The sequence below is a fragment of the Methylobacterium sp. Leaf123 genome, assembly GCF_001423405.1.
Lineage (GTDB): Bacteria > Pseudomonadota > Alphaproteobacteria > Rhizobiales > Beijerinckiaceae > Methylobacterium.
The window spans coordinates 1-230686 of sequence record NZ_LMNS01000012.1 but is presented as its reverse complement, the minus strand read 5'-3'; the positions used below and the strand labels follow the sequence as shown (position 1 = coordinate 230686).

The 230686-nt window shown below is 69.5% G+C and carries 197 protein-coding genes, 1 tRNA gene and 2 pseudogenes (1 of these 200 cut by a window edge); 110 read left to right on the top strand and 90 right to left on the bottom strand.

Annotation, left to right across the window (positions count from 1 at the left end):
* The 4 genes from ASF53_RS10750 to ASF53_RS26290 form a co-directional block, all read left to right on the top strand.
* Positions 1-676 carry the 3' portion of a lipid II:glycine glycyltransferase FemX gene (locus ASF53_RS10750; RefSeq protein ID WP_056197774.1) on the top strand. Its footprint begins 323 nt before the window's first position, so only the last 676 of its 999 coding nucleotides appear in the window; its start codon lies beyond the left edge, outside the window; the stop codon is at positions 674-676.
* A gap of 14 nt (positions 677-690) precedes the next feature.
* Positions 691-2043 carry an MATE family efflux transporter gene (locus ASF53_RS10745; protein ID WP_056197773.1) on the top strand — a complete coding sequence of 451 codons (1353 nt, stop codon included), beginning with the start codon at positions 691-693 and terminating at the stop codon, positions 2041-2043.
* Between the two features lie 160 nt (positions 2044-2203).
* Positions 2204-3382, top strand: coding sequence for a DUF262 domain-containing protein (locus ASF53_RS24930; protein WP_200943209.1), 1179 nt, complete (start codon positions 2204-2206; stop codon positions 3380-3382).
* Positions 3307-3996: a hypothetical protein gene (locus ASF53_RS26290; RefSeq protein ID WP_200943230.1), complete on the top strand. Its 690-nt coding sequence runs from the start codon at positions 3307-3309 to the stop codon at positions 3994-3996. The genes ASF53_RS24930 and ASF53_RS26290 overlap by 76 nt, the downstream gene beginning before the upstream one ends.
* A 110-nt stretch (positions 3997-4106) precedes the next feature.
* Here the strand turns inward: ASF53_RS26290 and ASF53_RS10740 are convergent, their stop codons facing one another.
* The 5 genes from ASF53_RS10740 to ASF53_RS10720 form a co-directional block, all read right to left on the bottom strand.
* Positions 4107-5132: a patatin-like phospholipase family protein gene (locus ASF53_RS10740; RefSeq protein WP_056197768.1), complete on the bottom strand. Its 1026-nt coding sequence runs from the start codon at positions 5130-5132 to the stop codon at positions 4107-4109.
* Positions 5133-5343: 211 nt separating this feature from the next.
* Positions 5344-5556 carry a DUF4287 domain-containing protein gene (locus ASF53_RS10735; protein ID WP_056197766.1) on the bottom strand — a complete coding sequence of 71 codons (213 nt, stop codon included), beginning with the start codon at positions 5554-5556 and terminating at the stop codon, positions 5344-5346.
* A 155-nt stretch (positions 5557-5711) separates the two neighbouring features.
* Positions 5712-8897 carry an error-prone DNA polymerase gene (locus tag ASF53_RS10730; protein WP_056197763.1) on the bottom strand — a complete coding sequence of 1062 codons (3186 nt, stop codon included), beginning with the start codon at positions 8895-8897 and terminating at the stop codon, positions 5712-5714.
* 106 nt (positions 8898-9003) lie between these two features.
* Positions 9004-10506 (bottom strand): DUF6504 family protein, encoded by a 1503-nt coding sequence (locus tag ASF53_RS10725; RefSeq protein WP_056197761.1) that lies wholly within the window; start codon positions 10504-10506, stop codon positions 9004-9006.
* Positions 10421-11182, bottom strand: a complete 762-nt coding sequence (locus ASF53_RS10720) for an ImuA family protein (protein WP_056197759.1) — start codon at positions 11180-11182, stop codon at positions 10421-10423. Before ASF53_RS10720 ends, ASF53_RS10725 begins: the two co-directional genes overlap by 86 nt.
* Before the next feature lie 394 nt (positions 11183-11576).
* Here ASF53_RS10720 and ASF53_RS10715 point away from each other — a divergent pair, with 394 nt between their 5' ends.
* The gene (locus ASF53_RS10715; RefSeq protein WP_003604678.1) at positions 11577-11981 is read left to right on the top strand and encodes a response regulator; all 405 of its coding nucleotides are present in this window, start codon (positions 11577-11579) and stop codon (positions 11979-11981) included.
* A gap of 66 nt (positions 11982-12047) precedes the next feature.
* Here ASF53_RS10715 and ASF53_RS10710 read toward each other — a convergent pair whose 3' ends face one another.
* From ASF53_RS10710 to ASF53_RS10670, 9 genes are all read right to left on the bottom strand, one after another.
* A complete protein-coding gene (locus ASF53_RS10710) occupies positions 12048-12509 on the bottom strand; it encodes a peptidylprolyl isomerase (RefSeq protein WP_012255637.1) in 462 nt (153 codons plus the stop codon).
* A 3-nt stretch (positions 12510-12512) separates the two neighbouring features.
* On the bottom strand, positions 12513-12959 hold the full coding sequence (locus ASF53_RS10705) for a UCP034077 family protein (RefSeq protein WP_056197756.1): 447 nt from the start codon (positions 12957-12959) through the stop codon (positions 12513-12515).
* 68 nt (positions 12960-13027) lie between these two features.
* Positions 13028-13570 (bottom strand): peptidylprolyl isomerase, encoded by a 543-nt coding sequence (locus ASF53_RS10700; protein WP_056197754.1) that lies wholly within the window; start codon positions 13568-13570, stop codon positions 13028-13030.
* Between the two features lie 25 nt (positions 13571-13595).
* Complete coding sequence (coaD, locus tag ASF53_RS10695; protein ID WP_056197752.1) at positions 13596-14099, bottom strand: pantetheine-phosphate adenylyltransferase; 504 nt, start codon at positions 14097-14099, stop codon at positions 13596-13598.
* A gap of 124 nt (positions 14100-14223) precedes the next feature.
* Positions 14224-15048, bottom strand: a complete 825-nt coding sequence (locus tag ASF53_RS10690) for an outer membrane protein (protein WP_056197750.1) — start codon at positions 15046-15048, stop codon at positions 14224-14226.
* Positions 15049-15270: 222 nt separating this feature from the next.
* Positions 15271-18006 carry a DNA gyrase subunit A gene (gene gyrA / locus ASF53_RS10685; protein WP_056197748.1) on the bottom strand — a complete coding sequence of 912 codons (2736 nt, stop codon included), beginning with the start codon at positions 18004-18006 and terminating at the stop codon, positions 15271-15273.
* 320 nt (positions 18007-18326) lie between these two features.
* Positions 18327-18959, bottom strand: a complete 633-nt coding sequence (mobA, locus tag ASF53_RS10680) for a molybdenum cofactor guanylyltransferase MobA (protein WP_286134319.1) — start codon at positions 18957-18959, stop codon at positions 18327-18329.
* On the bottom strand, positions 18956-20083 hold the full coding sequence (locus ASF53_RS10675) for an Mrp/NBP35 family ATP-binding protein (RefSeq protein ID WP_056197746.1): 1128 nt from the start codon (positions 20081-20083) through the stop codon (positions 18956-18958). Before ASF53_RS10675 ends, mobA begins: the two co-directional genes overlap by 4 nt.
* A gap of 91 nt (positions 20084-20174) precedes the next feature.
* Positions 20175-20447: a hypothetical protein gene (locus tag ASF53_RS10670; RefSeq protein WP_056197744.1), complete on the bottom strand. Its 273-nt coding sequence runs from the start codon at positions 20445-20447 to the stop codon at positions 20175-20177.
* Positions 20448-20618: 171 nt separating this feature from the next.
* On the opposite strand from ASF53_RS10670, the gene ASF53_RS10665 reads away from it, so the two are divergent.
* Positions 20619-21122: a pyridoxamine 5'-phosphate oxidase family protein gene (locus ASF53_RS10665; RefSeq protein WP_056197742.1), complete on the top strand. Its 504-nt coding sequence runs from the start codon at positions 20619-20621 to the stop codon at positions 21120-21122.
* A gap of 161 nt (positions 21123-21283) precedes the next feature.
* A complete protein-coding gene (locus tag ASF53_RS10660; RefSeq protein WP_056197739.1) occupies positions 21284-22582 on the top strand; it encodes a nicotinate phosphoribosyltransferase in 1299 nt (432 codons plus the stop codon).
* A gap of 15 nt (positions 22583-22597) precedes the next feature.
* Here ASF53_RS10660 and ASF53_RS10655 read toward each other — a convergent pair whose 3' ends face one another.
* From ASF53_RS10655 to ASF53_RS10640, 4 genes are all read right to left on the bottom strand, one after another.
* Positions 22598-23020 (bottom strand): type II toxin-antitoxin system VapC family toxin, encoded by a 423-nt coding sequence (locus ASF53_RS10655; RefSeq protein WP_056197738.1) that lies wholly within the window; start codon positions 23018-23020, stop codon positions 22598-22600.
* Complete coding sequence (locus ASF53_RS10650) at positions 23017-23280, bottom strand: FitA-like ribbon-helix-helix domain-containing protein (protein ID WP_056197735.1); 264 nt, start codon at positions 23278-23280, stop codon at positions 23017-23019. Before ASF53_RS10650 ends, ASF53_RS10655 begins: the two co-directional genes overlap by 4 nt.
* Positions 23281-23358: 78 nt before the next feature.
* Positions 23359-24759: an RtcB family protein gene (locus ASF53_RS10645; protein ID WP_200943207.1), complete on the bottom strand. Its 1401-nt coding sequence runs from the start codon at positions 24757-24759 to the stop codon at positions 23359-23361.
* 128 nt (positions 24760-24887) lie between these two features.
* Positions 24888-26492 (bottom strand): TROVE domain-containing protein, encoded by a 1605-nt coding sequence (locus ASF53_RS10640; RefSeq protein WP_056197733.1) that lies wholly within the window; start codon positions 26490-26492, stop codon positions 24888-24890.
* A 1049-nt stretch (positions 26493-27541) separates the two neighbouring features.
* Here ASF53_RS10640 and ASF53_RS10630 point away from each other — a divergent pair.
* The 4 genes from ASF53_RS10630 to hisN all read left to right on the top strand — a co-directional run bounded on the left by ASF53_RS10630 (position 27542) and on the right by hisN (position 31747).
* Positions 27542-27844, top strand: coding sequence for a helix-turn-helix domain-containing protein (locus ASF53_RS10630; RefSeq protein WP_056197731.1), 303 nt, complete (start codon positions 27542-27544; stop codon positions 27842-27844).
* Entirely contained in the window at positions 27841-28620 is a 780-nt protein-coding gene (locus ASF53_RS10625) for a LamB/YcsF family protein (RefSeq protein WP_056197729.1), read from the top strand. The genes ASF53_RS10630 and ASF53_RS10625 overlap by 4 nt, the downstream gene beginning before the upstream one ends.
* Before the next feature lie 240 nt (positions 28621-28860).
* Positions 28861-30900: an AI-2E family transporter gene (locus tag ASF53_RS10620; RefSeq protein ID WP_056197728.1), complete on the top strand. Its 2040-nt coding sequence runs from the start codon at positions 28861-28863 to the stop codon at positions 30898-30900.
* A 55-nt stretch (positions 30901-30955) separates the two neighbouring features.
* Positions 30956-31747 carry a histidinol-phosphatase gene (hisN, locus tag ASF53_RS10615; protein ID WP_056197726.1) on the top strand — a complete coding sequence of 264 codons (792 nt, stop codon included), beginning with the start codon at positions 30956-30958 and terminating at the stop codon, positions 31745-31747.
* On the opposite strand, the gene ASF53_RS10610 is transcribed toward hisN, so the two are convergent.
* Positions 31737-32720 carry an alpha/beta fold hydrolase gene (locus tag ASF53_RS10610; RefSeq protein ID WP_056197724.1) on the bottom strand — a complete coding sequence of 328 codons (984 nt, stop codon included), beginning with the start codon at positions 32718-32720 and terminating at the stop codon, positions 31737-31739. The two genes, hisN and ASF53_RS10610, sit on opposite strands and share 11 nt — an antisense overlap.
* Before the next feature lie 182 nt (positions 32721-32902).
* Between ASF53_RS10610 and ASF53_RS10605 the strand changes: the two genes are divergently transcribed.
* On the top strand, positions 32903-33376 hold the full coding sequence (locus ASF53_RS10605) for an Hsp20 family protein (RefSeq protein WP_056197722.1): 474 nt from the start codon (positions 32903-32905) through the stop codon (positions 33374-33376).
* Positions 33377-33450: 74 nt separating this feature from the next.
* On the opposite strand, the gene ASF53_RS10600 is transcribed toward ASF53_RS10605, so the two are convergent.
* From ASF53_RS10600 to ASF53_RS10590, 3 genes are read right to left on the bottom strand one after another with little or no spacing between them, the layout of a single operon-like run.
* A complete protein-coding gene (locus tag ASF53_RS10600; protein WP_056197720.1) occupies positions 33451-33747 on the bottom strand; it encodes a hypothetical protein in 297 nt (98 codons plus the stop codon).
* A gap of 45 nt (positions 33748-33792) precedes the next feature.
* Positions 33793-34206 (bottom strand): cupin domain-containing protein, encoded by a 414-nt coding sequence (locus ASF53_RS10595; RefSeq protein WP_056197719.1) that lies wholly within the window; start codon positions 34204-34206, stop codon positions 33793-33795.
* Positions 34207-34210: 4 nt separating this feature from the next.
* Positions 34211-34645, bottom strand: coding sequence for a hypothetical protein (locus ASF53_RS10590; protein ID WP_056197717.1), 435 nt, complete (start codon positions 34643-34645; stop codon positions 34211-34213).
* Positions 34646-34878: 233 nt separating this feature from the next.
* Here ASF53_RS10590 and kdoO point away from each other — a divergent pair, with 233 nt between their 5' ends.
* The gene (kdoO, locus tag ASF53_RS10585; protein WP_056197715.1) at positions 34879-35748 is read left to right on the top strand and encodes a Kdo hydroxylase KdoO; all 870 of its coding nucleotides are present in this window, start codon (positions 34879-34881) and stop codon (positions 35746-35748) included.
* Between the two features lie 4 nt (positions 35749-35752).
* Here kdoO and ASF53_RS10580 read toward each other — a convergent pair whose 3' ends face one another.
* Together ASF53_RS10580 and ASF53_RS26640 are read right to left on the bottom strand one after the other, a co-directional pair.
* Complete coding sequence (locus tag ASF53_RS10580; protein ID WP_056197713.1) at positions 35753-36832, bottom strand: AI-2E family transporter; 1080 nt, start codon at positions 36830-36832, stop codon at positions 35753-35755.
* A gap of 76 nt (positions 36833-36908) precedes the next feature.
* Positions 36909-38015 (bottom strand): GGDEF domain-containing protein, encoded by a 1107-nt coding sequence (locus ASF53_RS26640; RefSeq protein WP_082482636.1) that lies wholly within the window; start codon positions 38013-38015, stop codon positions 36909-36911.
* A gap of 307 nt (positions 38016-38322) precedes the next feature.
* On the opposite strand from ASF53_RS26640, the gene ASF53_RS10570 reads away from it, so the two are divergent.
* From ASF53_RS10570 to ASF53_RS10540, 7 genes are all read left to right on the top strand, one after another.
* Positions 38323-38811 (top strand): hypothetical protein, encoded by a 489-nt coding sequence (locus tag ASF53_RS10570; RefSeq protein ID WP_056197710.1) that lies wholly within the window; start codon positions 38323-38325, stop codon positions 38809-38811.
* Between the two features lie 205 nt (positions 38812-39016).
* Positions 39017-39313 carry an acyl carrier protein gene (locus ASF53_RS10565; RefSeq protein WP_003601886.1) on the top strand — a complete coding sequence of 99 codons (297 nt, stop codon included), beginning with the start codon at positions 39017-39019 and terminating at the stop codon, positions 39311-39313.
* Between the two features lie 132 nt (positions 39314-39445).
* Positions 39446-39910: an ApeI family dehydratase gene (locus tag ASF53_RS10560; protein WP_056197708.1), complete on the top strand. Its 465-nt coding sequence runs from the start codon at positions 39446-39448 to the stop codon at positions 39908-39910.
* A complete protein-coding gene (locus ASF53_RS10555) occupies positions 39907-41067 on the top strand; it encodes a beta-ketoacyl-ACP synthase (protein ID WP_056197705.1) in 1161 nt (386 codons plus the stop codon). Before ASF53_RS10560 ends, ASF53_RS10555 begins: the two co-directional genes overlap by 4 nt.
* A 192-nt stretch (positions 41068-41259) precedes the next feature.
* Positions 41260-42546 carry a beta-ketoacyl-ACP synthase gene (locus tag ASF53_RS10550; RefSeq protein ID WP_056197703.1) on the top strand — a complete coding sequence of 429 codons (1287 nt, stop codon included), beginning with the start codon at positions 41260-41262 and terminating at the stop codon, positions 42544-42546.
* The gene (locus ASF53_RS10545; RefSeq protein ID WP_056197701.1) at positions 42543-43304 is read left to right on the top strand and encodes an SDR family NAD(P)-dependent oxidoreductase; all 762 of its coding nucleotides are present in this window, start codon (positions 42543-42545) and stop codon (positions 43302-43304) included. Before ASF53_RS10550 ends, ASF53_RS10545 begins: the two co-directional genes overlap by 4 nt.
* Positions 43305-43315: 11 nt before the next feature.
* Complete coding sequence (locus ASF53_RS10540; RefSeq protein WP_056197699.1) at positions 43316-43600, top strand: SH3 domain-containing protein; 285 nt, start codon at positions 43316-43318, stop codon at positions 43598-43600.
* Between the two features lie 34 nt (positions 43601-43634).
* Here the strand turns inward: ASF53_RS10540 and ASF53_RS24920 are convergent, their stop codons facing one another.
* Positions 43635-47294, bottom strand: a complete 3660-nt coding sequence (locus ASF53_RS24920) for a PAS domain-containing protein (protein ID WP_162242225.1) — start codon at positions 47292-47294, stop codon at positions 43635-43637.
* 320 nt (positions 47295-47614) lie between these two features.
* On the opposite strand from ASF53_RS24920, the gene ASF53_RS10530 reads away from it, so the two are divergent.
* The gene (locus tag ASF53_RS10530; protein ID WP_056197697.1) at positions 47615-48637 is read left to right on the top strand and encodes a zinc-binding dehydrogenase; all 1023 of its coding nucleotides are present in this window, start codon (positions 47615-47617) and stop codon (positions 48635-48637) included.
* A gap of 5 nt (positions 48638-48642) precedes the next feature.
* Here the strand turns inward: ASF53_RS10530 and ASF53_RS10525 are convergent, their stop codons facing one another.
* The 6 genes from ASF53_RS10525 to ASF53_RS10500 all read right to left on the bottom strand — a co-directional run bounded on the left by ASF53_RS10525 (position 48643) and on the right by ASF53_RS10500 (position 53840).
* On the bottom strand, positions 48643-49530 hold the full coding sequence (locus tag ASF53_RS10525) for a LysR family transcriptional regulator (RefSeq protein WP_056197695.1): 888 nt from the start codon (positions 49528-49530) through the stop codon (positions 48643-48645).
* A gap of 329 nt (positions 49531-49859) precedes the next feature.
* On the bottom strand, positions 49860-50303 hold the full coding sequence (locus ASF53_RS10520; protein ID WP_056197693.1) for a DMT family transporter: 444 nt from the start codon (positions 50301-50303) through the stop codon (positions 49860-49862).
* Positions 50304-50414: 111 nt separating this feature from the next.
* On the bottom strand, positions 50415-50855 hold the full coding sequence (locus ASF53_RS10515) for a cupin domain-containing protein (RefSeq protein WP_056197692.1): 441 nt from the start codon (positions 50853-50855) through the stop codon (positions 50415-50417).
* The gene (locus ASF53_RS10510) at positions 50852-52525 is read right to left on the bottom strand and encodes a saccharopine dehydrogenase family protein (RefSeq protein ID WP_056197690.1); all 1674 of its coding nucleotides are present in this window, start codon (positions 52523-52525) and stop codon (positions 50852-50854) included. The genes ASF53_RS10515 and ASF53_RS10510 overlap by 4 nt, the downstream gene beginning before the upstream one ends.
* A gap of 8 nt (positions 52526-52533) precedes the next feature.
* Entirely contained in the window at positions 52534-53412 is an 879-nt protein-coding gene (locus tag ASF53_RS10505) for a hypothetical protein (RefSeq protein ID WP_056197688.1), read from the bottom strand.
* The gene (locus ASF53_RS10500) at positions 53409-53840 is read right to left on the bottom strand and encodes a hypothetical protein (protein ID WP_156635485.1); all 432 of its coding nucleotides are present in this window, start codon (positions 53838-53840) and stop codon (positions 53409-53411) included. The genes ASF53_RS10505 and ASF53_RS10500 overlap by 4 nt, the downstream gene beginning before the upstream one ends.
* A gap of 260 nt (positions 53841-54100) precedes the next feature.
* On the opposite strand from ASF53_RS10500, the gene ASF53_RS10495 reads away from it, so the two are divergent.
* Positions 54101-57061 (top strand): phosphoenolpyruvate carboxylase, encoded by a 2961-nt coding sequence (locus ASF53_RS10495; protein WP_056197684.1) that lies wholly within the window; start codon positions 54101-54103, stop codon positions 57059-57061.
* 37 nt (positions 57062-57098) lie between these two features.
* Here ASF53_RS10495 and ASF53_RS10490 read toward each other — a convergent pair whose 3' ends face one another.
* Positions 57099-57344, bottom strand: coding sequence for a hypothetical protein (locus ASF53_RS10490; RefSeq protein ID WP_056197682.1), 246 nt, complete (start codon positions 57342-57344; stop codon positions 57099-57101).
* A gap of 344 nt (positions 57345-57688) precedes the next feature.
* Here ASF53_RS10490 and ASF53_RS10485 point away from each other — a divergent pair, with 344 nt between their 5' ends.
* From ASF53_RS10485 to ASF53_RS10460, 6 genes are all read left to right on the top strand, one after another.
* Positions 57689-57892, top strand: a complete 204-nt coding sequence (locus ASF53_RS10485; protein ID WP_056197680.1) for a hypothetical protein — start codon at positions 57689-57691, stop codon at positions 57890-57892.
* A gap of 199 nt (positions 57893-58091) precedes the next feature.
* Positions 58092-58436 carry a hypothetical protein gene (locus tag ASF53_RS10480; RefSeq protein ID WP_056198410.1) on the top strand — a complete coding sequence of 115 codons (345 nt, stop codon included), beginning with the start codon at positions 58092-58094 and terminating at the stop codon, positions 58434-58436.
* Positions 58437-58853: 417 nt separating this feature from the next.
* Positions 58854-59330, top strand: coding sequence for a (2Fe-2S)-binding protein (locus ASF53_RS10475; protein ID WP_003601627.1), 477 nt, complete (start codon positions 58854-58856; stop codon positions 59328-59330).
* On the top strand, positions 59327-61678 hold the full coding sequence (locus ASF53_RS10470; protein WP_056197678.1) for a xanthine dehydrogenase family protein molybdopterin-binding subunit: 2352 nt from the start codon (positions 59327-59329) through the stop codon (positions 61676-61678). The genes ASF53_RS10475 and ASF53_RS10470 overlap by 4 nt, the downstream gene beginning before the upstream one ends.
* A gap of 141 nt (positions 61679-61819) precedes the next feature.
* Positions 61820-62206, top strand: a complete 387-nt coding sequence (locus ASF53_RS10465) for a hypothetical protein (protein WP_056197676.1) — start codon at positions 61820-61822, stop codon at positions 62204-62206.
* A 298-nt stretch (positions 62207-62504) separates the two neighbouring features.
* On the top strand, positions 62505-63650 hold the full coding sequence (locus tag ASF53_RS10460; protein ID WP_056197674.1) for a sensor histidine kinase: 1146 nt from the start codon (positions 62505-62507) through the stop codon (positions 63648-63650).
* 44 nt (positions 63651-63694) lie between these two features.
* Here ASF53_RS10460 and ASF53_RS10455 read toward each other — a convergent pair whose 3' ends face one another.
* A complete protein-coding gene (locus tag ASF53_RS10455; RefSeq protein WP_056197672.1) occupies positions 63695-63964 on the bottom strand; it encodes a hypothetical protein in 270 nt (89 codons plus the stop codon).
* Between the two features lie 190 nt (positions 63965-64154).
* Here ASF53_RS10455 and ASF53_RS10450 point away from each other — a divergent pair, with 190 nt between their 5' ends.
* Entirely contained in the window at positions 64155-65993 is a 1839-nt protein-coding gene (locus tag ASF53_RS10450) for a pyrroloquinoline quinone-dependent dehydrogenase (protein WP_056197670.1), read from the top strand.
* Between the two features lie 12 nt (positions 65994-66005).
* Here the strand turns inward: ASF53_RS10450 and ASF53_RS10445 are convergent, their stop codons facing one another.
* Together ASF53_RS10445 and ASF53_RS10440 are read right to left on the bottom strand one after the other, a co-directional pair.
* Positions 66006-66530 (bottom strand): hypothetical protein, encoded by a 525-nt coding sequence (locus ASF53_RS10445; RefSeq protein WP_056197669.1) that lies wholly within the window; start codon positions 66528-66530, stop codon positions 66006-66008.
* 102 nt (positions 66531-66632) lie between these two features.
* Positions 66633-67046 (bottom strand): hypothetical protein, encoded by a 414-nt coding sequence (locus tag ASF53_RS10440; protein ID WP_056197668.1) that lies wholly within the window; start codon positions 67044-67046, stop codon positions 66633-66635.
* A 232-nt stretch (positions 67047-67278) separates the two neighbouring features.
* Between ASF53_RS10440 and ASF53_RS10435 the strand changes: the two genes are divergently transcribed.
* The gene (locus tag ASF53_RS10435; RefSeq protein WP_056197667.1) at positions 67279-68385 is read left to right on the top strand and encodes an efflux RND transporter periplasmic adaptor subunit; all 1107 of its coding nucleotides are present in this window, start codon (positions 67279-67281) and stop codon (positions 68383-68385) included.
* Between the two features lie 2 nt (positions 68386-68387).
* Positions 68388-71582, top strand: coding sequence for an efflux RND transporter permease subunit (locus tag ASF53_RS10430; RefSeq protein WP_056197665.1), 3195 nt, complete (start codon positions 68388-68390; stop codon positions 71580-71582).
* Between the two features lie 142 nt (positions 71583-71724).
* Here ASF53_RS10430 and ASF53_RS10425 read toward each other — a convergent pair whose 3' ends face one another.
* Positions 71725-71976 carry a hypothetical protein gene (locus tag ASF53_RS10425; RefSeq protein ID WP_056197663.1) on the bottom strand — a complete coding sequence of 84 codons (252 nt, stop codon included), beginning with the start codon at positions 71974-71976 and terminating at the stop codon, positions 71725-71727.
* A gap of 96 nt (positions 71977-72072) precedes the next feature.
* Between ASF53_RS10425 and ASF53_RS10420 the strand changes: the two genes are divergently transcribed.
* Positions 72073-73023 (top strand): LysR family transcriptional regulator, encoded by a 951-nt coding sequence (locus tag ASF53_RS10420; RefSeq protein ID WP_056197661.1) that lies wholly within the window; start codon positions 72073-72075, stop codon positions 73021-73023.
* A gap of 114 nt (positions 73024-73137) precedes the next feature.
* On the opposite strand, the gene ASF53_RS10415 is transcribed toward ASF53_RS10420, so the two are convergent.
* Positions 73138-73214, bottom strand: a tRNA-Pro gene (locus tag ASF53_RS10415).
* Between the two features lie 320 nt (positions 73215-73534).
* Between ASF53_RS10415 and ASF53_RS10410 the strand changes: the two genes are divergently transcribed.
* The 12 genes from ASF53_RS10410 to ASF53_RS10355 all read left to right on the top strand — a co-directional run bounded on the left by ASF53_RS10410 (position 73535) and on the right by ASF53_RS10355 (position 87986).
* Positions 73535-74266: an autoinducer binding domain-containing protein gene (locus tag ASF53_RS10410; RefSeq protein WP_056197659.1), complete on the top strand. Its 732-nt coding sequence runs from the start codon at positions 73535-73537 to the stop codon at positions 74264-74266.
* Positions 74267-74748: 482 nt separating this feature from the next.
* Complete coding sequence (locus ASF53_RS10405; RefSeq protein ID WP_056197657.1) at positions 74749-75384, top strand: acyl-homoserine-lactone synthase; 636 nt, start codon at positions 74749-74751, stop codon at positions 75382-75384.
* 116 nt (positions 75385-75500) lie between these two features.
* Positions 75501-76106, top strand: a complete 606-nt coding sequence (locus tag ASF53_RS10400; RefSeq protein WP_286134313.1) for a hypothetical protein — start codon at positions 75501-75503, stop codon at positions 76104-76106.
* A 77-nt stretch (positions 76107-76183) separates the two neighbouring features.
* On the top strand, positions 76184-77542 hold the full coding sequence (locus ASF53_RS10395) for a glycosyltransferase family 4 protein (protein WP_056197655.1): 1359 nt from the start codon (positions 76184-76186) through the stop codon (positions 77540-77542).
* A gap of 49 nt (positions 77543-77591) precedes the next feature.
* Positions 77592-77915, top strand: a complete 324-nt coding sequence (locus ASF53_RS10390) for a rhodanese-like domain-containing protein (RefSeq protein WP_056197653.1) — start codon at positions 77592-77594, stop codon at positions 77913-77915.
* Between the two features lie 119 nt (positions 77916-78034).
* Positions 78035-79180: an efflux RND transporter periplasmic adaptor subunit gene (locus ASF53_RS10385; RefSeq protein WP_056197651.1), complete on the top strand. Its 1146-nt coding sequence runs from the start codon at positions 78035-78037 to the stop codon at positions 79178-79180.
* A 161-nt stretch (positions 79181-79341) separates the two neighbouring features.
* Positions 79342-82551 (top strand): efflux RND transporter permease subunit, encoded by a 3210-nt coding sequence (locus ASF53_RS10380; protein ID WP_056197648.1) that lies wholly within the window; start codon positions 79342-79344, stop codon positions 82549-82551.
* Between the two features lie 166 nt (positions 82552-82717).
* The gene (locus ASF53_RS10375) at positions 82718-83752 is read left to right on the top strand and encodes an SDR family oxidoreductase (RefSeq protein WP_056197646.1); all 1035 of its coding nucleotides are present in this window, start codon (positions 82718-82720) and stop codon (positions 83750-83752) included.
* A 264-nt stretch (positions 83753-84016) separates the two neighbouring features.
* A complete protein-coding gene (locus tag ASF53_RS10370) occupies positions 84017-84889 on the top strand; it encodes an MBL fold metallo-hydrolase (RefSeq protein ID WP_056197643.1) in 873 nt (290 codons plus the stop codon).
* Between the two features lie 572 nt (positions 84890-85461).
* Entirely contained in the window at positions 85462-86922 is a 1461-nt protein-coding gene (locus ASF53_RS10365) for a methyl-accepting chemotaxis protein (RefSeq protein ID WP_056197642.1), read from the top strand.
* Between the two features lie 129 nt (positions 86923-87051).
* Positions 87052-87258: a hypothetical protein gene (locus tag ASF53_RS10360; RefSeq protein WP_056198404.1), complete on the top strand. Its 207-nt coding sequence runs from the start codon at positions 87052-87054 to the stop codon at positions 87256-87258.
* A gap of 83 nt (positions 87259-87341) precedes the next feature.
* A complete protein-coding gene (locus tag ASF53_RS10355) occupies positions 87342-87986 on the top strand; it encodes a DedA family protein (RefSeq protein WP_056197639.1) in 645 nt (214 codons plus the stop codon).
* Between the two features lie 244 nt (positions 87987-88230).
* Here the strand turns inward: ASF53_RS10355 and ASF53_RS10350 are convergent, their stop codons facing one another.
* The 4 genes from ASF53_RS10350 to ASF53_RS10335 form a co-directional block, all read right to left on the bottom strand.
* Entirely contained in the window at positions 88231-91053 is a 2823-nt protein-coding gene (locus ASF53_RS10350; RefSeq protein ID WP_056197636.1) for a bifunctional transaldolase/phosoglucose isomerase, read from the bottom strand.
* 104 nt (positions 91054-91157) lie between these two features.
* Entirely contained in the window at positions 91158-93233 is a 2076-nt protein-coding gene (gene tkt / locus ASF53_RS10345; RefSeq protein ID WP_056197634.1) for a transketolase, read from the bottom strand.
* Positions 93234-93282: 49 nt separating this feature from the next.
* Positions 93283-95142 carry a glycoside hydrolase family 15 protein gene (locus ASF53_RS10340; protein WP_056197632.1) on the bottom strand — a complete coding sequence of 620 codons (1860 nt, stop codon included), beginning with the start codon at positions 95140-95142 and terminating at the stop codon, positions 93283-93285.
* Positions 95143-95355: 213 nt separating this feature from the next.
* Complete coding sequence (locus ASF53_RS10335; RefSeq protein ID WP_286134312.1) at positions 95356-95943, bottom strand: hypothetical protein; 588 nt, start codon at positions 95941-95943, stop codon at positions 95356-95358.
* Between the two features lie 272 nt (positions 95944-96215).
* Between ASF53_RS10335 and ASF53_RS10330 the strand changes: the two genes are divergently transcribed.
* Together ASF53_RS10330 and ASF53_RS10325 are read left to right on the top strand one after the other, a co-directional pair.
* Complete coding sequence (locus ASF53_RS10330) at positions 96216-96803, top strand: ANTAR domain-containing response regulator (protein ID WP_056197630.1); 588 nt, start codon at positions 96216-96218, stop codon at positions 96801-96803.
* Positions 96800-97810: a CmpA/NrtA family ABC transporter substrate-binding protein gene (locus tag ASF53_RS10325; RefSeq protein ID WP_056197629.1), complete on the top strand. Its 1011-nt coding sequence runs from the start codon at positions 96800-96802 to the stop codon at positions 97808-97810. Before ASF53_RS10330 ends, ASF53_RS10325 begins: the two co-directional genes overlap by 4 nt.
* Positions 97811-97878: 68 nt before the next feature.
* Here the strand turns inward: ASF53_RS10325 and ASF53_RS24915 are convergent, their stop codons facing one another.
* Both ASF53_RS24915 and ASF53_RS10315 read right to left on the bottom strand, forming a co-directional pair.
* A complete protein-coding gene (locus tag ASF53_RS24915; RefSeq protein ID WP_286134372.1) occupies positions 97879-98295 on the bottom strand; it encodes a DUF2272 domain-containing protein in 417 nt (138 codons plus the stop codon).
* A 240-nt stretch (positions 98296-98535) separates the two neighbouring features.
* Complete coding sequence (locus tag ASF53_RS10315; protein WP_156635483.1) at positions 98536-99540, bottom strand: hypothetical protein; 1005 nt, start codon at positions 99538-99540, stop codon at positions 98536-98538.
* Positions 99541-100065: 525 nt separating this feature from the next.
* Between ASF53_RS10315 and ASF53_RS10310 the strand changes: the two genes are divergently transcribed.
* The 6 genes from ASF53_RS10310 to ASF53_RS10285 are packed head-to-tail and all read left to right on the top strand — an operon-like array spanning position 100066 to position 107673.
* On the top strand, positions 100066-101358 hold the full coding sequence (locus ASF53_RS10310; protein ID WP_056197623.1) for a CmpA/NrtA family ABC transporter substrate-binding protein: 1293 nt from the start codon (positions 100066-100068) through the stop codon (positions 101356-101358).
* Positions 101358-102218 carry a nitrate ABC transporter permease gene (gene ntrB / locus ASF53_RS10305; RefSeq protein WP_056197621.1) on the top strand — a complete coding sequence of 287 codons (861 nt, stop codon included), beginning with the start codon at positions 101358-101360 and terminating at the stop codon, positions 102216-102218. The genes ASF53_RS10310 and ntrB overlap by 1 nt, the downstream gene beginning before the upstream one ends.
* A gap of 11 nt (positions 102219-102229) precedes the next feature.
* Positions 102230-103024, top strand: coding sequence for an ABC transporter ATP-binding protein (locus ASF53_RS10300; protein ID WP_056197619.1), 795 nt, complete (start codon positions 102230-102232; stop codon positions 103022-103024).
* Between the two features lie 25 nt (positions 103025-103049).
* On the top strand, positions 103050-104270 hold the full coding sequence (locus tag ASF53_RS10295) for an NAD(P)/FAD-dependent oxidoreductase (protein WP_056197617.1): 1221 nt from the start codon (positions 103050-103052) through the stop codon (positions 104268-104270).
* 11 nt (positions 104271-104281) lie between these two features.
* Complete coding sequence (locus tag ASF53_RS10290) at positions 104282-106072, top strand: NirA family protein (RefSeq protein ID WP_056197615.1); 1791 nt, start codon at positions 104282-104284, stop codon at positions 106070-106072.
* Positions 106069-107673 (top strand): sulfite reductase subunit alpha, encoded by a 1605-nt coding sequence (locus ASF53_RS10285; RefSeq protein ID WP_056197612.1) that lies wholly within the window; start codon positions 106069-106071, stop codon positions 107671-107673. The genes ASF53_RS10290 and ASF53_RS10285 overlap by 4 nt, the downstream gene beginning before the upstream one ends.
* A 28-nt stretch (positions 107674-107701) precedes the next feature.
* Here ASF53_RS10285 and ASF53_RS10280 read toward each other — a convergent pair whose 3' ends face one another.
* A complete protein-coding gene (locus ASF53_RS10280) occupies positions 107702-108607 on the bottom strand; it encodes a LysR family transcriptional regulator (RefSeq protein WP_056197610.1) in 906 nt (301 codons plus the stop codon).
* Between the two features lie 144 nt (positions 108608-108751).
* Between ASF53_RS10280 and ASF53_RS10275 the strand changes: the two genes are divergently transcribed.
* Together ASF53_RS10275 and ASF53_RS10270 are read left to right on the top strand one after the other, a co-directional pair.
* A complete protein-coding gene (locus ASF53_RS10275) occupies positions 108752-109378 on the top strand; it encodes a glutathione S-transferase family protein (RefSeq protein ID WP_056197608.1) in 627 nt (208 codons plus the stop codon).
* The gene (locus tag ASF53_RS10270) at positions 109375-110295 is read left to right on the top strand and encodes a pyridoxamine 5'-phosphate oxidase family protein (RefSeq protein WP_056197605.1); all 921 of its coding nucleotides are present in this window, start codon (positions 109375-109377) and stop codon (positions 110293-110295) included. The genes ASF53_RS10275 and ASF53_RS10270 overlap by 4 nt, the downstream gene beginning before the upstream one ends.
* 7 nt (positions 110296-110302) lie before the next feature.
* Here the strand turns inward: ASF53_RS10270 and ASF53_RS10265 are convergent, their stop codons facing one another.
* Positions 110303-110959 (bottom strand): hypothetical protein, encoded by a 657-nt coding sequence (locus tag ASF53_RS10265; RefSeq protein WP_286134311.1) that lies wholly within the window; start codon positions 110957-110959, stop codon positions 110303-110305.
* A gap of 287 nt (positions 110960-111246) precedes the next feature.
* Here ASF53_RS10265 and ASF53_RS10260 point away from each other — a divergent pair, with 287 nt between their 5' ends.
* Positions 111247-111576, top strand: coding sequence for a hypothetical protein (locus tag ASF53_RS10260; RefSeq protein ID WP_056198401.1), 330 nt, complete (start codon positions 111247-111249; stop codon positions 111574-111576).
* Positions 111577-111837: 261 nt separating this feature from the next.
* Positions 111838-113952, top strand: a complete 2115-nt coding sequence (locus ASF53_RS10255; RefSeq protein ID WP_056197601.1) for an ABC transporter ATP-binding protein/permease — start codon at positions 111838-111840, stop codon at positions 113950-113952.
* Positions 113953-114119: 167 nt separating this feature from the next.
* Here the strand turns inward: ASF53_RS10255 and ASF53_RS10250 are convergent, their stop codons facing one another.
* From ASF53_RS10250 to ASF53_RS10235, 4 genes are read right to left on the bottom strand one after another with little or no spacing between them, the layout of a single operon-like run.
* Positions 114120-114926, bottom strand: coding sequence for a fructosamine kinase family protein (locus ASF53_RS10250; RefSeq protein ID WP_056197599.1), 807 nt, complete (start codon positions 114924-114926; stop codon positions 114120-114122).
* Positions 114923-115402, bottom strand: coding sequence for a low molecular weight protein-tyrosine-phosphatase (locus ASF53_RS10245; protein WP_056197597.1), 480 nt, complete (start codon positions 115400-115402; stop codon positions 114923-114925). The genes ASF53_RS10250 and ASF53_RS10245 overlap by 4 nt, the downstream gene beginning before the upstream one ends.
* Positions 115399-117237 (bottom strand): aminopeptidase P family protein, encoded by a 1839-nt coding sequence (locus tag ASF53_RS10240; RefSeq protein ID WP_056197596.1) that lies wholly within the window; start codon positions 117235-117237, stop codon positions 115399-115401. The genes ASF53_RS10245 and ASF53_RS10240 overlap by 4 nt, the downstream gene beginning before the upstream one ends.
* Before the next feature lie 41 nt (positions 117238-117278).
* The gene (locus ASF53_RS10235; RefSeq protein ID WP_056197594.1) at positions 117279-118196 is read right to left on the bottom strand and encodes a 50S ribosomal protein L11 methyltransferase; all 918 of its coding nucleotides are present in this window, start codon (positions 118194-118196) and stop codon (positions 117279-117281) included.
* A gap of 324 nt (positions 118197-118520) precedes the next feature.
* Between ASF53_RS10235 and ASF53_RS10230 the strand changes: the two genes are divergently transcribed.
* From ASF53_RS10230 to modA, 3 genes are all read left to right on the top strand, one after another.
* On the top strand, positions 118521-118721 hold the full coding sequence (locus tag ASF53_RS10230) for a hypothetical protein (protein WP_056197592.1): 201 nt from the start codon (positions 118521-118523) through the stop codon (positions 118719-118721).
* 92 nt (positions 118722-118813) lie between these two features.
* Complete coding sequence (locus tag ASF53_RS26280; RefSeq protein ID WP_200943205.1) at positions 118814-118984, top strand: hypothetical protein; 171 nt, start codon at positions 118814-118816, stop codon at positions 118982-118984.
* Between the two features lie 170 nt (positions 118985-119154).
* Entirely contained in the window at positions 119155-119964 is an 810-nt protein-coding gene (gene modA, locus ASF53_RS10225) for a molybdate ABC transporter substrate-binding protein (protein ID WP_056197590.1), read from the top strand.
* A gap of 53 nt (positions 119965-120017) precedes the next feature.
* Here the strand turns inward: modA and ASF53_RS10220 are convergent, their stop codons facing one another.
* The gene (locus tag ASF53_RS10220; RefSeq protein ID WP_056197588.1) at positions 120018-120557 is read right to left on the bottom strand and encodes a hypothetical protein; all 540 of its coding nucleotides are present in this window, start codon (positions 120555-120557) and stop codon (positions 120018-120020) included.
* Between the two features lie 253 nt (positions 120558-120810).
* Between ASF53_RS10220 and argC the strand changes: the two genes are divergently transcribed.
* The 3 genes from argC (at position 120811) to ASF53_RS10210 (ending at position 123222) form a co-directional block, all read left to right on the top strand.
* The gene (gene argC / locus ASF53_RS10215; RefSeq protein ID WP_056197586.1) at positions 120811-121755 is read left to right on the top strand and encodes an N-acetyl-gamma-glutamyl-phosphate reductase; all 945 of its coding nucleotides are present in this window, start codon (positions 120811-120813) and stop codon (positions 121753-121755) included.
* A gap of 205 nt (positions 121756-121960) precedes the next feature.
* Complete coding sequence (locus tag ASF53_RS26415) at positions 121961-122470, top strand: hypothetical protein (protein WP_210168533.1); 510 nt, start codon at positions 121961-121963, stop codon at positions 122468-122470.
* A 221-nt stretch (positions 122471-122691) separates the two neighbouring features.
* Positions 122692-123222 carry a Ros/MucR family transcriptional regulator gene (locus tag ASF53_RS10210; protein ID WP_056197584.1) on the top strand — a complete coding sequence of 177 codons (531 nt, stop codon included), beginning with the start codon at positions 122692-122694 and terminating at the stop codon, positions 123220-123222.
* A gap of 184 nt (positions 123223-123406) precedes the next feature.
* Here the strand turns inward: ASF53_RS10210 and ASF53_RS26630 are convergent, their stop codons facing one another.
* Positions 123407-123562, bottom strand: a complete 156-nt coding sequence (locus tag ASF53_RS26630; RefSeq protein ID WP_286134309.1) for a hypothetical protein — start codon at positions 123560-123562, stop codon at positions 123407-123409.
* On the opposite strand from ASF53_RS26630, the gene ASF53_RS10205 reads away from it, so the two are divergent.
* Positions 123563-123742, top strand: a complete 180-nt coding sequence (locus tag ASF53_RS10205; RefSeq protein WP_286134307.1) for a hypothetical protein — start codon at positions 123563-123565, stop codon at positions 123740-123742. It begins immediately after the preceding gene.
* 56 nt (positions 123743-123798) lie between these two features.
* Here the strand turns inward: ASF53_RS10205 and ASF53_RS10200 are convergent, their stop codons facing one another.
* The gene (locus ASF53_RS10200) at positions 123799-124803 is read right to left on the bottom strand and encodes an NUDIX hydrolase (RefSeq protein WP_286134305.1); all 1005 of its coding nucleotides are present in this window, start codon (positions 124801-124803) and stop codon (positions 123799-123801) included.
* A 475-nt stretch (positions 124804-125278) separates the two neighbouring features.
* Between ASF53_RS10200 and ASF53_RS10195 the strand changes: the two genes are divergently transcribed.
* From ASF53_RS10195 to ASF53_RS10185, 3 genes are all read left to right on the top strand, one after another.
* Positions 125279-126004: a thiamine phosphate synthase gene (locus ASF53_RS10195; protein ID WP_056197580.1), complete on the top strand. Its 726-nt coding sequence runs from the start codon at positions 125279-125281 to the stop codon at positions 126002-126004.
* A 47-nt stretch (positions 126005-126051) separates the two neighbouring features.
* Positions 126052-126858: a bifunctional hydroxymethylpyrimidine kinase/phosphomethylpyrimidine kinase gene (thiD, locus tag ASF53_RS10190; protein WP_056197578.1), complete on the top strand. Its 807-nt coding sequence runs from the start codon at positions 126052-126054 to the stop codon at positions 126856-126858.
* A gap of 176 nt (positions 126859-127034) precedes the next feature.
* Positions 127035-127664: a helix-turn-helix domain-containing protein gene (locus tag ASF53_RS10185; protein ID WP_056198394.1), complete on the top strand. Its 630-nt coding sequence runs from the start codon at positions 127035-127037 to the stop codon at positions 127662-127664.
* 156 nt (positions 127665-127820) lie between these two features.
* Here ASF53_RS10185 and ASF53_RS10180 read toward each other — a convergent pair whose 3' ends face one another.
* Positions 127821-136442 carry an apolipoprotein A-IV repeat region-like domain-containing protein gene (locus ASF53_RS10180; RefSeq protein ID WP_056198391.1) on the bottom strand — a complete coding sequence of 2874 codons (8622 nt, stop codon included), beginning with the start codon at positions 136440-136442 and terminating at the stop codon, positions 127821-127823.
* Between the two features lie 361 nt (positions 136443-136803).
* Between ASF53_RS10180 and ASF53_RS10175 the strand changes: the two genes are divergently transcribed.
* Positions 136804-137148 carry an Hpt domain-containing protein gene (locus tag ASF53_RS10175; RefSeq protein WP_082482665.1) on the top strand — a complete coding sequence of 115 codons (345 nt, stop codon included), beginning with the start codon at positions 136804-136806 and terminating at the stop codon, positions 137146-137148.
* Positions 137149-137155: 7 nt separating this feature from the next.
* Here ASF53_RS10175 and ASF53_RS25660 read toward each other — a convergent pair whose 3' ends face one another.
* A complete protein-coding gene (locus ASF53_RS25660; RefSeq protein WP_156635481.1) occupies positions 137156-137296 on the bottom strand; it encodes a hypothetical protein in 141 nt (46 codons plus the stop codon).
* A gap of 283 nt (positions 137297-137579) precedes the next feature.
* On the opposite strand from ASF53_RS25660, the gene ASF53_RS10170 reads away from it, so the two are divergent.
* Positions 137580-137900, top strand: a complete 321-nt coding sequence (locus ASF53_RS10170; protein ID WP_056197576.1) for a 2Fe-2S iron-sulfur cluster-binding protein — start codon at positions 137580-137582, stop codon at positions 137898-137900.
* Between the two features lie 42 nt (positions 137901-137942).
* Positions 137943-138392: a hypothetical protein gene (locus ASF53_RS10165; protein ID WP_056197574.1), complete on the top strand. Its 450-nt coding sequence runs from the start codon at positions 137943-137945 to the stop codon at positions 138390-138392.
* Between the two features lie 96 nt (positions 138393-138488).
* Here ASF53_RS10165 and ASF53_RS10160 read toward each other — a convergent pair whose 3' ends face one another.
* Positions 138489-139664, bottom strand: a complete 1176-nt coding sequence (locus tag ASF53_RS10160; RefSeq protein ID WP_056197572.1) for a vWA domain-containing protein — start codon at positions 139662-139664, stop codon at positions 138489-138491.
* A gap of 236 nt (positions 139665-139900) precedes the next feature.
* Between ASF53_RS10160 and ASF53_RS10155 the strand changes: the two genes are divergently transcribed.
* Together ASF53_RS10155 and ASF53_RS10150 are read left to right on the top strand one after the other, a co-directional pair.
* Positions 139901-140299 carry a hypothetical protein gene (locus ASF53_RS10155; protein ID WP_056197570.1) on the top strand — a complete coding sequence of 133 codons (399 nt, stop codon included), beginning with the start codon at positions 139901-139903 and terminating at the stop codon, positions 140297-140299.
* A gap of 372 nt (positions 140300-140671) precedes the next feature.
* On the top strand, positions 140672-141205 hold the full coding sequence (locus ASF53_RS10150; RefSeq protein WP_056197568.1) for a Ros/MucR family transcriptional regulator: 534 nt from the start codon (positions 140672-140674) through the stop codon (positions 141203-141205).
* Positions 141206-142043: 838 nt separating this feature from the next.
* Here ASF53_RS10150 and ASF53_RS10145 read toward each other — a convergent pair.
* The 4 genes from ASF53_RS10145 to ASF53_RS10130 form a co-directional block, all read right to left on the bottom strand.
* Positions 142044-142778, bottom strand: a complete 735-nt coding sequence (locus ASF53_RS10145; protein ID WP_003604688.1) for a sigma-70 family RNA polymerase sigma factor — start codon at positions 142776-142778, stop codon at positions 142044-142046.
* A gap of 386 nt (positions 142779-143164) precedes the next feature.
* Positions 143165-143986, bottom strand: a complete 822-nt coding sequence (locus ASF53_RS10140; protein WP_056197567.1) for a class II glutamine amidotransferase — start codon at positions 143984-143986, stop codon at positions 143165-143167.
* 58 nt (positions 143987-144044) lie between these two features.
* A complete protein-coding gene (locus tag ASF53_RS10135; RefSeq protein WP_056197565.1) occupies positions 144045-145274 on the bottom strand; it encodes a hypothetical protein in 1230 nt (409 codons plus the stop codon).
* Positions 145271-147184 carry a quinol:electron acceptor oxidoreductase subunit ActD gene (locus ASF53_RS10130; RefSeq protein WP_056197563.1) on the bottom strand — a complete coding sequence of 638 codons (1914 nt, stop codon included), beginning with the start codon at positions 147182-147184 and terminating at the stop codon, positions 145271-145273. Before ASF53_RS10130 ends, ASF53_RS10135 begins: the two co-directional genes overlap by 4 nt.
* Before the next feature lie 419 nt (positions 147185-147603).
* Here ASF53_RS10130 and ASF53_RS10125 point away from each other — a divergent pair, with 419 nt between their 5' ends.
* The 3 genes from ASF53_RS10125 (at position 147604) to ASF53_RS10115 (ending at position 152620) form a co-directional block, all read left to right on the top strand.
* Positions 147604-150207, top strand: coding sequence for an ATP-binding cassette domain-containing protein (locus ASF53_RS10125; protein WP_056198385.1), 2604 nt, complete (start codon positions 147604-147606; stop codon positions 150205-150207).
* A 125-nt stretch (positions 150208-150332) separates the two neighbouring features.
* Positions 150333-151523: a L,D-transpeptidase family protein gene (locus ASF53_RS10120; protein ID WP_286134302.1), complete on the top strand. Its 1191-nt coding sequence runs from the start codon at positions 150333-150335 to the stop codon at positions 151521-151523.
* 191 nt (positions 151524-151714) lie between these two features.
* Positions 151715-152620 (top strand): MBL fold metallo-hydrolase, encoded by a 906-nt coding sequence (locus ASF53_RS10115; RefSeq protein WP_056197559.1) that lies wholly within the window; start codon positions 151715-151717, stop codon positions 152618-152620.
* A gap of 134 nt (positions 152621-152754) precedes the next feature.
* On the opposite strand, the gene ASF53_RS10110 is transcribed toward ASF53_RS10115, so the two are convergent.
* From ASF53_RS10110 to ASF53_RS26410, 5 genes are all read right to left on the bottom strand, one after another.
* Entirely contained in the window at positions 152755-154245 is a 1491-nt protein-coding gene (locus ASF53_RS10110; RefSeq protein WP_056197557.1) for an amino acid permease, read from the bottom strand.
* A 176-nt stretch (positions 154246-154421) separates the two neighbouring features.
* Positions 154422-155105, bottom strand: coding sequence for a TenA family protein (locus ASF53_RS10105; protein WP_056197555.1), 684 nt, complete (start codon positions 155103-155105; stop codon positions 154422-154424).
* Between the two features lie 27 nt (positions 155106-155132).
* The gene (locus ASF53_RS10100; protein ID WP_056197553.1) at positions 155133-155822 is read right to left on the bottom strand and encodes a response regulator transcription factor; all 690 of its coding nucleotides are present in this window, start codon (positions 155820-155822) and stop codon (positions 155133-155135) included.
* A gap of 10 nt (positions 155823-155832) precedes the next feature.
* On the bottom strand, positions 155833-157317 hold the full coding sequence (locus ASF53_RS10095) for an ATP-binding protein (RefSeq protein ID WP_056197550.1): 1485 nt from the start codon (positions 157315-157317) through the stop codon (positions 155833-155835).
* A 138-nt stretch (positions 157318-157455) separates the two neighbouring features.
* A complete protein-coding gene (locus tag ASF53_RS26410; RefSeq protein WP_156635479.1) occupies positions 157456-157632 on the bottom strand; it encodes a hypothetical protein in 177 nt (58 codons plus the stop codon).
* Between the two features lie 188 nt (positions 157633-157820).
* Here ASF53_RS26410 and ASF53_RS10090 point away from each other — a divergent pair, with 188 nt between their 5' ends.
* A complete protein-coding gene (locus tag ASF53_RS10090; protein ID WP_056198382.1) occupies positions 157821-158681 on the top strand; it encodes a hypothetical protein in 861 nt (286 codons plus the stop codon).
* 112 nt (positions 158682-158793) lie between these two features.
* Here the strand turns inward: ASF53_RS10090 and ASF53_RS10085 are convergent, their stop codons facing one another.
* Complete coding sequence (locus tag ASF53_RS10085) at positions 158794-160500, bottom strand: DEAD/DEAH box helicase (protein WP_056197548.1); 1707 nt, start codon at positions 160498-160500, stop codon at positions 158794-158796.
* 149 nt (positions 160501-160649) lie between these two features.
* Positions 160650-161381 carry a sulfotransferase domain-containing protein gene (locus tag ASF53_RS10080; RefSeq protein ID WP_056197546.1) on the bottom strand — a complete coding sequence of 244 codons (732 nt, stop codon included), beginning with the start codon at positions 161379-161381 and terminating at the stop codon, positions 160650-160652.
* A gap of 136 nt (positions 161382-161517) precedes the next feature.
* On the opposite strand from ASF53_RS10080, the gene ASF53_RS10075 reads away from it, so the two are divergent.
* Entirely contained in the window at positions 161518-162444 is a 927-nt protein-coding gene (locus ASF53_RS10075; protein ID WP_156635477.1) for a sulfotransferase domain-containing protein, read from the top strand.
* 41 nt (positions 162445-162485) lie between these two features.
* Here the strand turns inward: ASF53_RS10075 and ASF53_RS10070 are convergent, their stop codons facing one another.
* Complete coding sequence (locus ASF53_RS10070; protein ID WP_056197543.1) at positions 162486-163550, bottom strand: HD-GYP domain-containing protein; 1065 nt, start codon at positions 163548-163550, stop codon at positions 162486-162488.
* Between the two features lie 300 nt (positions 163551-163850).
* Here ASF53_RS10070 and ASF53_RS10065 point away from each other — a divergent pair, with 300 nt between their 5' ends.
* The 6 genes from ASF53_RS10065 (at position 163851) to ASF53_RS10040 (ending at position 170087) form a co-directional block, all read left to right on the top strand.
* The gene (locus tag ASF53_RS10065) at positions 163851-164267 is read left to right on the top strand and encodes an HIT domain-containing protein (RefSeq protein WP_056197541.1); all 417 of its coding nucleotides are present in this window, start codon (positions 163851-163853) and stop codon (positions 164265-164267) included.
* A gap of 10 nt (positions 164268-164277) precedes the next feature.
* Positions 164278-165237: an NAD(+) diphosphatase gene (gene nudC, locus ASF53_RS10060; RefSeq protein ID WP_056197539.1), complete on the top strand. Its 960-nt coding sequence runs from the start codon at positions 164278-164280 to the stop codon at positions 165235-165237.
* A 172-nt stretch (positions 165238-165409) separates the two neighbouring features.
* Positions 165410-166252, top strand: a complete 843-nt coding sequence (trpA, locus tag ASF53_RS10055) for a tryptophan synthase subunit alpha (RefSeq protein WP_056197536.1) — start codon at positions 165410-165412, stop codon at positions 166250-166252.
* Positions 166253-166396: 144 nt separating this feature from the next.
* A complete protein-coding gene (gene accD, locus ASF53_RS10050; protein WP_056197534.1) occupies positions 166397-167320 on the top strand; it encodes an acetyl-CoA carboxylase, carboxyltransferase subunit beta in 924 nt (307 codons plus the stop codon).
* Positions 167321-167456: 136 nt separating this feature from the next.
* On the top strand, positions 167457-168782 hold the full coding sequence (locus ASF53_RS10045; RefSeq protein ID WP_056197532.1) for a bifunctional folylpolyglutamate synthase/dihydrofolate synthase: 1326 nt from the start codon (positions 167457-167459) through the stop codon (positions 168780-168782).
* 414 nt (positions 168783-169196) lie between these two features.
* The gene (locus ASF53_RS10040) at positions 169197-170087 is read left to right on the top strand and encodes an outer membrane protein (RefSeq protein WP_056197531.1); all 891 of its coding nucleotides are present in this window, start codon (positions 169197-169199) and stop codon (positions 170085-170087) included.
* 156 nt (positions 170088-170243) lie between these two features.
* Here ASF53_RS10040 and trxA read toward each other — a convergent pair whose 3' ends face one another.
* Entirely contained in the window at positions 170244-170564 is a 321-nt protein-coding gene (gene trxA / locus ASF53_RS10035) for a thioredoxin (RefSeq protein WP_056197530.1), read from the bottom strand.
* Between the two features lie 363 nt (positions 170565-170927).
* Between trxA and ASF53_RS10030 the strand changes: the two genes are divergently transcribed.
* Positions 170928-172214: a PQQ-dependent sugar dehydrogenase gene (locus tag ASF53_RS10030; protein ID WP_056197529.1), complete on the top strand. Its 1287-nt coding sequence runs from the start codon at positions 170928-170930 to the stop codon at positions 172212-172214.
* Positions 172215-172286: 72 nt separating this feature from the next.
* Here the strand turns inward: ASF53_RS10030 and addA are convergent, their stop codons facing one another.
* Both addA and addB read right to left on the bottom strand, forming a co-directional pair.
* On the bottom strand, positions 172287-175730 hold the full coding sequence (gene addA / locus ASF53_RS10025; RefSeq protein WP_082482632.1) for a double-strand break repair helicase AddA: 3444 nt from the start codon (positions 175728-175730) through the stop codon (positions 172287-172289).
* Entirely contained in the window at positions 175727-178870 is a 3144-nt protein-coding gene (gene addB / locus ASF53_RS10020; protein ID WP_056197527.1) for a double-strand break repair protein AddB, read from the bottom strand. Before addB ends, addA begins: the two co-directional genes overlap by 4 nt.
* 225 nt (positions 178871-179095) lie before the next feature.
* On the opposite strand from addB, the gene cls reads away from it, so the two are divergent.
* A complete protein-coding gene (cls, locus tag ASF53_RS10015) occupies positions 179096-180532 on the top strand; it encodes a cardiolipin synthase (RefSeq protein WP_056197525.1) in 1437 nt (478 codons plus the stop codon).
* Here the strand turns inward: cls and ASF53_RS10010 are convergent.
* Positions 180423-181202 (bottom strand): endonuclease/exonuclease/phosphatase family protein, encoded by a 780-nt coding sequence (locus tag ASF53_RS10010; RefSeq protein WP_082482629.1) that lies wholly within the window; start codon positions 181200-181202, stop codon positions 180423-180425. The genes cls and ASF53_RS10010 overlap by 110 nt on opposite strands.
* 79 nt (positions 181203-181281) lie before the next feature.
* Complete coding sequence (locus ASF53_RS10005; RefSeq protein ID WP_056198379.1) at positions 181282-182109, bottom strand: enoyl-CoA hydratase; 828 nt, start codon at positions 182107-182109, stop codon at positions 181282-181284.
* 141 nt (positions 182110-182250) lie between these two features.
* Here ASF53_RS10005 and ASF53_RS10000 point away from each other — a divergent pair, with 141 nt between their 5' ends.
* From ASF53_RS10000 to ASF53_RS09955, 10 genes are all read left to right on the top strand, one after another.
* Positions 182251-182862 (top strand): nitroreductase family protein, encoded by a 612-nt coding sequence (locus ASF53_RS10000; RefSeq protein ID WP_056197521.1) that lies wholly within the window; start codon positions 182251-182253, stop codon positions 182860-182862.
* 85 nt (positions 182863-182947) lie between these two features.
* Positions 182948-184615: an AMP-binding protein gene (locus ASF53_RS09995; protein WP_286134299.1), complete on the top strand. Its 1668-nt coding sequence runs from the start codon at positions 182948-182950 to the stop codon at positions 184613-184615.
* A 282-nt stretch (positions 184616-184897) separates the two neighbouring features.
* Positions 184898-186304, top strand: a complete 1407-nt coding sequence (ahcY, locus tag ASF53_RS09990; protein ID WP_056197519.1) for an adenosylhomocysteinase — start codon at positions 184898-184900, stop codon at positions 186302-186304.
* A gap of 489 nt (positions 186305-186793) precedes the next feature.
* Complete coding sequence (locus tag ASF53_RS09985) at positions 186794-189319, top strand: sensor histidine kinase (protein ID WP_056197517.1); 2526 nt, start codon at positions 186794-186796, stop codon at positions 189317-189319.
* Positions 189320-189469: 150 nt separating this feature from the next.
* Complete coding sequence (gene tsaE / locus ASF53_RS09980; protein WP_056197515.1) at positions 189470-191107, top strand: tRNA (adenosine(37)-N6)-threonylcarbamoyltransferase complex ATPase subunit type 1 TsaE; 1638 nt, start codon at positions 189470-189472, stop codon at positions 191105-191107.
* Between the two features lie 33 nt (positions 191108-191140).
* Complete coding sequence (locus tag ASF53_RS09975; protein WP_056197513.1) at positions 191141-191905, top strand: nucleotidyltransferase family protein; 765 nt, start codon at positions 191141-191143, stop codon at positions 191903-191905.
* Between the two features lie 155 nt (positions 191906-192060).
* A complete protein-coding gene (locus ASF53_RS09970; protein ID WP_003606025.1) occupies positions 192061-192510 on the top strand; it encodes a tellurite resistance TerB family protein in 450 nt (149 codons plus the stop codon).
* Between the two features lie 191 nt (positions 192511-192701).
* Positions 192702-194771, top strand: a complete 2070-nt coding sequence (locus ASF53_RS09965; RefSeq protein WP_056197511.1) for an ATP-binding protein — start codon at positions 192702-192704, stop codon at positions 194769-194771.
* A 140-nt stretch (positions 194772-194911) separates the two neighbouring features.
* A complete protein-coding gene (locus tag ASF53_RS09960) occupies positions 194912-195115 on the top strand; it encodes a DUF3311 domain-containing protein (protein ID WP_056197508.1) in 204 nt (67 codons plus the stop codon).
* Positions 195112-196572, top strand: a complete 1461-nt coding sequence (locus ASF53_RS09955) for a sodium:solute symporter family protein (protein ID WP_056197506.1) — start codon at positions 195112-195114, stop codon at positions 196570-196572. The genes ASF53_RS09960 and ASF53_RS09955 overlap by 4 nt, the downstream gene beginning before the upstream one ends.
* A gap of 25 nt (positions 196573-196597) precedes the next feature.
* Here the strand turns inward: ASF53_RS09955 and ASF53_RS09950 are convergent, their stop codons facing one another.
* The 5 genes from ASF53_RS09950 to ASF53_RS09930 all read right to left on the bottom strand — a co-directional run bounded on the left by ASF53_RS09950 (position 196598) and on the right by ASF53_RS09930 (position 199909).
* Complete coding sequence (locus ASF53_RS09950; protein ID WP_056197504.1) at positions 196598-197464, bottom strand: metallophosphoesterase family protein; 867 nt, start codon at positions 197462-197464, stop codon at positions 196598-196600.
* A complete protein-coding gene (locus tag ASF53_RS09945) occupies positions 197461-198360 on the bottom strand; it encodes a diacylglycerol/lipid kinase family protein (protein ID WP_056197502.1) in 900 nt (299 codons plus the stop codon). The genes ASF53_RS09950 and ASF53_RS09945 overlap by 4 nt, the downstream gene beginning before the upstream one ends.
* 75 nt (positions 198361-198435) lie before the next feature.
* The gene (locus tag ASF53_RS09940; protein ID WP_056197500.1) at positions 198436-198942 is read right to left on the bottom strand and encodes a DUF3016 domain-containing protein; all 507 of its coding nucleotides are present in this window, start codon (positions 198940-198942) and stop codon (positions 198436-198438) included.
* The gene (locus tag ASF53_RS09935) at positions 198939-199154 is read right to left on the bottom strand and encodes a hypothetical protein (protein WP_056197498.1); all 216 of its coding nucleotides are present in this window, start codon (positions 199152-199154) and stop codon (positions 198939-198941) included. Before ASF53_RS09935 ends, ASF53_RS09940 begins: the two co-directional genes overlap by 4 nt.
* A 203-nt stretch (positions 199155-199357) precedes the next feature.
* Positions 199358-199909 carry a ComEA family DNA-binding protein gene (locus tag ASF53_RS09930; protein WP_056197496.1) on the bottom strand — a complete coding sequence of 184 codons (552 nt, stop codon included), beginning with the start codon at positions 199907-199909 and terminating at the stop codon, positions 199358-199360.
* Between the two features lie 333 nt (positions 199910-200242).
* Between ASF53_RS09930 and ASF53_RS09925 the strand changes: the two genes are divergently transcribed.
* On the top strand, positions 200243-201436 hold the full coding sequence (locus tag ASF53_RS09925; RefSeq protein ID WP_056198373.1) for a patatin-like phospholipase family protein: 1194 nt from the start codon (positions 200243-200245) through the stop codon (positions 201434-201436).
* Between the two features lie 15 nt (positions 201437-201451).
* Here the strand turns inward: ASF53_RS09925 and ASF53_RS09920 are convergent, their stop codons facing one another.
* From ASF53_RS09920 to ASF53_RS09900, 5 genes are all read right to left on the bottom strand, one after another.
* On the bottom strand, positions 201452-201631 hold the full coding sequence (locus ASF53_RS09920; protein WP_502690581.1) for a hypothetical protein: 180 nt from the start codon (positions 201629-201631) through the stop codon (positions 201452-201454).
* Positions 201632-202026: 395 nt separating this feature from the next.
* On the bottom strand, positions 202027-202155 hold the full coding sequence (locus tag ASF53_RS09915; RefSeq protein WP_003603100.1) for a hypothetical protein: 129 nt from the start codon (positions 202153-202155) through the stop codon (positions 202027-202029).
* 101 nt (positions 202156-202256) lie between these two features.
* Entirely contained in the window at positions 202257-203426 is a 1170-nt protein-coding gene (locus ASF53_RS09910; RefSeq protein WP_056197491.1) for an MFS transporter, read from the bottom strand.
* 76 nt (positions 203427-203502) lie between these two features.
* Complete coding sequence (gene olsB, locus ASF53_RS09905; RefSeq protein WP_056197489.1) at positions 203503-204501, bottom strand: l-ornithine N(alpha)-acyltransferase; 999 nt, start codon at positions 204499-204501, stop codon at positions 203503-203505.
* 213 nt (positions 204502-204714) lie between these two features.
* Positions 204715-205101 carry a DUF2267 domain-containing protein gene (locus ASF53_RS09900; protein WP_056197487.1) on the bottom strand — a complete coding sequence of 129 codons (387 nt, stop codon included), beginning with the start codon at positions 205099-205101 and terminating at the stop codon, positions 204715-204717.
* Between the two features lie 154 nt (positions 205102-205255).
* On the opposite strand from ASF53_RS09900, the gene ASF53_RS09895 reads away from it, so the two are divergent.
* The 7 genes and pseudogenes from ASF53_RS09895 (at position 205256) to ASF53_RS09865 (ending at position 210578) form a co-directional block, all read left to right on the top strand.
* Entirely contained in the window at positions 205256-206824 is a 1569-nt protein-coding gene (locus ASF53_RS09895; protein WP_056197485.1) for a helicase HerA-like domain-containing protein, read from the top strand.
* Positions 206825-207020: 196 nt separating this feature from the next.
* A pseudogene (rplU, locus tag ASF53_RS09890) lies at positions 207021-207329 on the top strand (50S ribosomal protein L21); the annotation flags it as partial.
* A gap of 132 nt (positions 207330-207461) precedes the next feature.
* Positions 207462-207728 carry a 50S ribosomal protein L27 gene (rpmA, locus tag ASF53_RS09885; RefSeq protein WP_003603089.1) on the top strand — a complete coding sequence of 89 codons (267 nt, stop codon included), beginning with the start codon at positions 207462-207464 and terminating at the stop codon, positions 207726-207728.
* A 188-nt stretch (positions 207729-207916) separates the two neighbouring features.
* Entirely contained in the window at positions 207917-208516 is a 600-nt protein-coding gene (locus ASF53_RS09880) for a GNAT family N-acetyltransferase (RefSeq protein WP_056197481.1), read from the top strand.
* Positions 208513-208992 carry a hypothetical protein gene (locus ASF53_RS09875; protein ID WP_056197479.1) on the top strand — a complete coding sequence of 160 codons (480 nt, stop codon included), beginning with the start codon at positions 208513-208515 and terminating at the stop codon, positions 208990-208992. The genes ASF53_RS09880 and ASF53_RS09875 overlap by 4 nt, the downstream gene beginning before the upstream one ends.
* Before the next feature lie 36 nt (positions 208993-209028).
* A complete protein-coding gene (gene obgE / locus ASF53_RS09870) occupies positions 209029-210063 on the top strand; it encodes a GTPase ObgE (RefSeq protein ID WP_056197477.1) in 1035 nt (344 codons plus the stop codon).
* A gap of 68 nt (positions 210064-210131) precedes the next feature.
* On the top strand, positions 210132-210578 hold the full coding sequence (locus ASF53_RS09865) for a hypothetical protein (RefSeq protein ID WP_056197475.1): 447 nt from the start codon (positions 210132-210134) through the stop codon (positions 210576-210578).
* 71 nt (positions 210579-210649) lie between these two features.
* On the opposite strand, the gene ASF53_RS09860 is transcribed toward ASF53_RS09865, so the two are convergent.
* The 8 genes from ASF53_RS09860 to ASF53_RS09825 form a co-directional block, all read right to left on the bottom strand.
* On the bottom strand, positions 210650-211585 hold the full coding sequence (locus ASF53_RS09860; RefSeq protein ID WP_056197473.1) for a LysR family transcriptional regulator: 936 nt from the start codon (positions 211583-211585) through the stop codon (positions 210650-210652).
* A gap of 91 nt (positions 211586-211676) precedes the next feature.
* Positions 211677-211967, bottom strand: coding sequence for a formate dehydrogenase subunit delta (locus ASF53_RS09855; protein WP_056198370.1), 291 nt, complete (start codon positions 211965-211967; stop codon positions 211677-211679).
* Positions 211968-212173: 206 nt separating this feature from the next.
* The gene (gene fdhF / locus ASF53_RS09850) at positions 212174-215026 is read right to left on the bottom strand and encodes a formate dehydrogenase subunit alpha (RefSeq protein ID WP_056197471.1); all 2853 of its coding nucleotides are present in this window, start codon (positions 215024-215026) and stop codon (positions 212174-212176) included.
* Between the two features lie 12 nt (positions 215027-215038).
* A complete protein-coding gene (locus tag ASF53_RS09845) occupies positions 215039-216598 on the bottom strand; it encodes a formate dehydrogenase beta subunit (RefSeq protein ID WP_056197469.1) in 1560 nt (519 codons plus the stop codon).
* On the bottom strand, positions 216595-217068 hold the full coding sequence (locus ASF53_RS09840; RefSeq protein WP_056197467.1) for a formate dehydrogenase subunit gamma: 474 nt from the start codon (positions 217066-217068) through the stop codon (positions 216595-216597). Before ASF53_RS09840 ends, ASF53_RS09845 begins: the two co-directional genes overlap by 4 nt.
* 513 nt (positions 217069-217581) lie before the next feature.
* Positions 217582-219555: a BCCT family transporter gene (locus ASF53_RS09835; RefSeq protein ID WP_056197464.1), complete on the bottom strand. Its 1974-nt coding sequence runs from the start codon at positions 219553-219555 to the stop codon at positions 217582-217584.
* Positions 219556-219726: 171 nt separating this feature from the next.
* The gene (locus ASF53_RS09830) at positions 219727-220944 is read right to left on the bottom strand and encodes a serine hydrolase domain-containing protein (RefSeq protein WP_056197461.1); all 1218 of its coding nucleotides are present in this window, start codon (positions 220942-220944) and stop codon (positions 219727-219729) included.
* Between the two features lie 72 nt (positions 220945-221016).
* Positions 221017-221511 (bottom strand): DUF427 domain-containing protein, encoded by a 495-nt coding sequence (locus ASF53_RS09825; protein WP_056197460.1) that lies wholly within the window; start codon positions 221509-221511, stop codon positions 221017-221019.
* Positions 221512-221597: 86 nt separating this feature from the next.
* On the opposite strand from ASF53_RS09825, the gene otsB reads away from it, so the two are divergent.
* The 8 genes and pseudogenes from otsB to tuf form a co-directional block, all read left to right on the top strand.
* Positions 221598-222365, top strand: a complete 768-nt coding sequence (otsB, locus tag ASF53_RS09820; protein ID WP_056197458.1) for a trehalose-phosphatase — start codon at positions 221598-221600, stop codon at positions 222363-222365.
* Between the two features lie 147 nt (positions 222366-222512).
* Positions 222513-223514, top strand: a complete 1002-nt coding sequence (locus ASF53_RS09815) for a glucokinase (protein ID WP_056197456.1) — start codon at positions 222513-222515, stop codon at positions 223512-223514.
* Between the two features lie 378 nt (positions 223515-223892).
* Positions 223893-224789, top strand: a complete 897-nt coding sequence (locus tag ASF53_RS09810) for a DUF3108 domain-containing protein (protein WP_056197454.1) — start codon at positions 223893-223895, stop codon at positions 224787-224789.
* A gap of 138 nt (positions 224790-224927) precedes the next feature.
* Entirely contained in the window at positions 224928-225272 is a 345-nt protein-coding gene (locus ASF53_RS09805) for a hypothetical protein (protein WP_056197452.1), read from the top strand.
* A gap of 189 nt (positions 225273-225461) precedes the next feature.
* The gene (locus ASF53_RS09800) at positions 225462-228857 is read left to right on the top strand and encodes a helicase-related protein (protein WP_056197450.1); all 3396 of its coding nucleotides are present in this window, start codon (positions 225462-225464) and stop codon (positions 228855-228857) included.
* 76 nt (positions 228858-228933) lie between these two features.
* On the top strand, positions 228934-229209 hold the full coding sequence (locus ASF53_RS09795; RefSeq protein ID WP_056197448.1) for an RNA-binding S4 domain-containing protein: 276 nt from the start codon (positions 228934-228936) through the stop codon (positions 229207-229209).
* Between the two features lie 204 nt (positions 229210-229413).
* Positions 229414-229646, top strand: a pseudogene (locus tag ASF53_RS27000) (GTP-binding protein); the annotation flags it as partial.
* A gap of 1 nt (position 229647) precedes the next feature.
* Positions 229648-230686: elongation factor Tu (gene tuf, locus ASF53_RS09790; protein WP_156635527.1), on the top strand; the 1039-nt coding region annotated here is incomplete at both ends.

Below are 230686 nucleotides of genomic sequence, written 5' to 3'. Positions count from 1 at the left end.
TGGCGTGAACTACCAGCAGTTCCAGACGCCGGCGGCGGTGCTGGCCCTGCTCGGCCACGGCTTCGCGCCGGTCGTCACCGCCCGGACGCACACGCTGGAACTCGACCTGACCGAGGAGATGGCGCGGATCCGCTCCGCCATGGAGGGCCGCTGGCGCGACGTGCTCAAGACCGCCGAGCGAAACCCGGATCTCACGACCACATTCCCGACCGGCCCGGCCGAGCGGCTGGCGGCCTTCGAGACCTTCGGCCGGCTCTACGAGGCCCTGAAGCGGCGCAAAGGCTTTCGCAACAGCCTCGACACGGCGGCCTTCCGCGATCTGGCCGCGAACGACCCGAACCTCCTGTTCCTCGAAATACGCGAGCGGAACGAACCGGTTCTGGTGCGGATCGTCCACCGGGCAGCCCACCGCTGGACCGATTTCTACGTCGCCTCGAACGAGCGGGCCAAGGCGACCGGAGCCGGCCGCCTCGCCCTCTGGCGCCTGATCGAGCGGGCCAAGCGCGAGGGGGCCTCGGTGCTCGATCTCGGCGGCATCGACCCCGCCGGCAATCCGGGCGTCACCGAATTCAAGCGCGGCGCCAGCCGCAACGTCGTGGCGTCCAACCCGCTCTGGCTATTCAGCCGGAGCCGGGCGATGCGCCGCGCCGCGACGGCCATCCTGGCCACGCGCTGAGCAGGGAATCCGCGATGTCCGAAGCCCACACCGCGCCCACCCTGCCGGCAGGCCTGCTCCGGCGCGCCGCCGGTCTCGTCCGGCGCCCGCCGGCCGCCCTCGCGGCCATGGCCGACCAGGGTGTCGTCAGCGGCTTCGGCTTCCTCAGCGGCATCGTCGCCGCCCGTCTGCTCGGCATCGCCGAGTTCGGGCATTTCGCGATGATCCTGATCGTGCTCACCTTCGCGCAGGCCCTGCACAACGCCCTGATCACCGCGCCGATGATGACGCTGGTCGGCGCCCGCAACGGCGTCTCGCAGGCCTATGCCGCGACCATCCTCGCCGGTGCCTTCCTGCTCTGCGTGCCCGGCGCGGTCTTCGTGGTCATCGCCCTCCGCATCGGCGGGATGTCGGGCGAGACGCTTCTGGCGGCCTGCGCCCTGATGCTGGCGCAGAATCTCCAGTTCACCCTGCGCCGCCTCCTGTTTGCGAAAGGTCGGGGCGTGCAGGCCCTGCTCATGGATTTCGCCCGCGCCGCCAGCTTCCCCTTCGTCGCCCTGCTGATCTGGCTGGAGCACGACGTCATCGGCGGCAACGGCTTCGTCTGGCTGCTCGCCGCGACCTCGTTCGCGACCTGCCTGCCCTTCATCATCGCGTTCGGCCGGCCGATCCTGCGCCGGCCCGGCTACGTGCAGACCGGCGCGGTCTTTCGACGCCACATCCCGCTCGCGCGCTGGCTCCTGCCGATCGTCTTCGTCACCTTCATCCAAGAGCAGCTCATCTGGCTGGTGGCGGGCGCGACCCTCGGCCTCGAGGAACTCGGCGGCCTCCGGGCGGCGCAGTATCTCGTCGGGACCGTGCTGCTCCTGCTCGCCGCCACCGAGAACGTCCTGCCGGTGGCCGCCGCGCGCGCCCATTCCGAGGGCGGGGAGGCGGCCCTGCGCCGCTACCTGCTGCGCACGGGCGTCAAGCTCGGGGTGCCGATCATCACGATCCTCACGGTCCTCGCCATTCCGGGCGCGCTATGGCTGCGCCTGATCTTCGGGCCGGAATACGCCGCCTATGCCCACTGCCTGCACATCCTCTCGGTCAGCGTGGTCATCGTGCTGGCCCGCGATCTCACCGCGAACTATTTCCGCGCCAAGCAGAACACCCGGGTGCTGTTCGAATCGCTGTGCGTGAGCATGGTCGTGTCGCTCGCCGTGGTGGTTCCGCTGATGCAGGCTGGCGGCGTCAGCGGCGCCGCGGCGGCGGTGGGGGCGGGGCACCTTGCCTCCCTCATCTACCTCGTGCTGGCCGCCCGGCGACAATCGCGCCCGGCCTCGGCTTGGCCGATTCCGGGCCGGTGGCGGCGCTCGCTCCGGCCGGCCAAGTCGGCACAGACGTGACGAGACGATCCAATGGCTCGACCTAGAAATAGGGTCTAGCCCCCACTCTGCCTCCTGAAAAAATCGTGGATTTCACTTTTACTCGGCTATTCAAGTTGGAATATTATATCTCCTGCCTTATTACGGCCTGCTGCAGGAGACCAATCGAGCGGCAGGAAAAATGGCAGCAGCACAACAGGAACTCATTGTTCGCGGCGAGCAAGTAGAGCGAGTGTTCATTAACTTCAAAGATAACAAATATGTCGTTAACCGTCAGTATCAGCGTAAGCTAATTTGGACCATTGAGGAAAAACAGAGTTTTATTGACTCAATTATACAGGGATTTCCTATTCCGATAATCTTGCTGGCCGAACCTGTTGGGCGGCAGGACGGGACCCTTGAAATCATCGATGGGATGCAACGTATGAACGCCATTACGTCGTTCATCGGAAACGACTTCTCGGTTGATGGTGGTTATTTCGATTTAAACACGTTTGCCACAACGAAAGATCTACTTGATCGCCAAGTGATTGAGCAAAAAACGCCAATCCTCGACCGGGATCGATGTCTCGCTATCGCGTCTTACCCGGTTCCGCTCTCGATTTATGAAGCCGCCCATCGAGAGTCAGTCGAAGAGGTTTTTCGCCGCATCAACTCGGGCGGCCGCCAGCTTTCTCGACAGGAGCTGCGAGCAGCAGGTGCGACCGGTGCATTTGCGGAATGTGTCCGAAAAATCTCAGCGCGGGTGCGCGGCGACACATCGAACTCCGACTTGCTGTTGCTGAGCGAAATGCGAAAGATCAGCATAACGAACAGAGAGTTGGACTACGGCATTAGTGCCGACAGCGTCTTTTGGGTTTCCAATGGAATTTTGACAAAAGATCAGCTTCGCCAGAGCCGTGACGAGGAAATGGTCGCCGACCTTGTCGCTTACATGGTTTCGGACGAACCCGTTGCTTCGCGCACGGAACTCTTTGATGACTACTACGGCGCGACGTTCCCAATGACGGCGAACAGCACAGCGAGATTCGACGCAATAGATCAGGCCATTAGAAAACGGAGCCCAGAACTTGTCGATCTGGATTACCAACGTGTGCAGGACGTACTGATCTTACTCCTTGGACAAGCCAAGACGACATTTACTGGACTAATCTTTCCGAACGGGAACGGCGGCAATCCAGTGCCCCGCTACTTCCAAGCCGTATTCCTAGCGCTTCATGAACTAGTCGTGAAGAAAGGCATGGTAGTTTCAAACAGTACAGGCCTGATAGCACGACTACTAGATTGTGGAAAAATATCCAAATTCAAGACGGCGGGAGATGGGGCGCGGAGAATCGTGGCAAGACGGTCGACTCTGTAGTCGGATGGATACAAACTTTTTTCGAAGAAGATAAGAACCCAGATCCAGCCAAAGTCCATTGGGTAACTAAATTCCAAAATCTACTCACCAATTCGATGACTGAACAAGCGGCCTACGATTTTAAGCAAGGATTCTTCACCCTCGCCCACCCCCCGTCTTTCGATGAGAAATCCTTCGACAAAATCATGGAGACATGCGCAGCTATTGCGAATATTGGCAAAAACCACAAAGGTTATGTGCTCGTCGGTGTTGCCGAGAATACTAAGACCGCGGCGAGAGTGCAGGAAATTTTCGGAAGCCAACCACTTTCCTTTGGTGGCTTTTACGTGACTGGAGTAGATCATGAGGCCGCTTATGCTAAGAAGAATCTTGATCAGATGTTCCAAGAAATTACCGATCGAGTTGGACGCTCCACGCTCTCAGAACCACTAAAGTCATACGTAAATTCTCATCTTAAATGTGTTCAGTACTACGACAAAACGGTGTTTGTCTTCGAGATCCTTGGACAGAATAGCCCTTCCCACTTGGGTGGAAAGTGGCCAGAGCGACAAGGTGCCCAGGTAAAAGACGTCCCTCCCGACCGTATGGGCGCGCTATTTGAACGGTTTAAGTAGCAGAAACCCTTGAAAGGTTGAGCTGGTCGCTGCAATCCTAGTGCATTGTTCCGGAAGCTGGATTCCCCTCCGGGACAATGCTCTCTCGGCATCCGGCCGTCGCCATGCCGTCACGGGCACTCATAGCGGAAGCGCCCGTTCGAAGGCGGCAGCTCGGCCAGACGGTCGAGACCGCGCCCCATGTCGCGGACGCCGGCCTCCCAGCGGTCGCGGATCGAGGAAGGGGAGAAGTCGAAGCTCTTCGAGGCGAGCTGATCCGCGCCGGCCTGATGGACGATGTGCAAGAGCGTCGCGGCGGGCCCGTCCGGGTCGAGCCGCTCGCGCAGGGCGTAGCTGCGCGCCAGTCCCGTCACCGCGCGCCGGGCAGCGCTGGCGAAGATGAGATCGTTGGCCCGTTCCAGCACCGCATCGAGCGAGCGCGGCCGGTCGGCCCGCAGGGAGAACAGATCGAGGGCGATGCAGAGCAGGTCGCGGGTCGGTTCGGGCTCGAACAGCGGATCGAGGGGCAGATTGTTGGTGTAGCCGGCATCGCACAGCATCCGGCCGTCGATCTCGACCGGGGGAAAGGCCGGCGGCAGGGCGGCGCTCGCCAGGATGTGCTCGGGCCGGATCGCCTGGCGGGTGTTGTCGAAGAAAACCTCCTCGCCGGTCGCCACATCGATGCAGGCGATGGTGAGCCGGATCTCGGCCCGGTTCAGGCGCTCGAAATCGACCAGACGCTCGAGCGTGGCGCGCAGGGGCCTGTGGTCGAACAGGGCGACGTCGTTGGGCACCCAGGGCAGGGCTGACCACAGGCCGGGATAGCGGTGCGTGAAGATGCTGGGCCGCCCCCAGGCCAGCGTCAGGAGCGAGTGGAGGGCGTTGTAGTACTGGCGCGGCTTCAGGAAATCGGTTCCCGAGAGGCCCGTGTGCAGGGTCGCCGCGTTCCAGAATTGGTGGAGCCGCTCGATCCGGTCCTCCGGCGCGTTACCGGCGATGATCGCTCCGGTGATGGCCCCCATCGAGGCGCCCACCATTCGGTCCGGCCGGATGCCGCGGGCCTGCAGAACCTCGAAGGCGCCGGCATGATAGGCCCCGAGCGCATTGCCGCCGCCGAACACGATGGCGGTGTCGCGCGGTTGGGAGAGTGTTGGCATCGACGGAACGGACCCTTTTGCTTCGCGGTGGCCCGAGCCAATCCGCGCCCGTTCGCAGGATCATCGTGGCCTCCCTCGCGCTCGGGCTAACCCGGCGGCCGGCCTTCCTGTTCGATCCATCGGGTCTGCGCGGGGCGGCGCTGCGGATGAAAGACGCAACCGGCCTGACGGCGCGGCGGCGTGTCGGGGTTGGACCGCGACCGGAGAGGGGTCACGTCCGTTCCGCCGCGAGGACATAAGCCACGATCGCGTTGGCGTGTCCGTGACCCATTCCATGGTCGGCCTTCAACATCGCGACCAAGTCCATGTGCTTGGCCGGAAGCCTCTTGCGCACGATCTCCTGCCAGGCGCTGATGGGACGCCCGTACTTTTTCTCGATGGAGGGAAAGTATGAGGCAGGTCCCTTGATCGGTTCAGCAGACACGTCGAGGCGGGCTCCGGGCGATGCGGATGGCTCTGCGGTTCGGTCACCGATGGCCCGCGCCGCAGAGCCATCTACAGGGCGATACGGGTCGCGCGTCAACGACTGCTCGGACTCGAAGGAGGCTCCTGGCAGGATCAGCCAATCGCGCTTCGAGCCTAGCGGAAATTCCGCGCCCGCACCGGCAGCGGGGCCTCACGCGGATCGGGGCGGGCGCTCTGGCCGGTCTCGTCGCCGCGGCCGGTGCGCAGGGTGATCGGCTCCTCGTCGATCCGCTGCAGCAGGCCGGAGCGGTCGAACAGCTCCACGGCCACGAGGTGGATCACGGCGCCGACCTGCTGCACCCGTCCGCGGCAGGCCATCAACCGCGCGCCGAGCACGACCCGGCGTTGCCGGTCGAACAGCTCGGGCCGGACGATCAGGTTGGCGATGCCGGTCTCGTCTTCCAGGGTCATGAACATCGTGCCCTTGGCCGAGCCCGGCCGCTGGCGCATCAGCACGATCCCGGCGACGACGATCTGCGCCCCGTTGCCCACCCGCTCGAGGGCCGCGCAGGGCCGGGCACCCAGAGCGGTAAGGGTCTCGCGCAGGAAGGCGAGGGGGTGGGCGCGCAGGCTAAGGCCCTTGGCGCAGTAATCGGCGACGACTTCGCCGACCGCGCTCATTGCCGGCAGCGATACCGCGGGCTCCGGTGCCTCGGGCTCGGACAGGGCGGCGAAGAGGGGCAGCGGCTCGGGTCGCAGGGCCTTGACCGCCCAGGCGGCTTCGCGCCGGTTGAGGCCGAGCGAGCGGAAGGCGTCGGCCCGCACGAGGCCGGTGAGGCTCGCCGCCGGCAGGCCGGTCCGGTCCGCCAACTCGGGCAGGGAGGCGAAGAGCCGTCCGCCACGTGCCGCCGCGAGACGCTGTCCATCCCGCTCGGACAGGCCGCCCGCGAGACGCAGGCCGAGGCGCACCGCGAACAGCTTTCGGTTCGAACCGAGCGACTCCAGGGTGCAGTCCCACTGCGAAAAATTCACGTCGAGCGGGCGGATCTCGACGCCGTGGGCGCGGGCATCGCGGACGATCTGTGCGGGAGCGTAGAAGCCCATCGGCTGCGCGTTCAGCAGCGCGGCGCAGAACACATCGGGATGGTGGCACTTCATCCACGACGAGGCATAGGCCAGGAGCGCGAAGGAGGCGGCGTGGCTCTCGGGGAAGCCGTAGGAGCCAAACCCTTCGAGCTGCTTGAAGGTGCGCTCGGCGAAGTCGCGCGCGTAGCCGTTGGCGACCATGCCCTCGACGAGGCGGGTCTGGAAGCGGTGGACGCCCCCCGTCATCTTGAAGGTCGCCATGGAGCGGCGCAGCTCGTCGGCCTCGGTGGCGGAAAAGCCGGCGCCGACCATCGCCACCTGCATCGCCTGCTCCTGGAACAGCGGCACGCCGAGGGTTTTTTTGAGCACCGCCTCCAGTTCGGGGGTCGGGTAGGTGATCTCCTCCAGGCCCTCACGGCGGCGCAGATAGGGATGGACCATGTCGCCCTGGATCGGACCGGGGCGCACGATCGCCACCTCGATCACGAGGTCGTAGAATTTCTCCGGCTTCATCCGCGGCAGCATCGCCATCTGCGCGCGGCTCTCGATCTGGAACACGCCGAGGGTGTCGGCGCGCCGGATCATCGCGAAGGTCGGCCTGTCATCCGGTGGGATCGAGGCGAGGTCGTGCGGGTCGTTCTTGACCTCGGCCAAGAGGTCGAAGGCGCGGCGCAGGCAGCCGAGCATGCCGAGCCCGAGCACATCGACCTTCATGAACTTCAGGGCGTCGATGTCGTCCTTGTCCCATTCGATGACCTGACGGTCAGCCATGGCCGCGGGCTCGACCGGCACCAGCTCGTCGAGCCGGTCGAGGGTCAGGACGAAGCCGCCGGGATGCTGCGAGAGGTGGCGCGGCGTGCCGATCAACTCGCGGGCGATCGCCAGCGTCAGGCGCAGGCGTCGGTCGTCGGGGTTGAGGTTGAGTTCGCGCAATTCGCGCTCGCCGACGCCCTCGCTGCTCCAAGACCAGGTCAGGCGGTTGAGGGCACCGGTCACGTCCTCGGGCAGGCCCATCACCTTGCCGACCTCGCGCAGGGCACCCCGCGAGCGGAAGCGGCTGACGATGGCGGTGAGCGCCGAGCGGTGGCGGCCGTAGGTCTCAAAGATCCACTGGATCACCTCCTCGCGGCGCTCGTGCTCGAAATCGACGTCGATGTCGGGCGGCTCGCGGCGCGCCTCCGAGACGAAGCGCTCGAACAACAGGTTCTGCCGCGTGGGATCGATCGAGGTGATGCCGAGGCAGAAGCAGACCGCGGAATTGGCCGCCGAGCCGCGCCCCTGGCACAGGATCTTCTCGCGGTTGGCGAAGGCGACGATGGATTCGACCGTGAGAAAGTAGGGCGCGTAGGCCAGCCGCCCGATCAGGTCGAGTTCGTGGTGCAACTGGCGCGTCACCGCCTCCGGCACGCCGGCCGGATAGCGCCGCGCCGCGCCGGCCCAGGTCAGGACGTCCAGGCGCTCCTGCGGCGAGAGCCCGTCCGCGCCGGCTTCCGTCGGGTAGGTGTAGGCGAGGTCATCCAGCGAGAAGGTGCAGGCCGCCGCGATCTCGCTGGCACGCGCCAGCGCCTCGGGAAAGCGCGCGAACAGGCGCGCGGTCTCGGCCGGGGGTTTGAGGAAGCGGTCGGCATGGCGCTCCTTGGCAAACCCCGCCCGGTCGATGGTGAGCCCGAGCCGGATGCAAGCCACCACGTCCTGAAGGCGGCGGCGCCCCGCGACATGGTAGAGGATGTCGCCGGTGGCGACGGTCGGCACCCGCGCGGCGCGGGCGGCGGCGGCCAAAGCGTCGAGCCGGTCCGCGTCGTCGGGGCGGAAGCGGCGGGTCAGCGCGAGGGAGGCGCGGGCACCAAACAGGCTCTTGAAGCGCACGAGATCGTTCGGAAGCGCCGGCCCCGGATGCTCGGCGAGCAGGATCGCGAAAAGCCCTTCCTGCCACGTCTCCAGATCGCGCCATGTCAGGCGGCAGCTTCCCTTGCCACCCCTGGCCTTGCCGAGACTCAGCAAGCGGCAGAGCCGGCCATAGGCGGCCCGGTCGGTAGGATAGACGAGCAAGGGTGAAGACAGATCGTCGAGGTCGAGCCGGCAGCCGACGACGAGGCGCACGCCCGTCACCTTCGCCGCCTGATGCGCTCGCACCATTCCGGCGAGCGAGCAGTGATCGGTGACGCCGAGCGCCGGGATGCCGAGCAAGCTGGCTGCGGAAAACAGCTCCTCCGGGCTCGATGCGCCGCGCAGGAAGGAGAAATGCGTCGTGACCTGAAGCTCCGGCGTGCTCATGCCGTGTCGCCCCGCTTCCGACCATGGTCAGACGCGAGGCGTCCGGCGGAGGCCCGCCGCCCCGCCGTCGCAGGGGCGAGCGGCGATGGATCATCGCGGGTCGGTGTCACGCCTCGCCGAGCCCGTGCAGCCACCAGCGCCCCTGCGCCTCCATCGGTCCGTCGCGGAACAGCCAGAAGCGCTCGCCGGCCTCCGTCTCGACCCGGTAATAATCGCGGGTCAGCTCGGCCTCCGCGTCCGCCACCCACCATTCGCCGAGAATGCGCTCCGGCCCGTCGGCCCGCGCGATGAGATGGCGGGTGTTGCGCCAGACGAAGAAGAGCGGCGGCGCGTCGGGAATCTCGGCCATCGCCATGACCGGCTCCGGCGGCGCCAGGAGGCGGGCCGGGCGCGGCAGGTCCGTGGGCCAGAGCGCGCCGAGGGGGGCGGCCAGAGCCGGCACGCGGCGCACCGCCCGCTCGGGCAGGTCGCTCTCCACGGGGGCCAGCCGATAGACGCGGGCGGCGCCGAGGCGCACCAGCAGGGTATCGACCAGGGCCGCGAGATCCGGCGCCTGCGGGCCAGCGGCGAGATGGGAATCCTGGCGCTCGGCCAGGGGCTCGACCCGCGAGGCGGAGAGCACCGCCTCCTCGATGCCGAAACCGGGATCGATCAGGGCGAGACGCTCGGCGAGCAGCCGGGCGAGGTGCCTAGCGTCGCGGCTCGGCCCCGCCGTGCCGATCCGGATCGCCTGATCGAGGCGATCGACGCGGGCGAAGACGAGGTCGAGCCGGCGCGCGCCGAGGCCGCGCCGCTCCAGCTCCGGCACGAGCCGGACGCAGAGGTCGGCGGCGACCCGTTCCAGGCTCTCGCGGGCGCCGACCGGCTCGGCAAAGCGCAACGCCACCCGCGGCGTCTCCGGTGCGGCCAGCGCCGTCAGCGGCTCCGGCGCGTGCCCGAGCGCCCGGTCGAGCCGGAACAGGATTTCGGCGCCGAAGCGCAGCCGCAAGGCCGCCCGCGGCTTGTCGCCGAGTTGGCCGATGCGGGTGAGGCCGACATCCTGAAGCGCCCGCACGGCCTCGAAGCCGAGCCGCAAAGCCGCCACCGGCAGGGGCGCCAGCACCCGCGCCGCGTCGCCGGACGGGACGATTCCCCCCTCGCCGAAGCGGGCCAGCCCCCAGGCGCAGCCCGGCGTGTCGGCGAGCGCGAGCCGCGCCGTGATGCCCGTCCGCTCAAGGCGGGCGGAGAGATCGGCGAGTAGGGGCGCCTCGCCGCCATGGAGATGGGCGGCGCCGGTGATGTCGATCAGCAGCCCGTCGGGCGGGTCGAGGGCGACGATCGGCGCGTAGCGCTGGCACCACAGGCCGAGCCGCGCCAGGGCCGCCGCATCCGCCTCGGGATCGGCGGGAACGAGGTGCAGGCCCGGCACCAGTGCCCCGGCATGGGCCGCACTCATGCCCGGCCGCAGTCCGAGGCGGCGGGCGGCGGCATCCACGCCGGCCAGCAGGCGCCGGGCCCCGTCCTGGGCCACGGTGGCGAGCGGCTCATCCGGCGGCGCGGTGCTGGACCCGCTCCGGCGCAGCCGGTCGGTCGGCCAGGACGGCAGGTACAGCGAGACGACCCTGCGCATCGCAAGCCTCCACGATCCAAGCCCCCGGCGCCCCACCACGGCAGCGCTGCAAGTCGAGCCGCCAGCGCGGCCGGCCCATTCGACGGTTCGTTCCTTCCGAAGGGGCGGGCGCCACCCGCCAGCGGGTTCGCGCGGCGCTGGGTTCGGGCTCTTCCGCCGAGCCCGCGCAGAGGCGGTGCACCACGAGCGCGGTGACGCCCGAGCCCTCCGCCGCGAGCTGGAGCCGGCGGGAAGGGGTGAGCGTCATGCGGGTCAATTCGCCGACGACGCCGGCCAGCCCGCGATGGCGCAGGCCCTCCTCCATGGCGGGCAGCACCTCGGCATCGCGCCAGGTCTCGCAATAGACCACCCGGTCGGGATGCAGCCCGACCCGGGCGAGGGCGGGCGCGAACAGGTCGCGGCTGTGCAGGCACCACAGCACCGGCCCGTCGAGCCGGGCGAGGATGCCGCCGGCAAACAGCACGGCGGTGGCGGCGTAGCGCCCGCGCGGGCCACCCTCATGGATCTGGTGGAGCGCCCCGAGGCCCAACCCGCCCCCGGGCAGCGCCGCGTCGAGCCCTGGAACCCCAAAGGGTAGAGTGCGCGTATCCGCCGGTTCGCTCCCGGCCCCGGTGCGGTCCGTCAGTCGGCGAAGCGCGGCGAGCGTCGGCACGTCGGGGGAGCGGGGAGGGGGCATGGGCTCGGGTTCGAAGGGGCTCGGGAGGACACTGTTCAGAACAAACAGTGAACGCACCTGAGCCGTAACCCGTCAACCGCTCTCGCGTTGCCATCCCTGTTGAAAATACGGATTTTATTCCGACCGCACACTTGACCCCGGTTCGGTGGGGTCAGCGGCCCATCAAGCCCTGCACGTAGAGCGGGTGCGACGGCTTATCTCACGCAAAACCGCATGCCGACCCGACTTGAGAGCAACAAATCCGCGCGCTGTTGCCCCTGAACGACAGACGTTTGCCCGCGCCGTTCTATCGTATTGTCTGCCGGGGACTTTGCCGGAGGATGTCGTGTGGGATGCGCAGTCTGCGTTTTTCCCGCGAGCTCTCTAGATTTATCAGGGTCATGAGTGACCAGTCATGAGTGACGCACGACCCACAGGCCGCCGGCCCGTCATTCTCGTCGTCGAGGATGAACCCGACGAGCGCTACCTCGCGGCCGAGCTGCTGGAGGAGAAGGGCTTCGAGGTCATAGAGGCCGAGACGGCCGAGCGCGCGCTCGACATCCTGCATCAGCGGGGCGACGGGATCGACGTGGTGTTCTCGGATGTACGCACGCCGGGCACGATCGGCGGCTTCGAACTCGCGCGGATCATCGGCGTGACGTGGCCGCGCATCCGCCTGCTGCTGACTTCGGGCGATGCGGGCGACCAGCCGAGCGATCTGCGCGTCACCGCGACCTTCATGCCCAAGCCCTGGCGGGCCCCGGAAATCCTGACCTGGCTCGAAGAGGCCGCGGGGCTCAGGGAGCCGCCGGAAGGTTAGACCGACCGGATCCATCGCGACATCAGACGCCCCTCTCCCCGCAAGCGAGGAGAGGGGAAAACGGCTTTACGCCGCCGCGACGGTCGCCTTCACGATCCGGTCCGGATCGCGCACGGGCTCGCCGCGCTTGATCGTGTCGACCACTTCCATCCCCTCGATCACCTTGCCCCACACCGTGTACTGACGGTCGAGGAAGCGCGCGTCGGAAAAGCAGATGAAGAACTGCGAGTTCGCCGAGTGCGGGAAGTTGGTGCGCGCCATGGAGCAGGTGCCGCGCACATGCGGCTCGGCGTTGAACTCGGCGTTGAGGTCGGGCAGCTCCGAACCGCCCGAGCCGGTGCCGGTCGGGTCGCCGGTCTGGGCCATGAAGCCGTCGATGACGCGGTGGAACGGCACGCCGTCGTAGAAGCCCTGGGTCGTCAGCGTCTTGATCCGCTCGACATGGTTGGGGGCGAGGTCGGCGCGCAGCGCGATGACGACGCGGCCCTTGGTGGTCTCCAGAACGATGGTCTCGTTCGTCTCTGCCATGAGTTAAATTCCCTGTCCTTTAGGTCCGTCGTAGATGAAGCGCAGCGCCAGGGGGCGCCCCGCGATGGCTCCGCCGAGAGCCGGGGTGAGCCGGACCGGCGTGCAGCGGGCGATCGCGTCGAGCGTCGCCCGAATCAGGATGTCCCGGGCCCTGGTATCGCCCGGCGTGTTCGCAAACGGCGTCTTGGCGAAGGTGATCTGCGGCGTGCCGATCACCGAGCCGTCCCGGCGCAGGGAGAGACGCGCCGTGATCTCCGCGCGCTCGAACCGGCTGAGCCCTTCGGGCGCCTTCCAGCAGGCGGCGAGGGCCGGGTAGAGCGCCTTCAGGGTATCGGCCGGGGCCGCCGCCGTGTCACCGGCGGGCCGCGGCACATACTGCGTACCCCGCAAGGTTTGGGGCAGGGTGCGCCAGGGTTCAAGGCCGCCGAACGCATCGGCCTCGCCCGCCATGATCGGGGCGATCGGGGCAAGGCAAGCCGCGAGGATGCAGACCCCGCGGCGCGATGGCCGGCGGGCCGCTATTGGCCGCCTCCGGCGAGCGTCATCTTCACGATCTTGTCGGGGTTCTGCACGGAGCCGTTATCGGCCTTGGAGCCCTTCTTGATCTTGTCGACCACGTCCATGCCCGAGGTGACGACGCCGACGACGGTGTAGTTGTTGTTCAGGAAGTCCGCGTCGCCGAGGCAGATGAAGAACTGCGAGTTGGCCGAGTTCGGGCTGCCCGAACGGGCCATGCCGACCGTGCCGCGCTTGAACGGCGCGGCGGAGAACTCGGCGGGAATGTTGGGCAGGGTGGAGCCGCCGGTGCCGTTGCCCTTGGGATCGCCCGTCTGGACCATGAAGCCGTCGATGACGCGGTGGAACTTCAGGCCGTCGTAGAAGCCCTGACCGATCAGCGTCTTGAGCTGCTTGACGTGCTTGGGCGCGATCTCCGGGCGCAGCTCGATCGTGACCTGCCCGTCCTTGGTCTCGAGAAGCACGGTGTTCTCGCCGGCCCGCGCCGGGGCGGCGAGGAGCATGGCGGAGAGGGCGAGTCCGAGGACGGCGTGGCGGCGATTCATGCGGTCTAAAGCTCCGTAGTGGGGATCAGGATTTGGCGAAGCGGGCGGCGAGCCGCGCGGCAACGACCGGCGGCACGAAAGGGGAGACGTCACCGCCCATCGCCGCGATCTGACGCACCAGGGTCGCGGTGATCGGGCGCACGCCGGTGGAGGCGGGCAGGAACACGGTCTGGACCTCGGGCGCCATCGCGCCGTTCATTCCGGCAAGCTGCATCTCGTAATCGAGGTCGGTGCCGTCGCGCAGCCCCCGGATGAACAGGCGCGCCCCGCAGCGCCGGGCGGCCGTGACGGCGAGATCGTCGAAGGTGACGACTTCGAGGCTGGCACCCTCGGCCGTCGCGAGCGGTTCGCAGGTCTCGCGCAGCAGGCTGGCGCGCTCCTCGGCGGTGAACAGCGGCGCCTTGCCCGGATGCACGCCGATGGCCAGCACCAGCCGCGGCACGAGGCGGCAGGCCTGTCGCACCACGTCGAGATGGCCGTTGGTGACCGGATCGAAGGAACCGGCATAGAGCGCTGTACGGGTCGTCACGGGAACGGGCCTAGAGCATTTTCCCCACAAACGGAACCGCCACCAACGGAAACGGGCGCCCCGGAGGGCGCCCGCTCGAACGAGATGGGTCTGGGATGGAAGAAGGCTCCGCCGGTCTGCCGGCTTAGTACGAGCCGAACCCGAAGTTCAGGCCGACGCGGGCCAGAGCGCCCTCGGTGCGGGATTCGATGTTGTAGCCGACGCCGGGGCCGCCCCGGCTGGGGATCAGCACCGTGCGGCTGCCGAGGTCGTAGCGCAGATACTCGGCCTTGACCGTCATCTGCAGGGACCCGGTGAGATCCAGGAAGGAATTGGCCGGGATCGCGTACTCGATGCCGCCGCCATAGGCGTAGCCGGTCTCGAGACCGGAGCGGGAGCCGGCATAGGTCACCGGCGTCCCCGTGCGGAAGACCGCGGCCAGCGTGGTGGTGCCGTAGGCGAAGCCGCCGGTGCCGTAGACCAGGACGCGGTCGAAGGCGTAGCCGACACGGCCGCGCACGGTGCCGAGGAAGTCGAGATCGGCGGCGTAGACGTTGCGCAGGACGTTCGGGTTGATGGCGGGGCGGAAGATCGTCTCGGTGCGGCTGCGCGCCAGATCGAGGTACTGCGCGTCGGTCTCGAAGCCGAAGACGAAGCCGGTGCCCGGCGTGAGCTGGAAGTTGTAGCCGGCCTGGCCACCGAAGCTGAACCCGTCCTTCGGCAGAGCGACGTTGGCGCGGCGCAGGTCGTTGGTCACGTTGGCCTGGAGCGCACCGATGCCGGTGGTCCGCAGCGTGTCACTCTCGGTGTAGGCGTAGCCGCCGTTGGGACCGAAATAGGCGCCCGTCCACGCGAAAACGGGGATCGGCGTGAAGAGCGGCGCCGCGGCGCGGGGCGGCAGATCGGCGGCCAGCGCAGTCCCGGAGAGAAGGATGCCCGCGAGGCTGGAGAGAGTCAGGGAGGTGCGCAAGGCTCGAACCGAAGGTGTGAGGAAAGCCACGCTTTCTCTACCAACGGTTGGGCATGGAAACTATGATATAACCGCAACACTGATGTTGTGAAGCCAACACTCGATCATGACTAGTACCGAATACTGTAATTCAGAAAATAATCCCTGATCACAAAATTTTGATCGGCACCGCGTGTCGGGCGGCGGAGGGGGCCCGTTTCGCCCCCTCCGCCGCCCCTTCGATCAGACGGCCTCTTCGCCGTCGCCGTTCTCATCCTCACCCTCGATGTGCTCCACCGAGACGACACGCTCGGCCTTGTCGGTGTTGAACACCGTCACGCCCTGCGAGGCGCGGCCGACGATGCGGATGTCGTCCACCGGCACGCGGATGAGCTGGCCGGCATTGGTGACCAGCATGATCTGGTCCGAGGCCTCCACGGGGAAGGACGCGACGAGGTTGCCGTTGCGGGCATTGACCCGCATCGCGGTGATGCCTTTGCCGCCGCGGCCCGAGGTCCGGTACTCGTACGACGAAGAGCGTTTGCCGAAGCCGCGATCGGACAGGGTCAGCACGAACTGCTCCGCCGCGCCCATCTCGTTATAGCGCTCCAGCGAGATCGCCGTGGCCTCCGGGGTCTCCTCGGCCTCGGCCGGCTCGGCCTCCGCCTCGCCCGCATCGCCGATCACCGCCCGGCGCATCTTGAGATAGCCGGCCCGCTCCTCGGGGGAGGCGTCGAAGGCGTTGAGAATCGCCATCGAGATGACCTTGTCGTCCTTGGCCAGGTTGATCCCGCGCACGCCGGTCGAATCGCGGCCCTTGAAGACGCGCACATCCTCGACGGGGAAGCGGATGCACTGGCCGAGGGCGGTGGTGAGCAACACGTTCTGCTCCGGCCGGCAGATCTCGACATGGACAATGTGGTCGCCCGGATCGAGCTTCATCGCGATCTTGCCGTTGCGGTTCACGGTGGTGAAGTCGGACAGCTTGTTGCGGCGGACATTGCCGGAGGCGGTGGCGAACATCACGTCGAGCGTATCCCAGGACGTCTCGTCCTCGGGCAGCGGCATGATGGTCGAAATACGTTCGCCCTCGTTCTGCAGGTGCAGAATGTTGACGAGCGCCTTGCCCCGGGCGTTCGGCGCGGCCATCGGCAGGCGCCAGACCTTCTCCTTGTAGGCCTGGCCCTGGTCGGAGAAGAACAGCACCGGCGTATGGGTGCTGGCCACGAACAGCCGGGTGACGAAATCCTCGTCGCGGGTCGCCATGCCGGAGCGGCCCTTACCGCCGCGGCGCTGCGCCCGGTAGGTCGAGAGCGGCACGCGCTTGACGTAGCCGGCATGGGACACGGTCACGACCATGTCCTCGCGGGCGATCAGATCCTCGTCCTCGACGCTGAAATCGGAATCGATGATCTCGGTCTTGCGCGGGGTGGCGAAGAGCGCGCGCACCTCGGCCAGTTCCGTTTTCACGATCGCCTGGATGCGGGCGCGCGAACGCAGGATGTCGAGATAATCGGCGATCTCGTCGGCGAGCTTCTTCAACTCGTCGCCGACCTCGTCACGGCCGAGGGCGGTGAGGCGCTGCAGGCGCAGGTCGAGGATCGCGCGGGCCTGGATCTCCGAGAGCCGGTAGGTGCCGTCCTCGGCCACCCGGTAGCGCGGATCGTCCACCAGCGCGATCAGCGGGGCGATGTCGTGGGCCGGCCAGTCGCGGGCCATCAACGCCTCGCGGGCGGTGTTCGGGTCCGGCGAGGTGCGGATCAGGCGGATCACCTCGTCGATATTGGCGACCGCGATGGCCAGACCACACAAGACGTGGGCGCGTTCGCGCGCCTTGTTCAGCAGGAACTTGGTACGCCGGGAGACGACCTCCTCACGGAAGTCGTTGAAGGCCAGCAGCAGGTCCTTCAGGTTCATCAGCTCGGGGCGGCCGCCGTTCAGCGCCACCATGTTGCAGCCGAACGAGGATTGAAGCGGCGTGTAGCGGTAGAGCTGGTTCAGCACGACCTCGGCCATGGCGTCGCGCTTGATCTCGACGACGATGCGCATGCCGTCGCGGTCGGATTCGTCGCGCAGGTCCGAGATGCCCTCGACGCGCTTTTCCTTGACGAGCTCGGCGATCTTCTCGACCAGCGTCGCCTTGTTCACCTGATACGGGATCTCGGTGAAGATCAGCGCCTCGCGCTCCTTGCGCAGCTCCTCGACATGCGACTTCGCCCGCATGATGATCGAGCCGCGGCCCGTGGCGTAGGCCTGCCGGGTGCCCGCGCGGCCGAGGATGAGACCGCCGGTCGGGAAGTCGGGACCGGGCACGATCTCGTTGAGCGCCTCGATCGTCAGGCTCTGATCGTCGATGAGGGCGATGCAGGCGTCGATCAGCTCGCCGAGATTGTGCGGCGGGATGTTGGTGGCCATGCCCACCGCGATGCCGCCCGCGCCGTTGACCAGCAGGTTCGGGAAGCGGGCCGGCAGGACGGTCGGCTCCTCGTGCTCCCCGTCATAGTTCGCCTGGAAATCGACGGTGTTCTTGTCGATGTCCGAGAGGAGCGCGCTGGCGGGCTTGGCCAGGCGCGATTCGGTGTAGCGCATGGCCGCGGCCGGATCGCCGTCGACCGAGCCGAAATTGCCCTGCCCGTCGATGAGCATCAGGCGCATCGAGAAGTCCTGGGCCATGCGGACCAAGGCGTCGTAGATCGATTGGTCGCCGTGCGGATGGTACTTACCGATCACGTCGCCGACGATGCGGGCCGACTTGACGTAGCGGCGCTCGGGCAGGTGCCCGCTCTCATGCGCCGCGAACAGGATGCGCCGGTGCACCGGCTTGAGGCCGTCGCGCGCATCGGGCAGCGCGCGGCTCACGATCACGCTCATCGCGTAATCGAGGTAGGATCGGCGCATCTCGTCGGTGATGGAGACGGGCTTGATGTCGGTCGCGGGCGGGGGCGTGCCGGCGCCGGGTTGGTCGTTGTCGTCTGCCAACGTCGCTCTCTCGATCTACTGTTCGTTCCGACCGGAATCGGAAACATCGCGGACCCGGTCCCGCGGCCGATCCCACCCGCGCCCTCATCCCGAGATGCCCGCCGAGATGCCCGCGAAATCGGGCCTCGAAGGATCCTCCAGTTCGCGTGCGATCCCTGGAGGATCCTTCGAGGCCTTTGCTCGCGCTTCGGCACCTCGGGATGAGGGGAGGGGCAGGATAGCCGTGGCCGACCAAAGGCCGTCGTCTCAGTTACTTAAATATGAATTCCGAGGGGCTTGCACAACATCCGCGCGCCTCCCAACGGTGCGTTGCCGGCTGCTCAGGAAAGCCGCGCCAGAAGCGCCTCGGCCGCGGCCAGATCTTCCGGCGCGTTGAGGTTGAGGAAGGGGTCCACCGGCTCCACCGGCCAGGAGGCCACCGCTGCCCCGTGCCGCTCGATGAAGCCGCCGACGCGCCGCTCGCCCGCAACGAGCCAGCCGCGCAGATCCGCGCGCAGGGCGACCGGCCAGAGGGCGCTGGTGAAGTGGCGCCGCTCGCCCGAGGCCGCGAGCGCAATCGGCTTACCCTCCGCCGCGGCGGCCGCCACGAGTCGGGTCACGAAATCCTGGGGTAGGAAGGGCGCGTCGCCCGGCACGCTGACGATGTGGGTCAGGCCGGCTCCTTCGGCGGCTTCCAGACCGGCGAGGATGCCGGCGAGCGGCCCCGGATGGTCCGGCACGGTGTCGGGCAGGACGGCTCCGGCGAACACCGCCCGGAAACGGGCTGGATCGCCGTTGGCGCTGAGCGCGAGCCCACCCGCGCATTGCGGGCCGAGCCGCTCGGCGACCCGCTCCAAGAGGGTGCGTCCGGCAAGCGGGCGCAGGGGCTTGTCGCCCCCGCCCATCCGCCGCGACAGGCCGCCGGCCAGGATCAGGCCCAAGAGACCCGACGCGGCGACCGGAGCGGAACTCACTCGATGACGATCTTCGGCGCCGCGCGGCCGGCCGGCGCGCCGCTGAGGTTGGCCCAGAGCTTCTGAGCGATCTCGCGGTAGATCTTGGCCTGCGGCCCGTCCGGATCGGTCGCGACCACGGGGCGTCCGGCATCCGAGGTCTCACGGATCGCCATGGTAAGCGGGATCTCGCCGAGGAAGGGCACCTCCAGGCGCTCGGCCTCGTGGCGGGCGCCGCCATGGCCGAAGATTGCCGAGGCCGCCCCGCAATTCGGGCAGATGAAGGTCGCCATGTTCTCGATCACGCCGAGGATCGGCACCGAGACCTTGCGGAACATCGTCACCCCGCGACGCGCATCGATCAGCGCCAGATCCTGCGGCGTCGAGACGATGACGGCGCCCGACAGGGGTGTGGCCTGGGCCATGGTGAGCTGCGCGTCGCCGGTGCCGGGGGGCATGTCCACGATGAGCACGTCGAGTTCGCCCCAGGCCACGTCGCGCAGCATCTGGGTGATGGCTGACTGCACCATCGGCCCGCGCCAGATCATCGCCGATTCCGGCTCGATCAGCAGGCCGATCGACATGGCTTTCAGCCCGTAGGCCTGGAGCGGCTCCAGGGTCTTGCCCTCGATCACCCGCGGCTTGCCGGACAGCCCCAGAAGCTTGGGCACCGACGGACCGTAGATGTCGGCATCGAGCAGGCCGACCTTGAGGCCCTGCGCGCTCAAGCCGAGGGCGAGGTTGCAGGCGGTGGTCGATTTGCCGACGCCGCCCTTGCCCGAGGCCACCGCCACGATGTGGCGCACGCCCGGCAACGCGTTGCCCTGGCGCGGCGGGGCACCGGGAGCGCCGGCCGGTGGACGCGGGGCCGCGCCGGGCGCCGGCGGGTTGGGCGCCCGCTCCGAGGTCAGGCTCGCGAGCACGCTCGACACGCCGGACAGGGCCAGCACGCGGCCTTCCGCCTCGCGCCGCACCGGCTCGAACCGCTCGGCCTCGCTCGGATCGATTCGGATCGAGAACATCACCCGGTTGCCGGGGTCGATCACCACCTGCGAGAGGCGGCCGGAATCGGGCAGGGTGGTGTCGCCGCGATCGACCGTGACAGTCGAGAGCGCCTTCAGCACGTCGTCGCGCGTGATCGCCAAAACTCAAGCTCCATCGGGCGCCGGGGCGGGCCATCCCGCTTCCGACCATCTAACCACCCTTGCGCCAAACGCCAGCCTTCACGCCGTGTTCTCAGCGTCGCCGTCCCGGCGGAATGGCGATCAAGTTGCATTCTTCCATCGGCCCGCGCACGATCGAGCCGTCGCCGCGCCGATAGACGCCGCGGCGCACATGCCGGCAGCCGTTGGGGCCACGCAGCCGCTTCACCCGCTCGATATGGACGCTGCGGTAGCGCCGGTTCGAGAATTCGTGGCCGCCGATGCGCACGCCGGAGCCGAAGCGCACCTCGGCAGAGGCCGGCCAAGCGGCGGCGACCAGCAGCAGGGCCAGCAGCGCAACCCTCATTCCATTCCCCCCACTCTCCGGCAAAGCTTCGTCCGCCCCCTGAACCAAGATCGAACTCGCCCGTTGTCGAGGCAATCGCCGGGCAGCGGACCCTCGACGGGGCCTTCTCACCGACAGGGCCCCTCAGCCTGCCCGGCTCACGCCATTGACGACAGACGGAGTACGGATCTCATGCACCAGGGCAACCATCGCGACCACGAGGGCGCGAAGAAGCTCTTCGAGCTGGTCAAGGACGTCAAGGTCGCGATGCTGACCACCGCCGACCAGGACGGGACGCTCAACAGCCGCCCGATGTGGAACAACGAGATCGACGAGAACGGCGACGTTTGGTTCTTCACCAAGCTGCACAGCCCGAAGACCGCCGAGATCGGCCGCGATCATCAGGTGAACCTCTCCTATTCCGATCCGTCGAGCCAGACCTACGTCTCGATCGCCGGCAAGGCCGAGGTGATCCGCGACCAGAAGCTCATCGACGAGAAGTGGCAGGAGAGCCTCAAGACCTGGTTCCCCAACGGCAAGGACGACCCCGAGGTCGGCCTGATCCGCATCCATCCCGAGAAGGGCGAGTACTGGGACAGCCCGTCCTCCACGATGGTCCACCTCTACGGCTACGTGAAAGCCTCGCTCACCGGCGAGAGCCCCAAGACCGAGACCAAGAAGGTCGACCTCGCCTGAGTCTCATCCGGGCATGGGCCTCGCGGCCCATCCCATCCCGTTCGGCGTCCCTGCCTCCGGTGGGGGCGCCTTTTTTGTCATGACGCCCCGCGCCCGCCGACGTTGATCGCCGGGGCGATCCGCCCCAAGCTCGGGCGACACTCCCCGAACACGGACGGCCCATGATCGACCTCGCGAAGCGGGTCTACGACCACAATTTCCGCATCGACCCGATCGTGCGCTCGCTGCTCGATACGGATTTCTACAAGCTGCTGATGGCGCAGATGATTTTTCGCCGTCACCGCAACCTGCGCGTCAGCTTCGGAATCCAGAACCGCACCCGGAGCGTGCGGGTGGCCGACGAGATCGACCTTGGGGAGCTGCGGGCGCAGCTCGACCATGCCCGCACGATCCGCTTGAGCCGGGGCGAATCCACCTGGCTTCGCGGCAACACCTTCTACGGCCGCCGCCAGATCCTCTCCTCCGAGTTCATGGCGTGGTTCGAAGCGTTTCGCCTGCCGGACTACGAGCTGGAAGTCCGCGACGGGCAGGTGGCGCTGACCTTCCACGGCCCCTGGGTCGAGACCACGATGTGGGAGGTGCCGGCCCTGGCGATCCTCAACGAGATGCGCTCCCGCGCGGTGCTGCGGGACCTCGGCAAGTTCGATCTACAGGTGCTCTATGCCCGCGCCATGACCCGCGTCTGGGAGAAGATCGAACGCCTGAAGCGCCTGCCCGACCTCTCCATCGCCGATTTCGGCACGCGCCGCCGCCACGGCTTCCTGTGGCAGGATTGGTGCGTGCAGGCGATGCGCGAAGGCTTGGGCGAGCGGGCCTTCCTCGGCACCTCGAACTGCCTGATCGCCATGCGGCGCGAGGTCGAGGCGGTGGGCACCAACGCCCACGAACTGCCGATGGTCTATGCCGCACTCGCGGGCGACGACGATGAGGCCCTGGCGGCCGCGCCCTACGCGGTGCTCGCCGATTGGCAGCAGGACTATGCCGGCAACCTGCTGGTGGCCTTGCCCGACACCTACGGCACCACCGGTTTCCTGGCCAACGCACCCGACTGGCTCACCGCCTGGACCGGCATCCGCATCGACTCGAAGGAGCCGATCGCGGGTGGCGAAGAGGCGCTCGCCTTCTGGGAATCACGGGGCTGCGACCCGCGCGAAAAGCTGGCGATCTTCTCCGACGGGCTCGACATCGACGACATCGAGGCCATCCACGCCCATTTCCACGGCCGGATGCGGATCGGCTACGGCTGGGGCACCCGGCTGACCAACGATTTCCGCGGCCTCGTGCCGGACGGCCGCCTCGATCCGATCTCGGTGGTCTGCAAGGTCACGGAGGCCGAGGGCCGCCCGACGGTGAAGATCTCGGACAATCCGAGCAAGGCCCAGGGACCGGCGGCGGAGGTGGAGCGCTACAAGCGGGTGTTCGGGGTGGGGGAGCAGGCGGCGTTGGCCGTGGCGGTGTGAAGGCCTGTCGATCCCTCAGGCCCGTTGCCAGGGATCGACCACGGGGATGCCGCAGCCCGTAAAGCCGCCCGCATCTCGGGTCGCGATATGGAATCCTGCGGCAGCCGAGACAGCGGCGATGAGAGCGTCAAAGCCCGCGATGGAACGCCCCGCCTCGTGCCGTCGAGCGACGATCCGTGCGTAGTGATCCGCGGCGTCATCGTCGAACGGGAGAACATGCCCGGCAAACTCGGTTGCGAAGATGGCCGTGATCGCAGCCTGGATGTCGTCGCGACGTCGGCCCCGCGGCAGAAGGGCGGCACCGTAGAGAAGCTCGGCTCGGTTGATGCTCGTTGTGTAAAGTGCTGATCGTGGCTGTGCGGCGAGCCATGTGAGCACGAGCGGATCAGGAGCCGGCCGCATCAGCTCGGAGATGACGTTCGTGTCGAGGACGATCATTCCTCGAAACGCGGCGGCTCACGGAGCAGCACGGCCGGGTGTTCGTCCAGTTCGATCCCGCCGAGATGCGCCACACGGCGGCGGATCGCCTCCGCGAGATCGAGACCCGTACCGTCCTCCGCACGCAGACTTTCCTGAAGGATCGCCTCCGCTTCAGCCTCAGGCGAACGACCGCTGCGGGCCGCACGAATCGTCAGCCGCTCCCGAAGCGTCCCAGCGGGATCGCGGATGGTGAGAGTGGAGGGGCGTGGAGCAGCCATCCCGCTTTTGTAGGAACGATCGCAGGAGCCCGCAACGATCGCGCGAAACGGCGCCGGGCTTTCCGCCCGGCGCCGCCCTCACGATGTTGCCGCCTCCGCAGCCGCCTTCGCCGCCCACTTCGCCGCCGCCTTGCGCTTCCACGGCGCGTCGGCCTCCCAGTCGCCGGCCATGATGCAGCCATAGGGCTCCACCGTGTCGACCACCTCGGCCAGATCGTATTGGGCGATCTGGGCCCGCACGCTGCCTGCGTCCTTGTAGGCGCCCGGCAGTTCCGAGAGGTCCGGCTTTCCGCAGAAGAAGCGCACGTCGATGCCCTCGGGCAAAACGGGCGCGTTCGCGCGCAGAAAGGCCGAGCGGCTCATGTTGCGGCCCGCCCCGTGCGGGGCGAAGCCGAGCGAGGCCGCCTTGTCGCGGTGGCGGGCGATCAGGATCGGCTCGGCCATGTTGAGCGGGATCAGCGTGCGCCCGTCATCGTCGGCCGAGAACCCCTTCCACGACGGGGTCGCCCCCTTGCCGTGGTAGTAGAGCCCGTCGTCGCGGCGGAAGACGAAGTTGTGCTCGTTCCAGAACCGGTCCGCGACGGCATTGCCGATTTGACGCGCCACGAGGTCGTGGAGCGCGAAATGGCTCGCCTTGGTCCAGTCCCGCACGATCTGCAGCGCCTCCCAATAGGCCCGGCCGTCACCGGATTCCGCCTTGATCCAGGCGTTGTGCGCCGGAACCCGCGGGGCGACGATCGCCGTGTGCCGACGCGCGACGGCCATGCCCTTCTTGTAGAGCTGGGCCCCGAGCCCGCGCGAGCCGTGATGGGTCACGAGCGCCACCTGCCCGGTCGAGGCGAGGTGCCCGACAGAGGCGAAGTGGTTGCCATCACCCTGGCTGGCGAAGTGGCCGACCGCCAGCCCCGCGAACTCGGCGAGGAAGCGATTGCCCGCAACCCCCGCCATCACCGCGTCCGGCGGCGCGACCGCGCCCTTTCGGCCACCGGGACCGAAATGCGTGACCGCCTGGATCGCATCGAGCACGCGCTTCGGATCGTCGGCCCGGCGAAACACGGTGATCGCCACCGAGCAGCAGATATCGGCCGAGTGGAAGCCCGGATGGATCGCGTCCTCGCAGGCGACCGCGCCACCCACGGGGATCGTGCCCTCCACCATGCCCGACGGGCAGGCATCCGGCATCAACGCGCCCCGAACGATGGTCGGCACCCGCATGAGCGCGTCCATTTGCGCGATCACCGCGGCCTTGTTCGCCCGCTCGGCCTCCGTCTGGGCGTCGAGGAAGACGCCGAATTCGAGGCCGTTCGTGCGCATCGGACGCGCGTGGGTGGCCGGGTCGAGGGTGGTCAGATGCGCGCGGATCGCCGCGTCGTCGGCGCCCTCGCTGCGCAGGGCGTTGGCGATGGGCACCGCCGGCTTGAACCATTCGCCCGGCTGGAAGCCCCAAGCGATGAAATCGCGTCCGTTGATCGCGGTCATGATGCCGCTCCGTCTTCTTGAATCTTGGGGACCGGGGCGGACGGCTCGCTGTGAACCGTCCGCCCCTCTCGATTGCGCATCGTCCTCGTCCGAAAGCCGGAGGCCACCTTTCGGGACGATGCCGCTCATCATCCGCGGATGAAGTCCGCGATCAGCGCGGGCGCCGCCGTGTCGAAGCCGACGACGTCGAGCATGCCGGCGTCGTTCGGGTCGGCGATGCTGAAGCCGTTGGAGACGAGCCCCACGACCACGAGCTTGGCCGGAATCCCGGTCTTCTCCCGGTATTCCCGCAGCGCCTCGACCGGGTGGACCGGGCCGGCCCAGGTCTCCGAGTCCGTGTAGACCACGAACGCGTCGGCCCGGACGCCCCGCTCCAGCGCCCACCGCATCGGCAGCGAACAATCCGTCCCGCCGAAGGGCAGGTCGTCGGTCGCCGCCACCGCCTGGTCGAGCCGCATCGACGGCCCGATCGGCAGGGCGGTCAGCGCCGCCCCCTGGCTCCAGGACTGTCCGGCCTCGGCCGTGAAGCCGAGAACCTGCCAGTGCTCCTCCGTCGCCGCGGTGACGAGCGCCATCGCGGCGGCCGCCTCGCGGGGCGTCAGGACAGAGCCCGCGACCGAGCCGCAGCTCATCGAGCCGGAGACGTCCAGCGCCAGCACGAGACGCCGGCCCGTGGGCTCGACGTTTCCGAACGCGGTGTAGAACGCCGCGTTCAGCGCCTCGACGATGGCCGCCACCGGCTCCCAGGAGAGCCGGCCGCGCTGGCCGTGCCCGGACGCGTAGGTCCGCAGCGCCACCAGCAGCGCCATCGGGTGCAGGCGCGCCTTCAACAGGCGCTCCCGGTCCGACAGCACGCCGACCACGTGCGCGGTCGCCGCGGTGAAGGGCACGAGCGCCCCCGAAGCGGTGAGCCGGCCGAGCTGGCGCACGAGGGCACCGACCGGCATGCGCTCGATCAGGGCCTCGTTCACCGCGCGGCTCGTCATCAGCCCCGTCGGCAGCGCCTCCCAAGGCAGATCGTGCGTGCGCACCTGCGCCGCCGCGAAAGCCCCGTCGACACCCTCCGCCTGCAGGCAGGTGAAGGCGTGGACGAGGGCGGGAGTCTCCTCGGTCAGCGTGCCGCGGCAGATCCAGTCGAACAGCGCCTTGCGCGCCGGCTCGTCCGTCTCCGGATGCGCCAGCCGCAGGAGGTCGCGGTGCGACCAGCCCTGACGGGACCGGTACTTCACCGCCTGGTAGGCGAGCGCCTCCACCGGACGCGCCCGGTACCAGTCGCCGACCGCGCGCCGGAGCGCCCGGCCCCAGCCGCGCATCGCCTCGACGGCGCCCGCGAACTGGAACAGGTGCGTGCCGGTGCGGCAGACCCGGGGCAGGGCGGCGAGCGCCAACCGACGGGTCGCCTCCGCTTCCGCGGAAGCCGCGAGCGCGAGGGCGAAGATCGCCGGATCCTGCTTCGGAGCCCGGCCCGCCTCGCTCATCGCGACGATGACCGCGACCGCCCGCGCCCCGTCCTCGGCAATGCAGCGCATCACCGCGACCGCGTTCTCCCGAGAGAGCGTCCGCTCGCCCGCGTAGTAGGAGCCGCCCTCCGCGCCGAGCACGAGGAAGCGGTCGAGCCGCGCCCAATCGCTCACCGCGAAGACATGGCCACCGGCCGAATTCGGCACGGTACCGGGAAGGGGCTCCGACTGCGGGGTGCGCCGGAGCGAGAACAGCTTTCCATAGTTCAACATTGCTCGCTCCTCTCTCCGCGGGGCTTTCTAGGGACTTTCCCCGAGGCTTGTTGCGGCGCGCGGCGGTGACTCGTGCGAAGGGGTCCAGCACCTTGCAGCGCTCGAGGTTCGAACCTCAGGACCCGATCACCCTCGCAATCCGGCCCGCGTGGCCGATTCCTTTGTCGTTTTGCGCCCCTCGGCCGAACGAACGTCCGATCGCGGGGCCGCGCGGTCATGGTGTGAGAAAAGGCGTGTGGTGCTCTGCCACTGAGCTACGGACCTTGCGGCCCGGCGGGATTCGAACCCGCGACCTCCCCGTTTACAGCGGTAACCTTTCCTCTTCGGCCCGCGCGTTTGACTATTTTCCTACAACTCAGCCGCGAACAGCCCTGCGGTCATGGATGTCGGGGACGGGTTTGCTGAGCTACGGGCGCAAGGCCCGGCGGAATTCGAAACCGCGACCTCCGCGGCCTGGGCCGCGGCGCTCTACCGATAACCGCCCCCGTTCGGCCCGCAGGGGCCGCCGGGATGAGGCGTGGGGGGAATTGGGTTGGCCGAGCCGGAGCGGCGGCCACGCGGGCATGGGGGTGCGAACGGGATGTCCTTTCGGACAACCGCGCCATCCGCCCGAAGGCGTCCGGCATTCGATTCCCTGAGATAACCGTCCGCTATCGGCCCGCGTGGCCGACCGTATCTCGTGCGATCGGATACGAGCGCATCGACCATGGCCGCTCAGACCCTGGACGGGCGAAAGCGGCGACGCATAGATCGTCGAGTTTCATGCCTTGCTCCGTCGAGGCGGGGCCAATGGGAAGCGCGGACGTGAGAACGGACGATCGGGGCTTCACGAGAGAGGTGATAACCGATGCCCACCGGCCCGCGCCGGTGATGTTGTTCGAACTGAGAGCCGGACATGGACGCGAAGGAGCGTCAGCTTTCCCGATACGGGGAAGGGGTAACGCTCGTTTCCCAGGCCCGGCTGAGCCGATGGGTTGTGCTTACGGTTGCACCCAGATTGCGTCAACCCGAAACTTGAAAATTCTTTCAGCTTCACGCATCTCCCCTCCATGAACCCATCCGCCATCACCCCCGCCCAGATCCGCGCCGGCCGCGGTCTCCTCAAATGGACGCAAGGGGTTCTGGCGAGTCGGGCCGCAGTGTCGGTGGTGACGCTGAACATGATCGAGAGCGATCAGGTCGCCCCGCGTGCAAAGACCCTCGACGCGATCCGCACGGTGCTCGAAGGCGAGGGCATCCGCTTCATCGGCGATGCGAGCGAAGGCTTCGGCGTGATGATGCGGCCGGGGCAAGGGTCACAACAGGGGCCGAAGCCGGGGAAGACGTCGAGATCGATGCGGGCCGCAGGGTGAGCGCCCGCATCGATCTCAACGCCGATCTCGGCGAGGGTTTCGGGCCCTGGCGCCTAGGCGACGACGCCGCGCTCCTCGACATCGTCACCTCGGCCAACATCGCCTGCGGCTTCCATGCGGGCGACCCCGACATCATGGTCGAGACGGTGCTGGCCGCGAAGGCGCGGGGCGTGGCGGTCGGCGCCCATCCCGGCTTTTCGGATCTGCGCGGCTTCGGCCGAAGCCGGATCCAGGAGAGTCCCAGACGAATCGAGCGCGACATCGCCTATCAGATCGGTGCGCTCCAGGCCTGCGCCGCCCTGGCCGGTGCCCGCGTCACCCATGTCAAAGCGCACGGCGCGCTCGCCAACCTCTCCAACGAGGACGACGCGGTCGCCGACGCCCTGGCCCGCGCCGTGGCCGGCGTCGATTCCAGCCTCGCCCTGGTGGTGATGCCGGGGCTCGCCGCCGAGCGCGCCGGCGAGCGGGCCGGGCTGACCCTCGTGCGGGAGATCTATGCCGACCGCGCCTATGCCGAGGACGGCACGCTCGCCCCCCGCGGCGCGCCCGGCGCGGTGATCCACTACGCGGGCGAAGCGGCCCTGCGCGTCGCCCACATGGTCGGGGAGGGCGCCGTGTTCACGCTGGGCGGGCGGCGCATTCCGGTCGCGATCGACACGGTCTGCGTCCACGGCGACAATCCGGAGGCGCTGGCGATGGCACGCGCGGTACGGGCCGGACTCGAGCGCGCGGGGTTGAGCCTTCGCCCCTTCGCCGAGTCTTTGGCCAAGTCCTGAAGGACGTCTCCGTCACGGCGACGTTTCAGGGATCGATTTTAGCCCGCTCACGGTTTCTTGAGTTCAGACGCCTTCGGGCGCCGGCCCGTACGCGGGCCCGTGACGACGACCGCCCGGATCGACCGCGGATCGTCGTGCGGAGCCCGCCTGGACCCTTGTGAGCGAGACCGAGACCCGCATCGCGACGTGATCCGTCGGGCCTCGGATGAAGCGTGGCGTGAGAAGGAAGCCCGGCCTGACATGAAGCGTATATCCCCCGCTGAGGGCTTCATCGTGCCGCCGCGCCCGACGCGCGTGTCCGCGGCCGAGACGCCCAAAGGTCCGCTCGTCTCCTCCCTCGTCGTGTTCGCGATCATCGTCGCGGGCCTCTTCTTCGCGCGCGAGGTGCTGATCCCCATCGCGATCGCGGTGCTGCTCTCCTTCGTGCTCGGCCCGCTGGTGAATCTCCTGCGCCGGCTGCGGCTGGGGCGGGCCTTCGCGGTGCTGGTCTCGGTGCTGCTCACCGCCGGGATCATCGCCGCGGTGTCCACCGTCATCGGCGTGCAGGTCGCCGAACTCGCGCAGGATGTGCCGCGCTACCAGCGCACCGTCGAACGCAAGATCGAGGGGCTGCGTGCCGGCACGCTCGGCCAGACGATGGACTACATCGCCAACATCAACCGGGCGATCCACCAGGGCGGCGAGGAGAGCAAGGAATCGGCCGAGAAGGCCAAGCAGCAGGCCGCCCGCGACGGCAACCGCAAGGCCGAGCCGGAGCCGCCGAAGCCGCTGCTGGTCGAGGTGGAAGAGCGCCGTCCGGGCCCGCTCGAACTCGCCACCACCGTGCTGGCGCCGGTGGCGCAGCCGCTCGCAACCGCCGGCATCGTCTTCGTCGTGCTCCTGTTCATCCTGATGCAGCGGGAGGATTTGCGCGACCGCCTGATCCGGCTCGCGGGTTCGAGCGACCTCCACCGCACGACCGTGGCGATGGACGACGCGGCCGGGCGGCTCTCGCGCTACTTCCTGGGCCAACTCGCCCTCAACTCCGCCTTCGGCGTCGTCATCGGCGTCGGGCTCTGGATCATCGGCGTGCCGAGCCCCGTGCTGTGGGGCATCTTCGCGCTCGTCATGCGCTTCGTGCCCTATATCGGCGCCTTCCTCTCGGCGGTCCTGCCGATCGCGCTCGCGGCGGCGGTCGATCCGGGCTGGAGCATGGTGCTGGCGACCTTCCTGCTCTTCGTCATCGTCGAGCCCATCGTCGGGCAGATCATCGAGCCCTTGGTCTACGGCCACTCGACCGGCGTCTCACCGTTCTCGGTGCTGGTCTCGGCCCTGTTCTGGACCTGGCTGTGGGGACCGGTGGGCCTCCTGCTCTCGACGCCGCTCACCGTCTGCCTCGTCGTGCTCGGGCGCCACGTCGATCGGCTCGAATTCCTCGACGTGCTGTTCAGCAACCGCCCGGCGCTGACGCCGATCGAGAACTTCTACCAGCGCATGCTCGCCGACGACCCGGAGGAGGCGCAGGAACATGCCGACCTGATCCTGCGCGAATGCTCGCTCTCGGCCTATTACGACGACGTGGTGCTGAAGGGCCTCGAACTCGCCTCACGAGACGCCGCCCGCGGCGTGCTGACGCCGAGCCAGAAGGACGAGATCCGCGCCTCGATCACCGCGCTCGTGGAGGAGCTGGAGGATCGCGAGGATGCCGTGCCCGATCCGGCCTCCAAATCCACCCGCCTCTTCGAGGGGGCCGGCGGCACCGGCGAAGCGGAAAGCGCCTGCAAGAACGGGCCGATCGCCGATCCCGACCCCGGCGAGCTGCCCGCCGCGTGGCGGGCCGACGGGGCGGTGCTTCTCGTCTCCGGCCGCGGCTTCCTCGACGGGGCGGCGACCGCCATCGCCGACCAGCTCCTGCGCAAGCGCGGTTTCGGCACGCGGCAGGTGCCCTTCGCCGACGTCGCACGGGTGCGCATCGCCGAGTGGCAGCCGGGTCCGGCGCAAGCGGTCTGCGTGATCTCGCTGGCGCTGTCCGGCGAGCCGACCCATCTGCGCCGCCTCGTCTCGCGGCTGCGCCAGAAGATCGACAGCGTGCCGATCGTTGCCGGGCTGTGGCGCCTCGACGAGCCGATGCTCGCCGACGACGCGGTGCGGGCCAAGCTCGGCGCGGACGACCACGTCACCTCCCTGCGCGACCTGATCGAGACGATCCTCGCCCTCGCCCGCAACGAGGGCGACCCGGAGCGGTCCGAGCGGAGTGATGCGGCCACGCCCCCGCGGCAGGCTTTGCCCGAGCCGGCTTGACGGAACGGTCTCCCGACGGCTTCGTCTCAGTCCGTCAATGGGAGGCTGCCCCCCGATGAGCGTCGTCGATCTCGCCCGGTTCATGGAAGACCTCGCCACCCAGTCCGGAGCGGCGATCCTGCCGTTCTTCCGGGCGCATTTCGGCCTGGACGACAAGTCCCACGGGACAGGCCATGCCTTCGACCCGGTCACCGAGGCGGACCGCGCGGCGGAAGCGGTGATGCGGCGGATGATCAACGACCGGCTGCCGAACCACGGCATCCTCGGCGAGGAATTCGGCTCGGAGCGGGCGGATGCGGAATGCGTCTGGGTGCTCGACCCCATCGACGGCACCCGCGCCTTCATCAGCGGCTTGCCGACCTGGGGCACGCTGATCGGCCTGACCCATCACGGCGCGGCCGTGCGCGGCCTGATGCACCAGCCCTATCTCGGCGAGCGTTTCCTCGGCGACGGCAAGACGGCGAGCGTGCGCTCCGCGAAGGGCGAACGCCCCCTGCATACCCGCCGCAACGAGACGCTCGGCAACGCCATCCTCGCCACCACCGACCCGCGCCTGTTCGCGGACGGGGAGGAGGCCGAGCGCTTCCGGGCGATCGAGGGACAGGTGAAGATGTCCCGCTACGGCACCGACTGCTACGCCTATTGCATGCTCGCGGCCGGCCAGATCGACCTCGTGGTCGAGGCAGGGCTGAAGCCCTACGACATCGTCGCGCTGATCCCGATCGTCGAGGGCGCGGGCGGGGTCGTCACGAGCTGGGATGGCGGCCCGGCCACCGGCGGCGGGCGGATCCTGGCCGCCGGAGACCGCCGGCTGCACGAGGCTGCGATGAAGGTTCTCAATCCGTGAGAGCCTGAGCCTTCTCGGCGATGGCGTGATGGCCGTGGCCGGGGATGTACGCGTCGAAAGCCGCCCAGAAATCGGCGCGGATTGCGTCGCACTCGGTCAAGATCTCGTGGCGGGCGCCCGGCAGCACGATCAGGTGCCCGGTCTTGAGCCGGGCGGCGAAGCGCTCGAGCGCCGGGGTGCTGCAGACGGGGTCGGCCCCGGCCCCGACGATCAGGCAGGGGGTGCGGATCCGCCGGATCATCGCCGGATCGTCCAGCCGCCGCATCGCCCGGAAGGCGGAGGCGAGCCAAGCGACGGTCGGGTCGCCGACTGCCCCGGCCCCGACCTCGCGGGCGGCGGCCGCGTTGCGGGCGTAGCGCACGGGGTCGGTCGAGAGGCGGTTGCCGGCAAACGGCTTCGTGGCGATCGAGACCTTGCCGCCGGTGGGCACGTAGCTGCGCCCGAGGCCCAGCCGGTGCAGGAGGCGCATGAGCAGCGACACCGCCGCCGGCCAGCGCACCATGCGGATCGACAGCATCGGGGCGAGGGTGACGAGCCGCCGGAACGGCAGCCAGCCCTCGGCCGAGCCCGTCAGGGCCACCGCCCCGCCCATGGAATGGGCGAGCCCGAAATGCGGCTCCGGCATCATCGGCATGAGCACGGTCTCGGTGATCGCCTTCAAGTCGAGGCGGTAATCGTCGAAGTGGCGGACATGGCCCTTATGGGCGTCGCGGACCTGACGGCCGGAATCGCCCTGGCCGCGCCAGTCGAAGGCGACCACGCAGAAGCCGCGGGCGCGCAGCTCCGCGATCGTCTCGAAATACTTCTCGATGAACTCAGCCCGGCCCTGAAGCAGGCAGACCGTGCCCTTCACGCTGCGGGTCGTCGGCTGCCACGTCGCGGCCCGCAAGGGCACGCCGTCGGCGGTCTCGACCGGCACGAGGCGGGCGCCGGGCGGCACCGGATTGCCGGGGGTGGGACGCAGGGTCAGCACGGCCGGCTCACCTCAGAAAAATTTTTGCTCAAGCTCACGCGAAATCCTCGCAAACAGACCCTTGCGCGGTTTTTGGGGCCCACCAATATCACCGATGCGCCGGCCGAGACGGCGGCGCGACGGTCCGGCCCACGGGCGGACCCGAATACATCGAGCATGTTGCTTCTTCTGGAGGATATGTGATGCGTCAGTTCGATCTTGCCCCCCTGTACCGTTCCACCGTCGGTTTCGACCGTCTGTTCTCGGCCCTCGACGGTTTCGTGAGCACCGAAGCGGCTCCGACCTATCCGCCCTACAACATCGAGCGTACCGGAGAGAACGTCTACCGCGTCACCGTCGCGGTGGCCGGCTTTACCGAGGCCGACCTGTCGATCGAGGTGAAGGAGAATGCCCTCACCATCAAGGGTGAGCGTAAACCCGCCGAGGGCAAGTCCGCCGAAGTGCTCTACCAGGGCATCGCCGCCCGCGCCTTCGAGCGCCGATTCCAGCTCGCCGACCACGTCCAGGTCACCGGCGCCGCGCTGGAGAACGGCCTCCTGCATGTCGATCTCGTCCGCGAGGTCCCGGAGGCGAAGAAGCCGCGCCGCATCGAAATCGCAAGCCGGCCGTCGAGCCAGCCGGTGATCGAGGGCTCGGTCCAGCAGCAGGCCGCCTAACCGCTCAGCCGCGAGGCTGACCCCGTAGGGGAGCGCCCCGGCCGCCGAGGCCGGGGCGCTCTCATATGCCTGGGTCAAAAATCCCCGAACCGGTCGCCCGGTCCGGGCTCGTAGCAGGTGAAGCCGACGAAACAGCCCGGATTGTCGCTCGTCGGCACGAAGGCGCGACGGCCGATCTCCGTGGCCTCGCAGAACGAGCGGTCGCGCACGAAGCGGTCGAAGGTCGGCCCACCGGTGCCGAGCACCGCCGCGCCCTGCCGCATGACCACGGCGCGGGCCTGGGCGCAGGTGAGGGTCGTGGTGGAGGTGCGTTGCGCCAGGGCAGGCCCGATGCCGGCGAGCAGGGCAACGCAGACCAGGGCGCATCGCATCACGGGGGTCCGGGCAGAGGAAATCCGATTCCTCAACCGTGCCGGTCACGGATGGATCCCGTCGAGCTCCGGCAGCAGCACCACGCTTTCCTGCTCGTTCGGATCGGTGCGGGCGATGAGCGCCGTGCACGGTTCGGTCGGGCTCGGATTGTAGGGCAGGTGCGGCACCCCGGCCGGAATGTAGAAATACTCGCCGGGCCGCAGCTCGGTGTGGTGCTCCAGCCGCTCGCCCCACCATGTGCAGGAGGTGCCCGCGAGGGCGTAGATCGCGGTCTCGTGGCCCTCATGCTTGTGCGCCTTGGCCCGCGCTCCCGGCGGGATCGTCACCATCTGCAGGTGCAGGCCCGTCGAACCCGCCGATTCCGCGGAGATGCCGGGCGCGTAGGAGAGCCCCTGCTTGCCGATGAAGGCCTCGCCGGGCCGCACCACCCGGCAGAGCGCCGCGCCTGCGCCGGTCATCGCACTACATATCCCCGAAAGCGAACTGCCCCTGGGGGGCGGCCGGCCGCTTTGCCGCGCGCGGCGTCTCTTTGCGAAGAGCCGGCTTCGGGCGCGGTTTGGGGTCGGCCCGCATCCGCGCCTTCGCCTTGTCGCGGGCCACCGCCTCGGGGGCGTGCGGATCGTCGTCGAGCCACTTGCCGCGCTTGATCACCTCGTTGACCCGGCCCTGGTTCACCCCGACCTTGAAGGCGATCTCCTGCTGGGTCATGCCGGTGGAGGCGTGCAGTTCCAGGATGGCGCGGGCGAGATCCGGCGTCATCTTCTGGCCCGTGATGCGCCGCGCCGGGCGGATGGTGCGGGTCTGGCGGTCACGCTCGCGCAGGCGCTCCAGCAGGGCGAGCGCCATATGCATGCCGTGCTCGCGCAGAGCCTCCTCGAATTCCTTCAGCGTCGCCATGGCCGGCTCCTCGTCCGGGAGCGGACGTTCAGCGGGAAGAACGCTCCGCCCATGCCCCAGGTTGCCGATCAGGAGACGCGCGCACGCGCAGCGGGGCAAGCGGACGGACGGTCTCGTCCACCGCAAAACGTTCGGGCACGACCGACCCGATGCCGCGGCGGGGCGGCCTGTTGGCAGAGCGTGAGCCGGTCGGTTACACCGCGCACCATCCAATCGTGCGGGAAGTGCCAGCCATGATCAGCCCCGTTCACCCCGTCTCCCGCGCCGAGGCGGTGCCGGGCGCGCCCGGTCTCGTCGAGGCGCTGGAGAGCGGCGCGGTCCTCGTCTTCCGCGATCTCGACTTCCCCTTCGACGCCTTCGAGCAGCGTTTCGTCGAGCGCCCCTTCGCCGACGGCAAGGCCAAGAACGTCGCGATCCGCAACGAGACCGCCGAATTGAGGGGCGGGGCCGGCAGCGCTGAGGAGCAGGCGCGCCTGCGCGACCTGCTGGTCCGTTACCGCCGCTTCTCGCAGGACCTGATCGCGACCTATCTCCCGGCCTACCGCGAAAAGGTCTCGCTCGCGGGCACCTCCTATCGGCCGTTCGACGTCGACAAGCGCAAGCTGAGCTGGCGGCGCGACGACACGCGCATGCATGTCGATGCCTTCCCCTCCAACCCGATCGGCGAGCGGCGCATCCTGCGCATCTTCCGCAACATCAACGCCGAGGGGCAGCCGCGGCTGTGGCGGGTCGGCGAGGATTTCGGCTCAATGGCCGAGAAATTCCTGCCCAAGCTTCCCGGCTATTCCAGCCTCTCGGCGAGCGTGCTGGCCGCGCTCAAGATCACCAAGGCCAAGCGCTCGGAATACGACCACCTGATGCTGCACCTCCACGACGCCCTGAAGCGCGACCTGGATTATCAGGCCAACGCGCCCCAGGCGGATGTGCGCTTCCAGCCCGGCGAGACCTGGGTGACCTTCTCCGACCTCGTGATGCACGGCGCCATGGGCGGACGCTACATGCTGGAGCAGACCGCCTATATCGCGGTCGCCGACCAGGCCGACCCGGAGAAGAGCCCGCAGCGGATCCTGGCCAAGAAGCTCGGGCGGCCGCTGAAGCACTGACGGGTCACGTCGGCTCCTCCGGCCCTTCCGTGAATTCCCGCCACAGCAGGATCAGAGCGGCCATCACCGCCGGGCCGACGAACAGGCCGAGCAGCCCGAACGTCTCGACGCCGCCGAGGATGCCGAGCAGCACCCACAGGAAGGGCAGGCGGGTGGTGCCGCCGATCAGCACCGGGCGCACGAAGTGGTCGGCGACGAAGGTGACGACGAAGCCCGCCGCCACGACGACCGCGGCGGGGACGACCGCCCCGCCCGCCAGGAGCAGCACGGCGGCGAGGCCGAAGGCCAGCGGCGCGCCGAAGGGGATCATCGCCGCGACCGCGGTGAGCGCCCCGAACAAAACCGGATGCGGCACGCCGGCAAAGGCGTAGACGATCCCGAGCAGGAAACCCTCGCCGATCCCGACGAGGACGAGCCCGTCCACCGTGCCGTGGACGGAGGCCACCATCTGGCGCGCCACCCGCTCGCCGCGCGGCCCGAACAGGCGATGGCTCGCCCGGAGCGTCTGCGCGATCACCGTATCGCCGTCGCGGAACAGGAAGAACAGCGCCAGCAGGCAGAAGCCGAACAGCACCACCCGGTGCACCAACCCCGCCCCGAGCGTGCGGGTGAGGTCGCGGTTCGAGGTCGTGTTGAGCCGCTCGCTCAACTCGTGCGCCAGCCCCGCATGGGCGAGGTGGGCGTTCCACCATTCGGTGACGGCGACCGCGCCGTAGGGCAGGCGGGCGACGAAATCCGGCACCGGGATGCCGTTGCGTTCGGCCTCGCGGGCATAGGCCAGGAGGTCGTGCGCCTCGCGCCCCGCCTCGACCGCGAGCACCGCGATGGGCAGCAGCAGAACCAAGGCGACGAGGCCGGTGAAGATGGCCGGCCAGAGGATGTTGTGCCGCCCCGGCGGGACGCGGCGGCGCGCACGGGCAAAGAGCGGCCAGAGCGCGATGGCGAGCACCACCGCCCAGACCAGCGCCCGCAGGAAGCCGGACAGGATGTAGAGGCCGAGCGCCAGCAGCCCCGCGACGAGGAGGGCGCGCAGCACTCTCTGGCTGCGGGCGGCCTCAGGTTCCGTCCGATCCATGCCGCCCATCGCCGCCTCACTCCGTTCCGCCGCTCTATCGGCGCAAGCGACCTTTGGCGAGCACAGCGGCAATCCAGAGGCGGCGTCAGGCCGCCGCGCGGTCGCGCCCTTGCGCCTTGGCGCGATAGAGGGAGCGGTCGGCCCGCTCGATGGCGGCGGCAAAGTCCGTCTCGCCCGGCTCGACCGCGGCAATGCCGAGGCTGATGGTCCGGGCCGGGAGGTCATCCACACGGGCGACCGCGTGGCGGATTTCGTCGGCGAGCCAGCGCGCCTCGGCCGGGCTTCGTTCGGACACGAGCAGCACGAACTCGTCGCCGCCGAGCCGGACGAGGCCGGCTTCCGGTTCGGGAACGACGGCCTGGGCGCAGGCGGCAACGGCCACGAGCACCCGGTCTCCGACGGCGTGACCGTGCCGGTCGTTGATCGCCTTGAAGTGATCGACATCAAGCGCAATCACCGCCGTGCCGGAATGCAGCAGGCGGGGGGCGAGGGCGGCAAGCCCGGCCCGGTTCCAGGCGCCGGTCAGCGGATCGCGCAGGGCCGCCTCGCGTAGCGCCGCCTGCGCCCGCTCGCCGGGCATGGCGATGAGGCCGAGATTGAGCACGGCCAGCAGCACTTGGTCGGACACGAGGGGGATCAACGCCGCCATGTTGGTGGCCGTGCCGCCCACCGCTTCCGCCGCGATCGCCGCGAGGAAGCCCGGTATGTAGGCGAGGAGCGCCGCCCCGGCGATCCGCCGCCCCCGTGAAGGCGGGGAGCCCCGGCCGAAGGCAAGCGCGCCGCCGACGATGGCCATGCTCAGCAGGCTGCCGAACGTCCCGCCGATCCGGGGGGCCGCGCTGTCAGGGCTAAAGGCGAGGGCGGGCAGGATGTAGCCGAGGCCCGAGGCCAGGATCGGCAGCAGCATCCAGGGGCGGAAGGGTGCGCGCCCATCGAAGCGGCGCACGCCCGTCAGCACAGCAAGCGTACTGGCCGATAATCCGCCATAGAGCATGCCGATCTGTAGCGGCGTGTGGGCGAGATAATTGAAGCTCGGGACCCCCGCCGCGTAGATCAGCGAGCCGGCGGCCCAGTGCAGAAAATAGGTCTCATCGCGCCGCCCGACCCAGAGGCACGCGAACACGCCGAAGAAGGCGAGGCTCGACAAGGTGCTGCACAGGCCCAGCGTCGGGATATTCGGCAGTTCGAGCATGATCCTGGGACAGCGTTCGGATGCCGAATCGGTCGAGCCGGCACCATGCCGCCAAAAGCTTAAGAACGACAGTTTTCGTCTCAGTCCATCCTCATGATGACCGGGAGCATGGGTCCTGCTCCGACGAAGACCGGATTCGTCACCCTCCTCGCCTCACCTTGGGCAGCACCACGCCGGGAAGGCGGCCGCCCGAAATCGGAACGAACTGCGAACAAAGGCTTGACCTGCCCAGCACCCGGACGCACTGTTCATGGAACGTTCCGGACCGATTCGCTGCCCCGGCGCAGCGCTAAGGCAGGAGGCTTCCATGATCGAGATCGGCTTCGACGACGACGGGCTCGACCGGCCGGCTCCTGCGGCGCGGCAAATGTCCCCGGACCGCGACTGGCGCATCCTCGAGGAAGGCGTCGAACATCCGGCAAGCGGCTATTTCATCGCCCGCGAGGAGATCGCCAGCCGTCGCGGCGACGGGCTGTGGACCTGGCCGATGCAGCTCGCCGAAAAGGCGTGGTGTGCGCCACTCGGCTTCCGGCGGGTCTTCCTGGCCGCCCTCGACCGCTACGGTGTGGCGGCGGACGCGGATCTTGATCGCTCCTTCGCCCTGGGCTTCGGCATTCAGGATGCAGGGCAGCGGCACAACGACCGCTTCGTGGCGCTCGGCGAATTGGTGCGCCCGCGCACGGCGGAGCGCAAGCGGACGGTGCCGGCGGAGGGCCGCCGCACCGGTCGCGAGCGGCCGCGGCAGGGGGCGGACACCCGCGTGCCGGCGCTCGACCTCAGCCGCTCGGCGGGCTGAGGAATAGGGCGGGAGGCGGGCCGGCGGCGACGCCCGAGGTTGCCCGTGCTCCATCGCTTCGTGTAAGGGGTCGCGATCTTTTCATAAGCGCCATCGGGAACCGGCGGCGAAGCGGGGCCGCAGACCGGCTCGGGCGCCATGGGGGCGTGCCGCGTGAGGGGTTGGCGACGCCGGATATGAAGAATCAAGAAAGCGGCCACCCCTAATGTCGAACGAGACTGCCACCTTCGACCGCGTCGCGGACATCATTGCCGAGACGGCGGACATTCCGCGTGACAAGATCACGCCCGAGAGCCACGCCATCGACGATCTCGGCATCGATTCGCTCGCCTTCCTCGACATCGCCTTCGCGGTCGACAAGGCCTTCGGCATCAAGCTGCCGCTGGAGCGCTGGACCCAGGAAGTCAACGAGGGCAAGGTTCCGGCCGAGCAGTACTTCGTGCTGAAGAACCTCTGCGCCCGCATCGACGCTCTGGTCGCCGAGAAAGCCGCCAAAGCCTAATCCGTCGGCGCTCCGAGAGCATGATCCTGGATCCCTGATCCGGGACGATGCTCTCGGAACTTGTTTTTGCATCGTCTTTTCCCGAAATCCGGCCACCACCGTTCGGGACGATGCTCTGAGGAATCGCGCGCGATGCGGCTCGAATATTTCGAGATGATCGACTCCGTGGTGCGGCTCGACCGCGCCGCCGGCCGCATCGAGGCGCGGGCGCTCGTGCCCGAGGCGAGCCCGGTCTTCGAGGGGCATTTCCCCGGCCACCCGCTGGTGCCGGGCGTCCTGCTCACCGAGACCATGGCGCAAGCCTCCGGCTACCTCGTGCTGGCGCATCTCGACTTCGCGCAGATGCCGTTCCTCATGGCCGTGGACAAGGCGCGCTTCCGCTCCTTCGTCGGCCCCGGCGCCGCCCTCGACATCACGGCGAGCCTGGAGCACGACGGCTCCGGCTACGCGGTGACGAAGGCCGCCATCCGCCACGAGGGCAAGGCGTTGTGCGACGCGGAGCTGCGGTTCCGCACCATGCCGTTTCCGGAAGGCCTCGACGCGCCGATGCGCGAACGCGCCCGGAAGATCGGCCTTCTGGATGGAGCCCAATCGTGAGCCGTCCGCAGGCCCGTGACGTCCAGGCTCGCGACGTCGTCGTCACCGGGATCGGCCTCGTCTCCTGTGCCGGCGAGGGAATCGAGCCCCACCTGGCCGCCTTTGCCGCGAATGCGCAGCCGCGCACGGATGCGGAGACCTTCGCGCCCTATCCGGTGCATCCGGTGGCTCCGGTGAGCCTCGACACGCAGATCCCGAAGAAGTCGGATCAGCGGCAGATGGAGGCGTGGCAGCGGCTCGGCGTCTACGCTGCCGGCCTCGCGCTCGATTCGGCCGGGGTGAAGGAGGATGCGGGCTTCAAGTCGGCGCTGCCGCTCGTGGTGGCGGCGGGCGGCGGCGAGCGCGATTACGCGGTCGACGGCGCGATCCTCACCGGCCTGCGCGGCACCAACGATCCCGGCGCCTTCCTCAACGAGCGGCTCCTCAACGACCTGCGGCCGACCCTGTTTCTGGCGCAGCTCTCGAACCTGCTCGCGGGCAATATCAGCATCGTCCACGGCGTCACCGGCGCCTCGCGCACCTTCATGGGCGAGGAGTCGAGCGGCGTCGATGCGCTGCGCATCGCCCATGCCCGGATCGCCTCGGGCCAGGTCGAGACCATGATGGTGGGCGGCTCCTACAACGCCGAGCGGCCCGACGTGATGGTTGTCCATGAAATGGGCGGCTACCTTCTCAAGACCGCCTACCGGCCGGTCTTCGAGCGGGAGTCTGAGGGCAGGGGCGGCTTCGTGCTCGGCAGCGCCGCTGCCTTCCTCGTGCTGGAAGCGGCCGACCATGCCGCCGCCCGTGGCGCCAAGGCCCTGGCCCGGCTGATGCCGGTGGCCAACGACCGGGTGGCCCGCGCACCGGGCAGCGTCTCCGCGAGCCTGACCCGCCTCATCGGCGAGGCCGGGATCGCGCGGCCGGACATGGTGCTCTCGGGCGCCACCGGCCTGTCCGACCTCGCGGCGGAGGAGATCGCCGGCATCCACGCGGCGCTGCCGGGCGCACCCATCCGTGCCACGGGCGATATGATCGGCCATCCGATGGAGGTCACGGCCCCGTTCGGGGCGGCTCTGGCCGCGGCGCTCTGCGCGGCCGGATCGGCCTCGGACGTCGCGGTCACCTCGGTCGGCCACCGCCGCGGCGAGGGCGTGATCCGCGTCGTGAAGGTCTAAAGCATCGTCCCGAAAGGTGGTTGCCGGCTTTCGGAAAAAGATGATGCAGAGACAAGAGGCTAACGCCTCGTCCCGAAAGGCGACCGCCGGCTTTCGGGATGGTGGCGATGCGAGAACGAGTGTCCGCCGCTTCGGAGACCGCGCCGCGGCGGTCCGGATGCGTGCCGGCCGTAACCATGGTCTGAGGCCCCGATGCCAGAACCGCGCTCCTCATCCACCCACGATGCCCAGGGACGCCCGCTCGTCGCGGTGACGGGCCTCGGCATCGTCACCTCGCTCGGCCGCGGCGCCACCGAGAACTGGGACGCGCTGACGACCGGGCGCTCCGGCATCCGCGCCATCAGCCGCTTTCCCACCGAGGGCCTGCGCACCCGCATCGCCGGCACCGTCGATTTCCTCGACACCGACCCGCTGGTGGCCCCGCTTCTGTCCGAGCGCTTCGCCATGGTGGCGGCCGAAGAGGCAGTGACGCAATCCGGCATCGGCGCGGGCTTTCCGGGCGGGCTGTTCGTGGCGGTGCCGCCGGTCGAGATGGAATGGCCGCAGCGGCAGGCCCTGGCGGAGGCCGCGGGCGAGCCCGACGAGGTGACCTATGCGGGGCTCCAGCGGGCCGCCGCGTCCCGCAGCTTCGATGCGTGGCACGACCTGTTCATCTTCGGCACGGTAGCCGACCGGCTCGCCGACCGCTTCGGCACCCGCGGTTCGCCGATCTCGCTCTCGACCGCCTGCTCCTCGGGCGCCACCGCGATCCAGCTCGGCGTCGAGGCGATCCGCCGGGGCGAGATGGACGCCGCGCTTTGCATCGGCACCGATGGGTCGGTGAACCCGGAATCGCTGATCCGCTTCTCGCTGCTCTCGGCGCTCTCGACCCAGAACGACCCGCCGGAGGCCGCCTCGAAGCCGTTCTCGAAGAACCGCGACGGCTTCGTCATGGGCGAGGGCGCCGCCGCTCTGGTCCTCGAAAGTGCCGAAACCGCCAGGGCGCGGGGGGCGACCATCCTCGGCTACGTGCTCGGATGCGGCGAGAAGGGCGACGGCTTCCACCGCACCCGTTCCAGCCCCGACGGGGCGCCGGTCATCGCGGCGATGCGCGCGGCTCTCGATGATGCGGGCGTCACGCCCGAGGCCATCGATCACGTCAACGCCCACGGCACCTCGACGCCGGAGAACGACAAGATGGAGGCGCTCGGCTGCTCGGCGGTGTTCGGCGAGCGGGTGGGCCGTCTGCCGATCTCCTCCAACAAGTCGATGATCGGCCATACGCTGACCGCGGCCGGGGCGATCGAGGCGGTGGTCTCGTTGCTGACGATCCAGAACGGGCGCATCCCCCCGACCATCAACTACGCGGTGCCCGATCCCGCGCTGCTCCTCGACGTGGTCGGAAGCGCCCGCGACGTCCGCGTCTCGCGGATCCTGTCGAATTCCTTCGGCTTCGGCGGGCAGAACACTTGCCTCGTCCTGGGAGACGAGCCGGCATGAGTACGACCCGCAAGTCCGTCCTCGTCGTCGGCGGCGCCTCCGGGCTCGGCGCGGCGACCGTCCGCGCCCTGGCCGCGGCCGGCCACGCCGTGACCTTCACCTACCGCTCCTCGCCGGAGCGGGCGCAGGCGCTCGCCGACGAGCTGGTGCCGGTGCACGGCGAAGGCAGCGTCAGCGCCCGCGCCCTCGACCTGTCGAACCGCGACGCGGTGGAGGCCTTCTGCGAGTGGGCCGAGGGCGAGGGCTTCTACGGCTACGTCCACAATGCCGGCCAGTCGGCGGATGCGCTCGCGGCCATGCTCGACCGCGACCGGGCCGAGGCGGCGATGCAGGTGAATTTCTGGTCGATGACCCGGATCGCCAAGGCGCTGGTGCGCGGGATGACCCGGGCTCGGGCCGGGCGCATCGTCGCGATCGGTTCGGTGGCCGCGCTCCAGGCCAATGCCGGCAATGCGGCCTATGCGGCGACCAAGGGCGCCCTGATCGCCTATTGCCGGACGCTGGCGATCGAGTCGGCCAAGCGCGGCGTCACCGTCAACGTCATCGCTCCCGGCTTCATCGATACCGAGATGCTGGCATCCTATGCGAGCCACCGCGAGGGGATCGAGCGCCAGATCCCGCTCGGACGTTTCGCCAAGCCGGAAGAGGTCGCGGCGTTGGCTGCCTTCCTGATCGGGGAGGGCGGGGCCTACATCACCGGCGCGGTTTTGCCCGTCGATGGCGGCTTGACCGCGATGATGGGCATCCACCGCAACTGAACCGGCCCGCGATGCCCCGCACCCTGCCCAGCTTCGCCTTCGCCCTGCTGCTCGCCAGCGGCGGTTTCGCGTGGGGTGCGGAGACCTTCCGGGTCGAGGGCCTGCCGCGGGACGACAGCCTGACGATCCGCGAGACGCCGGATGCGGGCGCACCGGCCCTCGGACAGATCCCGGCCGGGCGCCGGGTGCTCGGCTTCGGCTGCACCAACGAGACGCCGAGCGGGCTGACATGGTGCCGGGTGAAGTTCGACCGCACCCTTGGCTGGGCACGGCGGCGCTACCTCACGCCGGATTGAGCCCCGCGTCCCTGGGCTGCGGGGACGGGCGGTCTCACGGCGCCGCGTGCAGTGCATCGGCGAGGAAATGGACGACGCGCTTCAGCTCAACCGGCTTCTGAAGGCGCTCCACATCCGCGAAATCCGGCGGGATCACCCCCTCGTCGTAGCCCGTGATGAACACGAACGGCACGCCACGCTCCCGAAGCAGGGCCGCGAGGGTGAAGGACGGCCCTGAACCGAGATTGATATCCACCAGCGCCGCTGCCGGCGCGCCCTCATCGAGTGCTTCGCGCGCCGCCTCCTCGCTGGGGCAGGGGCCGACCACCTCCGCACCGGCCCCCTGAAGCGCGCGGGCCGTATCGGTGGCGAGATAGTAATCGTCCTCCACCACGAGGATGCGATAGCCGCTCAAGTCGGGTTCGCCGGTCATGTCGAGTGCTCCTCCGAACACGGTCGCGCGTTGCGGGGCATCGGTTTCCAGAATGCTGGCGCTGTCGCGGAGCGGAAATTCGAGGCGGCAACGCGCCCCCTCCGAACCAATCTCCAGGCGGCCGCGCCCTCCGAGTTCGTAAGGCAGGCGCCCCTCAATGAGTTCGCGGCCGAAACCACCGTGCGGGTTGGTGCGGCAATTTGCCCGACGCTCATCCGCGATCTTCGCGTCCGGAACGCCATCCTCCACCCAGTCGAAGCCGAGCCAGGATTCGCCCTGCTTCTCGAACAAGGACCAGCGCACCCGCACGCGGCCCTCCGGCACCGACAAGGCACCGTACTTCAGGGCGTTGGTCGCCAGTTCGTGAACGGCGAGGGTCAGGATCTCCGCGGCCTTGGGCGAGAGTTCGACCTTCGGTCCAGCCAAGTCGTACTGATCCGCGCGCAGGGCCTGGGCGTCGATCTCGTCGTGGACGATGGTGGCGACCGGCACGCCGGCATTGGGCGAGCGGGTCAGCAGGGCCTGGACGCGCGCCAGGGTCAGGAGGCGCCCGCCCACCAGGGACGCGTAATCGGCCACGCTCTCCGCCCGCTCGCCCGTGCGGGCGACGATCGACCGGGTCACCGCCATGATGTTGCGCACCCTGTGCTGCAATTCGGCGAGCAGCACGGATTGATGCCCGGTCAGCAGCTTGGCCTCGGTCATGTCGGAGGACAGGCCACCGATGCGCCGCACCCGGCCCTGCTCGTCGCGCAGGGGGAACAGCGTGCTGCGAATCCAGCGGAAGGCGCCGTCGCTCGGTCGCTGGATACGGAACTCGTTCACGAGTGATTCGCCGGCTCCGGCCCGCCTGAGGTTGCCGAAGGCGCGTGCGCGGTCGTCCGGGATCATATGGCCACCCCAGACCCGGACGTCTTTCCCGAGCACCGACGGCTCCAGGCCGTAGACCTTGCTCAGCGCCGGGCTCACATACTCCATCTCAAGCGTCTCCGCGTCGCGGATCCAGAGGACATCGGAGGAGGCCTCGGCGAATTGCCGGAAGCGCTCCTCGCTCTCGCGCAGGCGCAGTTCGGCGCGTTTGCTGCGCAGGGCGTGCCAGATCGCGGGCGCCAGCGCCTCGACCGCGTCGAGATCCTCGGTCCGGTAACCGCCCTCGCGGTTGCCGAGCCCGATCATCCCCCGCGTCTTTTCGCCCTGCTTCAGCGGCACGCCGAGGAAGGCCGTCAGCGGCAGATGGTCCGCCGGCGTGCCGACGCGATCGGGATGGGAGGCGGGCTCGTTGACGATGAGGCCCCGGCCATCCCGCAGCACCTGGCCGTAGATGCCGTGGGCCTCGAGCCCCAAAGCCTGCTTGCCCGGCGGAAGGTTGCTGCGCCCCTCGGGGGCGTTGGCGGCGTAGCGGGCCCGGCTGCGGTCGCTGAAGAACAGGCCGTCGAGACGCCCGGTGGTCTCGTCGATCTCGCCCATGAAGCCGATGGCGCTGCCGGTCAGCTCCTCGGCGACCTCGAGGGAGATGCGGGCCAACTCCTCCTCCGAGGAGGCGCCGAGCGTCTCGCTGAAGACGAGGTTGATCGCCTGGAGCACGGCGTTGTTGCGCCGGACCCGCTCCTCGGCCTGCCGACGCTCGGTCACGTCGATCGCGACGCCGACGAAGCGGTCTTTCCCAAGTGGCTGGCCGGAACTGCTGAGCCAGCGATACTGACCGTCGGAGCGGCGGACCCGGGCCTCGTGCGTGAAGGGGCGCCGCTGTGCGTAGGCCTCCTCGAAGGCGGCGATGTGGGCCGCCGCGTCGTCCGGGTGCAGGAACTGCTCCCAGCCTCTCTTCGAGACGGCATCGAACGTGATGCCGAAGAAATCGAGATAGTGGTTGTTGACGAAGAGCGTGCCGCTCGCGTCCACGTCCCAGATCAGTACGGGCGCGGCGTCGGCCATGGTCCGCAGCCGGATGTCGGCCTCGCGCGCCGTCCGCTCCGCGCGGCCCCGCTCGATCGCCGCCCAGATGCGTTCGCCGGTCTCACGGGCCAGTGCGATCTCGGTTTCGGTCCACGCGCGCGGCGTCACCATGGACACCGAAAGGGCGCCGACCAGTTCGCCGTGCTTGAGCAGCGGGATGCCGATCCAGGCAACCAGAAGGCCCCGCGCCACCGCGGAGCGATAGGCTTCGGGAACGAGCGGTGACGTGGTCGCGTCGGCGAAGGCGATCGGCCGGCCCTGCTTGTACAGGGGGATGCCCCACTCAATGAGGGACACGGGATAAGTGCCGATCAGCGAGAGCCGTTCGCCGCTCACGTAATCCTGCCGGATGATCGCGATGCCCTGCGCCTCGTAGAGCTCGACGTAATAGGCGTAGTCCACCTTCAGGTGCTCGCCGAGCATGCGGCAGGCCTCGCCCTGGATCGCGGCCGGGTCGGTCAGGGGACGCAGCGCGTCACTCAGCCGGAGCAGGAAAGCCTGCTGCTCCTCGCGCTCGCGCAGGGCCAAGTCGGCGAGCTTGTACTCGTGGATGTCCTCGCTCGTTCCGTACCAGCGGACGATGCGCCCCGTGGCGTCACGGCGCGGAACGGCCCGCGAGCGCATCCAGCGAAACTGCGAATCGCGCATGCGCACGCGGTGCTGGATGTCGGAGGGCTCACCGGTGCGGACGCACCGCATCCAGTGCTCGACGATGCGATCGACATCCTCCGGATGCTGCACCGCCGTCCAGGTTTCCCCGAGGCCGCTGACGCCGGTCCATTCGTGGAAGCGCGCCGGCGCAAAGTCGATGGTTCCGTCGGGCGAAGCGGTCCAGGAAATCTGGGGATTGGACTCGACCGTATGGCGCAGGTGCTCCTCGCTCTCGCGCAGGGCCCGCTCGGCCAGCACCCGATCGGTGGTCTCGAAGGCCGCCAGATAGAAGCCGGCGATGCGGCCGGCCTCGTCCCGCAGCGGCGTCCAGCTCGCGGTGTACCAGCCGAAGGGCCGTTCCGGGCGGGAGAAAAGATCCCAGTAGCGGTCGGTCGTTTGGCGCGCCTGCCCTTGCAGAAGCAGATCGGCGATCTGCCGCCCTTCCGGCGCGGGCCAGCAATCGAGGAAAGGCCGTCCAAGTGGCGCCGGATCGATTGCTCGAAGAATCTCGTGATAATGATCGTTATAAAGTAAATTAAGATCCGGCCCCCAGGCAATGCCACCGATATGGGGCGCACCGAGCATCATCTCGACGACCGTCTTCAAGCTCTGAGGCCAGCCTTCGATCGGCCCGAGCGGCGTCCGCGCCCATTCGAATGCGCGAATACGCTCTGCCATTCCTCCGCCGCGGGGCCATTCGATCATCTGTCTTCGCATCTTTTGGCGAAAGAACATGCTTCCTCACAAAAGTCACTCGGCACAAACTGCGAGGGCGCAATGAAATGCGGGGAACACGGGATTCGGGCCGGTGCGCGGCGCGAACCTGCCCAAGGGAGCCTTGCACGGGCCTGTGCGCGCTGGATCGGCACGCCGCGCGGCGGGGGCCTCCACGCCGCGGCCGTTTCGCGATACGGAAAGGCCGCGGCCTCATCAGGCCGGCTTCCTCCAGGTGCCCGGTCGGGACCGGCCCCTCCCGACGGCAGACGAGATCAGTTCTGATGCAAGCCCTCCAGCTCTTCGGCGACCGCGACCTGCGCCTCACCGAGGTCGAGCCGCCGCCCGCGCCGGGGCCGGGCGAGGTGCAGATCCGGGTTCGGGCGGTCGGCCTCAACTTCATCGACGTGTGGGGCTTTCGCGGCATGGCCTTCGCCAAGCGCAAGCTGCCGCTCACCGTCGGCGCAGAGGCGGCGGGCGAGATCGCGGCGGTCGGCGAGGGCGTCGAGGGCCTCTCCGTCGGCGATGCGGTCGTGCCCTACGGCGCGCTGACCTGCGGCCGGTGCCGCGCCTGCCAGGAGGGCCGCGACAACCTGTGCGAGGACGTCTCCGGCGTGATGGGCTTCCATCTCGACGGCTTCGCCCGCGAGCGGGTGAACCTGCCGGCGCGCCTCGTGGTGCGGGTGCCGGGCGGCGTCGATCATGTGCAAGCGGCCTGCGCCGGCATCGCCTTCGGCACGGTGCAGCACATGCTGTTCGACAATGCGCGGCTGGAGCCCGGCGAGTCGATCCTCGTCCATGCCGGCGGCTCGGGCATCGGCACGGCGGCGATCAAGATGGCCAAGGCGATCGGCTGCACGGTCTACACGACGGTGGGCGACGACACGAAGGGCGAGAAGGCGAAGGCGCTGGGCGCCGATTACGTCGTCAACTACCGCGAGGAGCGCTTCGAGGGCGAGGTGCGGCGCCTGACCAAGCGCAAGGGCGTGGACGTGGTGTTCGAGCATGTCGGCGCCGAGACGTGGAACGGCTCGCTGCTCTGCCTCAAGCGCGGCGGGCGGCTCGTCACCTGCGGCTCGACCTCGGGCGTCTCGGTGCAGATGAACCTGATGCAGTTGTTCCAGCAGCAATACCGCATCACCGGTTCGTTCGGCTGCCGCATCGCCAATATGAGCCAGAGCCTCGACAAGATGGCCGCCGGGCTCACTCCGGTCATCGACACGGTGCTGCCGCTCGCCGATTTCGCCAGCGGCCTGGAGCGCCTGGAATCGCGAAAGGTGTTCGGGAAAATTCTCGTAACGCTCTGAAGCTTTCAGGCGAAGAGGCGGTTGCCGAGGCCCGGGAGGTCGCGAAAGCTGTCCGCCACATGGCCCGCGAGCGCCCGCGCCGCCGGGCCGGCCCCGTCACGCGGACGCATCAACACGTCGTAGCTGCCAAGCGGCGGAAGAGCCCCGATCCGCTGGAAGGGCGGCCGCGCGACGCTCAAGGGAAGCGGCGCCACCGCGAGGTCCGCCTCCACCGCCGCGATCTGGCCCTGGCAATGCTCGCTCGTATAGGCGACCCGGTAGGGAATGCCCGCCTGATCGAGCGCATCGAGCGCCGCCGCCCGCCAGGTGCAGCCGCTCTGGCAAAGCGCGAGCGGCAGGGGCCGGCGCGCCTCGGCGAGGCCGCCGCGCAGGCCGATCCAGACCAGATCCTCGGAATGGACCACCTGCGCTGCGCGGTTCGACGGGAGATGGCCGGCATAGAGCACGAGATCGAGTTCGCCCTCGGCAAGGGCCTCCACCAGAAGGCGGCTCGCATCGAGCCGGACATCGACCTCGACCTGCGGATGGGTGGCGGCAAACCGGCGCAGCATCGCCGGCAGGGCGAACAGGCCGGAATCGTTGGGGGCCCCGAAGCGCACCCGCCCCTCCATCGGCGGCGCGTCGAAGAAGGCCACGACCTCGTCGTTCAGGGCGAGCAGGCGCCGGCCCAGGCCGAGCAGCGCCTCACCGTCCGCCGTCGGGACGACGGCGCGCGGCTGGCGCAGGAACAGCGCCCGGCCCAGGCGCTCCTCCAGGCGCTTGACCTGAAGACTGATCGCCGAGGGCGTGCGCCCGACCCGCTCGGCCGCGCGGACGAAGGTGCCGGCCTCGCAGATCGTCACGAAGGTGCGGACGAGATCGAGATCGAGGTTCGACGGATTGAGCGCACTCACGGCGACGATGATCCTGCTGCGGCTCCCACCTTGCGATGAGCATCCCTCATCGTTTCCGTAAAATCAATTCGTTCGATTCATTGCATGACGCGCCCCATGCTGTCCTCCATCGAAATGGAGGCAGACATGATCGAGCGGTTTGGACGAAGCATGCAGCGGGGGATCGCCCGCCTCGTGGCCGGATGGCACCGATACCGGCCGGCAGCCTCGCGCGATGGGCGGGGTGCAGCGGTTGCGGAGGACTTGTCCGGTCTCGACGAGCGGCTTCTGGCCGATCTCGGCGTGACCCGATCCGGTAAGCTGCTCCCCAGCGGCGAAGGGCCCCCGCCTCAGCGCAGGCAGACGAGAACGAGGCCGCCGATCATCAGCGCGCAGCCGAGGATGCGCCAGGGGTCGGCGGTGTGCTGGGCGAACCCGACCCAGCCGAAATGGTCGAGCAGCACCGAGGTGACGATGGCCGCCGTCACGGTGATGCCGGTGAACACGGCAGCACCCAGCCGCTCGGCGATGAAGAGGGTGGCGAGCACGTAGGTCGCGCCCATCGCCCCGCCGAGCCACGCCCACCACGGCACGCCCGCGAGCCGCTGGCTCCCCGGCCAGCCGATCCCGATGAAGGGCGCGGCCGCGAGATACACCGCGACATTGGCCGCGGTGACGACGAGGGCTGCGAGAATCGGCTGATCGAGCGCCTTGTTCAGAGAAGCGTTGGCGCCCGCCTGCACCGTGTTGAGGATGCCGGCGATGGCGGCCGCGGCGGCGACGAGGAACGGCATCGTTCGGCTCCGCTGGGAATCAAGGCCTCACGAAACGCCCGATCCCCGATCGTGTCCCGCCCCGCCGCTCTGCGGCATGATGCCGTCCGGTCGGCGCCCCGATGATGTCCGTCAGCGCCGCGGCGTCGGGCGCCAATCCTCGGGCGCCATCTCGAAGCCGGAGAACTCGAAACCCGGGGAGACCGTGCAGCCGACGAGGGTCCAGGCGCCGAGACTGGTCGCCGTCTGCCAATGGCCCGCGGGCACCACGATCTGCGGGCGCTGCCCGCGCAGGAGGTCGGGCCCGAGATGGTGGGCGGAGGCGTCGTGGCCGTTGGGGCTCATGGTGATCACCATCGGCGCGCCGGCATGCCAGTGCCAGATCTCACCCGCATCCACCCGGTGCCAGGCCGAGGTCTCGCCGAGGCCGAGCAGATAATAGATCGCGGTGCCGACCGAGCGGCCCTCGACCGTGCGGGGGTCGCGAAACGTCTCGCGGTAATGCCCGCCCTCCGGGTGGGGCTTCAGCCCCAGGGCGTCGATCACCTGCACGGCGGTCAGCGTGTCGCTCATGGTGCTTCTTCTTCCCTCTCGTCACAGCGGACCAGCCAGCCGCGGTAATGCACGAGCAGCCCGACGAGCGGCAGGAACAGGGCCACGTCGAAGCGGAAGCGGCCCTGCGCATCGACCCGCTCGCTCGCCTGCGTCGTCGGCCGCAAGAACCGCGGCAGAGGCAGCGGGCCGAGCCGCCAGCCCGTCACCGCCATGTCGAGCCCGTCGGCCTGGGCGCTCACCGCGAGATCCATGGCGAACGGCCCGAAATGCTCGCGCACCCGCCCGCTCCGGTCGGGGCCGGCGCGCCGCATCCGGCTGGAGAAGCGGCGGCTCGGGAAATGCCGCGTCCAGCGTTCCGAGCCGGCGTCGAGGTCGGGCTCCATCGTCACGCGGATCGGCCCGTCCTCCAAAGCGGGCGGCAACCGGAACAGCCCGGCGACCAGCGCAACCAGGGGGCCGCGCCCGCGCATCACCGTGGCCCGGCCGCGAAAGACGCCATCGCCCACCGCACCGTGCACGGCCCGCACCGGTTCGGGCATGCGCGCGAAGCCGTCGCCGAGCACCTGCTCGAACAGCGGCACGGGGTGATCGAAGTCGCGGCGGGTGCGGATGGCGAGGCGGGCCATCTCCGCCTCGATCGCTGCCAGCGGCAGCACGCCGACACAGGGACGGGCGCCGGGCGGGATCGACGCGGCGGACGGATCGGTGAGCCGGCGGATCGCGGCGAGCGCGGGCAGGGTCGGAACATACGGCCCATCGCCGGCCTCGGCGACGAGGCTCCACACCGCGCGGACCGGCCGCCCGGTTGCGTCCGTTCCCAAGGCCTCGACGCTCATGCCGCCGCGGTCGCTGCCGAGGCGGTCGAGCCAGCCGGCAATCGCCAGGAAGGGGCGGGCGAAGGGCACGAGCGAGGGCAGCAGCCGCCAGCGCACCGGCTGGCTCGCGAGGCTCAGGCCCAGATGCAGCAGGGGCAGTTCGAGCCCGGCGCGGAACAGGGCCGTGCGCAAGGCTGGGAAGCGGGCGGGGAGGATGTCGAGGTCGGGCGTCTCGCACAGGCTGGCGAAGCGCCGGCCGAGGCCCGGCACCGCGATCCGGCTGAGCAGGCCCCAGCCGGGCCGGTTCTGCCACATGCCGGCCCGCAGCACCCGCACGGGCTGCCCGGCATAGGAGAGGATCGCCCGCATCACCGACAGGCCGCGCGGCGCCCGGTTGCCCGGCACGATGGCAACCCGCACCGTCTCGACCGTGCGCCAGCCCGCGGTGAGCGCATCGAGCGCCGCGTTCGACAGGGCCGGGGTCGAGCTGGCGCCGGTCAGCGCGACGGTGCCGTTGGCCCGCGCCGCCGCATCGAGGGCGGAGAAGGCCGCCACGAAGTCGCGGCCGTCGGCGAGGTCGAGATAGGGCAGGCCAGCCTCGATCGCCGCGCGGGCGAGCACCGGCGTCCCGCCCTGGAACGGCCCGGCGGCATCCACCACGACCGTCGCGCCGAGCGCCCGCAACGCGCCCGCATCCACCGCGGTCGCGTCGAGGCGTGCTGCCCGTCCGCGCCCATCCGGCACGGTGCGGGCCACTGCCTCAGCCTTAGCGAAATCGCGGCCCGCGACGATCACGCGGAGATCCGTGGTTGCGGCGAGCCCGGCGACGAGCCGCGCCCCGAAGGCGCCGGCCCCGCCCACCACGAGGATCACGGCCCCGCTCAGGGAATCGCTCCCTGCGGCAAGGCCGAGCCCGGCGCACGCGGCGGGGTAAGATTTTGCGGTGTGCCGCCGGTTCCGGGCTGCACCGGGCGACCCAGGCCCGCCGCCTTCGCGGCTGCCCGTGCGACGGCCTTGGCCGCCTTTTCCGCCTTCTCGGCCTCCGCTGCGACGGCTTCGGGGGTCGGCGCCGTGCGGCGGGCCTTCGGCGGCGGCAGGAGCTTGCCCGACGGCGCGGTGCCGCATTCGCGGAAGCGCAGCTCGGCCAGGGGCTCGCCGGTCTCCGCGTTGATCGGCAGGCTGTCAGGGAGGGCGACGAGGGAGGCGTCCCACTGGATCCGGCCGCCGATGGTCCCCTCCAGCGTGGCCGGCGACGCGCCCCGGCGCAGGGACAGCAGGTCCGGCCCGTAGGCGGTGGCGACCTTGCCGGCGACCACGACCTGCAGCACGCGGGTCACGTCGGGCGTGAGCGGGCGCAGGGGGTTGTCGATGGTGATGCGGCCGCTGCGCGTCACCCACAATTCGCGATTCTTGTCGCCCTGATAGCGGACCGCCTGGCCCGGATCGCAGGCGACCGGCGGCGCGGCGAAATTCATCCCCGCGGGCGACGGGACGGCGGACGGAATCGGGTTCGCGGCCGGCTCGGCGGGCGGCGTGTCGGCCGACTTCGCGGGCGCGGCCTCGGCCGGCTTGTCCTGCGGGGCCGGCTTGGCCTGTGGCTTCGGGCGGGGCTTGGGCCGTACCTTGCGCTTGGGCGCCTCCGGCGCCGCCTCGGCGGGGGCCGGGGCCGCCTCGTCCTGCGCGACGACCGCGGAAACCAAGCCGGGGACGAGCGCCATCCAGGCCGCCGCGAGGGCGGCGAGCAGGCCGACCCGCCTCATCGGGGTGCCCGATCCTTCGCCGCGGAGGGCGGGGGCGCGTCCGGCTCGAGCGCCTGCTTCAGCACCTGGTCCTGCTGGTCGAGAAGTTGATCGAGCATCCGGCTATCGAGTTCTTCCGCTTGGAACTTTCGAGACTCTCCGCCCTCGGGCGTATCGACCGTTTCGCCCTCGATGACGTGACCGTCAATGATGTCGCCCGCGTGGATCGCGCTGTCGAGAACGTGGGCATCGAGCACCTGCGCCCCGCGGTCGATCGGGCTCGGCTGGGACGGGGTCAGCGCCTTCACCACGGCGTCCGCATCGTCGGCCCATTCCTCCTCGCGGGGAAGGCGCAGGGGTGGCCGGCGCGGCCCCTTGGAGAGCGTTACCACGAAGACGCAGGCGAGCAGGGTCGCCGCCGCCGCGGCAAGGATCACCAGGGTTTCCATGATCGGGCCGACCCTAGACCGGATCGCGCGCCGTTGCACGCGCAGCCGGCTTTCAGCCTTGCCGAGCGTCGAGCGGGGTGAGGGCCAGGATCGGAGGCGGTGGGTTACGATCGGTGCCCCGCGATTACGCTGGCACATCCCCCTTCCACGTCCTTCTACCCCCCTTGCCGGAACGGTCCTTGCGTCGCGCGCCGAAGGGTGAGAACCGCGTGGTCGCCGCCATCCGACGGTCACCGGCCGCTCACGTCCAGGAACGCTCGATGCCCCTCGAAGACCCCCATTCCGGCCCGCCGCTTCCCGCGACGCCGACATCCGGGCACCCGACGGCAGCCGCCCCCGCACGGCCCGCGGATCGCGGCTTCTCCGATCGTGACTTGGAGGCCGAGCTTCTCGACCTCGTCGCCCGCACCCGCGAGCAGGCGAGCGAGGACCCGTTCCGCAACCCCGTTCTCGCCGTCACCCTCGCCATCACCCGGCAGCTCGACCGGGACGAGATCGGCGAATCGGATCTCGACGCCCTGCTCGCCACCCTGCGGCGGCGGGTGCTGGCCGTCCGGGCCGAGCGGCTGCGCGCCTATGTCGGCCTCGACGCCGATGCGGGGGAGGCGGCGCCCGCGGTCGAGGTCGCGAACCGGCTCGTGGCGGCTGTGGCGCGGGGCTCGGGCGATTTCGAGACGTTCCGCGAGCGCGTCGGCCGCACCGCTTTCGCTGCGGTGTTCACGGCGCATCCCACCTTCGGCATGCCGCGGGCTGTCGCCGAATTGATCGCGCGGGCCGCCTCGCTCGCCGATGCGGACAAGCGCGCGCCGATCATCGGCGAGGCCGCCGCCCGCTCGACCCGGCCCGACCCGCAGATCAGCCTCGACGACGAGTTCGAGCAGGCTTGCGTCGCCGCCAATCACGGCCGCGCGGCGATCGACGCCTTCAACGGCGCGATCCTCGACGCCGCCCGCGCCCGCTGGCCGGATCGCTGGACCGAGTTGGTGCCGAAGCCGCTGGCCATCGCGAGCTGGGTCGGCTGCGACACCGACGGTCGCACCGATATCGGCTGGTGGGACACGATGCGCTACCGGCTGATCTCCAAGCGCATGCAGTTCGACCGGCTGATGCGCGACCTGCCGGACGTGCCGGCCACCCGCGTGGTGCGCGAGCTGACCGCGGGCGCGCGGGACGCCGTGGAGCGCCAGCTCGCGGGCGCGCCGCTGCTCGGCACCAAGCCGTCGTTGGAAGCGGTCCACCGCTTCGCGCTGGCCCTCATCATCGAGCGCGAGCGCGCCCAGACCGATGCCGGGCCGATCCTGGCCGGGCTCGCCGCCGCCATCGGCGCCGCCGAGAGCGATGCGGACCGCCGCACCATCGCCGTGCTGCGCTCCGGCATCGCCGCCCACGGCCTCTCGAACGCCCTGCCGCATTTCCGGCTCAACGCCAGCCAGATCCACAACGCGGTGCGCCGGGTCATCGATCTGGAGGGCGAGCCGACCGATGCGGCGCAGCGCCGCTCGCATCTCTGGGCGATCAACACGCTGCTCAACGACGTGCGCCCGGTGCCGGTCGATTTCGGGGCGCTCGCCGCCGAGCGGGCCTCGGCCGCGCGGCTGATGATGACGATCACCCAGATCCTCAAACACGTCGACGGCACCCACCCGGTGCGCTTCCTCATCGCGGAGACCGAGACCGGCTACACCTTGCTCGCGGCGCTCTGGCTCGCGCGCCATTACGGCATCTCGGACAAGCTCGAGATCACGCCGCTATTCGAGACCGCGAGCGCGCTGGAACAGGGCATCCGCGTCCTCGACGATGCCCTGCGCAACCCGCATTGGCGCGCCCATCTCAAGCGGCTCGGCCGGCTCTCGGTGCAGTTCGGCTATTCGGATTCCGGGCGCTATGTCGGCCAACTCGCAGCCACTTTCTGGATCGAACGGCTCCGCCTGCGCATCACCGAATTGATGACGCAGAACGGGCTCTCCGACGTCGAACTCGTCATCTTCGACACCCATGGCGAGTCGATCGGCCGGGGCGCCCACCCGACGAGCCTGCGCGACCGTCTCGCCTATCTCGCCCCGGAGGATTCACGCCAGCGCAACGCGAAGGCGGGCATCCGGGAGCGGCTCGAATCGAGCTTCCAGGGCTCGGACGGCTACCTGATGTTCGGCTCGCCCGAACTCGCGGGCGCCTCGGTGGCGCGCATCGCCGAGCACGTCTTCGCCGACGCGCTAACCGAGGACGACGCCTTCGCCGATTACGCGCTCAACGACCGGGCCGCCGCGCCCGCCACCGACCCGATCTACGAGGAGGCGGATTTTGCCGCCGAGTTCTTCCGCGTCGTGCGCCAGGACATGGAAGCCCTCGTCGATGATCGCGGTTACGCGGCTTTGCTCGGCACCTTCGGCCCGAGCCTGATCGACCGCACCGGCTCGCGCCCCGTGGCGCGCCAGTCCGATGGCGGGGGCCCGGCCGCGATCACCCATCCGCGCCAGATGCGGGCGATCCCCAACAACGCGATCCTGCAACAGCTCGGCTATCTCGCGAACTCGCTGCACGGCGTCGGCCGCGCCGCGCACCGCGCGCCGGAGCTGTTCCGGCATATGCGGGCGAACTCGGTGCGCTTCTCCCGCGCCTTCCGCCTCGTGCAGCACGCGGCCAGCGTCGGCGACCTCGACGTGATGCGCGCCTATATCGACACGCTCGACCCGGCCGTGTGGCTGGAGCGCGCTCGGCGCACCCGGCGCGACGCCCGGCGCGACGAACTCGTCACCATCGCCGCCGCGCTGGAACGGCTGAACCTCTCGCCCGACCTGCGCCGCCTGTTCGGGCGTCTCACCCGCGACGGGCTTCTGCTCCAGGCCGCGGCACCGGATCTGGCGGCGATGTCGACCCGGCTCGCCCTGCTCCACGCGATCCGCCTCGCGCTGATCCACCGGATCTGGTTCCTGGCCGCGCATATCCCGAGCTTCCGGCCCCAGGCCGGCCTGACCCGCGAGGCGTTGCTGGAGCGCTTCCTGCGCCTCGACATCGACGGCTGCCTGAAGCTGCTCGACGAGATCTACCCGGTGACGCTCGACCCGACGCTGGGCCTCAACTTCGGCGAGCCGCCGGGCCCGCGGGACGTCGGCACCTACGAGACCGAGCACAACACGCTGTTCGGCCCGATCCGCCGGATGTTCGAGCGGGTGCGGGAGATCTCCGGGATCATCCAGCACGAGGTCGGCGCGTTCGGTTGAGTGTAAGGCAAGGGGGCGACGAGCCCCCTTGCCGGCCTCAATGCTTCATCATGCTCTCGAAGCTCTCATGGGCCTCGACCTTGCCGGCGAAGCGGGCGAGCCGGCTCAGGCTCGGCTCGGCGAGGCCGCCGGCATTGGCGTAGGTGGCGAGCGCGAAGCTCACCAGAAGCTCGGCCTCCTCATGGGTCATCGCCCGCCCGCTCAGGGTACTGGCCGCGCCGCGCACCGCGAGGACGGCTTGGCGGAAGGCGGGATCGTTCTTCAGTTCGTCCAGGCGACTCATCGGGCGTCCTCGGGGCCGTACTCGGTGTTGGGTGATCCTGCCGGCCGGGGCGGCCGCATGGATTCACGCATGAAACGCGCGCCACCCCGTCCCGTCTCCGGCGAGAGGCAGCCTAAGCGTGCCTTTCGCAACGCCCGGCCACCGACTGTTTCCCCTTCGGGCACGACGGTGCGGCGGGCATTGGGTGAGAGGCACCCAGCGCGGCTTAAGTGAAGCACGTCGGAACGCAAACCTCGTTTGCCCGGCAGCGCCGTGCGGTTGTTCCGATGCGCCCCTCGCCATCAGCGCGGGCAGCGATACATTCCGCAGGCGCGAAGGCTGCGGGTCGCGGAGGAGGGGGCATTATGGACGGTATCGGCATTGGCATCGATTGGGACAAGACCAACGAGCCCGCCTATCTCGATGGCCGTCGGGCTGCCGAGCGACGCGAGGAGTCGGACAGCAACCCGCATGAATCGGGTTCGGACGATCACCGTCTCTGGCAGGCAGGCCACGCCTCGGTGACGGCGCCCGACGTCGTCGCCGACAAGATCGGCGACTTCGCCTGACGCACCGCCCCGGAACCTTCTCGCGCGGGCAAGCGTCCCCGTCTCGGTCCCTCTCATGACACCTCCGCCGGACGGTCCCGGTCGGAGACATCGGGATCGGCGACGGGGCGTCTAAGTCATTGTTTGACGTGCATTTTTTCGACGAACCGGTGACCACTTCGTCGGAATGCACGCCATCAATCAACGCGAAGGAGCGGCGATGCGGGTGCTGGAAACGCCGGATGGGCGCTACATCGTCGTGCATGGCCGGCTGTGGCGCCGCCACCGGCCCGATCTCGAGCCGACGCAGCGCGACCGCTTGGTCCGCGACCTGATGGATGCCCGCCGCGCCGTGCGCGCCGCCAAACGCGCCAACGACGAGGCGGCGCTCGTGCGCGCCCGCGCTGCTGTGGATGCCGCCAAGCACGGGCTCGGCGAGCGCGGTCCGGTCTGGTGGACGGATGGCGCGCCCGACCTCAACCGGCGCATGATCGCCAACACGCCCTATGCCGCGTGGTACACCTCCCTCCCGGCAGCCGTGAAGGCCGAGCACGAGCGTCGGTGAGCACCGAGCTAGCATTTGCTACAGAGCCCATGTGCGCGACCGCACAGACGGTTTCGAGCCGTTATCTGGACCCCGGCCGATACCCGCCTCGTGACCCCGATGTGACGGACACAACCGAGTCGCGCGATTGCCAGAGCATCCCAGTTCTGATTAATTCCAAATAAGAAATGCAGGTGAGGCCGTCCTGTGGCCTCCGCATCGTCGTGGCGCAGCGTAAAGGCTGTGGTCGACGGCAGGCACACGAAGAGCCGGACGGCTTTGCCCGTGAAACCGGTCGCCACGGCACCGCCCCTCCCGACCGTCGGGCTTCGGGCCGGTCCCGGTACGGCATTCCTGGGGACGGCAGATCGATCGGGCCGCCGGGCGGGCATTCCTTCCGCTCGCGCGCCCTCCATCCTGAAACGGCAGATGACAGCGATGATAAAACTCACGGTCAACGGAGCCGAACGCAGCTTCGACGGCGATCCCGAGATGCCGTTGCTCTGGTACCTGCGCGACGAACTCGGCCTTACCGGCACCAAGTTCGGTTGCGGCATCGCCCAGTGCGGCGCCTGCACGGTCCATCTCGGCGGCACCGCCGCGCGGGCCTGCATCACCCCCGTTTCCGCGGCGGAAGGCCAGGAGATCACGACGATCGAGGGGCTCTCGCCCGACGGCAACCACCCGGTTCAGGTGGCGTGGCGCGACCTCAACGTCGCCCAGTGCGGCTACTGCCAGACCGGCCAGATCATGCAGGCGGCGTCCCTCCTCAAGGACAGCCCGAAGCCGACCGATCAGCAGATCGACGAGAACATGAGCGGCAACATCTGCCGCTGCGGCACCTATCCGCGCATCCGCGCCGCGATCCATCAGGCTGCCGGTCAGGCGCCCGCCACCAAGGGAGATCGCCTGTGATTCACGAAGCCAAACTCATGGCCGAACTCGCCGCCTCGCAGAATTCCGCCGGCCCGGTCCGGATCGACAATGTCAGCCGCCGCGGCATCCTCGGCGGCATGGGCGCCCTGGTGCTCGCCCTCTCGCTCACCGATCGGGCGAAGGCCGACGAGGGCCAGACCGAGGAGCAGAAGGCGAAGAAATTCGGCGCCGACGGCATGCCGAACGGCTGGCGCGACGACCCGAAGGTCTTCGTCGCCATCGCCAAGGACGGCACCGTCACCGTCACCAACCACCGCTCCGAGATGGGCCAGGGCGTTCGCACCTCGATCGCCTTCACCGTCGCCGACGAGCTGGAGGCCGATTGGTCGAAGGTGAAGGTGGTCCAGGCCTGGGGCGAGGAGACGCATTTCGGCAACCAGGACACCGACGGCTCGCGCTCGCTCCGCCACTTCTTCCAGCATTTCCGCCATGCGGGTGCCGCCGCGCGGCTGATGCTGATCCAGGCCGCCGCCAAGCAATGGGGCGTGCCCGCGGGTGAGGTGAAGGCCGAGAACCACGTCCTGACCCACGCCAAGTCCGGCCGTACGCTCGGTTACGGCGACGTCGCCGAAGCCGCCGCCGCCCTGCCGGTGCCGGCCCGCGAGAGTGTTCAGCTCAAGAAGCCGGAGGCCTTCCGCTACATCGGCAAGGGCAAGATCGGCCTGATCGACAACCACGACATCACCACCGGCAAGGCGATCTACGCCCTCGACGTGAAGCTCGACGGCATGCTCTACGCCCTCGTCGCGCGTCCAGCCGTCTACGGCGGCAAGGTCGTCTCGTTCGACGACGCCGAGGCCAAGAAGGTTCCGGGCGTGGTCAAGATCATCAAGATCGAGGGCGGCGAGATCCCGTCCGAGTTCATGCCGCTGGGCGGCATCGCGGTGATCGCCAAGAACACCTGGGCGGCGATGAAGGGCCGCGAGGCCCTGAAGATCACCTGGGATGACGGCCCGAACGCGTCCTACGACACCACCGCCTTCCGCAAGGAACTGGAGAAGGCCGCCCGTGCGCCGGGCAAGGTCGTGCGGGTCGCAGGCGACGTCGATGGCGCGATGAAGACCGCCAAGGCGAAGTTCGAGGCGGATTACTTCGTGCCCCACCTCGCCCAGGCGCCGATGGAGCCGCCGGCCGCGGTCGCCCGCATCAAGGACGGTGCTTGCGAGATCTGGGCCTGCACCCAGGGGCCGCAGGCCGCCCATGACCGGGTGGTGAAGCGCCTCAACCTGCCCGCCGACAAGGTGCGGGTGAACGTGACACTGCTCGGCGGCGGCTTCGGCCGCAAGTCGAAGCCCGACTACGTGGTCGAGGCCGCCCTCTGCTCGCAGGCCATGGACGGCCAGCCGGTCAAGCTGGTCTGGACCCGCGAGGACGACATCCAGCACAGCTACTACCACACCATCTCGGTCGAGCGGATCGAGGCGGGCGTCGACGAGAAGGGCATGCCGGTGGCGTGGCTCCACCGCTCGGTGGCGCCGACGATCGGCTCGATCTTCGCGCCCGACCCCAAGCACGAGCTGCCGTTCGAGCTCGGCATGGGCCTCGTCAACAATCCGCTGGCCCTGAAGAACCTGCGGTTCGAGAACCCGGAAGCCTCCGCCCATACCCGGATCGGCTGGTTCCGCTCGGTCTCGAACATCCCGCACGCCTTCGCGATCCAGTCCTTCGTGGCCGAACTCGCGCATGCGGCGGGCCGCGACCCGAAGGACTACCTTCTCGAACTCATCGGCCCGGCCCGGAAGATCGACCCGACCGAGATCGGCGACGTCTGGAACTACGGCGAGGATCCGAAGCGCTACCCCGTCGATACCGGCCGCCTGCGCCGCGTCATCGAGACGGTGGCCGACGGCTCCAAATGGGGCCGCAAGCTGGAGAAGGGCCGGGGTCTCGGCATCGCCGGCCATTACAGCTTCGTGACCTACACCGCGGTCGCCGCCGAGGTGGAGGTCGACGACAAGGGCCAGGTGAAGGTCCACGCCATCGATATCGCCGTCGATTGCGGGCCGCAGGTGAACCCGGAGCGCGTCCGCTCGCAGATGGAGGGCGCGGTGGTCATGGGGATGGGCCTCGCGCTCACCTCGAAGATCACCTTCAAGAACGGCCGGGCCGAGCAGTCGAACTACGACGGCTACGAGGTTCTGCGCATCGACGCCGCCCCGAAGGTGGTGCGGGTGCATCTCGTGCCCTCGAACGACTACGACAGCCCGCTCGGCGGCGTCGGCGAGCCGGGCGTACCCCCGGTCGCGCCGGCCATCGCCAACGCGGTCTTCGCCGCCACCGGACGCCGGGTGCGCGAGCTGCCGCTGCGCGACCAGCTCAGCACCTGAGGTCGCCGGACGGCGCCCTTCACCTTCACCGGGGGAGGGTGCCGTCCGAAGGTCGAGGGGACGGGGATCGGCGGTGCCGGCAACTCTCGGACCCCTCCGCGACTTTCACAGGCATCTGTGTTGCACGAGGACCCACGCTTCATGACATCCACCGCCCGCCTCACCCTCGGCCTCTCGCTGGCCGGATTCCTGCTGGCTGGCCCGGTGCTCGCCTCGCCCTGCTCCGATAAGATCGCGGGGCTCGACGGAAGGGCGAAGTCCGAGGCGTCGGACTCGATTGCCGCCTCGACCGGCAGCAAGACGGTTGCCGCCCATCGTGAGGGCGAAGGCCAGACCGGCACCGGCGGCCAGACCGACGCGCGCGAGGCTCCTCCGGAGAAATCCGCCGAGGCCGGCAAGGGTGGCGATCAGGCCCAGCAGGCCCGAGTCGCCCTGGAAGAGGCCCGTACCGCCGACGGCAAGGGCGACGCTGCGGCTTGCGAGGCAGCCGTTGCCCGCGCGGAAAAGCTGCTCAACGCCAAGCCCTGAGCCCGTGCATCAGCCCGAAGGCGGTAGCCGGCTTTCGGGAGAGATGCTGCAAAAACAGGGGTCTAAAGCATCGCCCCGGATTCGACATCTAGGATGATGCCTTGGGACCGAAGCGCGTGGCGTTCGGAAGGTTCAAGCGATTTTGCGAACGGAAGGCGCGGTATGATCGTGCCTTTCACCGCCTATGTCCTTCCCTTTTCCTCCGCGCACCCAACCTTCACACATTGCCGACACCGTCGTCTGCAATCGCGCATTGTCCGCGCGTGAGCCCCCATTTCGGGAACCCTGAGACGACCGCATGACCGAGATTTCACCGGAGGTTCTGGACCTCCGGTTGCGCCAACAGGCGATCCTATCCGATTTCGGCGTCGAGGCTCTGCGCGCCACCGAACTGCTGCCGCTGTTGCAGCGGGCCACCGAACTCTGCGCCGAGGGCATGGAGGCGCAGTTCTGCAAGGCGCTCGAATATCAGCCCAATCAGGACATGCTTCTTGTCTGCGCCGGCATCGGCTGGGAGCCGGATTGCATCGGGCGGGCCGTCGTCGGTGCCGACCTCGCCTCGCCCGCGGGCTATGCCCTCAAGACCGGCCGGCCCGTCATCTCCAATCACTTGGAGAACGAGACCCGCTTTCGCACGCCGGAGCTGATGGCGAGCCACGGCATCCGCCGGGCGGTCAACGTGCTCATCACCAACCGCGACGGCCATTACGGGGTGTTGGAGGTGGACGACACCCGCGAGGGCATGTTCGGCCCCGCCGACATCGCCTTCATGCAGGGCTTCGCCAACCTACTCGGCAGCGCGATCGAGCGTCAGCGCTCGGAGGCGCAGCTCAAGGTCGCGCTCGAACGGCAGGATCTGCTGAGCCGCGAGATGAGCCACCGGGTCAAGAACAGCCTCGCCGTCGTCGCAGGGCTGCTCGCGCTCCAGGCCCGCGGCACCGACAACGAGGATGTGAAAAGCGCGCTGGCCGATGCACGCGCCCGTGTCGAGGCGGTGGCTCAGGTCCACGACCAGCTCTGGCGCCAGCCGGACCTCACCCGCATCAACGTCGCCGGCTTCCTCGAAGCCTTGTGTGAGAAGCTGACGGAGACCGCGGGCGCCCACGCCCTGATCTGCCGTGCCGCCTCCGTGACCATGCCGGCCGACCTCGCGATTCCGCTCGGTCTCTTCGTCAACGAACTCGTCACAAACGCGATCAAGTACGCCTATCCCGACGGACATGGCGAGATCCGCGTCGAGGCGGTGATGCGCGAGGATGGCGGGCTGACCGTCTCGGTCTGCGACGATGGCATCGGTCTGCCGCCGGGCTTCGACCCGCTCAAAACCCGCGCGAGCCTCGGGATGCGCGTCGTCGGCAATCTCTCCCGCCAACTCGACGGGACGCTGACGCTGCGGCCCGGCAAGGGGGCTCAGTTCGAGCTGTGGATGGCACCGCGCGGGTGAACCGGGTTCGGCGGCTTGGCCGACCCCGGTTCATTTCACGAGGATCAGTTGCCCCCGGCGCTGCCGCTTCCGCCGCCGCCGCTGCCCTGCGGCACCGCCCGCGAGGGCTGGTTGGCATTGCCGCCCGCGGCCGAATTCGTCTGCACCGTGTCCGCCCCGGTGCTGCCGCGCGGGATGGTGACGTTCGTGTCGGCACCGGTATTGTTCTGGCCGCCCGCCACGGGTGCACCGGACTGAGGGGCCGTCGGTGCCGTGGTCTGAGCAAAGGCCGGGCCGGCGAAGGCCAGCGTCGCGGCCAGGATCAAAGTGCGCATCAAGTCCTCACGTATCGCGTGATGTGACCGCCGTTTGAGTGCCCATCGAGCAGGCCGGCGGTCCTTATGTGAGGAAACAACCACGCAGACCGACGATGGGTCCGAGAAAGTCGTGCGGCCGAAGCGTTTTCGCCGTTCGACAGGATCGCCGCTCCACCGTAACCAGGATGCGAAGGACGGGAGACGCCGAGTGACACGCCGCACGAATACGCTTGCCGAGCGCCGGAGCACGCTTCAAGACCAGGGGCGCGCCGGCCTCGCCGCCCTGCTCTTCCTTGCGGCGAACCTTCTGCCGACGGTGCAGGCTTTCGCGCAGGAGGCTGTGCGTCCTTCCGGCGACTGGCCGGCCTTCGGGCGCGATGCCAGCAACACCCATCACTCGCCCCTGGCCCAGATCGACCGCGGCAATGTCGGCCGCCTGCGTCCGGCCTGGATCTTCCAGACCGGCGTCACCGGCTTCTTTCAGGCTGAGCCGGTGGTGATAGAGGGCGTGATGTACGTCTCGACCACGGGCAACCACGTTGCGGCTTTGGACGCGAAATCCGGCAAGACGCTGTGGACCTACACCCACAAGGCGCGCACGGAAAAAATCTTTGGGCCGCCCTCGAACCGCGGGGTGGCGGTCGCGGGCGGCCTCGTCTTCGAGGCGACCATGGACGGGCGGGTCATCGCCCTCGACGCAGAGACCGGCCGGCTGGTCTGGGACCGCGAGGCGGTCCGCCCGGAGGAGGGCGAGACCGAGACCGCCTCGGCGCTGGCGGCGAGCCTCGGTGACAAGTCGGTCCAGGGTTCGAGCCGCCTCGGCTTCAAGATGCCGCCGCTGGTGGCCGACGGCCTCGTCATCGTCGGGGTGACGGGGGCGGGCTACGGCCTCCATGTCGAGGACGAAAAGGGCGGGCTCGACGGCGGCGCAGTGGTCGGGATCGAGGGCGGCTACGGCCGGCGCGGCTGGCTCGCCGCCTACGACGCGAAGACCGGCGAGGAGCGCTGGCGCTGGTACGTCACCAAGGCCGACGGCTGGGAGGGCGGCTTCGTCGAGAAGACGCCGGACGGAATCCCACTCCACCGCGACATCGCCGCGGAAAAGGCCGCCGCCCCACAGCACAAGGAAGCCTGGAAGGTCGGCGGTGGCTCGCTCTGGATGACGCCGGCCTATGATGCCGATCTCGGCCTGATCTATCTCGGCACCGGCAATCCGGCACCGCAGAATTTCGGCCTGACGCGCCCCGGCGACAACCTCTACACGATGAGTCTCGTGGCGCTCGACGTGAAGACCGGACAACTCCGCTGGCACTTCCAGCAGGTGCCGCATGAGCAGTGGGGCTACGACGTGGCGAGCCCGCCCTTCCTGCTCGACTACCCGACCGAGACAGGGCCGGTGAAGGCGGTGGCGCAGGCGAGCAAGCTCGGCTGGATCTATGTCCATGACCGCGCCGACGGGCGGCTCATCGCCAAATCCGCCCCGCTCATCACCCATAAGAATTTGTTCGTCCCCCCGAGCCCGGAGGGCACGGTGGTCAGCCCCGGCCCCCTCGGGGCGGTCTCCTGGCATCCGGTGGCCTATGACGCGGGCAGCGGGCTAGCCTTCGCCCAGGTGCGGCACGGGGCGGCAACCTACACGGTGAAGACCGCGCCGGCCGCGGGCGGACGCGGCGAGATCCGCTACACCGAGACGGGTGAGGCCAAGGGAGAGCCGACCTTCTCGACGCTGACCGCCGTCGATCTCGCGAAGGGCGGGGCGGTGGCGTGGTCGCGCAAGGCGGGAAGCCGCCTGTCGGGCGGCACCCTCGCCACCGCGGGAGGTCTGGTCTTCTCAGGCGAGGAGGACGGGCATCTCGACGCGCACGACGCGAAGACCGGCGCGATCCTCTGGCGCTTCCAGTGCGGGGCGGGGATCGGCGGACCGCCGGTCACCTACACGGTGGAGGGCCGCCAATATGTGGCGGTCGCCGCCGGCGGCGCCTCCTTCACCAAGGCGTCGGGCTTCGGCACAGGCGACGCGCTGGTGGTGTTCGCGCTGCCCGAGTAGCGGGCTTTCGCCTCACTCCGCCGCGTCGGTCTCCTCGTCCCCGTCATCCGGCTCTTGCGAGTCGGCCTCGTCCTCCGGCGTCTCGTCGGAGGTAGGGCGGGGTGTTCCGGCCGCGTAGAAGTCGCCCCGGCGCACCGCCTCGCCGCTATTGGACATGACGCTGAGATAGGTGTTGAGCGTGTTGGGCGCGACATCGGGCAGGCGCCGCGCGATCTCGGCATGCGAGAGACCCTGCGGTCCGGCCTCCTCAAGGAGAGCCTTCAGCCGCCCCTTGGCCGAGTTGGCCCGCGGGCCGCGGCTGCCCCGCCCGCCACCGACGCGCGCCGCACGCGGCTCACCCGGAAAGGCCGGTGCGAGCGCGCCGCGCCCGCCCGTGACCGCCTCCAACGAGCCGCCCTCCACGATGGCTGCAAGGGACTTCTCCGCGACCCGGAGTTTGGTCAGCTCCGCGGAAACGCGGTCGTACTCAGCCTGGAGATCGCTCATCCGCTGCCGGACATCGGCCAGGGCCTTGGCCAGCGTATCGCCTTCGGACATGACGGAGGTTCTCAATCCAAACGGGACGCAATGGGGCCTACAGCCACAGCCGACCCCTCCCGTCAACAGGATCGAGTTCGCAGACCGGCTCTCGTGTAGGCTTCAGCTTCCGGCAGAGCGGGTCGGCGGCGGCAGAAGCTTGCCCGATTGGTAATCGAGCGGATGCGGCTTCGGCGGCGGCGCGTCCGGATTCTTCTGCCAGCCCCGCCGGCCCTCCGCGAGACCGCACTCGACGAAATGCACGAGCGGATTGCAGCCGCTCTCGCGCACGTCCGGATTGGCCTTCAGGTAGCCTTCGCTGCTGAAGCCGGCGCTCGGGTCACGCCCCTCCCGCCACCCGTAATGGATGTAATGGACCAGCGGCCCCTGCGGAAACGCGCGAACATCCGGATACCAGTACAGGTAATAGATCGGATCGAAGCCCGGCAGCGGGGTGCGAACGATCGAGGGCGTCGCTCGCCGCGTCGTCAGGGCCGACAGACTCGGCTTCTTCAGGAACTTCTTGACCGCGCGCACGGCTCTCAACGACTCTCTTGGACAGGTCATCCCTCATCGGCGGATTGCAGCGGCCTGTCCAGTACCGGAGGGTGACATCGGGCGCGCCGACACGGCGCGCATTCCGCCAATGCCACCGCACTTGTCCCGTTCGAAGCGGATCGGGCCGCAAGAACCAAGTAGACCACGCCCAACAAACCGGGCAAAAGTGGCAAATCGCGCAGAGAACGCGAGGGGCTGTGGAGGGGTGGTGATGCGGCGGGTCGTCCTGCCCCTGGGGCTGGCGCTCGGCGCGGGTGTGCTCGGCGCGCTCACGCTGACGGAAGCCGGCACCGGCCTGCGCGTGAAGGCCGGCCCCATCCTCTCGGACCTGCAGGATCGGCTTTCCGGAGCGACGACGCCGGCCGCGCATCAGCCGACGGCCGCACCGAGCCCCCCGCCGTCGCGGGTCGCGGTGGAAGGCGGCCAAGCCGTCGTGCGCCTGACCGATGCGGAGCAGGCGCGGATCGGTGTGAAGACGGCGCGCCACAAGCGGATGCCCCACCGCATCGAGGTCCAGGCCTACGGCTCGGTCCTCGATCTCGCGCGGGTCACGGAACTCACCAACAGCTATGCCAGCGCCAGGGCGCAGTTGCAGACCGCCGAAGCCAAGGCGGAGGTCTCGCGCGCCGCCTATACCCGGGCGCGCAACCTCGGCCAGTACGCGACGCAGGTGCAGTTGGAGACGGCCGAGGGCACCTTCCGCACCGACGAGGCAGCGCTCGCCGCGGCGCAATCGCAGGTCCGGACGCTCGCGGCCACCGCGCAGCAGGAATGGGGCACGGTGATCGGGCGGGCCATCATCGAGCGCTCGCCCGTCATCACCCGGCTGATCGAGCGCACCGAATTCCTCGTGCAGGTGACGCTGCCGCCCGGCGAAACCCTGAGGGCGCCGCCCGGCACGGCCCAGGCCGAGGTGCCGCCGCAGAGCGAGCGCGTCGCCCTGCGCTACGTCTCGGCCGCGACCCGGACCGACCAGCGCATCCAGGGCGTCAGCTACTTCTACACCGTGGCCGGCAATAGCGGGCTCTTGCCGGGCATGAGCACGCTCGCTTTCCTGACCTCGGAGCGCGAGACCACCGGCATCGCGGTGCCGGAAAGCGCCGTGGTGCACTGGCAGGGCAGCGCCTGGATCTACCGGAGCGTCGGCGACGACGCCTTCGCGCGCCACCCCCTGCGGGCCGACGCGCCGATCTCGGCCGACGCCTATGTCGTGGACGATCTCGGCCCGGAGGCGGAGATCGTCGTGACCGGGCCGCAGGCCGTCCTCTCCGAGGAGCTGAAGGGGCAGATCCAGTCCTCGGATGCGGACGACGATTGAGCATGCTCGACCAACGGCCCGCCCGCGGACCGGCGCGCGACGATCCGCCGGCGCCGCCTCCGGTTTCCCGCGCCCCCGCGCCCGTCGCTTCCGGCCCCCAGGCCGCTCTGGTCGCCTTCGCGGTACGCCGGCCCGGCATCGTCCTGGCGCTGGTCCTGGCGCTCGCCGTCTACGGCGTCGTCGCCTTGGGTTCGGCCAAGTACGACGTCTTCCCGGAATTCGCCCCACCCACGGTGACGGTGCAGACCGAGGCGCCCGGCCTCAACCCCGAACAGGTCGAGACCTTGGTGACGCAGACGCTGGAAGTCGCGATCGGCGGCCTGCCGGGGTTGGCGACGATGCGCTCGAACTCGATCCAGGGCCTGTCGGTCATCACGACCACCTTCGCCTCCGGCAGTGACATCTACCGGGCGCGCCAGCTCGTGAACGAGCGTCTGGCCTCCGTCACCGCGCGGCTGCCGCAGGGCGTGCTGCCCCCCACCATGACGGCGCTAACCTCCTCGACGAGTTCGGTGCTCCTCCTCGGCCTGACCTCCCCGACGCAGTCGCTGATGGACCTGCGCACGGTGGCCGATTGGCGCCTGCGCCTGCGCCTGCTCGCCGCCCCCGGCGTCGGCGAGGTGCTGGTTTATGGCGGCGATATCCGCTCGATCCGCATCCAGGTCCGGCCGCAGGATCTGGTGCGCTTCCGCATCGGCCTGAACGATGTGCTCTCCGCCGGCCGCAAGGCGACGGGCGTGCGCGGGGCGGGCTTCGTCGACACCGTCAACCAGCGCATCACCCTGCAGACCGAGGGGCAATCCCTGACCCCGGAGGCGGTGGCGCGCACCGTGCTCATCAACGAGGGCGGGGCGAGCGTGGTGCTCGGCGACGTCGCCGACGTGGCGGTGGCGCCGGAGCCGGCGATCAGCGCCGCGCTGGTCGATGGCAAACCGGGCGTGCTGCTGATGGTCGGCGCACAATACGGCGCCAACACCCTCGACGTGACGGCCGGCGTCGAGGCAGCGCTGGCCGAGATGCGCCCCGGTCTGGAGCGCGACGGCATTACCCTGCGCACCGACCTGTTCCGTCCGGCGAGCTTCGTCACCCAGGCCACCGACAACGTGGTCCAGGCGCTGGCACTCGGCGGCATCCTCGTCGTCGTGGTTTTGTTCGTCTTCCTGGCCGATTGGCGCACGGCGCTGATCAGCGCCACGGCGATCCCGCTCTCGCTGATCGGCGCGGTGCTGATGCTCGGCCTGTTCGGCCAGAGCCTCAACACCATGACGCTGGGCGGCCTCGCCATCGCCATCGGCGAGGTCGTCGATGACGCGGTGATCGGCGTCGAGAATGTCATGCGCCGCCTGCGCGAGAACCGCCGCGCCGCATTGCCCTTGAACGGCGCGCGGGTGGTGCTCGACGCGATCCTGGAAGTGCGCGTCTCGGTCGCCTACGCCACCTTCGCGGTGCTGCTGGTGTTCCTGCCGGTGCTGGCGCTGACCGGCGTGCCCGGCCGGCTGTTCGGCCCGCTGGCGCTGGCCTACATCCTCGCCGTGCTGACCTCGCTCGCCGTGGCGCTGACGGTCACGCCGGCACTCGCCCGCCTGCTTCTCGCCGGCCGCACCAACCTGCCGAGCCACGAGCCGCCGGTGAGCCGCCGGGTGCGGGGCGTCTACATCAGCGGGCTCGCGCGGCTCAACCGTCACCCGCGTCTCGTCTTCGGCGCCAGCCTCGCCCTGACCCTCGCTGCGGCCCTGCCGGTGCCGTTCTTCGGCGGGGTGTTCCTGCCGGATCTCAAGGAGGGGCACCTCATCCTGCACATGGCCTCCGCGCCCGGCACCTCGCTTCAGGAGACGCTGCGGCTCGGCGAGCGCATCACGGCGGGGCTGAAGGCGGTGCCCGGCGTGCGCGCGGTGGCCCAGCAGGTCGGGCGCGCCGAGGCGGGTTACGATCTCGGCGGCACGCATGACAGCGAGATCCATATCGGTCTCGAACCGGGCCTCGACGGCGCGGGGCAGGAACGGGCGGAGGCCGGCATCCGCGCGCTGATGGGGGTGACGCCCGGCGCGAGCTTCTCGCTCAAGACCTTCCTGACCGAGCGCATCGAGGAGGTCGTCTCGGGCTTCACTGCGCCGGTCGTGATCAGCATCACCGGCACGAATCTCGACCGGATCGAGGCCACCGCCCGCGAGGTGGCGCGCGAACTCGCCGAGGTGCGCGGCGCGGCCGATGTCCAGCTCAAGTCGCCGCCGGGCCTGCCGCAGGTCAATGTGAGCCTGCGCCCGACCGATCTGCGCCACTGGGGCCTCGACGCGATCGAAGTCCTGGAGATCGTACGCACCGCCTATCAGGGCGACATCGTCGGCCAAGCCTATGAGGGCAACGCCGTGTTCAACGTCGTCGTCGTGCTCGAACCGACCGCGCGCACGCGCCTCTCGACGCTCGGCAACCTGCCCCTGCGCACGCCGAGCGGCAGTTATATCCGCCTCGCCCAGGTCGCCGACATCTACGAGACCGCCGGCCGCTACGCCGTCGGCCATATCGGCGCGCAGCGGGTGCGGGTGGTGACGGCGAATGTGGAGGGACGCGACGTCGCCTCCTTCACCGAGGCCGCGAAGCGCAAGATCGCCCGCGAGGTCGCGCAGCCCTCGGGCATCGATATCGGCTTCGGGGGGGCAGCCGAGACACAGGCGAAGGCGCGGCGCGAACTCGCGCTCTATGCGGGGCTCGCCGGCCTCGGGATCGTGCTCCTGCTCCTCGTCGTGACGGGCTCGCTCACCAATCTCGCCCTCGTCCTCGTCAACCTGCCCTTCGCCTTCGTCGGCGGCGTGCTGGCGGTGACGCTGAGCGGCGCGGTGATCTCGCTGGGCTCGATCGTCGGCTTCGTGACCTTGTTCGGGATCTCACTGCGCAACACCATCATGATGGTCGCGCATTACGAGCATCTGGTTCTGGTGGAAGGACGCCCGTGGAACCTCGCGGCCGCCATCGAGGGCGCCGCCGACCGTCTCGTGCCGATCCTGATGACGTCCCTCGTCACCGGCCTCGGCCTGCTGCCGCTGGCGCTCGGTGCGGGTGAACCCGGCCGCGAGATCGAGGGCCCGATGGCCCTGGTCATCCTCGGCGGCCTCGCGACCTCGACTTTGCTCAACCTTGCCGTACTGCCGATGCTGGCGCTCCGGTTTGCCCGGTTCAAGCCCGCGGAGCAGGCGCTGTGACCGTCGGATCGGATGCGAAGTCCGGCTTCCGATCCTGACGCGGCGTCTGCCCGCGGGCCCGTCCCATACCCGTCAAAACGTCTCCGGCGCCGTAGGGCGCCGGAGGGTCATCGGTTCCGTCTGGGCGTCTCACGACGCCGTCTCAGAAGGCGGCCTGCCGGGTTCTGAGCTGATCGGCGGGGGTGGCGATCCACTGGACCGAGCCGGGGAGGGCGAAGCCGCCCTGGCGGTGGACCGAGAGGTCGCTGGTGGCCAGACCCTGTGTTTCCAGGGTCAGCGCGCCGACCGTCTTGACGTTGTGGGTGCTGCCGATTTCGCCGGCGCGGGCGGGCACCGTGACGAGGGCCGTGAAGGCCAGCGCGGCGGTGGCGAGCGAGAGAACAGTCTTAGACATCACGTTCAGCCTCTTTTCGGGCGGCGGGCTCCCCGTCGCTTCGTGAGACTGTATGTGCTGGGTCATGGCCCATGAATCAAATGGATCGATTTCATAATGCGCATCGATCACGTGCATCTTTCCCGGCTCGATCTCAACCTGCTCGTCGCCCTCGACGCGCTGCTGACGGAGCGGAGCGTGACCCGCGCGGCCGGGCGGATCGGCATCAGCCAATCGGCGATGAGCCATGCCCTGGCGCGGCTGCGGGCCGCCTTCTCGGATGAGCTGCTGACGCGGGGCCCCGACGGCATGCGGCCGACGCCGCGCGCGCTGGCGCTCCTCGGGCCGGTGCAGGCGGCCCTCGCCCAGATTCAGGAAATCACGACGCCGCCGGATGCCTTCGATCCGGCCACGGCGGACATCACCTTCACCCTCGGCATCCCCGACTCGACCGAGGTGCTGCTGATGCCGACCCTCATCGCGCATCTCCAGGCGGTGGCGCCGGGGGTGAAGCTGCTGCTGCACACGGTCGATCGGCACCGCATCCTCGACGACCTCGATACCGGGCGGGTCGATCTCGGCATCGGCGTGTTCGAGCAGGGCCAGACGCACCACAAGCGGCGCATCCTCAACAAGGAGAGCTACCTCTGCATCTTCAACGCCGAGCTGGTCGGGGTGACGGCACCGATCTCGCTCGACGACTACGTGCGGCTGCCCCACCTGCTCACGAGCCTCGTGGAGAGCGCCCACGGCGTGGTGGACGACGCGCTCGCCAAGATCGGCCGCAAGCGCGTCATCGCGCTGACCTCTCCCCGCTTCTCGGTGATGCCCTTCGTGGTGCGGCAGGCCCCCGTCATCGCGACGATGCATTCCCGGCTCGCGCGCTTCTTCGCCGAGAGCATGGGCCTGACCGTGAGCCCGGCGCCGATCGCGCTGCCGGACGTCTCCATCTCGATGATCTGGCACACATCCAACGACGCCATCCCCAGCCAGCGCTGGCTGCGGGAAACCATCGTGAAGCTTCGCAAATCCGATCTGCGGTTGCCGACGGACGGATCTCAGCCGTGAGGCGGCGTCATCGCCTCGGCCAAGGCTCGATGGCCGTTGCGAGCATCACGGTGGCAAAGAGAAGAAGTGCGAGACGGCTTCGCCCACCGGCGGGAACGCGGTCTCAGCAATGAATGGTCGGAGTGGCCGGACTTGAACCGACGACCCCCTGTCCCCCAGACAGGTGCGCTACCGGGCTGCGCTACACTCCGACGCCCTTACGGCCCGCGGCTCATAGCTGGCCGCTTCGGACAGCGCAAGCCCTTCCGCGATCCCGGAGCCACGAAGCGTGGTCCCGCACTTGCGAGATGAGACCTGTGCACGAGCGCGCGCCGACCGCCGAATTTTGATTCAACGCATTGCTTGGCCGCACGGCGTCGCGCAGGAGGGCAGAGGGGGTGACGCATCAGCCCTCGGTATCGTTGATTCCGCGCAGGCAACAGCGAGGCAACTTCAACGAAATTTACGAGCGCCCTTCTCAAGAGCGTAGCAAAGACCTATCGTAATGAGAGTGCGATGATTTTGCCGGGCCATGTCTAGAAAATCACTTGACCTGACGTTGGAAATTCTGAAGTCGCTCGATCGAGCGCATTCGCGTGAGGATATCCTGCGGGCCATCATGCCGCGGCTCAACGCACTGGGCATCGAATACGTTATTTCGGCGATGATTCCGCTGAAACGTCTGCCGGCGCGAACTCAGAAGAATTACATTATTTTAGAGAATACGTCTGACGAGTGGAACCGGCTCTACTTCTCGAAAGGCTATATGTATACCGACCCGATCGTGCAGACGACCTTGTCCAGCACGACCGGCTTCCGCTGGTCGGAAATCGAACCGGCGGGCGAACTCGACCCCCGCTCGCTTCAGGTGATGAACGAGGCCGGCGAGTTCGGCCTCGGTGACGGCTTCACCGTACCGCTCGCCACGCTGGAGGAAGAGCGCGGCGGGCTCACCTTCGCCGGCCGGCAGCTCGACATCAGCCCTGGACAGCGCGGGATGCTGACTCTGCTCGCCTCCTACGTGGTCGGGCAGACGCTGCTCATCGACAACGGCCCCAGCGAACGCCGGATGGGACTGACCCCGCGCGAGCGCGAGAGCCTGCAATGGGTCGCCGAAGGCAAGACCGATTGGGAGATCGGCGAGCTGATGGGCATCTCGCGGCACGGTGTGGATTTCCACCTGCGCTCCGCCCGGGTGAAGCTCGGCTGCGTCTCCCGCACGCAAGCGGTGGCCGAAGGGTTCAGGCGCGGCCTGATCATCTGAGCGAACGGCATCGCCATCGACCGCCTGCCTCAGGTCGAAAGAGCCCCCTCGAACGGGTGAGCCCCGGCGCGACCGACGGGCCGAGCGCGGCCCGGAGCCGGCGCGGCGTGCTTTCGGAAAAGACAATGCAAAATTGAATGCCCGACCCATCGTGCCCGGTGCGAGTTCCGGATCGCGACATGGGGCGATGACGGCTGCCGATGCTTGGACGCGGTGGAGGATCGCGCGTCACCGATCATGACGACGGTGGATGTGCCCCGCCTTCCCACCGGTTTTCACCAAGTTTTGTATTGTTTTGCACATTCAATCCAAGATAGAGACGTGGCCCTCGCGATTTGCGAAAGTGCCGAAGCAAGCCCTCGCGGACGGGCTTGATTTCCGAACGGCAAAAGGCCGAGCGTACGAAAACCTACGGGTTCTCGTAGTGCCGCGTCACGACTGAATTTGGGACGAACTCTTCAGGTTTCTGAAGAGGTGTTCCGATGATCCATGTCGTGACCGCTGAGAACATGCAGGACTATGCCGGCGCGCTGGATCAGGCCTTCCGCCTGAGACACCGTGTCTTCGTCGAAGAACTGGGCTGGTCCAACCTCGCCCGCCCGGACCGGCGCGAGATCGACGAGTTCGACGACGAGCACGCCATCCACCTCCTCGCCCTCGACGAAGCCGAGACCGTCATCGGTTACTCGCGCCTGCTGCCGACGACCCGGCCCTACCTGCTGCCGATGGTGCTGCCGCAGCTTTGCGAAGGCGCGGCGCCGTCGGGCGCGCATATCGTCGAATGGGGTCGCATCTGCGTCGCGGAATGCGCGCGGACCTCGGGCCGGCGGCTCAACCCGACGGCTCTCGCCCTGATGACGGCGATCGTCGAGTGGGGGCTGCCGCGGGGCATCACCAGCTTCATCTCCGAAATGCCGACGAGCTGGATCCTGCGCCTGCTTCAACTGCACCTGCGCGCGATGCCCCTCGGCCTGCCCCACGAGATCGAGGGTGAGGAGATCGTCGCGGTCGAGGCCGCCTTCGACGGTCGCTCCCTGCGTCAGCTCCAGAACAAGCGCGGCGACATCCGCTCGGTGCTGGCGCCGCCGCGCGCCAGCTTCACCCGCCTCGCCTCCTGAGGGACGCGGCGACGGGTGCGCCGCATCCGTCGCCGGACATCGGCACCGCGATCCGGAAGGGATGGCGGGACGTAAGACATCACAAGCCTGACGCCTGGTGCGCGGGGAGTAGAACCTTGAAACGCAGACGCAGTGACGCCCGGTGCGCAACCGCTCCGGGGCTCGCCGGAACCCTGGCGACGCCCGGAATCGTCGGAACCTGGGAGTGGGATCCGGCGACCGGATGCTTCATCCTCGACGAGGGTGCCGCCGAACTGATGGCGGGGGATGCCAGCCTTGCCGGGCACCCCCTGCGCAGCGAACGGGCGACCGCCAGCCTCGATGCGTCGGCCGCCGCCCGCTTCCTCGGCGATGTCCGCCACGCCGCCGGGCAGGAGGACGACGTCGCGGTCGATCTCTGGGTTCCGTCCCTGTCCGGACCCAAGCGCCGGCTTCTCTGCCGCGGCCGGATTCACCGGGATGCGCAGCAGCAACCGGTGCGCGGGGAGGGGACGCTGATCGACACCGCCGATCCCGGCGTGCCGGCGCGGACCCTGCGGGAGCTGGAACACGCGGCCGCGTCCGATGCCATCGACGAGGCCGCCGAACTCGTCATCGCGGCACGTCGTGCGATCGATGCCAGCGGCAGGCCCCGGCTGCGCCAGCTCGTCGATGTCCTTCTGCTGGAGATCGCCCGCGAGATCGCGAGCCGCAGCGGCGATGCGGATCCGCAACCGCATTAGACCTGCGGTGAAAGTCCCGCGGGCAAGACTCGCGGGGAAGACCCGGTGGCGGTCGCCAGGATCACCGAATCCGGTCTATGCAGCCGGCCATGCAAGCCTGCCTCGCCATCGACCTGACCCGTCTCATCACCCGGCTTCGTCATGCCAGCCCCACAGGCATCGATCGGGTCGATCTCGCCTATGCCCGGCACATCCTGTCCCAGGGCGCGGAGGGCACGCGCTTCGGGCTCGTCTCGACGGCGTTCGGCCCACGCGTCCTCGACCGCGAGACCGCGCGCGGCATCGTCGAGGCGGTCGCCGCGGGCTGGGTCGAGGACGTGGTCGCCGAGGACGATCCGGTCTTCCAGGCGCTCGCGGCCTCGCTGGCGGGCGAGGACCGCCCGTCGCCGACGGCGGCACGGCGCCGGGGGGAGGGCGGGCTCGACCGACGCCGCCTTCAGGCCGAAACCAGCCTGCGGGTGCTGCGCTCGGGTGGCATCGAGCGCCTGCCCGAGGGCACGATCTATCTGCACACCTCGCATCTGCGGCTCGACCGGCCCGAACGCTTCGACTGGCTCTACACGCGGCGCGACGTGCGGCCGGTCTTCTTCGTCCACGATCTGATTCCGATCTCCCACCCCGAATACGGTCGGCCGGGCGAGGCCGAGCGCCACGTGATACGGATGGAGACCGTGGCGCGCCACGCCGCGCATGTGCTCGTCAATTCAAGCGATGTCGGCGCCCGCTTCACGGATTACGCGCAGCGGCGGGGGCTCGGCCCGAAGCCGGTGACCGTGGTCCCCCTCGGCGTCGAGCCCATCTTCTCGAAGGGCGCGGGCGAGGCGGGGCTGCCGGGGCTCGCGCGGCCGACCTTCCTCGTTTGCGGCACCATCGAGCCGCGCAAGAACCATCTGCTGCTGCTCAACCTCTGGCGTGATCTCGCCGGGCGCGACGGCGTGGCGACCCCGCGGCTCGTCCTGATCGGCCGGCGCGGCTGGGAGATCGAGAACGTCGCCGACATGCTCGACCGCTGCGAGGCCATCCGCCCCCATGTGAGCGAGGTGGTGGGCCTGTCCACCCATGGCCTCGCGCGGTTGATGCGCGGCGCCACGGCCCTGCTGATGCCCTCCTTCATCGAAGGCTACGGCCTGCCGGTGGTCGAGGCCGCCGCCAGCGGCCTTCCGGTCGTCGCCTCCGACATCCCCGTCCACCGGGAGATCGGCGGCGGTTTCGCCCATTTCCTCGACCCGCTCGACGGCCCCGGCTGGACGGCGGCCGTGCGGGCCTTGAGCGAACCGGGCTCCCGCCTGCGGACGGAGCTGGCGGGACGGCTCACGGCCTACGAGCCCCCGAGCTGGACCGCGCATTTCGAGCGGGTCGATGCCGCACTTGCCAGCCTGCCCGCCGCTGTTGCGCCGCACGGGCGGGAGAACTTAAGAAATCTCCGCCCGACGTGACCCGCCCCTGTGATGCGGCGGCGCCCTCTCTCTGGAAAGATCGATTGCGATGAAAGTGGTCGACCTCGACCGCGAGACGGTCAAGCAAGGCTTGGCGGACGGCTCGCTGCTGCTCATCGATGTGCGCGAAGACCATGAATTCGCCCGCGGGCGCATTCCCGGCTCCGTCTCGCACCCGCTCTCGGGCTTCGATCCCGAGGCGCTGAAGGCGCTGATCGCGGCGGATGGGCGACGGCCGGTCTTCTCCTGCGCGTCGGGCGTGCGCTCGATCCACGCGATCGCCGCAGCGCAGCAATCCGGCCTCGACGTCAGCGAGCATTACGCGGGCGCCTTCAAGGATTGGTACGCCGCCGGAGAACCGGTTGAATCGTAGATTCGGCACGCCTGCGTTGCAGAGCACTGAACAGTTCCTTTCATGACGGACAGTCATGTGCGGGAGCGCACGCCCCACTCGAGGTTGCGGGGACTAGGCCGCGCCATGCAGGGAACCGAATGATGCGTAGCCTCAGGCCTCTTCTTCTCGCCACACCGTTGATCGCCTCCGCGCTGCTCGGTGCCGGGCCGGCCGGCGCGCAGATGCCGGGCGCGCCGCCCCCCGGCGTGACCGTCGCCAAGCCGGTGGTGCGGGAGATCGTCGAGCAGGACCAGTATACCGGCCGGTTCGACCCGATCGAATTCGTCGAGGTCCGCGCCCGCGTGACCGGCTACCTCGACAAGATCCTGTTTCAGGACGGCGTGAACGTGAAGAAGGGCGAAGTGCTCTTCCTCATCGACCGCCGGCCCTACAAGGCGGCCCTGGAGCAGGCTCAGGCCGCGCTCACCTCGGCCAGGGCGCGGCTCTCCTTCACCCAGACGGATCTGGAACGCGCCCAGGTGCTGTCGCGCGGCGGCAACATCTCCGAGCAGGTCACCGACCAGCGCCGCCAAGCCTCGCAGACCGCCCAGGCCGACGTGGACAGCGCGGAAGCGGCGCTGCGCAACGCCCAGCTCAACTACGACTTCACGGAAGTGAAATCGCCGATCAACGGGCGGATCAGCCAGCGTCTCGTCACCGAGGGCAACATCGTCAGCACCGACCAGACGATCCTGGCCCGGATCGTCTCGCTCGATCCGGTCTATTTCGGCTTCACCGTCGATGAGCGCTCGTTCCTGAAATACCAGGGCTCGCTCGGCATCGGCATGGGCCAGACGCAACGCGGCAAGGGCGCCCCGGTGCAGATCGCCCTGTCCGGCGAGGAGAAGCCGACCCGCAAGGGCACGCTCGACTTCGTCGACAACCGTGTCGACAACCAGACCGGCACGATGCTCCTGCGCGCCACGGTCGAGAACCCGGACGGGTTCATCAAGCCGGGCCTGTTCGGCATCGTCGCGATGCCCGCGACCAAGCCGTTCCAGGGCATCCTGATCCCCGACGAGGCGGTCTCGGCCAACCAGGACAAGCGCATCGTCTACGTGCTCGGCGAGGGCGACAAGGTCGCGGCCCGGACCGTGAAGCTCGGGCCGCTCGTCGATGGCTACCGCGTGGTCCGCGACGGCCTGAAGGGCGACGAACTCGTGGTGATCAACGGCGTCGCCAAGGTCCGCCCCGGCGCGCAGGTGAAGCCCGAGACGGTCGAGCTGCCGCCGACGAAGAAGTGACGTCGCCGTGATGCCGCACCGCCGCGGGGGCGAGGCGGGACGCGGACGGTAAGAATTTTCGAGCGCCGACGTCCCGGACCGACCGGGGATGCCGGCCAGGACGCAGGCGGCAAGCCGCACGGGTCGCGCCAGCGCGCACCGGCCGGCGAGAGGTTTGAACGATGCGTTTCGCCCATTTCTTCGTCGACCGGCCGATCTTTGCCTCGGTCACGTCGATCATCTTCCTGATCCTCGGCTTCGTCGCCTACGAGAAGCTGCCGGTCTCGCAATATCCCGAGATCGTGCCGCCGACCGTGACCGTGCGCGCGAGCTTCCCCGGCGCCAATGCCGAGACCGTGGCCGCCACGATCGCGACGCCGCTGGAGCAGGAGATCAACGGCGTCGACAACATGCTCTACATGACGTCGTTGTCGACCAACGACGGCGCGATGCTGCTGACCGTGACCTTCAAGGTCGGCACCAACCTCGATATCGCCAACGTGCTGGTGCAGAACCGGCTCTCGGTGGCGCAGCCGCGCCTGCCGCCGGACGTGCGCAACCTCGGCGTCATCGTGCGCAAGGCCTCGCCCGACCTAATGCTGGTCGTGCACCTGCTCTCGCCCAAGCGCACCTACGACCAGAACTATCTGGCCAACTACATCTACCTCAACATCCGCGACGAGCTGCTGCGCCTCGACGGCGTCGGCGACATCTCGATCTTCGGCGGCAACGAGTATGCCGAGCGGGTCTGGATCGATCCGCAGAAGATGGCCGCCTACGGCCTGACCACCACCGACGTGACGAGCGCGCTGCAGGAGCAGAACGTGCAGGTCGCCGCCGGCCAGCTCAACGGCCCGCCCGCCGCGCCGGGCGCCGCCTTCCAGCTCGTGGTGCAGTCGCAGGGGCGCTTCCAGACGCCGGAGGAGTTCGCCGACGTCATCGTCAAGGCGAGCGACGGGCGCCTCGTGCGCGTGCGCGACATCGCCCGCGTCGAGATGGGCCAGAAGGACTACACCACGAACTCCTTCCTCAACGACACGCCCGCGGTCGGCATCGGCGCCTTCCAGCGGCCGGGCACCAACGCGCTCGAGGCCGCGGACTCGGTCAAGAAGACGATGGAGGAGCTGAAGAAGCGCTTCCCGCCGGACGTCGAGTACCGCATCGCCTACAATCCGACGGAGTTCATCGAGGAATCGATCCACGAGGTCTACAAGACCCTGTTCGAGGCCGTCCTCCTCGTCGTGATCGTGGTTCTGGTCTTCCTTCAGAGCTGGCGCACGGCGCTGATCCCGGTGATCGCGATTCCGGTCTCGCTCGTCGGCACCTTCGCGGTGATGTCGGCGCTCGGCTTCTCGCTCAACAACCTGACCCTGTTCGGTCTCGTGCTCGCCATCGGCATCGTCGTCGACGACGCGATCGTCGTGGTGGAGAACGTCGAGCGCAACATGGCCGAGGGGCTCTCGGCCGGCGAGGCGGCCCATAAGACCATGGACGAGGTGGGCGGCGCGGTCATCGCCATCGCCCTCGTGCTCGCGGCGGTGTTCATTCCGACCGCCTTCATCCCCGGCATCTCGGGCCAGTTCTACAAGCAGTTCGCGCTCACCATCGCGGCCTCGACCCTCATCTCGGCCTTCAACTCGCTCACCCTGTCGCCGGCCCTCTGCAAGCTGCTGCTGAAGCCGCACCACGAGCAGAAGCCGCCGAAATTCTTCCTCACCCGCTTCGTCAACTGGCTGGCGCATCTGTTCAACCGCGGCTTCGATTGGCTGTCGAACGGCTACGCCCACTCGATCCGCTTCCTGACCGGGACGGCCATCGGCGTGATCGCCATGCTGATCCTCTATGCCGGCGTGATCGCGGGCACGCTGCACCTCGCCCGGACAACGCCCACGGGCTTCATCCCGGACCAGGATCAGGGCTACCTCATCGGCGTCGTGCAATTGCCCGCGGGCTCCTCGCTCGACCGCACCACCGATGCGGTGAACCGGGCCGCCAAGATCGCCCGCGGCGTCGACGGCATCACCAACACCGTCATCATCGCCGGCTTCGACGGTGCGACCTTCACCAACACCACCAACGCGGCGGTGATGTTCCTCACCCTCAAGGGCGCCAAAGAACGGGCGGCGCAGGGCCGGAGCGCGGCCGTCATCACCGGCGAGGTGCTGAAGGCGACGGCGGGCATCCAAGAGGCGCGCATCATCGTCATCCCGCCACCGCCGGTGCGCGGCCTCGGCCAGGGCGGCGGCTTCAAGATGCAGATCGAGAGCCGCCAATCCTCCGAGATCGGCCCGCTGCTCGCGGCGGCCGGCGAGGTGATCGGGCAGGCCAACCAGAGCAAGGACGTGACGCGGGTCTTCACGACCTTCGGCAACGATACGCCGCAGCTCTACCTCGACATCGACCGCACCATTGCGCGCATGCTCAACGTGCCGCTCGCCAACGTCTTCTCGACCGTGCAGACGGCTTTGGGCGGCGCCTACGTCAACGACTTCAACACCTTGGGCCGCATCTATCAGGTGCGCGTGCAGGGTGATGCGGTCTACCGCATGTCACGGCGCGACATCGAGCAGCTCAAGGTGCGCTCCTCTACCGGCGCCCTGGTGCCGATGGGCACGCTGGCCTCGATCCGCGAAATCGCCGGCCCGCAGATCGTGCAGCGGTTCAACCTGTACTACTCGGTGCCGCTGCAGGGCGTGGCGCAGGCGGGCGTCTCGACCGGTCAGGCGCTCGACACCATGGAGGAGATCGCCAAGCGGGCCCTGCCCGAGGGCTATTCCTACGACTGGACCGAGATCGCCTTCCAGCAGAAGGCGGCGGGCGACACGGCGATCTACGTCTTCGCGCTCGGCGTGCTCCTCGTCTTCCTCGTGCTCGCGGCGCAGTACGAATCCTGGGCGCTGCCGCTGGCGATTCTGCTGGTGGTGCCGACAGGCGTGCTCGCCGCCCTGTTCGGGGTGCAGTTGCGAGGGCAGGACAACAACATCCTGACCCAGATCGGACTGATCGTGCTCATCGGTCTGGCCGCCAAGAACGCGATCCTGATCGTGGAATTCGCCCACGACATCGAGAACAGCGAGAACAAGGGCCCGGTGGATGCCGCGGTCCAGGCCTGCCGCCTGCGCCTGCGCCCGATTCTGATGACGGCCTTCGCCTTCATCCTCGGCGTGCTTCCGCTGGTGATCGCCACGGGCCCCGGCGCCGAGATGCGCCAGGCGCTCGGCACGGCGGTGTTCTTCGGGATGATCGGCGCGACCTTCTTCGGTCTGTTCCTCACGCCGGTCTTCTACGTGGTGATCCGCAAGGCGGTGATCTGGATCGGAAGGAAGCGCGGCAAGGACACGCATGGCGGCGACGGGCATGGCGCGCCGCACGGAGCCCCGGCCCACGGCTGAGCCTCCCCGCACAAGCGCTGAACATCGTGAAGGCCCGCCCATCTCCGGATCGGCGGGCCTTCTCACATCCAACGGTCCAGGCTCGCATCGTCGCAGCGTCGCCCGCGCCGCAACTCCGCCCGCACAGCGCGCATTGACGGGCAGGATGAGCGCAGGAGGATGCGGTTTGGCAGGGCAGGGACGAAAAGGTGCTGCGCGGGTTGCCGTGGTGACGGGCGGAAGCGCCGGGATCGGCCTCGCCACGGCCCAGCTTTTCGCGCAACGCGGCTGGTCGGTGGCGATCCTGGCACGCGGCGCCGAGCGTCTCGCCGAGGCCGAGGCGCTGCTCGCCCGCGAGGGTGGGCGCGTGCTGGCGATCCCGGCCGATGTGGCCGACGCCGCGGCGGTCGAGGCGGCGGCGGAGCGGATCGAGCGCGAACTCGGGCAGATCCGGGCCTGGATCAACAACGCCATGACCACGATCGTCAGCCCGGCCGATCAGGTCACGCCGGAAGAGTACCGCACCGTCACCGGCGCGACCTATCTCGGCACCGTCCACGGCACGCTGGCCGCCCTGCGCCGGATGAAGCCGCGCGACCGCGGCGTGATCGTGCAGGTCTCCTCCGGGCTGGCGATCCGCGCGGCGCCGCTCCAGGCGCCCTATTGCGCGGCGAAGTTCGCGATCAGCGGCTTCACCGACTCGCTGCGCGCCGAACTAATCCACGAGAACAGCCGGATCGCGCTCAGCGTGGTCTACCTACCGGCGGTCAACACGCCGCAATTCGGCTGGACCCGCACCCGGACCGGCCATGGCCAGCGCGCCCCCGATCCGGTCTTCGATCCGCGTCTATGCGCCGAGGCGATCCACCATGCGGTCGAGGATCCAACCCGCGAGGTCTGGGTCGGGCGAACCTCGGTGCTGATGGCGGCGGCCCAGGCTCTCCTGCCCTCCTACGCAGACCGCAAGGCGGCGCAGAGTTGGGATACCATGGTGAAGGACGCGGCGGTCCCGGATCGGCGCGGCAACCTCGACGCACCGGCGCCGGGCCCGGCGCGCATCGACGGCGCCATGGACGCGCGGGCCAAGACGACCCGCTCGGAGTTCTGGACCAGCCGGGAGCGCGACGCCCTCGTGCTCGGTGTGGCGGGCGCCGCCCTGCTCGGAACCGCCCTGGCGGCGCGCGTCCTGCGCCGGCCGCTGCGTCGGCTCGGACGGCTCTGAGCCGGCCCTTTCTTCGCTCGCGCATCGTCCCGAAAGGCGGACGCAAAAGCAAAAGGCGGGAGCGCAATCCGACGAAGTGGTCGCCGGTTCGTCGAAAGAATGCGCGTCAAAACAAGGATCTAGAGACGCCGGCCTGATGCCATCGGGTCGGATACGGCTCTAGAGCATCGTCCTGGATCTGATATCCAGGACGATGCTCTCGCAGCGGACGGATCGAACCGTCCGATCTCCGGCCCGCCCGCGGGCACCCATGAGGATTTGCCCGTGCCCGGTTACCTGCCCTTCGCCGGCGCCCTGAAGCTGCCCGCCTACACCTGCGACAATTGCGGGTTCTGGCAGCGTCACTTCGAGGCGCCGCCGCATTGCCCGATGTGCCTCGACGCCCGCCACGTCGTGCCGCAGGACGGCTGGCGCTTCCGCACCACGCGCGAGGCGCAAGACGCCTTTCCCTGCCACTGGGAGGAGCTGGAGCCCGGAATCTGGCGCTTCTGGAACGACCCGGTCTCCGGCATCGGCCCGAGCGCCTACCTCGTTCGCACCGAGAACGGGAATATGGGCTTCGAAGCTTGCCCCGTCTTCAGCGAGGCGGCGCTCGACCAGATCGAGCGGCTCGGCGGCATGCAGGTGCTCTCGGCCTCGCACCCGCATTCCTACGGCGCGCTGGTGCAGCTTCAGGACCGGTTCGACCCGGAACTCTGCTTGCCGGCGGCCGACTTCACCTGGAGCGCGGCGCTTCAGGTCTCCTGGCCCTACGACGACTTCCTCGAACCCCTGCCCGGATTGGAGTTGCACCGCACCGCCGGCCATTTCGACGGCCACGCCGTGCTGTTCGACCGCAAGCGCAAGATCTGCTTCTGCGGCGACGCGCTCAAGTTCGAACTCGACCCGAACGACTTCCGCAAGGCGCGGACGATCTCGGCCCACAAGGCCTTCGTACGCGGCGTCCCGCTCACCGTGAACGAGTTGCGCCGCTATCGCGACGTGTTCGAGCGCCTCGATTTCACCCAAACCTGGACCCCGTTCGAGCCCGCCGCCAATGTCGGACGGGCCGAGGTTGTGGCGCTGATCGATGCAATGCTCGGTGGCCGTCCCCACGCCGCACCGGTGCCCTTGGAGGATCTTCGCCGCGGCGGCTGAGCCGGAACGCGTCCGGAGAGCGCCGGCTCAAGCGCATTCGGACGACGTCGCCGCCGGCCCGTCGAAGGAATGCGCACCAAAACAAGGGCTCAGAGACGCCAGCCTGATGTAATCCGGTCGAATACGGGGCCTAAGCTGCGTTTCGAAAGGCGTTTTCTGACTTTCTGAGAAAGATGACACAGAATAAGAGTCGAGAGCGACGCCCTGATTCAAGCATTCAGGACGCCGCTCTCCGTGCCTCGCATGTTAATCCCGCGCTGCCGCTGCGCCCCGAGCGGAGACGATCGGATATTGCGAGCGCTATGGGGCACTCTTTAACGAACGCTCTTTATCATATGTTGTGATTATAGGAGGGGCCACACGCTAATCATTTAAACTTTATTGAGGTCATCCCGAATATTTTTCCTACACGCACCGCTTGTATTCACTTTTAATTTACTTAGGCAAATCAATATTCGCTCAGGGGCGGATTAAAAAACGAGTCGGGCGATTGAGCTCCGTCCCCGACGAATAACGAGATCGCTCCCAATGGCATGGCGTTGGGGATAAGGTCTCGTCATAGGGGTTCTGTCATGTTCCGTAAGCCCAAGCACAGCGACGCCCAGGCGAAGCTCGAGGCACTCGATCGATCGCTCGCGACCATTGAATTCGCGATGGATGGTACGGTTCTGGACGCGAACCGGAACTTTCTCAACGCGATCGGCTACGAGCTCGACGAGATCAAGGGCAAGCATCACCGCCTCTTCGTCGACGCCGCCTATGCCGAGAGCGCCGATTACCGCGCCTTCTGGGAGACGCTGCGCAGCGGCAAGCACGCCTCGGGCGAGTTCCCCCGCATCGACAAGTCCGGACGCAAGATCTGGCTGGAAGCGACCTACAACCCGATTATGGGAGCGGACGGCAAGCCGGAGCGGGTGATGAAGTTCGCGACCGACATCACCGCTAAGAAGAACGAGACGAGCCGGCTCCTGACGATGATCGACGGCATGCCCGTCGCCGTCATGACGGTGAACCCGAAGGACGAGTTCAAGATCAACTATCTGAACCGGACCTCGGTGACGACGCTCTCCACCATCGAGGAGCATCTGCCGATCAAGGTCTCGGAAATGATGGGCCGCTCCTTCGACGTCTTTCACAAGAACCCGCATCATCAGCGGTCGATGCTGGCCGACAGCAGCCGTCTGCCGCACCGGGCCAAGATCCGGGTCGGCCCCGAGACCCTCGACCTGCGCGTTTCGGCGATCCACGGGCCCGAGGGCGAATATGTCGGCCCGATGGTGACGTGGTCGGTGATCACGGCGCAGGTTCAGATGTCGGCGGATGTCTCGCGGGTGGTCGAGGCGGTGCGGTCGGCGGTGGAGCGGATGGGGTACTCGGCGGAGGAACTGTCGCGCTCGGCCGAGGATGCCCGGCAGCGCGCGGCCTCGGTGGCGGCGGGCTCGGCGCAGATGACGGCCTCGATCCGAGAGATTTCGGGGCAGGTCGGCAGCGTGTCCGAGCGCGCCCAGCGGATCGCGGCCCAGGCGGAGACGACCGACGTGACGGTGCGCCAACTCGCCGAGAACGCGCGCAAGGTCGATGCAGTGGTGGCGATGATCCGCTCGATCGCCGACCAGACCAACCTGCTCGCCCTCAATGCCACCATCGAGGCGGCCCGCGCGGGTGCGGCCGGCCGCGGCTTCGCCGTGGTCGCCGCCGAGGTGAAGGCGCTGGCCGAGCAGACCGCGAAGGCGACCGGCGAGATCTCCGGACAGATCGCCGCGATCCAGAGCGCCACCGGCGAGGCGGTGGAGGCCATCGGCACGATCACCGCGGCGGTGACGGACCTCTCGGGGCTCACCCTCGCCATGGCGAGCGCGGTCGAGGAGCAGGCCGCCTCGACGCACGAGATGTCCGGCAACATCGTCGGCGTGTCCTCGGCGGCGGACGCCACCGGCAGCCATGTCGATTCGGTCCGCACCATCGCCGAGGATCTCGCGACGCATTCCGCCGGTCTCGGCGCCAGCGTCGAGAAGTTCCTCAAGGCGAGCTGAGGACGGGACGCGGACGGGAAGAACTGCAAGGCCGAGGTGCCGCCTGACACGAAGATCGATCAGGCCATGCAACCGGGCGCTGCCGAAGGGCTTATCACCACTTCCGCCCTTCGGCGGTTCGGGTCCGTCATGATCGACAGCACATGCCTCCTCCCGCCCGGCTTCGGCCTCTCCGCGGATCCCGTCCTGTTCGGCGTGTGGGACGGTCTCGCCCGGCTGCCGCCCTTGCCGGAGGACGACTTCGCCGCCCTTTGCCAGACCGGCACGGGCGGGGAGGGCGCGGTGCTCACGCCGGCCTCGACCGAGCCCCCCTCGGAGACAGACCCGACGGGCTGACGGGGCCGGGAAGGGCCGCCCTCCTGCGGCCACGTTCCTGGCGAGACTGCGCGGCGCAACGATCCGCGGAGACGCCCTCTTTCATGTCCTTCCTTCAGGGACTTCCGATCGCCGACCTCATCGCCCATTACGGCTATCTCGCCGTCTTCGTCGTCGTCGCGCTGGAAAGCGCGGGCGTGCCGATGCCGGGCGAGACCATCCTGATCTCGTCGGCCGTCTATGCCGGCAGCACCGGCAACCTCAACGTCGTCCTCATCGTCGCCGCGGCGGCCACGGCCGCGATCCTCGGCGACAATGTCGGCTACTGGATTGGGCGCCGCTGGGGCATGCCGCTGCTGCTGCGCTACGGGCACCTCATCGCCCTTGACCACGGCCGGCTGAAGCTCGGGCAGTACCTGTTCCGCGAGCATGGCGGGAAGATCGTGTTCTTCGGCCGCTTCACCGCGATGCTGCGCGCCTACGCGGCGGTGCTGGCCGGCGTGAACCGGCTCGATGCCCGCCGTTTCATGCTGTTCAACGGCCTCGGCGGCGTCGCCTGGGCCGGCATCATGGGCTTTGGCGCTTATGCCTGCGGCCGCTCGATCGAGCACATCGTCGGCCCCGTGGGCCTCGCGCTGCTGGCCTTCGTGATCTTCGGCGGATTGGCGCTGTGGCTGTTCATGAAGCGCCACGAGGAGCGTCTGCTGCTGAAGGCGGAAGCTGCGATCCCCGGCCCGCTGACGCACTGATTTTTCCAAATACACACCGCTATGTCGGCCATGAGGGCCCCTCGCCCCGCTTGCGGGGAGAGGGCCGCGACGACCCCGTCGTCGGCGCGGCGAGGCGGCAGCCGAAGGTGAGGGGGCTGGACGGACAAGCCTCGTCCTGAACCGCCCCCTCACCTTCGCTTCGGCTTCCTGTCTGCACGACAGGGTTCAGACAGGCCTCTCCCCGCATGCGGGGAGAGGGGAGTTTCACTCAGGGAAGACCGCCCTAACCCACCGTTGCCTTGATCGCCGCAGCGACGCGCTTCACGCCGCCGGAGACATCACCGCCCTTGAGGTGGATTCTCAGCGCCCGGCGCTTCCGCTCGGACAGCACGGCGAAATCGCCCCGCGCTTGGGCCGCGATCACCGTCTTGAATCCGAGCTTGCGCCCGGGGATCGGAAGGTCGGCCGACGGGTCGGCGGTGATCTGGAGAAACACGCCGGAGGCCGGACCGCCCTTGTAGGCCTGCCCGGTCGAGTGAAGGAAGCGCGGGCCGAATTCGAGGCAGGTCGCGACCTGACGCGCGTCCCGCACCGTGAGCCGGGCCTCCTGCAGCGCGGCGTGATGCGCCTCGTTGCGCTCCACATAGGCGAGCAGGGCGACGTAGTCGCACGGCTTCACCCGCGCCAGATGCGCGGCCACGATCGCCTCGAAGCCTTCGCCGGAGCGCAGGGCCTCCGCGTTGGCTGCATCGGCGTAGAGCGCGACCGTCTCGTCCTCGAAGATCGGCGTCTCGGCCGGCAGGGCGCCGGTCTCCTCGGCGCTGGCGAACAGCTTCTTCGTCTCGATCTTGCTCGCCTCGACGTCGGGCTGGTCGAACGGGTTGATGCCGAGCACCGCCCCGGCCACGGCGGTGGCGATCTCGAAGCGGAAGAATTCCTGCGGGAGCTGTTCCACCTTATCGAGATCGATACGCACCACCGGCTGCGCCTCGCTCTCCAGGATCTTCACCGCCTCGTCCTGGCGCGCATCGGCCTGGCTCGTCAGGCGCAAGTACACGAACAGCCGATCCTCGCCGTAGACCGCCGGCACGCCGACCGGCTCGCCCTCGACGGGGATGATGCCGACGCCTTCCTTGCCGGTCGATTCGGCGATGAGCTGCTCGGCCCAGGTGCCGAAGGTGCCGATACCGGGCGACGCGATGATCGTGATCTTGTCGCGCCCGAACTCCTTGGCCGCGACGCCCATCGCCGCGCCGAGGCGGACGCCGGGATTGGCGGCGGGCGGCACCGCCGGCCCGCAGGAGCGGACCATCATCCGGGCGCTGTCGAGGAATTCGCGGATCTCGACACCGGCCGCCGCCGCGGGAACGAGACCGAAGGCCGAGAGCACCGAGTAGCGCCCGCCGATCTGCGGCACGCCGAGAAAGATCTTTCGGAAGCCGTCATCCTTGGCCGCCTTCTCCATCGCCGAGCCGGGATCGGTGACGGCGACGAAATGGCGGCCGGCCTTGTCGGCACCGACGACGTCCTTCATCCGGCCGAGGAAGTAGTCGCGGAACACGTTGGGCTCGAGCGTCGAGCCGGACTTCGAGGCGACGATGAACAACGTCGTCTCGAGCGTCACCGCCGCCTCGACGGAGCGGACCTCGTCCGGATCGGTCGAGTCGAGGATGCGCAGCTTCGGGAAGCCCTCGCGGTGGCCGTAAGTGGCGGCGATCACCTCCGGGCCGAGGCTGGAGCCGCCCATGCCGAGCACCACCACGTCGGTGAAGCCCTCGGCGCGGACTTCTTCGCCGAAGCTCTCGTAGAGTTCGACCCGCTCCAGCTCGTCCTCGACGATGCGCAGCCAGCCGAGCCACTTGTCCTCGTCGCGGCCAGTCCAGACCGTGGCGTCATGCGCCCAGAGCCGGCGGATCGCGCCGCTCGCGCGCCAGGACTCGACCGCCTTGTCGGTCGCCGCCTGAAGCGCGTCGTCGAACTTGAAGGTCTGCGCGTCGAGCCGGTGGTCGAGCAGCGCCGCCCGCTTGCCCGCGACCGCGCCGAGCAGGGCGTCGGCGGCATCGACGAAGAGCTGCACGCCCTCCTCGACGAGCTGGCGCGCCACCGCCTCGATGTCGATGCCGGCCTGCTCCAGCCGCGCCATCACGGTCTCGGCCTCGGCGATATTCTCCTCAAGCGTCGCGCGCACCCGGCCGTGGTCGCGGAACGCGTCCATCGTGGCCGGCGGCATGGTGTTGACGGTGTTCTTGCCGATCAGCTCCTCGACATAGAGCACATCGGAATAGGCCTTGTTCTTGGTGCCCGTGGAGGCCCAGAGCAGGCGCTGCGCCTTGGCGCCCTTGGCCTCCAGCGCCGCCCATTTCGGCCCGGAGAAGATGCGCTTGTAGCGCTGGTAGGCGAGCTTGGCGTTGGCGATCGCCACCTTGCCCTTCAGATCCTCGTAGCCGCCGACCTCGTCCAGCTTCTTATCGACGAGGCTGTCGATGCGGCTGATGAAGAAGCTCGCGACGGAGGCGACCTTCGAGACGTCGCCGCCCTTGGCGCCGAACTCGGTCAGCCCATCGATGAAGGCGTTGGCGACCTCCTCGTAGACGCTCTGCGAGAACAGCAGCGTGATGTTGACCGAGATGCCCTCCGCCGTGAGCTGACGGATCGCCGGGAGGCCGGCGGGGGTGGCCGGCACCTTGACCATGAGGTTGTCGCGCCCGACCGCCGCGTGCAGGCGGCGGGCCTCGTTCAGGGTCTCCTCGGTGTCGAGGGCGAGGTAGGGGGAGACTTCGAGGCTGACATAGCCGTCGGCGCCGTCGCTGGTGTCGTAGACCCGGCGCAGGACATCGGCCGCCGCCTGGATGTCGGCAATGGCGAGACCCTCGTAGAGGTCGATGACGCGGGCATCAGACCCGGCAAGCGCGGCCTTGAGGCTGTCGTCGTACTCGGCCGAGTGGCCGATCGCCTTCTCGAAGATCGCCGGGTTGGAGGTGACGCCGCGCAGGTCGTCCTTCTGCACCAGCGCCTGGAGTTCGCCCTTGGCGATGAAGCCGCGGGCCACGAAATCGAGCCAGACCGCCTGCTCGTGCTCGGCGAAGAGGGCGTTCAGCGCGTTCATCTCGATCGTCCTCGCGTGATTTCTTGTGCGTCCCGTGCCCGTTAGATAGGGCGGCACGACGCAGCTTACCCTCCCCCTGTGCGGGGGAGGGTTGATCTCCCAGCCTATTTCTTGTGCTTGGCCACCTGCGCGCGGGCCGCTTCGATCACCTTCTCGGGGGTGAAGCCGAACTTGCCGAGCAGGTCCTTGATCGGGGCCGAAGCACCGAAGGTGCTCATGCCGACGATCGAACCGGAGGAGCCGGCGTAGCGGTCCCAGCCGATGACGCTGCCCTGCTCCACCGCCACGCGCGCCAGCACCTCCGGCGGCAGGACGCTGTTGCGGTAGGCCTCGTCCTGACGCTCGAACAGATCCCAGGACGGCATCGAGACGACGCGGGCCTTCACGCCCTCGCCCTTCAGGGTCTCGTAGGCGCCGACGCAGAGCTGCACCTCGGAGCCCGTGCCGATCAGGATCACGTCCGGCGTGCCCTCGCAGTCGGCGAGCACGTAGGCGCCCTTCGCGGTGCCGGCGGCGGGCGCGTATTTCGAGCGGTCGAAGGTCGGCAGCGGCTGGCGCGACAGGGCCAGAACCGCCGGCTGGTTTTTGAGCGAGAAGATCACCCGGTAGGCCTCGGCCACCTCGTTGGCGTCGGCCGGGCGCAGGGTCACGAGGCCGGGGATGCAGCGCAGCGAAAGGATCTGCTCCACCGGCTGGTGCGTCGGCCCGTCCTCGCCCACGCCGATCGAGTCGTGGGTGAAGATGTGGAAGACCGGCAGCTCCATCAGCGAGGCGAGCCGGATCGGCGGGCGCATATAGTCGGCGAAGACGAGGAAGGTCGCCCCGTAGGCGCGCAGGCCCACGAGCCCGAGCCCGTTCACGATCGAGCCCATGGCATGCTCGCGCACACCGAAATGGATGTTGCGCCCGCCCGGCTCGAACGGGGTCAGCGAGCCCGCGCCCTCGAAAGTGAGGTTCGACTTGTTGGAAGGCGCCAGATCGGCCGAGCCGCCGAGCAGGAACGGCACATGCTTGGCGATGGCGTTGAGCACCTTGCCCGAGGATTCGCGGGTCGCGAGCCCCTTGGCGTCGGCCTCGAAGACCGGAATGTCCCGGTCCCAGCCCGCCGGCAGGCGGCCTTCGAGGAAGGCGGACAGCTCCTCGGCATGCTCCGCATCCGCCGCCTTGGCGGCCTCGAAGAAGCTCTGCCACTGGGCGTAGAGGGCCGCGCCGCGCTTGCCGATGCCGTCGGCGAAGGTGTCGTAGACGCCATCCGGCACGAGGAACTCGGAATCCTCCGGCCAGCCATAGGCGCGCTTGGCGCCCTTCACCTCGTCGGGGCCGAGCGCGTCGGAATGGGCCTTCGACGTGTTCTGCTTGGTCGGCGCGCCGTAGCCGATGATCGAGTTGACGATGATCAGCGTCGGGCGGTCGCTCGATTGCAGGAAGGTCTCGAGCGCCGAGGCGATGGCGTGGGTGTCGTTGGCATCGGCCACCCGCAGCACCTGCCAGCCATAGGCGAGGAAGCGCGCGGCGACCTCTTCCGAGAAGGCGAGTTCGGTGTGGCCTTCGATGGTGATGGTGTTGTTGTCGTAGATCCAGCACAGGTTCGACAGGCGCAGATGGCCCGCGATCGAGGCGGCCTCCTGGGAGACGCCCTCCATCAGGTCGCCGTCCGAGCAGATGGCGTAGACGTTGTAGTCGAACAGCGGCAGGTCGGGTCGGTTCAGGCGCTCGCCCTTGAAGCGGCCGCCCATCGCCATGCCGACGGAGTTCGCCACGCCCTGGCCCAGCGGGCCGGTGGTGGTCTCGACGCCGGTGGTGAAGTGGTATTCCGGATGGCCCGGCGTGCGGCTGTCGAGCTGCCGGAATTTCTTGATGTCGTCGAGCGAGATCGCGGGTGCGTTTCCGCCATCGCTCTCCGCGACGCGGGCGAGATGCAGCAGCCCGTAGAGCAGCATCGAGGCGTGACCGGCCGAGAGCACGAAGCGGTCGCGGTTCGGCCAATGCGGATGGGCCGGATCGTAGCGCAGATACCGGTTCCACAGGGTGTAGGCGACGGGCGCCAGCGCCATCGGCGCACCGGCATGTCCGGAATTGGCCTTCTGCACCGCGTCGATCGCGAGCGTCCGGATCGTGTCGATCGCGAGCTTGTCGCCCTGGCTCAGGGCCGCCTTCGGGCTCGTGTCTGCACCGCTCATGGAGTTCCCGTCTTTCTCGCTTCCATCGCCCGCCGTCTGACGGAGTGCGCTACTGCGCCGCGATGGATTCGCCTACCCTCGACTCGGAATCGTCCGCGCCGCCGCCCCGTTCCTTCGCAGGACCGGTCGCGCGGCTGTAATTGAGGATCGTGTTGACGAGTGCAACATGTGTGAACGCCTGAGGGAAGTTGCCCACCAGCCGTTTCGCACGCACGTCATACTCCTCGGAGACCAATCCGAGGTCGGTGCAGACGCCGATCAGGCGCTCGATCAGTTCGCGGGCCTCATCGCAGCGGCCAAGCCCGATCAGATTGTCGGCGTACCAGAAGCTGCAGGGCAGGAACGCGCCCTCGTTGCCCGGTAGGCCGTCGGTGGTCTGGCCCTCGGTCTCGTAGCGCAGGATGAAGCCCTCGCGCATCAGGTGCCGCTCGACCGCCGCCACCGTGCCGACCACGCGGGGATCGTGCTGGGGCAGGAAGCCCATATGCGCGATCAGCAGCAGGCTCGCATCGAGGGCCTTGCTTCCGTAGGATTGGACGAAGCTGTTCAGCTCGGGGTCGAACCCCTTCGCGCAGACCTCGGCGTGGATCTCGTCGCGGATCGCCTTCCAATGCGCGACCGGCGCTTCGACGGCGTGCAGGTCGTCGTCGCCCGCCATCTCGACGCTGCGGATCGCCCGGTCGAAGGCGACCCAGGCCATCACCTTGGAATGGACGAAGTGGCGCCGCCCGCCGCGCACCTCCCAGATGCCCTCGTCCGGCTCGTGCCACGCCGTCTCGAGGTGCTTGATGATCGCTTGGCCGACGCGCAGGCCTTCCTTGTTCTGCCCCATGCCGCGGGCACGGGCCTGGAACAGGGCGTCGAACAGCTCGCCGTAGACGTCGAGCTGGAACTGCGCAATCGCCGCGTTGCCGACGCGCACGGGCCGTGAATTCTCGTAACCGGGCAGCCAGTCGAGTTCGATCTCCGGCAGAAGCCGTTCGCCGGCGATGCCGTAGAGGATGTGCGCCTGCTCCGGGTTGCCGGCCACCGCCCGGGTCAGCCAATCGCGCCACGCACGGGCTTCCTCGATATAGCCCGAATCCATCAGCGCCAGCAGCGTGAAGGTCGAATCGCGCAGCCAGCAGAAGCGGTAGTCCCAGTTGCGCACGCCGCCGAGTTCCTCGGGCAGCGAGGTCGTGGGCGCGGCGACGATGCCGCCGGTCGGTTGGTAGATCAGCGCCTTCAGGGTCAGCAGCGAGCGGCGCAGGATGGCGTCCCAGGGCGTCTGGAGCGTGCAGCGGCGCGACCACTCGCGCCAGAACCGGTTGGTGTCGTCGAGCCAACGGCGCGGCTCGATCGGCGCAGGATCGTCCTCGTGCGAAGCGCCGTAGCTCAGCACGAAGCGGATCGCGTCGCCCTTGTAGACCGTGAATTCCGAGACCGTGGTCTGGTGGGCGGAGCCGCGCATCGGCGCGTTGGTGCGCAGGACCACCTTGTGCGGCCCGGAGATGGCGCGCAGGTCGCCGAGTTCGCTGCGCGACACCCAGGGCACCGCCGAGCCGTAATCGAAGCGCACGGCCAGCTCCATGCGCATCGCCATCCGGCCGCGCACCCCCTCGACGAGGCGGATGACGTGGCTGCCGTCGCCGACCGGCATGAAATCGGTGACGCGGACCTCGCCCTCATGGGTCTTGTGCGTGGTCTCCAGCACCAGCGAGCCGCCGCGGTAGCGCCAGGAATGCTGCGCTCCTTCCGCCGCCGGGGCGAGTTTCCAGAAGCCGTGCTCCTCCGTCCCGAGCAGGCTCGCGAACAGGGCCGAGGCATCGAAGCGCGGCATGCACAGCCAGTCGATGCTGCCGTCGCGCCCGACCAGGGCGGCGGTGCGCCCGTCGCCGATCAGGGCGTAATCCTCGATCCGTCCCGCCATCCCGGTCTCCGTCGTCGCGTTCTGGACCGAACGGCGCGGGGAAACGCGGGCTTCGGCCTCTCGGGCAGGGCATCACGCGCGAAAACGCCGCGTCGGCGGCGATGCGGTGGACGTGATCGTGGTGCTGCCCCGCGCGAAGTGGCGCAGCGGCCGCGCTTCGCAAGGTTTCGTGGCGAACGATTGTGAAGACCGCGCGGCCGAGCGCGCTCCGACTCAGCGCAGTTCGGAGACGAGGCCGACGACCGAGCTGCTCAGGCTCGTCACACCGGTCGTGACCTTGGTCGCCGCGCCGGAGCCGGCCGTACGGGCCGCATCCCAGACCGCATCGACGGCGGCGAAGGGCAGGGCGCCTGCGGGCAGGAAGCGACTGCCCTCGTCTTCCGCACGCGCCATCGCGGCCGGCGCGGCGACGACCGGCTCGGCCGCGACCTTTGCCGGGCTCGCGGGCTGCGTCGTCGCCATCCGGTTCGCGGCGGCGCGGCGGCGCTCGGTTCGGGCGGCAAGGCGCGGGCGACGCGCCTGAGGCGGAGCGGCCTCGTTCGCCGCGACGAGGGGCACGAGGCGGGCGAAGGCCTCGCTGGCCGGCCCCGCCTCGACTTCGGCGAGCAGGGCCTTGCCCGGATCGAACACCGTCAGGCCGGGCGCCGCAGCCATGGCCGGAACGGACCGCACCGATTCGACCGGCAGCATCGTCGGCCCCTTGGCCGGCTCGCGGCAGACGAGCGACAGCAGGGCGGCGGCCACGGCGAGGGCGAGGGTCGGCAGCAGGGGGGGCAGCACGGCGCGAGGGGTCGCGGACACGTCCGGCTTCCGCAGCGGATCGACGACGCGCATGAACCGGCCCCTCCTGATAGATTCGCGAACAGCTTGAGTGTGCGCCCCGGTTTGCGGCAGAAGCGGGGCCGACAGATGTCGGTTTGTAACCGTCGTTACGGATCGGGCGGGCATACGCCTTGCGTGCGATGCGTCCGCCCCTCACACGGCGGGTTCTGCCAGACCGGCCTCCTTCGAGACCGACCGCCTTTTTCCATCCCCATGCCTTCCTCGAACGGATCGAACCACTCCGGCCCTCGATGACCGAGACCAGCCTCACCGTCGCCGTGATCGATCCGAGCCGCGCCCGCGCCGCGATCCTGGAGGAGGGCCTTCGCGCCTCAGGCGTCGGCCACGTCGTCGTGCTCTCGGACGGACCGGACCTCCAGGCGCGGGTGGCGAGCCTGAAGCCCGACGTGATCGTGGTCCATCTTGAGAGCCCGAGCCGGGACATGCTGGAGCAGATGTCGGGCTTGTCCCGGCAGGCGGAACGGCCCGTGGCGATGTTCGTGGACCGCTCGGACCAGACCATGATGCAGGCGGCGGTCGATGCGGGCATCTCGGCCTATGTGGTGGACGGGCTGCGCTCGGAACGGATCCGGCCGATCCTCGACATCGCGATCCTGCGCTTCAATGCCTTTGCCCGGCTCCAGCGCGAACTCGACGAGGCCCGTTCGGAGCTCGCCGACCGCAAGCTGATCGAGCGCGCCAAGGGCATCCTGATGACGCGCAAGGGCATGAGCGAGGACGAGGCCTACAAGCTCCTGCGGCGGCAGGCGATGAACGAGAAGCGTAAGATCGTCGACATCGCCCGCGCCATCGTCACGGCGGCGGATCTGCTCGGATGAGGATCAGGCTCGGATACGTCCCCCTCACCGACGCCGCCCCCGTGATCGCGGCGGCGGAACTGGGCTTTGCACGCGCCGAGGGGCTCGAGATCGAACTCGCGCGCGAGCCGTCCTGGGCGACCCTGCGCGACCGGCTGGCGCTCGGCCATCTCGACGCCGCGCATATGCTCGGGCCGCTCGCCATCGCCAGCGCACTCGGGCTCTCGGGGCCGCAGGCCCGCCTGAGCGTGCCGATGGCGCTCGGTCTCAACGGCAATGCCGTGACCGTCTCGAACGCGCTCTGGGCCGCGATGGCGCCGCAGAGCGACGGACTCGCCGACGTGGCCGCGGCTTTCTCGGCGGTCGCCCGCGCACGGGCCGGGGAGGGACGTCCGCTCGTCATCGGCACCGTGCATCCCTTCTCCAGCCATTCCTACCAGCTCCGACTGTTCGCCGGCCTGAGCGGGCTCGACCTCGACGCGACGGTGCGGCTGGTGGTGGTGCCGCCACCGGAGACGGTGGATGCGCTGCGGCGCGGGCACATCGACGGCTTCTGCGTCGGCGCCCCCTGGAACAGCGTCGCGGTCGCCGCCGGTCTCGGCCGGATCGCGGCCCTCGGCTGCGAGATCGCACCCGACTGCCCGGAGAAAGTGCTGGCGCTGCCGGCGGAGGGGGCAGATTTCACGCTCCCCCTGGTGCGAGCCGTTCACCGGGCCGGGCTGTGGTGCGCCGATCCTGCCAACCGCGATGCGCTGAGCCGCCTGCTCGCCGAGCGGGCGGAGCTTGATTCCGACGCCGCCCTCATCGCCCGCACGCTCGACGGCGCGCTGATCGTGGATGCGCATGGCACCGAACGCGTGAATCCGGCCTATCTGCGGCTCGGTGGGGAGACCCATCGTCCGGACCCTGCGCACGCCCGATGGACGGTCGCGCAGATGGTCGCCTGCGGCCAGATCGCGCCGGGTGGAGACGAAGCAGAGCGGGCGGTTGCCCTGTATCGGCCGGATCTCGTGCCTGCGATCGCTTGACGGCCCCGCCCCCCCGAAGAACCGCACGACCTCAAATCGATCCGGGCTGCAGCGATCCGGATGCGGCCTCAAAGCACGCATTCGAGGATGGCGATCCAGGGGATTTCCTTGCCCGATCGATTGATCCGGTTCCTCAGATAACCCGTATCGGTCAAGCGGATCTTCTTCGCATCGACGTTGTTGGAGATGTCCCCCCCGATCGATTCGATATAATCGCCGGATATCGAGACAACGATGTCACCGTGCGACGGGTAGAAACTGTCCGCCTCGTAAACCAACTTTGCTTGGTCGTAATCATAGCCCGCCGCGTACTCCCGACCGGCACACACGACATCCCCGATTTTGGGCTTGTATTTGTCAGTGCGCCTTGCAATACATCCGCAATTACTTAGATCGCCGTCCGCAGCGCGCATGGCCCTGTTGATATAGTGACAATGGGCCTCGGTGTAGAAAAACCGCCCCCCCGCCCGGCCTTCTTCATACAGAACGATACGAAAGCCGATGACCGTGCGGGACGTATACCGCCGACGACGGTACGGCCGTCGAGCCTGTTGTTGCCGATACTCTCCCAGTAATCTTTCACGAACAAATAATAGTCTTTACTGTGCTGTGGCTTGCCCCAGGTTTCCCGGCCGGCGCCATCGTCCCACCGCGCAAACTCGTTGCGGCAGGCATCGACCAATTTATAAGTAAAACCCGACATATCACCCCCCATTTATTAATAATCAATCACAATGAATACCCTTCAACGGATCCAGCCCTGAGAAATGCCGGTACAGAACGACCGGCCGCATCATGATCTCCCAGCGCCGCCGTGCGGTCTTGAGCTTCCAGTGTGCGTAGGCGTCGATCTGGTGCTGGACTCGACCTGCCGCACCGGCTTCCACCGGGCTGCTTCGCGCCGCCTTCTTGGCGACCGACGGCGCGGAGTTCCGGATACGGACGTTGATCAGCATCTCCTCCGCGGCCCCCTCACCGGCCGGCACCTGGGCCAGGGTCGGTTGCCAGTAGTCGCGCATCCACAGATCGAGAAGGTAGGCCTGAGCCTCGCGAGTGCGCAGCGCTGCCCTCACCCAAGTGCGGAAGGTCAGCCAATCGTCAGGTTTCAGCGCGCCGTTCTCATAGTCCTTGCAATACCGGGTCCCCACCGGCCCTCTAAGATGCTGGAACGGCTCGCCGAGCAGATCGTGATCGGCCGGCGCCTGATCGCAAAGACCGGCTGCCCTCAACTCGTCGTAGAGAATCCCTTCCTTCCGGTAAGCGACCTTCGCCAGCCGCAGCAGGGCGCTCTTCCGATCATCCGGAACAATCCGGGAGGCGGCGATCCACTCGACGAACTCCTCGAGGTCGCCGACATCGGCATGCGAGATCCCAACGCCGCCGACGGCATAGCTCATGAGATGCTTGCCGGAATCCTCTCCCGTATCGCTGCGCCAGGATTTGCGCGCCGGGTCGTCGGGGAGTCCGTCTCCTTTGACACCCCATTCGGCGACGCCGAGCATCAGGGCGAGTGATCCGAGCCCGCTCGCGGCCTCATGCACCTCGGGCGCACGGTTGTAGGTTTCGACGAGATCTCGGACAAAATCGGCGCTGATCGTCTCGTCGGCAAGATTGTCGTCTGCGGTCTCACTCCAGCGGCCGCCGACCAGATACGCCTCGAAATTCTCGTCCGAGAGATAACGACTGCAACTTCCCGACATCGCCTCCTCCCTGAAAACCTTAAAACGCATCAGTGCACAATCGTGATAACGCGCCTTGACTTCGTATCCTGAATTTAAATCCGATTACAAATTCTATCTTCCCCTACTAAGGCATTAATCCGATTTTTTCCAATCGCCGCATTCTACGATCACTTTCACAACCGGCGGACTCAAGAAGGATGATGCTGTATTTGATATCGGCGGCAGCCCGCGTCAGCGAAACATCGCCTCACGCCCTTCTCCCTGATTGAGCGCGATGCGCATCCGCGCCCGCCACGACCGAATCTGCCTTATTTTTTTGCATTGCACACAAAATCAGCAAGCGTTCTCGAGTTCCGATCGAAACGAGACGGAAGCCAACATCCATTTCGTCCTACGACGATGCTGGCACGGCTCCTGCACAGGTGATCGCACGGGCTCGCCAACGATGACGCGCCCCCAACGTCAGCAAGGCCGCTGATCCGAATTGCCCGCACGCGACGAAAGTCGATCGCGCAGGCGATCCCGGACGGCGGCCTTTTCCATGTGCAGACAGCGCACCGGAGCGGAGAGCGGATGAGCATCGATCACGGCAACACGACCCGCCGCGGCGTTCTCAAGGGAGCGGCGGCTGCCCTCGCCTTGGCGGGTGCCGCCCGCGCCGCCTTGCCGGCCGGTGCCTTCGCGCAGGGCGCGGGACCGGAGGTGAAGGGGGCCAAGCTCGGCTTCATCGCGCTCACCGATGCGGCGCCGCTCTTCGTCGCCAAGGAGAAGGGCATCTTCGCCAAGTACGGCCTGCCCGAGACCGAGGTGCTGAAGCAGGCGAGCTGGGGCACCACCCGCGACAACCTCGTGCTTGGCTCCGAGGGCAACGGCATCGACGGCGCCCACATCCTGAGCCCGATGCCCTACCTGATCTCCGCCGGCCGGGTGACGCAGAACAACGTACCGGTGCCGATGTACATCATGGCCCGGCTCAACCTGAACGGTCAGTGCATCTCGATCGCCAAGGAGCATCTCGACCACAAGATCGGGCTCGACACCAAGCCGTTCAAAGCCGCGCTGGACGCCAAGAAGGCCTCGGGCAAGGCGGTGAAGGCCGCCATGACCTTCCCCGGCGGCACCCACGACCTCTGGATCCGCTACTGGCTCGCCGCCGGCGGCATCGACCCCGACAAGGACATCGAGACCATCGTCGTGCCGCCGCCCCAGATGGTGGCGAACATGAAGGTCGGCACGATGGACTGCTTCTGCGTCTGCGAGCCGTGGAACGAGCAGCTCATCCACCAGGGCATCGGCTACACCGCCATCACCACGGGCGAGCTGTGGAAGGACCACCCGGAAAAGGCCTTCGCCATGCGCGCGGCCTGGGTCGACAAATACCCCAACGCCGCCAAGGCGCTGCTGATGGCCGTGATGGAGGCTCAGCAATGGTGCGAGAAGCCCGAGAACCGCGATGAGATGGCGGCGATCGTGGCCAAGCGCCAATGGATCAACGTGCCCGTCGCCGACGTCGTCGACCGGATGAAGGGCAAGTTCGATTACGGCACCGGCCGCGTCGTCGAGAACAGCCCCTTCACCATGAAGTTCTGGGCCGACAACGCCTCGTATCCGTACCAGTCGCACGACCTCTGGTTCCTCACCGAGGACATCCGCTGGGGCAAATTCGACGCGCAGACCGATACCAAGGCGCTGATCGCCAAGGTCAACCGCGAGGATCTCTGGCGCGAGGCCGCCAAAGCGCTCGGCGTCGCGGCGATCCCGACCTCCACCTCGCGCGGCGTCGAGACGCTGTTCGACGGCAAGGTCTTCGATCCGGAAAACCCCGCCGCCTACCTCAACAGCCTCGGCATCAAGAAGGTCGCGTGATGGCCACCGGAGCAACGCTCACCGCAGCCCGCGAGCGCACAGCCGCCAAGGCCCGCGCGCCCTTCATCACCCTGGCCGGTCTGCGCGGCGTTGCCGCCCGCGTCCTGCCGCCGCTTATCGTCCTGGCGGGCTTCCTGCTCCTGTGGGAGGTGCTGTGCTCCTCCCCCACCGCCGGCCTGCCGCCGCCCTCGCGAGTGGTGAGCGAAGCCTGGGACATCATCATCGATCCGTTCTACGACAATGGCGGCACCGATAAGGGCCTGTTCTGGCATATCGCCGCCAGCCTGAAGCGCGTGGCGCTGGGCTTCTCGCTGGCGGTGGTGGCGGGCGTGATGCTCGGCACGCTGGTCGGCCAGTCCGACTGGGCGATGCGCGGGCTCGACCCGATCTTCCAGATCCTGCGCACGATCCCGCCGCTGGCCTGGCTCCCGCTCTCGCTGGCCGCCTTCCGCGACGGCCAGCCCTCGGCGATCTTCGTGATCTTCATCACCTCGATCTGGCCGATCATCATCAACACGGCGGTCGGCATCCGCAACATTCCGCAGGACTACCGCAACGTCGCCGCGGTCATCCGGCTGAACCCGATCGAGTTCTTCGTGAAGATCATGCTGCCCTCGGCGGCGCCTTACATCTTCACCGGTCTTCGCATCGGCGTCGGCCTGTCCTGGCTCGCCATCGTCGCGGCCGAGATGCTGATCGGCGGCGTCGGGATCGGGTTCTTCATCTGGGATGCGTGGAACTCCTCCCACATCTCCGAGATCATCGTCGCCCTCGTCTATGTCGGACTCATCGGCTTCGTCCTCGACCGGCTGGTCGCCGGGCTCGGCGTGCTCGTGACCCGCGGCACCAGCGCAGCGTGAGGGACAAGAACATGGCTCATCTCTCCCTCTCCCAGGTCGGCATCACCTTTCATCGCGGCGGCAAGTCGTCCGAGGTGCTGCGCGACGTGAACCTCGACATCGCCAAGGGCGAGTTCGTCTCGATCATCGGGCATTCCGGCTGTGGCAAGTCCACGGTGCTCAACATCGTCGCCGGCCTGCTCAAGGCCTCGACCGGCGGCGTGCTGCTCGACGGTAAGGAAGTGAACGCCCCCGGCCCCGACCGCGCGGTGGTGTTCCAGAACCACTCGCTCCTGCCCTGGCTCACCGTGCGCGAGAACGTGGGGCTCGCCGTCGACAAGGTGCTCAAGGGCAAGAAGTCCCGCGCCGAGCGCAGCCAGTGGATCGAGCACAACCTCGCGCTCGTGAACATGATGCACGCCGCCGACAAGCGCCCGAACGAGATCTCGGGCGGCATGAAGCAGCGCGTCGGCATCGCCCGCGCGCTCGCCATGGAGCCGACGGTGCTGCTCATGGACGAGCCGTTCGGCGCGCTCGACGCGCTGACCCGCGCCCACCTTCAGGATCAGACCATGGAGATCCAGCAGCGGCTCAAGAACACCGTCATCATGATCACCCACGACGTGGACGAGGCGGTGCTGCTCTCGGACCGCATCGTGATGATGACGAACGGGCCCTCGGCCACCATCGGCGAGATCCTGCCCGTGCCGCTGGCGCGGCCCCGCCGCCGGCTCGACCTCGTGGAGGACGCCACCTACGTCCACGCCCGCGCCGCGGTGCTGGAATTCCTCTACGCCCGCCACGCCAAGCCCGCTCTCGCTGCCTGACTTCGTGAAAGGGGATCACGGATTCATGAGCGTGAAGGACAGACTCGTCGTCGTCGGCAACGGCATGGCCTCGCTCCGCTTCCTCGAGCGGCTGACGGAGCGCGCGCCGGGCCGCTACGACGTGACGGTGGTCGGTGCCGAGCCGGTGGCGGCCTATAACCGGGTGCTGCTCTCCTCGCTGCTCGGCGGCGAGGTGGACGAGGCGGCCTGCGGCTTCCGTCCGCTCTCCTGGTACGAGGAGCACGGCATCCGCCTCGTCACCGGTGCGCCGGTGACCGAGATCGACCGGGTGAACCGCATCGCCCTCGTCGGCTCCGCCCATGTGCTGCCCTATGACAAGCTGGTGCTGGCGGTGGGCTCACTGCCGATCCGGCTGCCGCTGCCGGGCATCGACCTGCCCGGCGTCCTCACCTTCCGCGATTTCGCCGATGTGGCGGCGATCCGCAAAGCCGCCGTCGAGCACGCCAAGGCGGTGGTGATCGGCGGCGGGCTGCTGGGCCTGGAGGCCGCGGTCGGGCTCGCCCGGCTCGGCGTCGACACCACGCTGATCCACGTCATGGACCGGGTGATGGAGCGCCAGCTCGACCACGCGGCAGCCCGCCTCGTGCGCACGGCGATGGAGGCGCGCGGCGTCAAGGTGCTGCTGTCCGCCGACACCGCCGCGATCGAGGGCGACGGACGCGTCGAGCGCTTGACGATGAAGGACGGCACGGTGATCCCGGCCGACCTCGTGGTGATGTCGGTCGGCATCCGCGCCTCGACGGCCCTGGCGCAGTCCTGCGGACTCGCCTGCGGGCGCGGCATCACGGTGGATGACCGGATGGCCACCTCCGATCCGGCGATCCATGCGCTCGGCGAATGCGCCGAACACAGGGGCGTCGTTTACGGCCTCGTCGAGCCCGCCTACGAGCAGGCCGAGGTGCTGTCGCGGGCGCTTCTCGGCGAGGAGGCGGCCTATCCCGGCACGTCCCTTGCCACCAGCCTCAAGGTATCGGGCCTGCCGGTCTTCTCGGCCGGCTTGGTCGATACGCCCGAGGGCGCCGAGGCGGTCGTGATGCACGACGCCGCCGCCGGCCTCTACCGCAAGCTGATCATCGCCGATAACCGCCTCGCGGGAGCGGTCTTCGTCGGCGATATCGCGGAGCAGGCGCGCTGCAAGGAGCTGATCCGCTCCGGCGCGCCGCTCTCCCCAGACGACCGGGACGACCTGATGTTCGGCCCGGCCCCGAAAACCCTCGCAGCGTGAGTGAGGCAGCGATGGCAGACGAATTCAACGCCGAGCAGAAGCGGTATCTCGAAGGCTTCGCCTCCGGTATCGCCGCCGCCCGCATGACCGGTGGCCTTACCGCGGGCCAAGCCCCGGCGAGCGCGCCGGCCGAGCCCACGGGCCCGGATGCGATCCACATCAAGGCGCAGATCCGCACCGTGAAGGAGGGCGGCAAGCTCTGCGATCAGGAGAAGTGGAAGCGCGCCGAGAACCCGTTCGACGGCCATAACCGCCTGAAGGCGGAGGCCGCCACGGGCAAGTCTCCGAAGCCCGAGGACAATTTCCGCTGGCGCTACCACGGCATGTTCTGGGTCGCGCCGACCCAGACCTCCTACATGTGCCGGATCCGGGTTCCGAACGGCATCCTGCACCACTGGCAGTTCGCCGGACTCGCCGACCTCGCGGATGCCCATGGCGGCGCCTACAGCCACGTCACCACCCGCGCCGGCCTGCAGGTGCGCGAGATCGCGCCCGAGCACGCCCAGCCCTTCCTCGACGGGCTGATCGATCTCGGCCTGACCGCGCAGGGCGCGGGCGCCGACAACATCCGCAACGTCACCGGCTCGCCCGCCGCCGGCATCGACGCGCAGGAACTGCTGGACACCCGGCCGCTCACCAAGTCCTGGCACAACTGGATCCTGAACGACCGCTCGCTCTACGGCCTGCCGCGCAAGTTCAACGTCTCCTTCGACGGCGGCGGCGTAATGCCGGCTCTCGAAGAGACGAACGACATCGGCTTCCAGGCGATCCAGGTGCTGGAGGGCGCCCCGGTCGCGCCGGGCGTCTGGATGCGGCTCGTGCTCGGCGGCATTTCGGGCCACAAGGATCTGGCCCGCGACACCGGGATCGTTCTCCGGCCCGAGGACTGCAACCTCGTGGCCGACGCGATCATCCGGGTCTTCATCGAGAACGGCGACCGGACCAACCGCAACAAGGCCCGGATGAAGTACGTCCTCGATGCCTGGGGCTTCGACAAGTACATCGCCGCCGTCGAGGAGAAGCTCGGGCGCAAGCTCGACCGGGTCGATGCCGCCCATGTCGCCCCGCGCCGGCCGACCGACCGCTTCAGCCATGTCGGCGTCCATGCCCAGGCCCAGCCCGGCCTGAACTGGGTCGGCGTGGTGCTCCCCGTCGGCAAGATGACCACCGACCAGATGCGCGGGCTGGCGAAGATCGCCGCGGAATGCGGCGACGGCCAGATCCGCATGACGGTCTGGCAGAACTTCATCTTCTCCGGTGTGCCGGATGCCAAGGTGGCCGAGGTCGAGGAAAGGGTGCTCGCGCTCGGCCTCACGGTGAAGGCCGCCGGCATCCGCTCGGGCCTCGTCGCCTGCACCGGCTCGCGCGGCTGCAAGTTCGCCGCCTCCGACACCAAGGGCCATGCGATGATCATCGCGGACCATGTCGAGCGGACCGTGCCGAACCTCGACGTGCCGGTGAACGTGCACCTCACCGGCTGCCACCATTCCTGCGCCCAGCACTACATCGGCGATATCGGCCTGATCGGCGCCAAGGTCGTCGTCTCGGAGGAGGGCGACACCGTCGAGGGCTACGACGTCGTGGTCGGCGGGGGCTTTGCCGAGAATCCGAAGATCGGCACCGAGATCTGGAAGGCGGTGAAGGCCGACGACGCACCCGCGCGCGTCGAGGCCCTGCTCAACGCTTATCTCGCCCGCCGCCAGGGCCCGGAGGAGAGCTTCCAGGCCTTTACCGCGCGCACCGGCCCCGAAGCCCTGCGCGACGCCGCCGAAGAACAACCCGCCCTCAGAGCCGCCGCATGACCCAGCACGTCGCGCCCCCGCTCGTTCTCATCCCCGAGAGCGCCCCGTTCAACGCCGACCAGCGCTCCTGGCTGTCGGGCTACTTCGCCGCGCTCCTCGGTCCCGCCGTGGAAGGCGCCACCGCGCTCGCCCCCGGCGAGGCGCCCTCGACCGGCCCGAAGCTCGCCGACAACGACGACGCGCCCTGGCACGACCCGTCGATGCCGATCAACGACCGCATGGCGATCGCCAAGGATCGCTCCGAGCCGCAGAAGCTGATGGCCGCCATGGCTCAGCAGGATTGCGGACAATGCGGCTATAACTGCGCCGACTACGCCAACGCGATCTTCCTCAAGAGCGAGGAGCGGCTGAACCTTTGCCAGCCCGGCGGCAAAGAAACGCTTCGGATGCTCAAGAAGCTCGACGAGGAGTTCGGTGCCGCGGGCGGCACGGCCGCGCCGAAGGCGGAGACGGGCGACGCCCCGAAGAAGGAGCCGGAACTCGGCCCGCTCGGCTATTGCCGCGAGAACCCGGTCGAGGCGACGTTCCTCTCCCGCACGCGCCTCAACGCGCCGGGCGGCGAGAAGGAGACCTGGCACATCGAGATCGACCTGAGGGACACGCCGATCGAGTACGCGGCCGGCGACTCCCTCGGCCTGTTCCCGGCCAACGCCCCGGCTCTGGTCGATGCGGTGATCGCCGAACTCGGCACGCGCCCGGAGCGGATGATCGCGGGCAAGACCCTGCGCGACCGGCTGCTGACCGAGTATTCGCTCGGTGCGGCGCCGGACAACCTCTACCAGTTGCTCTCGCTCCTCACCTCGGGCGCCGCCCGGAAGAAGGCGCAGGCGCTCGCGGCCGGCGAGGATCCGGACGGCGATGCGCAGCATCTCGACGTGCTCGGCGCGCTCCACAAATTCCCCGGTGCGCGCCCCGATGCCGAGGTCTTTCTCGAGGCACTCGACGAGTTGCAGCCGCGGCTCTACTCGATCTCCTCCTCGCCGAAGATGGATGCGGGCCGGGTTTCGCTCACCGTCGATGCGGTGCGCTACAACCATCGCTCGCGCCTGCGCCTCGGCGTCGCCTCCACGCATCTGGGCGAGCGTCTCCCGGAGCAGACCAAAGTCCGGATCTACCTGCAGAAGGCGCACGGCTTCGGCCTGCCGGAGGATGCGGGCAAGGACGTGATCATGTGCGGCCCCGGCACCGGCGTCGCCCCGTTCCGCTCCTTCCTGCGTGAGCGCGCGGCCACGAAGGCGCCCGGCCGCAACTGGCTGTTCTACGGCCACCAGCGGCAGGCGACCGACTTCTTCTACAAGGACGAGCTGAACGGCCTGAAGGACGAGAAGGTGCTGACCCGCCTCTCGCTTGCTTGGTCGCGGGACGGCACGGAAAAGACCTACGTGCAGGACCGGATGCGCGAGAACGGTGCCGAGCTGTGGAAGTGGCTGGAGGGCGGCGCCCACTTCTACGTCTGCGGCGATGCCAAGCGCATGGCCAAGGACGTGGAGCGGGCGATCATCGACGTCGCCGCGCAGTTCGGCAGCAAGAACCCCGATGAGGCCGTGGCCTATCTCGCCGCCCTGAAGAAGAGCGGGCGCTATCAGGCCGACGTATACTGAGGGGGAGGGGGTTTCCCCTCCCACCGCTTCAGGCCGCCGGGTTGACCCGCGGATCAGCGCGTAGCCGCGCCGCGGCGAGATCGACGAAGGCGCGGGTCTTGGCTGGTGCCCGCCGCCCCTCGGGGCTCACGACATGGATCGGAACCGGCGCCTCCTCGTCCTCCGTGAGCAGGAGGCGCAGGCGCCCTTCCGCCACCGCCGGCGCGACCTGATAGGACAGCAGCCGCACGATCCCCCATCCATCGACGGCAGCCGCCAGCGCCGCATCGACCGTGTTGCAGACGAGCCGGGGATGGACGGTCACCGTGCTGCGCCGCTCGGGCCCGAACCGCCATTCCTGTAGGGCGCCGGGATTCGATGAGCCGATCACCGCGTGATCGCGCAGGTGGCGGGGTGTTTCGGGCACGCCGTGCCGCTCCAGATAGCTCGGTGCGGCGCAGACGACCCGGCGCACGCTGCCGACGCGGATCGCCGTGAGCCCGGAATCGGCCAGATGCCCGATCCGCACGCCGACATCGATGCCCTCCTCGACCATGTTGACGATCCGGTCGAGGAACAGCGCGCGGACCGCCACCGCCGGGTGGCGCGCGAGATAGTCGGTCACCACCGGCAACACGTAGAGCCGCCCGAACTGCACCGGCGCCGTCAGCGTCAGCACACCGCTCGGCGTCGCGGTCGAGCCTGCGGCGGCCGCCTCCGCTTCGGCGAGTTCGGCGAGAATCCGGCGGCAATCCTCGAGATAACGCCCGCCCGCCTCGGTGAGCTTCACCGAGCGCGTGGTGCGGATGAACAGCCGTGCGCCGATCGCGACTTCAAGCGCCGCCACGGCCCGCGTGACGGCGGCCGGGCTCATGGCCAGTGCGCGGGCCGCCCCGGCGAAGCCGCCGCTCTCGGCAACCCGCACGAACACCCGCATCCCTTGCAGCCGGTCCATCGCGGTCCCTCCCCCTGAAGGGCAGAGTGGCGATTATTCCACTGCACGCAACAGTCGCTTGCCGACAATACCGGTTCACCCCGCCGCGGCGAAGGAGTCTGATGCCACCCACGGCCGATCCCACGGCCGGGAGGAGACGACGCCGTGAAGCTCTACAGCCTGACGCTCTCGGGCCATGCCCACCGGGCCCGCCTGTTCCTGTCGCTGGTCGGCCAGCCCTATGACACCGTCGAGGTCGATTTCGCCGGGGGGCAGAACCGCGCACCGGATTTTCTCGCGATCAACCCGTTCGGGCAGGTTCCCGTCCTCGACGATGACGGGACGATCGTGCCGGATTCCAACGCCATCCTCGTCTACCTCGCAAAGAAGCTCGGGCGCAGCGACTGGTTGCCTGAGGATGCGGCCGGGGCCGCACGGGTGCAGCGCTGGCTCTCGGTCGCGGCCGGGCCGATCGCCTTCGGCCCCTGCGCCGCCCGCCTCGTCACGCTGTTCGGCGCCCCCTTCGATGCGGGGGAGGTGATCGCCCGCGCTCATAAAATCCTGGCGCTGATCGAGGCGGAACTGTCGTCCCGCGACTGGCTCGCCGCCGAGCGCCCGACCATCGCCGACGTGGCGCTCTACAGCTACATCGCCGCCGCGCCCGAGGGGAATGTCGATCTCGCGGCTTACGACAACGTCCGCTCCTGGCTCGCCCGCATCGAGGCGCTGCCCGGCTTCGTCGCGCTTCCGGCCTCGCCGGTCGGCCTGAACGCGACGGGAGCCTCCGCATGAACGGGCCAGCCGCATCCTCCCCCTGGCACCGGGGCGAGGTGGCAATCCAAGAAAGTGTCGGCATGGCCGGCCGGATGGCCGAACTCGGCCCGCGGGTCATCCGCGATCACCTGACCGAGCAGCACCGGGCGTTCTTTCCGCTCCTGCCCTTCGCCGTCCTCGGGAGCGTGGACGGGGCGGGCCGCCCCTGGGCGACCTTGCGGGAGGGTGAACCGGGCTTTCTCCACGCGCCGGATCCGTTTCGGCTCCGGGTGGAGGCGAGCCGCGATCCGGACGATCCCGCCGAGGCCGGGCTTGAGGACGGCGATGGCGTGGGCCTGCTCGGCATCGAACTGGCCACGCGCCGCCGCAACCGCCTGAACGGAACCGTCGAGCGCGCGGGACCGGAGGGCTTCGCGATCCGCGTCGAGCAGAGTTTCGGGAATTGCCCGCAATACATCCGCAGCCGGCAGGAAGGGCCCTGCGTCGGTGAGGGAACGGCCCGGTCCCGCCCCGTCCTGTCGGACGGGCTCGATCCCGCGGCGCGGGCTCTCGTCGCGGCGGCCGACACCTTCTTCGTCGCAAGCTTCGTCGAGGCGGCGGGGGGCCGGCGGCAGGTCGATGTCTCGCACCGGGGAGGGCGGCCGGGCTTCGTCCGGGTTGGCGCCGAGGGCGGCCTCACGGTACCCGACTATTCCGGCAACCGCTTCTTCAACACGCTGGGCAACCTGCTGGCCAATCCGCGCGCCGGGCTGGTCTGTCCGGATTTCGCGACCGGCGATCTGCTGCAGATGAGCGGTCGCACGGAAGTCGTGCTCGATCCGGCGGAAGACGAACGGAGGGACGGCGCCGAGCGCCTGTGGCGGTTCGTGCCGGAACGGGTCGTGTTCCGGGCTCGCGCGCTGAGGCGGCGCTTCGTCGGGTTCGGGGCGGCGTAGGCGTGCTTCAGTCGGATTTCCGCCCGCAGCGGATGTAGCTCGCCTGGCCCTTGCCGCTCGTCCAGGTCAGCCGGTCGTGCTCGACGAGGAGGCGGACCTGCGAGGTCCAGCGGCGGCCACGCTCGCTGCAATCGGCGGCCATGGTCCAGGCGCTGCCCTCGCGGCGGTTGTTGCGGAAGCGGCAGATGGTGCGCCCGGCCTTCGCGCCGTCCTCGGAGATCGTGGCGGGCAGGAAGCCGCGGCGGCGCTGGCGCTGGCCACAGGCCACCGGCGTCGGTCCCCAGATGCCGACGAAGGCCGCGCGCTCCACCAGCGGCGCGGCGGGCCGCGGCTCGGCCGGGGGCACGACCGTCTCCAGCGGCGGCGCGGGCGCGGCGACCGTGAGCACCCGCGGCGGGTTGGCATTGGGCGTGGCCGGCCGCTCCGGCTCGGGAATCCGCACCTCAGGGACGTCGATGCCGTCGGTCGCCGCAAATCGGGTATGACCGGCGGGTGCCGCCACGGGCGCATCATCGGTGAGCACGATCAGCGTATAGGCGAACAAGGCGCCCCAGCCCGCGGCCAGGATCACCGGGATCGCAAGACGTCGCGACAGGGCCGCGGACGTCACCTCCCGCGCGCCCTCATCGGACCCGCCGGCCTCCTGCGCACCGTCTGCCGTCATCGGCCCCGCCGCACCATTCGCTGCCTCTTCGGCCTGTGCTCCCGATATCAGCATTCTAGCGTCCGAGACGATGCTTTAGAAACTGCGCCTTGCGGTTGGCCACATCTTCGACCTTGGCCGCCCGCACCATACGGCGCTTTCCCCGAAAGGGCTCAAGGCCATCCTGGCCCGTGTTCCGCGATAGACTCCGGGAATGCGGCAGAGGCACGGCAACCCCTTCCCGCCGCAAGCGGAACCTGCCATGGTCAAGCTTGGCGGCCGCGACGGCCGTCGACCGTACCCGTGTGATGAAACCTGTCACCCTCGCCGTTCTCGGCTCGGCACTGGCGCCCCTGCTGTCGTCGCCCTTTGCCCTCACTCCCGCCGCCGCCGAGCCGCGCACGCAGACGGCGCGCCCGACCTGCGTGGAAGCGATGGCCCTGGTGAAGGCGGAAGGCGAGGCGACGCTCAGCTTCGGCGGGCGCCCGCCCGAGCGTTTCGTGCGTGACCGCAGCTTCTGCGGACTCACGGAAATCGCCGAGCTGCGCTTCGTCCCCACCCGCGACAACCCGCAATGCCCGATCGGCTATCGCTGCCGCGAGCCGGATTACGGCGATTGGAACTGGGACGCGAACTGACGGCCGAAGGGCCGGGGAAACGGCCTTGGACATCGTCTCCAGAGTTGTCCATGGTGTCGCACCCGGCGGCCTGCGGCGCTGGCGGGCGACCGCTGCACCCCTCGACATGACCGAAAATTCACGTGACAGGCGTGGCGGCACGCCACGTTCTCGCCACGACGGATAGCCAGGGCCGCCGCATTCGGCGATTGAACCCATCCGTCGGCGCGCCATCCGAGACGTGGGTGGGCCGGGCCGGTGCAGCGAGAAGGAACGACCCGCGTGGCCGCATTGAAGAGCAGGCTCGGCATCCAGGCCATGCTGACGGCGCTCGTCGCGCTCCTGCTGCTGGCCATGCCGGGGATTCCAAGCCCACCGCTCTACGTCTCGCTCGCGGGCTTCGCGATGGCGGGTATCCTGGTCGCCTCGAACAACCTCTCGGCCTACCTCAAGATCTTCGTCTCGGTTTACGGCATCGGCTACCTGCTGCTGGCGGGCGCCAAGACCCTGGCGGCGATGGGCGCCCTGCCGGGCGTCGTCGCGGCGCTGCTGCCGCCGGACTTCGCCGCGACCGGCTCCGTGGTGTTCGCCGCCATCGTGCTCGCCGTCTCGCACTGGAAGCCGATCCGCGAGATCACCCTGATCGCCGACCCGTATTTCGCCAGCCACGATGCCCCGAGCCGGGAAGTCGGTATGTTCCGCCGGTTCGGCCGCACCGAGGGCCAGATCGGCCGCAACCTCGTGGCACTGTCGATCTTCGTGAACTTCGCGGACGTGGCGCTGACGCTGCGGTTCAACTTTTTCTACCGCGACATGTACAACGCGTTGCAGGAGTTCGACGCGCCGTCCTTCTGGTATCAGCTCGGCTGGATCTTCGTGCCGCTCGCGATCCTCAACGTCGTGATCGGCATGTTCGATATCTACGTCGATTCGGGATTGCAGCTCCGCTGGCGCACCTGGCTCACCCACAATCTCTACGAGCGCTGGCTGGGGGAGGGCACGCATTACCGCATCCCCTTCGTCGATGAGCATGCCGACAACCCGGACCAGCGCATCCAGTCGGACGTCAACAACTTCATCGCCCAGACCACGACCCTCTCGACCCGGCTGCTGTCGCAGGCGGCGCAGCTCGTCTCCTTCATCGTCATCCTGTGGACGCTCTCGCGCGACTTCGTGCTGCCGTTCACCGACGCCGTGGTCCCGGGCTTCCTCGTATGGCTGGTGATCGCCTACGCGGTCGTCGGCACGTGGCTCACGCACCTCATCGGTAAGCCGCTCATCGGCCTTGACTACCGGCAGGAACAGGTCGAGGCGGATTTCCGCTTCGCCCTGGCGCGCAACCGGATCTATTCCGAGCAGATCGCCCTGCTGCGCGGCGAGCGGGCCGAGGCGTCCCGCCTCTCCACGCTGTTCCACGCCATCGTCGACAACTACGTCGGCATCATCTTCCGGCGCATCAAGCTGATCGCCTTCACCTTCAGCTACCGGCAGGCGAGCACGATCTTCCCGCTCGTCATCGCCGCTCCGTCGTTCTTCGCCAAGAAGATCACCCTCGGCGCTCTGCAACAGACCGCGAACGCGTTCAGCAACGTCCAGGGTTCGCTGAACTTCTTCATCACGTCCTACACCGTCCTCGCCGCCTACAAGGCGAACACGATCCGTCTCGGCTCGTTCAAGCGGGCGATGACCAAGGCCGAGGCCCTGGCCGGCGCCGGCTACGGCCTCGCCAACGGAAACGAGACCGCCGGCGCCGTGACCACCCGCGACCTGACCCTGGCGCTGCCCGACGGCCGCGAGATCGTGCGGGCGGGCGCGCTCGACCTGCCGAAGGGCGGGGCGACCCTGGTCACCGGCCCCTCCGGCTCGGGCAAGTCGACCCTGTTCCGGGCGATTGCCGGGATCTGGCCGTTCGGCAAGGGTCGGGTCGATGTGCCGGCGGGACAATCGGCGCTGGTTCTGCCGCAGCGGCCCTACATCCCGCTCGGCTCCCTCCGTGGCGCGGTGGCCTATCCGGAGACGATCGATCAGTTCTCCGACGAGGAGATCCGCGACGCGCTCAAGGCCGCGCAGCTTCCTCAACTCGCGGACAAGCTCGACGAGGTCGATAACTGGGACCGGCGCCTGTCGGGCGGCGAGCAGCAGCGCCTCGCCATCGCGCGAGCGATCCTGGCCAAGCCCGACTGGCTGTTCCTCGACGAATCGACCGCAGCCCTGGACGAGGAAACCGAGGCCGAGATCTACCGGACGCTACGCGCGACGATGCCCGGCACGACCATCGTCTCGATCGGCCACCGCTCGACCCTGCACAGGCACCACGACCGCCGCGTCGAGATGAAGCCGTCGGAGGGCGGCCGCTTCGAGCCGCGTCTCTCGCCGATGCCGGCTCCGGCGGAGTAGGGGCGGACACCCCGCGCCGCAGTCGAGCGGCGCGGTCACACGGCCGTGAAGCCTGTGGAGCCGATCCGGGCCTCCTCGCTCTGTGGCCCGGAGCCTTCTCCGCCCCATCACGCATTCGGGGCTTTCCCAACACGCCCAAGCGCGAGCGAAGCAGTCGGAAAATCCGGTCAGACCCCGGCCGCGTCCAAACACCCTTCGACCATGCCCCGGTAGCCGTCGCCGAACAGGCGCCAATGCACCAGGGCCGGCCAGAGCTTGTAGATCGGCGCGCGCTCCGCCGCGCCGGGCTCGAAGGCTCCGTAGGCCGCGCGGAAGGCGGGACCGGGACGGCCGAACAGGCCCAGCATCGCTAGATCGACCTCGGCATGGCCGTGATAGCAGGCCGGATCGATCAGCCCCGCAACCCGGTCGCCCGCGAAGAGCACGTTGCCGCTCCACAGGTCGCCGTGGAGCAGGGCGGGGCGGGGCCGCTTCGGCAGGCGATTGCCAAGGTCGTTCGCCAACGCCTCGATCCGCCGAGACAGCGGAACAGGGAGGTGGTCGGCATGGCAGAGCAGGCGGCGTCGGCCCCAGAAGGCCGGCCAATCGTCGTCCCAGGCATTCTCGATGGCGACCGGGCCGAACGCGTAGTCGGAATGCCAGCCGTAGCGGTCACCCTCGGCAGCGTGCAGGCGGGCGACGACCCGGCCGAGATCGGCATCGGTGCCGGGTCCCGCGCCCGTATCGGAGAGGCATTCGAGGACGAGCGCCGTTTCATCCACGGCCAGCACGGCAGGCGCCGGGGCCCCGGTGGCGGCGATGGCCGCGAGCATCCGGGCCTCCTCACGCGGTGCCGGCCCGGTCTTCGCCACGGCCTCGCGCCCATCGGCTAGCCGCAGGCGGACGCATTCCGACAGGTCGCCGCCCGCCATCGGCCGCGCCTCGGCGAGAGGGACGCCGAGCAGGTCCGCCGCGCGCCGGGCGAGGTCGCTCATTCCGCTCCCGCGATCCGGCGGGCGAGGGCTCGGGCGCCGGCAGTCACGTCGGCCCAGGTCGTGTCGAAGCCCTCGTCCGCACCGTAATAGGGGTCGGCCACGGGCTCGCCCGCCCGGCCCGGCACGTGGTCGAGGAGGAGGCTCAGCGCGGCCCGCGCCCCGTCCGGCCGGAGGGCCCGCAGCCGCGCGAGGTTGGCACAATCCAGGGCGACGACGTGATCGAAGCGCTCGAAATCGGCCGACGTGACCTGCCGCCCGCGATAGCCCGAAATATCGACGCCGTTCGCCCACGCCACCGCGATCGCGCGCGGGTCCGGCGGCTCGCCGACATGCCAATCGCCGGTGCCGGCGGAATCGACCGTCACGTCGAGGCCGATCCGCTCGGCCTCCTGCCGGAAGGCGGCCTCGGCCAGCGGCGAACGGCAGATGTTGCCCAGGCACACGAACAGGATTGCGGAGCGGGAAAGCGCGGTCACGCCGTGGCCTCGCCGAGCGGCCGCGTTGCCGCCTCCAGCCAGTCCCGCGTCGGACCGTCGAGATCCGGCGACAGGGCCTCCCGCACCCGCGCGTGGTAGGCGTCAAGCCACGCCGCGTCCTCCGCACCGAGCACGGCCGGGTCGATCAATCGGCGGTCGATCGGGGCCAGCGTCAGGGTCTCGAAGCCGAGCATCGTCCGGTCGCCGCCGGGGATCGTCCGCGCCTCGACGAGGATCAGGTTCTCGATGCGGATGCCGTAGGCGCGGCTGCGATAATAGCCCGGCTCGTTCGAGAGGATCATGCCGGGCTTCAGGGCCACCGTGCCGGTCTTGGCGATGCGCTGCGGGCCCTCGTGGACCGAGAGGAAGGCGCCGACGCCGTGGCCGGTGCCGTGGTCGTAATCGAGCCCGGCCTGCCACAGGCTCATCCGGGCGAAGGCATCGATCTGCGCGCCCGTCGTCCCCTCGGGAAAGACGGCGCGGGCGATGGCGATATGGCCCTTCAGCACGCGGGTGAAGCGGTCGCGCATCTCGTCCGTCGGCGTGCCGATGGCGACGGTGCGGGTGATGTCGGTGGTGCCGTCGGCATATTGCGCGCCGGAATCGATCAGAAAAAGTTCGCCGGGCTGCGCTGTGCGGTCGGTGGCGCGGGTGACGCGGTAATGGACGATGGCACCGTTCGGCCCTGAGCCGGAAATCGTCGGGAACGAGACGTCACGCAGCAGGCCGCCCTCCTTGCGGAAACCCTCCAGCGCCTCGACGGCGGCGATCTCGCTCACCCCCTCGGGCGCGGCCCGGTCGAGCCAAGCGAGGAAGCGCGTCACGGCAAGGCCGTCGCGGTGGTGGGCGGCGCGGGTGCCGGCGATCTCGGCCGCGTTCTTGACCGCCTTCATCGCGGTGATCGGATCGGCGCCGACATCGGCGACGCCCCCGGCGGCCTCGACGCGATCCTTGAGGGCCGCCGCCCCCGTCGCCGCATCGATCCGCACGCGCGCGGCGCCGGTGCACAGGCCGGCGAGATCCGCGTCGAAGGCGCTGCGGGGGCGAAGATCGGCCAAAGGTTCGAGGGCGGCGCGCAGGTCGGCATCGATCTGCGGCGAGGTGAGGTAGAGGGCGGCCCGCCCCTCGCGGGGCACCAGCGCGTAGCCGAGCGCCAGCGGCGTGTGCGCGATGTCGGCGCCGCGCAGGTTGAAGGTCCAGGCGAGGTTGTGGGGATCGGAGATCACCAGGGTGTCGATCCCGCCCTCGGCCAGCGCAGTGTGGATGCGGCCGAGCTTCTCAGCCCGCGTCTCGCCCGCCCACTCCTCGGGATGGGCCATGACCCGGCCGGCCGGCGAACGGGGCCGCCCGGCCCAGACCGCGTCCACGAGATTGTCGGGCACCGCGCGAAGCGAAGCCCCCGCCTTGGCGGCGGCGCGCTCTAGGCGGGCCACGCCGTCGGGGGTGTGAAGCCAGGGGTCGTAGGCGAGGGTCTGGCCGGGCTTCAGGTGGGTGCCGAGCCAAGCCTCCGGCGTCGAGTCGGCGAGCGGCACGACGGTGACGATCCCGGTATCGACCTGCTCCGGCGCCTGGAGGGTGTAGCGGCCATCGACGAACAGGGCGGCCTCCTCGGCCAGCACCACCGCGAGGCCGGCTGAGCCAGTGAAGCCGGTGAGCCAAGCCAGCCGCTCGGCGTTGGCCGGCACGTATTCCGATTGATGCTCGTCGGCCCGGGGCACGACGAAACCGTCGACGCGGATTTCGCGCAAAGCCGCGCGGAGCGCCTCGATCCGCTCAGGCCCCTTGGCGTGGCTCGGATCGTCGAAGGTCTGGAAGCGGGGCAGGGATGTCGTCATGGCGGAAATCTACCGCGTCGGATGCCCCCGCGACACCCTCCTCAGCGCGGACGCGCCGCCGCCCCGCCGCGGCGCAGCACCAGGGTCGCCCAACCCTCTATCACGCCGGAGCGGGCGAGGTGGAAGCCGCGGTGGCGGTAGGTCGAGAGCACGCCCGGCACGTCGCGCTCGATCAGGCCGGAGAGGATCAGCACGCCGTCATCCGCCACCACGGCGGTGAGCGAAGGCGCGAGCCGCTTGAGCGGGCGGGCCAGGATGTTGGCGAACACCACGTCGAAACCGCGCGGGCGATTCGCCAGGGCGTGGCGCACGCCCGGCGCGTGGTAAAGGCGCATATACGGCCCGAGGCCGTTGAGGCGGGCATTGCCGCGGGCGGTCATGACCGCTTCCGGGTCGAGGTCGCCGGCCACAACGGGGGTGCGAAGCACCTTGGCGGCCGCAAATCCCAGGATGCCGGTGCCGGTGCCGACATCGAGGACATGGGCCGGCCGCCGCCGCTTCAGTTCGTCCACCAATGCGCGCAGGCAGCCCAGCGTGGTGCCGTGGTGGCCGGTGCCGAAGGCGAGCGCCGCCTCGATCTCGATGGCGAGGTCGTTCCCCCGCACCTGATGACGGTCATGCCCGCCATGGACGAGGAAGCGGCCCGCCCGCACCGGCTTCAGCCCCTCGAGCGAGGCGCGCACCCAATCCTGCTGGTCAATGGTCTCGAAGAAAGCCGCATCGGCCTGCGCGCCCACCATCGGACGGATCAGGTCGCGGATCATCTCCGCGTCGGGCTCCTCGGAGAAATAGGCCTCCAGCCGCCACGCGCCGGTCTCCTCGACCTCGAAGGCGGCGACCGCCGTCTCCATCGGGTCGAACATCTCGCCCAACAGCTCCGTCATGGCGCGAGCGGAGGGCTCGTCCGTGATCAAACGCAGGACGTGCGTGGGTCGGTGCGGCGGCAGACCTTCGAGCATAGGGCGCCCTCTACCATCCGCGCGGGCCAAGGACCACGGGCTTCACGACCACTTCGACGCATTGTTAGTGAGCAATCGCGTGGAAGCACGTACCTAGAACAGCACAAGCAAGACAAAAGATGCTTAATCCACAGGCATGATGTTTAATTCCTAGCCGAACACCCCGGAACCGGATCGGCGAGGCGGCGTTCTCACCGTCCGAAGCGTCTCGCGCATGCGCCTCGTCGGCACCGATCGCCGGCGGGGCCATGCCCGGTGGCCGGGCGTTGCGCGAGGCGTTTTTCCGTCTCGTTCATCAGGCGCTTGTCGAGTTTCCATCGCGTCATGACCCCCAAATCCGTCCGCCTTCGCTCCCCCGTCGTCGTCAGGCGCGAGCCGCGCCACGACCGTCGCCGCGCCACGAACGCCGACATCCTCGCCTCGGACGCACTCGACTCGCCGCTGCCGGGCTCGCTGCTCGTGCTGCTGAGCCGGCTGCATCGCGCCGAGACCAAGCCGGCGCAGGGGACCGAGCCCACCGCCTGACGCCACGGGAACTCCGGCCGCGCCGGGCCACTTCCTGTCCCGCACCTCCCGGCCCGGAACCATCCGGGCCCGCATCGAGAAAGGATCGGTCGATGGCCGTGGTATCGAGCAAGATCTTCGAAGAGGGCAAGGTCGCCAAGGCGATGGGCCGGCCCGATTCCGCCAACCCCTACGAGGCGGGCTCGCAGGAAAGCCTGGATTGGCTGGAGGGCTTCACCGCCGACGAGCCCGAGCCCTCGGCTGCCGGCCCGTCCGACGACTGACCCCGGAGAGGGCGACCTCCACGATCCCCGGACGATGACAGGGCGATCCCCGGCGGGCTAGAAGCCGGCGTTGCGCGTGTCGGGCGCTCGTCCGTCACGCCGCGGCTCGACAGAGCCGGCGCCGGGGCCGCCGCATCGACGGCAAGCCCGGCGCGACCGTGGGAGCCGTCATGATATCGTCCCGTCTCGTCCGGACCCGCCGCGCCGTGATGGCCGGCCTGCTGCTCGCGTTCACGGCCGCGCCCTTCACTGCGCGGGCTGCGGACGAACCCATCGTGGTGTTTGCCGCCGCCAGCCTCAAGAATGCGCTGGACGAAGCCGCTGCCGCCTGGGCGAAGGAGACGGGCGCCACGACCCGGATCTCCTATGGCGGCTCCAATGCGCTGGCCAAGCAGATCGAGGCCGGCGCGCCGGCCGACCTCTTCATCTCCGCCGACCTCGCCTGGATGGATTATGCCGAGGCGAACGGCACGATCCGCTCCGACAGCCGCGTCAACCTCCTACGCAACGCCATCGTCCTCGTGGCGGCCAAGGGGTCGGGCCTGCGGATGACGCTCGAGCCCGGCACCGATCTCTCCGCTGCCCTGGCCGGTGGACGGCTCGCCATGGGCAATGTCGAGGCGGTGCCCGCGGGCAAGTACGGCAAGGCCGCCCTCGAAAAGCTTGGCGCCTGGGACCGGGTGAAGGGCCAACTCGCGCAGACCGAGAACGTGCGGGCAGCTCTGCTGCTCGTCTCCCGCGGCGAGGCCCCCCTCGGCATCGTCTACGCGACGGATGCGGCGAGCGATCCCGGCGTCGAGATCGTGGCGACCTTCCCCGCCGACAGCCACCCGCCGATCGTCTACCCGGCCGCACTGACCAGGGATGCGGGACGCGCCGAGCGCGCCGCCACCTTCCTGAGCTTCCTGCGAAGCCCCACCGCGCGCCCGCTCTTCGAGCGTCAGGGCTTCGTCGTGATCGGCGCCGAGAAGCGCTCCTGAGGGGGCGGGGAGGGCTCTCGCACCTCCCGCGCCCATCACCGCTTTTGAGGCGATCAGGTGGTCAGGGCGCGCTCCAGCTCGCCCTTGGTCATCTTCGAGCGGCCGGGAATGTCCTGCTTGCGCGCCCGCTGCATCAGTTCGGACTTCGTCGTGCCGGTGTTTCCGCCCTTGTCCGAGGTCTTGCCGGCCTTGCCGCCGGACTTGCGGGCGGTGGCCGCTTTCTTAGCCACATCCGCTGGCTGCTTCGAGTGCTGCTTGCCCTTGGCAGAATCGGCGCGCTTCTTCTCGGTCGAACGGGCGTATTCCGAATCCGACAACTTCTCCCGCGCCTTCTTGGGCAGGTAGCGCTCGCCGGTCTTGCCGCTTTCCTTGCCCGACTTGGTGTCCCACTCCTCATCTGTCCATTGCTTGAGACCGTTGTCGTCGGACTTCTTGCCGGCGTAGCCACCGCCCTCCTTCTTATATTCGCTGGTGGCCATCTGCGCCTTGCGGGCGGACCATTGGCCGGGCTTGCCGCCCTTGGACGACTCGGTGATCTCCTCCTTCACCTTCTCCCACAGCTTCGGATCGGTCTTCTTCGCCGTGCCTGACATCGGTTTCGCCTCCTGAGCGACATTCGGCTGTCAACAGGAGGCGTCATCGTGAGTTCCGGCCGCGCCGTTCCCGTCCACGGGAGGATGGAGCGTGGCCGCGAGCGGCGACCGAGGGGCGTTGACAGGGGAAGACGAAGCTTCCACCTCCGCGCCACCGAAGAAGCATCAATTCGAGCGGGCCCGATATGGCCGGGAACGCTTGGTACACCCTGTGACAGGCCGGCCCGGATCGGGGCCGAGCGAGGAATCTGCGATGTCCGACGGCCCCAGCGCCCCGAAGGTGTTCATCGACGGAGAGGTCGGCACCACCGGCCTCGGCATCCGCGAGCGCCTGGAGCGCGAGGGCAGGGCGCGCCTCGTCAGCATCCCGCTCGAGAGCCGCAAGGATGCGGGGGTGAAGCGGGCGATCCTCGAGGAGGTCGACCTCGCCGTGCTCTGCCTGCCCGACGACGCCTCCCGCGAGACCGCGGCGCTCGCCGACAGCCTGCCCGGCGGCGGCCCGAAGCTGCTCGATGCCAGCACGGCCCACCGCATCGCGCCGGGCTGGGCCTACGGATTCGCCGAGATGACGGCGGATCAGGCCGATGCGATCCGCGCCGCGCGCCGGGTCGCCAATCCCGGCTGCTACCCGACCGGGGCGATCGCGCTGCTGCGCCCGCTGGTCGAGCGCGGTCTGATCCCGTCGGATCATCCCGTCAGCATCAATGCGGTGAGCGGCTATAGCGGCGGCGGCCGCAGCATGATCGAGAGCTACGAGCGCGGGGAGGGCGCCCCGTTCCAGCTCTACGGGCTCGGCTTCGGACACAAGCATCTGCCGGAAATCGAAGCCTATAGCCGGCTCACCCGGCGGCCGATCTTCATCCCCTCCGTCGGCAACTTCCGACAGGGGATGCTCGTCAGCATTCCGCTGCATCTCGGCGCCCTGCCCGGCCAGCCCAAGCCCGGCGATCTGGAGGATGCCCTGGCCGATTGGTACGCGGACAGCCCGCTGGTGACGGTCGTGCGCGGCGCGGAGGAAGGCGCCCACCGCGAACGTCTCGAACCGGAGGCGCTGAACGACACCGACCGGCTCGAATTGCGGGTGTTCGGCTCCGACAGCTACGGCCACGCCGTGCTGGTCGCGCGTCTCGACAATCTCGGCAAGGGCGCTTCGGGCGCGGCGGTGCAAAATCTCGGGCTCATGCTCGGGCTCGACTGACCCCAGGGCCGCTTCAGCCGGAATACGCTCTCCGCAGTCGCACGATGAAAACCCGGCACCCGCGCTCCGCGCGTGCCGGGACGGCACCGGTAATACTATCCTTGTCTTGATGATCGAGGGACGCCCCGCGTAGGGCGGCTCCCGCCGCTCGCAGCCGGCACGCAATCCATCGCGCGCGTCGTTCAGCGCGCAAAGCGTGGCCGGAATGAGCGATGCGTCCGCGCAAGCGCCTGAAGAGCGATCCGCTCTCCCAGTGGAGCGACAGGATATCGCTCACGTCGTCCGTGATGAGCCGGACCCGTCACCTCACAAACAGCACGAGCGTGGCGTAGAGCCACGCGCCCACCGAATCGAGCGCCCGTCATCATCCAATCGAGGGGAGGGCCGTCCGGCTCTCGTCCGTCTTTTGGCAATCGGCCTCGCGGATTTGGACTGTGAAGGCCGCACCGCATCGGTCGAGAACTGGCAGAAGACGCTTTCGCACGCCGGATATTCCGAGCCAGACCGGTCCAGCTTTCGGCAATCCACAGAAAATACGCAATCCTGCGGCAGGGTGTCGCATCTGAGACGTGTCGTGAGCATGGCGACCGGCGCAATCGTCGCCGCGTTGGCCGGCCTGTCACGCCGACGCGGAAATCCAGCGACCTTCAAGAATCTCAACTCTTTGAAACATCGACATTTTCTGAACGGCGATGACAGGGATTCTATCATTTGAAATATTTCCCTGAGATCGTCAGGGTCACCCGTAAGGTGGGCATAATCCTTTTTCCTCGCAGGCCGGGATCCGGGGTTTTTCCATTCGATTTGCATAGAAACACACGCTACGCTCAGTTCTCTTCGACCTGACTGCGTTCGGATTCATATGCGATGTCTTGCTACGCCGCGGTCCTGAGCTTACCGTCCTCCAGCTAAAGCCCCCTCATAGAAGAATGCGCCATGGAAACCAGTGAACAGGACGCGGAGACAGCCCGCCTCGTTACCCTCACGGCCGATGTCGTGTCTGCTTATGTCAGCAACAATCACGTTCAGAGCGCCGAGTTGCCAAAGCTTCTCGGGGAAGTGCACGAGGCGATTCGCTCGGTGAGCTTGAGCGGCCGTCCCGCCGCCGAAACCGGGCCGCCCAAAGCGACGCCGCAGGAAATCCGCAAGTCGATCAGCCACGACTTTCTGGTCAGCTTCGAGGACGGCAAGCCGTACAAGACGCTGCGCCGCCATCTCACCCTGCGCGGTCTCTCGCCGGAGCAGTATCGGGCGAAATGGGGCCTCCCCAACGATTACCCCATGACCTCGGCGAGCTACTCGGAGCAGCGCTCCGAACTGGCGCGCGCTTTGGGCCTGGGTCAGCAGCGCCGCCGGATCGCCGAGCCGGAAGCGGAGGTCGAGGCAGCGCCCGAGCCGGCGGCCGCCGAGCCGGAACCCGTTGCAGAAAAGAAGCGCCGCGCGCCGCGCCGCAAGAAGGACGCCTGAGCCCAGGCGCACCCGCTCGGTCGACTCGGGCTCGGCGGTGCCGAGCCCGCGCGGCGTCCGGCGCCCGCAGCGCCGCCTCCGCGCGTTCAGGTTCGGCATGGGGCGGGCGTGATGAGCAATCAGGGCCGTCGAACGCTCTCGATATACGCTTAATCCGCAGGCAATTCCGGCGGCTGCCCTGCGTTCAGACCGGTTGAACGCCCGTTGCCGAGCCGGCAAACACCTCATTGGAGGGCGTTTGCCGATGATTTGGGCTTATAAACGGATCACGACGGATGAAGTCCGTTCGGTCGAACGCCTGTTTCGCGAACAGGCCGTCGCCTTCGATCGCACGCGTCAAATGCTTCTCGTCAGCATCACCGATCATGGATCGGTAGTTCGTCTCTGGGTCTGCGTTCCCGAGATCGAGTTGCTGACGCCCTATTACGGATTCAGCCTATGCACCCGCGCCGACCTGCCTCTGGCGCCGGCTCTCGTCGCCGGCTGCCCCGAGCAGTTCGGACGCATCTTCGAAGGGTAGCCTGTCCTTCCGGACCATGAACCCGGCATTCGCGAGGAGGGGCCGGGCCGTGCGCGTCAGACCGTTCGCCGCGTCGGGGTGAGCCGAACGCCGGGGGCGGGGCGCTCTAACAGAACCTCCCGGCGGAAGCGCACCAGCCGGGCCGGGCGCCCGGCATTGCCGCTGGTGAGCGCCTCGGTCTCCTCGACCAACCCTTGCTGGGCCACGAGACGGCGGAAGTTCTGCTTGTGCAGCCGGGTGCCCGAGAGCGCCTCGACCGTTCGCTGAAGCTGAAGCAGGGTGAAGGCCGGCGGCATCAACTCGAACACCACCGGACGATACTTGATCTTGCCGCGCAGGCGGCCGATCGCCGTGGCGAGCACCCGGCGATGGTCGTGGGCCATCGGCTGGCCGGTGATCGCGAGGTCGTCGGGCACGGCGGCGCCGTTCTGGCCGTTGGCTTCGGGGATCAACCCGGCCTCGAACAGCAATTCGTAGCGCTCCAGAACCCGCTCCTCGTTCCAGGCGCCGCCGATGCCGAAGCTGAGCCCGACCCGGTCCTCGCGCATGCGCCGGAGCTTCGGATCGGAGGCGGCGGCGACCCATTCCATCAGGCGCGGCTCGATCTCGGCGAGCGCGGGGGGGCGCCCCTCGCGAAAATCCTCCCACGGCAGGTAGCGGTACCAGTTGCGCCACGCGGCTTCCGCAAGGCCCGCCGGGCGCAGCTCGCGCACCAGGGCGAGATAGGCCACCGAGAGCAGGTGCACGTCGTGCTGCCCGCCCTCCCGGTCGCGGTCGCCGAAGGTATAGAGCTGCTCGACATAGCCGAGGCGCTGATGCGTCTGCTGCTCGACCCACGCGCGCAGGCCCCGCTCCAGGGTGGCGTGCTCGGGCACCAACGGCCCGGCGGGCAGGGCGCTCTCGCGGCCCGCGGCTTGGCCGCCGACCTGCACGGTCAGCGCGCGCGGCTCGCCGTCCGTCGCCGCGACGATCACGGCCACGAGCCCCACGGACGAAGCGCTGGCGGCGCGCGTCCCCTTGTCCGCCGTGGCGGCGATCACACCCAGTTCGGCCGTGCTCATGCGTTCGTCGGCCTTCAGCCCTCTCCTTGGGCATCCCCTCGGCGGTGGAAGCGGTTCCGGCCCGCATTCCGGTCTTGCCGGATCGGCCCCGGCACCGTCAACGGAGCCTGCCGCCTCATCCAGGGCAATCGCTCGGAGGCGATCACTCGAGCTTTGCGGGCCTCAGTCGCCGGCGCCCGCCTCCGCGGGCTTAGTGTCTCTCACAAAACTCCCGCCGCGCCGCCGTGCCCAGAGGGAAGACGAGGGTGATCGGGAGTTTTGTGAGGCACTCTGAGGCTTCCGCTTCGCTCGATGCTTTTCCGGGGTTCACGCCCCCGAAAAAGCCCGCTCCGCGCGGCGCTCTTGGCGCCGCGAAGCCACCCAGGCGGCTTCGCGCGATGGCCCTCCGGCCGTATCCGCAGGAGCGTGCTGCGGTGGTCGCCGAGGCAGGCCGATCCTGCTAGATCAAAAGGCGGATTCATCGAAGGGAGCGGGCATGGGTAGTGGAACAGGGCTCGGTTTGTCCCGGCCGTCGGCGGGCGTCGCCGTGGACCTGCGCCTCTACGGCATCCTCGATGTCGGCGTGCTGGGCGCGGATGCCGGCGCGCTCGCGGCGCTCGCAGCGGAGGCGGTGGCCGGGGGCGCCACCCTGCTCCAGTACCGCGACAAGGATCTGACAGATGCCCGCGCGGCCCTCGCGCGGATCCGGGCGATCCATGCGGCCCTCGCCGGCCGGGCGCCGCTCCTCGTCAACGACCGGGTCGATCTCGCGCTGGCCGCCGGCGTCGAGGGCGTGCATCTCGGCCAATCGGATCTCCACCCGGAGGACGCACGCCGCCTGCTCGGCCCGCGCGCCATCATCGGGCTCACCGTGAAGACCGGCGCCCAGGCCGACGAGCTCTACCGGCTTCCCATCGACTACGCCTGCATCGGCGGCGTGTTCGCCACCACCAGCAAGGACAACCCGGACCCGCCGGTCGGGCTCGACGGGTTGCAGCGGATCGTGTTCCGCGCCCGGCTCGCCCGCGGCCAGAGCCTACCGCTCGGCGCGATCGCCGGGATCGACGCCAGCAACACCGCCTCCGTCATCCGGGCCGGGGCTGACGGGGTGGCCCTGATCGGCGCCCTGTTCAAGGGCGGCGCGACCGAGGCCAAGGCGCGGGATCTGCTCGCACGGGTCGATGAGGCGCTGAGCCAGCGCGGGAGCACGGGCACGCGTTAAGGCCGGAAGAAGCGGACCATCGAAGAAACAAACGAGGGAAGACGCCCATGACCGCCATCGCCCTGACCATCGCCGGCTCGGATTCGAGCGGGGGCGCCGGCATCCAGGCCGACCTCAAGACCTTCGCGGCCCTGCGCGTCTACGGCGCCAGCGTCATCACCGCACTCACGGCCCAGAACACCCGCGGCGTGCAGGCGATCCACGACGTGCCCGCCGATTTCGTGGCCGCGCAGATCGACTCGGTGTTCTCCGACCTCGCGGTCGGCGCGGTGAAGATCGGCATGCTGTCGCGGCCCGAGACGATCCGGGCGGTGGCCGAAGGGCTGCGGCGGCACGCCCCCGGCATCCCGGTGGTGCTCGACCCGGTGATGGTGGCCACCAGCGGCGACCGGCTGATCTCGCAGGAAGCCGTCGAGATCCTGCGCAGCGAGCTGATGCCGCTGGCCACCGTCGTCACGCCCAACCTGCCCGAAGCCGCGGCCCTGCTCGACGAGGGGGAGGCGGGACACGAGAACGAGGCGGTGGCGCAGGGGCGGCGGCTGCTGGCGCGCGGCGCGCGGGCGGTGCTGATCAAGGGCGGCCATGGCGAGGGCCGCGAGAGCGTCGATCACCTGATCGCCGCGGACGGGACCCTGCGCCGGTTCGCGGCCCCACGCATCGAGACCCGCAACAGCCACGGCACCGGCTGCACCCTCTCGGCCGCGGTGACGGCCGGGCTTGCCCGCGGCCAGGGCCTCGCCGAGGCGGTGGGGGGTGCCAAGACCTACGTGACAGCGGCGATTCGCGCGGCGGATACGGTGCCGGTCGGCCATGGTCACGGCCCGCTCCACCACTTTTTCGCACTCTGGCAGTAGGCACCGAGCTGCGCGAAATCAGCCCTCTCCCGGCTTTTGCGTTTGACAGATCAAACGCTCGTTCGGATAACGGAACGCCTTTCGGTGCCTCGCACAAGACTTCGTGATCCGATCCGCCCGTAAGGGTGTTTCCGGCGCGCGCGCGTTTTGTCGGGCACTTTCAGCGGACCGACGTGATGCAGGACATAGCGGCAAGCCTCGAACGTGGACGGCCGAAGGATCTCGTCAGCGGCGCCCAGGTGCTTTCGGGCCAGCTCGGCAAGACGATCCAGCGGCTGCGCAAGGCCTACAACCTCTCCCTCTCCGAACTCGCCGAGCAATCGGGCGTGGCGAAGTCGATCATCAGCCAGATCGAGCGCAACGAGACCAATCCGACGCTGGCGACGATCTGGCGCTTGAGCCAGGCGCTCGACGTGTCGATCGAGCGGGTGCTCGCCACCTCCGACGAAGAACCCTTCATCGAGCGCTTCTCGCGCGCCGACACCCCGCGGCTGGTCTCCGACGACGGCCGGGTGCGGCTTGCCATCATCGGCTGGATCAAGACCGTCGAGTGGCTGCAATGGTACGACCTCACCGCCGATGCCGGCGGGGTGCTCGAATCCGACCCGCACCAGCGCGGCTCGGTCGAGTCGCTCTCGGTGCTGGAGGGAAGCTTCGAGGTGGATGTGGCCGGCGAGGTGCAGCGGGCCAATGCGGGCGAGACCCTGCGCTACCGCTGCGACCGCCCCCACAGCATCCGCTGCGTCGGCGACGGGCCGGGCCGGGCGACGATGGTCGTCATCATGAAGGCCGCCGTGATGGAGTGAACCGGCGCCCGCCGGCTCCCTCCGAACACCGACAAGTATGAAAAAGGCCACCGTCGCTCGTCAGCGACGGGGGCCTTTTTCTCATCGAACAGTCCGGTCGATCGCGGTCGAGGCGGGCTCGGTGACACCGAACCCGCCTCCTCCGACCCTCGGCCTTCAGGCCTCGTCGAACCGGCCGCTGGCATGCGCCAGCATGGTGTAGACCTTGCCCGTCTCCGAGGTGAGGTAGGCGTCCGCGCGCTTGGTGTCGCGGTCGTTCTTCGTCACCTCGCCGAGCAGCCGCTCGAACTCGCCGACATAGCGATCGACCGTGCGGCGGAACTCGGCATCCGCCCGGTAGCGGCGCTGGATCTGCTCGAAGGTCTGGCGCCCCTGGACCGTGTAGAGGCGACCGTCGAACAGGTTGGTGTCGCCCTGGCGGTAGCGCTGCCAGAACTCGACCGAGGCCTGATGATCGACCATCCGGGCGATGTCGGTCGAGATCGCATCGAGCGAGATCCGCTCCACCGGCCCCTTCGCCTCGGGCGCGGCGGCCGGAGCCGGGGCGGGGACCGCCTCGGCGCCGTCGTCATCGAGCGAGGCGCGGGTCAGGAGATCGGACAGCCAGCCGCGGTTGTCGCGGGTGCCGGGCCGCCCCTGAACCGGTCCCTGGACCGCGGCCGGGCTCGCCGGACGCACGGGGGCCGCCGCCGGCTGTGACCGGCCCGCCGTCGGGGCCGCATTGCGGACCTGCGGAGGCGCGGCAACCGGAGCAGGTGCGGCAGCCGACACGGCGCGACCGGCCTCGGCCGTGCGACGCTGCTCGGCCCCGCGGGCCTGCGCCGCCGGCTGGGCGACATCGACCGACCGGTTCGAGCGGGCCACCAGGGCGGACAGCTCGTTCAGGGCGTCGATCTGCTCGGCCACGACCCGACGCATCTCGCTCGTGGCGTCCTGCGTCTCGCGGGGCAGGTCGAGAACGCCGCGCTGCAGGTCGGCGCGGGTGGCGTCGAGTTCGCGGCGGATCTCGGCAGCCATCGCGTTCATCCGCGTGACCGAGTCACCGAACTGGCCGGAGGCGGCGGCGAAGCTCTCCATCATCTTGGCGGATGCCGCTTCGATGGCGCTGCGCACCGCTTCCGCCGTGCGGGCGCTCTCGGCGTCCGCGCCGCTGCGCAGGCGCTCGAAGTCGCCCGCCACCGCGGTCCCGGCCTCGCGGGCCACGCGGGCCACGCTCTCGCTGAGTTCGCGGGCGCGGGCCTCGGCCGCACGCAGCGTCTCCTCGATCACGCTGCCGAAGCGGCCGGTCTGAGCTTCGATGGCCTGGCTGCGCTCCTCGAGGCGGGACAACACCGCCTCGACCACCGCCTGCCGGCTCGACAGGCTCTCGGCGAGACGGCCTTCCACCGCCTCCAGATTGCCGGCGGCCTGTTCGAGCGCGCCGACATGGGTGCCGGTGCGCTCCACCAGCGCCTTGCCGCGGGCGTCCAGGGTCTCGGCGAGGTCCGCCGCCTGGGCGAGCGCTCCCTGCGAGGCCTCGCGCAGCGCCACGACCTGGGTCGAGACCCGGTCGGAGGCCTGCGCCGTGTCGGCGGCGACCCGGTCGAGGGCCGACTGGATCTGCTCGACGCGGGCCGCGAGCCCCTGCTCGATGGCGCCGAGATTCTCCGAGGCGCCGCCGACGAGGTCCTTCAGCCCGTCATTGGCGTTCTCGATCCGGGTGAGGAAGCCGGCGACATCGCGGCGGACCCGCTCATGCGCCTGGGCGACGGTGTCGGCGGAGGCCGCCGCGCCCTCGTCCAGCGCCACGCGCAGGGCCTTGGCCGACTCGACGGTGCGGACGACGATGGCGTCGGTGCGCTCGCGCAGCGCCTCGACCAGGGGTGCACCCTTGTCGGCGATGAGCCGGTCGAGGGCCTGCTCCCGCTCGGCCAGTGCATCGGCCAGAGCCGCGGCCGGTCCGTCGATCATGCGGGCAAGCGCCCCGTTGCGCTGATCCATCGTCTCGGCCAGCGCGTCGGCGCGGGCCTGGACCTCGGCGGCGTGACGGCGGGCGCGCTCCTCCAGCATCCGGCCCATCTGGGCGATGGCGTCGTCCACGAGCGCCGCATAGGCGTTCTGGCGCTCGTCGAAGGTCTCGGCCAGTGCGGCCTGCCGTTCGGCACGCTCGTCCAGGGCCGCGACCATCCGGGCGGTGCCGCCGTCGATGAGGGCCGCGTAGGCCTCCTTCTGGCGGTCGAACGCCTCGGCCAGCACCGCGTGGCGGCGGGCCCGCTCTTCCAGCGCGGCGACCATGCGGGCGGTGCCCTGCTCGATCAGGCTGGCATAGGCGTCCCGCTGGCCGTCGAAGGCCTCGGTGAGGGCGGCCTGACGCTGGGCGCGCTCGTCGAGAGCCGCAACCATCCGGGCGGTGCCCTCCTCGATCACGCTCGCATAGGCCTCACGCTGACCGTCGAGGGTCTGGGCGAAGGCGGCCTGACGCCGGGCCCGCTCGTCCAGGGCCGCGACCATCCGGGCGGTGCCCTCCTCGATCACGCTCGCATAGGCCTCCTGCTGCCCGTCGAGGGTCTCGGTGAAGGCGGCCTGCCGCTGGGCCCGCTCGTCCAGGGCCGCCACCATGCGGGCAGTGCCCTCTTCGATCACGCTCGCATAGGCGTCCCGCTGCCCATCGAGGGTCTCGGCGAAGGCAGCCTGCCGCTGGGCCCGCTCGTCGAGAGCCGCGACCATCCGGGCGGTGCCCTCCTCGATCAGCGCCGCGACGGCCCGCTGACGCTCCTCCACCGTCTCCGCCTGCGCGGCGTGGCGGCGGGCCCGCTCTTCGAGCGCGGCGACCATGCGCGCCGTGCCCTGCTCAATCAGGCTCGCATAGGATTCCCGCTGGCCGTCGAAGGCTTCGGCAAAGGCCTCCGCGAAGGCGGTCTGCTGCCGGGCGCGCTCGTCCAGAGTCGCCGCGATCCGGGTCGTCCCCTCTTCGATCAAGGCGGCGACGGCGTTCTGGCGCTCCTCGACCGTCTCGAACTGCGCCGCGTGCTGGCGGGCGCGCTCATCGAGCGCCGCGACCATGCGGGCCGTGCCTCCGTCGATCTGCGCCGTGTACGCGTCCTGGCGCTCGTCGAAGGCGTCGGCCAGCGCGTTGGCGCGGTTCGCCACCACGGTGGCGAAGGCGCGCAGGCGGGCGTCGATGCGGGCGGTGAAGTCCTCGCTGCGGGCCTCGACGGTCTGCGACAGGCTGGCCGTCTGGTTCTCCACGAGCCGCGCAAACTCACCGCCGCGGCTCTCGACGAGTCCGTCGAGGCTCCGCATCCGCTCGTCGAACACCGTCGCCAGCGCCTGGGTCTGGGTCTCGAGGCGACCGGTCAGCGCCGTCGAGCGCTCATCGACCAGGGCACCGAGGGTGGCGTGGATCCCGTCGAACAGGGCGCGCAGCTCCTGCGACCGCCGCTCGACGGTCTGCGCGACCTGCTGGCCGCGTCCGTCCACGATGTCGCCGAGGACGCCGAGGCGCTCGTCGAACAGGTGGGCGAGACCGCGGGTGCGGGCATCGACCTCGCCGGCGGCGCGACCGATGCCGCCTTCAAGCGTCTCGACGAACAGGCGCGCACCCTCGGTCAAAGCCGCCTGGAGCGGCAGGATGCGGCCCTGGAAGCCCTCGTCGAGGCGGCCGGCATGGCCGTCGAGCAGCCCGCGGATCTCGCCGGTGCGGTGGTCGAGGATGTCCTGAACCGTGCGGGCCCGCTCCTCCAGGGTGGTGCGCAGATCGTCGCTGCGGGCATCGAGCATGGCGCGGATCTCGCCCGCGCGGCTGTCGAGCAGATCCTGAACTGTGCGGGCCGGCTCTTCCAGGGCGGCGCGCAGGGCGCCGAGCCCGGTCTCGAACTCGCCGCGGACATGGCCGGCGCTGCCGTCCACGAGGCTGCGCAGCTCGCCGGTCCGGCTGTCGAGGGTGTTGCGGATCTCGTCGCTGCGGGCATCGAGCAGTTCGCGCACCATGCGGATGCGCTCTTCCAGCGTCGTGTCGAGGCGGCCGAAGCTCGCCTCGAACGCACCGCCGACCCGGCCGGAGACGCTCTCCATCAGGCCGCGCAGATCGTCGGTGCGGTGATCGAAGGTGTCGCGGATCTCGGCGCCGCGGGCGTCGAGCAGGTCGCGCACCGTGCGGACGCGCTCGGCCAGGGTCGCGTCGAGGGCGCCGAGGCTGGCCTCGAACTCGTTGCGTACCCGTCCGGCGCCGCCCTCCATGAGGCCGCGCAGGTCGTCGGTGCGGTGGTCGAAAGTGTCGCGGATCTCGGCGCTGCGGGCGTCGAGCAGGTCGCGCACCGTGCGCAGACGCTCCTCCAGCACGGTCTCGAAGGTGCCGAGGCCGGCTTCGAGCTCGCCGCGCACGCGGCCGGCACTGCCCTCCATCAGGCCGCGCAGATCGTCGGCGCGGCTGTCGAGCAGGCTGCGGATCTCGCCGGCCTGGGTCTCGAAGGCGTGGCCGAGGCGGCCGGTGCCCTCGCCGAGCAGGCCATCGACCTGCCCCATGAGGTCGCGCAGGGTCGCGAGCAGGGCGGTGCCGCGGCGGTCGAGCAGGGCGCCGAGCGACGCGCCGCCCTGTTCCAGGGCCTGGGTGATGTCGGAGAGGCGTCCCTCGATCCCCTCGACGGCCACGCGGCCGCGCTGGTCGAGGTCGGCGGCCAGCGCGCCGCCGCGCTCGTCGAACAGGTGGTTGAGGCTCTCGGCCCGCTCGTCGAACAGGTGGGCGATGGCCTCGACATGGCCGCCCAAAGCCTCGACCGCGAGGCCGCTGCGGCGCTCCAGCAGAGCGACGAGGTCGCGGATGCGGCCGGTCAGCTCGCCGTCGATGGTGCGGGTGCGGCTCTCGATCAGGCGCACCGCTTCGAGCGCCTGGACGCCGAAGGATTCGTCGAGGTGGCGGGTGCGCTCTTCCAGCGTGCCGCTGAGGGCGTCGAGGCGCGCGACCACGCCGGTATCGAGACGCTCGGCGCCCTCGTCGAGGCGGCGGGCGAGATCCTGGGTCGTGCGTTCCAGACGCTCGGCGATCTCGGCGGCGCGGGCGGCGAGAACGTCGCCCACGGAACGTCCGCGGTTGGCGATGTCCTGCGCGGAGCCTTCGATGCGCCGGTCGAGGGCATCACCGAGGATGCGGTTGCCCTCATCCAGCGTGCGGGCGATCTCGGAGCTGCGCAGCACCAGCGCCTCGTTGAGGGCGTTGGCGCGGGCACCGAGCCGGGTGTCGACCTGGCCGACGAGGGCCGCGAAGCTCTCGCCGATCTCGGCGGCGCGACGAGCGGAGAGGGATTCCATCTCGCCGATGCGCGCCTCGACGGTCTCGCTGGCAAGGCGCGCACGCTCGGCCAGGGAATCGGCGAGCGCATTGCCCTGAACGGCGATGATCCGGTCGATCTCGGTGAGGCGCGAATCCAGGGTGTCGCCGAGCGTCTGCGCGTTGCCGGCGATCCGGTCGGCGAGGATGTCGCCGCGGGCGATGGTTTCCTGAAGGGCCGCGAGCCGGTTGCCCAGGGCCTCCTCCACCGCGCGGGTGCGGCTGTCAGCGGTCTCGACGAAGGCGGCGTGGCTGCGGTGCAGCGTGTCGCCGACCTGCGACACGTGGCCGGCAATGGCGAGCACGACCTCGCGGCCAGCGCCTTCGAGGCGGGCCTGGGCCTCGTCGGACTGGCTGGCGATGAGCGCCGCGGCGCCGCGGCCGTGGCGGCCGAAGCTGTCCTCCAGGGTTCCCAGACGGGTCTCCAACTCGGAGCCGACGCCCTCTGCGGTGCGCGACAGCGCCTGCGCCGTGGCCTCGCCGCGGGCAGCCACCTCATCGCCGAGCCGGCGCAGCGTCTCGCGCAGGGCCTCCAAGGCGCTCTCGGTGCGGCCACCGACTTCGCCGCCGGCCTGTTGGGCCGCACGGGCGAGGGAAGCGGCGGCCTCGGCGCTGCGGGCGGACAGTTCGTCGCCGATCTGGGCCAGGGCATCGCGCAGGCTGCGCAGCGACGCCTCGGTGCGGCTGTTGACCTCGCCGCCGGCCTGTTCGGCCGCGCGGGCCAGGGCCGCACTGGTCTCGGCGCCACGGGCGGACAGCTCGTCGCCGATCCGGCCCAGCGTCTCACGCAGGCTCCGCAGCGATTCCTCGGTACGGGCACCGACTTCACCGCCGACCCGCTCGGCGGTCCGCGCCAGGGCGTCCGTCACCTCGGCGCTGCGGCCGTCGATCTCGTTCTGCACCTGCCGCAGCAGGTCGCGCAGGTTCTGCGCCGACTGGTCGGCACGGCTGCCGATCTCGCCGCCGGCCTGGGCCGCCGCCAGCGACAGTGCGACGCTGGCTTCCGAGCCGCGCACGGAGATCTCGTCGGCCACCTGCCGCAGGAGATCTTGGAGCGCATGCATCGACTGGTCGGTGCGGTTGCCGATCTCGCCACCGGCATGGGCGGCGGCGAGCGCCAGGGCGCCGGTCGCCTCGGCGCTGCGGGCCGACAGCTCGTCGGCCATCCGCTGGATCGCGGCGTGGAGCGCCTGCGACGCGCTCTCGCTGCGGCTGCCCAGCTCGCCCCCGACGCGCTCAGCGGCGGCCTGGAACCGGCCCACCACGTCGTCCGAACGGCTCTCGACGGCGGCGGCGGCCTCGTCGGCGGCGCGGCGCAGGGCCTCGGCGGCCTCGGCGAAGCGGGTGGTGACGGCGGCGCTCTGCGCCTGCGCGGCTCCCGAGGTCTCCTCGGCGACGTGCAGCATCCGCGCAGTCGATTCCACGGCGCGCTCGGCGAGCAGGCCGCTCATCGCCTCGGCGGCCTCGCGCAGGCGGCGCTCCAGCGCCTCGACACTGGCACCGACGGACGCGGTCGCGGTCTCGGTGTTGCGGCGGATGCCCTCCTGGGCGGCGCCGGTGCGGGCGTCGAGATCCTCGCCCAGACGGGCCACGGCCTCGCGCAGGCTCTCGGCGGTGCCGTTGGCGTTGGCGGCAAAGCTGGCGCCGAGCCCGGCCAGAGCCTGCTCGACGGTGGCAGCGGCCTGGGCCGCGCGCTCGGTCATCAGGCCGACGACACGCTCGCCCGTGCTGTCGAGGTTCGCGGCGAGCGCGCCCCCCTGAACGGCGATGACGTCATCGACGCGGGATGCCGCCGCCTCGATGCGACCGGCGAGTTCGAGGCCGCGGCCGTCCATGGTCTCGGCAGCGCGGGTGGCGGAAGCCAGGAACGCGTCGCGGACCCGGTCGATGCGGGTGGAGAAGTCGTCGGCGACGCTGCCGGCGGCAAGCGCCAGGGCGGCCTGCGCGTCACGCCCGCGGCCCTCGATCAGCTCGGAGACGCCGGTGCCGGCGGCCTCGATCTCGGTGCGCAGCGAGGCGCCGCGGACGGCGATGTCCTCGGAGATCGCCGCGCCGGTGGCGGCGAAGTTGCGGCTTAAGCCCTCGCCGGTTTCGGCAAAGCGGGCGGTGATCGCGCCGCCGGTCTGGGCGAAGCGCTCGGTCAGCTCGGTCCCGCGCGACAGGAAGGCCTCTTCCAGGCCACGGGTCGAGCGCTCGAAGGTCTCGCGCACGGCGCCGCCCTGGCGGTCCAGCGCTTCGATCAGGCCGGTGCCGGTCTCGGACAGGGATTGGGCGACAGCGCCGGCATTGTCGGCCAGCGTGCGGGTGAGCGCCCCGCCGGTGCGCTCGAAGGCCTGCGTCACCTCGTCGGCGCGCTGCTGCAGGGCGCTGGTGAGAGTGGTGCCGATCTCTTCCAGACCGCCGCGCACGCCCTCGCTGGTGGCGGTGAGCTGGCGGACCAGATCGTCGCCGCGGGTCGAGACGTTGCCGACCACCCGTTCGCCGACCTCGCCGAGCGCCTCGGTGATCGCGGTGCCGCGGGCGTCGAGCGCCCCGGTGACGCGCTCGCCCGCGCCGTTGATGGCAGCCACGATACGCTCGGCCGCGCCTTCCAACTCGGTCGACAGGTTCTCGTGCGAGCCGGCGATCGCCCCACGCACCCGGTCGGCGCTGCCGACGATGGATTCACGCTGGGCGATCAGCTCGTCGACGAGGCTGCGGATGCGGATCTCGTTGTCGGAGTACGCCCGCTCCAGGGTCGAGATCTCGCCGCGCACCAACGTTTCGAGTTCGCCGGCGCGGGCCAGCGCCCGCTCCACGCCGTCGCCGACGGCCGCGACTTCGCGGCGCACGGTCTGCGACATGGTCAGCACCGCGTCGGTCGAGAAGCTCTCGGGCTCGGCCAGCCGGATCGCCACCTCGCCGACGGCGCGCGCCACGAGGCGCATCTCGTGGGCGCGCACGGCCAGCATCGCGGTGATGAGGAAGAGCACGATCGGCCCGGCAATGGCCGTGGCCACCACCGCCGCCTGAAGCGCGGTGAGCCCGGTGATGAAGGTCTTCAGATCGCCGCCGGACTGGTTCCAGGCGAGCGCCACGAGGCCGTTGAGCCACAGGAAGGAGGCGATGGCGGCGACGAGGTACGGCTTGCGCGAGGGCCGCACCCGGAGCGTCTGCTGAAGGATGCCGATATTCTGGCGGTCGTCATTGGCGACCAGCGAGCGGTCGGGCGGCAGAAGCCCGCCCTCGCGACGCGAACGCCCGCGCTCGGGCAGCGGCAGATCGGACGCGGAGGGATCGATGTCGAGGGTCGGGGTGCGGCGTCCCCCGGCCTCGGAGAACGGATCGGCCAGCGGATCGCCGTCGCCGACATCGGGCAGCCGCGGTTCGACGCGGGCGGAGTCGCCCGGCGCCGGAATGTCCAGATTCAAAGCCTGCTCGATCGCGGAGAGTGCCGCCTCTGCCGGATCCTTCAGCTTCTTCTCGGTGGCCATGCAACCCTCGTACGCATCGCCATCCATTGCAGAGCTCGCGCCCTCCGCAATGGAGACGGATTTACCCGACGTCTCACGGGATCTTAGTCCCTCGGATGATGCCCCCGATACCCGATCGGCCCGGCGCACCCAAGAAACCTTAACGGAATGGTTACCAAGCCAAGTCCCGTGATCCGGCATTCGCCCCAAGTTCTGACGCTTGCAGCCTTAAACGGGTACGGCCCAAACCGGCCTGCGCTGTGGATAGCCGGCGCCGCCCACAGGCAGGTCGCCGCGCCCGGCCGTTTTTCCCCAGAACCGGGGGGAGGGAGCGGCCGTTTCACCCCGAATGCCGATGATCCAGCCAACGATGAGGACGGACGTGGACCTCGAGAACAAGCTCGCCCCTCTGCTCGATCGCGCCCATCTCGATGCGCAGACCTTCGGCGATGCCGACCTCGCCCGGGAGGTGCTGGGCCTGTTCGAGGATCAGTGCCGCCGGCTCATGCCCGCGATGGCGGAGGCGAGCCGTCCGGCCGAGGAACGGGCCGACCTCGCCCACACCCTCAAGGGCGCCGCGCTCGGCGTGGGAGCGATGCGGGTGGCCGCAGCGAGCACGGCTGTCGAGGCGGGGCTTCGCGCCGGCGGCGAGGCCGATCTCGACGCGCTGCGCGACGCCACCGCGCAGACCCTCGACACGCTCAAGACCTTCGGCCTGGAGGTGTGAGCAGCCCTCAGTGTTCCGGCTTGTCGAGTAACCCTTCGAGCCCGAGCGCTTGGCGCTCCTCCGGGCTGAAGGCCGTCCCCGTGTTGCGGCGCGGATCGTCGAGGATCTCCCGCCACTTCAGTGAACGAGCGGTGGGGTTGCGGGCCATGGTCTCGCCCTCCGTCAGGCGGACGGCGCCGGGGTGGCCCTCCCGTCGGCATGACGTTGTGCGCCGCAATATGGCTCCACTACACGCCAAGAAAATATAACGTATGTTGGTGTCTGTTCGCAGGGCGCGGGCCCGTGCCCTGGAACGGTGCGACGCGGGCGTTGGCGGCGCGACGGAAAAGCGCCGGCTTGCCGCTTGCTTTCTCACTCCGCCGCCCGCAAGCAGGCGCCACGCCGCCCCCTGAAGGACCGCAGGCGGACGCCGACACGTCCCGGAGCAAGGTATGCCCAAGATCACCTTCGTCGATCACGCCGGCACGGCCCGCACGATCGACGGCGAGGTTGGCTCGACCGTCATGGAGACGGCGATCCGCAACAACGTTCCGGGGATCGATGCCGAGTGCGGCGGCGCCTGCGCCTGCGCCACCTGCCATGTCTACGTGGACGGGGAATGGGCCGACAAGGTCGGACCGGCCGAGCCGATGGAGCAGGACATGCTCGATTTCGCCTCGGACGTGCGCGCGACCTCGCGCCTGTGCTGCCAGATCCGCGTGACGGCGGAACTCGACGGCCTCACCGTGACGACCCCGGCCCGCCAGGGCTGAGGCGACGCCTCGCGGGGGTCTTGAACCTTCGCCGCCGCTCGCATGGCGGCCGTTCTCGCATTCCTGCTGTTCCTGCCGGTCCCGCTCCTGCTGGGGCTGGGCTCGACCGGCACCTGCTCGCAGAACGACACCGATCCGTTCCTGACCGGCGCATGCCTCAGCCTGCCCTTCGTGGCGGGCTCGTTCGGGTTGGCATGGCGCTCGGCGCGGCGCACGCGGGCGGGTCTTGGAAAGGGGCATCTTGCCTTGATCGGGCTGCCGAGCCTCGCCCTGGCCGGACTCGCTGCCCTCGTTATCCTGATGAACGCCGCCCTGGTGCGGGACACGCTCCTGCTCGGCCTCTCGCCCTGCGGCGCCGACCACACCGAGGCACGGTTCCAACCCGAACGTGTCCTGATCGGCGGCCTCTACGGGCTCCCGCCGCTGGCCGTCCTCGTCACGGCCCTGAACGCTGTGCGGGCAGCCTTGCATGGCGGCCTGCGGCGCGGCTGAAGGGCGCTCTCGAGCCGTGCCCGACCGCGCTGCTCTCCTCTTGTTGTGCCGCGCTCTTGCAACGAACCGGAACCCGCTTCATCGAAAGAGAGCGCTCTACCGCAGCAGCGCCCGCATCGCCCCGTCCAGCCCTTCGAGGGTCAGCGGGAACATCCGATCCGCAAAGATCCGGCGGACCATGCCTATCGAATGGGTGTGGCCCCAATGCTCGGCCGGAATCGGGTTGAGCCAGACCGCCTTCGGGAAATGATCGAGCACCCGGCCGAGCCAGACCTCGCCCGCCTCCTCGTTCCAATGCTCCACCGAACCGCCGGGATGGGCGATCTCGTAGGGGCTCATGGAGGCGTCGCCAACGAACACCACGCGGTAGTCGGAGGGGTAGGTGCGGATCACGTCGAGGAGCGGGATGCGCTCGTCGTGGCGGCGATGGTTTTCCGTCCACACCGCCTCGTAGGGGCAGTTGTGGAAGTAGAAATGCGCGAAGTGCTTGAACTCGGAACGCGCCGCCGAGAACAGCTCCTCGGCCAGTTCCACATGCCAATCCATCGAGCCGCCGACATCGAGGAAGAGCAGCACCTTCACGGCGTTGCGCCGCTCCGGGCGCAGCCGCACATCGATGAAGCCCTGGCGGGCGCTCTCGCGGATGGTGCCGTCGAGGTCGAGTTCGTCGGCCGCCCCCGTGCGGGCGAAGCGGCGCAGGCGGCGGAGCGCCACCCGCATGGACCGGGTGCCGAGTTCACGTGAATCGTCGAGATCCTTGAACTCGCGCCGGTCCCAGACCTTGACCGCACGGAAGTTGCGGTTGCCGTCCTGGCCGATGCGGATTCCCTCGGGATTGTAGCCGTAGGCGCCGAAGGGCGAGGTGCCCCCGGTTCCGATCCACTTCGATCCGCCCTGATGGCGCTCCTTCTGCTCGGCGAGGCGCTGTTTCAGCGTCTCGAACAGCTTGTCCCAGCCGAGCGCCTTCAACTCGGCCTTCTCTTCGTCGGTCAGATACTTCTCGGCGAGCTTGCGCAGCCATTCCTCGGGGATAGGTGCAGATTCGACCGCCTCGCCCAGCGTTTCCAATCCCTTGAAGACGGAGGCGAACACCCGGTCGAACCGATCGAGGTTCGACTCGTCCTTCACCAGCACGGTGCGGGCGAGGAAGTAGAATTCCTCCACGCGCTTGTCCGCGAGATCGCTCTCCATCGCCTGGAGCAGCGTGAGGTACTCGCGCAGGGACACCGGCACGCGGGCCTCGCGCAGGCCCGTGAAGAATTGCAGCAGCATGGGACCTAAACGCCCGAGCCCGGCCTGCGGGTCAAGCCGATGCCGGAAACCGGGGCCGGGCGCGGCCGCAGACCTCGCAGGGTCGGGCCGAGCGCCGCGCCTGTGGATAGCGACGTTTTCCGGTGGATAGTGCCGGCAACCGCCTTTGTACGGAAGGAAGAGCCGTCATCTCCATGGATCTAAGATGCCTCGCACAATGCAGGATGCGTTCGTGACTTGACGATGGGAAGGCCCTCATGCCCGCGGTCTTGCGATCCCTCAGCGATTTCAAGAAATTCCTCCGCAAACCCGGAGCGACCCTTCAGATCGTCCAGAACACCTTCGTCGATCGCCAGGACGCGGAGTCCCGCGCCGCTTATCGCCGCAAGGGCCTGTACGAGCCGCGAACCCTGCGGGCGATGTCGAAGAAGGCCGCCGTGTTCGACGTGAAGGGCCACGACAGCACCGTGTGGCTCTACTGGGATCGGGGCACCCGACACTGGCGCTTCTCCGGCGACACCGTCACCGTCCCGCTCAACGCCGCCCTCGGACCGCCCGACGCGGTGGTCTATCGCTGCACTCTGCCTCAGCCGAGCGGGCAACGCCGTCCCGCCAGAGCGCGCGACGACGATGAGGCCATGCTCCCGGGCCTGTAACGGCGGGCTCCGACCGATACAGTTCCGTCGCCATGGCGAGGCCGAACCATCCCGGATCTGCCGTCATTCACGAAATCCGGCCCGTTCGACCTGCCGAGACCGGCGGTCAGCTCGGGGTGACTTCTCACACTTTGTTGAACAGACGAATCAAGCACCCTTGATCGTGGCCTTGATCGAACCTCAGCTTGCGCAGACCACCTGGAGAGATCCCAAACTGGTGTCTGATCCGGACTGATCGTTCGCAATAGCAGCCAGATCGTGGGTTTTTCTCGATTTTGCAGTCGTTTTCTGGGAAAATGGCTAGAACCGGACTTGAATCTTTCTCAGATCCTTTTAGCTCACAAGAACGAGGGGCAAACAGGATCACCTACAATGTCGGAAACCAATCAGGTCACGCAACACGACCGTATCGAGCTCGCAGCCGATCTCGTCTCGGCTTATGTCTCCAACAACTCTCTGCCGTCGCCTGAACTCGCGGGTCTGATTGTTCAGGTTCATGCGGCCCTGGTCGCCCTGTCGGCACCGCAGGCGCCCAAGGAAGAAGAAGTCGAGCGGGCAACCCCGGCCCAGATCAAGAAGTCGATCACGCCGGATGCCCTGATCTCCTTCATCGACGGCAAGCCGTACAAGACGCTCAAGCGGCACCTGACCACGCACGGCCTCGACATCGAGGGCTACCGCCGCCGCTACGGCCTGCCGGCCGACTATCCGACGGTCTCGTCCAACTATTCGGCCGCGCGCTCGGCGCTCGCCAAGGATCTCGGCCTCGGCCAGCAGCGCCGCAAATCCTCCGCGAAGGCCGCGGAGCCGGTCGACGAGGTGGTGGCGGAAGCCGCCTCCGAGCCGCGCCGCAAGACCGCTGCCGGCGAAGGCCGCAAGACCGGCGGGCGCCGCAAGGCCGCCTGAGGAAAGATGCCGCGTCGGCGGAGTCATCAGACTCCGCCGACCGGCTCCGACACGGCGCGTTGATATGATCCGCGCAGTGAAAATCTTGGTCGATGGCAGAACCGCCGGGCGGCCGAGTGCTCGGGCCGCATCGCGTGAAGACTTGCAGCGACTGCGCCACAACGGTCACCAACGGCCTGTCGTCTTCTGCCCACCGCAGACGCGCTCATGAGGCGCCGCTTTCCAATGCGGCCTGCGCCATCGCGCGAAGACGGGCTCCCAACACGATAAAACTGCAACGCGCTCGCACTCAGATCGGCTGACTTCGTCCGAGGCCGAATGCTCGCGACGGGATGCCCGCGCAGATGCCTGCCCCGGCCAGGATCGGTCAGACCGCCGTGTTCGCGTACGATCCCGCCACGATCAGAAGCGTGACGGTCGGCTTCACGGATAGGATCGGTCATACCTCCGAAGCGTCATTCAGAGCATCGTCCGACACGGTGGTCGACGGCTTTCAGTCAGAGACGCTGCGAGATTTGAGACCGCGACCACTGTCTTGGATTCGTTTCCAGACGTTGGCCCAGTCTCGATCGGCCGGTGACATGCCTGCGGATCGGCATTCAGTCGGCCGGACCCTCGGGTGATGCGACAGACGCATCCACGCGGCGCATGCAATTGTCGGCGAGACCGGAGCACGCCGCACAAGAGTAGATGCGGGTTCGACACTGAAACGCGGGCCGGATCGACAACTTCCGTCGTCGGACCCGGCCCCATCATCGGACAAGCCGCTCGGCTTTCGCCCTGTCTTCGCCGCCCCTTCAGACGGCGAGACCGTTCCGGCGGCCCTTCGCGCAAAAAATCAGGCGTCGGGCATCGCCGATTGGATGAGACGGTCGGAGGAGAGATCCTCCTCGTCATATCCGAGGAGTTCGGCGAGGCGGCCGCGAGCGCGGCTGACGCGGCTCTTCACCGTGCCGACCTTGCAGCCCATGATGGTCGCGGCCTCCTCGTAGGAGACACCCTCGGCGCCCACCAGCACGAGAGCCTCGCGCTGATCCGGCGGCAGCTTGGCGAGCGCCGTCTGCAGATCCTCGACATCGAGCCGGTCGCCCTGATGCGGCGCGGTGGCGAGGCGGGCGGCGTAGGAGCCGTCCTGATCTTCGACCTCGCGCACGCGCTTGCGGTGATCCGAGTAGAAGATGTTGCGCAGGATCGTGAAGAGCCATGCGTTGAGGTTCGTGCCCGGCTGGAAGCGGGCGCGGTGCTGCCAGCCCTTGAGCAGAGTGTCCTGCACGAGGTCGTCGGAGCGCGCCGGGTTCGATGTCAGCGACAGGGCGAAGGCGCGCAGGGACGGCACCGCGGAGAGCAGGCCGTTGCGGAATTCGGGATCGATCCGCTCGCCCTGCGCCTTGAGGGCAGCTTCGAGCTTGCCGATCAGCTCGGAGAAGCGGGACGGTGTGTCCTCGCCTGCCCCCAGCGTGTCGTACACGCTGCGCAGATGATCGCCGAGATGGCTGCGGATGGAGTCGGAAAGTTTGGGACGGCCGTCTGTCATCGCGGGACGATCCAGGGTCGCTTCGGTATCGTTACGCATCGGGCTCTTTGCAATCGGGACTTTTCGGCAACGACGGCGCGGTGCCGCGTGGAGAAGGCCCCGGCACGGCCCTTAACATAGTTGTAGCGCATCGGCCTGATCCAGCACACCCGCGCCACGCGAAATACTGCCACGCTTGCACACAAGACGGTAGGCTGTCGCCCAAAGAGTGATCCGCGTCCCGCTTGATCCATGCGGGACGCGGATCGCCCAGCCCGCGCGGCGCTTGAGGAGGACACCCAACGCGCAGGCACAATGGGATCCCGCCGAAACCCACATCCGCCATCCCGAGGGATCAGCCGGATTTGGGAAGAGATGATTCGCCGAGCCTGTCGCTTGAATGCGGCAAATCGGCAGGCCCCTCCGCCTTCTCCGATCGATCGCCTTCAGGCCGCGCCGTGGATCTCCGGCGCCGGACGCGGGCGCTGCCGCGGCGCGTCCTTGAGCACCCGCACCACGCCGTCGGTGAGAACGAGGGTGTCGCCGCGCTCCAGTTCGGTCCAGGTCTCGTCGCGGGTCAGCGCGCGCGTCGCGATCATGGTGACGATATCGGTCTCGGTGGTCTCCTGCGCGAAATCGACCCGCCAATCCTCGTCGATCAGCGTCGCCGTGCCGAACGGCGCCCGGCGGGTGAGGTAGCAGAGCCGCTTGCCGCAATGGGCGTAGAGCACGCGGCTGTCGGAGAGCAGCATGTTGAACACGCCGCGCTCCGAAAGGATGAGGGCGTAACCCGCAATGGCCGCCTCCAGGGTCGCGGCGCGGGGCGGCTTGGGGAAGCGCTCCTGAAGCTGTGACAGCATCCAGCAGAAAGCGTGTTCGCTGTCGGTGGTGCCGACCGGCTCGAACCGGCCGAGCGGCAGCCGCTTCACGCCCTTGAGCTGTCCGTTATGGGCGAAGGTCCAGGGCCGGCCCCACAGCTCGCGGGAGAAGGGGTGGGTGTTCTCCAGGCTGACGCGCCCACGATTGGCCTTGCGGACATGCGCGACGACGATGCGGCTCTTGATCGGATAGCGGCGCAGAAGCTTGGCGAGTTCGGAGCGGGCGCTGGGCTCCGGATCGTGGAACGAGCGGCAGCCGCGCCCCTCGTAGAAGGTGATGCCCCAGCCATCGGCATGCGGGCCGGTCTCGCCGCCGCGCCGGGCCAAAGCCGCGAAGGAGAAGCGGATATCGGTCGGCACATTCGCGCTCATTCCGAGCAATTCGCACATGGTTGCCGGGGTCTTCTGCGTCGCGGGCGATGGGGTGGAAAAGGGCGGGGAGGGGAAACTAGGAAGCTTCGGGGGGCGGAACAACCGATTTGCGGCGCATGTCCCCCGCCGCCGCGCCCGGCCTTCCCCGCGCGCGCTCACGGCCCGGCCAGACAGGGGTGACGGCCAGCCCCGGGATCAGGCGCCGGACCACCGGCGCTAATCCCAGGGCGAGCCCGATCATCCCGGCGAGCGCCAGCAGGTCGGTGAGGCCGATGCGGAAGCTGGCGCGGAAGGCGGGCGTGACGAACCAGTACAGTTCGGCGAGATGGATTGCGACGGCGAGCGCCGCCACCAGCCGCGTGCGGTTCTCGCCGGGACGCAGGGTCAGGATGGCGGCCAGCCCCACGACGACGGCCGCGGACAGCGCCAGGGCGCAGCCGGAAAAGCCCGCGCGCAGCCGGTACCACGCGGCCGCCCCCGGATCGGCGGCAGCGCCGAGCATCAGGAACTGCACGACGTGCAGGCCGGCCCAGACGAGCAACAGCACGGCAAGCGGCGTGAGGCGATCATGGCGGCGCCGGGCGGGCCCGGTATCGGGCGGCGCGACGAGGATCGCGACGGCGAGCGCGAGACTCGACCACGCCGCCAGCACCAGCAGGCCGAAGGCGCTGGCGTGGAAGCGCAGGCCGGGATCGGTTCCGACCGACATGACGAGGTCGTCCGCGGCCAGCGTGCCGACCACGGTGTGGAGGCCGAGGCCGAGCACGGCGCGCCCGTCGTCGATCCGCCCGGCCTTGGCCCAGGGCTCGCCGCCGCGGCGGGCGAAGAGCAGGGCGAGACCGGTCCAGAGCGCGAAGTAGAGGGCAAGGCGGATGGCGAGGAGCGATGGTGCCGCCCCGAGCAGGGCAAGCGGGCCATCCGGCCCGGCGCTCTCGGGCGCTGGATAGAGCAGGAAGGCCGCCACCGGGATCGGCAGCGCGAGGATCGCGGCCACCGGCATCAGCACCAGCAGGCCGCGCAGGGTCTCCAGCAGCGCGGTCTCGGGCTGCGGACGCCAGGCATCGGCCCGCTCGATCATGATGACGACGGGCAGCGCGCCCGCCGGCAGGGCGAGGAGGCAGGTCCAGGCGGCGAGGTAAGCAGGCGCGAGCCGGGGCAGCCCGGCATGATGGAGCGCCAGCAGCAGGCAGGCCATTCCCGCCGCGAAGGCCGCCGCCGGGCGGCGGGCGGGATCGCGGAAATAGGCGCCCGCGGATTTTGCCCCCGTCGCCTTGCGGGCGGCGCCGCCCTTCTCCTCCGCACTCACCGCAGCGGCTCCGCGGCGAGGCCGTATAGGGCAAGCGGACGCCCCGCATCCGCCGGCAGGGCACTCAGGCGCCGGGCGAGGGCCGCCGGATTGAATGGCGCGCCGGAGGGCTCGATCGTCAGGACGAAATGTCCGGCGAGGGCAGCGGGGAGAACGCGGCCGGTCCGCCCGGCTCTCAGAGCGGAGACGAGCGCGACGCCGAGGCCGAGCACTCCGCCCGCCGCCGCGGCGGAGAGCGCCGGCACCGCCGCCATCGCCCCGGATAGCGGCCACGAGGCCGGCCAAGGAGGCGGCCAGACATCGGGCCACGAGAGCGGCCGGGCGAGGAGCGCCGCCACGCTCGCCGGTCCGTCCGGCATCTCCCCGGCAAGGCCGGCAATGCGGATGGCGACGAAGGCCGCAAATCCGAGAAAGGCCCCGAATAGAGCGAGGCGGTTCAGACCCCGATCCGCCCGGTGCAGGGCGGCGGCGGCCTCCGGCATCGGCACCGGGCCGAAGGCGTCGAGGCGCGGCCCGCGGGGCCCCGAGAGCCCACGCGCCGCCTCGGCCAGCCCGGCCTCCGAGGCGAAAATCGCGATGAGGCCAGGAGGCTGGCCGGGGGGTTGGCCAGGGAGCTGGCCGAGGGATTGACCAAGAGGCTGGCCCGGCCGGGTATCCGGCGCGATCTCCGGCGCCCGTGGCGCAGCATGCGCGTTCTCGGCGAGGGCGAGTTGGCGCGTCTCGGCGATTCCGACCGGGGGCACGAGGCGGAGGAGAAGCAGCAGGCCGAGAACAAACAGTCCGGCGGAACCCAGCGTAGCGATCCCTGCGGTCAGGAGATCCGCGAAGGTCGCCCCCGTCATCCCGATCCGCGTGGCGAGCACGTGATCCGCGCCGAGGCCGATGGCGACGAGGGCGCCGATCAGGCCGAGGGCGAGAGGGCTGCGGCGGATGGCGGGGATCCAGAACAATTGCGTGGGGACAAGGCCGGCGAGCATGAGTGTCCAGAAGGCGGGCGCCTCGTCGCCGAGGAACCTGCGGGTCAGGCGCGCCCGCTCGGCCGCGTCGCCGTAGAGCAGGGCGGTAACGATCTCGGTGACGTGGCAATAGAGGGCGGCAAGGCCGAAGGCGAGCAGCAGCCGCCCCAGGATATCGAGGTGCCGGCCGGTGATGAGGCCATCGAGTCTGCCGCTCCGGCGCAGGGCTGTGGCGAGCGCCGCGATCAGCCCGGCGCCGGAGAGCACCGCCTCGACCAGCAGGGCGATGGGGAGCAGGGTGTCGTGCCGCTCGGTGCGAAGGGCGGCCACCAGCGCAAGATCGATCAGCACCGCCACGGCCGCGAGAATGCCGAGCAGGCCGAACCCCCGGCAGGCCCGCTCCCAGGCGAGCCATTGCAGGGCCGAGCCGCACCAGCCGGCGGACAGCGTTCGGTAGAGGCGGGCGCGTCGGCGATCCGGCTCTGCGGCGTCGCGCAACACCGCCCAATCCGGCAGGAGCGCCGCCGCCCAGAGGCCGAAGCCTGCCAGGAGCAAGGCCCCGAGGCTCACCGGATGGACCGGCACCGGGTGGAGCGCGGCGAGACCTGCGCAGAGCAGGGCAGCCGTCTGTGTCAGCCGGCCGATCCCGCAGCGCCACGCGACGCCCGCGAGCAGCAGCAGCCCCGCGATCAGCAGGCATCCCGCAGCGAGTCCGATCCACCACGCGGCGCCGGCCGGACCGAATTCGGCGGGCACGGCCGAGCGCAGACCGGCCCAGACGAGGATCGGGACGAGGGTTCCGGCAACCGCGAGCCGCCAGAGGCGGCCGGCCGGCGCGAGCACGCTCCCCGCGAGCGCGGCGGCGATCGAGGCGACCGTCTCCCCGGCCCCGATCACCGGCGCGCCGTAAAGAGGAAGGGTCTCGGCGGCAGGTTGCAACGCGCGTTCGGTCATCGGCTCAACGGTCGGCCGCAGGCGGCACGCGGCTTCGATCCTGAAGGGGAAAGGCGGGCGATGGATTGTCTCGCACGGCCATCCGGTGGGGTCCGAAGGGAGGGTGGGAAAGGGCGCTGCCGAACGGGATGGCTGGGAAATGCGGGAAAGGCAGGCCCTCCGCCCGCGGTCTCGAACGCGGATCGCCCGCCATGTGCTCTCCCGCACCAAAGAGCAATGCCGCGGCGGGAATGCAATGCGACGCGCCGGCCGCGCGGGCTTGCGCCGCGGCGTTTCCGTGCGAAGAGGACGAACCGTGACGGCCTCCTCACGCACCGGCCTGCCGGATCGTCCCTCACAGCGCCGAAACCGTTTTCCGATGCCGCACCCCACCGCCGCGAACTCGCCGGCCACGGCTTGGCCGGGCGCCCGGAATGCCGATGGAGCGTGATCCCGTCCTCTTCGCCTGGGCCTCGTCGCCGCGTCGGCACGCGGCGGCGCTGGGGCTAGCGGTGGGCCTCGGCGGACCGCTGGCGCTGTTCGTGCTGCTGTGCCTGCGCGACCTCATCTCGGTGCTGACCCGCAGCAGCCCGGATTTCCTGCCCTTCCTGCGGATCGCCCTGCCGCTGCCGGGCCATCATGGCGACGAGGCGCCGATCCTGTTCCAGGGCTGGAGCCTGCCGCCGACGGAACTGCCGCTGATCGCGCTGACCTCGCTCGCCGCCGCCGCCCTGCTGCTGGCCGCCCTCGGGGCCGCGGTCGCGTATCTCTGCTTCTCCGTTCAGGCCCGGGCCACGGCGCGGCTGCGGGCGCGGGCCACCGAGGCGATCCTCGCCTCGCCGCCCGGGGCCCGCGAGGATCTCCGGGCGCTGCCCGGCCTCGTCGGCCAAGCCCTGGCGCGGATGGGCCCGCTCTCGGCGGTCGGCATCGTCGTGCCCGGCCTGACGCTCGCCGCGGTCCTGCTGGCCCTCGTCATGGCGGAACTCACCGCCCCGCGCCTCGTGCCGGTGATCGCGCTGTTGCTCGCCGCCGTCGGCTTGGCGCGGGTTCTGCTCGCCAGCCGCACCGCCGCCCGGCGCAGCCTGCGCCATGCCGACACCGCCGCGACGGAGGCGGGCCTGCGCGACCTGATCCGGCGGATGCCGGCGGTGCGCGCCCACGGGGCGGCGGCGTTCGAGCGCCGCCGCCTGGGGCTGCGGGCGCGGGCCGCGCGCACGGCGCTGGCGCGGGCTGAGGCCCGGCTCGCCTATGCGCGGGCCCCGGCGCTGGCGCTCGTCGTGATCCTGCCCGCGCTCCTCGTCGCCACCGCCCTGTGGCAGGGCGAGGCCGCCACCGAAGCCGACAACGTCCTGCCCGGAGCGCTGGTCGCCGCGGCCGGCGCCTTCGCGCTGGCGGCAACCCTCGTCGCGATCAGCCTGCGCCTGTGGAGCCAGCACCGGGCGGTCGCTCCCCTGTTCCGCACCATCGCCGAGACGCTGGACGCCCTGAGCCCCCGCCTGCCGGGGAACCGCTCGCGCCAAGCGGCCCCGTTCCCGGAAGCGGGCGCCCTCGTCGCGAAGGGCGTCGGCGCCTACGATCCCGGCAGCGGCGAGCGGCTGACCGGCGTCGATCTCGCCCTTCCGATGCCGGCGCATGTGGCGATAGTGGGTCATCGCGGCAGCGGATCGCGGGCGCTCGCTGCCCTGCTCGCCGGGCAGATCGAGCCCACCGCCGGCGCCGTCACCTATGGCGGCACCGATCTGCGCGCCTTCGACTCCGCCGAGCGCGCCCGGCGGATCGCGCTGGCCGGCTCGGAGGCGATCCTGATCGAGGGGACGCTACGCCAGAACCTGCTTTACGGCGCCCGCAGCGGCGATCGCGAGGCCTCGGGGCTGGCCGAGCGTATCGCCATCCTCAAGCTCACCGGGCTCGACGCCTTCGTCTACGAACGGGGCCTGGAAGCCTCCGTCGATCCCGAGGACGATCCCGCCACCGCCGAGGCGGTCGTCGCCGCCCGCTGGGCGATGCGCGAGGCGCTGGCGAGCGAGGGTATGGCCCGGCTCGTCGAGCCGTTCGATCCGGCCCGCTACAACCATCAGGCCGATATCGGCGAGAACATCCTGTTCGGCGAGGCGGTGAGCCCGGCCTTCTCGCAAGCACGACTCGCGGCGCATCCCTATCTGCGCGCGGTGCTGGAAGCGGAGGATCTCACCCGCGCCCTGGTCGATGTCGGGCTCCAAGTGGCGCGCTCCACCGTCGAGATCTTTGCCGATCTGCCCGACGACCACCCGCTGTTCGAGACGTTCTCGCTGTTTCCGGCAGCGGAGCGGGGCTATTTCGAGGATCTGGTCGCGCGCCAGCCCGAGGCCCGCGGCTTCCGGCGCGGCCCCGCCGGGCACCGCGACCGCGAGCGGCTGATCGGTCTGGCGCTGCGCTACAGCGAGACCCGCCACCGCTTCGGCCTGATCGACGAGGCGCTGGAGCAGCGTCTGGTCGCCGCCCGCCACTCCTTCGCGGCGATGCTGCCGCCGCGCTATCGCGAGAAGGTCGAGTTCTACGATCCCTCTCGGCTCACCGCCGCCGCGAGCCTGGAGGAGAACCTGCTGTTCGGGCGCATCACCCAAGGCGAGGCGGGCGCCGAGGGGCGGGTGCGCGCCCTGGTGCGCCGGGTGCTTGCCGAACAGGGGTTGGAGCCCACCGTCTACCGGCTCGGCCTCGCCGCGCGGATCGAGGCGGGCGTCGCAGTGGCCGGTCAGGGCCAGCGGGCGATCCTGGGGGAGGGCGCCATCGGCCCGCGCGAGCGGGTGGCGATCGAGTTCGTGCGCTGCCTCGTGCGCCGACCGGACATCCTCGTGGTCGGCCTCTCGCTCGACGACCGCAAGCCCGACGAGATCACCGCCCGGATCGAGCGCCTGCGGGCGCTGCGCGCCGGGGCGGCGCTGATCGTCTGCCTGCCCGACGAGGACACCTTGAACCGGCAGGCGCCGTTCGACGCGGTGCTGCGGGTGGAGCGCAACACAGTGGTGAGCGGTGATCCGCAGGAAACCGAGGCGGTGACCGTCTGAGCGCTTCCCTTTCCCGCAAAACCGCCTCAAAGCTTGTGCACGATCCGGTTCCGTCGCCCGCGGGCACCGCCGGTCGGCCTCGATCGAGACGGTGCATGCTTCCCCCGAACCGCTCTCGAGGCTCTGTGAGATCCTTCCTCAGAACCCTGATTCCGGGGCTGGTCGGATTGTCGATCCTCACAGCGTCGAACGCGGGCGCCCTGGCCGACAAGGCGAATGCGCCGATCCCGGCCGCGACCCTGGCGCTGATGGCCGCGCGCGGCACCCACGCCGCCTCGCCGATCGTGCTGCGGGCCTACAAGAAGGAATCCGAGATCGAGGTCTGGAAGCGTAACGCCAGCGGGCGCTACGTGCCGATCAAGACCTATCCGATCTGCCGCTGGTCCGGGCAGCTCGGGCCGAAGACCAAGAGCGGCGACCGGCAGACGCCGGAGGGGTTCTACACGGTGACGAAAAGCCAGATGAACCCCAACTCGCGCTACTACCTCTCCTTCGACGTCGGCTACCCCAACGCCTACGACCGGGCGCACGGCTACACCGGCTCCGCGGTGATGGTGCACGGCGTCTGCTCGTCGATGGGCTGCTTTGCCATGACGGATGCGGTGGCGGGCGAATTGTTCTCGATTGCCCGCGAAGCGTTTGCCGGGGGGCAGGGCGCGTTTCAGTTCCAGTCCTTCCCGTTCCGGATGACCGCCGCGAACATGGCCCGGCACCGCACCGACCCGAACATCGCCTTCTGGCGTCAGTTGAAAGAGGGCTCGGACCGCTTCGAAGCGACCGGCGAGGAGCCGGCCGTGAGCGTGACCGGCGGACGCTACACCTTCGCCCCCTCGCGCGATCCGGCCAAGGAGGCCGCCTTCACCGCCCTGCACAAGGACGAGACCGACCGCATCGCCACCCTGGTGGAGGAGGGCTCGGCGGCCGTGCGCACGACCTATTCCGACGGCGGCCAGCACGCCTTCTGGGCAGCAAAGATCCTTCAGGGCCATCCGGTGGGCGACATCAGCCGGCCGGAGGCGCTGGCCTATGCCGGCCAGGAGGTCGTGCTAATCCCCGCCCGCCGCAGGGCGCCGCCCCCGCCGCCCGTCCCGGAGGCCTTGTGGGCGGCCTGGATCGGCATGGCCAACCCGTCACTCACCGTGCGGATCGCGGGTTTTGTGCCGCCCTATGCCGTCGCGACCGCCCGCATCACGGCTCCGGTCACGCGCTACGCGCAGACCTGGCCGAGCCTCGCCCGCGCGGCGATCGAGCGGGTGCTGCCGCCGCCCGACCTCACCCCTTCGCAACCGCCGATTGAAAAATTGGCGCAGCGCTGACTTGGATCGACTCAAAACGGCGTGTGCGAGCACGCACACAAACCCGAATGGCGGCCCCCCATCTCCGCACTGTACACTCGGAGCCTGAAGAGGGGCCGAAGAACAGCCGCGGATCCATAGCGCGGATGCGTGCGGCGGCACCACTACCACCAGAGAAAGCCCGGCCCGAGGCCGAGCATTGGTACCGATCCATGACCCTGCCATATCCAGCCAAGGACGATTCCCTCGTCCTGCGTTTCTGGGGCGTCCGCGGCTCTACGCCGGTCAGCGGCCCGGAGAATGCCGAGTTCGGCGGCAATACGCCGTGCCTGGAGATTCGCTGCGGGGAACGTCTGTTCGTGATCGATGCCGGCTCAGGCCTCGGCGCCTTCGGGCGCAACTGCCGCGAGAGCCTGCCGCAGGATATCGACCTGCTGTTCAGCCACCTGCATCTCGACCACACGTCGGGCCTGCCGTTCTTCAAACCGGCGGTGCTGGACGGCGCCCGCACGATCCACACCTATTGCGGCAACCTCGACGGGGCCAGCGCCGAGGACGCCCTCGGCCGGCTGTTCTCGCCGCCGCTCTTCCCCGTCACGCTCGACGTGCTGCCCTGCTCCTTCGCGCATCACGGCTTCCGGGCGGGCGAGCCGCTCACCTTCGCCGACGGCATCCGCGTCGACACGATTCTCCTCGACCACCCGCAGGGATCGACCGGCTACCGCTTCGACCATGGCGGCAAGCGGCTCTGTGTCATCAGCGACATCGAGCACGGCGTGAACTGGCCCGATCCGGACCTGTGCCGCTTCGTCGAGGGGGCCGACCTCCTCGTCTATGACGGCATGTTCACGGAGGGCGAGTATCCCTGCTGCAAGGGCTGGGGTCACTCGACCTGGCAGAAGGGCGTGGAGCTGGCCAAGGGCGCGGGCGCCAAGGCGCTCGCCATCATCCACCTGCATCCATGCCATTCGGACGTGCAATTGCGCTCGGTCGAGGCCGAGATGCAGGCCGAGATGCCCACCGCCTTCATCGCCCGCGAGCGGCAGTCGATCGAGGTCGGCCGGCCTCTCGTCGGCCTGACCGAACCGCCGGTGCTGACGCTGGCCCGCAGGGCCTGAGGCGGCCCGACAGCCCGTGATCTCGGCGCCGGCCCTGTCACCTCCGGGGACGGGTCACCATGCCGAAGGAAGCATCCATTACCCGGCAGGCGCGGCCCCTCTCCCAGGCGGGAGAGCGACCGCATTCGGTACCCTTACAGAGCCGAGGTCGCGTTCGCCCCTTCCTCGCGGCCGATGCGGCTGTGCTTGCGGCTCCAGGCGAAGTAGATCACGAGGCCGATCGCCAGCCAGATGATGAGGCGCAGCCACGTATCGCCGTCGAGCGAGACCATCATACCGAGGCAGAACAGGGCGCCGAGGATCGGCACGAACGGCACCAGCGGGGTGCGGTAGGCCCGCGGCGCGTCGGGCTGGGTGCGGCGCAGGATGACGACGCCGGCGCAGACGAGGATGAAGGCGAGCAGCGTGCCGATGCTCGTCATGTGGCCGAGCTGCGAGATCGGCAGGAAGCCGCCGAGCGCGCTGGTGAACACCATGAAGAACAGGTTCGAGCGGTAGGGCGTCTTCCACTTCGGATGGATCGCCGAGAAGAAACCCGGCAGCAGCCGGTCCTTCGACATGGAGTAGAACACCCGGCTCTGGCCGAGCAGCAGCACGAGGATCACGGTCGAGAAGCCGCAGATCACGCCGAAGGTGACGAGGCTCTTCAGCCACGGAAACGGCGTCGCGGCGATCGCCGTGTTCACCGGGGCGGCATCACCCCGCATGTCTTCGTAGTGGACGAGGCCCGTCAGCACGCCCGCGAAGGCGATATAGAGCACCGTGCAGATCGCCAGCGAGCCGAGGATGCCGATCATCATGTTGCGCTGGGGGTTCTTGGCCTCCTGTGCCGCAGTCGAGACCGCGTCAAAACCGACATAGGCGAAGAACACCACGCCGGCCGCGCGCATCACGCCGCTCCAGCCATACTCGCCGAAGGTGCCGGTGTTGGCCGGCAGGAAGGGGTCGTAGTTCTGCGCCTTCACGTAGAACAGGCCCACGCCGATCACGATCGCCACCACCGCGAGCTTGAGCAGCACCACCGCACCGTTGACGCGGGCGGATTCGCGGATGCCGATCATCAGCAGGGTCGAGGCCGCCACCACGATCAGGATCGCCGGCACGTTGACGATGCCGTGCGCCAGCGTGCCGTCGGCGAGCTGGTAGGTCTCGAAGGGCGAGTGCACGAGTGAGCCCGGCAGGTTGATGCCGAGCGTGTCGCGCATGAAGCGGGCGACGTAGCGCGACCAGCTCACCGAGACGGTGGCCGCGCCGACCGCGTATTCGAGCACGAGATCCCAGCCGATGATCCAGGCGATGAACTCGCCCATCGTGGCATAGGTGTAGGTGTAGGCCGAGCCCGCCACCGGGATCATGCCGGCGAGCTCGCTGTAGCACATGCCCGCAAGCGCGCAGCCGATCGCCGCGATGGCGAAGGAGAGCGTCACCGCCGGGCCGGCATGCTCCGCCGCGGCGATGCCGGTGAGCGAGAACAGGCCCGCCCCGATCACCGCGCCGATGCCGAGGCCGATCAGGCTCCAGGGGCCGAGATGACGTTCCAGCTTGTTCTCGCCGGATTCCGCGTCGGCATTGAGCCGTTCCAGCGTCTTGATCCGGAAAAGATCACTCGCCAACCCTGACGCCATAACCGCCCCACCCCCTCGTACCGGCCGAGCTCCTCTTCCGGAGCCGCCGAATGCTGACACAGATGGATCGTGAAACCGATGCGGGCGCAACGGCCCCCGGTGACATTGTAGTGCAAGGACCCGGCCAAGCTGTCACCCGAAGCGGCCGCGCCGAGATCCGTGGCCGTGTTCCCCGCTCAGAGCGCCCAGGTCCGATCGCGATAGGCGCCGTCCCAGAACCCGTATTCGAGGCGGGTCGCGTGGGTGTAGGCCGCGTGCATGCGGGCACGCAGTGCCGGTGAGGCGTCGGCGGCGGCCTCGTCAGTCGCGGCGATCATCGCGGCCACCGCCTCGCCGAACTCTTCGCCGGCATAGGTGTCGATCCAGGCGCGGTAGGGATTGTCGGGCTTTGCGCGGGAGAAGATGTCGCAGCCGACCTCGGCGTAGATCCAGAAACAGGGCAGCAGCGCACCGAGCACGACTTCGTAGGGCTCGGCATAGGCCGTCGCCATCAGCCACGCGACGTAGTGGTCGCAAGCCGGCGAGAGGGGCGTTGCGGCAAACGTCCCGGCATCGATGCCGTATTCTTGGAAGAAGCCGCCATGGAGCGCGCGCTCGACCACGATGGCGGTCTCGGCGCCGCGGGCGAACTGCACGATCCGGTCGGGATGGGGCGCCTTGGCGGCGGCGAGCGCCAGTCCGCGACCGAAGCCGATGAGGTAATGCGCGTCTTGCACGATGTAGCGGCGGAAACGCTCAGCGCTCAGAGAGCCGTCCGCCAGCTCCACGTTGAACGGCATCGTGCGGATGGCCTCGTAGGCCGCGAGATTGCGCGCCCAGGCTTCCTGCGAGAAGCGCCCGGCGGAGAGGTTATCGGCCAAGAACGGCGCTCCGTTTTTCGAAAAGGATCAACCCTGCCGCTGGGCCTGGGTCACCGCGACGTGGATCAGTTCGGCCAGCGTGCGCACCCTGAGCTTCTGGCGCATCTGCGAGCAGGCGTTGGTGACGGTCTTGTAGCTGACCGAAAGGTCCGCCGCGATGGCGCCGTAGGACTTGCCCTGAGCGAGGCGGGCCAGGATCTGCTGCTCGCGCGGCGTGAGCTGCGTCTCCGGAGTGCGGCGCGGGTCGGCGCGCAGCATCGCGACCTCGGTGGCCAGCCGCCGGTCGAGATAGACCTCGCCCGCACGCACCCGGTCGAAGGCCTGGAACAGCTCGTTCGAGGCGTGGTCCTTGAGCACGTAGCCCAGCGCCCCGGCCTCCAGCGCCCGCGAGACGATGACGGGATCATTGTGCATGGAGAACACGAGCACGCGGGTCTCGGGCTCGACGGCGCGCATGCGCCGGATCAGGGCGAGGCCGGCAAGCCCGCTGCCCTGGAAGGTGAGATCGCAGATCACCACCGGCGGGCGCAGGCGGTGGAAGGCGCGGTACCCGGAGACGACGCCGGTGGCCTCGACCACGGTCTCGATCCCGGCATCCTCCAGCACACGGCGACAGCCCTGCAGGACGATCGGGTGATCGTCGATGACCAGGACGGGGGTGGCGTTCCCCTTGCTCGACGCCGCTTTCATCACGGGGCTGCTGATCGGCGCGTTCATCGTACACGCATCACTTGGGTTGCGGCGCGGCGGGCGGAGGCGGAACCTCGCTGCCGTCGCGCTCGGGATCGATCGGAAGGGTGATCCGGACAACGGTTCCGGAGGCTTTGTTGTCAAGAGAGGCGGTGTCGAGATCGAAATGACCGCCCAGCGCCTCGACCCGCTCGCGCATCCCCGACAGGCCGAGGCCGATACGATGGCCGGGGGTGATGCCGGTGCCGTCATCCTCGACGCTCACCCGCAGGACCGTCAGGCCGGCGGCGGTCTCCTCCGTCGCGCGGGCGCGAACGTGGCGGGCGGCGCCGTGGCGCACGGCGTTGGTGGTGCTCTCTTGGATGCAGCGGAACACGGTGAGATCGACGATATCGCCGTAGCCGCGGGCCAAGCCTTCGAACACGCCATCGAAGGCGGTCTCGGGATGGCGCCGCCGGAAGTCGCGGAGCAGCAGGTTGAGGCAATCGGTCAGCGGCACCTCGCCGAGCCCGTGCGGGCGCAGGCGGTTGAGGAGATCGCGGTTGAGAACCTGAACCTGGCCGACGATGCTGCCGATATCGCCGGCCCGCGCCGCGAGCCGGTCGCGGTCGATCGCGTTGGGGCTGCCGGCGAGCCGCGCGACGGAGGCCGCGTTCGCTTCCAGCGCGAACAGGCATGGGCCGAACTCGTCGTGGAGTTCGAGGGCGATGCGGGCGCGCTCGTCGTCCTGGGCCGTCAGGAGTTGGCGGTTGAGGCGGCCATTGGCGGCTCGCGCCTCGGAGAGCGCCCCGGCCACGCGGTTGAAGCGCTCGGCGATCACCGCGAGTTCGCGGGAGGCGGGCGGGTCGAGATGGGCGGTGTAGTCGTGCCGCTCCAGCCGGGTCAGCCCGTCCGCGAGGCGCCCGAGCGGCCGCAGGATGCGCCCGAGCGCCAGGGTAAGGGCCGCCAGCACCGCGAGGTTCAGGATCAGGCTGGCCAGCGCCAGCGAGCGGGCATAGCCCCAGACCTCCTCGATCTCGTCGAGGGGCTGGGTGGTGATCGCGGCGGTGCCGATCCGCTCGCCCTTCACGAGGATGGGCAGATCATGCTGGCGCGGCTCGGGGGCGATCAGACGGACGAACCAGCGCGGCGCCGTCCGCTGCTCCCGCGCCTGCTCGGAGGGACCGAAGCCGACACGCTTGCCCTCCGCATTGAGGATCGTCACGCGGACGTGGCGCAGGGCCTGAAAGCGCAGATCGAGGGTGTGGAGCACGCTCTCGGGGCTCGGGCTGCGCAGGGAGCGGATGGTATCGGCGACCAAGGGCTCGACGGTGGCGAGACTCGCCGCCATCTCGACCTGCACGGCGCTGCGCGCGGTCAGCACGATCACGCCGCAGGAGGCGAGGGCGGCGAGGATGTCGATGGCGAGCACGACGAGGATGAGCCGGGTGCGCGTCGGCCAGCCGGCCCAGAACGGCAACCCCGTGGCGGTTGCCCGATCCTGCGCCGTGTCGAGATTGGGATCGGCCACGCGTTGCGCCATCAGGGGCGTCGGGGAAGCTTGCGTCGCGGCGGGAATCGGCACGGGCCCTCGCGGTCGATCAGTCCGCCACACGCCGACACGAGCAGGCCGGAACCGGGACCATTCGGCAAACCGCCATCGGTTAAAAGGCTCAGATTTCTACTCTTTCGGCACGGCCGCACCGTGGCCGATCGCCGAATGAATGTCCATGCCGGGGCCGCGCCGCAGGGTCGCGCGGCGCACTGATGTTTTTCTTATGGTCGCCGGGCAGCCCGCCGCGCACGGCATCGAGCCGGTTACACGCTCCGTTAAACCGGATCGGTTAAGGTCGATCATGAGAACTGATCGGGGCGAAACTTGTCCGGGGCGCGCCTGTCCCGATCAGGTCTGGCCGCCCCGGAGTTTCCGCCAGATTCGTGTGGGTGGACGGGGCCTGAATTCTCAACAGGCCGCTCCGGACATCTTGCCGCCGCATTGCCGAGGCCGTCTTGTTGCAGGGCTACAACGTGCAAGAGGCCGACCGCATGTCGGTGACGATCCATCCGTCCCAAACCCGGCCGGCCGAGCGCAGGGCTCCGGCCCGTCGCCGGCTGCCCGTCATCCTCGGCGCTGCGGGCGGGGGCGTGGCCCTCCTCGTCTTCGCCGTGGGGGCCTTCTCGTTCTTCTCCGATCTCGCCGATCCCAGGAGCCGGCCGGCGCGGATCGCACCCGTCGCCTCGCAATGGCCCGACCTGAAGGACGGCGTTCCGGCGCTGGCGCCCGCCTCCATCGGCCTGCCGGCGGAGCCACGCCGGGCCAGCCTGCCGGCCGCTGAGCCCGCGACGCCGGCCGTAGCGCCGCCGCCCGCGCCGGTGGCGGCCGCAGCGCCCGAGATCACGCCGCCGGTCCGGGCAAACCTGCCGATCGAACCCGCATCCACCGTTCCGGCCGCCGCCCGCACGGCAGCCGCGCTCGCCCCCGCCAAAGTCACGGTGCCGCTGCCTCCGAGCCGAAGCGAGATGGTGCAGGCGAAGACGGAGCAGCCGGCACGTTTCGTGTCGCTGCCCGCAAAGACGAAACCCGAGATCGCCAAAACCGAAACGAAGGTCGAGGCTAGAACCAAGTCTGACACGGCCAAGGCCGAAATCGTGAAGTCCGAGACGGCCAAGGCCGAGTCCGCGAAATCCGATCTCGGCCGGAAGCCCGCGCCCGTCGCTCGCAACCGCGCCGCGGATACGCGGCCGACGCAGACCGCCTCGGCGCAAGTCCCCGCTGCGCGACCGGCGCAGGTCGCGGCGGAAGAGCCGGAACTGCTCGGCGTCAAGATTCCCGGCGGGCGTCAGATCCGCGAAGGCTGGGATGCCGCCGTAAGCGGCCTGCTCGGCAGCAAGTCCGGCGGCGAGTAAGCCCGTCGGCGAAACCGCCCGGCTCGAACGAGCCGAACGCAGCCTTCGACCTGTGCACACCCGAAACCTTCGCCGGGCCGGCTTTCGTGCCCCGGCGCCGTCGTGTGGCGGCTTAGCCGCCGCGGCCGGATTTGGTCGCCTCGCGGCGATGGCGCTGGGCGCGGGGGCTCTTCGGCGCCTTGGCAGTGGCCGCCCCATCCCCCTGCATCCGCTCGACGCGGACATCGGCGGGCCCACGCCGGGCGAAGGACGCGGCGAAATCGTCCGCAGCGCTGGCGCGGACCTCGAAGGTGGTCTCGTTGTCGAAGATCCGGATGGAGCCGATATCGCCGCGACCGATCTGCCCGCGGCGGGTTAGCATCGGCAGAAGGCGGCGCGGCTCGGCCCGGTCGCGGCGACCGAGATTGAGCCGGAACCAGGCTGCCGGCTCGTCCTCACCGACCCGCGACGCGCCGACCGGCACACCACTGCGGGGCTCCGGACGCCGGCTGGTCTCGTAGGCCGGATCGCTGACTTCCTCCGGCACGGGGATGCGCGAGCGGTAGAGCCGGGCGAAGGCCGCAGCGAGACGCTCGGGCGGGCAGCGCTCCATCAGCGCCTCGGCCCATTCCCGCTCCCACTCGCGGTCCTCCTCGGTCTCGGGCTCGGCGAGCAGCGGATCAGACATCATCCGCTCGCGGTCGAGGACGCGGATCTCGTCCGCGTTCGGCGGACCGCTCCAATCGGGGCTCACCTTGGCGATGGCGAACATCTGCTCGGCCCGCCGCCGCCGGGCCGGCGGCACCAGCACGACGCTGGTGCCTTTGCGGCCGGCGCGGCCGGTGCGGCCGGAGCGGTGCTGCATCACCTCGGCATCATGCGGCAGGTCGGCATGGATGACGAGATCGAGACCCGGCAGGTCGATGCCGCGGGCGGCGACGTCGGTGGCGACGCAGACGCGGGCTCGTCCGTCGCGCAGAGCCTGGAGCGCGGCGTTGCGCTCGCCCTGGCCGAGTTCGCCCGAGAGCGCCACGGCCGAGAAGCCGCGCTCGGTCAGCGAGGCCTGGAGATGGCGCACGCCGTCGCGGGTGTTGCAGAACACGATCGCGACCGGCGCATCGACGTAGCGCAGAATGTTCACGACGGCGTGCTCGACCTCTCGCGGCATCACCCGCACCGCGCGGTAGACGATGTCGGCATGGCCGCGGGTCTCGCCGGCGACGGCGAGGCGCAGGGCGTCGCGCTGGTAGCTTTCGGCGAGGGCGACGATGGCCTTCGGCAGGGTCGCCGAAAATAGCAGGGTGCGCCGGTCCTTCGGGGTCGACGCCAGGATGAATTCGAGATCCTCGCGAAAGCCCATGTCGAGCATCTCGTCGGCCTCGTCGAGGATGACGGCGCGAAGCCCCTCGGTGACGAGCCGGCCGCGCTCCATGTGGTCGCGCAGGCGCCCCGGCGTGCCGACGACGATATGGACGCCCGCCTCCAGCGCGCGGGACTCGCGGCGCGGATCCATGCCGCCGACGCAGGGCACGATGCGGGCCCCGGTCTGCGCATAGAGCCAGGTCAGCTCCCGCTGCACCTGGAGCGCCAGCTCACGGGTCGGGGCGATGACGAGAGCCAGCGGCGCGCCGGGCGGCGGCAGCGCCTCGTCCGCGTCGAGCAACGTACCGGCAATGGCGAGGCCGAAGGCGACGGTCTTGCCCGATCCGGTCTGAGCCGAAACGAGCAGGTCGCGCTCGGGGACGGCATCGAGCACCGCCTGCTGGACGGGTGTCGGCTCGGCATAGTTGCGCTCGGTGAGCGCCCGCGCCAGGGGGGAGGGCAGAGACGGAAATGGCAAGGGAGATGCGCCTTAAGAACCGGCGCATTCGCACCGGTACACGCGAACCGGCAGACGGCCGGCTCGGAATTCGGATGCCGTTTCTAACCCTTTTCAGGCGCCTCGACCACTACGTCGGCCGCGTGGGGGTGTTGCGCAGGGCTCCCCCCTTACGGGCTATGCGGCGGCGGCTCCCCGAGCTCTCCATCGTCTGGTGGCGAGGAGGGTGCGGCCAGTTGGACGGCAGGCACGTCATCTGCATCGTAGAGCCCCCTACGGAACATCCAGGCATAGGATTTGCGCACGATGTCGAGGGTCGCCTCGTCGTAGTAGTCAGCGGCAGCGCGACGTGTCGTAGTGTTGACGTGTGGCAGCGCCTCCGCGTCCTGCAAGGTCACGCCCTGCAGGGCGGCAGCCAACTCGGTATCGATTTCCTCAACTTTGACGATAGCCAGCTGCGGCAGAGTGAACGTCTCCTCGATCCGGTGATAACTCTCGGTGTTCCACAGATCGCAGGTACCGTACTTCTCCCAGACCCAATGCAAATAGGCATCGAAAGGCATCATAGCGGCTTGGTGAACAGCTTCGAGAAGCGCCGGACTGTTCAGATCCTGTCCGACCGCGTCGTATTGGAGATTTTGCCGGTAATGCTCGTAGACGGAGACCTCCCGGTCGAACGGATTGCGCGTCATGACCAGCACGCGCTTGAACACGGAGGGCGACTGCGCAAGGACGCCGCAGGCATAGCCGAGGGAAACGGACAGGGAGGGGTGATTACTGTCCAATATCGACACGTCGGCGGTTTGGACCTCAGGCAACACCGACTTTAGGTAACGGAGGATCGAGGTTCCAGCTGTCTTCGGATTGTGAACGAAGAGCAGTTCGCGATTGAACAATATCATCCGGGAGACCGAAATCCTCTCGCTTGCCCCTGCACATATCTAGGCTGCGTGTTACTTAACCGTGTCGCCACCGGTTGCATAGCCGGCCCGCTGAGGGGAGGACGGTACCCTTTGGACGACAGGATTGTATCGAACGTTGCGTCGGCTGCAATCTCGGTCCCTGCGCCACCCGCCGGATGCGCCGGGAAGAACAGCAAAATCGATATCACGCCAACGCGGGGCCGAACGGAGACCGAGGATGACGACAGCGACGGTTCACCCGACCGAGAGCGGCTTACTCGATTTCGTCGTTGCGGGTGCGCAGAAATGCGGGACGACGACGCTGTATGCCTATCTCGACGGGCATCCCAGCGTCAGCATGGCGAATCCGAAGGAAACGCACTTTTTCGATACGGAAACCGCCGATTGGTCGCGGCCCGACTATGCGCGCCTCCACGCCCTCGTTCCACCCGGTGGAGCAATCTCGGGAGAAGCCACGCCGGTGACGCTTTACTGGCTGCCGGCGCATGCGAGGCTTCGCGCCTACAATCCCCGTCTCAAGATCATCCTGCTGTTTCGGGATCCGATCGATCGCGCCTATTCCAACTGGCGCATGGTCCGGCGCTTCTCGGAAGCGGGCGTCACGGTGGGCGGGCAGGCCGTGGAGACGCTGCCGTTCGGAGAGGCCATACGCGACGGCCGACGCCGAATGGCCGAGCATGTCGAGGTTCCCGGCCTCAACCGGTGGTGGGCCTATGTGGAGCGCGGCCTCTACGCCGAGCAGGTGCGCCATTTCCAGCGCTACTTCCCAGCGGAACAGTTCCTAATTCTGAACTTCGACGATATCCACAACAATCCCGGTGCCCTGTTGGCACGTGTCGCCGAGTTCCTCGACATCGATCCGAACGGTTTCACGACGGAGCGGCTCATCGAAAACCTCGGCGGTGATCGTGAGGACAAGGGGCCGGATGAGGACGACGTCCGGTATCTGTCCAAGCTCTTCAGGGACGATCTCGTGGCGTTCCAAGAGATGTCGGGGCTGGATCTCTCCACGTGGCGGACATGGCGCGCCGTTCGGAGCTGAGAGCAGTCCGGGCTTGGCATCGCTCCGTCGAACGGGCGTCCCTACGCCGCCCGCTCCTCCACCAGAGCGACGATGTCGTCCCAGCGTGAGAGGAAGGCGGCGACGCAGGCCGGGTCGAAATGCCGGCCCGCTTCCGCCTCGACATGCGCGCGCGCCCGCTCCAGGGACCAGGCGGGCTTGTAGCTGCGCGCCGAGATCAGCGCATCAAACACGTCGGCCACCGCGACGATCCGGCCGGAGAGGGGAATCTCCTCGCCTGTGAGGCCGCGGGGATAGCCGGTGCCGTCCCAGCGCTCATGGTGCGTCAGCGCGATCTCGGCGGCGATCTGGAGCAGGCGCGAGGGGCTGTCGTGCAGCATGTGGTAGCCGCGCAGCGCGTGCTGGCGCATCTCCTCCCACTCGTCGGGGGTAAGGGGGCCGGCCTTCATCAGGATGTGGTCGGGGACCGCGATCTTGCCGATGTCGTGCATGGTCGAGGCTAACGCCACGTCGTCGGCCTCCGCCGATGACAGGCCGAGCCCTTCGGCCACCGCGATCACGCAGCCGGCCACGCGGGTGAGATGGTCGCCGGCCCGGTCGTCGCGGAACTCGGCGGCCAGCATCAGGCGTCGGATCAGTTCGCGCTCGCGCGCCGAAGCGTCGGCCACCGCCCGCGCCGCGTCGCGTCGCATGGCGCGCGCCCGATCGTCGCTTTCCCGGCGCGCCAGGGCGAGTTCGATCAGAACGCCGACCCGGTCCTGAAATTCCAGGGCGTCGAAGGGCTTGGACAGCATGTCGGTGGCGCCGGCCTCGCGGCCGATCCGGCGCAGGGTCCGGGCGTCGCCGCCGGCCACGAGCAGGACCGGCGTGCGGGCGAGGCTGTCTTCCTGCCGCAGGGCGCGGATCAGGGCCGGCGCGTCGAAGCGCTCGGGCTCAGCCTCCAGCACGATCACCTCGGGGGCTTCGGCGATGAGATCGTCGATCACATGGCCCGAGACCGCGACGATGCTGGCGCTGCAAGGCTGCCCGCGCAGGGCCAGGACGAGGGGAGCCGGGGTCCGCGCCGCCACGATGGCGACCACCGGGTCCCGGCTTCGCTCCCCGCTTGCTTGCGCGCCGCCCGCCATCGCGTGATCCACGGCGATCCCGGCACGGCCCGCCGCCCGCCGAATCCGGATCGCTGCCCCCCTGCGTGCCAGAATATGGTTAAAAGTGTCTCACAAGATTCCCGGCCACGGCTCGTCGCCCCTCCGGGCAGGGTGGCACGGCGGGCGTTTTGTCAGGAACACACCCCCAGATTGGGGACGGCGTGACCGATTTTTTGCGCGGCGAGCCCGCTGCGAAAACCGGCCGCCGCTTTTGGGGCGACGCGGATCGCCCCGAAAAACGGTTCCCCACTTTTCGAGCCGGCGCGCTAGATTCCCGGCATGACCGACGCCTTCCCCCTCGATCCGCGGCTCGCCGCCGACACCCACCCCGTGGGCGATCTCGCCCTCTGCTCCGTCCTGTTGATGGACGATGCCCGCTTCCCGTGGCTGATCCTGGTGCCGCGGCGGCCGGGCCTGAGCGAACTCACCGACCTCACACCCGAAGATGCGAGCCTCGCCTTCGAGGAAACGCGGATCGCGGTCAGGGTCATGCAGGCGCTCGCTCAGCCGGATAAGGTGAACGTCGCAAGCCTCGGCAACGTGGTGGCCCAGTTTCACATCCACGTCGTGGCCCGGTTCCACTCGGATCCGGCCTGGCCGGGGCCGGTCTGGGGCGTCGGCGAGCGCAAGCCCTATCCGCCGCATGCCCGCGCCGCCCTGCTCGAACGGGCAGCCGGCCTGTTCATGGCCGCGTGAGGGGACCCGCATGACAGGCTCGCCCCACACGCCCAGCCGGGATGCGCTCGCCTATGCCGCGAGCCGCCTCGTGCGGAACTCCGCCGAATTCGGCTCGGCCCCCGCCCTGGCAGAGGGCGGGCCGGACGCCCGCCTCGTGCTGATGGCGGGCGACACGGTGATCCTGCGCGCCGACCCGGCGGAGACCGGAACGGCCCTGCTCACGCCGGACGAGGCCGGCCGGGCGGGCGAACGCGCCGTCGAAATCTACCTCGGACGGGTCGAGGGCCGGCCGGTTTTCGCCGGCGCCGTTCCGGGGGAGGCGGCCCTGCTTTTCCCCGCGCCCGGCTATCGTGCCCTCGATCTGCGGGCGCTCGCCGCCGAGGGCGCCGTCGTCCGCGAGGAGCAGGGGCTGATCGCCACCGCCAAGTCGGTGCTGGCTTGGCACGCGCGGCACCGTTTCTGCGCCAATTGCGGCAGCCCGACCACCATCGCCGCCAGCGGCTTCCGCCGGGAATGCGGGAGTTGCGGGCTGCATCACTTCCCGCGCACCGATCCCGTGGCAATCATGCTCGTGCGGCGGGGCGAGAGCTGCTTGCTCGGGCGCAGCCGGCATTTCAAGCCGGGGATGTATTCCTGCCTCGCCGGCTTCATCGAGCCCGGCGAGACGGTCGAGGATGCCGTGCGCCGCGAGACGCGGGAGGAGACCGGCATCGCGGTCGGCGCCGTCGCCTATCACGCCTCGCAGCCCTGGCCGTTTCCGGCCTCGCTGATGATCGGCTGCGTCGCCGAGGGGCTGTCGGAGGCCATCCGCACCGATCCCGACGAGCTGGATGATGCGCGCTGGCTCACCCGCGCCGAGGTGGCGCAGATGATCGCGGGCACCCACCCCGAAGGCCTGACCGTGCCGCCGCCGACCGCCATCGCCCACCTGCTGATGCGCGACTGGGTCGACGGCGTCATCGGAGCTGCGCCGGCCCCAGGGGTGTGAGCCCGGCGCCCAATGCGCTTCACGGAGGCGAGCGGATAGTGTAGGCGCCCCGACTTGGCCGGGAAACGGGCCGAAGAATTGGCCGGGGAAATCGGGCCCTGCGCGGCGGCCCGGTTCCGGGGGAACCGTGCCCCGGGCCTCAAGGCCGGACGTACCGCCGGGAGCGAGAACCATGACCGCCCGCATCGATGCCGCCTTCGCCCGCTGCCGCGCGGAAGGACGTGCCGCCCTCGTCACCTACGTGATGGCGGGCGACCCCGATCCGGAGACCTCGCTCAAGGTGCTCGAAGCCCTGCCGAAGGCGGGGGCCGACATCGTCGAGTTCGGCCTGCCCTTCACCGATCCCATGGCCGACGGGCCGGCGATCCAGGCAGCGGGCCTGCGGGCGCTGAAAGTCGGCCAGGATCTGCGCGGCACCCTCGCGCTCGTCCGCCGCTTCCGCGAGGGCGACGACCGGACGCCCGTGGTGCTGATGGGCTACTACAATCCGATCCACAGCTACGGCGTGCCCCGCTTCCTGGAGGATGCGAAGGCGGCGGGCATCGACGGTTTGATCGTCGTCGATCTGCCGCCGGAGGAGGACGAGGAGCTCTGCCTGCCGGCTCTCGAGAAGGGGATCGCCTTCATCCGTCTCGCGACCCCGACCACGGACGAGGCCCGCCTGCCCGCGGTTCTCGCGAACACCGCAGGCTTCGTCTATTATGTGTCGATCACCGGCGTGACCGGCACGGCGACCCCCGATTTCGGCCGGGTGTCGCAGGCGGTCAGCCGGATCACGGCGCATACGGACCTGCCCGTCGTCGTCGGCTTCGGCGTGAAGACCGGCGCGCACGCCGCCGAGATCGCCCGCGGTGCCGACGGCGTGGTGGTGGGCTCGGCTCTTGTCGATGCGCTGGCCCGCAGCCTCGAACCCGGCGACCGGGCCGGGAGCGGCACGGTGGAGGCGGTCGCCGCCCTGGTGCGCGAGCTGGCGCAGGGTGTCCGCAGCACCACCAAAGTGCCGACCGGAGCCTGAACCCCGCCACAGCCGCCGCGTGGGGGGATCCTGCCGGGGCCGCCCAAGTGGGCGATCCCCCTGGGATCGCAGCGGCGGCGATCCGATATCGGCGTAGCAAGATGACGCGGCAAGAGAACGCGGTAGGACAGGGAGTCTGACGCCATGGTCGAGCCGATGAACTGGATCTCCGAGGTCGTACGGCCGCGGATCAAGACGCTGTTCAAGCGCGAGACGCCGGAGAACCTCTGGGTCAAATGCCCCGACACGGGCCAGATGGTCTTCCATAAGGAAGTCGAGCAGAACCACTGGGTCATTCCCGGCTCCGAACACCATCTCAAGATGTCGGCCACGGCGCGTCTCAAGATGATGTTCGACGAGGGCACGTGGATCGACGTGCCGCTGCCCGAGGTGCCCGCCGACCCGCTCAAGTTCCGCGACGAGAAGCGCTACGTCGACCGTCTCAAGGAGGCGCGGGCCAAGACCGGAATGCCCGACGCGTTCAAGATCGGCTTCGGCCGGGTCGGCAGCCTGCCGATGACGATCGCGGCCCAGGAATTCGGCTTCATGGCCGGCTCCCTCGGCATGGCCGGCGGCGAGGCCTTCGTCCGCGGCGCCGAGACGGCGCTTGAGAAGCGCACCCCCTACGTGCTGTTCGCGGCCTCCGGCGGCGCGCGGATGCAAGAGGGCATCCTCTCCCTGATGCAGATGCCCCGCACCACCGTCGCCGTGCGCCGGCTCCGCGCTGCGCGGCTCCCCTACATCGTGGTGCTGACGAACCCGACCACCGGCGGCGTCACCGCCTCCTACGCCATGCTCGGCGACGTGCATCTGGCCGAGCCCGGCGCGCTGATCTGCTTTGCCGGCCCCCGCGTCATTGAGCAGACGATTCGCGAGAAGCTGCCCGACGGTTTCCAGCGGGCGGAGTATCTGCGCGAGCACGGCATGGTCGATCAGGTCGTCCACCGGCATCAGCTCAAGGAAACGATCAGCCGGCTCAGCGGCTTGCTGATGGATGTGCGCCGGACGCCCGAGCCCGGCACCGCCCCCGAACCGACCACCCCCGAACCCCTGCCGAACGCGGCGTGATACGGTGTCCGCTTGCTTCAAGCGGACACCGTATCACAGCCCGCGCGGCGCTTGAGCGAAACCCAAATCCGCCTCCCCGAAGGGATCAATCGGATTTGGTAAGAACTCAATCCGCGACAGAAGGTCTCCGCGCGAGATGGAATCCTCCGACGCGTTGATGGCGCGCTTCCTCGCCCTGCATCCGCGCACGATCGACCTGTCGCTCGGGCGGATCGAGCGCTTGCTCGCGGCCCTCAATCATCCCGAGCGGCGATTGCCGCCGGTGATTCACGTCGCCGGCACCAACGGCAAGGGCTCGACCATCGCCTTCATGCGGGCGATCCTCGAGGCCGGGGGGCTGGGCGCGCACGTCTACACCTCGCCGCACCTCGTGCGCTTCCATGAGCGCATCCGCCTCGGCGGCATCGGCGGCGGCCATTACGTCGCCGAAGACCGGCTCGCCGACGCCTTCGCCCGCTGCGAGGCGGCCAACAAGGGCGATCCGATCACCGTCTTCGAGATCACCACGGCGGCCGCCCTGCTGCTGTTCTCCGAATGCCCCGCCGACGTGCTGCTGCTGGAAGTGGGCCTCGGCGGACGCGTCGACGCCACAAACGTCATCGACCACCCGGCCTGCGCCGTGGTCACCCCGATCGGCCGCGACCATGCCGAGTATCTCGGCGACACCGTCGAGGCGGTGGCGATGGAGAAGGCCGGCATCTTCAAGCGCGGCTGCCCGGCGGTGATCGCCGCCCAGGATTATGCCGGGGCCGATGCCGTCCTCTGCCGTCAGGCCGAGCGGATCGGCGCGGTGCCGGTGCGGATCGGCAACCAGGACTTCTCCGTCCACGAGGAGAGCGGACGCTTCGTCTACCAGGACGAGATCGACCTGTTCGATCTGCCCCGCCCCCGCCTCGCCGGGCGCCACCAGCTCACCAATGCCGGCACCGCCATCGCGGCCCTGCGCGCAGCGGGCTTCGGCGATATCGGCACGGTCGCCCTCGAAGCCGGCCTGCGCAACGTCGATTGGCCGGGCCGGCTCCAGCGCCTCGTGCGCGGGGCGCTGGCCGAGCGGATGCCCAAGGACGCCGAGCTGTGGCTCGACGGCGGCCACAACGCCGATGGCGGGCGCATCCTCGCCGCCGCCATGGCGGATCTCGGCGAGCGCAGCGACGTGCCGCTGGTTCTGATCGTCGGGTTGCTCGGCACCAAGGACGCCGAAGGCTTCCTGAAGAACTTCGTCGGCCTTGCCCGCTCGCTGGTGGCGGTGCCGATCACCGGCCAGATGGCGGCGCGGCCCGCCGAGGAAGTGGCGGAAATCGCCCGCGAGGTCGGCCTCTCGGCCGAGGTCGCCCCGAGCGTCGAGGCGGCGTTGGCGGCCCTGTCGGACACGGTCTTCGAGCGTCCGCCGCGGGTTCTCATCTGCGGTTCGCTCTATCTCGCGGGCGCCGTGCTCGAAGCCAACGGCACGATCCCGGTCTGACACGAGGTCCGCCCGATCGAAGCGGACATCCGACGGGACGGCGTGCGGCGGGGGTCGGAGATCCGCGCCGCAAGGGCATCGGTCGGCCAACCACGCAAGCCGGAAGCGATTCGCGCGTCGCATCGGGCGCCGGTTTGGCCGCCATCCGGCAAAAGAACTTTGCCGACCCTTCATCGTCCGGCCTGTGACCTGTCGAATCAGGCAACGGAGGCGATGGTTTCTGCGGGTCGTCGCGTCGATCAGCACATGCGGATCGCCCGAGGCGACGCAAATCTGGTTTCGGCCTCCCAACACATCGGATGCAACCGCGCGTCGGGTCGATTGTCGCGCCGTGGGTGTGGCCCGTTCGCTACATCTCAGGTCAGGGAAATGGTCTAGCTTGTGGGCGATCGGGTTTCTGCTGGGGATCAACAAGTGAAAAAGCTTCTCACCTCTCTCGCCGCCTTCACGGCGCTGACCGCGGCGGCCTCCGCCGCCGACCTGCCGCGTCGCGCTGCTCCGCCGCCCGTCTTCACGCCGATCCCGGTGTTCACCTGGACCGGTTTCTACGCCGGTTTCAACGCCGGCTACGGCTTCGGCGTCGAGGACAACGGTGCGGCTCCGGTCGTCGGCGTGAACGGCCTGACCGGCCTCGTCCGTCCCGGCCAGACCGCTGTCATCGCCTTCGGTGGCAACAACCGCAACGACGGCTTCGTCGGCGGTGGTCAGATCGGCTACAACTACCAGTTCACCCCGGGCTCCGGCGTCGTCGTCGGTATCGAGGCGGACGCTCAGTACGTCGACTTCGGCCGTGACCGGAACCAGTTCTCGGTCGTGAACAGCAACCCGGCCTTCCCGGGCGTCGCCGCTCAGCAGGTGTTCAACCCGAACGGCCTGTCCAGCCTCGACTTCTTCGGCACCGTCCGCGGCCGCCTCGGCTACGCCTTCGACCGCGTCCTGTTCTACGGCACCGGCGGTTTCGCCTACGGCGCCGGCGGCGGCCGTCAGTTCGGCCTGCCGAACAGCTCGCGTGACGACTTCCGCACCGGCTACGCTGCCGGCGGCGGCGTCGAGTACGCTCTCCCGACCGACTCGTTCCTGAACTTCTTCCGCTCTTCGGCTGTCACGCTGAAGGTCGAAGGTCTATACGTGAACCTCGATCGCGGCGGCGGTGCCCTCAACGGCGCCTTCGCGGTGAACAACGCCGGCGCCGTCATCACCACGGCCAACCCGGGTGTGGTCGTCGTCTCCGGCCCCTCGCGCCGCAACGACACCGAGTTCGCCGTCGTGCGCGCCGGCCTGAACTACAAGTTCGGCAGCTACTAAGCCGAACCTTTAATAACAGGGTCTCGAAACCAGGGAGCCCGGCCGCAAGGCCGGGCTTCTTGCGTTTCGGGACTCTTCGCGCGCGAAGACGGCATGAAAAAAGCCCGGCCTCGCGGCCGGGCTGTCTCGGGTCGTTCGATCCGAATTCGGGTCGGGTCAGGCGCTCGCCTGGATCCAGCGGGAGAGGTCGCCCTTGGGGGCGGCGCCGACCTTCTGGCTGGCGAGCTTGCCGTCCTTGAAGATCATTAGGGTCGGGATCGAGCGGATGCCGTAGGTCGAGGCGATGCCGGGGTTCTCATCGACATTGACCTTGACGATCTTCACCTTGCCCTGGAGATCGACGGAGATCTCTTCCAGCGCCGGGCCGATCTGCCGGCAGGGGCCGCACCACTCCGCCCAAAAATCCACTACGACGGGCTCGGCGGACTGCAGAACGTCCTGCTCGAAGCTCGCATCGGTCACTTTTAGGGTCGCCATCGTAGGTCCTTTCGACACGCGGGTCCCACGCGGGTGCATGGAGGGCCCCTGCGCAGAGGGCACCGAGAGCGGGTTCGGCGCCTCACGGTGAGGCGAGAATTGGCGACGCCCGACCGCCCGGTCAAGGCATCCCGCCCCGGCCGCGGGTCTGGCACGCCGAACCCACATGGATAAGCCGGCCCTCGTCCCCGCAATCCCCCTCCCATCGGCCGGCCAGCCTCCTCGCCCAGTGCCTTATCCAGCGCCTCGACCCTGACGAACACGGCCGCGAGTCCGCCTCCTCGCGCGGCCCGACCCTCGCCGTGGGCCGCCTGCGCACCATTTGGCGAGCAAGATCGGCGCCCCGCACAAGGATCAATCGACGTGACGCGCACCCTTTCCCTCTTGCTCGCCACCGTTGCGGCCCTCGGCCTCGATGCCCCCGCCTTCGCTCAGCAGCCGGCCGGACAGGAATCGCGCTCGCCCCGCATCGAGGGTGAATCCTTCCAGGCGCCGAACGCGCCGAGTGCCGGCACGTCGATCGCCGAGAAGGAGGCGCCGAACACCGAGTACAAGCCGCTCCTGCCCAACCAGACCCGTGCGCCGGAGCCCGCGCAGAAGACTGAGTTCGAGACCGCCGTCGTGGCCAAGGGGCTGGAAAGCCCCTGGGCGATGGAGTTCCTGCCCGATGGCCGGATGATCGTGACCGAGAAGGCCGGCAAGATCCGCCTGATCGCCAAGGACGGCACGGTGGGCCAACCGGTGGCGGGCGTGCCGAAGGTCGATCCGAAGGGGCAGGGCGGTCTTCTCGATATCGCGCTGAGCCCGAGCTTCGCTGCGGATCGCACGATCTACTTCAGCTTCAGCGAGCCGCGCGACAAGGGCAACGGCACGACGGTGGCCAAGGCCAAGCTGGTCGAGAGCGACGGCAAGGCCAAGCTCGACGAGGTCAAGGTCATCTTCCGCCAGATGCCGACCTATGACGGCGACAAGCATTTCGGCTCGCGCCTCGTCTTCGCGCCGGATGGCAAGCTGTTCGTTACCGTGGGTGAGCGCTCCGACAAGCAGACCCGCGGGCAGGCGCAGGATCTGACGAGCGGGCTCGGCAAGGTCTTCCGCATCGACACCGACGGCAACGCCCCGAAGGACAACCCCTTCACCGGCGGCGAAAAGGCCAAGCCCGAGATCTGGTCCTATGGCCATCGCAACGTTCAGGCCGCCGCCCTCGACAACCAGGGCCGGCTCTGGACCGTGGAGCACGGGCCCCGCGGCGGCGACGAGCTGAACCGCCCGCGCCCCGGCCTCAACTACGGCTGGCCGGTGGTGACCTACGGCATCGAGTATTCCGGCGAGAAGATCGGCGACGGCCAGACCCAGGCCGGCGGCACGGTGCAGCCGGTCTATTACTGGGATCCGGTGATCGGCCCTTCGGGCATGGCGCTCTACGACAAGGACGCGTTCCCAGCCTGGAAGAACCAGTTCCTCATCGGCGGCCTCGTCAGCACCGGGATCGTCGCGCTCAAGCTCGACGGTGACAAGGTCGTCACCGAGGAGCGCATCCCGCTGGAGCACCGCGTCCGCGACGTGCGGGTCGGCCCCGACGGCGCCGTCTACGCGGTGACCGAGGATGACGGCCAGATCGTCAAGCTGACGCCGAAGAAGGGCAGCTGAGGACGACATCCCCGCGCCCCGCCAAGCGGGGCGAGGGGATGCACGGCCCACATGCCATCATCGAAGAGGCCGTCAGAGCGCGAGCCGCGATCCGTCCACCCGCCGCACCACCGGGCCTGAGGTCCAGACCAACAGCGCCTCGATCGTGTGTTCGGGCCAGATCGCGGCGGCGAGGCGAGCGTAGAGGCTGACCTGGGCCGCCTCGCGCTCCGGCAGGGGCGCAGCGTCCGCGGGCGGGCGGCCGGTCTTGAAGTCGCAGAGGATCACCCGGCCGTCCTCGACGACGAGGCGGTCGATCCGGCCGGTGACGTCGCGCGCGATCCCTTCGACGATGATCCGCCCCGACAAAGCCACTTCGGCACGGGCCTGGCTCGAGAACAGCGGCGCGAGATCCGGCGCCTCGATCAGGCGCAGAACCGTGCGGACGAGTTCCCTGCGCTTGGCCTCGTCCAGACTGGGCGCGCGGGCACGGGCGAAGCGGTCGGCGGCCTCGGCCCGCCGATCCGGCTCGATCCGCGGCAGGTGTTCGAGGAGCGAGTGGACCAGGGCACCGCGGCGGCGGGCCTCGGCATCCCCCAGGCGGCGCCGGGGCTGGCGCTGCCCGTCCGCGGCACCGAGCGCCCCCGAGGGACTCAGCGGCGGCGCGGCCTCGGCCTCGGGCGCGGCGGCCGAGAACAGCCAGTCCGGCACCGTCTCGGGCTCCGGCGAGGCCGTGTCCGCGGCAGCGGCCGCGAGCGAGGCACCTGAACCGTCGCGCCAGATCGTGATCGGCCCGTGCTCGGTCTCGACCGCCTCGCCGGGCCCCAGCCCGCGCTCAAGACCGATGCGGACCATCTCGCACCACGAGGCCGGCGTCTCCCGCGTCGCGCCGCGATAGGGCGCGATCACGAGGTGGTCGGCGGCCCGCGTCATGGCGACGTAGAGCAGGCGGTTATGCTCCTCGCGCGCCCGCGCCTGAAGGGCGGAGCGGGCCTGGAGCGTCGCCGCGCAATCCTGCGTGCGCCCGCCGGTCCAGACCGGCGGCAGCGGCCCGTCGGCGGGATGATCGAGGCCGAGCAGCGGCGGGTCGTTGCGGCCGAGCGGCTCGCAACCGTCGATGACGACGACGACCGGCGCCTCCAGGCCCTTGGCGCCGTGGACCGTCATCACTCGCACCTCGTCGCGGCCCGATTCGAGATCGCGCTTGACCGAGAGGCCGCTTCGGCCGCGGCCGGGCCGCACGATGTAATCGGCGAGGAAGGCGTCGAGGCAGGGCGCGTCGCCCCCGTTCTCGGCGTCGGCGGCCTGGGCCAGGAACACGTCGATGGCGTCGCCCGCCTCGCCGCCGAGCCGCGCCACCAGCCGGCTGCGCCCGCCATGGGGGCCGAGCAGGGCGGCGTAGAAGCCGAACGGGCCGTTCTCCGCCGCGAGCTGGATCCAGAGCCGCAGGGCCGTGAGGCCGCGGATCGCCGCCCCGTCGCCGGATTGCGCGTGGCGGATCAACGCGTCCTCCAGCGTCTCGGCGAAGGGGCGGCGGGCACAGATGCGGGTGAGGTCGTCGTCGGTGAGGCCGACGAGCGGGGTCTTGAGGGCGGTGGCGAGCGTGAGATCGTCGGCCGGCAGCAGTCCGGCGCGGCCGACCGCGACGAGATCGAGCACGGCGATATGGCCCGCGACTTCGAGCCGGTCCTGGCCCGCCACCGGCACGCCGAGCCCCTTCATTGCCCGGATCACCTCCTCGAAGGCGGCCGAACGCTTGCGCACGAGGATCAGCACGTCGCCCGGCCGCCAGACCCGGCCGCAGGCATCGCCCTTCGTCGTCCAGGTCTTCACCGCGCGGGCGATGCGGCGGGCGACGACGATGGCCGGCGCGTTGGGCTCGGGCGCATCGACCGGGGCGGCCCAGGCATCGGGCTCCTCGGCTTCCGCCGGCTCCTCGATGCCCCACAGCTCGACCGCGCCGGGCACTCCGGCGCGGGCGGAGGCGTGGACGGTGCCCGGCGCACCGGCATCGAAGGAGAGGCCGGCGAAATGCTCCGGCACGCCGAACACGGCATCGACCGCGGCGAGCACATGGCTCGCCGTGCGGAACGAGAGTCGGAGGCTCACATCGGCGAAGTCGTGCCCGGCGCCCTCCGCAGCCCGGCCCCAGGCGCGGCGGGTCAGTTCGAATTCCCGCGGGTCGGCGCCCTGGAAGCTGTAGATCGACTGCTTCGGGTCACCCACGGCGAAGCGGGTGCGGGTGAGGCCGCGCGCGCCTTCGCCGGCCGCGAACTCGGCGGTGAGCGTGCGCAGAATCTCCCATTGCTGCGGGTTGGTGTCCTGCGCCTCGTCGACGAGGACGTGGTCGACGCCGCGGTCGAGCTTGTACAGGACCCAGGAGGCGCCGACCCGCGAGAGCAGGTCGAGGGTCTTGTGGATCAGATCGTCGAAATCGAGGGCGCCGAGCCGGGTCTTCTGCGCCTCGACCCGGCGGTGGATCTCGGCAGCCAGCCGAAACAGGCCCAGCGTCCGGGCGAGCGCGCGGGCGGCGCGCAGACTGTCGAAGAGCGGGATCAGCCGGGCCTGCTCGTCGAGCAACGCCTGCTTGATGTCCTCCGGCACCGCCTTGGTGCCGAAGGATTTGGCCGCGCGCGGCTCGTCCTTGTCGGTGAAGAAGACCGAGCGGTAGGGCGCCAGCGCCTTGCCCGTGGCCAGAGCGGCGTGCGCCTCCACCAGCCCGTCGGCGAGTTTCTCGTCCGTCGCCTTGCCGGTGCGCAGCCGGCCCGCGATCTCCCGCCATTCGCCGAGGCTGCTGCCCTCCAGGATCTCCGCCTCGATGGTTTCGACGCTTGCCCCGTCCGGCAGCGCTAGGGCGCGCGGCAGGCGGCCGAGCGCCGGCTCCAGGGCGCGGTGGTCGGAGAACAGGGCGCGGGTCCGCATCGCCGAGCGGATCGCATCGCGCAGGGTGTCGCCGGAGGCTTCCGCGCCGACCACGGCGAGCGCATCGGAGAGCGCTTGGTTGCCGCCGAGGATCGCGTCGGCGAGCACGTTGTCGGTCTCGATCTCGAAGGCTTCGCGCGACTGGTTGTCGTCGAGCACGACGAAGCGGGCCGGCACGTTGGCCTCGAACGGGAACATGTGCAGCAGCCGCTCGCACAAAGCGTGCAGGGTCTCGATCTTGAGGCCCCCCGGCGTCTCGACGGCGCGGGCGAACAGGCGGCGGGCCAGCCGCAGGGTGTCGCGGGTAGGCCGCTCCCCGGTGAGTTCGGTGAGTTCCGCGGTCAGCACCGCGTCGTCCAGCGTCACCCAGCGGCCGAGGCGCTGGAACACGCGGATCGACATGTTGGCGGCGGCCGCCTTGGTGAAGGTGAGGCAGAGGATGCGGCCGGGAGGTGCCCCATCGAGCAGGAGGCGCAGCACCCGGTCGGTGAGCACCTTGGTCTTGCCCGCGCCGGCATTGGCCGAGACCCAGGCCGAGAGGCGCGGGTCGGCGGCCCGGCGCTGGGCCGCCTTGGTCAGGTCATCGACGGTGAAGCCGGTCAGCGGGGCGTTCACGCGGCCTCTCCTTGCCCGGCCAGCGACCATTCGAGCACGCGGGCGAGGTGATCGTACTCGTTGTAGGCGCGCTCGTATTGCGGATAGGGGCGCGACAGGTAAGCCGCTTCGCCGGTCATGTAGCGGGCGATCAGGCCGCGCAGGCGCTGCCAATGCTCCTCGACGACGGCCTCCACCGCCCGCGCATCACCCGGCGGCGGCTTGATCGGGATCGGCCGGAACGGCTCGCGCCCGCCCGAGGCATGGACGTAGAGCAGATCCGGCGGGGCGGCGGCCTTCAGCCCCTCGAAGGCGCCATGCATCAGCATCGCCGCCTCCAGGGTGAGCTGGGGCGAGAAACCGGCAAAGACGGTGCGGTTGCTCGGCGGCGTGCCCGTCTTGAAATCGACGATGCAGTAGCTGCCGTCGGCGCGGGCCTCGATCCGGTCGGCGCGGGCCGAGAGCGTGAAGGTTCGCTCCCCTAAGGGAATCGTCACCTTGCCCGAGCGCTCGGCGTGGATCGTGCGCAAGCCCTGCCGCTGGCTCACCTCCCATTCGAGGAAGGCCACCGCCATGCGCTCGTAGCGGGGAAACCACTCGGCGTAGAGTTCCGGGTACTGGTCCTGAAGCGGGCCGAAGGCGTCGAAGGCGATCGCATAGAGCTGGGTTTCCGCATCCGCCGGCAGCGCGTCGGGATGGGCCTGGGAGAAATCGCCGAGAACCTTGTGGATCAGGCTGCCGCGCTCGGCCGCACCCGGCACCACGGCGATCGGCTCCAGCGCCTCCAAGCCGAGGATATGCCGGGCGTAGATCGAGTAGGGGTCGCGCACCAGCGTCTCGATCTCGGTGACGCTGAGGCGCTCCGGGAACAGAGCCGGGTCGGGCTTGGGCGCCGGGCGCTTGAGGCGCGGCGGCGGCGCCTCCTTGCCGCGATCGAGCCGCGCGGCGAGCCCACGCAGGCGCTGGCCGCGGGCGATGGCGCCGGCCCAGACCGCATCGCCGCCGAAGGCGCGCAGGCGCTGAAGGAAGCGCGACGGCACGGTCGGCGAGCCCTCGCGCTTGGCCGCGCGGGTCACGACAGCGTCATGGGTGCCCAGCCCCTGCACGAAGTCGTGGGCGGCCTGTCCGATCCGCCGCTCGGGCGGGCTCAGGCCCACATCCCCGCGCATCGGCCGGTTGAGGAAGGCATCGGTGGTCTGGCGCACCGGCCAGACCGTCTCATCGAGCCCGCCCAGCACGATGCGATCGACGGAGAGCAGGCGCGCTTCGAGCGGCCCGAGGATGCGCAGGCGCGGATGCGCGTTCCGCTGCGCGCAGGACACCGTGCGGTCGCGGGCCAGCGCGGTGAAGAACGCGGCGTAATCGGAGAACCGGCCCGGCAGCTCTTCCTGCTCGGCGGATTCGAGATCGTCGAACAGGCCGTCGAGTGTGTCGAGGGAGGGATCGTCGGTCTCGTCCGCGTCATCCTCGCCCGCCCCGCCCATCATCCGCTCGCAGGCCTCGCGATGCCCGGCGGCGAGCGCCACGAGGTTGCCGATCTCGGGCTGCAGGTCGGTGCGGAACGCATCGAGCGCGATCGCCAGCCGGTCCAGGATGTCTTCGGCGAGGTCCCAATCGACCGGCTTCAGGCGCTTCTTGGCACGCGGCACCCGCTCCGTGGCGTTGCGTTGCAGGGCCACCGCGGCGCGCATCCCGTCGAAACTGTTCTTCGGGATCGGGGCCGGGCCGCGCAGGCCGCCGATCTCGAGGGCCGCGGCTGCGCGTACGACCTCGCTGCGGGTGAGCCCAAGCCGGACGAAGGGATGGGCCAGCAGTGCAATGACGCGGGCCGGCGCCACCTCGGCGGCAAGCTCCGCCACGAGCCGAGCGAAGCGCCCCGCCTGCGAGCGCGCCAGACTCAAGCCCGCAGAATCCTCGGCTGCGATGCCCCAGCGGGCGAGTTCGGCCGAGACGCGCAGGGCCAATCCACGGTCGGGCGTGACGAGGGCGGCCGTGGCGCCGGGCGTCTCCAGGGTCTCGCGCAGGGCGAGCGCGGCGACCAACGCCTCCTCGCGCTCGTCCGCCGCCTCGACCACGGCGAGGCCCGCCATGCCCTCCCGCGCGAGGGTCATCCGCTCGGCCGCGTCGAGCCCGGCCCAGGCATCGGTGGTCTCGGCCGGGCGCAGGGCCTGCGACAGCAGCTTTTCCCGCGCCACCGCCTCGGGCGGGAGATCCCCGAGCGTCTCGACATCCCCACGCTCGACGGCAAAGCCCCGCGGCCCGGTCAGCGCCCGCAGGATCGCCTGCGGATGGCCGTGGGCGATCTCGTCGTGCTTGCCGCCGGCGCCGTCGATCGCCTCCCAGCCCTCCGCATCGAGGTGCAGATCGAGCCCCGGCAGCACCACCGCGCCGCGGGGCAGGCGGGCCACCGCCGCGATCAGCCGGGCGGTGGCCGGCACCGAGCCGGTGGAGCCGGCCACGATCACCGGATCGCCCGGCCGCTCGCGAAAGAGCCGGTCGGCCTCGGCCAGCACGAGGCGGCGGGCGCGGGCGGTGGGGTCGGCCAGCGAACGGGCGGCGAGGATCTCGGGCCAGTGCTCGGCGGCGATCTTCAGGAAGTCGAGGGTGAGGCGGAAGTAGCGCGAATGCTCGGCCTCCACCGCGGCGGCGATCTCGCTCCAGGGCAGGCCCTCGACGGTGAGCGCATCCATCAGCCCTTCGAGGTCGGCGGCGAGCGCCACCGCGTCGGCGGGGGAGGAGGGGACGAGGAAGGGTACTTCGTCGTCGATGGGCAGGAGTTCGCGGTCCACCGTCTCCGCCCATTTCTGGACGAGGCGGGCCAGGATCAGCCGGCGCTCCAGTGCGGGGATCGAGGGGTAGAGCAGATCCTCCCGCGTTTCGAGGAGGGTGTTGGCGGACAGGTCGAGCTCCGCCTCGTCGGCCTCGCCCAGCGGGATCATCCGCGGCAGCAGGGCCGCCCCGCCGAGGCGTTGCGCCAGCACGGTCGAGAGGGCGCGCACCGCCCGCTGCGTCGGCAGGTAGAGCGTGACCGAGGCCAGCGCGAAGGAATCGCCGCCGACCGCGCCGACGAGGCGGCCCGCAACGAGGGCATCCGCCAGCGTCGGCAGGAACGGCGCGCCGGGGGGAATCGTGAAGACGCGGGGGGCAGCGCTCGCGGACATGCTCGACGGTTTGAACCTGACGCTCTGCGGTCGGGACCGACCACCTGCGGGCAAGATGGTGAAGGCTTTCGAAAAGCGGCAGGCGCCGGCCCCGGCCGCTCCGCCCACCGTTCGAGCTTTGTTCTAGCATGCGACGGCGATTTGTGGAGGGCTAGCTGTTCGTCACACCAGGCTTGGCTTATCTCCTCCGCCGTTCCTCGACAGGGCAGCACAGCAGGCGGACCGGTGGAAGAAGTCCTCACCCGATGGCTCGGCTCGACGGCCTCGCTCCGCACCGAGATCGTCGCGGCCATCGGCCTCGTGCTCACCTTCGGCGTCAGCGTCCATGTGCTGCTGCGCAAGCGGGTGGTGGGCGCGGCGATCGGCTGGATTGGGCTCGCGTGGCTGGCGCCGGTCTTCGGGACGCTGCTCTACCTCACCTTCGGCATCAACCGGGTGGAGCGGCGCGCCCGCCGGCTGAAGCGGCGCCCCTCGCAGACCACCGACGAGACGCCGCAGCCCTCCGCCCACGTGCCCGAGCGCTACCACGCCCTCGACTTGGCGGTGCAGGCGGTCACCGGCCTGCCGACGGTGGCGGGCAACCGAGTCGAGGTCTTCCGCAACGGTGACGAAGCCTATCCGGCGATGCTGGCGGCGATCGGCGAGGCCCGCCGCAGCGTCGCCCTGTCGAGCTACATCTTTCGCGACGACACCACCGGCCGGGCGTTCTGCGCGGCGCTGAAGGCGGCACAGGATCGCGGCGCGGAGGTGCGCGTGATCCTCGACGGCATCGGCAGCGGCTATTTCTTTCCGGCCGCGTGGCGGCATCTGCGCCGGCTCGGGGTGCCGGCCGGCCTGTTCATGCACTCCGTCCTGCCCTGGCGGATGCCGTTCCTGAACCTGCGCACGCATAAGAAGCTGCTGATCATCGACGGGGGCGTCGCCTTCACCGGCGGCGTCAACATCTCCGACGGCAACCGGGTCTCGGAGAAGCCGGATTTTCCGATCCGCGACACGCATTTCCGGATCGAGGGGCCGGTGGTCGAGCACCTGACCCAGGCCTTCATCGCCGACTGGCAGTTCGTGAGCGACGAGGAGCTGGAGGGCGAGGCGTGGCTGCCGCCGCTGGCGCCGGCCGGCGCGGTCACCGCCCGCGTCGTCACCTCCGGCCCGGACGCCGATATCGAGAAGATCGCGACCGTGGTGCTCCAGGCGATCACCTGCGCGAAGGAGTCGATCCGGCTGACGACGCCCTATTTCCTGCCCAACGAACTCGTGCTGAACGCGCTCAGCCTCGCGGCGGCGCGGGGGATCGCGGTCGATGTCGCCATCCCGCGCAAGAGCGACCACCGCTTCGTCGATTGGGCGACCCGCGGCCATATCGATCCGCTCCTGAAGAGCGGTGTGCGGGTCTGGATCGACGAGCCGCCCTTCGATCACTCGAAGGCGATGGTGGTCGATGGGCAATGGTGCTTCATCGGCAGCGCGAACTGGGATTCGCGCAGCTTCCGCCTGAACTTCGAGCTCAACGTGGAGGTCTACGACGTGGCGCTGGCCCGGGCGCTCGAAGCCTTCATTGCGACGAAGTTTCAGACCCCCCTGCGCCTCGCCGACCTCGACGCCCGCTCGCTCCCCGTACGCCTGCGCGACGCAGCCGTCCGACTGCTTCTGCCATACCTCTGAGCCGACTGACCGAGACGACCCCTTCCGGCGCGGGCGAGAGGTGCACCACGATCGGGTGATGGTCGGAGAGGCCGCGGGGCAGGACCATGTGCTCATGGCAGACGAGCCCGCGCACGAGGCAGCGGTCGAGCCGCAGCGGCAGCACATCGACCATGGCATGGGTCGGCCGCCGGGGGCCGACATCGCGGAACCCCGGCAACAGGGCCGGGCCGACGATGTTGTAGTCGCCGAGCACCGCCGCGCGCGGCGGCAGGTGGCTCTCGATCCGCCGCAACTGGCGCCGGTTCAGCACCTGCCCGTGCGAAAGATGCACGTTGGCGACGCCGAACTCACCGGTATCAAGCACTTGGCAGACCCTATCGATCAGCACCCCCGGCGGCAGGGTGACGATCTCGGGCGGGTTGGGCCACGGCGTCGGGCTCCACATCGCCGGACCGTGGATGCGACCGGGCAATTGCGCCCAGGCATAGACCCCGCCGACGCGCTTGGTCAGCGCCGCGATCTCCTTCGTCGCCTCCTGCATCAGCAGGAAGTCCGGCCGCTCCTGCTCGATCAACGCCACGAGGCAATCCACCGCCGCGCCGGTGCGGCGCAGCAGGTTCCAGCTCACGATTTTTTTCGTGTTCGGGCCCGGCTCGGTGGTGATCGGAGGTGGACGTCTGAGGAGCATGGCAGTCCGTTTGCCCGCGTCGCGTGACGGCTTCAGGGCGACGGGGAGGCAATGCGCGGACCGCGGATCGGTTCGCGTCTCACTGCACCTTGCTGAAGTCCTTCCCGTGATTCTGCCCGTGATTCTTCCGGTCGAGAAAAGCCGCGATGCCCTCCTCCGCCGCCCGGGCCAGCATATTCTCCAGCATCACCCGGCCGGCATGGGCGTAGGCTTGCGTCAGCGGCATCTCCAGTTGCTCGTAGAAGGCCCGTTTGCCGACCCGCACCGTGTCGGGGTTGCGCGCGGCGATCCCTGCGGCGAGGGCCTGCGCGGCGGCCAGAGCGCCGCCCGCCGCCACCACGTCGTTGACGAGGCCGAGACCCCGGGCCTCCTCCGCATCCGCCATGTCGGCGGTGAGCAGCATCCGCATCGCCGCCTTGCGTGAGAGGTTGCGCGAGAGCGCCACCATCGGCGTCGAGCAGAACAGGCCGATCTGCACGCCCGGCGTGGCAAAGCGCGCCTGCGCCCCCGCCACGGCCAGATCGCAGGAGGCCACGAGCTGGCACCCGGCCGCGGTCGCGACGCCCTCCACCGCCGCGATCACCGGCTGGGGCAGTGCGGGAATCGCCATCATCACGTCTGAGCACAGGGCGAACAGCGTTTCGAACCGTTTCGCGCCGCGGTCGGGTTCGCTGCGATAACCGGTCATCTCCTTGAGGTCATGGCCGGCGCAGAAGGTGGGGCCTGCGGCTGCCAGCACCACGGCCCGCACCGTGCCGTCACCCGCCAGATGGGCGAAGGTCGCCCGCAGCGCTTCGAGCAGGGCCAAGGAGAGCGCATTGCGCGCCCCCGGCCGGTTCAGCGTCAGGGTGGCGACGCCGTCGCGGTCCTCGCGCAGCAGGAGCGGGTTCGTGCCGGTTTCGCCCATGAGCATCCTCGTCGCACCGATGTCGTGAGGCTCGTTTTCGCGCGCCATGGCGGGCGCGGCAACGCCGACCCCTAGCCCGCTCTTGTGCGGTGCCATACCGTGCGCCGCACCAAAGCTCTGCCAGCCTGGAGACCGCCCCCTTTGACCGACGAAACCACGCGCCCCACCACCCGCACGCCCGACCACGCCATCGAGCCGATCTTCGCCGAGCGCTGGTCGCCGCGCGTCTTCACCGGGGAGACGGTGCCGGAGGCGGAATTGCTGCGGATGTTCGAGGCGGCGCGCTGGTCGCCCTCATCCTACAACTCGCAGCCCTGGCGCTTCCTCTACGCGCTGCGCGGCACGCCCGAATGGCAGGCGTTCTTCGATCTCCTCGTGCCCGGCAACCAGAAATGGGCCGAGGGCACCGGCGCCCTGGTCTTCCTCGTCTCCAGCGAGCGGATGAAGGTCGGCGACGAATTCAAGCCGTCCGCCAGCCACTCGCTCGATGCCGGCGCCGCCTCGCTCGCCTTCGCGCTTCAGGCCAACCGCCAGGGCTGGCACGTCCACGGCATGGGCGGCTTCGACCGGAAGCGGGCGCTCACCGTGCTGAACGTGCCCGAGCATCATCGGGTCGAGGCGGCCTACGGCGTCGGTCGCGCCACACCCTGGGCGGAGCTGAGCGAGGAGCAGAGGGCCAAGGAGCGCCCGAACGACCGCCGCCCGATCACCGATTTCGCCTTCCGCGGCGGCTTCCCGCAGCGGGAAGGCTGAGTACGGAAGGCGGATTGCGCCGGTCCCGGCGGGGGCAGATGAGAAGCAACCGGTCTCGCCGCGACGCGGCGCGGCCGGCAGGACGATGCAGAGCCGGCGCGGGGGGCCGCCGCAGGTCGAGGACATTGCCGTGCCGGAGCCGGCGGACATTTACGAAAAGCTCGTCGCGGATTTCCGTTGGGAGATCCCGGAGCGCTACAACATCGCGGCCGATGTCTGCGACCGCTGGGCGCTGAGCGAGCCCGACCGCACCGCGCTCCTCGTGCTCGGCCCCGACGACCGCCCCGAGCCGGTGAGCTACGGCCGCCTGCGCTCCGATTCCCTGCGGCTCGCGGCGGCGCTGGCCGCGCGCGCCGTCGGGCCGGGCGACCGGGTGGGCGTGCTGCTGCCGCAATCGGCGGCGGTGGTGGTGACCCACTTGGCCGCCTACCGGCTCGGGGCGATCGCGCTGCCGCTCGCCGGCCTGTTCGGTGAGGCGGCCCTGCGCCATCGCCTCGCCGATTCCGGCGCGCGGGCCATCGTCACCGACGCGCCCGGACTGGCCAAGCTGGAACGGCTGCGCGCCGACCTGCCGGATCTCGCCACGATCCTCTCGGTCGATGGGGCCGGGGAGGCTGCGGAGGATTTCTTCGCGGTTCTGGAGAGCGCCCCGGACGGGTTCGAGACGCGGGCGACCGGGCCCGACGATCCGGCCCTGATGATCTACACCTCCGGCACGACCGGCCTCGCTAAGGGGGCGCTGCATGGCCACCGGGTCCTGCTCGGCCACCTGCCGGGCTGGAGCGTGATGCATGGCTTCCCGCCCGAGGGAACCGGGCTGATGTGGACTCCCTCCGACTGGGCCTGGGCCGGCGGCCTTCTGAACGTGCTGATGCCGTCCCTTCGCCTCGGCATGCCGGTGGTCGCCCGGCCGCTCGGCCGGTTCGAGCCGGAGGCGGCGTTTCGGCTGATGGCGGATCTCGGCGTCACCCACGCCTTCCTGCCGCCGACGGCGTTGCGCATGCTGCGCGGGGTGGCCGATCCACGCCAACGATTCGATCTCTCCGCCTTGCGCAACATCGCCTCCGCCGGCGAGGCGCTCGGAGCCGAGACCTTCGATTGGGCCCGCGACGCCCTCGGCCTCACCATCGGCGAGGCCTATGGCCAGACCGAGTGCAACCTCGTTCTCGCTTCCAGCGCGCGGATCGGCGTGGCCCGGGCCGGCGCGACGGGCAAACCGGTGCCGGGCCACCGCGTCGCGGTTCTGCGCGCGGACGGGACCGAGGCGGATGCGGATGAACCCGGCGAGATCGCCGTGCGTGCCCCCGATCCGGTGCTGTTCCTCGGCTACTGGAATCAACCCGAGGCGACCGCCAAGAAGTTCCGCGACGGCTGGTGGATGACCGGCGACCAAGCGCGGCGCGACGCCGACGGCTATATCCGCTTCGTCGGCCGCGAGGACGATCTCATCACCTCCGCCGCCTACCGGATCGGCCCGGCCGAGATCGAAGCCTGCCTCTGCGCCCATCCGGCGGTGGGGCTGGCCGCCGCGGTGGGCGTGCCCGATCCGCTGCGCACCGAGACCGTGAAGGCCTTCGTCACCCTGCGCGCGGGCTTCTCGCCCTCCGAGGTGCTCGCCGCAGAAATCCTCGCCTTCGCCAAGGCCCGGCTCTCCGCCCACGAGGTGCCCCGCGCGCTCGCGTTTCGCGACACGCTGCCGATGACGACGAGCGGCAAGATCATCCGGCGGCAATTGCGGGACGAGCCGGCATAGAGCCACCTCCGACCCGATTGCATCAGGCTGGCGTCTCTAGGCCTTTGATTGAACGCGCATTCTTTCGACGAACCGGGGACCACTCGTCGGAATGCGCTCCAGCTCCAATCGTTCACCCTGGAATTAAACGCATAAAGACATCTTTATGTCTTGATTGCTCCCTAGAGCGAGCCCTGCTACAGGGATGGCCGACCCGGCCGGGTGAACCGGCCGATGCGCCGGGCCGAAGCGCCGGAACGATTGGACGTTTCGCGCCGGCCACGACTGAAAAGGGATACCGAGATGGCAGTTGCCAACGATTACATCGTCAAGGACATCGGGCTGGCCGATTACGGCCGCAAGGAAATCTCGATCGCCGAGACCGAGATGCCCGGCCTGATGTCGACCCGCGCCGAGTACGGCGCGGCGCAGCCGCTCAAGGGCGCCAAGATCGCCGGCTCGCTGCACATGACGATCCAGACGGCGGTGCTGATCGAGACCCTGAAGGCGCTCGGCGCCGACATCCGCTGGGTGTCGTGCAACATCTACTCGACCCAGGACCACGCCGCCGCCGCCATCGCCGCCGCCGGCATCCCGGTCTTCGCGGTGAAGGGCGAGACCCTGACCGAGTACTGGGACTACACCTCGAAGCTGTTCGACTGGCATGACGGCGGAATGCCGAACATGATCCTCGACGACGGCGGCGATGCCACCATGTTCGTCCATCTGGGTCTGCGCGCCGAGAACGGCGACACCGCCTTCCTCGACAAGCCGGAATCCGAGGAGGAAGAGGTCTTCTTCGCGCTCCTGAAGAAGAAACTCGCCGAGAAGCCGAAGGGCTGGTTCGCGGGTCTGGCCGACTCGATCAAGGGCGTCTCCGAGGAGACCACCACGGGCGTTCACCGCCTCTACAACCTCGCCAAGGAGGGCAAGCTGCTCTTCCCGGCGATCAACGTGAACGACTCGGTCACCAAGTCGAAGTTCGACAACCTCTACGGCTGCAAGGAGTCGCTGGTCGACGGCATCCGCCGCGGCACCGACGTCATGATGGCCGGCAAGGTCGCGATGGTCGCGGGCTTCGGTGACGTGGGCAAGGGCTCGGCCGCTTCGCTCCGCAACGCCGGCTGCCGCGTGCTCGTCTCCGAGATCGATCCGATCTGCGCCCTGCAGGCGGCGATGGAAGGCTACGAGGTCGTCACGATGGAAGACGCGGCCCCCCGCGCCGACATCTTCGTGACCGCCACGGGCAACAAGGACATCATCACGATCGAGCACATGCGGGCCATGAAGGACCGTGCGATCGTGTGCAACATCGGCCACTTCGACAACGAGATTCAGGTCGCTGGCCTGAAGAACCTCAAGTGGCAGAACATCAAGCCGCAGGTCGATGAGATCGAGTTCGCCGACGGCCACCGCATCATCCTCCTCTCGGAGGGTCGTCTGGTGAACCTCGGCAACGCGACGGGCCACCCGTCCTTCGTGATGTCGGCCTCCTTCACCAACCAGACCCTCGCCCAGATCGAGCTCTGGACGAACCCCGGCAAGTACGAGCGTCAGGTCTACACCCTGCCCAAGGCCCTCGACGAGAAGGTCGCGGCTTTGCACCTCGAGAAGATCGGCGTGAAGCTCTCCAAGCTCCGCCCCGATCAGGCCGCCTATATCGGCGTGTCGCAGACCGGCCCGTTCAAGCCCGAGCATTACCGCTACTGATCGGTCTTCGGGCCTCCGGTTTCCGCGCAGGAATTCGGAGGTTTGAGGCGGCCCAAGGCAAGATTCGCGAGGAAGCCCGGCTCATGGCCGGGCTTCTTTGCGTTTCGGCGACATCCGCCACAGAGTCGGCAGGCCGCCGGGGGTGCCGCGAACCTGTTTTGGCGGCCCCGGCTGCCACGCGAAACCAGATCCCGACCTCGGCCCGGCGCCCGGCAATTCTTAAAAATTCGTCAAGTCCCGATTTCGGCGGTGTGGCTTTTGGGTGCTGTGTGGCGCCCGAATGCAGGACCGACGGGTTCCGGGCCACAAAGGCGCTTCCAGGCGGAATCGACCCCGCGTTACAGTGGCGCGAATCTTCGGAAGCAGGTGCCCGCGCGGCGGCGGCAAGCCGGTCGCAGCAGCGGGTGTTTGCCCGGTGCGGTCCGGGAGCTTTCCAGGCGCAGGCCCCAGGGCCTGCGGAGCGTGCCGGGTTTGGGGTGGGGGCGGGACATGGGTCTGGAACGGGCGGCGCGCGCCCTGTCGCGCGTCGGCGTCCTCGTCGTCGCGGCACCGGTCGCGGCATTCGCCGAGGGCGCTCCGTCCATCGAAGCGAGGCCGATGCTGGGAGCGATGCAGACGCACAACGTTGTCGGCCTCGCCGTCGTCCTCGGCCTGATCCTGTTCGCGACCATCCTGTCGCTGGTCTACCTGCGCGAGCGCGTCGGCTGGACGCGCAAGGAGCGCGCGCTTCAGGACGAACTCGCCCAATTGCGCGGCGCGCATGACCGCGCCGAGATGCTGCTCCATTCCGAGCGTCAGGTTCTCGTCGCCTGGGCCGGGCGTGGCGAGCCGTCGATCGTGGGCGATGCCGGCTTTGCTCAAGATCTCCGGAACCAGGATCCTCGCAGCCAGGATTCGCGCGGGCTTCAGGGCGGCTCGCGGCATCTGCTCGCCTTCGGCACGTGGCTCGCCCCCCAGGACGCGCAACTGCTCGATTCCGCCGTCGCGACGCTGTGCGAGCGCGGCACCGGCTTCCGGATGAACCTGCGCAGCCTCGCCGGGCGCTACATCGAGGCGCAGGGTCAGGCGGTCGGCGGGCGGGCGCTGCTGCGCCTGCGCGAGACCACCGACGAGCGCCGCGAGCTGATCGAGCTGCGCCACACGCTGGACGAGGCCAAGCGCGGCCTGTCCGCGCTGGCGGGCCTGCTCGACGCACTGCCGCAGCCGATCTGGCATCGCAGCCCGGACGGGGCGCTCGCCTTCGTCAACGCGGCCTACGCCGCCGCCGTGGAGGCCCCGAACCGCGAGGCCGCCCTCAGCCACGGCCTCGAATTGCTCGACCGGAGCGCCCGCGAACAGATCGTCCGGCAGGCGCGCCGGCCGGGCCTTCCCGCCCAGGCCTTGCGCCTCTCGGCGGTGGTGGCGGGTGCGCGCCGCACCCTCGATGTCAGCGAGAGCACCCTGGAAACCGGCCGGGTCGGCATCGCCGTCGATGTCTCGGAGCTGGAAAGCGTCCGGGCCGACCTGCAGCGGCAGATGGACGCCAACGTCCGCACCCTCGACCAGTTGCCGACCGCGGTGGCGATGTTCGACGCGCGCCAGCGCCTGATCTTCCACAACGCCGCCTACCAGCGCCTGTGGGATCTCGACCCCGCCTTCCTCGAAGGCCGCCCGCTCGACGGCGAAATCCTCGACCGCCTGCGCGCCGCGCGCAAACTCCCCGAGCAGGCCGATTTCCGCTCGTGGAAGACCGATGTGCTCGCCGCTTACCGCGCGGTCGAGCCCACCGACACGCCCTGGTACCTGCCCGACGGGCGGACGCTGCGCGTCGTCGCCGACCCCAATCCGCAGGGCGGCCTGACCTATCTCTACCACGACGTCTCGGAGAGCATGAAGCTCGCCTCGCGCTACGACGCGCTGATGAAGGAGCAGGCCGAGACCCTGGAAGCCCTCAAGGAGCCGGTGGCGGTGTTCGGCGCCGACGGGCGCCTGACGGTGGCCAACCGCGCCTTCGCCGCGACCTGGCGCCTCGACCCGGCGACGCTGGCGGGCAAGCCGCATGTCGATGCGGTGATCGCCGCCTGCCGGGCGTTGACGCCGGACCAGAGCCCCTGGGCCGGCATCCGCCAGTCGGTCACCGGCCTCTCCGAGACCCGCAGCGGCCATGGCTGCCGCCTCGACATCAACGACGGCACGGTGCTCGATTGCTCCTCGCAGCCGCTGCCGCTCGGCGCGACGCTGCTGACCTTCATCGACGTCACCGCGAGCGCCAATGTCGAGCGCGCGCTGACCGAGAAGAACGACGCCCTGGAGCGCGCCTCGCAACTGCGCGACACCTTCGTCCACCACGTCTCCTACGAGCTGCGCTCGCCGCTGACCAACATCATCGGCTTCACCCAGCTCCTCGGCGACGAGACCGTCGGCGCCCTCAACGAGCGCCAGCGCGAATATTCCGAGCACATCATGCGCTCGTCGGCCGCGCTGCTCGTCATCATCAACGACATCCTCGATCTCGCCTCGATCGATGCCGGCTCGCTCGAACTCCAGCGCGAGACGATCGACGTGCGCGCCACCGTGGAAGCGGCCGTGCGCGGCATCGAGGACCGGCTGGCGGAATCCGATATCGGCCTCGACCTCGACGTGCCGGAGGGGGTCGGCAGCGTGTTCGCCGACGGCAAGCGGGTGCGTCAGATCCTGTTCAACCTGCTCTCCAACGCGGTCGGCTTCTCCGCGCCGGGCCAGCAGGTCCGCGTCGAGGCGCGGCGCGAGGGGCGGGAGCTGCGGTTGACGGTGACCGATCGCGGCCGCGGTATCGCGCCCGAAATCATCGACCGGGTGTTCGACCGGTTCGAGAGCAACACGCTGGGCACCAAGCATCGCGGCGTCGGGCTCGGCCTCTCGATCGTGCGCTCCTTCGTCGAGCTGCATGGCGGGCGGGTCGAGATCCACTCGGCACCCGGCACGGGCACGCGGGTCACCTGCCTGTTCCCCGTCGAGCCGCCGAGCAATGGCGGGCTGGCCGAGGCCGCCGAGTAGGGGCGTTCACGGGATCGGGATGAGGGGGGCCGACGCCGAGGGGCGGGGCTCACCGCGGCGGCTAAAAATGGTTAAACATCCCCCGCTAGAAGGGCGGAGGCTTAACCCTGATCGGGGTGGCCGTTCGCGGCGTTGCGGAGGATTGGGGCGGTGAGCGAGGATCCGGACGGCATGGCGGGAAGCCCGCAGCCCGGCCCGTCGCAGGGCGAGGACCCGGCACAGCCGGAATCGTCGGCGCCGCGGCGCGCCGCCTGGGAGGTGTTGCTGCCCGAGGAGGGCGCGACCGAGGACATGGCCGCCTTCCTCGCCGGCTTCCTCCGGCCCGGCGACCTCGTGGCCCTGTCCGGCGGTCTCGGCGCGGGCAAGACCACGCTCGCCCGCGCGATGATCCGCGAATTGGCCGGCGATCCGCGGCTCGAAGTGCCGAGCCCGACCTTCACCCTGATCCAGCCCTACGAGACCCGCTCCGGCGGCGCGGTGATCCACGCCGACCTCTACCGCCTGCGCGGCCCGGACGAGTTGGTGGAACTCGGCTTCGACGAACTCTCCGACACCGCGATCACCCTGGTCGAGTGGCCCGAGCGCCTGGGCGCGCGCGACAACCCGACCCTCACCGTCGAGCTGTCCCTGAGGGCCGAGTTCGGTGAGGAGGCCCGCCTCGTGCGGATCGACGGCACGCCCGAGATGCTGGAGCGGCTGACACGCGCCCGTGCGATCCGGGCACTGCTCGCCCGCAGCGGATGGGACGAGGCCGACCGGGTGCTGATGCAGGGCGATGCCTCCTCGCGCGCCTATGAGCGGCTGGTGAAGCCGAGCGGCGAGACCGCCGTGCTGATGATCTCGCCGCCCCGGCCCGACGGGCCGCCGGTGAAGGACGGGAAACCCTACAGCGCCGTGGTCAAGCTCGCCGAGAGCGTTCACGCCTTCGTCGGCATGGACCGGGCGCTGCGCGCGATCGGCTTTTCCGCGCCGAAGATCCTGGGCGAGAACCTCGATGCCGGCCTGCTGATCCTGGAGGATCTCGGCGCCGAGCCGGTGATCGAGAACGGCACGCCGCGCCCCGAGCGCTACGCCGAGGCCGTCCGGCTGCTGGCCAAGCTCCACGCCACCGATCTGCCCAGCGCCGTGCCGGTGAGCGAGGGGATCGACCACGTCATCCCGCCCTACGACCTCGAAGCCCTGCTGTTCGAGGCGGAGCTGCTGCCCGAATGGTACGCGCCGGCGATCCGCGGCACGAGCCTGTCACCGGAGGCGCGGCGCACCTTCCGCGACCTGTGGGCCGAGGCGCTGAGAGACCTGATCGCCGAGCCCGCCACCTGGACCCTGCGCGATTACCACTCGCCCAACCTGATCTGGCTCCCCGAGCGGACCGGGCTAGAGCGAGTCGGGGTGATCGATTTCCAGGATGCGGTGATGGGCCATCCGGCCTACGACGTCGCCTCGCTGCTTCAGGACGCGCGGGTCGATGCCAGCGCCGATTTCGAATTGCGCCTGCTCGGCCTCTACATCCGCGAGCGCCGGGGCCGGGATATCGGCTTCGACATGCAGGCCTTCGCCCGCGCCTACGCGGTGCTGGCGGCGCAGCGTGCCACCAAGATTCTCGGCATCTTCGCCCGCCTCGACAAACGCGACGGCAAGCCGGGCTACCTCGCCCACCTGCCGCGGATCGAGGGTTATCTCGCGCGCAACCTCGCCCATCCGGCGCTGGCCTCGGTGCGGGCGTGGCACGAGACGCACCTGCCGAGCCTCGTCGCCCCGCGGCCGGACGCCGATTCCGCCGCGTCCTGAACGCTTCTTTTCAACCGGACCGGTCGAGGCGGCATGAGCGCTGAACCCACTCCCAAGGCTGACCCCACCCCAAAGAAAGTCACCCGCGCCTTCGTGCTCGCGGCGGGCCTGGGCAAGCGCATGCGCCCGATCACCGCGACGGTGCCTAAACCCCTCGTCGAGGTGGCCGGCAAGGCGCTGATCGACCACGCCCTCGACCGGGCGGCGGCGGGTGGCATCGAGACGGCGGTGGTCAACGTCCACTGGCTCGCCGACCTGATGGAGGGCCATCTCTCCCACCGCAGCAGCGCGCCGGCCCTCATCGTCTCCGACGAGCGGGATGCGCTGCTGGAGACCGGCGGCGGCGTGAAGAAGGCGCTCCACCACTTCGACGGTGAGCCCTTCGTGGTGTTCAACTCGGATTCGTTCTGGCTGGAGGGGCCGCGGCCCAATCTCGGCCGGCTGATCGAGGCCTGGGACCCCGACACGACGGACATCCTGCTCCTCGTCGCCCCGACCGCGACGAGCCTCGGCTACGACGGGGCGGGCGACTTCTATATGGACGCGGACGGCCGGCTGAGCTGGCGCGGCGAGCGCGAGGTCGCGCCCTTCATCTATGCCGGCGTGGCGATCCTGAAGCCGGAGCTGTTCGCCGACACGCCGGAGGGCTCGTTCTCCCTGACCCTGCTGTTCGACCGGGCGATCAAGCGCAACCGGCTCCAGGGCCTGCGCCTCGACGGACAATGGCTGCATGTCGGCACGCCGGAGGCGATCGAGGCCGCCGAGACGCGGGTTCGGGACAGCGCGCGGATCGTTTGACCGGCATCCCCGTTGTCGAGGCTCCGACACCGGACGGCGATGCGTGAAACGCATGGTCGTCGGCCGGCGCGGCGGCGGGCATCCGTCGGACGCGCGGATCCCGACGATCGGGTTTTGTCGGGCAGGGTTTCGTTCAAGAGGTATTTGTCTCGGTCATGGGCCTTCTTCACGACGCGGTCGAGCGCTTCCGCACCACCCTCAAGGCCTATGCCGGCGACGAGACGCTGATGCAGGCGGCGGTCTCGGCCTGCGCCAACGTCGCGGTCGCCGACGGCGAGCTGATGACCGAGGAATTCGAGACGGCGCTCGCCGGCATCCGCGCGAACCCGATCATCGAGAAGGGCTATGACAGCCTGATGCTGGAACACGCGCTCTACGAGGGGCTCGGCCGCGCCCGCACCCGTGCCGGCCGCGCCGAGAACCTCGTGCGGATCGGCGCCATCGCCGAGCGGCCGGAGGAGCAGCGCCGCAACGTCTTCCTCATCGCCGCGGATGTGGCCGACCATGAGGGCATCGGCCGCGAGGAGCACGCCGCCCTGGCCGAGGTCGGCGCCGCGCTCCGGCTCAATGGCGACGCGCTGCTGCGGCGGTTTCCGGAAGTGTGAGCCTCTCTCTCTTCCCGCCCGCGGGGAGAGAGGACACCCGGTCGCACCGGATCGGCAAGAATCCACCCATCCCGCTCATCCCCCCTTAAGCCTCTTTCTCAAGCGGCGCTTCACGCGCGGCTGGCAGAGTCGCTCCCCTGACGAGCCGGCTTCCGGCCTCGGCCGGACTTTGGGGGACGTTCGTGGAACCGATGAGCCTAGCGGTGAGCGTGATGGGCCTGAGCATCGCGGGGGCGATGCTGGCGCTGATCCTGGTGTCGCTCCGCCGCCGTGAGCCCGTCATGCCGGATACCGACATGACGGAGGCGCTCCAAGACCGGCTCTGGCAGATCGCCGAGAGCGAGGAGCGCTACCGGGTTCTGGTCGAGGCCACGACCGAGGCCGTGGTGCAGCGGGACGGGCAGGGGCGGATCACCTTCGCCAGCGAGGGGTTTGCCGCGCTGCTCGGCGTGGAGCCGCTGGAGCTGATCGGCTCGACGCTGAGCCCGCAGGTGATCGAGCGCGGCGCGAGCGAGCAGCGCGGCGACGGCGTGCGGGTGATCGAGGAGCGTCTGGTGCCGGTGGACGGCGTGCCGCGCTGGTTCTCCTTCATCGAAATGCCGGTCGCCGGCAGCGCCGACGGTCCGAACTGGCTGCGGGCCGGCCAGGACGTGACCGCGCGCGTCGAGGCCGCGCGCTCCCTCGACGAGGCGAAGAGCCGGGCGGAGGCGGCCAATGTCGCGAAATCCCGCTTCCTCGCCACCGTCAGCCACGAGCTGCGCACGCCGTTGAACGGCATCCTCGGCATGGCCGACCTGCTGCTCGACACCCGGCTCGACCCCGAACAGCGCACCTATGTCGAGGCGTTCCGCACCAGCGGCAAGGCGCTGCTCGGCCTCGTCGACGGCATCCTCGATTTCTCCCGCATCGAAGCGGGCCGCCTCGATCTGGCCGCCGAGCCCTTCGACGTCGCCGCCCTGGTCGAGGGCGTGGTCGAGCTGCTGGCCCCGCGTGCGCAGGACAAGGGCCTGGAAATCGCCCTCGACATCGCCGACGACCTCGCCGCCCTGCGGGTGGGCGATGCCGATCGGGTGCGGCAGATCCTCGTGAATCTGGCCGGCAACGCCATCAAGTTCACCCAAACCGGCGGCGTCGGCGTCAGCCTCGCCCGGTCGGGGGAGGGGCAGGGGGAAGGGCTCGTCCTCACGGTCGAGGATACCGGGCCGGGCATCCCGGAGGAGCGCATCCCGATCCTGTTCGAGGAGTTCGAGCAGGGCGACGACAGCGCGAGCCACGAGGGCACCGGCCTCGGTCTGGCCATCACCCGCCGCCTCGTCGAGCGGATGAACGGCACGATCGAGGCGCGCTCGACGGTGGGGCGCGGCTCGACCTTCCGGGTCGTGCTGCCGCTGGCGGCGGCGGAGGGCGCGACGCTCCCCGAGACCCCGAGCCTCGCGCCGCGCAAGGTGCTGATCGTGGCGGCCTCGCCGTATCAGGCGCCGTTCCTGGCCCGGCGGCTCAGCCGCTCGGGCGCGGCGGCGGTGGTCGTGAACAGCGCGGAAGCGGGCCTCGACGCGCTCTCGGGGGTCGCCTTCGACGCGCTCATCGCCGACCGCAGCCTCGGCGACGCCGCGGTGCGGCGGCTCGCGGCCGAGGCCGCCCGCTGCGGCGTGCGCTGCAGCCTGATCCTGCTCTCGCCCTTCGACCGGCGGGAGTTCGGCGCCCCGAATGCGGCGGGCTTCGACAGCTACCTGATCAAGCCGGTGCGCGCCCGCTCGCTGTTCGACCGCCTGCTGGAGCCGCGGCCCGGCCCGGCCCGCAGCCCCGCCGACGCAGCGGCCCAACCCGGACCGAGCCAGCCCGCACCGACCAAGACGGAAGCGGGCAAGGCCGGGGCACCGGGCCGCCGGGTGCTGCTGGCGGAGGACAACCCGATCAACGCATTGCTCGCCACCAAGGCGCTGGAGCGGCTCGGCGCAGGGGTGATCCACGCCCGCGACGGTCTCGAAGCGCTGGCCGCAGTTGAAGGGCAGGGGCCGTTCGACCTCGCGCTGATCGACATCCGCATGCCCGGCCTCGACGGCCTGGAGACCGCCCGCCGCATCCGCGCCCGCGAGGCCGAGACCGGCGCGAGCCCGCTCCACCTCGTGGCGCTCACCGCCAATACCGGCCGCGAGGACGTCGCCGCGGCCTACGCAGCCGGCTTCGACGGCTTCCTGCCCAAGCCGCTGAACCTGCGCGCCCTGCCGGCTCTGCTGGACCGCCGCCAACAGGCCGCTTGAGGGGGAAAGACGAGGCCGACCCGCGCGGCCGCTCTCGCGCTGGTGCGAATTCTGCCTCATGCTCCCGCGGCCAGTGATGGGGAGCGCATGACCAAAACCAGAAAAGATTTCCGCAAACCATCGCCGGGGAGGGCCCGGCGATGAAGCAATTGCGATGGCTCGCGGCCTTGCCCGCCCTCGGGATGCTGGCCGGGCCGTTCTTCCTCAACCGGGTCGAGCCCCTGGTGCTCGGCATGCCGCTGCTGCTGGCGTGGCTCGTCGGCTGCACGGTGGCGACCTCGGCGATCATGGGGCTGATCTACCTCACCGATCCCGCCAACCGGGAACCGGAGGAGGGGCCATGAACGCCGCACTCGCGATCATCGCGCTCGCCGTCGTGGTGGCGCTCGGCCTGGGCCTCCGGGCGCGGTCGGGTCACGACATGGACATGGAGCAGTGGAGCGTGGGCAAGCGCGGCTTCGGCACGCTGCTCGTCTTCCTGCTGATGGCCGGCGAGATCTACACCACCTTCACCTTCCTCGGCGGCTCGGGCTGGGCCTACGGCAAGGGCGGGCCGACCTACTACATCCTCTGCTATCTGACGCTGATCTACGTCATCTCCTACTGGATCCTGCCGCCGGCCTGGCGCTTCGCCAAGGAGCGCAACCTGTTCTCGCAGCCCGATTATTTCGCCGCGCGCTACGACAGCCAAAGCCTCGGCATCCTGGTCGCGCTGGTCGGGATCGTGGCGCTCGTCCCCTACATGGTGCTCCAGCTCAAGGGGCTCGGCATCATCGTCGCCACGGCGTCCTACGGCGCGATCTCGCAGACCGTGGCGATCTGGATCGGCGCGGCGGTGCTGACCGTCTACGTGATGGTCTCCGGCGTGCGCGGCTCGGCCTGGACCGCCGTGCTCAAGGATTTCATGATCCTGTTCGTGGTGATGTTTCTCGGGATCTACCTGCCGTATCACTACTACGGCGGCATCGGAGAGATGTTCACCGCGATCGATACGGCCAAGCCCGGCTTCCTCGCGCTGCCGGACCGTGGCCAGAGCGCGACGTGGTTCGCCTCGACCACGCTGCTCACGGCGCTCGGCGGCTGGATGTTCCCGCACATCTTCGCCTCGATCTACACCGCGAGCGATGCGCGCACCTTCCGGCGCAACGCGGTGTTCCTGCCGCTCTACCAGCTCATGCTGCTGTTCGTGTTCTTCGCGGGGTTCGCGGCGGTGCTGCAGGTGCCGGGGCTGACGGGGCCGGACGTCGATCTCTCGCTGTTCCGGATCGCGCTCCAGACCTTCCCGCCGTGGTTCGTCGGCGTCATCGGCGCCACCGGCGTGCTGACCGCCCTGGTGCCGGGCTCGATGATCCTGATCGCAGGCTCGACCCTGATCGCGCAGAACCTCTACCGGCCGCTGGCGCGCAACGCGACCGACGCGACCACGGGTAGGCTCGCCAAGGGGATCGCGCCGCTGCTGGCGATCGCCTGCGTCGGCTTCACCCTCTATGGCGGCGAGACCATCGTGCAGCTCCTGCTGATCGGCTACGCGGTCGTCACGCAGCTCTTCCCGGCCTTCTTCTTCAGCCTCCTGCGCAACAACCCGCTCACGCGGGCGGGGGCGATGGCCGGCATCCTGGCCGGTGTGACCGCCGTGGCGATCACGGTGGTCGGGGGCTACACATTGGCCAAGCTCTTCCCCGGCCTGCCGGGGCCGGTGCAGGATCTCAACATCGGCGTGGTGGCTTTGGCGCTGAACCTCGCCGTGGCCTTCGCCGTCAGCCTCGCGGGCAAGCGCACGCGGCAGACGGCTTTGTCCTGAGCCTCGGAAGCGAGCGGCCGGGCGGTCAGCGCCCGGCCGGCTCCGCCTCGCCCGCCGGCACGGAATCGTCCTCCCGCGCGTCCTCGAAGGCGGCGCCTGTCCAGACCCGCACGGTGACGGTGGCCCGCCCGTCCTCGATGACGATGCGGTTATAGGCGTTGGGCTCGTTGCCGCGCAGCCGCGTCGAGGTGGCCGAGCCCGCCTGCACCGCGAGCAGCCGCCCGCCGCCCGCCCGCGCCGTGCCGCGATCCACGCTCACCGAGCCGGGTTCGGTGCCCGTCTCCGGCGCCTCGGCGAAGCGGGAATAGTGGCGGTGGAGATGACCGGCGAGCGTCAGCCCGACGCTGTGGCGGCGGAAGGCGTCGAGCGCCTCGTCGGCGCGCCCGACGAGGCGGGCCTCCGCGTCCCAGGGCGGCGGCATGAAGGGGTGGTGGCCGACCACGATCCGGAAGACGTGATCCGGCAGCGCCGCCAGCCGCTCCTCGGTGCGGGCGATCTGCGCCCGGGTGATCTTCCCTTGCGACCAATCCGTCTCCGGCGCCCAGGTCCGCACCGTGTTGAGGCAGACCACCGCGATCTCGTCGTCGAGAAAGGTCGGTTCGGTGTCCTTGGCGATGAAGCGCCGGTAGCGGCCGAACGGGTGGAAGAAGCGGGTGAAGAGCTTGAAATAGGCGATGTCGTGGTTGCCCGGCACCGCGATCCAGGGCGCGACCAACCGGTCGAGGAAGGCGCGCGCCTGGACGTATTCCTTGCGCCGCGCCCGCATGGTGAAGTCGCCCGACGCCACGATCAGGTCCGGCGGATCACGATTCAGCTCGGCCACGAGCGCTTCGACCACCGCCGGATCGGTGCGTCCGAAATGCAGGTCGGAGATGTGGGCGACCCGCCTCACCGGACCGGCTCCGGCACGATCACGGTGAGGGCACGGGGCATCAGGCGGTAGCGCAGGGGCGGGGCAATCAAGCGGACCTCTCCATCGTTCATCACCCGTAACGCGCGCCTCCGGGCGGAGACGACGATGCGAGCCGCGGCACCGCGCTCCAGGCCCGGCTCGTCGCGCCAGCGACCGAGCCCGAATCCGAGGGCCAGCCGGGCGAGGCGCCACGGGGACAGCCGACGGGCGATGTAGAGCGTCAACTCACCGCCATCGACCTGGCTCCGTTTCAGAATCTTTCCCGGCCCCTCCGCATAGTCGTTGTTGACCACCGCGAGCAGGCGCACGCGCAGCCGTCTCCGCCGCCCGTCGGCCGAGATCACCGCCGAGAGGCGCGGATAGGGTCCGAGATGGCGCAGCATCGCCACGGCCAGCCGCAGCAGCGCCGGAACCCCGAGGCGCCGCCCGCGAAAGGCTTCGCGGTGGCGGACCATGCGGGCGGGCATGCCAAGTACCGAGTTGATGAGAAAGACGTGCCCGTTCACGCGGCCGACATCGACGGCGCGGGTCCGCCCCGCCGCGAGCACCGCGATGGCCTCATCCAGGTCGAGCGGGATGCCGAGATCCTTGGCCAGCAGGTTCATGGTGCCGAGGGGCAGGATACCAAGTGCGACGCCGCTGCCCGCGAGCATTCCGGCCGCGCAGTTGAGCGTGCCGTCGCCGCCGGCCACCGCCACGGCCGTGATGCCCTCAACGCGCAGGGCGGCGCGCAGACGCTCGGGCAGCGGCAGACGCTCATCCGGCTCCGGGGCGAGATCGAGGCCCGCCGCCCTCAGCCGCGCGCGGATCGCGTCCGGCGTCAGGCCGTCGGCGAAGGCGCCCGACGCGGCGTTGGCGACGAGGACGATCCGCATGTCTCCCGGCGTTTCCCCGCATCCTGACGGCGTGGGGATGACAGACGCGGGCGTCGGGCGTGTGACGAACCGGGATCAGCCCGGCGGCGGGCGCCGCTGCACGAAGCGCGCCCGGAACCAGTCCCGCAGCACCTCGCGCTCGTAGAAGAAGGTCTGCCCGGATGAGAGCCGGTTGGCGCGGAGCAGGAAGTTGATGTCGGTGACGACTTCCTCCGCCGCCAGCACCGTGCGGCCCCGCTCCTTCAGGGCGTAGCGCAGGCGGAAGCGCGGCGGGGTGATGTCGATCACCACCCGCACGCCCTGGGCCGCGCCGAAGCTCGGTCGATCGAGTCCGGCGAGGTCGATGTCGAGCACCGCGATGTCGAGGGTCTGGCCCGGTGCCAGAACCGGGTTGCCGAGCGTCTCGAACAGGCGGCGCATCTCGGCCAGCACCGCCCGCGACGACAGGCCGGAGCTGAAGCGGTTCTCGGCATCGGTGTAGCGCTCGGGTGCGACGAAGGTCACCCGCACCTGCGCCGCCGCCGACGAGGCGGCGAGGGGCAGAGAGAGCGCCGCGAGCAGGCCGAGCGCCGCAACCCTCATTGCTGCGAGCGCTTGAGGATCGATTGCAGGACGCGGGCGACCGGCTCGGTGATGGTGCGCCGGTACTTGCGGTGCACGAGCTGGCCGTTGTGGAAGATATCCTGCTCGACGTAGAGCCGCTCGCCGTCCCAGCGGACGATGTTGTCGGATTCCGTCGTTTCCTCGACGCCCAGATCCCGGCGGAGGATCGGTGCGCCGGATGTCGTTTGCATGGAGCGGCCTCAGCCTTTTTACGGGAACGTCCGACCTGTTTAGGGCCTCGGCGCGCGCTGTGCCAGGGTTGGATGCAGGGTGCGGTGGACGGAAAAGCGATCCGCCGGTTTCTCCGAGGCGCACTTGTCGCTCGGGCGGCGGTTTTCCACGAACCGTGGGCGCCCTTCGGCGACGGCCTCGCCGTGACGCGATCGGCCGGCCGTCACCGGACCGAGACCTGATCCTTGATGCGTTGGTAGGTGGCGCGGTTGAGGACGCGCTTGCTGAGAAGCTGATCCACCGAGGCGTAGGGGCGGTGCTGGACGATCGTCCGGCCGATGGCGCCGCCGCCCTTCAGGCCGTTCAACTCGGCGACCGAGGCGGTGTTGAGGTCGATCAGGGAGACCGCCGCAGGGGGCGCGTTCTCTTCCGCCTCGGCCACCGGATCGGCCTCGGGCGGCGCCATCCGCGCGACCGGGGCAGGGGCGGGTGACGGTGCCGGATCGGTCGGCGGCGATGCGGGCAGGGTCGGCGGCGGCGCCTCGGCGACCGGCCGGGGCGGCTCCGGCGACGGCTCGGCCGGCTTCACCACGCGCACGGTCGGAGGCGGCGCGGAGGCAACCCCCGGCGGCCGGGCGGGCGTCATCGTCGCGGCCGCCGGCGCAGCGGTCTCCGGCGCCGGGCCATGCAGCCAGACCGATTGAATGATCCAAGCCAGGCCCGCCGCTGCCAGGATCAGGAGGCCGACCCTGAGGATCGCCGATCCGCTCAGCATGGGCGCCGCCCGCCCGCATCGCGGACATGGGAGGCAGTCGGGGTCTCGTGCTCGGCTCCGGACATTGGTGGGATCCTAACGTGCTGGCACGGCGGGAACATATGACAAATCCGAGAGATTGGGCGCGCCGGCCCGCCGCGACAGTCCCGCGCAAGCCAAACGGGGCAGGAGGGGCACTCGAGATACGAGCCGGCGCGGTCATCCTCGCTCACGTTGTGGCCGCACGGCATCAGCCGGCGCCTGAGCGCACCATGCCTGTGCGGGAACGCAATACGGCCAAGCTCGTTTCGTGTAGGCTAGCCCTCATCCATCGGGCTTGTTCGGGTCATGTCGATGCCAAAAGGTTTCCGCTGGTCGCGCCTGCTCCTCGCCGCGGCGGTCGCCGGGCAGGCCGCGGCCTGCTCCTCCCTGCCGCGGACGAACTACACGGAGAGCGAGGCGGAAGCCGCGACCGTGCCCGGCATGGTCGGCGTGCGCGCCTATGCCGATGCCGGCGCCGCCGACTTCGTGGCGATGGCCGCCGGCCCGCAGAAGAAGCGGCAAGCCTTCACCTATCTCGCGCTCTCGGGCGGCGGGGGTGACGGTGCCTACGGCGCGGGCGTGCTCAACGGCTGGACCGCCTCGGGCAAGCGGCCGGAATTCACCATCGTCTCCGGCGTCTCGACCGGCGCCCTGATCGCGCCCTTCGCCTTCCTCGGGCCCGCCTACGATCCCTACCTCACCGACATCTACACCAGCGGCATCGCCGATTCGCTGGTGCAGAGCCCGAGCATCGCCAACGTGCTGTTCGGCTCCGGCCTGTTCGGCGACGGGCGGCTGCGCAACCTGATCGCCCGCTACGTCACTCCCGAACTGCTTCAGGCGGTCGCGGAAGAGCACGCCAAGGGCCGCCGCCTGCTCGTGGTGACGACGAATCTCGACACGCAGCGCGCCGTGATCTGGAACATGGGCGCCATCGCCGCGAGCGGCGCGCCCAACGCGGTTTCGCTGTTCACCGACGTGCTCACCGCCTCGGCGAGCATCCCGGCGGTGTTCCCGCCCCAGCTCCTCGACGTGCAGGCCGAGGGCCGCGCCTTCCAGGAAATGCACGTGGACGGCTCGGTGGTGACGCCGATCTTCACCCTGCCGCAGAGCTTCCTCGTGCGCGACGGGCGCTTCCGCAGTGCGGGCAAGGCCGACATCTACGTGGTCATCAACGGCCGTCTCGAACCCGAATTCGAGGTGACGAAGAACAACACCCTGTCGATCGTCGAGAAGTCCTTCACCACCGCGAGCCGCGCCCGCTCGCGGGCGACGCTGGTGGCGACCGACGTGTTCGCCCGTCGCAACGGGATGGGCTTCAACCTGACCTATATCGACGAGAGCGCCCCGCAGACCACGACCGCGCGCGGCTTCGACACCGGCTACATGCGCAGCCTCTACCAGTTCGGCTACGAGGCCGGGCGTACGGGTCAGCTCTGGCAGTCCGGCGTGCCGGCCGCCCCCCTGGTCAAGAACGTGGTGCGGGAGGCGGTGGCGGCGCGCTAACGCCCGCCGCCAGTCTCACAGAGCGATGCGCAGCGGCTCGGCGCTGAGGCGCACCGCGCCCGCGCGGCGTCCGGTCTCGCCGACGGCATACTGGAACGCCGCCTCGCGGCTGCGGAAATAGCCGCCGCCAAGGCCTTGGCTTTCCAGGGCGACCCAGTGGCCCTGCCGATCCTGCCCGACGACGTACGTCGGCAAGCCTTTGCTCGCATCGGCTTCGACCGCCGGGGATGGGGCAGCTTCGTACAATGAGGACATGATCGCAGATCGGGTCGCGCGGTCCGGTGACGTGAACCGGCAAGAACCCGAGCCTTTACCTGTGAGGTTTCAAGACCGGAGAAGGGCCAGGGGCATAAAGGCCCCATCCCGCATTGGCCACCCCAACGGCCGGTCCCCAGCTTTGCGATCCCTGCAACCGGCGAGCGCCACGAAAAAGGGCCGCGCGGCCCTTTCGAGCCGCCGGCCCTAGATCCGTATCCGACCTAATTGCATCAGGCCGATGTCTCCCGGTCTCTGACTGAGCGCGCATTCTTTCGACGAACCGGTCACCACTTCGTCGGAATGCGCTCTGGCTCACGCTCTGCCAGCGAGACCTACTTGCGCAGGAGCTTGGTGACGAGACGGCCGATCGGGGAGCTCGATCCGGCATTGCGGTCGTCGCGGGCGACGACGCGGTCGTCGGTGCCGAGGAGCTTGGTGACGAGGCGTCCGATGAGGCTCATGGGTCGGGTTCCTTCACGTCGCGAGGACGGGCAACGGTGCAGCTTCGACGGGATAACGAGCGCCGCCGCGGCGGCGTTCCGTTCCCCGTCGCAACCGATCGTCAGTCCGCGCGTCCGCGAGCGAGACTCCGGACCACCGGCACGGCGTAGAGCACGAAGAGCAGGCTCAGCGCGATGGCGAAGCCCTGCGGCGGCTGGAGGTCCATGCCGCCGCCGATGAGCGGCGGTCCGAGCATCAGCCCGGCATTGTAGAGCATCACGAAGGCGGCGTTGGCGCCGGCCAGATCCGGCCCGCGCAAGGTGGCGCCGAGATGGGCGAGGCCCACCGTGTAGAGCGTGCCGGCGATGCCGCCCCAGGCGAAGAGCAGGGCGGAAAGCAACGGCAGCGAGGCGGAGGCCGCCGGGATCAGGGCCGCCCCGAGCGCCCCCGCGAGGCTCGCGCCGAGCAGGACGAGGCGCCGGTCCACCCGGTCGGCGAGGAGGCCGACGGGGATCTGGAACAGCACGTTGCCGAGCGCCACCGCGCTGACCAGGGCGGCGGCGACCTTCGCGTCGAGGCCGATGCGCAGGCCGTAGAGCGGCAGGATGGCGAAGGCGCCCGCCTCCACCGCCCCGTAGAGGGCGGCGGCCAGCACGGCGAGCGGCGCGAGGCGCAGATAGGCTAGGATGCCGGCCCCCTCGTCATGCCCGAGATCGGGCGAGAGGTTGCGGGCGATGAGGAGCGGGGTGAGGCCGAGGAAGAACAGGGCCGAGCCGGCGAGATACGGCGCGAAGCCTTCCGTGCCGAGAAGCGTCAGCAGGGTCGGCCCGATGGCAAAGCCGATGGCCAGGACCGTGGCGTAGATCCCCATCACCAGCCCGCGCCGTTCGGGCGGCGCCGCGTCGTTGATCCAGTACTCGGAGAGGACGAACAGCACGCCCATCGTCGTCGAGAAGACGAAGCGGAGGGGAAACCACAGGACGAGGTGCGGGAAGAGCTTGAAGGCCGAGAGGCACAGCCCGCCGAGCACGATCGCCAGGATTAGCAGGCGTATCACGCCGACCCGCGCGGCGAGCCGCGGTACGAACGGCACCGTGAGAATCGCCGCGAACCCCGCCACCGCCGTGTTGAGGCCGATGACGACGCTCGACGCGCCCATCCGCTCCATTTCCAGCGACAGCAGCGGAATCGACAGGCCGAGCCCCGTGCCCACCACCGCCACGCAGGTGATCGCAGCGGCCATCGCGCCGAGGCGGTCGCGATCGGAGGGACGAGCGGAAACGGCGGACATGACCTTCGAGCAACGCGTGAGGGTTGTGGGGCGCTCGGCCTGACTCGGCTTCACCCCGCCCCGCAACCCGGCAGGGTCAGGCGGCGTGCCGATCCGCACCCGCGCCGAAATGGCCGATGTAACGGGCGGCGATCGCCGAGACCGGCAGCACCACGAGCACGTCGGTGGTGCCGAACTGGCGGTCCACGACGGCGCCGTCGCCGAAGGTCGCCCCGACCCGGAGATAGCCCTTCACCAGCGGCGGCAAAGCCATCAGCGCGGCCTTCGGATCGACCGCTTCCTTGGCCAGCCGGTCCATCGCGACGTAGCGCTCCGGCAGGGCGCGGGCGCGCCACGCCTCGGGGGCGCGGGCGTGGTGGTGGAGGAAGCTCAAGGGCAGCGCGAGACGCTCCGGATCGGTGCCCTCCAGGCTGGCGCAGCCCAGCATCGCGTCGATGCGGTGGTGCTGCACATAGGCCCAGATGCCGTGCCACAGGAGTTCGACGGTGCGCTTGGTGCGGTAGGGCTTCAGCACGCAGGAGCGGCCGAGTTCGAGGAAGCGTTTTCCCGGATGGCGCTCCAGCAGCGGCGCGAGGTCGTACTCACCCGAGGAGTAGAAGCCGAAATGCGCCTCCGCCCGATCCTGGCGCAGCAGCCGGTAGGTGCCGACCACCTTCGGCCGGGCCTTGCGGAAGGGCTTCGCGTCGGTCGCCGCATGGTCGATCACGAGGAGGTGGTCGCAGATCGCGTCGTAGGCATCGACATCCCGGCGCTTGAGCGCGGCCATGCCGGTCGGCACCGCCGACATCTCCTCGTAGAACACGCGGTAGCGCAGGCGCTGCGCCCGCCGGATCTCGGATTTGGTGGTGGCGAGTCGCACTTCGAGCGCCCCGATCCGGCCGAGGCTGGGATCGAGCCCCGGTTCGAGCAGGAGGCGCTTGGCCCGGTTCTTCAGCAGGATCGGCGCACCGCCGGGCAGGGCGAGATCGCCGCCCTCGAAGGTCTGGCGGAAGCGGGCGAAGGGCGCCTGAACCTTGGTCTCCCAGCCGGCCTTCCACGCCGCCGTGGCCTCGCGCGGGGAAAAATTCGGCAGCATCGGCGACACGATCCGTCGTGGCGGAGGCCGCGCGATGCGTCCTCTTGCGCGGCGACAACATCACGAAGGCCGCACGCTTTTATGACGGAAATCTTCTCGTCCTGACAGAGACTTGCGCGAAGCCGTTGTCAGGCTCCGCGCGAAGTTCCCGGGATAGCCGGCGAATGAAAACCGGCTAACGATCCCAAGGGTTTATGGGACGATCCTGCCGTCTCAGACGAACTGGTTCAGGCCCGGGACCGAGCCGACGATCGGGCCCATGACATCCTCGCCCGCCTTCTCGCGGCCGTAGGCGAAGAGTTCCTGGCCGAGCGGCTGCATCTGGTTCATCGGCACGCCGGCCGAGATCAGCTTCTGGCCGAGCGCCATTACGCCGCCGCCCATCATGCCGCCGAGCATGCCCATCAGCCCGCCGCCGCCTTCCGACGCATTCGCCTCGGCCAACGCCGCCTCGGAGCCCGGAAGCGCGGCCATCAACTGGCTCACTTCGGTGGCCGGCCCTTCCTTCTGCAGGAAGGCGAGGATGTGGCCGATCGCCGTCTTGGCGGTCGCCGCGTCGAGCCCGGTACGGCCGGTCACACGGGCAATCAATTCTTCCATGAAACGCTTCCTCCTTAGCAGATGTGCGTCTGTCCGATGCGGCAGCGGCGAAATCAAGGGTTGCCGATGCCCCGGCCCTGGATCGGACGCGCGGGGCGCCATACCCTGTCCGTCACGACACCTGCACAACGGCGACGGATCGAACGAGGACGGCATGGCAGCGGGCGAGGGGACGATTCTGGTCGGCCGGAGCACGGGGCCGCGACCGAAGCCCGAGGTGCTGAGCCTGCGGCTGGCCAACCGCCACGGCCTCGTGGCGGGCGCCACCGGCACGGGCAAGACCGTGACGCTGCAGGTGCTGGCGGAGGGCTTCTCCAACGCGGGCGTCCCGGTCTTTGCCGCCGACATCAAGGGCGACCTCGCGGGGCTCGCCGCCGCGGGCGAGGCCAAGCCCCACTTCGTCAAGCGCGCCGAGGAACTCGGGATTCCGTACGAGCCCGACCGCTTCCCCACGATCTTCTGGGACGTGTTCGGCGAGCAGGGCCACCCGATCCGCTGCACCGTCACCGAGATGGGCCCGCTCCTCCTCGCCCGCCTGCTCGAACTCAACGACATTCAGGAGGGCGTGCTCAACATCGCCTTCCGCGTCGCCGACGAGAACCAGTGGCCGCTGATCGACCTGAAGGATCTGCGCGCGCTCCTCACCTTCCTGTCGGAGAACGCCAAGGAGCTCTCGGCCCGCTACGGCAACGTCTCGGGCGCCTCGATCGGCGCGATCCAGCGGGCGCTGCTCGTGCTGGAGAACCAGGGCGCCGACCAATTCCTCGGCGAGCCGGCGCTCAACCTCGAAGACTTCATGCGCACCGACCGGGAGGGCAGGGGCTTCGTCAACATCCTGGCCGCCGACAAGCTGATGCAGCGGCCGCGCCTCTACGCCTCGTTCCTGCTGTGGATGCTCTCCGAGCTGTTCGAACAGCTCCCCGAGGTCGGCGACCTCGATAAGCCGAAGCTCGTGTTCTTCTTCGACGAGGCGCACCTGCTGTTCAACGACGCGCCCAAGGCGTTGCTCGACGCGGTGGAGCAGGTGGTGCGCCTGATCCGCTCGAAGGGCGTCGGCGTCTATTTCGTGACGCAGAACCCGCTCGACGTGCCGGAGACGGTGCTCGGCCAGCTCGGCAACCGGGTGCAGCACGCGCTGCGCGCTTTCACCCCGCGCGACCAGCGCGCCGTGCGCGCCGCCGCCGAGACCTTCCGCCAGAACCCCGGCTTCGATGTCGGCAAGGCGATCACCGAACTCGCCGTCGGCGAGGCGCTGGTGAGTTTTCTGGAAGCCAAGGGCACGCCCTCGATCGTGGAGCGGGCACTGATCGCGCCGCCGCAGGGGCGGGTGGGGCCGCTGACGCCGGCCGAGCGCGCCGCGATCATCGCGCAGAGCCCACTGCGCGGAAAATACGACGAGGCGGTCGACAACGAGAGCGCCTACGAGATGCTGGCCCAGCGCAAGCACCTTGATTCCGCCCCGGCGGAAGCCGCGGGCCAGAGCGAGGGCGGGCTCTCGGGGATGCTGGGCGGCTGGCTCGGCGGCATTTTTGGCAGCGGCGACGAGGCGCCCAAGGGAGACGAGGCGCCCAAGGGAAAAGGGGCTGGCCGCAGCCGCCGCCCACCGCCGAGTCTGGCCGAGCAGGTCATCGGCAACGCTGCCCGCTCCATGGCGCGCAAGGTCGGCACCGAGGTGGGCGACGCGATCCTGCGCAACGTGCTCGGCGGGCTGACGAAGCGGTAGGCGCGTCTTCGTCTTGCCTTGACAGAAGGCCCGCTCCCGACTATCCGGCCGGCACCGCGCGGCTTCCTCGACGAAGTCCGCGCGTTTCGCGTTCGTGCGCCTACGGCCCAGCCTGACCCGCGCGGATGACCTGAATCAAGAAGACGGCCCAGGCCCTCACGGCGCCGGAGGCCGGCACAGAACACGAGAGACAACGATGTTCGCAGTCATCAAGACAGGCGGCAAGCAATATCGCGTTGCCGCCAACGACGTCATCACCGTGGCCACCCTCGAGGGTGAGGCCGGCGCCGCTGTCACCTTCGGCGACGTGCTGCTGTTCACCGACGGCGATGCTACCCAGGTCGGCACCCCGCTCCTGTCGGGCATCGGTGTCACCGGCGAGATCGTCGAGCACGGCCGCACGCGGAAGGTCATCGCCTTCAAGAAGCGCCGTCGCCAGAACTCGCGTCGCCGCCGCGGTCACCGTCAGGACTTCACGGTCGTGCGCATCACCGAGATCAGCGCCGGCGGCAAGACCTCGAAGGCCGAGCCGCGCAAGACCCGGAAGGCCGAGCCGGCCGCCGAGTCCGCCCCGGCCGCCGCTGAGTAATCAGCCGCCCGTCCGAACGCAGATCCAGCAGAATTCCGGAGCAATCCCATGGCACACAAAAAAGCAGGCGGCTCGTCCCGCAACGGCCGCGACTCCGCCGGCCGGCGCCTCGGCGTCAAGAAGTTCGGCTCTGAGGCCGTCATTCCGGGCAACATCATCGTGCGCCAGCGCGGCACGAAGTGGCACCCCGGCACGAATGTCGGCATGGGCAAGGACCACACCCTGTTCGCCCTCGTCCCGGGCAAGGTGCAGTTCGAGACCCGGCGCGGCCGCGATTTCGTAACCGTAGTGCCGCTGGCTCAGGCCGCGGAGTAACGGCGGACGCTTGTCGCTGACGACGAAGCGAGCGTCCCGCCGGTGTCCCACACCGAACCGGCGGACGATCGCTGAAGGCTTCACGCGAAGCTTCGAGCGGATCGGAACACGGGGGAGGATGGGGCACCATCCTCCCCCTTCGTCGTCCCGGACGGCGCCTTCGGGCGCCCTCGCATGACCGGCTCACGATGTTCCCCGATCTCACCCGCGACGACGTTTTCCGCATCGAGACGCGCCGGCTCTGGCTGCGCTGGCCCATGGCCCGCGACGCCGAGGCCGTGTCGCGCTTCGCAGGCGATCCGGCGGTGGCCGAGATGACCGCGCGGATTTCGAGCCCGCTGCCCTTGCCCGAGGCCGAAAGCTTCGTGATCCGGGCGCGGGCGATGAACACGGCCGGGGAGGGGCTGATCATGGCCCTGTGCCGGCGGGCAGCGCCCGCGAACCTGATCGGTGTCGTCTCGGTCGAGAGCCGGCCCGACGCGTCGGAGCCGCATCTCGGCTATTGGCTCGGGCGCCCGTTCTGGGGCGAGGGGCTGATGACCGAGGCGGCCGAGGCGCTGGTGGACGCGACCTTCGCCTATGCCGGAGAGCAGGCGCTCGCCTCGTCGGCGATGATCGGCAATCCCGGCTCGCGCCGCGTGCTGGAGAAGTGCGGGTTCCGCCTCACCGGGGAATCCGCACCGGTCTTCGAGTCGCGGGGCGGTGCCGTGCCGAGCCACGACTTCCGGCTCGACCGGGCCGAGTGGCTCGACCGGCGCGGGACGGCCGTGGGGGGCCGCTCGGCATGAGGACACGGACGGTTGCCGGCCTCGGGGCCGGCCTCACCGCGATCGCCCTCGGCAGCCTGATCTTCGCGATCACCCGCGAGGTGCCGCCGCCGCCGATCGAAGCCGCGGCGGCGGCCGCTCCGAGACCTCGGGGCGAAACCCGGCTCTACTGCGAGTTCTACAATTTCGCCGGCCGCACCCCGAAGGTCGGGTTCTACTTCGCCAGCCCTGCGGGTGGCGGGAGCACCTACGGGCAACTGTTCCAGCGGGAGGCGGACGGGTCGCAGACCTTGTTCGACGAACGGCCGACCTGGACCTATGCTCGGGACGGCGAAGCACCGACCCTGCGCTCGCCCGATGGCGCGATCCAGATCAACCTCTACGGCGATGGCGGCGCCAACGGCCGCCAACCGGATGCCGGCGGATGGTTCGAGGCGGGCCTGCGCAGCATCCAGTACCTCAATCTCGACGGCCAGTGCCGTCGCACAGAAAGCTGACCGGTCCTTCCGGTCCAGAATCCAAGGCGAAGCACCGTGAAATTCCTCGATGAAGCCAAGGTCTACGTCCGCTCCGGCGACGGCGGTCCCGGCTGCGTCTCGTTCCGGCGGGAAAAGTTCATCGAGTTCGGCGGGCCGAACGGCGGCGACGGCGGACGGGGCGGCGACGTCTGGATCGAGTGCGTGCAGGGCCTCAACACCCTGATCGACTACCGCTACCGGCAGCACTTCAAGGCGAAGAAGGGCGAGCACGGCATGGGCTCGAACTGCCACGGCGCCAAGGGTGACGACGCTGTGCTTCAGGTGCCGGCGGGCACGCAGGTCTTCGCCGAGGACGGCGAGACGCTGATCGCCGACATGACCGAGGTCGGCCAGCGGGTGCGGCTCGCCAAGGGCGGTAATGGCGGCTTCGGCAACGCCTACTTCACCACCTCCACGAACCGGGCGCCGCGCCATGCCAATCCCGGCCTGGAAGGCCAGGAGATGTGGCTGATCCTGCGCCTCAAGCTCATCGCCGATGCCGGCCTCGTCGGCCTGCCGAATGCGGGTAAATCGACCTTCCTGGCGACCGTCACCGCCGCCAAGCCGAAAATCGCCGATTATCCCTTCACCACCCTCCATCCGGGTCTCGGTGTGGTGCGTTCGGACGAGCGCGAATTCGTGCTCGCCGACATCCCCGGCCTGATCGAGGGTGCGCACGAGGGCGTCGGCCTCGGCGACCGGTTCCTCGCCCATGTCGAGCGCTGCCGGGTCCTGCTCCACCTCGTGGAGGGCACGAGCGAGCATGCCGGCAAGGCCTACAAGCTGGTGCGGCGCGAGCTGGAGGCCTACGGCGAGGGCTTGTCCGACAAGCCCGAGATCGTCGCCCTCTCGAAGGCGGATGCGCTCGATGCCGACACCCTCAAGCAGCAGCTCGCCCGGCTGAAGCGGGCGGCGGGCGGCAAGCCGCTGGTGCTCTCGGCCGCCTCGGGGCAGGGGGTGCAGGAGGCCCTGCGCGCGATCCAGGCCCAGCTCGATACGCAGGGCGCCGAGGAAGCGGAGGCGGAGCCCGCCGAGCCCTGGCACCCGTGAGCCGGAGCGGCGCTACGCCTCAGCCCAGACCGGCGACGGGATTTGCCGGTTTGCCCTACATCTGGTGCATGCGCAGCACCCTCGCCCTCCTCCTCGCCCTCGCCGCCTCGCCTGCCATGGCGGAGGAGTCCTGCACCGATCTGATCGACCGGGTGCAACGGGCAACGAGCGCGACGGTCGCCGAGCGGACCGCCGACTTCGCCCGGTTCGAGGCTGGGCCACAGACATCGCTGACGCTCTCATGCGCCGGCGCCGACGCGTCCTCCGTCGGCGCGCAGTACAAGGGCGAGACCCCGCCCGAGGCCTACGACACCCTGTTCGTGCAGGCGGGCCATGCCATCACCGGGATCGCCCCGGATCGGCTGCTTGACGCAACCCGGCAGGCCCGCGCGAGCGCGCAAGCCAAGCGCCACAGCACCGTCGAGGTGGACGGCGCCCGCGTCACCTGCGCCTTCATGCGCAAGGAGCAGGGCCCGCTCACCCTCTGCGCCGTGATTCAGCGCCCCGGCGCCTGACCGGTTAAGGGGACATCGGGGCGCTGCCCCGTGCCCCGCCAAAGGGATGATCCCTTCGGGATCTCAAGATCTCAGCTCGGGCTGGAACCGTGCAGTACCGGCGGGACCGGATCCTCGCCGTCGAGGGTCCGGGCCACGGCGCGGGCGACGTTGACGAGGGCCGTCACCATCGGGGTCGCCGGGTCGCGGCGCGGGGCGACGAGGCCGATGGCGTGGCGCAGGTCGGGCTCCACGATCGGGATCGCCCGCAGGCCCTCGGTCGGCCCCAGCGCGTCGGCAAGGATGGCCGGCATCACGCTCGCCCATTGCAGGGTGCGCACATGGGTCATCAGCACCACCATCGAATTCGATTCGAGGGTCGGCGCCGGCTCACCGCCCGCGGCCCGCATCTGCTGATCAATGATGCGGCGGTTCTGCATGTTGGGGGTCAGCAGGCAGAGCGGGATCTTCGCCAGCTCCGCCCAGGTGACGCTGGCCCGGTCGTCGTAGGGGCCGCCCGCCGCGGTCAGGAGCTGGTAGTGCTCGGTATAGAGCGGCACGGCGATGACCCGCCCGAGGGGCTCGTTGTCGAGATAGGTCAGCCCCGCATCGGCCTCGAGGTTGTCGATCAGCGAGAAGATCTCCTCCGAGGTCGTGGAGATGACGCTGAAGCGCACATTCGGGTAGCGGGCCCGGTAGGGCGTGGTCAGCGCCGCCACCATCGGCAGCGCGGTGGGCACCGCGGCGATCCGCAGGTGGCCCGAGAGTCCCTTGCGAAGTGCGGCCACGTCGTCCTGCATGGCACGGGCATCGCCGACGATGCGGCGGCCCCAGGCCAGCACCCGGTCGCCCTCGGGCGTGAAGCCCTGGAAGCGCGAGCCGCGCTGAACCAAGCGCACGCCGAAACGGTCCTCCAGGCTCTTCACCCCCGCCGAGAGGGTCTGCTGGGTGACGCCGCAGGTCTCCGCCGCGCGCCCGAAATGCTGCTCGCGGGCGAGCGCCAGGAGGAATTCGAGCTTGTCGATCACGGATGCGCCGCCCCGGCACCCGCTGAGAGGGCGGGCTCCCGCCGTGGTAGGCCGATTGCGGCAGGCTTCTCAAGCCGCAGGCCGCCGGCCTTCACCCCGCGTCGCTGGCCCCCTCGCCCACGAGCTGCGGGTTGCGGGTGGCCGGACGCACCGGGCTCTCGACCGCCGGCTCTTCGTGAAGTGCGCGGTGAACGAGGGCGTCGAGCCGTTCGCCGGCCTCGTCGGCGTAGCCTTCGAGATCGCGGCGCATCTTCGGCGTCCAGAACGCCACGATGTGTTTGTGGATGCCCGAGACCGCTTCCTCCTCCGGGTAGGACCGGAAGAACAGGGCGATCTGGTTGGCCATCCGCACCAGCTTGTCGTTGGGATTGGTCGCGCTCATCGCCTGCACTCGGCTGTATCGAATTGGAGAGCGCTCGCGCCCGCTCCCTCATCCGGGGGTGCCGCGCGAGCGGCCTCGAAGGAGGGCTCCAGGGATCGCAGCGCGTTCTGGAGCCCCCCTTCGAGGCCTCCGCTTGGCTCCGTCACCTCAGGATGAGGGACAGGACCGGACGTCGGGGGCGGGCCGAATGCCGCCCCGTTGGAAGACTATTCCGCCGCTTCAGCGATGCGCGTCAGCGAAAAATCCTCTTCGTAGAACTTCGCCTGCCAGTCGGAGGGCCGGTTCGTGCGCCGCACCTGCACCGCCGTCACCTTGTATTCGGGGCAGTTGGTCGCCCAGTCCGAATAGTCGGTGGTGATGACGTTGGCGCCGGTCTTGGCGTGGTGGAAGGTCGTGTAGACGATCCCCGGCTGCATCCGCTCCGTCACCTTGGCCTTCAGCGCGATGTCGCCCGAGCGGCTCTCCAGGGCGACGAGGTCGCCATCGACGATGCCGCGCATCTCCGCGTCGAAGGGGTGGATCTCCAGCACGTCTTCCTCGTGCCAGCGGGAGTTCTCGGTCCGCCGCGTCTGCGCGCCGACATTGTACTGCGAGAGGATGCGGCCCGTGGTGAGGATCAGCGGGAACTTGCCCGTGGTCCGCTCGTCGGTGGGCACGTATTCCGTGATCATGAAGCGGCCCTTGCCGCGCACGAACCGGTCCACGTGCATCATCGGCGTGCCGAGCGGCGCCTTCTCGTTGCACGGCCACTGGATCGAGCCCAGCTCCTCCAGCTTCTGGTACGAGACGTTGGCGAAGCTCGGGGTGAGCGCCGCGATCTCGTCCATGATCTGCGACGGGTGGGTGTATTCCATCTTGTAGCCCAGCGCGTTGGCGAGCAGCACCGTGCCCTCCCAATCGCCGTAGCCGCCCATCGGGGCCATCACCTTGCGTACGCGGGAGATGCGGCGCTCGGCATTGGTGAAGGTGCCGTCCTTCTCCAGGAACGAGGCGCCCGGCAGGAAGACGTGGGCGTATTTGGCGGTCTCGTTCAGGAACAGATCCTGGATCACGATGCACTCCATGGCCTTGAGGCCGGAGGTGACGTGATGGGTGTCGGGGTCGGACTGCGCGATGTCCTCGCCCTGGATGTACATCCCCTTGAAGGTGCCGCCGACGGCTTCATCCAGCATGTTGGTGATGCGCAGGCCCGGCGCGTTATCGAGCTTGGCCCCCCAGATCGCCTCGAAGCTCTCGCGGGTGGCGTCGTCCGAGACGTGGCGGTAGCCCGGCAGCTCGTGCGGGAACGAGCCCATGTCGCAGGAGCCCTGCACGTTGTTCTGGCCGCGCAGCGGGTTCACGCCCGCACCCACCATGCCGATATTGCCGGTGGCCATGGCGATGTTGGCCATGCCCATCACCATGGTCGAGCCCTGGCTGTGCTCGGTCACGCCGAGCCCGTAATAGATCGCCGCCTTGCCGCCGGTGGCGTAGAGCCGGGCCGCGGCGCGGATCTCCTGCGGATCGACCCCGGTGATGGCCTGGGCGGCTTCCGGCGAGTTGCGCTCCTCGGCGATGAAGCGGGCCCAGGACTCGAACTCGGCCAGATCGCAGCGCTCGCGGACGTAATCCTCGGCGATCAGCCCTTCCGTGACGATGACGTGGGCGAAGGCGTTGATGAAGGCGACGTTGGAGCCGGGCTTGAGCGGCAGGTGGTGGTCGGCCCGGATGTGGGGCGACTTCACGAGGTCGATCTTGCGCGGGTCGGCGACGATGAGGCGGGCGCCCTCGCGAAGCCGCTTCTTCATCCGCGAGCCGAAGACGGGGTGGCCGTCGGTCGGGTTGGCACCGATGACGAGGATCACGTCGGATTCCTCGACCGACTTGAAGTCCTGCGTGCCGGCCGAAGTGCCGAGCGTGGACATCAGGCCGTAACCGGTCGGCGAGTGGCAGACGCGGGCGCAGGTATCGACGTTGTTGTTGCCGAAGGCGGCGCGCACCAGCTTCTGGACGAGGTAAGCCTCCTCGTTGGTGCAGCGCGACGAGGTGATGCCGCCGACCGAGTCGCGGCCGTAGGTCGCCTGGATGCGCTTGAACTCGGACGCGGCGTGGTTGATCGCCTCCTCCCAGGAGACCTCGCGCCACGGATCCGTGATCTTCTCGCGGATCATCGGCTTGGTGATGCGGTCCTTGTGGGTGGCGTAGCCGTAGGCGAAGCGGCCCTTGACGCAGCTATGGCCCTCGTTGGCCTTGCCGCCCTTGTAGGGCACCATGCGCACGACCTTGTCGCCCTGCATCTCCGCCTTGAAGGCGCAGCCGACGCCGCAATAGGCGCAGGTCGTGACCTCGGAATGGTCCGGCTGGCCGTATTGATGGATCGTCTTCTCCTGCAGCGTCGCGGTCGGGCAGGCCTGGACGCAGGCGCCGCAGGACACGCATTCGGACTGCATGAAGTTGGTCGGGCCTGCCGCCACGCGGCTGTCGAAGCCGCGGCCCTCAATGGTCAGCGCGAAGGTGCCCTGCGTCTCCTCGCAGGCGCGGACACAGCGGTTGCAGACGATGCACTTCGACGGATCGTAGGTGAAGTAGGGGTTCGACTCGTCCTTGGGCAGGTAGCGGTCGGAAGCCGGCTTGACGTGGTTGTCGCCGTCATAGCCGTAGCGGACCTCGCGCAGGCCGACCTGACCGGCCGTATCCTGCAGTTCGCAATCTCCGTTGGCGGCGCAGGTCAGGCAGTCGAGCGGGTGGTCGGAGATGTAGAGCTCCATCACGCCCTTGCGCAGGCGGTGCAGCTTGTCGGTCTGCGTGTGCACGACCATGCCGTTCTCGGCCGGCGTGGTGCAGGAGGCGGGCGTGCCGCGCCGCCCGTCGATCTCCACGAGGCACATGCGGCAGGAGCCGAACGGCTCCAGCGAATCCGTGGCGCAGAGCTTCGGGATCTTGGTGCCCATATGCATCGCGGCGGCCATGACCGAGGTGCCCGCGGGCACCGTCACGCTCTCGCCGTCGATGGTCAGCGTCACCGTCTGCTCGTTGAGCCGGATCGGCGTGCCGTAGTCGATTTCCTTGATGAGGGTCATGCGAGGGCCTCCTCACTCGGCCGCGACGGGCAGATCGCCCGCGCGCCGAAAATCCTCGGGGAAGTTGGTGATCGCGCTCATCACGGGCATCGGCGTCAGGCCGCCCATGGCGCAGAGCGAGCCGTCGGTCATGATCTCGCAGAGATCCTCGACGAGCTTGAGGTTGGCCTCCGGGCGGATGCCGGAGATGACCTTGTCCATGGTCTCGACGCCGCGGGTGGCGCCGACGCGGCAGGGGGTGCACTTGCCGCAGGATTCGGTGGCGCAGAACTCGAAGGCGAAGCGGGCCTGTTTGGCCATGTCCACCGTGTCGTCGAACACCACGATGCCGCCATGGCCGACGAGGCCCTTCTTGGCCGCCATCGCCTCGTAATCGAGGGGCGTGTCGAGCAGATCGTCGGGGAAATAGGCCCCGAGCGGGCCGCCGACCTGCACCGCTCGGACCGGCCGGCCCGAGGCCGTGCCGCCGCCGAAATCCTCGATCACCTGACGGATGGTGATGCCGAAGGCGTACTCGATCAGGCCGCCCTGCCGGATGTTGCCGGCGAGCTGGATCGGCAAGGTGCCGAGCGAACGGCCCATGCCGTACTCGGCATAGGCCTTGGCGCCGTGCTCGAGGATGTAGGGCACGGCCGTGAAGGTCATGACGTTGTTGACCAGCGTCGGCTTGCCGAGAAAGCCTTTCAGCGCCGGGATCGGGGGCTTGGCCCGGACGATGCCGCGCTTGCCCTCCAGGCTCTCCAGCAGCGAGGTCTCCTCGCCGCAGATGTAGGCGCCGGCCCCGAGACGGACTTCCAGGTGGAAGTTTTTACCGGAGCCCAGAATGTTGTCGCCGAGCACACCGGCCCGCACGCCGTTGGCGATCGCGTCGCGGAGCGTGCGGAATGCCTGCGGGTACTCGGAGCGGCAGTAGATGTAGCCCCGCGTGGCCCCCGTTGCGACGGCGGCGATGGTCATGCCCTCGATCAGGTTGAAGGGGTCGCCCTCCATCATGATCCGGTCGGCGAAGGTGCCGGAATCGCCCTCGTCGGCGTTGCAGACCACGTATTTCTGGTCCGATTGGGCCAGCATCACCGTGTTCCACTTGATGCCCGCCGGGAAGCCGGCGCCACCGCGCCCGCGCAGACCCGAATCGCGCACCTGGGCGACGACGCCCTCGGCCTCGAGCTTCAGCGCGGCTTCGAGCCCGCGATAGCCGCCATGGGCCCGGTAATCCTCGACCGAGACCGGATCGACCACGCCGCAGCGGTGGAAGGTGAGCCGGTGCTGCTTGGCGAGGAAGGGGATTTCCTCGGGCTTGCCGAGGCGGAGCGCGTGCGCGCCGCCCTCGGTGAGCCCGGCATCGAGCAAGCCCTCGACATCGGCCGGCGTCACCGGGCCGTAGGCGATGCGGCCTTCAGGGGTCGCGACCTCGACCATCGGTTCGAGCCAGAGCAGGCCGCGGGTGCCGGTGCGGACGATGCGCACGTCGAGACCACGACGCTCGGCCCCGGCGAAGATCGCGCGGGCGACGCGGTTGGCGCCGAGGCCGAGGGCGACGGCGTCCTGCGGAACGTAGACGGTGATGCTCACGCGCGAACCTCCTTGAGGGCGGCGTCGAGGGATTCGGCCGAGAGCCGGGCCAGCGGCTCGTCATCGACCAGGGCGGCGGGGGCGTTGGCGCAGAGGCCGAGGCAGTAGACCGGCTCGACGGTCACGCCGTCGGCGCTGGTGCCGTGCCAATCGCAACCCATGCGGGAGAGGATTTCGCCGTGGAGCCGGTCGGAGCCCATCGCCTGGCAGGCCTCGGCCCGACACAGCTTCACGTGGTGGCGCCCGGCCGGCGGTTCGCGCCGGAAGTCGTGGTAGAAGGTCAGGCAGCCATGCACTTCGGCGCGCGACAGGTTCAGCGCGTCGGCGATCAGCGGCACCGCCTGGGCGTCGACATAGCCGAACGTTTCCTGAAGCGCATGCAATATAGGGAGAGTCGCGCCTTCCAGAGATTGCAGCTCAGCCACGATCCCCGCGGCGCGTGAGGCGTTCCAAGGCTCGGAACCAGCCATGTTTTCCTGCCCAACTTGGTTTTGTTCTAAGGCCGGATCCAATCAGGGCTGGCACTAAAGTTCAATCAAGCTGTCTCGTGGCTCGACAAAAAACTTCGATCAAAACACGCCCGTTGCAGTGCATCATCCGCTTAACCGGGCATCAAATATTTTTTGAATTGCTATAAAATTTTCTTCGCTGCGGCCGGACGGGAGCGCTGACATCAACTTAAAGTGGCAGATCCGGCGGCCGTCGCACAGGTGAGATGCGGGCATGCGTCGGACGCCCCGCTGTCCCTTCGGGCATGCGAGCCAAGATTGTGCGTCGCTGGGTTGTTGGCCGCATCCGCAGTGAAAGGCGGCGATGGCCGGCTCAGATGCTGAGCGTCATGGGCAGCCGGTCGCACAGGCGGGGGCGGTGAAATCTTCCACAGCCCCCTGAGTGCGTATCGGCGCCTCACCGACGATCATGCTCGTCGGTGTCCCATCGCAGCGTGTCCGATGGGCCGAACCACGGCCCGTCGGAGAAGCGGCTCAGGCGGCGCCCCGGACCGCCCGGAACTGCGCGTAGCGCTTCAGGAGGTCGTCGATCAGCCGATCCCGGCCGTAGCCGGTGACGTCGTGCGGGCGGTCGCCCTCGGAGGTCTGGACGACGGCGCGGTAATGGCGCTGGTTCGACGACCTCGACGGGTTCTCGGCCCAGGCGAAGCTCGGATTCCGCAATCCGCGCACCCGGATGCCGTAGCGGAAGGCGCCCCGGTCCCCGTAGGGAACGATGAGATCGATCCGCTCGGCCGTCCGCACGACTTCGGGCGACAAGCCGCTCTCGCGCATCTGCCCGGCCACCGCTTCGAGGGCGGGCGCGACGGTGTCGTCGAGGAAGGTCTCGAGATCTTCCTTCCGGTAGGAGCGGGTGATGGCCGCCAGCCTGTCCTGCCAGGACAGGCCGCCCGACGCGGCGGCCGAGGACAGGTCGAGTCCGCCGCTGCGCCCCTCCATCTGGAGGGCCCGGAGCAGGCCGTAGCAGATGAAGATCATCACGACGGAGAAGGGAAGGGCGCTGGCGATGGCCGCGGTCTGGAGCGCCTCCAGCCCGCCCGCCACCAGAAGCACCGCGGCGATGGCGCCGCTGCTGACCGCCCAGAACACCCGCTGCCAGAGCGGCGGGTTGTCAGCCGCGCCCGAGGTGATCATGTCGATCACCAGAGCCCCGGAATCCGCCGAGGTGATAAAGAAGAAGATCACGAGCAGCATCGCCACGCCCGAGGCGATCGTGCCGAACGGCAGATGCCCGAGCATCTCGAACAGGGCAACAGGCATGTTGTCCTTGACGATCTGCGCCAGCGGCACCGCGCCGCTGCGATCCATCTCGATGGCGGAGTTGCCGAACACGGTCATCCAGAAGAAGGTGAACAGCACCGGCACCAGCAGCACGCCGGTGACGAATTCGCGGATGGTGCGCCCACGCGAGATCCGGGCGATGAACATGCCGACGAAGGGCGACCACGCGATCCACCAGCCCCAGTAGAACAGCGTCCAACTGCCGAGCCACTCATTGGGCTTGTAGGCGTAGGTCTGGAGCGTGCGCTCGACCACGGCCCCGAGATAGGCGCCGACATTCTGGACGAAGGCCTGGAGCAGGAACACCGTCGAGCCGGTGACCAGCACGAAGGCGAGCAGCACGACGGCCAGGATGATGTTCAGTTCGGACAGAATCTTCACGCCCTTGTCGAGCCCGGAGGCGACCGAGAGCGTGGCGCAGCCGGTGATGGCGGCGATCAGGATGATCTGCACGAAGGTGTTGTTCGGAACGCCGAACAGGTGGGTGAAGCCGGCATTGACCTGAAGCACGCCGAGCCCGAGCGAGGTCGCGACGCCGAAGATCGTGCCGAGCACCGCGAAGATGTCGATCGCGTGCCCGATCGGGCCGTTGATCCGGTCACCGATGAGAGGATGAAGCGCCGAGCGCACCGTCAGCGGCAGGCCGCGGCGGAACGAGAAATAGGCCAGCGCCAGCCCGACGACGATGTAGATCGCCCAGGCGTGCACACCCCAGTGGAAGAAGGTCAGCACCATCGCCCGCTGGGCGGCCTCGATGGTCTTGCCCTCGCCCACGGGGGGCGTAGCGTAGTGCTGGATCGGCTCGGCCACCCCGAAGAAGATCAGGCCGATGCCCATCCCGGCGCTGAACAGCATCGCGAACCACGACAGGTAGCTGTAGTCCGGCTCGCTATCGTCCGGCCCCAGCTTCACGTCGCCGTAGCGGCTCAGCATCAGGAAGATCGCAAAGCCGAGAAAGCCCGCGACGACGGCGATGTAGAACCAGCCGAACTCGTGCACGATCGTAGCTTGCAGGGTGTCGAAGATCGACTTGGCCTGTGTGGGAAACAGCGCGCTGAGGCCGGCGAAGGCGAGTGTCAGGCCGGCCGAGGTGAAGAAGACCGGCGGGTTGACCTGCATCCGCGGGCCCCGGCGACCGAGTGGGCGCTGGTCGTTGAGGTCGTTCATGTCCGGTCGGGCTTCCCTTTGATGTCTTCGAACGATCCGGTCGCGGCGGATACAGGGCGTCGCACGGCATCGAAGCGAACGCGATCCGCTCCGATGCCGAGAAACGGCCCATCCACATATGTTAATTGCCGCGCTTCCGTTCCCGAGACCCATCCGGGACGGTGAAGAACCTCAGCTCTCGATGGCGGCGTAGGTCAGCACCCGCAATTCGCGGCGCAGGGGCAGGGCGGAGGAGGGGGTCAGCTGGGTCATCAGCACCACCGCCATGTCCTCGTCGGGATCGACCCAGAACGAGGTGCTCGCCACGCCGCCCCAGGAGACCTCGCCCGGCGTCCCCAGGATCTGGGCGCGCGCGGGATCGAGCATGACCGAGAACCCGAGACCGAAGCCAATGCCGGCATAGGAGGATTCGGCGAAGCGCGGCTGGCCCATGGCGGCGAGATCGCCGGGCAGGTGGTTCATCAGCATGAGTTCGACGGTCTTGCGCCCGAGCAGCCGCACGCCGTCCAGTTCGCCGAGTTCGAGGATCAGCCGGCAGAAGCGCAGGTAGTCGCCCGCCGTGGAGACGAGCCCGCCCCCGCCCGAGGCCAGCGGCGGCGGCGCCAGGAAGCGGCTGCCGACGCTGTCGTCGTAGAGGCGAAGGTTTCCGGCGCGGTCGAAGGCGTAGTTCGCCGCAAAGCGCGCCTGCTTCCCTTCCGGCACGAAGAAATCGGTGTCGTCCATGCCGAGCGGGCGCAGGATGCGCGACCGCATGAAATCGGCAAAATCCTGGCCCGAGACGACCGCCACGAGATGGCCGAGCACGTCGGTCGCGACCGAGTAGTTCCACTCCGCCCCCGGCCGGGCCAGGAGCGGTTGGCGCGCGAGCTTTGCCACGAGCTCGCCGAGCGGAAGGTTCGAGGTCTGGAAGTCGATCTCGTTCTGGCGGTAGAGCGCGTCGACGAGGGTCGCCTCCATGAAGCCGTAGGTCAGCCCGCTGGTATGGGTGAGGAGGTCGCGGATCGTGATGGCGCGCAGCGCCGGCTCGGTCTCGAGCTTAGCCCGGTTACCGCCGGTCATCACCCGCATCTCGGCGAATTCCGGCAGGAAGCGCGCGACCGGATCGTCGAGCTGGAAGCGCCCCTCTTCGTAGAGCATCAGCACCGCGAGCGAGGTCAGCGGCTTCGTCATCGAGTAGATGCGGGTGATGGTGTCGGCGGCAAACGGCCTCTCCCGCGCGAGGTCGGCATGGCCGTGGGCGCGGAAGAAGGCGGTCTTGCCACCCCGCAGCACGCTCACCGAGAGGCCGGCCAGCCGCCCGCTCTCGACATAGCCCCGCATCCAGGCATCGACCCGTTCGAGGCGGTCGGGACAGAGGCCGACGTCTCGGGGATCGGTCTCAACCTGCATGCGCGGCTCCTCGCGTTCGTGTCCGAGGCCCGTGTAGCGGCCCCGGATGGAGGGGCGCCAGCCCGAAAACCGTCACCAGCCCATCGTGCCGGGCCCGCCCTTGAACGGGCCGACGAGCCCCGGCGTGACCCAGCCGCCGTAGAAGCCACCGGGCTGAGGCTCGGCCCGCACGTCGCCGACGAGGCAGGCCTCCATCGGCCCGGCATAGAAGGCGACGTAGCCGGCAATCGGCCGGAAGCCCGGCGTCGGGTCGGGATAGGCCCAGGCCGCCCCCGGCGCCCGCTCTGCGCCGCCCATCACGTCGAACAGCACCGCCCGGCCTTTCCATTCGCAGATCCCGGCCCGGCGCGGGGGCCCGAGCACGCCCTCCGCGATCGCCTCGGGCGGAAAGTAGTAGGTCGGTGGGTGGCTCGTCTCCAGCACACGGAAGCCTTCCGTGGTCGCGGCGATGGTTTGGCCGCCGAGGATGACGGTCAGCCGCTCCGGCACCGACTCCAGCCGGGGCGGGCGGGGATAGTCCCAGACGCTTTCCTGCCCCGGACCGGGGCGGACGGGGATGGGCCGCACGGGCTCCTCCGTTGGTGTCGCATCAGCGGTTTGTCGCAACCGCCCCTCATGCTAGCGCATGGACAGCCCGAAAGAAGGACGACGCCGTGAGCCAAGAGGCACGCCAAACCGCAGACTACGCGCTGTTCCTCGATTTCGACGGCACCCTGGTCGAGATCGCCCCGCGCCCCGACGCGGTGCAGGTCGATCCCGGCCTGGTGCCCGCGCTAGAGCGCCTGCGCGAGCGGCTCGGCGGGGCGCTCGCCATCGTCACCGGCCGGCCGGTCACGGTGATCGACGATTTCCTGAGCCCCGCCCGGTTCGACGTGGCCGGGCTGCACGGCGTCGAGCGCCGGGTGGACGGTCATCGGAGCGGCGGACGGCCGGAGGATCATCCGGATCTGCGCGCGGGCGTCGAGCGGCTGCACGCGGAGACGGCCCGCTACGAATCCGTGCTGATCGAGGACAAGGGCGCCTCGGTCGCGGTGCATTGGCGGCTCGCCACGCCGGGCGATGCGCAGGCGGCCGAGACCATCGTGAAGGCGGTCGCGGCCGATCTCGGCGCCGCCTACCGGCTCCAACTCGGCAAGGCGGTCGGCGAGATCGTGCCGGCCGACGCCACCAAGGGCCACGCGATCCGCGCCTTCTCGGAGGCGGCCCCCTATGCCGGCCGGCGCACGATCTTCCTCGGCGACGACCGCACCGACGAGATCGCCTTCGCCTCGGTCAACGAGGATGGCGGCATCAGCGTGCGCATCGGCGACGGCGAGACCGTGGCCGGCCGCCGCCTCGCCACGCCCGCGGATGTGCGCGCGCTGATCACCGCCTGGGCCGAGGGCGCGCCCATCGATCCGGACACGCTGCCCGCCGCCTGACCCCCTTCACGGCTTCGTTCACGGCTTGCCGAACGGCCGGCGCACCCTCTGTTACAGCGTCGTCCCGAAGGGTGGTTGCCGGCTTTCGAAAAAGAGACGACGCAAAAACAAGACCCGCGGCAAAGCACCACGAGAGGCAAGAGGCGGATGTTCGAGTTCCCGGTGCTGATCGGCGATATCGGCGGGACGAATGCCCGCTTCGGCCTGATCGAAACGAGGGGAGCGCCGCCCCGTCTCCTCTCGCGCGAGGCGACGCACGGCCATCCCGATCCGAGCGCGGCGATCCGGGCCTCCCTGGCGCAGGGCGGCGGGCCCGCGCCGCGCTCGGCGATCCTGGCGATTGCGGGCCGGGTCGATGCTCCGGCGGTCCATCTCACCAACGCTGACTGGCTGGTGGACGCTGCCGCGATCGGCCGCGATTTCGGGCTCGCGCGGGTCGCCCTCGTCAACGATTACGTGCCGGTCGCCGCGGGCGCGGCCGGCATCGCGCCCGACGACCTCACGCCGATCGGCCCGACTTGCAGCGACGCCAGCGGGCCGCGCCTCGTTCTCGGGCCGGGCACCGGCTTCGGCGCCGCCGCCCTGATCCCCTATGAAGACCGCCTCGCCATCGTCTCGACGGAGGCCGGCCACACCGATCTCGGGCCGACCGACGCCGAGGAGTTCGCGATCTGGCCGGCGGTCGAGCGCGTCGAGGATCGGGTCACGGTGGAGACGCTGCTCTCAGGCCCCGGTCTCGCCCGGCTCTGCGCGGCGATCCGCGCGGTGCGGGCGGGCGGCGACGGCTCCCTGTGCGACCCGGCCGAGATCACGGGCAACGGCCTCTCGGGCGAGGATCCGCACGCGCATGCCGCGCTCGGACTGTTCAGCAAGCTGCTCGGCCGGGTCTGCGGGGATCTGGCGCTGACCTTCCTGGCCACCGGCGGAGTCTATATCGGCGGCGGCATCGCCCCGCGGATCGTCCCCATCCTGCGGGAAGGCGCGTTCCGCGAGGCCTTCGAGCGCAAGGCGCCCTTCGCCGGGCAGATGCGCACCATCCCCACCAGTGTCATCACCGTGAAGGACCCCGCCTTCAGCGGCCTCGCGGCCCTGGCGAGCGAGAGCGAACGCTTCGTCTATCACGGGCGTGCCTGGACGCCGCAGCGGTAAGGCCGGCGGGCCTCGTGCGCCTGCGCCACGTCCTCGGTGAGCAGGCGGTCGAGCGTCAGCGTCTGGATCGGTCATCGGCGAAGATCGCCGATGTCGGAATAGCCGATGCCGAAACCGTCGAGCGCGATCCGCACGCCGTGGGCGGCGAGCCGCTCCAACGGCACGCGATCGAGATCGTTCAGCAGCACCTTCCTCGGTGATCTCGACGGTCAGCTCCTCGGGCGAGAAATCACGTTCGTCGAGGAGCGCACGCGACCCGCCGAAAGCCCCCTGGCATCGGCCGAACGGTCTGTTAACCATGGCCGGCGCTAAGCTTCCTCGTCCCAGCCGTCTCGTCCCGAACGGCGCGGGAGCGTGGAGCCGCCCAGAGTCCAGACCATGCGCGCCAAGCCCATTCTTCGCGCCCACCTCCTTCTCCTCGCCGGGGCGCTCGCCCTTCCGGCCGGGACGCAGGCCGCGCCGCGGGCCCACAGGGCCAAGGCTGCCCCCGCGGGCGTCGCCGTCGATTACAGCGTCAACCTCGCCGGCATTCCGATCGGCAACGCCCAGCTCACCGGGGCCTTCGAGGGCCCCCGCTACCGGATGGATGTCTCGGCGGTGCTGACGGGCCTCGTCGGCGCGGTCACCGGCGGCCAGGGTTCGGCCCGGTCCTCGGGCAGCATCGCCGCGGCGCCGCTGCCGAGCGCTTTCTCGATCGCCACCCGCACCAGCAGCTCGGGCATCGCCGTGCGCATGGCGCTGGCCAACGGCAACGTCACCCAGGCCGAGGTGACCCCGCCGCTGCTCGATACCGGCGACCGAGTGCCGGTCACCGCCGCGGCCAAGCGCGGCGTGATCGATCCGGCGAGCGCGCTGATGATGCCGGCCCGCGCCCGCGCCGACCTCACCGATCCGGAGAACTGCAACCGCACGCTCCCCGTCTTCGACGGCGCCACCCGCTTCAACGTGGTCCTGAGCTACGGCGAGACCCGGGCTGTGGAAAAGCCCGGCTACAGTGGGCCGGTTCTGGTCTGCAACGCCCGCTACGTCGCCATCGCCGGCCACCGGCCCGACCGGCCGGGGGTGAAGTTCATGGAAGACAACCGCGACATGTCGGTCTGGCTCGCCCCCGTCGAGGGAACGCGGGTGCTGGTGCCGCTGCGGATCGCCGTGCGCACCACGCTCGGCACCAATATCATCGAGGCGACCCGCTGGACGCGGACGGGCACAGCGACCGCCACCGGCGGCGAGGCGCAACCGGCCGCCGTCGCCGATGCGAGCCTGTCGCAGCAGTAGTTCTTCGGAACGGGATGCAGTTCGTCCATCCCGCTCTCGCCCTCATCCTTCGAGGCTGCTCCACAGCACCTCAGGATGAGGAGTTCGGGTCGGAGTCGCGAAATCGAACGAGGCTCGAGGCGGTCAGAGGATTCTTCCATGTTTCGACGCACGACCCCGCGGCGCCGCAACAGCCCTTTCCGGATCGCATGCCTCATCCTGGCCCTCCTCGTCCCATCCATCGCCTGGGCCGGCGGCACCCTCACGGCCGGGCCGGATTGCGGCCCCGATGCGTTCTCCTCCGCCCAGGTGATCGAGCACCGCCCGCCGCGCCGCGGCCCGCTCACGGCGATGCCCGACACGCTCTGCACGGACCTCACGCCGCAGCAGCCGCAGCCCCGGATCGACATCTACGCCTATCCCGGCATCGGTGCCCCCGCTGGCGGGCCGGCGCCGGGCGTCCCATATGAGGGACGGTCGCCGCGGCTCGCCCCGTACCGCTAGAGCATCATCCCGAAAGGTGGTTTCCGGCTTTCGGAAAAAAGATGATGCAACAGCAAGAGTCTGGAGCATCGTTTTGGATCCGGTATCCGGGACGGTGCTCGAGCGGCCGACTTCCGATGCAGGGCCCCGCGCCCGGCTGCCCTCCGCTCCGCCGACGGCCCTCAGCGCCGTAGGGATCGCCGCCCCCGCATGACGCTCCGCACCCTTCACCGCGAGGCCCGCGCGCGCGGGGTCACGGCGGTGCTCGGCCCGACCAACACGGGCAAGACGCACATGGCCATCGAGCGGATGCTTCTGCATCCGACCGGCATGATCGGCCTGCCCCTCAGGCTCTTGGCCCGCGAGGTCTATCTGCGCGTGGTCGCCAAGGTCGGCACCGAGAATGTCGCCCTCATCACCGGCGAGGAGAAGATCAAGCCGGACCGGCCGCGCTACTGGATCTGCACCATCGAAGCGATGCCGCGCGACCTCGACGTCGCCTTCGTCGCGATCGACGAGATCCAGCTCGCCGCCGACATGGACCGCGGCCACGTCTTCACCGATCGCCTGCTCTACCGCCGCGGTCGGGAGGAGACGCTGCTGATCGGCTCCTCGACCATGCTGCCGCTGGTGCAGGCGCTGATCCCCGGCGTGCAGACGACGACCCGCCCGCGTCTCTCGAGCCTGACCTTCGCGGGCGAAAAAAAGATCTCGCGGCTGCCGCACCGCACGGCGATCGTCGCCTTCTCGGCCGAGGAGGTCTACGCCATCGCCGAGCTGATTCGGCGCCAGCGCGGCGGGGCGGCGGTGGTGCTCGGCGCGCTCTCGCCCCGCACCCGCAACGCCCAGGTCGAACTCTATCAATCGGGCGACGTCGATTATCTCGTGGCCACCGATGCGGTCGGCATGGGGCTGAACCTCGACGTCGATCACGTGGCCTTCGCCGCGAACTGGAAATACGACGGCACCCGCTTCCGCAAGCTGTCCCCCGCCGAGATGGGCCAGATCGCGGGCCGCGCCGGCCGCCACATCGCCGACGGGACGTTCGGTTCGACGGGGCGCTGCCCGCCCTTCGAACCGGAGATGATCGAGGCGCTGGAGACTCACGATTTCGAACCCGTGCGCATGCTGCAATGGCGCAACCCGGATCTCGAATTCGCCTCGCTGGAACGGCTGCAGGCGAGCCTCGACGCGCATCCGCACGAGCAGGGCCTCACCCGCGCGCCGATGGGCGAGGACCAGCAGGCGTTCGAGATCCTGATGCGCGAGGACGACATCCGCGACATGGCCAAGGACCCCGCGGCGGTGCGCCGCCTCTGGGACACCTGCGGCGTGCCGGACTATCGCAAGGTCCATCCGCAGACCCATGCCGACCTCGTGGCCCAGCTCTACCGCTTCCTGATGCGCGGCATGGCGGGGCGCATTCCCAACGACTGGTTCGCCCGCCATGTGGCGATGATCGACCGCACCGACGGCGACATCGACGCCCTGTCCCAGCGCATCGCGCAGGGGCGGACCTGGACCTTCGTGGCAAACAGGCCCGACTGGTTGCTCGATCCTCTGCATTGGCAGGGCGAGACGCGTCGGGTAGAGGACAGATTGTCCGACGCCCTGCACGAGCGCCTCGCGAGCCGCTTCGTCGATAGGCGCACCAGCGTCCTGATGCGGCGCTTGAGAGAGAAGACGATGCTGGAAGCCGAAATCACCTCCGGCGGTGACGTCACCGTCGAGGGTCAACATGTGGGCCGTCTTCACGGCTTCCAATTCGTGCCCGACCCGCAAGCCGAGGGCCATGAAGCCAAAACCCTGCGCTCTGCCGCCGACAAGGCGCTGGCCGGCGAGATCGAGGCGCGGGCCGACCGCTTCGCCTCGGCTGCCGACGCCTCGCTGGTGCTCTCGCATGACGGGATCATCCGCTGGACCGGCGATCCCGTCGCCAAGCTGACGCCGGGCGACAAGCTGTTCGAGCCCGGCATCCGCCTCATCGCCGACGACAGCCTGTCCGGCGCCGCGCGCGAGAAGGTCGAGACGCGGCTGGCCGCGTGGCTGCGCGCCCATGTCGTGCGCCTGCTCGGGCCGTTGATGGAGATCGAGACGGCGGCTGACCTCACCGGGCTCGCCCGCGGCATCGGCTATCAGGTGGTCGAGGCGCTCGGCGTGCTGGAGCGGGCCAAGGTGGCACATGAGATGCGCACCCTCGATCAGGACGGGCGGGCGAATCTGCGCCGTCACGGTGTGCGCTTCGGCGCCTACCACATCTTCCTGCCGGCGCTGCTGAAGCCGGCCCCGCGCACGCTCGCCGCCCAGCTCTGGGCGCTGAAGAATGGCGGCCTCGACCAGCCCGGCCTCGACGAGATCGCGCATCTGGCCAGTTCCGGCCGCACCTCGATCAAGGTCGATCCGAACATCGCCAAGGGCCTCTACCGTGCCGCCGGCTTCCGGGTCTGCGGCGAGCGAGCGGTGCGCGTCGACATCCTGGAGCGGCTCGCCGACCTGATCCGCCCGGCCATCGCCTACCGCCCCGGCACGACCCCGGGCGAGCCGCCGGCCGGCAGCGCGGACGGCGACGGCTTCGTGGCGACCGTGAACATGACCTCGCTCGTCGGCTGCTCGGGCGAGGATTTCGCCTCGATCCTGAAGTCGCTGGGCTACGTCGCCCAGAGCCGCCCCGGCCCGGCCATCACGGTGCCCCTGGTCGCGGCAGCGCCGACCGTCCCCGCCACCCGCCCCGACGCGGTCGCCTCGCAGGACGCGACGACCGAGGAGACCGCCGGCGATGCGACGGCGACCGAGGAGACATCGGTCGAAGAAGCCTCAGCCGAGGAGACGGCTCAGGCGCCGTCGCAGGACGCGACCGCCGTCGATGCGGCTGCCGAGCCGAGCGACGAGACGGCGCCGGCCGAGGCGACCTCCGACGCCGGGGGCGAAGCCGAGCCAGCCACGGAACAGCCCGCCGAAGCACCGGTCGAAGCCGCTGCCCCGGTCGAGGCATCGGCGCCGGACGAAGCCGAGACGGCCGACGCGGCTCCCGAGGCCGCCGCGCCGATGCCGGCCGAGACCGCCGACGCCGCGCAGGCGGCTGCGGCGACCGGCGAGGTCGAGGCGGTGGACGCCGCCGATTCGGCGATTCCGGCCGATGAGCCCGCTACAGAGGCGGACGCTGCCGCCGCCGAGCCGGCCGCGCCCGAGACCGTCGAGGTCTGGCATCTGCACCGTCCGCAGCGTCACACTGGTCCGCGGCCCGGTCGCGGCCAGGGACGGCCGGATGGGCGGCAAGAGGGACGGCAAGAGGGTCGACCGGATGGCCGCCAGGATGGTCGTCGCAACGACGGCCCGCGCCGTCCCCGCGAGGACCGCCCGGAGGGTGGACGTCCGGCCCGTGCCGACGGCCGGGGCGACAGCCGCCGCGAAGGCCAGGGTGAGGGGGGCGGTCCCCGCCGCGAGCATCAGGGCGGCCGTAACCGTCCCGAACGCCGCGACGAGACCCGTCGTCCCAACGCCGAGCAGCGCCCGCCGCGCCGCGAGCGCCAGCCCGATCCCGATTCGCCCTTCGCGGCACTCGCCGCGCTGAAGGCGAAGCTCGAATCGGACGGGGGCAAGCGCTGAGGCGCCCGCCCGAAGAGCGGTTGCCGGTTTTCGGGCGCGGCGATGCCGTGCCTGATCCGGCGGCCGTGATCGCCGGATGAGCGCGGGGCGCCAGCGCCTCGACAAATGGCTGTGGTTCGCGCGGTTCGCGCGGACCCGCTCGATGGCGGCCCGTCTGGTGAGCGACGGGCATGTCCGCGTGAACGGCACCCGTGCCGACGCACCGGCCAAAGCCATCCATTGCGGCGACGTGCTCACCGTGGCCGCCCCCCACGGCACGATGCTGGTCCGGGTGCTCTATCTCGGCGAGCGCCGCGGCGGCGCCCCGGAGGCGCAGCGCCTCTACGAACCGGTCGGCGAGGCCGCGTCCTGACGCCTCAGGCGGCGCGATCCGCCCTCCCGGCAAACCTGCCGCTTGATCATCGCCGCACAAGCCTCTAATCGGTCCGCGCCTTTAGTGTCTCTCACAAAACTCCCGCTGCGCCGTCGAGGCCAGAGAGAGGGCTCCCGAGACCCGGGAGTTTTGCGAGGCACTCTTACGCCCGGCTCATGGCCGGTCCCGCGGTAGGATTGCACGATGGCCAAGGAAAAGTTCTCCCGTACCAAGCCGCACTGCAACATCGGCACGATCGGGCACGTGGATCACGGSAAGACGTCGCTGACGGCGGCGATCACGAAGGTTYTGGCGGAGTCGGGCGGGGCGACCTTCACSGCCTACGACCAGATCGACAAGGCGCCGGAAGAGAAGGCGCGCGGCATCACGATCTCGACCGCCCACGTCGAGTACGAGACGACCAACCGCCACTACGCNCACGGCGTAGTTGCCGATGGGGGGGCGGGGCGACCTTCACCGCCTACGACCAGATCGACAAGGCGCCGGAAGAGAAGGCGCGCGGCATCACGATCTCGACCGCCCACGTCGAGTACGAGACGACCAACCGCCACTACGCGCACGTCGACTGCCCCGGCCACGCCGACTACGTGAAGAACATGATCACCGGTGCCGCCCAGATGGACGGCGCGATCCTGGTCGTGTCSGCCGCCGACGGCCCGATGCCGCAGACCCGCGAGCACATCCTGCTCGCCCGTCAGGTCGGCGTKCCGGCSCTGGTGGTGTTCCTCAACAAGGTCGACATGGTCGATGACGAGGARCTMCTCGAGCTCGTCGAGCTGGAGGTGCGCGAGCTCCTCTCCAAGTACGACTTCCCCGGCGACGACATCCCGATCACCAAGGGCTCGGCCCTGATGGCGCTCGAGGACAAGGAGCCCAAGATCGGCAAGGAAGCCGTTCTGGCGCTGATGGCGACGGTCGACGAGTACATTCCGCAGCCGGAGCGTCCGATCGACATGCCGTTCCTGATGCCGATCGAGGACGTGTTCTCGATCTCGGGYCGCGGCACGGTGGTGACGGGTCGCGTCGAGCGCGGCATCGTCAAGGTCGGCGAGTCGGTKGAGATCGTCGGCATCCGTCCGACCACGACGACGACGGTGACCGGCGTCGAGATGTTCCGCAAGCTGCTCGACCAGGGYCAGGCGGGCGACAACGTCGGCGTGCTGCTGCGCGGCACGAAGCGCGAGGACGTGGAGCGCGGCCAGGTCGTGTGCAAGCCGGGTTCGGTGAAGCCGCACTCGAAGTTCAAGGCCGAGGCCTACATCCTGACGAAGGAAGAGGGCGGCCGCCACACGCCGTTCTTCACCAACTACCGCCCGCAGTTCTACTTCCGCACGACGGACGTGACCGGCGTGTGCACGCTGCCCGAGGGCACCGAGATGGTGATGCCGGGCGACAACGTGACCATGGACGTGGTGCTGATCGTGCCGGTGGCCATGGAAGAGAAGCTGCGCTTCGC

Coding starts and splice junctions, on each gene's coding strand:
- ASF53_RS10745 (WP_056197773.1), top strand. CDS start 691: ATGTCCGAAGCCCACACCGCGCCCACCCTGCCGGCAGGCCTGCTCCGG.
- ASF53_RS24930 (WP_200943209.1), top strand. CDS start 2,204: ATGGCAGCAGCACAACAGGAACTCATTGTTCGCGGCGAGCAAGTAGAG.
- ASF53_RS10740 (WP_056197768.1), bottom strand. CDS start 5,132: ATGCCAACACTCTCCCAACCGCGCGACACCGCCATCGTGTTCGGCGGC.
- ASF53_RS10730 (WP_056197763.1), bottom strand. CDS start 8,897: ATGAGCACGCCGGAGCTTCAGGTCACGACGCATTTCTCCTTCCTGCGC.
- ASF53_RS10725 (WP_056197761.1), bottom strand. CDS start 10,506: ATGCGCAGGGTCGTCTCGCTGTACCTGCCGTCCTGGCCGACCGACCGG.
- ASF53_RS10720 (WP_056197759.1), bottom strand. CDS start 11,182: ATGCCCCCTCCCCGCTCCCCCGACGTGCCGACGCTCGCCGCGCTTCGC.
- ASF53_RS10715 (WP_003604678.1), top strand. CDS start 11,577: ATGAGTGACGCACGACCCACAGGCCGCCGGCCCGTCATTCTCGTCGTC.
- ASF53_RS10710 (WP_012255637.1), bottom strand. CDS start 12,509: ATGGCAGAGACGAACGAGACCATCGTTCTGGAGACCACCAAGGGCCGC.
- ASF53_RS10705 (WP_056197756.1), bottom strand. CDS start 12,959: ATGGCGGGCGAGGCCGATGCGTTCGGCGGCCTTGAACCCTGGCGCACC.
- ASF53_RS10700 (WP_056197754.1), bottom strand. CDS start 13,570: ATGAATCGCCGCCACGCCGTCCTCGGACTCGCCCTCTCCGCCATGCTC.
- ASF53_RS10670 (WP_056197744.1), bottom strand. CDS start 20,447: ATGAGGGTTGCGCTGCTGGCCCTGCTGCTGGTCGCCGCCGCTTGGCCG.
- ASF53_RS10665 (WP_056197742.1), top strand. CDS start 20,619: ATGCACCAGGGCAACCATCGCGACCACGAGGGCGCGAAGAAGCTCTTC.
- ASF53_RS10660 (WP_056197739.1), top strand. CDS start 21,284: ATGATCGACCTCGCGAAGCGGGTCTACGACCACAATTTCCGCATCGAC.
- ASF53_RS10655 (WP_056197738.1), bottom strand. CDS start 23,020: ATGATCGTCCTCGACACGAACGTCATCTCCGAGCTGATGCGGCCGGCT.
- ASF53_RS10650 (WP_056197735.1), bottom strand. CDS start 23,280: ATGGCTGCTCCACGCCCCTCCACTCTCACCATCCGCGATCCCGCTGGG.
- ASF53_RS10645 (WP_200943207.1), bottom strand. CDS start 24,759: ATGACCGCGATCAACGGACGCGATTTCATCGCTTGGGGCTTCCAGCCG.
- ASF53_RS10640 (WP_056197733.1), bottom strand. CDS start 26,492: ATGTTGAACTATGGAAAGCTGTTCTCGCTCCGGCGCACCCCGCAGTCG.
- ASF53_RS10630 (WP_056197731.1), top strand. CDS start 27,542: ATGAACCCATCCGCCATCACCCCCGCCCAGATCCGCGCCGGCCGCGGT.
- ASF53_RS10620 (WP_056197728.1), top strand. CDS start 28,861: ATGAAGCGTATATCCCCCGCTGAGGGCTTCATCGTGCCGCCGCGCCCG.
- hisN (WP_056197726.1), top strand. CDS start 30,956: ATGAGCGTCGTCGATCTCGCCCGGTTCATGGAAGACCTCGCCACCCAG.
- ASF53_RS10605 (WP_056197722.1), top strand. CDS start 32,903: ATGCGTCAGTTCGATCTTGCCCCCCTGTACCGTTCCACCGTCGGTTTC.
- ASF53_RS10600 (WP_056197720.1), bottom strand. CDS start 33,747: ATGCGATGCGCCCTGGTCTGCGTTGCCCTGCTCGCCGGCATCGGGCCT.
- ASF53_RS10595 (WP_056197719.1), bottom strand. CDS start 34,206: ATGACCGGCGCAGGCGCGGCGCTCTGCCGGGTGGTGCGGCCCGGCGAG.
- ASF53_RS10590 (WP_056197717.1), bottom strand. CDS start 34,645: ATGGCGACGCTGAAGGAATTCGAGGAGGCTCTGCGCGAGCACGGCATG.
- kdoO (WP_056197715.1), top strand. CDS start 34,879: ATGATCAGCCCCGTTCACCCCGTCTCCCGCGCCGAGGCGGTGCCGGGC.
- ASF53_RS10580 (WP_056197713.1), bottom strand. CDS start 36,832: ATGGGCGGCATGGATCGGACGGAACCTGAGGCCGCCCGCAGCCAGAGA.
- ASF53_RS26640 (WP_082482636.1), bottom strand. CDS start 38,015: ATGCTCGAACTGCCGAATATCCCGACGCTGGGCCTGTGCAGCACCTTG.
- ASF53_RS10570 (WP_056197710.1), top strand. CDS start 38,323: ATGATCGAGATCGGCTTCGACGACGACGGGCTCGACCGGCCGGCTCCT.
- ASF53_RS10565 (WP_003601886.1), top strand. CDS start 39,017: ATGTCGAACGAGACTGCCACCTTCGACCGCGTCGCGGACATCATTGCC.
- ASF53_RS10560 (WP_056197708.1), top strand. CDS start 39,446: ATGCGGCTCGAATATTTCGAGATGATCGACTCCGTGGTGCGGCTCGAC.
- ASF53_RS10550 (WP_056197703.1), top strand. CDS start 41,260: ATGCCAGAACCGCGCTCCTCATCCACCCACGATGCCCAGGGACGCCCG.
- ASF53_RS10545 (WP_056197701.1), top strand. CDS start 42,543: ATGAGTACGACCCGCAAGTCCGTCCTCGTCGTCGGCGGCGCCTCCGGG.
- ASF53_RS10540 (WP_056197699.1), top strand. CDS start 43,316: ATGCCCCGCACCCTGCCCAGCTTCGCCTTCGCCCTGCTGCTCGCCAGC.
- ASF53_RS24920 (WP_162242225.1), bottom strand. CDS start 47,294: ATGGCAGAGCGTATTCGCGCATTCGAATGGGCGCGGACGCCGCTCGGG.
- ASF53_RS10530 (WP_056197697.1), top strand. CDS start 47,615: ATGCAAGCCCTCCAGCTCTTCGGCGACCGCGACCTGCGCCTCACCGAG.
- ASF53_RS10520 (WP_056197693.1), bottom strand. CDS start 50,303: ATGCCGTTCCTCGTCGCCGCCGCGGCCGCCATCGCCGGCATCCTCAAC.
- ASF53_RS10515 (WP_056197692.1), bottom strand. CDS start 50,855: ATGAGCGACACGCTGACCGCCGTGCAGGTGATCGACGCCCTGGGGCTG.
- ASF53_RS10505 (WP_056197688.1), bottom strand. CDS start 53,412: ATGAGGCGGGTCGGCCTGCTCGCCGCCCTCGCGGCGGCCTGGATGGCG.
- ASF53_RS10500 (WP_156635485.1), bottom strand. CDS start 53,840: ATGGAAACCCTGGTGATCCTTGCCGCGGCGGCGGCGACCCTGCTCGCC.
- ASF53_RS10495 (WP_056197684.1), top strand. CDS start 54,101: ATGCCCCTCGAAGACCCCCATTCCGGCCCGCCGCTTCCCGCGACGCCG.
- ASF53_RS10490 (WP_056197682.1), bottom strand. CDS start 57,344: ATGAGTCGCCTGGACGAACTGAAGAACGATCCCGCCTTCCGCCAAGCC.
- ASF53_RS10485 (WP_056197680.1), top strand. CDS start 57,689: ATGGACGGTATCGGCATTGGCATCGATTGGGACAAGACCAACGAGCCC.
- ASF53_RS10480 (WP_056198410.1), top strand. CDS start 58,092: ATGCGGGTGCTGGAAACGCCGGATGGGCGCTACATCGTCGTGCATGGC.
- ASF53_RS10475 (WP_003601627.1), top strand. CDS start 58,854: ATGATAAAACTCACGGTCAACGGAGCCGAACGCAGCTTCGACGGCGAT.
- ASF53_RS10465 (WP_056197676.1), top strand. CDS start 61,820: ATGACATCCACCGCCCGCCTCACCCTCGGCCTCTCGCTGGCCGGATTC.
- ASF53_RS10460 (WP_056197674.1), top strand. CDS start 62,505: ATGACCGAGATTTCACCGGAGGTTCTGGACCTCCGGTTGCGCCAACAG.
- ASF53_RS10455 (WP_056197672.1), bottom strand. CDS start 63,964: ATGCGCACTTTGATCCTGGCCGCGACGCTGGCCTTCGCCGGCCCGGCC.
- ASF53_RS10445 (WP_056197669.1), bottom strand. CDS start 66,530: ATGTCCGAAGGCGATACGCTGGCCAAGGCCCTGGCCGATGTCCGGCAG.
- ASF53_RS10435 (WP_056197667.1), top strand. CDS start 67,279: ATGCGGCGGGTCGTCCTGCCCCTGGGGCTGGCGCTCGGCGCGGGTGTG.
- ASF53_RS10430 (WP_056197665.1), top strand. CDS start 68,388: ATGCTCGACCAACGGCCCGCCCGCGGACCGGCGCGCGACGATCCGCCG.
- ASF53_RS10425 (WP_056197663.1), bottom strand. CDS start 71,976: ATGTCTAAGACTGTTCTCTCGCTCGCCACCGCCGCGCTGGCCTTCACG.
- ASF53_RS10420 (WP_056197661.1), top strand. CDS start 72,073: ATGCGCATCGATCACGTGCATCTTTCCCGGCTCGATCTCAACCTGCTC.
- ASF53_RS10410 (WP_056197659.1), top strand. CDS start 73,535: ATGTCTAGAAAATCACTTGACCTGACGTTGGAAATTCTGAAGTCGCTC.
- ASF53_RS10405 (WP_056197657.1), top strand. CDS start 74,749: ATGATCCATGTCGTGACCGCTGAGAACATGCAGGACTATGCCGGCGCG.
- ASF53_RS10395 (WP_056197655.1), top strand. CDS start 76,184: ATGCAGCCGGCCATGCAAGCCTGCCTCGCCATCGACCTGACCCGTCTC.
- ASF53_RS10390 (WP_056197653.1), top strand. CDS start 77,592: ATGAAAGTGGTCGACCTCGACCGCGAGACGGTCAAGCAAGGCTTGGCG.
- ASF53_RS10385 (WP_056197651.1), top strand. CDS start 78,035: ATGATGCGTAGCCTCAGGCCTCTTCTTCTCGCCACACCGTTGATCGCC.
- ASF53_RS10380 (WP_056197648.1), top strand. CDS start 79,342: ATGCGTTTCGCCCATTTCTTCGTCGACCGGCCGATCTTTGCCTCGGTC.
- ASF53_RS10365 (WP_056197642.1), top strand. CDS start 85,462: ATGTTCCGTAAGCCCAAGCACAGCGACGCCCAGGCGAAGCTCGAGGCA.
- ASF53_RS10360 (WP_056198404.1), top strand. CDS start 87,052: ATGATCGACAGCACATGCCTCCTCCCGCCCGGCTTCGGCCTCTCCGCG.
- ASF53_RS10355 (WP_056197639.1), top strand. CDS start 87,342: ATGTCCTTCCTTCAGGGACTTCCGATCGCCGACCTCATCGCCCATTAC.
- ASF53_RS10350 (WP_056197636.1), bottom strand. CDS start 91,053: ATGAACGCGCTGAACGCCCTCTTCGCCGAGCACGAGCAGGCGGTCTGG.
- tkt (WP_056197634.1), bottom strand. CDS start 93,233: ATGAGCGGTGCAGACACGAGCCCGAAGGCGGCCCTGAGCCAGGGCGAC.
- ASF53_RS10340 (WP_056197632.1), bottom strand. CDS start 95,142: ATGGCGGGACGGATCGAGGATTACGCCCTGATCGGCGACGGGCGCACC.
- ASF53_RS10330 (WP_056197630.1), top strand. CDS start 96,216: ATGACCGAGACCAGCCTCACCGTCGCCGTGATCGATCCGAGCCGCGCC.
- ASF53_RS10325 (WP_056197629.1), top strand. CDS start 96,800: ATGAGGATCAGGCTCGGATACGTCCCCCTCACCGACGCCGCCCCCGTG.
- ASF53_RS10315 (WP_156635483.1), bottom strand. CDS start 99,540: ATGCGTTTTAAGGTTTTCAGGGAGGAGGCGATGTCGGGAAGTTGCAGT.
- ASF53_RS10310 (WP_056197623.1), top strand. CDS start 100,066: ATGAGCATCGATCACGGCAACACGACCCGCCGCGGCGTTCTCAAGGGA.
- ntrB (WP_056197621.1), top strand. CDS start 101,358: ATGGCCACCGGAGCAACGCTCACCGCAGCCCGCGAGCGCACAGCCGCC.
- ASF53_RS10300 (WP_056197619.1), top strand. CDS start 102,230: ATGGCTCATCTCTCCCTCTCCCAGGTCGGCATCACCTTTCATCGCGGC.
- ASF53_RS10295 (WP_056197617.1), top strand. CDS start 103,050: ATGAGCGTGAAGGACAGACTCGTCGTCGTCGGCAACGGCATGGCCTCG.
- ASF53_RS10290 (WP_056197615.1), top strand. CDS start 104,282: ATGGCAGACGAATTCAACGCCGAGCAGAAGCGGTATCTCGAAGGCTTC.
- ASF53_RS10285 (WP_056197612.1), top strand. CDS start 106,069: ATGACCCAGCACGTCGCGCCCCCGCTCGTTCTCATCCCCGAGAGCGCC.
- ASF53_RS10280 (WP_056197610.1), bottom strand. CDS start 108,607: ATGGACCGGCTGCAAGGGATGCGGGTGTTCGTGCGGGTTGCCGAGAGC.
- ASF53_RS10270 (WP_056197605.1), top strand. CDS start 109,375: ATGAACGGGCCAGCCGCATCCTCCCCCTGGCACCGGGGCGAGGTGGCA.
- ASF53_RS10265 (WP_286134311.1), bottom strand. CDS start 110,959: ATGACGGCAGACGGTGCGCAGGAGGCCGGCGGGTCCGATGAGGGCGCG.
- ASF53_RS10260 (WP_056198401.1), top strand. CDS start 111,247: ATGAAACCTGTCACCCTCGCCGTTCTCGGCTCGGCACTGGCGCCCCTG.
- ASF53_RS10250 (WP_056197599.1), bottom strand. CDS start 114,926: ATGAGCGACCTCGCCCGGCGCGCGGCGGACCTGCTCGGCGTCCCTCTC.
- ASF53_RS10240 (WP_056197596.1), bottom strand. CDS start 117,237: ATGACGACATCCCTGCCCCGCTTCCAGACCTTCGACGATCCGAGCCAC.
- ASF53_RS10235 (WP_056197594.1), bottom strand. CDS start 118,196: ATGCTCGAAGGTCTGCCGCCGCACCGACCCACGCACGTCCTGCGTTTG.
- ASF53_RS10230 (WP_056197592.1), top strand. CDS start 118,521: ATGACCCCCAAATCCGTCCGCCTTCGCTCCCCCGTCGTCGTCAGGCGC.
- ASF53_RS26280 (WP_200943205.1), top strand. CDS start 118,814: ATGGCCGTGGTATCGAGCAAGATCTTCGAAGAGGGCAAGGTCGCCAAG.
- modA (WP_056197590.1), top strand. CDS start 119,155: ATGATATCGTCCCGTCTCGTCCGGACCCGCCGCGCCGTGATGGCCGGC.
- ASF53_RS10220 (WP_056197588.1), bottom strand. CDS start 120,557: ATGTCAGGCACGGCGAAGAAGACCGATCCGAAGCTGTGGGAGAAGGTG.
- argC (WP_056197586.1), top strand. CDS start 120,811: ATGTCCGACGGCCCCAGCGCCCCGAAGGTGTTCATCGACGGAGAGGTC.
- ASF53_RS26415 (WP_210168533.1), top strand. CDS start 121,961: ATGAGCGATGCGTCCGCGCAAGCGCCTGAAGAGCGATCCGCTCTCCCA.
- ASF53_RS10210 (WP_056197584.1), top strand. CDS start 122,692: ATGGAAACCAGTGAACAGGACGCGGAGACAGCCCGCCTCGTTACCCTC.
- ASF53_RS10205 (WP_286134307.1), top strand. CDS start 123,563: ATGCTTCTCGTCAGCATCACCGATCATGGATCGGTAGTTCGTCTCTGG.
- ASF53_RS10200 (WP_286134305.1), bottom strand. CDS start 124,803: ATGAGCACGGCCGAACTGGGTGTGATCGCCGCCACGGCGGACAAGGGG.
- ASF53_RS10195 (WP_056197580.1), top strand. CDS start 125,279: ATGGGTAGTGGAACAGGGCTCGGTTTGTCCCGGCCGTCGGCGGGCGTC.
- thiD (WP_056197578.1), top strand. CDS start 126,052: ATGACCGCCATCGCCCTGACCATCGCCGGCTCGGATTCGAGCGGGGGC.
- ASF53_RS10185 (WP_056198394.1), top strand. CDS start 127,035: ATGCAGGACATAGCGGCAAGCCTCGAACGTGGACGGCCGAAGGATCTC.
- ASF53_RS10180 (WP_056198391.1), bottom strand. CDS start 136,442: ATGGCCACCGAGAAGAAGCTGAAGGATCCGGCAGAGGCGGCACTCTCC.
- ASF53_RS25660 (WP_156635481.1), bottom strand. CDS start 137,296: ATGGCCCGCAACCCCACCGCTCGTTCACTGAAGTGGCGGGAGATCCTC.
- ASF53_RS10170 (WP_056197576.1), top strand. CDS start 137,580: ATGCCCAAGATCACCTTCGTCGATCACGCCGGCACGGCCCGCACGATC.
- ASF53_RS10165 (WP_056197574.1), top strand. CDS start 137,943: ATGGCGGCCGTTCTCGCATTCCTGCTGTTCCTGCCGGTCCCGCTCCTG.
- ASF53_RS10160 (WP_056197572.1), bottom strand. CDS start 139,664: ATGCTGCTGCAATTCTTCACGGGCCTGCGCGAGGCCCGCGTGCCGGTG.
- ASF53_RS10155 (WP_056197570.1), top strand. CDS start 139,901: ATGCCCGCGGTCTTGCGATCCCTCAGCGATTTCAAGAAATTCCTCCGC.
- ASF53_RS10150 (WP_056197568.1), top strand. CDS start 140,672: ATGTCGGAAACCAATCAGGTCACGCAACACGACCGTATCGAGCTCGCA.
- ASF53_RS10145 (WP_003604688.1), bottom strand. CDS start 142,778: ATGCGTAACGATACCGAAGCGACCCTGGATCGTCCCGCGATGACAGAC.
- ASF53_RS10140 (WP_056197567.1), bottom strand. CDS start 143,986: ATGTGCGAATTGCTCGGAATGAGCGCGAATGTGCCGACCGATATCCGC.
- ASF53_RS10130 (WP_056197563.1), bottom strand. CDS start 147,184: ATGACCGAACGCGCGTTGCAACCTGCCGCCGAGACCCTTCCTCTTTAC.
- ASF53_RS10125 (WP_056198385.1), top strand. CDS start 147,604: ATGGAGCGTGATCCCGTCCTCTTCGCCTGGGCCTCGTCGCCGCGTCGG.
- ASF53_RS10115 (WP_056197559.1), top strand. CDS start 151,715: ATGACCCTGCCATATCCAGCCAAGGACGATTCCCTCGTCCTGCGTTTC.
- ASF53_RS10110 (WP_056197557.1), bottom strand. CDS start 154,245: ATGGCGTCAGGGTTGGCGAGTGATCTTTTCCGGATCAAGACGCTGGAA.
- ASF53_RS10100 (WP_056197553.1), bottom strand. CDS start 155,822: ATGAACGCGCCGATCAGCAGCCCCGTGATGAAAGCGGCGTCGAGCAAG.
- ASF53_RS10095 (WP_056197550.1), bottom strand. CDS start 157,317: ATGGCGCAACGCGTGGCCGATCCCAATCTCGACACGGCGCAGGATCGG.
- ASF53_RS26410 (WP_156635479.1), bottom strand. CDS start 157,632: ATGATCGACCTTAACCGATCCGGTTTAACGGAGCGTGTAACCGGCTCG.
- ASF53_RS10090 (WP_056198382.1), top strand. CDS start 157,821: ATGTCGGTGACGATCCATCCGTCCCAAACCCGGCCGGCCGAGCGCAGG.
- ASF53_RS10080 (WP_056197546.1), bottom strand. CDS start 161,381: ATGATATTGTTCAATCGCGAACTGCTCTTCGTTCACAATCCGAAGACA.
- ASF53_RS10070 (WP_056197543.1), bottom strand. CDS start 163,550: ATGGCGGGCGGCGCGCAAGCAAGCGGGGAGCGAAGCCGGGACCCGGTG.
- ASF53_RS10065 (WP_056197541.1), top strand. CDS start 163,851: ATGACCGACGCCTTCCCCCTCGATCCGCGGCTCGCCGCCGACACCCAC.
- nudC (WP_056197539.1), top strand. CDS start 164,278: ATGACAGGCTCGCCCCACACGCCCAGCCGGGATGCGCTCGCCTATGCC.
- trpA (WP_056197536.1), top strand. CDS start 165,410: ATGACCGCCCGCATCGATGCCGCCTTCGCCCGCTGCCGCGCGGAAGGA.
- accD (WP_056197534.1), top strand. CDS start 166,397: ATGGTCGAGCCGATGAACTGGATCTCCGAGGTCGTACGGCCGCGGATC.
- ASF53_RS10045 (WP_056197532.1), top strand. CDS start 167,457: ATGGAATCCTCCGACGCGTTGATGGCGCGCTTCCTCGCCCTGCATCCG.
- trxA (WP_056197530.1), bottom strand. CDS start 170,564: ATGGCGACCCTAAAAGTGACCGATGCGAGCTTCGAGCAGGACGTTCTG.
- addB (WP_056197527.1), bottom strand. CDS start 178,870: ATGTCCGCGAGCGCTGCCCCCCGCGTCTTCACGATTCCCCCCGGCGCG.
- ASF53_RS10010 (WP_082482629.1), bottom strand. CDS start 181,202: ATGCTCCTCAGACGTCCACCTCCGATCACCACCGAGCCGGGCCCGAAC.
- ASF53_RS10005 (WP_056198379.1), bottom strand. CDS start 182,109: ATGGGCGAAACCGGCACGAACCCGCTCCTGCTGCGCGAGGACCGCGAC.
- ASF53_RS09995 (WP_286134299.1), top strand. CDS start 182,948: ATGCAGAGCCGGCGCGGGGGGCCGCCGCAGGTCGAGGACATTGCCGTG.
- ahcY (WP_056197519.1), top strand. CDS start 184,898: ATGGCAGTTGCCAACGATTACATCGTCAAGGACATCGGGCTGGCCGAT.
- ASF53_RS09985 (WP_056197517.1), top strand. CDS start 186,794: ATGGGTCTGGAACGGGCGGCGCGCGCCCTGTCGCGCGTCGGCGTCCTC.
- ASF53_RS09975 (WP_056197513.1), top strand. CDS start 191,141: ATGAGCGCTGAACCCACTCCCAAGGCTGACCCCACCCCAAAGAAAGTC.
- ASF53_RS09970 (WP_003606025.1), top strand. CDS start 192,061: ATGGGCCTTCTTCACGACGCGGTCGAGCGCTTCCGCACCACCCTCAAG.
- ASF53_RS09965 (WP_056197511.1), top strand. CDS start 192,702: ATGAGCCTAGCGGTGAGCGTGATGGGCCTGAGCATCGCGGGGGCGATG.
- ASF53_RS09960 (WP_056197508.1), top strand. CDS start 194,912: ATGAAGCAATTGCGATGGCTCGCGGCCTTGCCCGCCCTCGGGATGCTG.
- ASF53_RS09955 (WP_056197506.1), top strand. CDS start 195,112: ATGAACGCCGCACTCGCGATCATCGCGCTCGCCGTCGTGGTGGCGCTC.
- ASF53_RS09945 (WP_056197502.1), bottom strand. CDS start 198,360: ATGCGGATCGTCCTCGTCGCCAACGCCGCGTCGGGCGCCTTCGCCGAC.
- ASF53_RS09940 (WP_056197500.1), bottom strand. CDS start 198,942: ATGAGGGTTGCGGCGCTCGGCCTGCTCGCGGCGCTCTCTCTGCCCCTC.
- ASF53_RS09935 (WP_056197498.1), bottom strand. CDS start 199,154: ATGCAAACGACATCCGGCGCACCGATCCTCCGCCGGGATCTGGGCGTC.
- ASF53_RS09930 (WP_056197496.1), bottom strand. CDS start 199,909: ATGCTGAGCGGATCGGCGATCCTCAGGGTCGGCCTCCTGATCCTGGCA.
- ASF53_RS09925 (WP_056198373.1), top strand. CDS start 200,243: ATGCCAAAAGGTTTCCGCTGGTCGCGCCTGCTCCTCGCCGCGGCGGTC.
- ASF53_RS09915 (WP_003603100.1), bottom strand. CDS start 202,155: ATGAGCCTCATCGGACGCCTCGTCACCAAGCTCCTCGGCACCGACGAC.
- ASF53_RS09910 (WP_056197491.1), bottom strand. CDS start 203,426: ATGTCCGCCGTTTCCGCTCGTCCCTCCGATCGCGACCGCCTCGGCGCG.
- olsB (WP_056197489.1), bottom strand. CDS start 204,501: ATGCTGCCGAATTTTTCCCCGCGCGAGGCCACGGCGGCGTGGAAGGCC.
- ASF53_RS09900 (WP_056197487.1), bottom strand. CDS start 205,101: ATGGAAGAATTGATTGCCCGTGTGACCGGCCGTACCGGGCTCGACGCG.
- ASF53_RS09895 (WP_056197485.1), top strand. CDS start 205,256: ATGGCAGCGGGCGAGGGGACGATTCTGGTCGGCCGGAGCACGGGGCCG.
- rpmA (WP_003603089.1), top strand. CDS start 207,462: ATGGCACACAAAAAAGCAGGCGGCTCGTCCCGCAACGGCCGCGACTCC.
- ASF53_RS09880 (WP_056197481.1), top strand. CDS start 207,917: ATGTTCCCCGATCTCACCCGCGACGACGTTTTCCGCATCGAGACGCGC.
- ASF53_RS09875 (WP_056197479.1), top strand. CDS start 208,513: ATGAGGACACGGACGGTTGCCGGCCTCGGGGCCGGCCTCACCGCGATC.
- ASF53_RS09865 (WP_056197475.1), top strand. CDS start 210,132: ATGCGCAGCACCCTCGCCCTCCTCCTCGCCCTCGCCGCCTCGCCTGCC.
- ASF53_RS09855 (WP_056198370.1), bottom strand. CDS start 211,967: ATGAGCGCGACCAATCCCAACGACAAGCTGGTGCGGATGGCCAACCAG.
- fdhF (WP_056197471.1), bottom strand. CDS start 215,026: ATGACCCTCATCAAGGAAATCGACTACGGCACGCCGATCCGGCTCAAC.
- ASF53_RS09840 (WP_056197467.1), bottom strand. CDS start 217,068: ATGGCTGGTTCCGAGCCTTGGAACGCCTCACGCGCCGCGGGGATCGTG.
- ASF53_RS09835 (WP_056197464.1), bottom strand. CDS start 219,555: ATGAACGACCTCAACGACCAGCGCCCACTCGGTCGCCGGGGCCCGCGG.
- ASF53_RS09830 (WP_056197461.1), bottom strand. CDS start 220,944: ATGCAGGTTGAGACCGATCCCCGAGACGTCGGCCTCTGTCCCGACCGC.
- ASF53_RS09815 (WP_056197456.1), top strand. CDS start 222,513: ATGTTCGAGTTCCCGGTGCTGATCGGCGATATCGGCGGGACGAATGCC.
- ASF53_RS09810 (WP_056197454.1), top strand. CDS start 223,893: ATGCGCGCCAAGCCCATTCTTCGCGCCCACCTCCTTCTCCTCGCCGGG.
- ASF53_RS09805 (WP_056197452.1), top strand. CDS start 224,928: ATGTTTCGACGCACGACCCCGCGGCGCCGCAACAGCCCTTTCCGGATC.
- ASF53_RS09800 (WP_056197450.1), top strand. CDS start 225,462: ATGACGCTCCGCACCCTTCACCGCGAGGCCCGCGCGCGCGGGGTCACG.
- ASF53_RS09795 (WP_056197448.1), top strand. CDS start 228,934: ATGAGCGCGGGGCGCCAGCGCCTCGACAAATGGCTGTGGTTCGCGCGG.